Raw genomic sequence first — 226,106 nt, 5'->3', positions numbered from 1 at the left:
ACTTTGAGCGCGTGGGGGTGAGCCTCGAGCCCCCCGGCGGCAGCCCCCAGCCCACCCAGCCGCTGGGGAGCGTGCCGGTGTCGTGGGCCGAGGATCGATAGCCGACGCCACGGGCTAAATTTCAGCCTCGCTTCAGGCGAGCCGTGCCACAATGACGGCAGGATGCCCAAAGTGCTCCTGATCGAGGATGATCCTGGCGTGCGGGAGGCCCTGCGGATGGGCCTGGAGCTCGAGGGGTATGAGGTGCTGGAGGCGGCCACCGGGGCCGAGGGCCTGCGCAAGCTGGACCAGGGGCCCGAGGTGGTGGTGCTGGACGTGCTGTTGCCGGGGGGGGATGGCTTCGGGGTGCTGCGGGAGATTCGCCAGCAGAGCACGCTACCGGTGCTGATGCTCACCGCGCTGGACGAGGTGGAGTATCGGGTCAGGGGCCTGCGGAGTGGGGCCGACGACTATCTGGTCAAGCCCTATGCCCTCTCGGAACTGGTGGCTCGCCTCGAGGCCCTGCTGCGCCGCGCTTCCCGGAAGCAGGAGGTGCTGTGCTACGCCGACGTGACCCTTTTTCCCAGCCGCATGGAGGCCCGTCGGGGAGAGCGCTTGCTCGAGCTCTCCCCCAAGGCCTTCCTGCTGCTGAAGACCTTCCTCGAGCACCCCGAGAGCCTGCTACCCAAGGAGAGCCTGATGCAGCGGGTGTGGGGGGAGGAAGTCGAGCCCAACACCCTCGAGGTGCACCTCTCGACCCTGCGGCGGGCGTTGGGCGAGCCACCCCTGCTGCACACCCTGCGGGGCCACGGGTATATCCTGCGCAAATGAGCCGTCTGAGCCTGCGCACGAGGCTTCTGGTGTGGCTGTTGGTGGCTCTGGTGGTGCTGCTGGCGCCGCTGTGGGTGCTCACCGTGCGCGAAGCCCAGGCCACCGCACTCTCGGCGCTCGAGCGCGCCCTGCTGGCGCGGATGGGCTTTTTGGTGGCCACCCTCAACGTCACGCCGCAGTCGCTCAGCCAGATCACCAACGACTTCGGTGGGGTGGGCTTCTTGCTCGACTCCAGCGCCCGCCTCATCTGGACCGACCAGGGCGACAACCGTCTGCCCGAGGGGGTCTATGAGGCATTGCGCGAGGGGCGCACGTTCCGCCGGCTCATCGAGGGCCGGCTGTGGATCGCCCAGCCCGGCGAACTGGGCGGTTTCGGCGTGGCGGTGCCGCTGGAGGAGGTGGCCGAGCTGCCCGCGCGCTTCTTCCGGCTTTACCTGAGCGTGGGCCTGGTGCTGCTGTTGTTGGCGTGGCTGGTGGGGGCGGTGGGGCTCTCGCGCTCGCTGCGCCCGGTGGGCTCGCTGGCCCGCGAGCTCTCCCTGCGCGGCCCCGACTTCCTGCAACCCCTGCCCCAGCCGCAGCTGCTCGAGCTGCGTCCGGCGGTGGAGTCCCTCAATCGCCTGATGGAGGCGCTGTCCCAGGCTTTCGAGCGCATGAAGGAGCAGGAGCAGGCCGCCAAGCGCTTCGCCTACGGAGCTTCGCACGAGCTGCGCAACCCGCTGGCCGCGCTCAGGGGTTACCTCGAGGTCCTTCAGCGGCGGCCTGGCGAGACCCGCGCCCTACAAGGGGCGCTGCGCGAGGTCCAGCGCATGGAGGGCCTGCTGGGGGGGCTACTGACCCTGGCCCGCCTCGAGGGGCGCAGCCAGGCCCAGGCCGAGCCGGTAGACCTGGCGCTCCTTCTGCGCGAACGCTATGGGCTGCGCGTTGAGGGGGAGGCCACCATCAGCGCCGAACTGGCCCTACTCACCCTGGCCTTGGATAACCTGCACCAGAACGCCCGCCAGCACGGGGGGCTGCCCCTCGAGGCCCGCCTGGTGCCCCAGGAGGGCGGGGTCTGGCTCTACCTCGACGACTGCGGTCCGGGCTTTCCCGAAGCCCTCCTGCCCAGGGCCTTCAAGCCTTTCGTCAAGGGCGAGGGCAGCGGGACCGGGCTGGGACTGGCCCTGGTGGAGGCGGTGGCCAGGGTCCACGGGGGTCGGGTGATGGCCGCAAACCGGCCCGAAGGCGGGGCCAGGGTGGGGATGTGGTTCCCCGACTTAAGGCAGGGTTAAGGGGAATTGCGTAGCCTTAGGGTGTGAAGGCGCAGCGCTGGATTCTCGCGGGCTTGTTGCTCTGCTTGGGAGGCTCTTTGGGGGCTGCCGATGAGCCGCCGACCTACTACGGCGCGGTGGCCCCCATCCTCAACGCCAACTGCGTGGGGTGCCACACCGAGGGAGGAATTGCGCCCTTCCCCCTCGACAGCGCCGAGTGGGCGGCGAAGATGGCTCCGGCCATCGCCTCGGCGGTGACCGAAGGACGCATGCCGCCCTGGCCACCGGGAGCGGCCTCGCCGCGGATGCGGGGTGAACGCCGCCTGAGCCCGGAGGCGGTGGCCGCGCTGGTGAGCTGGGCGAAGGCGGGGGCGCCGTTGGGGGAGGGCAAGGGCCCCGTGCTCACGTCGAGCAGGCCCCCTGCCCGCACCCCCGATCTGGTGACTGCCATGCCCAGGGCCTACACCCCGGATTCCAGGCTCTACGACGACTACCGCTGCTTCCTGCTAGACGCCGAATTTGAGCGCGATATCTTCGTACAGGGCTATCGCATCAAGCCCGGTCAGGGCCAGCTTGTACATCACGTCATCCTCTTCGTCATCGGCCCTGAGGCGGTGCAGCGGGCCAGGGCCCAGGACGGCGCGGACGGGCGGCCCGGCTGGCAGTGCTTCGGCGGGCCCCGCCTAGGAGCGAGCACCGGCGCCCTGGGCGATGCGCTGGGCTTCTGGGTTCCCGGCACCCAGGGCACCGACTACCCCCCCGGGACCGGCAAGGAGGTCAAGGCGGGCTCGAGGATCGTCATGCAGGTACACTACAACCTCAGCGCCCCCGCCCGCCCCGACCAGAGCCGCCTCGAGCTCTTCTTCTCCGACCCCAGCAGCCGGCCCAGGCCCATCCACCGCATGATCTTGGCCGCCCCCGTCGAGGTGCGCTGCCCGCCGGGGGTTTCGGGAAAGGCTTGCGAGCGCGCCTCTGCCCTGGAGCGCAGCGAGCTCAAGAGGGTAGCCGACGGCATCCACCTGCTGTGCGGCACCACGGTGGAGGACTACCTGCGCCGCGACATCGGCGACGGTAGCCGCCAGGAGACCCACTGCGATTTCGGCGTGCGCGAGGACGGCACCGCGCTGGGGGTGCTGGCCCACATGCACCTGCGCGGGGTAGCCTTCCGCATCAGCCTCAACCCCGGGACTCCTGGCGAGAGGGTGCTGCTGGACATCCCCCGCTGGGACTTCCATTGGCAGGGCGAGTACTACTTCGAAGAGCCCATCGTCCTCAGACGGGGCGACCGAGTACGCATAAGCTGCGTCTACGACAACGCCGAAACCATTCTTGGCCCTGACGGACGGCCCCTCGAGCCGCGCTACCTCACCTGGGGCGAGGGCACCACCGACGAGATGTGCCTGGGAGGGATTTCCTGGGTGAAGTGAGGGTCCAAGCCCCATGAAACGGCTGCTGTCCCTGCTGCTCCTGCTCACCCCGGCGCTGGCCCAGTTTTCCGACGCCGAGGTGCTGGGGCGCTGCCAGGAGGTCTTCGCCCAGCTACGACCGGTGGGCTTTTACCTCGAGCCCATCGCCAACCCGCGCCAGGGCTGGCTGATCCGGGTGCTGCTGGGCACTCGCGAACCCGGTGCGGCGCAGCCCCTCAGCCGCCTGACCCTGGACAACCGCTTGGTTCTGGTTCCGGTGGGCCTGGAGGACCTGGCCCAGCCCATCGAGCGCCCCGCCCTGACCGCCTTGCGCCTTATCAACCAGGGCCGCAGGCGCATGGAACAAATCGGCAGGCGCCTGCAAATGGCCAACTGGATGGTGCCCGAGGCTCAGGCCTACCGCTGCTTCTTGCTGGTGGATGGTCGGGTGATGGGCTTTCTGCGCCTGAGCCGCAGCCTCGAGCCCCTTCCCGAACCCCGCTGGCTGGCCGACTTCCGCCGCTCGCCCTACCGCTGGCCCAGCGAGGAGGCTCAGGGGAATCCGTAGTAGGCGTCTTGCCCGGGCGTGCTCAGCGTTTGACCGGATTCGGTCAGTTCGTCACCTTTAATCCGATATGACTCTCGGCCTGATCGACCAGTTCCGCCCGCATCACCGTGACGGCCTGCCCCCGAATGAACACGCGGTCGTTGGTCAGCGTCACCCGCAACTCGCCGCCGCGGGCTGAGGCTTGGTAAGCCATGAACTCCTTCTTGCCAAGCCTGGGGGCCCAGTAGACCGGCAGGGCGCAGTGGGCCGAGCCCGTGACCGGGTCCTCTGGGATACCGATGCCGGGAGCGAAGTAGCGGGAGATGAAGTCGTAGTGGGGGTCGTCGGAGCGGGCGGTGACGATGAGGCGGCCTGGGGGAAGCTGAGACAGCAGGTTGATGTTGGGCTTGAGCTTGCGCACCGCCTCGGCAGACTCGAGCTCGACGAAGAAGCGCACCGGGGTCTTGCCGGTGAACACGGGCTTCGCGCCGATGGCCTCGAGCAGGGTCGGGGGCAACTCGGCGGGCGTCACCGGCTCAGTAGGGAAGTTCATCTCGATCCAACTTCCTGCGCGGGTAGCGGTCAGCAGGCCGCTGAGGGTGTGGAATTCCAGCATGGGGGCGCGGCTGTGCCCTTCCTCCCACAGCACGTGGGCGCTGGCTAAAGTGGCGTGCCCACACAGGGCGATTTCGGTTTCGGGGGTGAACCAGCGCAACCGATAGCCGCTGGATTCGCGGTGTAGGAAAGCGGTTTCGGAGAGGTTCATCTCGCGGGCCACCGCCTGCATCCAAGCTGCAGAACGGGGGGCCTCGAGCACACACACCGCGGCGGGATTGCCTGAGAAGGGCCGGTTGGTAAAAGCGTCGACCTGGATGATTTGCAGACCCATAACTCAACCCCTGACAGCATATCCGGCTGGGTAGACTGGGCATGTGCATTTGATCGTCGGTCCTCCGGCTTCGGGGCGAACAGAGCTGCTGTTGGAGAAAGCCCGTACAGCGTTGAAGGCCCGCAAGCGGGTCTGGTGGCTTTGCCTGCCCCACCAGCGCTCTTACGTCTACCGCCGGGTGGCGGCAGGGGGGGCTGTGCTGGGGCTCGAGGTGCTGTCCTTCCAGCAGGCCTACTACCGCCTCCTGGCCGCCAGCTATGGCCTGCGGCCCATCCTCACCGGCCCGGCGCGGGTCGCGTTGGTGGGGGAGGCGTTGCAGAGCGAGTCGCAGTGGACGATCCCCTGTCGGGACGGGCAGGGCCCGTGCACCGGGTCGCCACCCAATCCCGGTGAGGCCCGCCTGTTCGCGCGGGCGGTGGCCGAGGCCAAGCGCTACGGCGTCAGACCCGAGCAAATCCCCGCCCCAGACTCCGAGGGCCGGCGCTTCAAACGCGTCTTTGAGCGCTACGAAGAGCTCAAGGGGACCTGGGGGCGCTGGGACTACGACGACTTCCGTGACGCGGCGGTGCGGCTCGTCGAATCTGCCGATTTCGAACCCCCTGCCGACTTGGTGCTGGTGGACGGCTTCCGCGAGCTATTGCCCCTGGTACTGCGCTTCCTGGAGGGCCTGGGACGGGTGAGTGAGCTGTGGGTCACGCTGCCGGAGGCTCCACCGGGCTATCGCCCGCATCAGACGCTCTCCCACACGGCGGGCCAGCCCCCTCGCCCCCAGATCTACCGCGCCCCCAACCCCGTCGCCGAAGCCCGCTGGGTGCTGCGCTCGCTCAAGCGCGACCTGGCCCAGGGAATGGCTCCCACCGAGTTGGCGGTGGTCGCGCCCGAGCCCCGCTTGGCTGCGCTGCTGAGCCTGGCCGACGAATACGGCGTGCCCCTGGTGGACCACACCCCCCGCACCGCCACCGACACCCCGGAGGGCCGACTGCTGCTGGATTTGCTCGAGCTGCCCGACTACCCCACCCCCACCCGCCTGCTGGCCATCCCCGAGCTCGCCCCTCTGGGCCGCGCCGCCCTCGAGGCCGGTCTGGCCGGGCTGGCCCCCATCCAGCGTCTGGCCCAGCAGATGGGGCTGCAGGCACAGCTTTCGGCCTGGCTCGAGCGGCTCGAGCCCACCGGCAACCCCGAAGCCTGGGCCCGAAGCCTGCTGGACTCCATCCCCGAGGTGCGGGTTGGACCCCGCCGCGACCTGCTGCTGGAGCGGGCCAAGGAGGCCGGACGCATCGCCTACGGCCCCGATTTCCGCCGCTGGTGGGCCGCTTTGCTCAGCGAAACCTACGAGCCCGTGCGCCCGCCGGGCGGGGTTCCCCTGCTCACGCCGACCCTGGCCTCGGGGGTGCGCTTCGCCAAGCTCTACCTGACCCATGCCGTCGAGGGCGCTTACGGCGCGAGCGAGCAGGAGGACTACTTCGTCGCCGAGGAAGAGCGGCTGGCGCTGGAGGAGCTTTACGCCCGCATCGGCCTGCCCCGGCGCTTCCTGGGCCGCGACCGACCGATCTTGCACGAGCTCGCCACCCGCGCCCACAGCGTGATCATCACCTACCCCGAAGCCGATCAAAGCGGCCCCCTCGAGCCCGAAGCCTTCCTGGTTCCCGATCCGAAGCGGGTTTCCCGCATCCCCGCAACCCCCATCGGCAGCCGTCTGGAGCTGCCCGGAAGCGCGGCCTACCGGCCTCCCTCTGCTCCGATCAACCTGGGTTCGGCCAGCGTAGAGGATCTGCGCCGCTACGACGAGTGCGGCTTCCGCTTCTGGGCCGAGCGCCTGAGGATCGGCCCAGAGCGCCAGGAGCCGGCGGGTTGGCGAACCTTGGTACGCGAGCTGCGGGCGCTAAAGCGCCTCAACGAGGCCCGCCTCGAGGCCCTCTCCAAGCGCTTTCCCGAAGCCGAAGACTGGTTAGGAGTTCACCGAGAACTGCTCTTCTCGCTCAACTTTGGCTTCGTCTGGCCCGAAAAGGGCATGCCATACGCCCGAGTGGACGCGGCGGCGAACCGGGGCGGGGAGTACAGCTTCTACACTTTCGCCCCACCCGATACCCACGACCCCGGCGGGTTCATGCGGGGTCGCTGGGGAGAGCTGTGGTTGGCGGGATACCTGCTCGAGCACAACCCCCGCCAGGTCAAGAGCGTGCGCCTGTGGGTCTGGCCCGTCCTGGGCTCCCCGCTCCCCGTCTACGACAAGCCTATCTCCCAGATCACCGGCCCCGTTCGCTGGCGCAACGAGAAGGTGCGGGCCGCGCTCGAGCGCTACCGGCGGGGTGAGGTCGAGCCCAACCCCGGCTTCATCTGCCGCGAGTGCCAGGTGAAGGACCTGTGCCGAGAGGGGAAGATGGGGTGAGGAGCGGGAGGGGACGATCCCCTTCGGGACGGGCTGACGCTCGTGCACCAAGCGATAAGCGGTTTGCCATCAGCTTGTGGCTCGTGCTCACCCCACCCCTGACCATGGCTTATCAACCGCCGCATGCCGCGCCACGTACTTCTCCACGTGCGCTTCGAAGGCCTTCACCAGCGCGCTTACCTTGGGGCCCACCTGCCCGTTGCCCACCGGATGGTCGTCGATGCGGGTCACGGGCATGACGCCGCGGGTCGAGCTGGTGATGAAGGCCTCGTCGGCGGCGTAGAGCTCGTCGAGGGTGAAGGCCCGCTGCTCGACGGGCATGAGCTTTGCGGCCAGGCGCAGGGCGTGGAGGCGGGTGATGCCGGGGAGCACGCCGTCCTTGGCGGTGACGAGCACGCCATCCTTGACGAAGCCCAGGCTCGAGCGCGCCCCTTCCGAGACCCACTTCCCGTCGTGGTAGATCACCTCGGCGGCCCCCTCGGCCTTCATGCGCCGCCCCAGCTTGACGGCGGTGAGGTAGGCGGTGGTCTTGGCCTCGGGGATCTCGCGCACGTGGCGGTAGGTGATGACCTTCACGCCCTGTTGGTAGAGGGCGGGCGGGTACTCGCGCAGGGCGATGGGGGCGATGATCAGGTTGGGGTGGCCGGGGGTGAAGATGTCCTCGGAGTAGCCGCCGGTGAGCACGAGTTGAATACCGGCGCTCTGGAGGCCGTTGGCCTGGATCAGCTCGCGGATGAAGCCCTCGAGCTCGGCGCGGGGGTAGGGTACCTCGAGCTCGATGGCCCGGCTGGAGTTCTCGAAGCGCTCGAGGTGGTCCTCGATGAACACCGGGACGCCGCGCAGCACCCGGAAGAACTCGAAGGCCCCATAGCCCCGCCGCAACCCCAGGTCGCTGATGTGGATTTTTGCGTCGGCGTCGCGCACCAACTGTCCGTTGAGATTGACGTATTCCATCGCCACAGCCTCTAGTGTGGGTAGTTTAGCGCATCGCGCAAGCCCAGACTATTGGACGACGGAGAAGTTTTTCACTGCACGCGGAACGGATTCTAGGTTTTGGCAAGTCGACGAAGCAATCTGCTGTAGTGAGCAAGAAAGTAATCTATGGCTGGCTCTTCACCGTAAAAAGATGCCGCATCTACACCATTGTCTGGATCTAGACCGCAAGCTTTACGTATATCCTTAATTTGATTTATTGAAATAGGTCTGTTCTCTCCTCCGATGGCCAATGTATATACCCGCTGGGCCTCACTTACCTCAATCGAACGCCAGCTAAGCCAGCCCTCTCTTTTCCTAACAGTCGCCTTTTTATATATGTGATGACTAACATCGTTGCCGCGCTCAACAGTAATTCCATAGCGACTTAAAATTCGCCGCAACTCTCGTAATGTGATTTCACGATCGAAGTTCTTAACTATCCGAGTATGCCTCCTAAGCCAAACGGCAAGGCAGTAAACCTCTAAATCTGGCCGGGAACTTAACTGCTCGGATGTATCAAGAGTCTGCTTTACTTTGTTGGGTAGATCAAGAGTCTTTCGATATTTTTGTAGGATAGCGGTGTCGCTTACGGCATATCTATATACTGACGGAACCTTATGAATTTGGTGACCCGCAAACTTCACGAAAAGTTCGTATAAATCATTTTCTTGAACGTCTTTGAGACGCAGCCCGTTTTTGTCTAAATGTGAAAGCATTGATACCACTGCTGTACGTTTATTGCCATTATGGAAGCAATGATTCATACAAATGCCATAGGCGAGAGTTGCGGCTGATGTGTATTCATCGAAATACTTTAACGAATCACCTGTACCCACATACTGTCTATCAACAGCCGAACTGAGGAGTTCTTCACTTCTAACTCCTGGAGGGCTGATGGGATCTTTGCTCTCGCAAAAATCTTTTACCAAGGCTTCGTGGATAAGCTTAACTTCTTCTATGGAGAGTGTACGTAAGGCCATTTCAGAATTAGGATACTATCTGTCCAACAATCTTCGTTGTGCATGCGACGCTGCTGAAAAATCAAGAGTGCGGTAGTCAGGCAGGCTAGATAGACTAGAGCAAGTGAAAGTTCGTGTTGCCTCCGCCGGAACCGGCAAGACCGCCAGCCTGGTGCTGCGCTACCTCGAGCTCATCGCCTCGGGCACGCCCTTGCGCCGTATCGCGGGCGTCACCTTCACCCGCAAGGCCGCCGACGAGCTGCGGGTGCGGGTTGGCCAAGCCGTCGAGGAGGTGCTGGCCCAGGGGCAGCACCTGGGCTTCGTGGCCGACCCCGCGGGCCGCGCGCGTTTCGAGGAGGCCCGGCTCGAGCTGGGGGGGGCTACCCTCAGCACCATCCACGGCTTCATGGCCCAGGCCCTGCGGCTGTGCGCGCCCCTGCTGGGCCTCGACCCCGACTTCAGCCTGATGGGCGACTGGGAAGCCAAGGCCATCTTCGAGGAGGAGTGGCGCTCGCTCTTGTACCTCGCCGCCGACCCCGAGCACCCCCTGCACGGCCTGGCGACCCCCGAGCTCGGCGAGGCCCTGCTCTTCCTCTTCGACAAGCGCTCGCTAGCCGAGACTTTCCAGCCCGCCCCCGGCGAGGCCAACGAGCGGCTGATCAGGGTCTACCAGAGCGTTTTTGCAGCTTATGAGAAGCGGCTGGGGTCCAACCTGCTCTCGCCCTCCGAGATCGAACGCCGGGCCATTGGGATGGTGAGCAACCGGCGGGCGGTGGAGCGGCTCTTGGAGCGCTACCGCGTGATGCTGGTGGACGAGTTCCAGGACGTCAACCCCTTGCAGGGCGAGTTCTTCCGCGCGCTTCGTGACGCGGGGATGCCGATGGAGGTGGTGGGCGACCCCAAGCAGTCCATCTACGCCTTCCGCGACGCCGACGTGGAGGTGTTTCGCCGGGCACGGCGCGAAGGCCGCGAGCTCGAGCCCCTCTCCACCACCTACCGCCACGCCGGCGTGCTGGTGCGCTTCCTCAACCGCCTCACCGCCGAGTTGGCCAAGCGCGGGCTGGGCTTCGCTCCCGAGGAGGCCCCCAGCGTGACGGGGGTGCGCAGCGAGGTGGGCAAGCTCGAGCTGCACTGGGTGGAGGGCGACGTGCCCATGGACGAGCTGCGCCGCTTCGAAGCCCAGGTGCTCGCCGAGCGGCTGCGGGCGCTCTCGAGCCGGGTGCCTCTCTCGCAGATGGCGGTGCTGGTGCGCTCCCGCGCCAGCTTCCCCTTCCTCGAGGAGGCCCTAGAGCGCGAGGGGCTCGACTACGTGCTCTTGCAGGGGCGCGGCTACTACGAGCGGCAGGAGATCCGCGACCTCTACCACGCGCTGCGGGTGGGTTTCGACCCCTCCGGGCTCTCGCTGGCGGCCTGGCTGCGCAGCCCCTTCGGGCAGATGGGCCTGGCCGACCTCGAGCGCGTCCTCACCTCCGAGGCGCCGCTCTCCACCCTCGAGCTCGTCTACCCCGAGGTGTGGGGGCGGCTGGAGCAGGTGCGCCGCCGGGTGCGCCAGTCGGCCCCGCTCGAAGCGCTCAAGTTCCTGCTGCGCGAGCCCTTCATCGGCGGGCGATCCTACCTCGACTTCCTCGACTCCCGCGCCCGCGAGAACGTGGATGCGCTGCTCTTCGAGGTGGCCCGCCGCCCGCCGCGCGACCTCGAGGTGCTCTTAGAGCGCTTGCAGATGCTCTCGCGCCAGGCCGAGGCCGGCGACGTGCCCCAGAGTGGGGAGGGCATCCAGCTCCTCACCGTCCACGCGGCCAAGGGGCTGGAGTGGCCGCTGGTGGCGGTCTTCGACCTCGGGCGTATGAATAGCCCCCGCACCCAGCCGCTCTACCTGGGCGAGGGTGGGCAGGTGGCCCTGCCGGATACCGGGTGTTTCGAGGCCTTCCGCGAGCAGACGAGGGCCCGCGAGGAGGAGGAGAGCTACCGGCTCTTGTACGTCGCCGCCAGCCGGGCCCGCGACGTGCTGGTAATGACCGGCAGCGTCAAGGAGGGCAAGCCTACCGGCTGGGCCCAGGTCCTGGCCGAGATCGGCTTCGGCCCCGACGCCCCCGCCTATCAGCGCCCCGACTACCTCCACCAGACCTGGCGCTACCGTCCGGTAGCCGAGGTGCGCCCCCGGCCCGTTGCAGCCCCGCCCGAGATCCCCGAGTGGCTCGAGGCCCGCTTCCACCCCAACCCCTACCCCCCGCTCTACTCTCCCTCCGCGCTCAAGAAGGAGGAGGCCGCCCCCCTCCCCCTGCCCGACCTCGAGGAGGGCGAGGAGATCCCCGGCCGCGCCCGCGCCGTGGGCACGCTGGTGCACTACGCCATCGGCCAGAACTGGCGCTTCTCCAACCCCGACCACTACCGCAACCTCGAGGCCCAGGAGGTGATGTTCCCCTTCGACCCCGACGAGCGCCAGAGCATCATGCGGGAGGTGGGCGAGCTGCTGGAGCGCTACGAGGCCCTGCTGGGCGACGGCCTCCCCTGGCCCCGCGAGGAGGACTACCCCGAGTTCCCCATGGCCCTGCCCCTGGGCGGCACCGTGTGGCAGGGCGTCATCGACCGGCTCTACCGGGTGGGCGAGCGCTGGATCCTCGAGGACTACAAGACCGACCACGAGATCGAGCCCAGCCGCTACCACTTCCAGCTCGCCCTCTACCGCGAGGCCATCCGCCAGGCCTGGAGGGTAGACCCCGAGGTGCGGCTGGTGTACCTGCGCTGCGGGGAGATCGTGCCGGTGGGGAGGGAAGAGCTCGAGGCAGCGTTGAGGGAGGTCGATGGTGGATAGCCCATAGCCGATAGCTGAACGCTGGGCGCGGGTCGTGCGTCCTGCGTCGTACGCCAAACGCAAAACGCCCTGGCCCTCGATTGACAAGCCACGAGCTCCCCTTTCTCAGCTAAGAAGCGCCACAAGGCCGTAGAGTTAGGCCGAACGTGCGGGGATCGGTCTGGACACTGTTGGTTTTGTCGGCGCTGGTCGGGGCTTGGCTGCTGTGGAGTGCTTCCGGGAACACCGCCCAGCCCCCTCCGCCTGCCGAGGCCCTCGCGCAGCCCCTTCCCGTCGAGAGCCCCTGCCTCGAGCTTCCCCAGGCCGAGGAGGTCCCACCTCCGGCGGTGCCCCCGGCCATCCGCGGGCGGGTGGGGCTCTACGTGGCCCGCTTCCCGCCTCGCCATGGCGAGGCGGCGGGGGAGAGCGAGTTCCGGCCCTCAAAGGTGGTGCAGATCGCCCCGCAGGAGGTGTTCCCGCTGGCCTCGAACTACAAGACGGCGGTGTGGCTCGAGGTGCTGCGCCAGGCCGACCAAGGGAGCCTCGACCTCGCGGAGCGCTTCGTGGTCACCCAGGCCAACCAATCCTTGGGCGATTACCCCTACGACAACACCCCGGTCCTGGGCCTGGCTTACCGCATGATCGAGTGGTCGGACAACACCGCCACCGACATCCTGCACCGCCGGGTGGGGTTGGGCAGCCTGCAACCCCTGGCCGAGGAGCTCAAGCTGTGCAAGACCCGCCTGTTGCTGCCCACCAAAGCCTGGTGGACGGCGGAGTCGGGCCTGGGCGGCGCCGACTTTCCCCGCTACAAGCTCATCAGCTCGAGCCAGCGCTTCGCCCAGGCTTCCTCCGAAGAACGCCTGCAAATCGCCCAGCGCCTGGACACGGTGGCCCAGAGCCTCCACCCCGACCGCCTGTACCGGGCCCTCAAGACCTTCTATGGTGGGGGCTACACCTGGGAGCAGATGGCCCAGATCGACCGCAACCTGCAAAACGCCTCCACACCCTTGGAGTGGGCCCGCTTTCTGTGGTGGGCCTTCACCCAGAACGGGCTTTCGCCCCAGAATGACCGGCGCTTCCGCGAGGTGATGGCCAAGGGCTATGGCTCGCGCCGCCTGCGGGTGCGCTACAGCTACTTTGGCGGTAAGTCGGGCAACACGGCGGGCGTGCTGGGTTTTAGCGGCTACCTCGAGGCCCCCGACGGCAGCCGCTATGTCTACGTCTTCCTCTGCGACACCATTCCCGAGGTCAACACCTTCAACCTCGCCCCTCCGGCCTTCGGGCTCATCAACGAGGCGTTGCTGCGGCTGGGCATGAAAGGGCGTTGAGGGCAGGGGATTGTTTCCGCGCCCTAAAATCGAGACATGCGCCACCTCGAGCTCGCCTTCACCGGCCCCACCACCTTCCTCAAAGCCCCCCACCGCCCCCTGAGCGAGCCCTGGACCGCCGACGTGGGCTTTCTGGGCCTGCCCTACGATTTCGCCGTCGGCTACCGCCCCGGTGCGCGCTTCGCGCCGGGCGCCTTGCGCGAGGCCAGTGGGCGCTATGCCCCCGGCCCCGAGGGCTACTTCGACCTCGAGACCGAGACCTACCGCCTACGGGGGGTGCGCATCGTGGACGCGGGCGACGTGGACCCGGTTCAGCTCGAGTACGCCGAGACGTTCCGCCGCATCACCGCGGCAGCCAGGGCCTTGCGCAAGCGGGTCAGGCTCCCGGTGTTTGTGGGGGGCGACCACTCCATCACCTACCCCATCCTGCGGGCCTACGACGACCTGGCGGAGCTTTACGTGGTGCAGCTCGATGCCCACCTGGACTTCTCGGACTTGCGCAACGGCACCAAGTATTCCAACTCGAGCCCCTTCCGCCGCGCCGTCGAGGAAGTGCCGGGCCTGAAGCACATCACCACCATCGGCCTGCGCGGCCTGCGCACCAACCCCGAGGCCTACAGGGCGGCCAAAGCCAGGGGCCACACGCCGATTACGGCTTCCAGGGTGCGGGAGAATCTGCCCTGGGTGCTGGATCAGCTTCCCCAGGGCAAAAAGGTCTACTTGAGCTTCGACGCCGACGTGCTCGACCCCTCGATTATGCCCGGCACCAGCAGTCCGGAGGTGGAGGGGCTTTCGTATGCAGAGGCCATGGCGGTGGTGCGGCGAGCGATACAGCAAAACGAGCTGGTGGGCTTCGACTTCGTGGAGTTGGCGCCCAACCTGGACAGCAGCGGCCTCTCGGCGCTAGTAGGGGCGCGGCTGTTGGCCGAGATGTTGTGCGAGTGGGCCTCAGGTGCTAATGGGTTCGGCCCGCAGCCTGAGCCCTAGGGCCTTGACCACCTTCATCACCGTGGCAAACTCGGGGTTACCCTCGCCCGAAAGGGCTTTGTACAAGCTTTCACGCGAAAGGCCAGCCTCGCGAGCCACCTGTGATACCGGATTCAAAAAGATAATCACCCAAACCAAAGACCTTCAGAGGCTATCTTTTTGAATCCTAGAGCACTCCCTTCGGTCGGGTCAGTTCGTTCCCGAATGGGAACGAACTGACCGAATCTGGTATGACATCCCTCGAGCCCGAGCAATATCGCCCAGTGCTGCTGTGATTAGCGCCGGGTCGCCGTCTTCCAGGCAAGCCTCGAGGTAGAGCAATATATCCTCGTCGGTTTGCAGGTGTTCCACCACATCCCACTTTTTCAGCTTTACCTTTTTCATGCTCCCTCTATAAGTTGCGGGCGATCTCCTGAGCCCGCTGGATGTCCTTGGATTGGCTGGATTTGTCGCCACCCGCCAGCAGCACCACTACCTCTAAACCTCGCTGTATGAAGTACACCCGGTAGCCAGGCCCATAGTGAATCCTTAGTTCTGACACTCCCTCACCCACCGGGGCACAGTCGCCAAGGTTACCTAGCTCGACGCGACGAAGACGGGCATTGATGACTGCCCTGGCCCTGGCATCCCGCAGATTGGCGAACCATTCCGCAAAAACCTCGGTTAATGATACAGTTTTGCAAGGAAAAAATCGTCAAGGCATTCGGTTCTACTGCAGTCTGGTGCGGCCTCTCGGCACTGGTGGGAGCGCGGTTGTTGGTCGAGGTGCTGGCGGCATGGGGGCGCTTGCCGAGAAAGCGGATGGGGTCTAATGTGTAATAACCACATATTAGGAGGTGGAACTTGGCGAAGCGAAGAGACAACACGACCTCGCCCGAGTCAACCGCTGCTACGGTCGGCTATGAAGCTGAGCTGTGGCGCATGGCCGATGCCCTCCGGGGCAGCATGGACGCTGCCGAATACAAGCACGTTGTCCTCGGCCTGATCTTCTTGAAGTACATTTCCGACGCCTTCGAGGAGCAGCACAAGAAGCTCGAGGCCGAGCGCGCGCAGGGCGCCGACCCCGAAGACCCGGACGAATACCGCGCGGAGAATATCTTCTGGGTGCCGCCCGAGGCGCGCTGGGCGCATCTCAAGGCGCAGGCCAAGCAACCCACCATCGGCCGGCTCGTGGACGACGCCATGGCCGCCATCGAGCGCGACAACCCGGCCTTGAAGGGCGTGCTACCCAAGGACTACGCCCGCCCCGCGCTCGACAAGACGCGCCTCGGTCAGTTGATAGACCTCATCAGCAACATCCAGGTGGGCGACGAGGCAAGCCGAGCCAAGGACGTGCTCGGCCGCGTCTACGAATACTTCCTCTCGCAGTTCGCCAGCGCCGAGGGCAAGAAGGGCGGTGAGTTCTACACCCCGCGCTGCGTGGTCAAGCTCCTGGTGGAGATGCTCGAGCCCTACCGCGGCCGTGTCTACGACCCCTGCTGCGGCTCCTCCGGGATGTTTGTGCAGTCGGTCGAGTTCATCCGCGCGCACGCCACGGGCAACGGCAACGGCGGCAAGGCCAAGGCCGACATCTCGATTTACGGCCAGGAGTCGAACTACACCACCTGGCGACTGGCCAAGATGAACCTCGCCATCCGCGGCATCGAGGGCCAGATCGCGCACGGCGATACCTTCCACGACGACAAGTTCCCCGACCTCAAGGCCGACTTCATCCTCGCCAATCCCCCGTTCAACGTCTCCGACTGGGGCGGCGAGCGCCTGCGCGACGACAAGCGCTGGCAGTACGGTGTGCCGCCGGTGGGCAACGCCAACTTCGCCTGGGTGCAACACATCGTGCATCACCTTGCGCCCGCGGGCGTGGCCGGCTTCGTGCTCGCCAACGGCTCGATGTCGTCGAACCAGTCGGGCGAAGGCGAGATCCGCAAGAACCTGATCGAGGCCGACCTGGTGGACTGCATGGTGGCACTCCCGGGCCAACTCTTCTACTCAACGCAGATTCCCGCGTGCCTGTGGTTCCTGGCGCGCGACCGCAAAAACGGCAAGTTTCGAGACCGCCACGGCCAGGTGCTCTTCATCGACGCCCGCAAGATGGGCCGCATGGTAGACCGCACCCACCGGGAACTCACCGACGAGGACATCGCCCGCATCGCCAACACCTACCATGCCTGGCGCGGCGAAAAGGACGCCGGCGAGTACCGGGACGTCCCCGGCTTCTGCAAGAGCGCGACGGTCGAGGAAATCCGCAAGCACGGCTACGTCCTCACGCCCGGCCGCTACGTGGGCGCCGAAAAGATCGAGAACGACGGCGAGCCGTTCGAGGAGAAGATGGCGCGCCTCGTGGCGCAACTGCGCGTGCAGCAGACCGAGGCCGCGAAGCTCGATGCGGCCATTGCCGCCAACCTCGAGGAGTTGGGCTTCCGGGCGGGGGAGCGATGACGCCCGAACGTCTCCGGGAACTCATCGCTGCCGGTGAATCGCTCGATGTCGAGTTCAAGGGAGAAGAGCGCAAGCCCTTGTCCGACGACGAGTTGATCGAAGCCGTGGTCTGCCTGGCGAACCGTTCGTCAAAAGCTCCGGCGTGGCTCTTGATCGGCGTCGAAGACGACCGCCGCGTGACGGGAGCGCGTCCACGCCATGAAGCCGGCCGCACCGATCCGGTGCGCCTGGCGGCACTGATTGCCAACCGCACACGACCGTCCCTCACCGCGCGGGTTACGCTGGTGCCGGTGCAGGGCAAAGAGGTGATCGCGATCGAGGTTCCGCCGGCACACAGCCCCGTGGCCACGACCGCCGGCAAGTACCTGCGCCGAGCCCTCGGCGGCGACGGCAAGCCCTGCTGTCTGCCGATGTTCTTCCACGAAATGCACGCGTGGCAGGCCGACCGCGGCGCCGAGGATTACTCGGCCTTGGTCCTCCCAGAGGCCCGTTGGGAGGATCTCGACCCTTTGGAGTTCGAGCGATTCCGCCGCAGCATCCGCGAACGCCGGAACGGCGATCCCTCCTTGCTCGCCCTGACAGACCTGGAATTGGCCAAGGCGCTGGGCGCCGTGGAAGCGGGCGGCAACGTGCGCAATGTGCGGATTCTGGGCCTGCTCCTGTTCGGCAAGGAAGAGGCGCTCAAGCGCCTTTTGCCCACGCACGAGGTCGCCTTTCAGGTGTTGGCCGGGCATAAAGTGGAAGTCAACGACTTCTTCCGCTGGCCGCTTCTGCGCGTGATGGAGGAGTGCGAACAGCGCTTTGCCGCCCGCAACCGTGAACGGGAGCTCCTCGTAGGGCTTCTGCGGATCGGGGTACCGGACTATCCGCCCGCGGCGTTCCGGGAAGGCTTGGCCAACGCGCTCATCCATCGTGACTACACCCGCCTTGGTGCCGTGCACATTCAATGGCATCCCGACCGCCTCGAGATTTCCAGCCCCGGCGGCTTTCCGGAAGGCGTGCGGCTGGACAATCTCCTGGTCACCGCGCCCCGACCTCGCAACCCCCTTCTGGCCGACGCCTTCAAGCGTGCCGGCATCGTCGAGCGCACCGCGCGCGGCATCGATACGATTTTCTACGAGCAGCTCCGCAACGGCCGCCCCGCGCCCTCCTACGACCGGAGCAACGAGACGGGAGTTGTCCTGGTGCTGCCTGGCGGTGAGGCGAACCTCGAGTTCGTTCGCCTGCTGGTCGAGGAATCCCGCGCCGGGCACGACCTCGGGCTCGACGATCTGCTGATCCTGAACGCCCTCTGGCGTGACCGCAGGCTGACCACAGCGGAAGCCGCCCGGATTACGCAAAAGCCGGAATCCGACGTTCGCGCCACCCTGAACCGCTTGGTGGAAATCGGTCTGGTTGAACCTCGCGGCGAGCGCAAGGGCCGCACCTGGCACCTTTCCGCCGCGACCTACCGCCGCCTGGGCCAGCCCACCGCCTACGTGCGCCAGCGCGGCTTCGAGCCCTTCCAGCAGGAGCAGATGGTCTTGCAGTACGTGGAAAAGCACGGGCGGATCACGCGGGCCGAAGCCGCCGAGCTGTGCCAACTTGGCCTGATGCAAGCGTACCGCCTGCTCAAAAACCTAGAAAAACGGGGACTTCTCGTCGCACGTGGTGAGAAAAAAGGACGGGTTTATGAACGGAGTAAATAAAATAACCACGCATGGTTATCGGATAACCACGCGTGGAAATAAAACCACGGTTCGCGTATTTCGGCGACGGTTCGAATGGTCGCAAGCCGAGGCCGCGAGGCTCGATGCCGCGATTGCCAAGAACCTGAAGGAGCTGGGGTATGGAGACTGAGCTCTGCGCTGTCGCACCTGATGACTGGATGGTCCGGGCGATTGGAGATGTGTGCGAACGAGTTACCAGTGGCGGGACACCCAGCAGACGTGACCCAACCTACTACGAGCGCGGGACTTGGCCTTGGGTTAAGACACAGGAGCTTCAAGACAAGTGGATTGACGAGACGGAGGAGCACATCACCGAACGGGCCATTGCTGAATCATCCGCAAAGGTACTTCCGGCCAATACCGTCTTGGTGGCGATGTACGGAGCAACCGTCGGCCAGCTTGGCTTGCTACGTCGTCCGATGACCTGCAATCAGGCTTGTTGCGCGTTAGTCGTTGACCAGAGCGCGGCTGATTTCCGATTCGTCTTCTATCAACTACTGCACGCGCGCTCACAACTCAAGAGTTTGGCCACCGGCGCCGCACAGCAGAATCTGAGTGGCGTTGTGATTCGTTCCCTGCGTTTTCCCTATCCCACCGTTCCCGAGCAGCGCGCCATCGCCCACATCCTCGGCACGCTGGACGACAAGATCGAGCTGAACCGGCGGATGAGCGAGACGCTGGAGCAGATGGCGCGGGCGCTGTTCAAGGCGTGGTTCGTGGATTTTGAACCCGTGCGCGCTAAGATGGACGGCCGCTGGCGCCGCGGCGAATCCCTGCCCGGCCTCCCCGCCCACCTCTACGACCTCTTCCCCGACCGCCTCGTGAATTCCGAACTCGGCGAGATTCCGGAGGGGTGGGAGGTAAAGGCCATTACTGAGCTAGCGGAGATTGTCGGCGGAAGCACGCCCAGAACCGACCGTCCTGAGTATTGGGAGGGCGGGAAGCACCACTGGGTTACGCCAAAAGACCTTTCCAGCTTGTCAGTACCAGTTCTCCTCGATACCGAGCGAAAAATCACCGACGCTGGCCTGGCACAGATCAGCTCTGGCCTACTTCAGAAGGGGACCGTGCTTCTTTCGTCACGTGCGCCTATCGGCTATCTAGCAATCGCGGAAGTGCCAGTCGCCATCAACCAGGGATTTATCGCGATGAAACCACGTGCCGGCGTGTCGAACCTCTTCCTGCTGCGCTGGGCCAATGCCGCCCATGAGGAGATCATGAGCCAAGCTAACGGCTCGACGTTCCTAGAAATCAGCAAGTCCAGTTTTAGGCACATCTCCGTTGTCGCGCCTCCGATGACCATCATGAATGCTTTCGACCAAGTATCGCGACGGCTGTATCTCAAGGTTGTCGAGCAGGAGCGCGAATCCCGCACCCTCGCCGCCCTGCGCGACGCGCTGCTGCCCAAGCTCGTCTCCGGTGAGCTGCGGGTGAAGGATGCGGAGCAGTTTTTGAAGGAGCGGGGATTATGACGGGGCAGAGGATTACACATGTCGGCTTCGCAGACGAGTCCCACTGGAACACGGGACAATATCGAAGCCTTGCCCTTGTGACGACCACAGTCGATAAGCTACCGGCCTTCAATGAGCAGTTGACAAACTTGCTGGCGCAATCAGGTATTGCAGAGTTCAAATGGAAATCACTAAAAGGTAGCGAGGAAAGAGAGGCCGCGAAGGAGCTTTGTCGTTTTGCAGTGGATCAGGCGTGCAAAGGGGCGCTGCGGGTGGATGTTCTCATCTGGGACACTGAAGATAGCCGCCACAAGGTGCCCTTGCGCGACGACATTGCCAATCTCCAGCGGATGTATTACCACCTCTTCCGGAATGTGCTCAGGTTACGCTGGCCAAATGATGCGATTTGGAGGCTTCATCCCGACGAACATACGGCAATGGATTGGGATACTGTCCAAGACTGCTTAGAGAGCGTGAGCACACGGGTTGAGATGGAGCGCTCCCTCTTTACTCAAGGGACATTCCGACCGCGTCTGCGCAGCGAATTTGGCATTGAGCAAATTCAACCTGTGCCGTCGAGCCAGCACTCTTTGCTTCAGCTTGCCGATCTATTTGCCGGGTTGGCCGTGTTCTCGCGGGAGAAGTTCCCCAAGTATCAGGAATGGTTGTCAATCAGCTCAGCACAGATGCCCTTGATGAGCCATGCGCAGCCGGCGGATACTTCGTTTTCACGGAGTGAAAAGGAACGCTTTCAGGTCTTGAGTGAATTCAACCAGATGTGCAAACAACGAAAGCTCGGAGTCAGCCTGGAGAGTAAGGAAGGGCTCTGGACGCCGGACCCCCGAAACCCGATCAATTTCTGGCCGTATGAGCCTCAGCACCCGGAAGATAAGGCTCCGACTAGGAAGTAGAGTATGACGCGTGCCTTCACCGAATCCGAAGTTGAATCCGCTGCCCTCGCCTTGCTTCAATCCTTAGGTTGGCAGGTGGTGCACGGACCAGACGTTGCGCCGGGAGGACTGTTCGCTGAACGGACGGACTATCGGGAGGTTGTGCTCAGCGAGCGCCTGCGCGATGCGCTGGCCCGGCTCAATCCGACGCTGCCGGCCGAGGCGCTCGAGGATGCCTTCCGCAAGCTTACCCGGCTCGAGGGCGCAGACCTGCTCCAGCGCAACCGCGCCCTGCACCGGCTGCTGGTGAACGGCGTGACCGTCGAGNACCGCGATAGGGACGGCGCGATCCGCGGCGTACAGGTGNGCGTGCTCGACTTCGACCAACCCGCCAACAACGACTGGCTGGCGGTCAACCAGCTTGCCGTGGTGGAAAACCGCCACGAGCGCCGCCCCGATGTGGTGCTGTTCGTCAATGGCCTGCCGCTGGCGGTGCTGGAGCTCAAAAACGCAGCCGACGAGAGCGCGACCATCTGGAGCGCCTTCCGGCAGCTACAGACCTACCAGGCCGAGATCCCCTCGCTCTTCGCGACCAACGCTGTGCTGGTGGTCTCGGATGGTGTGCAGGCGCGGGTCGGGGCGCTGGGGGCCGGGCGGGAGTGGTTCAAGCCCTGGCGCACGGTCGCGGGCGAGCGCCTCGCCGACCCCCACACGCCCGAGCTGCAGGTGGTGATCGAGGGCGTGTTTGCGCCACGGCGTTTCCTCGACCTGTTGCGCGACTTCATCGTCTTCGAGGACGACGGCAGCGGGAGGCTCGTCAAGAAGATGGCGGGCTACCACCAGTTCCACGCGGTGCAGGTGGCGGTGACCGAGACGCTGCGCGCAGCCGAGCTGATCCGGGCCGATCAGGGGGCCGGGGCGACGGGGCGCAGGCCCGGCGGCAAGCCGGGCGACCGGCGTATCGGCGTGGTGTGGCACACCCAGGGCTCGGGTAAGAGCCTGACCATGGCGTTTTACGCCGGGCGCATCGTCCGTGAGCCGGCGATGGAGAACCCCACCCTGGTCGTGCTCACCGACCGCAACGATCTCGACGACCAGCTCTTCGCTACGTTCTCGCGCTGCCAGGATCTCTTGCGGCAACCGCCCGTGCAGGCCGAATCGCGCGCACACCTGCGCGAGTTGCTCTCGGTGGCGGCGGGCGGCGTGGTGTTCACCACCATCCACAAGTTCTTTCCCGAAGAGAAAGGCGACCGCCACCCGACGCTTTCCGAGCGCCGCAACATCGTGGTGATTGCCGACGAGGCGCACCGCAGCCAGTACGACTTCATCGACGGCTTTGCCCGCCACATGCGCGACGCGCTGCCGCACGCCTCCTTCATTGGCTTCACCGGTACCCCGATCGAGCTTGCCGACGCCAATACCCGTGCGGTCTTCGGCGACTACATCAGCGTCTATGACATCCAGCGGGCCGTGGAGGACGGCGCGACGGTGCCCATCTACTACGAAAGCCGTCTCGCCAAGCTCGCGCTCGATGAAGCTGAGCGACCGAAGATTGACCCGGACTTCGAGGAGGCCACCGAGGGCGAGGAGCTCGAGCGCAAGGAGAAGCTCAAGACCAAATGGGCGCAGCTCGAGGCCATCGTGGGGGCGGAGAAGCGGCTAAAGCTGGTAGCGCAGGACATCGTCGAGCACTTTGAGCGGCGGCTCGAGGCGATGGAGGGCAAGGCGATGGTCGTCTGCATGAGCCGGCGCATCTGTGTGGAGCTGTACCGGGAGCTCGTAAAGCTTCGGCCTGCTTGGCACGATGAGGACGACGCGCGCGGCGCCATCAAGGTGGTGATGACCGGCTCCGCCTCCGATCCACTCGACTGGCAGCCGCACATCCGCAACAAGCCGCGGCGCGAGGCGCTCGCGAACCGCTTCCGCGATCCGAACGACCCTTTCAAGCTCGTGATCGTGCGCGACATGTGGCTCACGGGCTTCGATGCCCCCAGCCTGCACACCATGTACCTGGACAAACCGATGCGCGGCCACGGCCTGATGCAGGCCATCGCGCGGGTGAACCGCGTGTTCCGCGACAAGCCGGGCGGGCTGGTGGTGGACTACCTCGGCCTCGCCCATGAGCTGAAGGCCGCACTGGCGACGTACACCGAGAGCGGAGGGACAGGCCGAACGGCGCTCGACCAGGAGGAGGCGGTGGCCGTGATGCTGGAGAAGTACGAAATCTGTTGCGGTCTCTTTCACGGCTTCGACCGCTCGCGCTGGACGACCGGCACGCCGCAGGAGCGCCTGGGTCTGCTGCCCGCGGCGCAGGAGCACATCCTCCAGCAAGAAAACGGCAAAGACCGGCTGCTGCGGGCGGTGCGCGAGCTGTCGCAGGCGTTTGCGCTGGCTGTGCCACACCAGGAAGCCCTGCGCATCCGCGACGACGTGGCTTTCTTCCAGGCCGTGCAAGCTGTGCTGGCCAAACGCGCGCCGGGCGAAGCGCGACCCGAGGAGGAGCTTGACCAGGCCGTGCGCCAGATCATCTCCCGCGCGGTCGCGCCGGAAGGGGTCGTGGACATCTTCGCAGCCGCTGGACTCAAGAAGCCGGATATTTCGATCCTGTCGGACGAGTTCCTGGCCGAGGTGCAGGGCATGCCGCAGAAGAACCTCGCGGTCGAGTTGCTGCAGAAGCTGCTCAGGGGCGAACTGGCCACCCGCCGCCGCAAAAACATTGTGCAGGCCCGTTCTTTTGCCGAGATGCTGGAGCAGACCATCCGCCGCTACCAGAACCGCGCCATCGAAGCCGCGCAGGTGATCGAGGAGCTGATCGAGCTGGCCAAGGAGATGCGCGAGGCCGACGCGCGCGGCGAGAAGCTGGGCCTGTCCGAGGAAGAGCTGGCCTTTTACGACGCGCTGGAGACCAACGACAGCGCGGTCAGGGTACTGGGTGAACCGACCTTGCGGCAGATTGCACAGGAACTGGTGCGCACTGTGCGCGACAACGTCACGATTGACTGGACGCTGCGCGAGAACGTGCGCGCGCAGTTGCGGGTGCTGGTTAAGCGTGTCCTGCGCAAGTATGGCTACCCGCCGGACAAGCAGGAAAAGGCGACGGTGACGGTGCTCGAGCAGGCCGAGGTCCTATCCGCAGAATGGGCGGCGTGAAGGGGCGTCTAACAACCGGGAGCGTTAGAGCATTCATCATAAAAATTGAGCCACCGAGAGCAAAAAATCCTTTTTCGTCAGATGCCTTGCCGCCCGGTTATACGACAACGTCTGTGAAGAGCGCTATTTGTCTCGAAGGAAACCTTCCACCAGCCCCAGCACCAGGGCCTCCTTTTCCCGGTGGGGTACGTGACCGCAGTCGGGCAGCACCTCCAAGCGCGCGGGCCCTTGCACCCCCTGTACGATGCGCTCCGGGAAGGCCGCGGAGCCGTATTCGTCACGGTCGCCGTGTAGGGCCAGCACGGGGCAGCGTACCTCCTTCAAGCAGGGCTCCAGCGTCCAGCCCCCAAACGCCGGCGCGAGCCAGACCCCCGTCCAGGCCTCCAGCACCCAGCGGGCTTTGTCGCCGTGCCAGCGCTTTAGCCGGGCGAACCGGGCGGGGTCTTGGAAGCTCCGCTGGGCAGCCCGGATGCCCTGTAGGGTGCGCTCTTCCACAAAGGCCTGGGCGGCCTCGGTAATCACCGCGCGGCAGCGACCCGGCTGATGGGCGGCGATGCACAGGGCCATGGCGCCCCCCACGCTGTGCCCGAAAAGCACGTACTCTTGAAGCTCGAGCTGCTCGGCAATGGCCGGGAAGTAGAGCCGGGCCTCCTCGAGGATAAAGTCCAGCGAAGGCGGTTCGGTTCGGGGCGAGGAGCGTCCAAAACCCAGGCGGTCGTAGGCCCAGACATCCCGTCCGGTGGCCTGGGCCAGCGCGGCAGGGAACCCGCGCCAGAGTTCCACCGAGCCCAGCGAGTCGTGCAGCAGGACGAGGGGGGCTTTGGGGTTTTGGCCTGTACTCCACTGCCGCACAAAGACCTGGCCGCCCGGAACCTTCACAAAGCTATCTCGAACACGTGGTGTGCTCACGGGAGTGAGCCAGGGGAGGCAGCGCGGAAAACCCGCCTTCCGCCCACGTAGGTCGAGTGAATCGGCGTATGGCCCCACTGGTAAAGCGGCATGAGTGCACTCGTTGAATCCACCACCACAAAGTCAGCCCTAGACCCTACTGCAATTCGCCCTAAATTTGCCCTGCCCAGGGCCAGCGCCGCATTCTCGGTGTGGGCGAAGAGGGCTTCCTCGGCGCTGAGGCGGCCCAGGCTCATGGTGAGCTGCATCGCGAGCCAAGGAGAATAGAGCGGGCTGGAGCCGGGGTTGTGGTCGGTGGCGATGGCCACCCTCACGCCCGCGTCCCACATGGCCCGGGCCTTGGGAAAGGGTTTGCGCAGGATCACTGCCGCGCCGGGCAATACCGTTCCGATGGTTCCTGAGGCAGCCAGGGCCTGCCAGTCTTGTGGGGTGGACTGCTCGAGGTGATCCGCCGAGAGCGCCCCCAGCTCCGCCGCGAGCCGGGTGGCCCCGGTGTGGGCGATCTGCTCGGCGTGGAGCTTGACCTTGAGGCCGTGGGACAGGGCGGCTTCGAGGATTCGCCGGGTCTCTTCCAGCGTGAACGCCCCCGGGTCGCAGAACACGTCCACGGCCTGGGCCAGCCCGCTACGGGCCACCTCGGGGATGAGCTCGGCGGTGAACATCGCCACGTACTCCTCCCGTTCCCAGCCCCCCGGCACCACGTGGGCGAGCAGGGTGGGGAAGACGCGCTGGGGCAGGGTTTCCCCGAGCCGCCGGATCACCCGCAGCATCTTGAGCTCGGCCTCGGGAAGGAGACCGTAGCCGCTTTTGATCTCCAGTGCGGTCACGCCTTGGGCGAGGAAGAGCTGGGCTCGAGCCCTGGCCTCCTCGTACAGCTCATCCTCCGAGGCAGCCCCGGTGGCTCGAACCGTTGCATAAATCCCGCCGCCCGCCGCCAGGATGGCCTCGTAGCGCTCGCCCCGCGCGCGCTTTAGGTACTCGTCCAGCCGGTTCCCGCCGTAGACCAGGTGGGTGTGCGCATCCACCAGGCCCGGCAGCACCCCGCGCCCGCCCAGGTCGGTGCGGGGCCAGCCGCGGTATTCCTCCGGCAGGTCGGCCTCGGCCCCGACCCAGACAAAACGCCCATCCTGCACCGCGAAGGCGGCCTGCTCGAGCCTTTCCCTAGGCGTGTGGAGTTCGGCGATGCCGGTAAATACCTGCTTCATCCTTCCCGTTCCCATCCTGCCAGGTCCAGGCCGCGCTCGCGGGCGACCTTTCGGGCCTCCTCGTAGCCGGCGTGGGCGTGGCGCATCACGCCGGTGCCGGGGTCGTTGGTGAGGACGCGCTCGAGCCGGTAGGCCGCTTCCTCCGAGCCGTCGGCCACCGTGACCTGCCCGGCGTGCAGGCTGTAGCCCATGCCCACCCCGCCGCCGTGGTGGAAGCTGACCCAGGCTGCACCCGAGACCGCGTTCAAGGCGAAGTTCAAGAGGGGCCAGTCGGCCACGGCGTCGGAGCTGTCCTTCATAGCCTCGGTCTCGCGGTAGGGGGAGGCCACCGAACCGGCGTCGAGGTGGTCGCGCCCGATGACGATGGGGGCCCCTAGCTCGCCTTTGCGCACCATCTCGTTGAACAAGAGCCCGGCCTTGTCGCGCTCCCGGTAGCCCAGCCAGCAGATGCGCGCCGGGAGGCCCTGGAACTTGAACTTCTTCACGCCCTCGGTGAGCCAGCGGGAGAGGCCCTCGTCCTCGGGGAAGAGCTCGAGCACGGCCTTATCGGTCTTGTAGATGTCCTCCGGCTTGCCGGAGAGCGCCACCCAGCGAAAAGGCCCCCGCCCCTCGCAGAACTGGTCGCGGATGAAGGCGGGCACGAAGCCGGGGTAGCTGAAGGCTTCCGCGAAGCCCCCCTCCTTGGCGAAGGCCCGCAGGTTGTTGCCGTAGTCGAAGGCCACCGCGCCCCGGCGCTGCATCTCCACGATGGCGCGGCAGTGCTCGGCCATCGCTTGCAAAGCTCGAGCCCGGTACCCTACGGGGTCGGCCTTGCGCAGGGTATCGGGGTCCTCGTCGGCCTTCAGGATGGGGATGTAGCCGTAGAGGGGGTCGTGGGCGCTGGCCTGGTCGGTGACGAGCTCGGGGGTGAAGCCCCGGCGCACCATCTCGGGCAGCACTAGAGCGGTGTTGCCCAATAGCCCGATGGAGAGCGCTTCGCCCTTACGCTTGGCCTCCTCCGCCAGCCGCAGGGCTTCGTCGAGCGAGTCGGCCCGCACATCGAGGTAGGCGGTGTCCAGGCGGCGCTGGATGCGCTCGGGGTCGATCTCTACGCAGATGGCCACCCCGCCGTTGAGGGTCACGGCCAAGGGCTGCGCCCCGCCCATGCCGCCCAGCCCACCGGTGACGGTGATGGTGCCCTTCAACGAGCCGCCAAAGTGCTTGCGGGCCGCGGCGGCGAAGGTCTCGTAGGTGCCCTGGAGGATGCCCTGAGTGCCGATGTAGATCCAGCTTCCGGCGGTCATCTGGCCGTACATCATCAGGCCCAGCCGGTCCAGCCGGTCGAACTCCTCCCAGGTGGCCCAGCGGGGCACCAGGTTGGAGTTGGCGAGGATCACGCGGGGAGCCAGGGGCTGGGTCTTGAACACCCCCACCGCCCGGCCCGACTGCACCAAGAGGGTCTCGTCGTTCTCGAGGCGCTCGAGCACCTCCAGGATGCGCTGCAAGTCCCGATGGCTGCGGGCCGCCTTGCCGCGCCCGCCGTAGACGATGAGCTCCTCGGGGCGCTCGGCCACCTCGGGGTCGAGGTTGTTCAGGAGCATGCGCTTGGCGGCTTCCTGGATCCAGCCTTTGGCGGTTTTGGTGGAACCTCGGGGGGCTTTGTAGGTCATGGGCGTTCTCCTTGGGGTGTGAAGGTGTCTTCCAGGTAGTAGCGGTCCCCGCGCATCAGGTACTCGACCCAGGTCACGGGGGTCTGGAGGGTGTAGGTCACACGCTCCAGCCGCAGCCCCGGCGCCCCGGCGGGCTGGGCGAGCAGGGCGGCGACCTCGGGCTCGAGCGCCACGGCCTCGAGGCGCTGCCAGACCCTGGTCAGCGGCAGGCCCAGCGCGTGCACCAGGATGTCGTGGAGCGACTCGGCGGTGAGGTCGTGCTGCAGTACCGCGCCGCAGCGCGCGGCGTCGAGGTAGCGGGTCTCGAGGATCACCGGCTCCTCGTCCAGAAAGCGCAAACGCCGCACGCAGAGCGTATTGGGCGTGCCCAGCTTCTCGGCCACCTCGGCGGGGGCCCTGCGGGGCTCGGCCACGAGCACCTGGGTCCGGGGTATGGCCCCCTGCGCGGCGGCAAACTCGTAGAAGGGCCGCACCCGCAGGAAACCCTGGCTAAAGCGCCGCTCGGCGGGGAAGCTGCCCTTGCCCTGCTGCCTCGAGAGGTAGCCCTCCTGCTCGAGCTCCTGCAAGGCCCGCCGCGCGGTCATGCGGCTGACGCCGAAGCGCCTGGAGAGCTGGTTCTCCGAGAGGGGAAAAGCGGGCTGGGGCTTGGCGAGCTCGCGCAACACCGCTTCCTTGACCTGAAGGTACTTCATAAGGCAACCTCTTTCGACCCCGTAAACGGGTTTTCAGGGCATAAGGGTTACGGTTTAGCGCACCGGGGGTTTACGGGGACCCTTCACAAGTTGTATATACAACCTAGCGTGAAGCGAGGTCAAGCATGGTCGAACTGGATGCAGGTGTGAGCCTCGAGGACTTTGAGCGTGTGGTGTGTGGGGGTGAGCCCGTCGGGCTCACGCAGGCCGCGCGGGAACGGGTGGCGAAGTGTCGGGCCTTTGTGGATGAGCTGGTGGAGAAGGGGGAGCCGGTCTACGGCCTCAACACCGGCTTCGGCAAGCTGGCGACGGTGCGGATCGCGCCGCAGGACCTCAAGCGCTTGCAGCGCAACCTGCTCTTATCCCACGCCATCGGGGTGGGGGAACCCTTCGCGCCCGAGGTGGTGCGGGGGATGCTTCTGCTGCGGGTGCAGAGCCTGGCCATGGGCTACTCCGGGGTTCGAGCGGTGGTGCTCGACTACCTGGTGGAATTCCTCAACCGGGGTATCACCCCGGTGGTGCCCTCTCAGGGCTCGGTGGGGGCTTCGGGCGACCTGGCCCCCCTGGCCCACATGTGCCTGCCGCTGATCGGGGAGGGTGAGGTGGAGTACCAAGGGCAGGTGCGCCCGGCGGGCGAGGTGTTGCGCGAGGTGGGGTTAGAGCCCTTGGAGCTCGAGGCCAAGGAGGGTCTGGCCCTCATCAACGGCACCCAGGCCATGGCTTCGCTGCTGGCGCTGTTGCTCCTCGACAGCGCGACCTTGCTCAAGAGCGCCGACCTGGCCGCCGCCATGAGTGTCGAGGCCCTCAAGGCCAGCCACCGCCCCTTCGACGAGGCGGTGAGCCGCCTGCGCCCTCACCCCGGCATGGCCGCCACCAGCGCCAACGTGCGCAAGCTCCTGCAAGACTCCGAGATCATGCGCTCGCACCTCGACTGCGACAAGGTGCAAGACGCCTACAGCCTGCGTGCCGTCCCCCAGGTGCACGGGGCCAGCCGCGACGCCATCGCCCACGTGCGGGAGGTGGTGCTGCGCGAGATGAGGAGCGTCACCGATAACCCTTTGGTCCTCCCCGACGAGGCCCGCACCCTCTCAGCCGGCAATTTCCACGGCCAGCCCCTGGCCCTGGCCGCCGACTACGCCGGCATCGCCCTGGCCGAGCTCGCCAACATCTCCGAGCGCCGCATCGAGCAGATGCTCAACCCCTCGCTCTCGGGCCTCCCGGCCTTTTTGGCCGAGGGCAGCGGCCTCAACTCCGGCCTGATGATCAGCCAGTACACCGCCGCCGCCCTCGTCAGCGAGAACAAGGTGCTCGCCCACCCGGCCTCCGTGGACTCCATCCCCACCAGCGCCAACCAGGAGGACCACGTCTCGATGGGCACCCACGCCGCCCGCAAGGCCCGCGCCATCTACGAGAACGTGCTGTGGGTGCTGGCCATCGAGCTGGCCTCGGCGGCCCAGGCCCTCGACTTCCACGCGCCCTTGCGACCGGGCAAGGGCGTGGAGGCCATCTACCGGCGCATCCGGCAGGAGATCCCGCACCTGGGCAGCGACCGCTACCTCAAGCCCGAGCTCTCGCGCCTGCGGGAGCTGATCCGCTCGGGAGCATTGGTGCGGGTGGCGGAAGAGGTGGTGGGGGAGATGGTTTGAGGGGCGCAGGTCGTAACGTCAGATGCCCCGGCCCTCGGCGAGCCACGGGCTTCTAAGCTGAGTCGACGGCTTCCCCGGCCAGCTCGAGGATGCGCCTTGCGGCTTCCTCGCCCACCGGCATCACCGAGAGGCGGTTGCCGCGCCGGACCACCCACAGCTCGTCGGGGGTGAAGCTCTGGCGCAGGGTCTCGAGGCTCACCATGCGCCCGAAGCGCCGCACGAAGCCCACCTCCACCGTCCACCAACGGGGGTTCTCCGGCTGGGCGGCGGGGTCGTAGTACTCGCTGCGCGGGTCGAACTGGGTGGGGTCCACTACGCCGCTGCGCAGGACCCTGCACAGCCCCACGATGCCCGGCGGCTCGGTGCTGGAGTGGTAGAAGAAGGCCAGGTCGCCCGGCTGCATAGAGCGCAGGAAGTTGCGGGCCTGGTAGTTGCGTACCCCCTCCCAGAGGGTGGTCTGCTCGCGCTCGAGGTCGTCGATGCTGAAGGTGTCGGGTTCGGACTTCAACAGCCAGTACGCCATAATGCCAGTCTAATGTTGCCAAAGACGGGCCTAACCCGTTTCTTATGTAGGTAGCTACCCTGAGAGTATGAGAAAACTTTGGTTAGCATTCCCGCTGGCCCTCCTCCTCGCAGCCTGCACTATTACCATCGACATAAGCCAAGGCCGAATCCCTGGGCTGTATGTCAAGATTCTCGGTTATGAGACGGAGTATAAAGACAGCAAGGGGGGCTCGTACATCTGCGACAACACCTTCACCACCGGGCGCTACAACTTCCGCTTCGAGGGCGACCTCGACCGCTGGGAGTCGGTGTTCGTGGGCCAGACCACGGGCGAGCGCAGCACGGTGAGCACTTACGTGTACGGCGATAACACCTACGTCGAGGACCCGCCCGGCTACATCCAGGTCAACTTCGCCTTCGGCCCCGGGGCCGCACCCTACCTCGTCAGCGGCCAGCAGATGTCCAAGATCGTGGTGGTGCCCACGCCCAACATCATCGGCTACACCCAGCTCGAGCTCACCTTCTACAATTCGGCGGGCAACTCGGGCAAGGTGCTCCTCAAGGGCATCCCGGTCATCGACAACTGCCCCAACCCTTGAGCACACGGCTAGACTGAGGGGGTGAAGCTGCTAGCTCCCCTGCTCGAGCGCCTGAGCCCCCGCAAGGTCCTCACCGACCTGCCGCAACGACAGCTCTACCGTTACGACGCCATCGCCGTCGGGGAGACCCCAGCGGCGGTCGTGCTACCCGAGACCACCCAGGACGTGGTGGAGGTGGTGCGCTTCGCCCGGGCGGCGGGCCTGCCCGTGGTGGCGCGGGGGGCGGCCAGCGGGTTATCGGGCGGGGCGGTGCCGGTGCGGGAGAGCATCGTCGTCGCTTTTACCCGCATGACCCGCCTCGAGCTCGACCCCATTCGCCGCATCGCCATCGCCCAGCCGGGGGTGGTCACGGCCTGGATCAGCGAGCGGGCTAAGCCCCACGGGCTGTACTACCCACCCGACCCGGCCTCCTTCCGCACCAGCACCCTCGGGGGAAACCTGGCCGAGAACGCCGGGGGCCCGATGTGCTTCAAGCGCGGTGTGACCGGCGATTACGTGCGCGAGCTCGAGTTTGTGGATGCCGAGGGCGAGGTGCACCGCCTTGGCCGCGAGGCCTACGACCTGCCGGGTCTGCTCATCGGCAGCGAGGGTACGCTGGGCCTCATCACCGAAGCCACGCTGAGACTCGAGCCCCTCCCCAAGCACACCCGCACCCTCATGGCCCACTTCGCCGAGGTGGGGCAGGCCGCCGAGGCCGTTTCCAAGGCCATTGCGGCGGGGGCGGTACCCTCGAGGCTGGAGTTCATGGACCAAGGCTGCATCCGCGCGGTCGAGGACTACCTGCACCTGGGCTTACCGCTGGACGCGGCGGCATTGCTGCTCGTGGACACCGACGGCGACGACCCCGAGGTGGTGGCGGAGGAGTTGGAGTGGGTGGCCCAGGCCTGCCGGGCCGCGGGCGGGGTGGTGCGCTTGGCGAACAGCCCGGCGGAAGCCGAGGGGCTGTGGAAGGCGCGGCGCTCGGTGTCTCCGGCCATTGGGCGCATCCGCTCCAAGCGCATGAACGAGGACATCGCCGTGCCGCGCTCGAGCCTCCCCGCCGTGGTGCGCGAGATCGAAGCCCTGGGCAAGCAGTACGGGCTCCCGCTGGTGCAGTTCGGCCACATCGGCGACGGCAACCTCCACCCCAACATCCTCTACGACCCCAAGACCGACCCCGAGGAGCGGGTGTGGGAGCTGGCCCACGAGGTCGCGCGGGTGGCGCTGCGCCACGGTGGGGTGCTCTCGGGCGAGCACGGCATCGGCCTGATGAAGCGCGAGTTCATGCGCGAGGCGACGGACCCACAGACCCTGGCCATCCTCTGGGACGTCAAGCGCCGCCTGGACCCCGAGGGGCGTCTGAACCCCGGGAAAGTCCTTCCGGAGTAGGGGAGGATCCTGGAACCATGCTCAATTGGTTGTTGGCTGCCCTCGACCTGCTGCTCCTGCTCGGTCTGTGGGGGTATGGCCTGCTGGCCTATGAAAAGCTCCCCGAGCGGATTCCCACCCACTTCGACCTTCAGGGCAATGCGCTGGCGTGGGGGCCAAAGTCGAGCCTGCTCCAAGTTCTCCTTATCTTTAGCGGACTCACCGCTTTGATCCTTGCCCTTTCGGCCCTGACCTTGCGGGATGCCCGCCTCACCTGGCTGAAGGTCCCGCACAAGGACCGGCTGCTCCGCCTCCCCCCGGCGGCCCGGCGGGAGGCGCTTTCGGTGGTGTGGGGCTTCTTGTGGGCGCTGCTGTTGGGGGTGCTGCTCGTGGCCTGGCTGATCAGCTGGATGATAGCCCGCTACGCCCACGGCACCCCGTTGCCGGGCGGCTTGGTGATCGCCGGGGAGGTGCTCATCCTCGCCTATGTTGGGATCCTCACGGGTCTTCTGGGGCGCAGCTTACGGGGGGTGCTCGAGCGGCTCGAGGACAGGATCAGCGGGGAAAAGCCCAGGTGACCCGGCGTGGCGTTTGGCTATCGGCACCCCGCCATCACCGCAACCGGTAGCCGATGTTCTCCAGGATTCGCCGGGCCGCCTCGCGTTCTTCGGCCGTGGCGAAGCCCATGCGGATGGCCCCACCCTCGTCGCGGATGGCCAGCACCTCGAACTGCTTGATGTTGATGTAGGCGTCGCCCAGGGCGTTGGAGATCTTGGCGATCTGGCCGGGCTTGTCGGGCACCTGCACCACCAGCTCGTGCAGGGTGGGGAGCAGGCTGCGCTTGACGATGGGCAGCGAGTCGCGGGTGCGCTTGGCGGCTTGGGCGGCCTCGAGCAATTCCTCGGGGCGCTCGAGCAGCTGCTCGAGTTCGGCCAGCACCGCCCTGAGCTCCTCCACCGCCTCGCGCAAGGCTTCGCGGTTCTCCACCACCATGTCGCGGCTCATGCGCGGGGAGCCCGAGGCCACGCGGGTCAGGTCGCGGAAGCCCCCGGCGGCCAGGAACATCAGCAGCTCCTGGTGCTCGTCGCGGGCTACCATGCGGTTGAGGGCCACCGCCAGCAGGTAGGGGAGGTGGGAGATGCGGGCCACCAGGCGGTCGTGGAGGGTGGGGGGGATCTCGAGCGGATAGGCGCCGAGCTCCTTGACCAGGCGGCGGATATGCTCAAGGGCTTGGGGCGGTGTCTCGGGCGTGGGGGTGATGACCCACACCGCGTTTTGCAGCAGGCCCGCGTGGGCTGCTTCCACCCCGGCCTTCTCGCTGCCGGCCATGGGGTGGCTGCCCACGAAGTTGGGTAGCACCTCCGCAAGCGCCTGCACCACCGGCCCTTTGACGCTGCCCACGTCGGTCCAGAGGCTGTCGGGGCGGGCGAAGGGGGCGAGCTGCCGGCCCACCTCGGTGAGCACGCCCACCGGCGCGGCCAGCACGCCTAGGTCCAGCTCGCCGACCCAGCTTCCCGGCGCGGTGTGCACCCTGTCGGCCACGCCCAGGGCGAGGGCGTCCTCGAGGGCCGAGGGGTCGGGGTCGTAGGCGTGAACCTCGTTGGCCAGGAAGCGCTCGCGCAGGCCCAGCGCCACGCTGCCCCCCAGCAGGCCGATGCCGAAGATGCCGACCTTGTCGAAGAGGGGTTTCATGGCGACGTCCTACGCCGTACGTCCTATGCCGTAGACAGACGCGGAAGGTTCAAAAGGTGCCGTGGGGCTCATGGAAGGGCAGTTTACCCGCGCCCTTCGGGCTCAGGCAAGCTCGAGACCGCCCACCATCTGTTTGCCCACCGCGGGCAAGATGGCCCGGACTTTCTTCATCAGCAGAGCGAACTCGTGCTCGTGGAGCTGCTGGGCTGCGTCGGAGAGGGCTTTTTCGGGTTCGGGGTGGGTCTCGACGATGATCCCGTCGGCTCCGGCAGCCACCCCGGCCAGGGCCAGCGGGATCACGTAGTCGCGCTTGCCCGCGGCGTGGGAGGGGTCGATCCACACCGGCAGGTGGGTCAAGGACTTGAGCACCGGTACCGCCGAGACGTCGAGGGTGAAGCGGGTGGCCTTCTCGAAGGTGCGGATGCCGCGCTCGACGAGGATGACCTTGAGGTTGCCCCTCGAGAGCACGTACTCGGCGCTCATGAGGAATTCCTCGAGCGTCATGCTCATGCCGCGCTTGAGCATCACCGGCTTGTTGGTCTCGCCCACCGCCTGCAAGAGCGCGAAGTTTTGGGCATTGCGCGCGCCGATCTGGAGCATGTCGGCGTGATGGGCCACCAGCTCGACCTGCTCGGGGGAGAGCACCTCGGTCACGATGGGCAGGCCGGTCTCGGTGCGGGCTTCGACCAGCAGCTCGAGCCCTTCGCGGCCCATGCCCTGGTAGGAGTAGGGGGAGGTGCGGGGCTTGAAGGCTCCGCCGCGCAGCATCTGGGCGCCGTGGCGCTTGACGAAGCGGGCGGCGGTGAGGATCTGCTCGCGCGACTCCACGCCGCAGGGCCCGGCGGCGACCATGAAGGCGTTGCCGCCGGTGGAGCCGGTGGGCCAGGAGATCACCGAGGGCTTGGGCTGGACCTCGAGGCTGGCGAGCTTGTAGGGCTTGCTGATGGGGATCACTTCGGCTACCTCCGGCAAGGCCCTAAAGTGCTCGAGCAATTCGGGCGTAGGGCCTTTGCCGATGGCCCCGATCAGCGTCGTGGAATCGCCCTCCGAGACATGGGGCCGGTAGCCCACCCGCCGGACTTCCGCGACGATGCTCTCGATCTCTGCCTGCCCTGCGCCGTGCTTGAGGATGATCAGCATGCCTTCCCTCCTTGAGATTCGGACTGGGGATGCAAAAAAACCTCCGGGGGTGGTCCCCGGAGGTGCGTTTGCAAGCCCAATGTGCTATGCCGACCTCACGGGGACCGTAGGCCAATAAAAGTACCCGAAGAAGCGGGCACTGGCTTTGGCGACCCCGTGCGTCTGCATATGCCCAGGAGTTTAAGGGCCTCTGGATCCCCTGTCAATACGCTCGTGGGGCTTGTGGGCGGGCACGACCCCAGATCTCGGCTATCGGCTATCTTCCCGAACCGGCACGATCGCCAGCGTGCAGCGGGAGACGCAGACTAAGCGGGATCGCTCATCGCGGATTTCGATGTTCCAGACGTGAGTGGTGCGGCCTTTATGCAGGGGAGTGGCTGTGGCGGTGACCCTACCGGAGCGCATGGAGCGCAGATGGTTGGCGTTGATCTCGAGGCCGAAGGAGGTGTATCCGTCGGGGGCGGCCAGGTATGCGCCGATACTGGCGACGGTTTCGGCCAGGGCTACCGAGGCGCCGCCGTGCAGGAAGCCGAAGGGCTGGTGGTGGCGGGGGGTGACTTCCATATGGGCCACTACCCGATCGGGGCTGGCTTCCGTCACCTGGATGCCGAGGGTGTTCAAGAGGGTTTCACGGGAGAACTGCGAAGGGTCGATGTGGGGCATGGCGCCAATGTACGCTTGCCGCGCACGGACAGACTGGATGGGCAGGCGCATTTGGCTGGACCGTGGCGTGCCAAGATTAGGCCTGTGGAAACGGTCGTCCTGTTGCCCGGCCTGCTGACCCCTCCAGCCGGCTTTCGCTCGCTGAGGGAGGGTCTGAAGGGCTTCGGCTGCCTCGAGCTCACTCCCCACCCCACGCCCTCCGAGCAACTCGAGGCCTGGCGCGCCGAGCTTCCCCCTGCAGCCCATATCGTCGCTTTTGCCGAGGCGAGCTGGGCCGGGGTGCAACTCGCAGCCCAAAGCCAAGCCAGGAGCCTGAGCTTGCTGAGCCCCATTCTCCGGGTGGACGCCGCGCTTCGCGCACGCCTGGATGCGCTCGAGGAGGCCCGGCGATGGGGCCTGGAAGCCTTCGTCGCGGCGGCTAAGCCCTGGCTCTTTGGGCCGGTGTTGCTCGAGCACGGCCAGGAGGCCATCGCGGCCTGGGCCGAGGGGTTGCGCGAGGGCGACCTCGCGCGCTGGCTACAGGCCATGCCCACCCTGCCCGACGGGCGCAGGGCTTTGCGCCTGCTGCGCTGCCCGGTGCTCGTGGTCATCGGGGCTGAGGACGTGTTTACCCCCAGCCGCTATGCCCAGGAGGTGCTGGGGTGGGTGCCCGAGCAGCGGGCCATGCGGGTGAGCCTCGAGGCCAGCGGCCACCTGGCTCCCTGGGAGAACCCCGGCGAGGCGCTGGCCGTGATTTCGGCCTTTTTGCACGACGCTGAGGCCTTCTTGCAGGGGCCACCGAGCTGGCACGACGGCCTGGACGAGCTGCCGGTACTGTAGCTCACCCCGCGCTCCCACCCCACACCCCCAGCACCCTGAGCCCGGACGAGGCCGATCCCAAGCGCCCGCCTCGCAACCGGGTCTGGCTGCGCACCGGGTTGGCGGTGTCCTGGGGCCTCGACCCGCAGGACTCCGACCCGCTCGAGGTCTTGCCCCTGCCCGCCGTAGAGGTGGTGCTCGAGGGGGTGCGCCGGATGGGGTTCCGCCTGGTGGGTGTGCGCAACGCCACCCAGATCATGCTTCGGGGGGCCTGGTTGAGCCTGCCCTTCCCAGTGGTGCAGACTTTTACCTTCGTCCCCACGACCGGCTATATAGGCCGCTTGGACAAGCTCGAGCTGACCCTCGCCAACATCGCCGAGGAACTGGAGTTCGTCCTCCAGCTCGACCGCAGCACCGCCGGCCTCGACGAGTCCACCCAACGCCTGCGCTTTCCCGCCGATGCAGGCGATCCCGAGCAGGTGCGCCAGCGCCTGGGGGAAGTGCTCGAGCAGGCGGGGGTTTGATCGGCAGGAGGACGATAAGAGCGCCACTCTTCATGCACCTCCCGCTGGCGGCTGACGCCACGAAGCGTTACTCCTCCAGCTCCTCTACCTCCTCCGCGTTCTCCGGGTTGCGCTTCATCACCTCGCGCAGCACGGTGGTGGCGTAGGCGCCCTTGGGCAGGAAGAAGCTGACCCATAGCCCTTCAGGGGTGGGCTCGAGCGCCCACTCTTGCAAGGGGAAACGAATCCAACGGCGGTCGCCCTTGCGCGCGGCGAACTGCTCGCGCTTCAGCCCGTAGCGAGCCAGGATGCGCTCCTCGAAGGCACGGGCTTCGCCTTCGGCCTCGCGGTACTTCTTGCCGTAGAGCGGCCCGGTGGCGCTGATCTCGAAGCGCTGGACCCTGGGGTTTTCAGCCTCGGGGTCCTGCACCACGAACTCCCCGCCGCTGTCGTGCTTCTTGGCCACGTCCCCCTGGATTACCCGCTCGAAGATTTCCTCCTTCAGTCGCTCGGCCAGCCAGTCGTTGAACAGCAGGCTTTGCAAGCTGCCGATGAGGAAGCGCTTGAGCCAGGGGTGGCCGCGCCCTTTGCCCTTGGTCACCAGCTCGTAGCCCCGCTGCGGGTTCTGCCCCCCGATGCCGAAGCGCTGAGGGCCATAGTAGTTGGGGACGCCGTGGCGCTCGAGCCGCTCCAACACGCTTCGGACGTTGGCTATGTCGGGCGGCGTGCTCGTGCGGATGAGGATGCGAAAGCGGTTGCCCCTGAGGTGCCCCACCCGCAGCTTGTTGCCGTGAACGCCGGTTTGGAGGATGCGTACTCCGGGTAGACTTTCCAGCCCATCCAGGCGTTCGGCGGCCCGCAGGGGTATGCTGAACCACTGGCGGGTGAGGGCGTGCTTGTCCTTTAGCCCGGCCACCCCGATGGAAGCCTCGTTGATGCGCAACTCGTCGCGCAGGAACTCGAAGACCGCGCGGGTGGTGAGGCCCTGCTTCTCGAGCAGGAAATAGAAGTGCTCACCCTCGCCGCTGGGGGTGTAGGCGGGCACTTCGGTCACCTGAAAGTCGGCGGGCTCGGTACGGATGCGCCCCTCGAGGCCCGGCAGATCCTGGGTCAGGTAGGGGTAGCGGTCGAAGTCGAAGCGCAGCTCCATGCTCAGTTGCAATCGTATAGCCTTATGCCCAGGATGACCGAGTTGCTCGAACACCTGCGACACAGCCTAAAGCCCCTTCCCCAGGAAGCCTTGTTGGTGGCGGCGGTGTCGGGTGGGGGAGACTCGGTGGCCCTGCTGCACCTGCTGCACGCTCTGGGCCGGAGGGTGGTGGTGGCGCACCTCGACCACGCCCTGCGCCCGGAGTCGGCGCAGGAGGCCGCCTGGGTCGCGGCGCTGGCGGCTCGCTTGGGGATGGTCTTTGAGAGCGAGCGCGTGGAGGTGGCCGAGGTGGCCCGGCGCAGGCGGCGCAACCTCGAGGCCACCGCCCGCGAGCTGCGCTACGCCTTCTTGGCCCGCGTCGCCAAAAAGCACCGCGCCGCCGCCGTCCTCACCGCCCACACCCAAGACGACCAGGCCGAGACCCTGTTGTGGCAGCTCGCTCGAGGCACCGGCCGGGCCACGGGGATTCGCCAGCGTCAGGGCAAGGTGCTGCGTCCCCTGCTGGGCTTCAGCCGCCAGGAGCTGCGCGGCTACCTGCGGGCGCTGGGGGAAAACTGGCTCGAGGACCCCACCAACCTGGACACCGCCCTCGAGCGCAACTACCTGCGGCAGGAGGTGTTGCCGCGCTTAGAGGCCCGCTTCCCGCAGAGCAGGGCCCACCTCGCGCAGTTTGCCCTGCTGCGCCAAGCTGAGGACGAGGCCCTGGAGGCTCAGGCTGCTGCCCGCCTGCTCCCTGACCCCCGTTGGCCGGTAGCGGCCTTCCGGGTGGCCCCGCTGCTCAAGACCTCGCCGGTGCTGCGGGCTAGGGCGCTGCGGCAGGTGCTCGAGCGGCTGTCCATCCGGCCCGAGGGGCGGCTGGTCGAGGCCCTCGAGCGCGCCCTCCAGGGCCAGCCCCAGGGGTTGCCGGGAGGCTGGCTGGCCCGCCGGGTCGAGGGCAGCCTCTTCCTGATCCCGCCCTCGCCCGTCATGCCGCTTCCGCCTGGCTTCCGCGCCGCCCGGCCCGGCGATTACCTCCAGCGACCCTATGGCAGGAAGCGGCTGGTGGAGTTCCTGGCCGAGCGGGGCGTACCGCCCGAACTCAAGCGGGTCTGGCCGGTGCGGGCGGAGGGTTCGCGGGTGGAAGAGGTGGGGGGGCTCGAGCCCGCCGGCGAGGAGCAGCGCTGGATGGCGGAAGCGCTGCGACTGGCGCGGGAGGCGGGGGAGCGGGGCGAAGTGCCCATCGCGGCCATCCTGGTTCAGGAGGGCGAGCAGCTCTCGGCGGCGCCCAACCGGGTTGAGGAACTGCAAAACGCCACAGCGCACGCCGAGTTGCTGGCCCTGCGCTCGGCCAGCAAGCATAAGGGGAAGGTGCTGCCCGGAAGCACCCTCTACGTTACCCTCGAGCCCTGCTTGATGTGCTACGGCGCGATCCTCGAGGCTCAGGTCTCGAGGGTGGTCTACGGCAGCGAAAACCTCAAGGCCGGAGCCTTCACCGTGCACGGCGTTCGCCCCGCCATGCGCTGGGAGGGAGGGTGGCTCGAGCGCGGGTGCTCGAGGTTGCTCAGGGGCTTCTTCGCCCGCCTGCGAGGACAGTATCTTGACGAGGGCGAGAGCGAACCCTAAAGTTGAAAGGCGGCCCGGTCTGGAGGGGTGCCAGAGTGGTTGAATGGGCCGGTCTCGAAAACCGGTATATCCCTTGCGGGGTATCGAGGGTTCGAATCCCTCCCCCTCCGCCAACGAGGCAAAGTCTCCCCCGGTTTTGGCCGGGGGAGGTTGCTCTGTACCCCTACCCTGCCGGTGGGGCTCTCTTGTTCTGCCTCCATCCGCTGCTATCAATAGACAAAGTCGAACTTGGGCAGCCGTCCAGTCTTGTGGTACGCTCTAGGAGCGCACCGCCCATGATTGAGGTGACAACGCAATCCGAAGCGCCTGTTTTTACCATCGTTGGCCAGCCTTCACCTAATCTGGCGGGCCTGCTTCCTGCCCTCAAAGCGGTGTTTGAAGCCCACGGTTACCGCTATGAGGAAGCTCCGGAATTCCCGCGCCTGGTGCTCAATTGCATTACCCCCACATCCCCTAAACCCTACCGGCGTAAGGCTCAAGGCACGCTGGTGGTTTCGTTTTTGGAACTCTCGTCCATTCCCAGCGAGCCCATCTCTGCTTTGTATCCCTATCTGGTCAGGGCGCTATCCAATCAGCTGGTGGTTCTTACCCCTGATCAGCGTGCCCACTTTCTCACCCTCGAGCTAGGCTACTATCTCGAGCCCGGCGGGCCGGACTTTGTCGAGCGCCTTTACCGGCGTATCCAGCCCATTGCTTCCAGTGTGCTGGTGGTCAATAACCGCTTTGAGGCCGACCTCGAGCCCGAACTTTGGCAAGGCGATGCTGGCACCCAGGCCCTGAGCTGGGCCGGGGCCAAGCTGGCCGAGTGGGATTTGCTCCCGGCTCCGTTCCCCCTGGAGGAGATTCTCTCCCCCGAAGACCTCCGCCATATCAAGCGTCTTTACGGCATCGGAGGGCTTTCTTATGGCAATCTTTCGGTTCGCAAAGATGCCCGGCGCTTCTGGATGTCGGCTTCCGGGGTGGACAAGAGCCGCATGCGCGAGGTGGGCCGCGACTTCTTGTTGGTCAAAGGCTATGACCCCCAGACCAACGACATCGTGCTTTCGGTACCGCCTGGGGTGACGCCCCGGCGCGTCTCGGTGGATGCGATTGAACACTGGATGATCTACCGCGAACACCCCGCGGTGGGGGCCATCATTCACGTCCACGCCTGGATGGACGAAGCTCCATCTACCCAGTTCAACTACCCGTGTGGCTCGTATCAACTGGCTGAAGCCGTAGCCGAGAAAGTGCGCGAAGCCCCCGATCCCAGTCGGGCCGTGGTGGGTCTGAAAAACCATGGCCTGACCCTGACCGGGCCAACCCTGGAGGACATCTTCTCGCGCATCGAAGGCCGGCTGCTCAAGCAGGTGCCCATGAGCTAAGGGGCGCCCCCAGGACCGTCCGATGTCTCCGACCTCCCCCCACCAAGCCACCCGACCGTGAAGGCATTGACCTACTGGCCCTCCATCCCGCGCTTTTTGATGGCGCGGGTGTTGGGCAAGCGTTACCCGGTACGACTCTTGCCGCTGCGCCTAGACCACCTTCCCGAACCCGAGCCACGGCCAGGGTTTGAGCAACTCCGGGTACGGCTCAGCGGAATCTGCGGCTCCGACCTGGCGCTGTTGTATGGCAAAAACTCTCCTGCGCTCTCGCCTTTTTTCTCCTTTCCGGCGGTGTTGGGTCATGAGATCGTGGCCGAGTTGGGGGGGGTGCGGGTGGTGGTCAACCCTTTGCTGAGCTGCCTCGAGCGCAATCTTCCGCCGTGTCCGGCCTGTGGTCGCGGCGACGATCACCTGTGCCAGAATGTCTGCGAAGGGAATTTATCGCCGGGAATGGTGGGCTTTTGCCGTGACCTCGCGGGGGGGTGGGCCGAGCGGATTCTGGTGCACCGCGGGCGCATTCATCCCCTCCCCGAGGACATAGCTGACCGGCGGGCCGTGCTTGCCGAACCCCTGGCGGTGGTGCTGCGGGGCATCCAGCGGAGCCTGGCTACGAACTGGCCCCGGGAAATCCTGGTCATTGGGGCTGGAACCATCGGCCTGCTGGCCATCAAGACCATCCGGCTGCTGGGCTTTGCCGGACCCCTCCACGCCGTAGTCCGCCGGGCAAGGCAAGCCGAGTTGGCCAGAGCATTGGGTGCGACCCACCTTCACCCTTCGACCACAGCGGCGCAGGCCTTCGCCGGGGCCAAGCGCTACAGGGGTGTGTTCAACTCGACCTCCTGGCGTGGGGGTTTTGCTGCGGTGGTCGAAGCTTCGGGCAACCCCTCGGCCTTGCAAGAGGCCAGTTGGGCGGTAGAGGAAGGGGGGCGGGTATTGCTATTGGGCGCACCGGGCCAGGCCCTCCACGACTTCTCCCCCTATTGGTTCCGCGACATAAGGCTATTTGGAAGCTATACCTATAACCGCGAAGAATTTGCTCAGGCTGTGCAGTTGTTACCACAGGCCGAAGGCATCGAAGCGCTCGTAGGCCCACCGTATGCCCTCGAGGCCTGGCCACAGGCCATCGAAGCCGCAAGCCACCGCAAGGGTGTGAAGGTGGTGTTCAAACCGCAATAGGGTGTTTCTGCGCCTGCGCTATGATCCCCTCACCCCATCCCCATCAAGGCCCCCTGACCTGCGGGGAGTCCAGGCCCTTGCGCCTCATCTCGCCCCAGACTCCCCGCTTGCGCCAGACCTGGAAGCTGGCCACGAAGCGCTCGAGGGCCAGCAGTTGCCGGTAGCCCAGTACCCATGCCCTTCACCGCCTACCTGCCGATCCCGAGCGTATCGGTCAGGTGGTTGGCAACCTGCTTTCCAACGCCTTCAAGTTCACGCCAAGAAAGGGTCGGGTCACTTTGAGCGCGGGGTGAGCAGCTCGATGGGATGGAGCAGGTGCTCCAGGCACTCCCTGTAATTAACTCCCCGGCGGTAATCTTCGGCTAAGTCGGCCACGCTGACCTGGCTCAAAGTCTCCAACACCGCGTCGCGCACCCGCAGCCAGACCTGGCTTCGAGCGTGGCAACGGGCCTCTTCCACGCAGGCCTTGGGCCAGTTCAGGCTCACGCAGGCCAGGGGGGCGATGGGCCCGTCGATGGCGCGCATCACGTCGCGCAGGTTGATCTCCTCGGGAGATCTGGGCAGCGCATAGCCCCCCCCAATGCCCTTTTTGGAGATTACCAGCCCGTGCCCCACCAAAACGGCCAGGATTCGCACCAGGTAGGTTCGCTTCACCCCTGTAGCCCGGCTGAGCTCTTCGCTGCCCACGAAGCGCTCGAGCGGCTGGGTGCCCAAGTAGCCCAGTGCCTTGAAGGCGTAGATGTCGGTAGCAGAAAGCCGCATGGTAGTAGTTTACGTCTTTTGTAATCTGTGTTAGCTTAGGACTGGACTCGTTGGCCTACGATTGCTTCCTGGCGATTGACGAGCCCGGTTCAGCTTCAAAAACGCAATAGGAGGAATGGGTATGAGTTACGCCAACCCCGATGTTCTGGTCTCGACCGATTGGGTGCTCGAGCACCATAACGATCCCAATTTGCGCATCCTCGAGGTGGACGAAGACATCCTTCTCTACGACACCGGCCACGTCCCTGGGGCGCAAAAGATCGACTGGCAGGCGGATTTCTGGGACCCGGTGATTCGGGAGTTCATCGGCCCCGACGAGTTCGCGGCGCTGATGGAGCGCCTGGGGATTTCCAACGACACCACCGTGGTGCTCTACGGCGACAAGAACAACTGGTGGGCGGCCTACGCCTTCTGGTTCATGAGCTACAACGGCCACAAGAACCTCAAGCTGATGAACGGGGGCCGCATCAAGTGGACCCAGGAGAACAAGCCCCTCTCCACCGACAAACCCACCTACCCTAAAGGAAGCTACCGCGTACAGTACCGCGACGAGAGCCTGCGGGCCTATAAGGACGAGGTGATCAAGTTCTTGCTGAAGGTCAAGGAGGGCAAGGGGGCTTTGGTGGACGTGCGCAGCGTGCCAGAGTACGTGGGGGAGAAGACCCACATGCCCGAGTACCCACAAGAAGGGGTGTTGCGCGGGGGGCACATCCCAGGGGCCAAGAGCATCCCCTGGGCCCAGACCGTAAACCCCGATGGCACCTTCAAATCGGCAGAGGAACTGCGCGCGCTCTACGAGTCCAAGGGCGTGACGAAGGACAAGGACATCATCGCCTACTGCCGCATCGCCGAGCGCTCGTCGCATAGCTGGTTCGTGCTCAAGCACCTGCTGGGCTATCCGCACGTGAAGAACTACGACGGGAGCTGGACGGAGTGGGGCAACAGCGTGGGCGTGCCCATCGCCAAGGGGCCGGAGGAGTAGGCGCCTGGCTGCTGGGGGCGCACCGCGGTGCGCCCCTATGCTTTTTTCAGGGCTCGGAGGCCGCCTTCGAGGTTGTAGACCTGCTCGTAACCGGCGGCCTCGAGGTAGAGCCCGGCCAGCTCGCTCATGGCCCCCCGCTCGCAGACGAGCAGGATTGGGCGGTCTTTGGGCAGGTGGTGATCGCCATGCTGGATGGCTCTTGCCGGCAGGTGAATGGCCCCCTCGAGGCTGCCCCGTGCGTACTCGGCTTCGGGCCGCACGTCCACGATGAGGGGGTTTTCCCGGAGGAAGCTCTCGAGCATTTCGGCTTTGAGGGTGCGCATGCTTTTAGGATAGCGCGGGGTGTATGGGAGGGTCGCACGCTACTTTATGCTTGAATTTGGTATCTTTATTCGGGTAGCATGGGCGCTTGGAGCCTCGAGCCGCCCGGAGGTGGTAGGCTCTTGGCTTGGAGGCTGAAGGAGCGCGATGCCAGCACGTACGGACATCAAGAAAATCCTGATCATCGGGTCTGGCCCCATCACCATCGGCCAGGCGGCGGAATTCGATTACTCGGGGACCCAGGCCCTCAAGGCCTTGCGCTCGGTGGGGTATGACGTGGTGCTGGTCAACTCTAACCCGGCTACCATCATGACCGACCCCGAGCTGGCCGAGGGTACCTACCTCGAGCCCCTCACCATCGAGTTCCTGGAGAAAATCATCGCCAAGGAGCGGCCCGACGCCCTACTGCCTACCCTGGGCGGCCAGACCGCGCTCAACCTGGCGATGCAGCTTTACGAGCAGGGGATCCTCGAGAAATACGGCGTCGAGCTCATCGGGGCCAACGCGGCGGCCATCAAGAAGGGTGAGGACCGCGAGGAGTTCCAGCGGGCCATGCTCAAGATTGGGCTCGACGTGCCACGCGGCAAGATGGTGACGAGCCTCGAGGAGGGCCTGGAGTTCGCCCGCAGCGTCACGGGCTACCCGGTGGTGGTGCGCCCGAGCTTTACCCTGGGCGGCACGGGGGGCGGCATCGCCGCCGACGAGGCCGAGTTCGTCGAGATCTTGAGCCGGGGGCTCTCGCTCTCGCCCACCCACTCGGCCTTGGTGGAGGAGAGCATCGTGGGCTGGAAGGAGTTCGAGCTCGAGGTCATGCGCGACCACAACGACACGGTGGTCATCATCACCTCCATCGAGAACGTCGATCCCATGGGCGTGCACACCGGCGACTCCATCACCGTTGCCCCGGCCCAGACCCTCTCCGACGTCGAGTACCAGAAGATGCGCGACGCGGCGCAGGCCATCATCCGCGAGATCGGGGTGGAGACGGGCGGCTCGAACATCCAGTTCGCCATCGACCCCAAGAGCGGGCGCATGATCGTCATCGAGATGAACCCCCGCGTCTCGCGCTCCTCGGCGCTGGCCTCCAAGGCCACCGGCTTCCCCATCGCCAAGATCGCCGCGCTGCTGGCGGTGGGCTACCGGCTCGACGAACTGCCCAACGACATCACCCAGAAGACCCCCGCCTCCTTCGAGCCCAGCATCGACTACGTGGTGGTCAAGATTCCCCGCTTCGCCTTCGAGAAGTTCAGCACCCTGCCCAACGTGCACGGCGGCTTCTCCGACCGGCTGGGCACCCAGATGAAGAGCGTGGGGGAGGTCATGGCCATCGGCCGTACCTTCAAGGAAGCCTTTGGTAAGGCGCTGCGCAGCCTCGAGGCCGATGTGCGCGCGGAGTTCGCCCACCTCACCGACGCCGAGCTCTTCGCTAGGCTCCACCCCAGCCCCACGCGAATTTATGCAGTGCTCGAGCTGCTGCGTCGGGGGACGAGTATCGACGAGCTCTACCAGGCCACCCGCATCGAGCGCTGGTTTTTGCACCAGTTCGAGGAGGTCGTGCAGGCCGAGCGCGCGCTGGGGAAGGGGGAGTGGCGGCTTTCCGACCGCGAGGACTGGCGCTACGCCAAGGGGTTGGGCCTTTCCGACGCCCGCATCGGCGAGCTGGTGGGTGTCTCGGAGGCGGTAGCCCGCAGGGAGCGCTTGGCGGCGGGGGCTAAGCCGGTTTACAAGACCGTGGATACTTGTGCCGCCGAGTTCGAGGCCTACACGCCCTATCACTACTCGGCCTACGAGCTCGAGGACGAGGTGCGCGCCACCGACAAGCCCAAAGTGGTGATCCTGGGCTCGGGTCCCATCCGCATCGGGCAGGGCGTCGAGTTCGACTACGCCACCGTGCATGCGGTGTGGGCGCTGCGCGAGGCCGTGATACCGCCTGAGCGGCCCGGCGAGGCCGGGGCACAGGGCTACGAGACCATCATGGTCAACTCCAACCCCGAGACCGTGAGCACCGACTACGACACCGCCGACCGGCTCTACTTCGAGCCCCTGACGCTGGAGGACGTGCTCAACCTCACCGAGCACGAGCGCCCCCTCGGGGTCATCGCTACGTTGGGCGGACAGACCCCGCTCAAGTTGGCCAGGAAGCTCTCCGAGGCCGGGGTGCGGCTGCTGGGTACTTCGTGGGAAGCCATCCACAAGGCCGAAGACCGCGCCGAGTTCAACGCCCTGTGCGCCGAGCTGGGCATTCCCCAGCCCAAGGGCGCGGTGGCCCGCACTCCCGACGAAGCCCTTCGGCTGGCCGAGCAGATCGGCTACCCGCTGATGGCCCGGCCCTCCTACGTGCTGGGCGGACGGGCCATGCAGGTGGTGCGGAGCCCCGAGGAGCTGCAGTGGTACTTGAGCGGCATCTACGCCGCGCTCGCCGAGCACCCTTCGATCTTGCTGGACCAGTACCTCGAGGGCGCCCTCGAGCTCGACGTGGACGCGTTGTGCGACGGAAGCCGGGTGGTGGTGGCGGGCGTCATGGAGCACATCGAGCGGGCCGGGGTGCACTCCGGCGACTCGGCCACCGTGCTGCCGCCCATTAGCCTCACGGCGGAGCAGCTCGAGACCGTCAAGGCCTACACCCGCAAGCTGGCCTTGGCGCTGGGGGTGCGGGGGCTCGTCAACGTGCAGTACGCCCTCAAGGACGGGGTGGTCTACATCCTCGAGGCCAACCCCCGCGCCTCGCGCACGGTGCCCTTCGTCTCCAAGGCCATCGGCCACCCGCTGGCCAAGTACGCTGCGCTCATCGCGGTGGGCAAGACCCTGGGCGAGCTGGGCTTCACCCAAGACCCCACCCCCGATTTCTACTCGGTCAAGGAGGTGCTCATCCCCTGGCTCAAGTTCCCCGGCGTGATCCCGGTGCTCGGCCCCGAGATGCGCTCGACGGGCGAGAGCATGGGCATCGACGCCGACCCCTACTTGGCCTACTACCGTGCCGAGCTGGGGGTGGGCCAGAAGCTGCCCCTCTCGGGCAGGGTTCGCCTGATTGGCGCACCGGCCCTCGAGGCGGAGTGGCGCGCGGCAGGTTTCGAACTCTCCGAGGGCGACTACGACCTCCTGATCTCGCTGGAACCCCACCCCGAACTGCGTCGGGCCGTGGAGGGCGGCAAGCCCTTCATCACCACCCTCGAGGGCGCTCGCTGGAGCCTGGAGGCCATCCGGCGGGCCCGAAAGGGCGGTCTCGAGGCGCGTTCGTTGCAAGAGTGGCACCGGGTACGGGCTTAGCACGCGGCGGGGACAGGGGAACCTTGTGTGCCGGGCCCCGGCTCGCTACCCTGGAGGGAGCGAGCTTCTTGCGGAGGCGTGCGCGGGCTACCTCAAGCTACGGTGAAGACCATGGCGCTCGAGCGCTTCAAGGATCGCTATGAAGCCGGACGAGAACTTGCCCGTAGCCTAAGCCGCTATGCCCATCGCCCGGGGGTGTGGGTGCTGGGTCTGCCCAGAGGTGGGGTGCCGGTGGCCTACGAGGTAGCCTGCGCCCTGGGGGCTCCCCTGGAGGTGCTGATCGTGCGCAAGCTGGGAGTGCCGGGGCACGAGGAACTGGCCATGGGGGCCATCGCTCCGGGGGGGGTGCGGGTGCTCAACCAGGAGTTGCTCGAGCAACTGGAGATCGAACCCCAGAGGCTCGAGCAGGTCGAGCGCAGGGAGCAGGTCGAACTCGAGCGCCGCCTGCAAGCCTACCGGGGCCAGCGCCCGTTCCCCGACCTCAGCGGCAAAACCGTGATCTTGGTGGACGATGGGCTGGCGACCGGGGCCAGCATGCGGGCGGCGGTTCTTGCGGTGCGGGCTATGAAGCCTGCGAGGATCGTGGTGGCGGTGCCGGTGGCTCCCCCCGACACCTGCGAGGCCTTGCTCGAGCTAGCCGACGAGGTGAAGGTGCTGCGTCAGCCCGAGCCTTTTCGGGCGGTGGGGCTGTGGTACGAGCACTTCCCCCAGACCTCCGACGAGGAGGTGCGGGATCTGCTTCACCGCTGCGAGAAGGGCTAAGCGCCGATCGACAATACAAAAAGCGCCCCCGGCTTCCCGACGGCACCCGCTCCGGGGCGCTTATGGCTGCTTCCTTCCGGACCTGACCAGGTTCACGCTGGAGCGCCGCGTCGGACCGAGGACGCGAAGTCAAGTGTAGGGGCAAAAGGGAAATCTGGCAAGGCGCGTTAGCTCAAAGCTGGGTGAAGGATGAGAATGTGAGGCCGGGCCATATACTGTTGGGCGTGGCGACAGCTTCTGTTGAAAACCACAGCCCGAGCCTCGAGGCCATCGGCTTGGGCAAGCGTTATGGTCGCAAGCCGGTGCTCGAGGGCGTGAGCTTCGCGGTGGCCCCTGGCGAGGTGTATGCCCTGGCCGGTCCCAACGGCAGCGGCAAAACCACCCTCATCCGCATCCTCACCGGATTGGCCTTTCCCACCAACGGCACGGTGCGCATGCTGGGCCACGACCTCTACGAGGGAGGGTGGGCCGCCCGCAAGGCCCTGGGTGCGGTGGTGGAGGCTCCGGCGGCCTTCTATCCTCACCTCACCGGGCGGCAGAACCTCGAGATGCAAGCCTACTTGAGCGGGCTCGCCAGCGCCGAGGTTCGCATCCGCGAGGTGCTGACCCGGCTCGAGCTGCTGGCGGTGGCCGACCAGCGGGTGGGGACCTACTCGCTGGGCCAGCGCCAGCGCCTGGGCCTGGCGGCGGCCATCCTGCACAAGCCCAAGGTGCTCATCCTCGACGAGCCCACCAGCGGCCTGGACCCCCAGGGCATCACCCGCGTACACGAAATCCTGGCCGAGCTGGCCTGGGAAGGCACGGCGGTGCTGCTGTCTACCCACCACCTGCGCGAGGTTTCGGCCTATGCCGACAAGGTGGGCATCCTGGGTGGGGGGCGCCTGCTCGAGGAGGTCAGGCTCGACGCCAAGGGCGAGCGCTACCGCCTGCGGGTGGACAACCCCTCGATGGTGGCTTCTTTCCTCAAATCGGTCCCTGGGGTGGAAAACGTCGAACTACGCACCCTCGATGTGGTGTTCGAGGGTTCCCCCAACGACGCTCTGGCAGCGGTGGTCAAGGAAGGCTATCAGGTGCGCTTCCTCGAGCCCGACTACTTCGACTTGTACGAGTACTACAGCGAGAGGGTCAAGAATGCTTAGGGTTCTGCTTTGGGAGTTGGGCAAACTCCTGCGACTGCGCTCGGTGCAGCTGGGCCTGGCGGCGGCTTTGCTGCTACCGGTTTTGTGGGCCTTCGCCCCGGGGCTGCGACAGGCGTACCGGCTCGAGCTGGTCTCCGGCTGGCAGGTTCCGGCGCTGGCCCTGATCACCGGCATGGACTTCCTCTTTCCCTTCCTCACCGCCATGGCGGCAGCCGAGGTGCTGGGCAGCGAGGTTTCGCTGGGCACACTCAGGTCGGTGCTGCTGCGTCCGAGCCCGCGCTGGAGGCTGGTGCTGGCCAAACTGCTGACGGTGCTGTTTTATCCGCTGATGCTGGTCATGGTGAGCCTGCTGGGCTCGCTGCTGATCAGCCTGGTGGCCTCCATCTTCGACCCCCGCTCCTTCGGGCTGGGGGCCTTTTTCGGCGGAACCGGACTGGGGCCGGGCGGCTTTGGTGGTGTGGGGATGCTCTCGCCTTTGAGTGCTTTTGGCGAGGTCTTCCGCGCCCACGTGCTGGGCGCGATGGTGCTGTGGCCCATGGCGGCTTTGGCCCTGCTCTACTGCACCATCTTCCTCAGCACCACTTCGGCGGCGCTGGCGGCCATCTCCACCATCCTGCTCATGCGTTTGCTGGTGGCTTTCCCTGCCATCACCCCCTTCCTGCTCACCACCTACCTCGACCTCTACCTGCGCTCGGGCACCGACATCACCTTGGGCCTCTCGCTGCTGCTGATCTACACGCTGGGCTTCGCTGTGCTGTCCGTGCTGATCTTCGAGCGGAAGGACGTGTAGGGCCTAATGGCCGATAGCTCAAAGAGCAAGGCGCCTTGCATTTGGCGCACTGCGTACGACGTAGAACCGGCTATCGGCCACTGCCCATCAGCGCTAAGCTCTTGCTATGGGCAAACTGACCCACTTTGAAGACGGCAAACCCCGCATGGTGGATGTGAGTGAAAAGGCCGCGACCTTGCGCACGGCGACGGCTGAAGCTACGGTCAGGTTGCGCCCCGAGGCAGTGCAGGCCTTGCAGGAGGGCGGAGTGGGCAAGGGCGACCCGCTGAGCGTGGCCCAGCTCGCGGGCATCATGGCAGCCAAGAAGACGGGCGAGCTGATCCCACTGTGCCACCCACTTCCCATCGCTTCGGCTGAGGTAAAGCTCGAGTTCCACCCCGAGCAGGCCCTCATCCACATCAGCGCCACGGTGAAGACCAAGGCCGAGACAGGGGTGGAGATGGAGGCCCTGACCGCCTGCGCGGTGGCGGCCCTGACCGTCTACGACATGCTCAAGGCGGCGAGCAAGGGGCTCGAGATCACCGATTTGCGCCTGCTGCATAAATCCGGGGGTAAGTCTGGGGAGTGGCGGCGCGAGCCCTAGGGCTCGAGCTCGATGAGGGTGTACTCGAAGGCGTTGACCACCCGCACGCCCTCGGGCGTGACGTACTCGCGCCGGGGCTGGGCCTCGTAGAGGTGGACGTGGCCGTGCACGTGCAGGCGCGGGCGGTAGAGCTTGTGGAAGAGCTCGAGGGCCTGCGACCCGCGATGGGCGAAGTCGGCCCCGGCGTGGGGGCCTGGGGGCGGGGCGTGGGTGAGCAGGATGTCCACCGCGTGACCCTGCCGCAGGCGACGGGGGCCCAGGATGGGGAGCCAAGAGTAGAAGCGGGTCTTGGCCTCGGCCTCGCTGTACTGGCCGAAGTCGCGGTCGTTGTAGCGGGGGGCTCCGCCCCAGCCGGCGATCCTCAACCCGGCTACCTCGAGGACGCGCCCGTGGGCCGGCAAAACCCCCCCGGGTGGGGAGAGGTTGCCCAGGTAGTCCTGCGCGTACTCTTCCTTGTGGTTGCCGTGCACGTAGACCACGGGCACCCTGACCTTGGTGGCGACGAACTCCAGGTAGCTGCCCGGCAGGTCGCCCGCAGCCAGCACCAGATCGAAGGCCGGCAGATTGTCCGGAAAGCGGGCCTGATGGATAAAGAGATGGACCTGATCGGAGATCGCCAGAATTCGCACGGTTTGAGTCTCTTCAGGTCTCAGTTTATAGCAACTTGAGGGCGGTTGTTGCCCTTTGCGCGGCATTTTTTAGCAAAGGTGAGCGCCCTCGAGCCCAACCGCGATAGACTGCTCCGCGTATGAAGACTGCCGCTGAGGTTTGTGCGCTACCCCTCCGCGCACGTGATGTGGCGCGGGTATGGGGTGGCCAGCGCTTGGGGTCGGGCTCCTCTCCAGCCATCGGGGAGCGTTGGCTGGCCTACGACGAAAACCTGGTGGCTGCCGGGCCCTTTGCCGGGAGGCCCTTGGCCGAGGCGCTCGCGGAACTGGGCGCAGCCTTCATCGGGGGGGTGCCTTTCGCCCGTTACGGGCTGGAATTGCCCTTGCTGGTGAAATTCCTCGACACCGCTGAGTGGCTCTCGGTGCAGGTTCACCCCGACGATGCCTATGCCCACACTGCCGAGGCCCACACCGGCTTTCACGGCAAGACTGAGGCTTGGTACGTGCTCGAGGGGGAAGGGGAGATCGTCTACGGCCTGAAGCGCGCTACCGATGTTCCCTCGCTGCGCCAGGCCGCTTTGGACGGCAGCATTTGGGAGCTGCTGCACCGGGAGAAGGTGCGGGCCGGGCAGGTGGTGTTCGTGCCTGCCGGGACCATCCACGCCCTGGGGCCGGGGCTGCTGCTTTACGAGGTGCAGCAACGCTCCGACCTGACCTACCGCCTCTACGACTACGGACGGCCCCGCGAGCTACACCTAGAGAAGGGCTTGGCGGTTGCTAGGCTCGAGCCCACCCCGATTCCTGAGCTCAGGCCCAGCGGCAACGTCCTGTTGGCCTCCCAGGCTTTCGTGCTCGAGCGCCACGCCGTGCAGGGCGCCCATCGGCTGCAAGCCCCCGAGGAGAGCTTCTTGCTGCTCACGCCCATATCGGGCTCCCTGGCGTGGGCTGAAGGCCCTATGGGTTGGGGCGAGACGCTGGTGGTGGGGGCGGGGAGGGGGCTCGAGCTGAGCGGGGAGGGGGTGGCTCTGACGGCCTACATCCCCTCGCCCCAGCGCCTTGAGCAATTCCCCCTGGCCGTGCGGGGCTGATCAACAACCCCTGAGCCAGTGGCCTTTTGCTGACCATCCCCTACCTTCCCTTGCCGACAGTGCTACAATTACTCCATGCTGCACTACCCCGAACTGCCCTTGGGAAGCGACCTGATCGACGCCGAACTGCCGGGGCTCGATGGCGTGCCGGTGAGGCTTTCGAGCTTTTCCGAGCCCTTGCTGGCGGTGGTGTTCATGTGCAACCACTGTCCCTACGTCAAAGGTTCCATTGCTGAAGTGGTTGCCCTGAGCCAGCGTTTCGCCGGCCAGGTGGCTTTCGTGGGGATCAACCCCAACGACTATGAGCGTTACCCCGAGGACTCCCCCCAGGCCATGAGGGAATTTGCTCAGCAGCACGGTATTCGTTTCCCCTACCTGCTCGACGAGAGCCAGGAGGTGGCCCGCGCTTACCAGGCCCAGCGCACCCCGGAGGTTTTCCTATTCGACCGGCAGCGCAAGCTGCGCTACCACGGGCGGGTCAACGACACGCCCAAGAATCCCGAAACGGTCACGGAGCACACCCTCGAGCTCGCCCTGCAGGCCCTGCTGGCCGGACAGGAGCCGCCAACAGCCCAGGCCCCGGCGCTGGGGTGCAGCATTAAGTGGAAGCCAGGCTACGAGCCTGCGGTCCAGATCCAGCGCTGAACGCTGTTCATATCCCGGCTCGGGTGCCTGAAACCGCCAGGCGGCAACCCGGAGGCGTTCTCGCTGCTTTGTCAAGCCCTGGGGCTTGATGTTTATTTAACACACGGTATAGTTCACCTGGCTGCTAAACTCACCGGCTGAGGGGTTTGGAGCCTCGTGAGGAGATAGATGAAGCGGTTGTGGGTGATGCTAATTGGGTTTGTGGCAACGCTGGCGTTTGCCAGGGACCCTCTGGCCATCGAGGCCAGGACCTACCGGGTTGTGCAAGTCCAGCAGGACGGTAAGACGGTGGAGCGCCTCGAGGAGGCCCTGGGGGTGAAGCCAGGGGAGGTGTTGGAGTTTTGGTATGAGCTCAGCAACACCACCATCGATCCCCTGCGGGGGGTGGCGGTCACCGTGGACCTCGTCAAGATCGGGGGGCTCAGGCCGGACGGCTCCAGGGTGCTGGCCTACCTGCCCGCCACCGCCAGCGTGCTCAAGTTGGGGGAGTTCACCCTAACCCCCGAGTTCAGCTACGACGGCGGCAGGACCTACGGCAAAGCCCCGCTCTTCCGCAAGGTTAAGCAGCTCGAGGGTGGTAAGGAAATCGAGAAAGAGGTAGAGGTCAGGCCCGAGGAGTACACCCACATTCGCTGGGTCATCCCTCAGCTCGGGCCCAATTCCAAAGTCCTGCTCAAACTTCGCGTCGTCGTGCGCTAGTCGTGCGTCAAGGTTTATACGTCAGGTGTTTACCAGCGTTCATAAGGGAGGAACATGAAACGACTTCTCGGCGTCTTCGGTGCCTTGTTCGCGGTGGGGATGGGGTTCGCGCAGACCACCCCAGCCGGGACCAGCATCCAGAACCAGGCTTCGGCCACCTATCTGGACTCGGCTAACCAGAGCCGCACCACCACCTCCAACCAGGTGGTCACGGTGGTGCAGCAGGTCTACGCTTTTACCATCACCCCCGACGGCACCACCAGCACTCCCGGCCAAACCCGCAACGCCCTGCCGGGGGCTCAGGTCATCTTCGCCTACACCGTAACCAACAACGGCAACGGCACCGATACCATCGGCTTGAGTGTCGCACAGGCCAGCAGCGGTGATGACTTCGACCTGAGCTCGGTGAGCATCGTGCGCGACGCCAACTGCAACGGCGTGGTGGACTCCGGGGAGCCCACCGTCTCCAGCGTGAGCCTGGGCCAGGGGGCTCAGGCCTGCGTGTTGGTGCTGGGTACCATCCCCGCCGCTCGAGCCGACGGCGATACCGCGCTGATCAACCTCCAGGGCACCTCGTCGGGCGGCTCCACCGACACCAACAACTGGGCCCGCGCGGTGGCCAAGACCGCGGCAGCCCTCGACGTTAGCAAGTCGGCCAGCCCCAGCGGCACGGTGAGCCCCGGTACGAGCATCACCTACACCGTCAGCGGCCAGAACCGCGGCGGCAGCGCGGCCAGCGGCGTGAGCGTGAGCGGTCTGGCGGGTACGGGTATCCTCATCTCCGACCCCATCCCGGTGGGCTTGACGGTGAATAGCCTGCCGACCGGATCGGCGGGTGCGGGCAGCGTGCAGATCGTGAAATCCACCGACGAAGGGGCCACCTGGTCGGCCTTGGTGGCCGGTAACCTTCCCCTGACCGGAGCTGACGCCGATAACGACAACGTGCCCGACGTGCTGGTGGGCATGTACATCTCGGGCAGCGGGGCCTTCTTCCCCCAGAACGCCTCCTACACCTTCAGCTTCAGCGCCACGGTTCCTGCGGCGGCGGCCCAGGGCACCGTCTACCGCAACACCGCCACGTTGCGCTACAGCGACGGCAGCGCCCAGACCCTCACCTCCAACACCACCACCAACACTGTCGGCGCGAGCTACGCCGTGGTGGTGGGACCCTTTGGCTATCCGGCGGCTGGTGCCTCGGGCAGCTATGCCTCCGGCGGCTACACCATCACCCGCAGCGGCGATAGCCAGAGCGTGGCCTCGGTGTACTCCGGCACCACCGTCATCTTCAAGCACACCCTGCGCAACAACGCCAACACCGCCGACAGCTTCAACCTGGCCTACAGCGGCGCGCCCGCGGGCTGGGTCTGCCGCCTGGCCCAGACCGACGGCACGCCCATCAGCGGTGCGGTGGGACCCTTCGCCGCTGGCTCTACCTTCGACTTCCAGCTCGAGTGCACCGTACCGGCTTCCTACACCAGCGGCTCGGCCCTCAACCTCAGCGTGAGCGCCACCTCGGTGAGCGACTCGAGCAAGAGCGACGCCACCACCGATACGGTGAGCGCGGTGGCCCTGGGTTACGCCCTCGACCTCGCGGCCCACGGCAACGCAGGCGATGGCAACCCCGCCAACGACAACCCCGCGCCTCAGAGCGCCAACCCCGGCAGCACCCTCAATATCCCCTTCGACGTGCGCAACACCGGTCAGGTGGCCGATAGCTACAACTTCAGCGCCTCGCTGCCCTCGGGCTGGGGTATCGCCTACTACCCCGACGCTAACTGTGACGGGGTCATGGATAGCCCCCTGCCTGCCCCGGTCTCCGGCAGCGGCCTCACCAACCCCGCCACCACCAAGTGCTTTATCGCCGTGCTCAGCGTGCCCGCCGGGGCTGCCCCTGGCTCTAACCCGGTGAGCATCACCACCACCAGCACCACCGTGGCGAGCGTGCAGGACAGCATCAGTACCACCATCACCGTCAACGAGGTGCGGGCGCTGCTCTTCGACCCCGACCGCGCCGGCACGGTGACCACCCCCGGCACCATCGTCTACACCCACAACCTCGTCAACAACGGCAACGCCAGCGCCAGCGTGTCCATCCCGGCCTTCACCTCGGCCTACGGCTGGACCTACCAGTTCTCCACCAACGGCGGGGCTACCTGGAGCAGCAGCGTCACCGGCCTCAACGTGCCCGCCGGGGGAACCCCGGTGGTGGTGCAGGTGCGGGTGATCGTACCGGCGGGTGAGCCCGTGGGCCGCAGCGAGGCGGCCACCTTCACCGCCACGGCCACCTACCCCAGCAGCAACACCGCTTCGGATACCGCTACCGACACCACCACCGTGGTCTCGGGCGAGCTGCGCTTGCAGAAGAGCGGTGTGAGCTACGTGGGCAACGCCGAGACCACCGTGCGCGATGCCACCGCCGCGACGGCCTACCCCGGTGACCGCATCGTCTACACCGTCAACGCCAAGAACATCGGCACAGCCAACCTGAGCTACGTGCGCATCTCCGACCCGCTGCCTGCTTACACCAACTTCATCTCGGTCAGCGCCAGCGTGACGGGCGTGAGCGGCAGCGTGCTCTACTCCACCGATGGCACCACCTGGAGCGCCACGGCACCTACCAGCCTGGGCGCCGGCGGGGTGATCTATGTGGGTGTGGACACCAACGGCGACAACACCATCACTGCCGCTGACGTCCTGCCCCCCTCGGCAGAGATCGTCATCACCCTCAAGGTGGTGGTTCAGTAAGCCTAAGCCCTCCCAAACCCCCGCCCCTGTGGACGGGGGTTTGGGTTTACAAAGGTTCGTGATACCAGATTCGGTTAGTTCGTCACCGGGGTGTTCAATTTTGGCAGGTGTAGCGCGATTTCTCGGGCAAGATTTAGGAGAGCTGTGGCGAAGCCTTTGCGATTTCTGACCGCTGTGCTGTTGTTTGGCCTGGCCTGGGCCCAGAGCCCGGCTGGAACGGTCATTCGCAACCAGGCTTCGGCCACGGTGGGCGGCGAGAGCTACCTCTCCAACGTGGTGGAGACCGAGGTGTTGCCGCTGTGCGCGGCGGCGATGAGCCCTGGTGGAACCCCCACCACCCCCGGCCAGCGGGCGGTGGCCCCGGCGGGGGGCTTCGCCTACTTCGCCTACGTGCTACAGAACGCGGGCAACGCCCCTTTTGAGTTCGGCCTCTCCTGGAAGCACGAACCCACCTCCTGGACCCCGGTGGTCGCGTTCTACCACGACGTCAACGCCAACGGCCAGCGCGATCCTGGGGAACCCTTGCTCGACCGCCTTACCCTGGCCCCCGGAGCCTCGGCGCGGCTGGTGCTCGAGGTCCGGCTACCGGGCGACGCCAACGGCCAGCTCGACCTCACCCCCGTGGCCACCTGCCCCACCGGGGAGCAAGACGCCGACAACTATGCCCGCGTGGTCGTGGGGGTAGGAGCGGCGCTCAACCTGGAAAAGTCGGTTGACCAGAACCTGGTTCAGCCCGGCGGCGAAGTGGAATTCACCGTGCGGGTACGCAACAGCGGCTCACAGGCCACCGCAGGGGAGGTGCTCGTTGGCGACGTGCTCGACGTGCCCACCCTGGGCGGCTTGCGCTACGTCGCGGGCTCGGCCCAGGCTCCCAAGGGGGTGCTCGAGTACTCCGCCGACGGGCTCACCTGGAGCCCCACCCCACCCACCCAGGTAAACCGCCTGCGCTTGCGCCTGGCGGGGCTCGAGGCCGGTGAGCAAGCTTACTTCACCTTCCGCATGCAGGCCGAGGTCCAGGCGGCGCCGGGTCTGCGCTCCAACCGGGCACGGGCCGAGGGGCCGGGTGGCCCTGCCGAGGCCGAGGCTGTGTTCCAGGTCGCCGCGCGCTACGCCCACCACCTGGGGCCGCAAGGCAACCCCCGCGCCAGCCCTGGCGGGGAGGGCAGCGCCGACGACCGCCAACAGGCTTACGCCTTTATGGGCCGCCCTTTGTGCTTTACACACAGCCTCGAGAACGCCGGGAATGCCCCCGACACCTACACCCTCACCCCCGCCGCCGCGCTCCCCGCGGGCGTGAGCTTGAGCCTGCAAAACCAGGATGGCGCGCCGCTTGCGCAGCCGCTGCTGCTGGGGAGTGGCCAAACGCTGGACTTCCGGGCCTGCTACAGCTTTGCCCAAGCTACGGGCACCGCGCAGGACTTCGTGCTCGAGGCCCGCTCCACGTTGGGCGGCAACAGCAACCGCACCACCGACCGGGTGCTCTCGGTCTTTGACCCCAGCGCCTTGCGCCTGCAGAAAGGCGTGGACCAGAGCGTGGTCGTGCCCGACGGCAGCCTGATCTACACCCTGCGCGTGGAGAACACCCTGCCTTTCGCCCTCACCGGCGTCGCCGTGAGCGACACGCTCGACCCCGCGCTCGCCTTCGTCTTTGCCGACAACGGCGGCACTTTCGACCCCGGCACCCGCCGGGTGAGCTGGAACTTGCCCAGTATCCCGGCCAACTCCAGCCTCACCCTCACGCTGCGGGTGCGCGTGCTGCCCACCGCTCCCGAGGGCGGCGAGGTCCCCAACCGCTTCAGCCTGGCCTCGAGCGAGATCCCCCAGCCGCTGGAGTCCAACAGCGTCAGCACCCAGGTCATCTCGGCCCGGCTGCTGCTGGAGAAGTCGGTGAGCCCCCAGAAGGCGGTAGTGGGCGACCTCCTCACCTACACCCTGCGCCTCGCCAACCCTGGGAAAGTAGCCCTGGAGGTGCGCCTGGTGGACGATCCTGCCCCTGGCCTCGACTACCAGGAGGGCTCGACGGCCTTCAGCGGCACCGCCCAGGCCGCCTTCGAGCCCCAGCCGGCTGCCGGCGGGGTGCTGGTGTGGGCGGGACTGCGGCTCGAGCCCGGTCAGGCCCTCACCCTCACCTACCGCATGCGGGTAATGCCCGGTGCGGGCCCCGAACTGCGCAACGTGGCCCAGGCCCAGGGTGCCCTCCCCGGCGGCCCCGTCGTGAGCGAGGCCGAGAGCGCGGCCCTGGTGAGCGTGGTGCCCGGCGTCTTCGCCCCCCCCGACGCCCTGGTGGGCCGGGTCTTCCTCGACGCTGACCGCGATGGGAAGTTCACCCCCGGCCGCGACCTGCCCCTCCCCGGCGCCCGCCTGGTCCTGGGCAACGGTCGCCAGGCGGTCACCGACGCCGAGGGCCGCTACGCCTTCCGCGAGGTGGGTGGCGGGGTCTGGACCCTGCTGCTCGACCCGGCCTCGGCCCCCTTCGCGCCCCTGCCGCACCCCGAGCGCCTGGGCAGCGGCTACCAGCACCGGGTCCGGGTGGCGGGCCTCAGCGTGAGCGACTTCCCCCTCGAGATGCCCCTGGGCCTGGCCCGCGCGACGCGCGAGACGGTGCTCGAGTTCGGCCCTTTGCGCCTCGCCAAGCGGATGCTCCCCCTCCCCGGCGGCGGCGAGCGCACCTTCGCCTACGAGGTGCTCGAGGGCGAACTCACCCTCACCTACGACCTGCCTGCGGGAGAGGGGATACCCTCCCTGACCGATCCACAGGTGCGCTGGAGGTATCCGTGAGCGTACGCAAAACGCGAAACGCAAGACGCAAGACGCGCTTAGCCTGTGGCTTCTGGCGTTCGGCGTTCGGCGTCCTGGCTCTGCTGCTGGCCTTCAGCCTCCCCGCCCTGGCCCAGGCCCGCACCGACCTCAAGGGCATCGTGCCGGGGGATGAGCTGGGTTGGGAGCGCAGCGAGCTCGAGGCCGCCGTGCTCGTGAGCAAGGCCACCATCCTCAACCTGCAGATCTACTCGCCGGGCTTCGACCCCAAGGACTATCGCTCGTCGCTCAAGGGTTTCCCCGAGCTGGGCGACGAGCGCTACGACAAGGGCAAAGGCCGGATACGCTCGGAATTTGTGCTGCTGCAAGGCGGCAAGGAACTCGCCCGCCAGAGCTTCGGGGTGGAGCCCCACCGCTGGGTGCTGTTCTTCCGCGGACAGGTGCAGCCGGGGGTGTACCAGGTCAAGGCCCGGCTCTACGGCCTGGCCAAGAACGCCTTCCGCTACCGCATCCAGACCAGCGTGCCCCAGGCGGCCAGCTTGGTAGTGGAGCCGGGCTTGCAGCTTTACGACATCCGCCCTACCGACTACTACAACGTGCGCTCGCGGCAGTGGGTTGAGCCCCTTGTCCTCGAGGTCGCCCCCGAGGTGCTGCCCTTGAAGGTGAGCTTCTACGACGAGGACGGCCCTGGTGAGCTCGAGGGCCGCGTGCGCTACGAGGGCGGCAAGACCCAAAGCCGCCCGGTCTCGGGCGACCGCAGTTGGGCCGACTTCGAGCTCACCCGGCCCGGGCGGGTGGTCTTCGGCTTTCGCCAGCCCCCCACCGCCAAGCAATACTCCAACACCATCGGCTTTCGGGTGGAGGGCTGCATCCAGGTGGACGATCCCCTTCGGGACGGAGCAAGCTCCGTGCACCGGGTCGAGCGCGACTTCCTGCGCGTGGTGCCGCCACGCCCGGTGCAGGTGTCGGTGGTGGACGAGCGGGGTGAGCCCCTGGCGGTCGAGGTGCCGCTCGAGGGCCGCCTGATCCGCTCGGTGCGGCTGCGCGAACTGCCCGAGGGCTATCGCCTCAAGGCGGTGCAGGCCGAGGGGGCCGAGGCCCTGGCCGACGGCGGGCTGCGCTTCGGCTGCGCCGGGGGCTCGGTGCGCTTCGTGCTCGAGCGCCTCGCCCAGCCTGCCCCCAAGAGCGACGGCGCCAAGACCCCGCCTCCCCCCGCCCCGGCCCGCCTCGAGCTCAGCGCGGTGCTGGTGACCCCCGCGGGCGAGCGCCCCTACGACCTCAGCCTGCGGGTGGGGGAGAGCCGCGTGCAGCTCGCCGAGGGGCGGGCCGCGCTCGAGCTCGCCGCCGGGAGCTACGCCCTGGAGCACCGCCTGGCCGGGGCCAGGGTGGAAGGCCCCGAGCGGGTCGCGCTGGAGCCCGGCCAGAGTGCCCAGGCCCGCTACCGCGTCACCCCCGAGGTCGCCCTCACCTTCGAGAGCGACCGCGCGACCATGCAGGTGGGCGAGGAGGCCGTGCTGACGGCCCGCGTGAGCACCGCCTTCCCCGAGCTGCTCCCCGCCGACCTGCGCCTCGAGCTGCCGGATTGCCTCGAGCCCCAGCAGAGCCCCCGCCTCAGCTCGCCGGTCTCGGCCAGCCGCAGCGTGACGCTGCGCCTGAGCGTGAAGGCGGTGTGCAAAGGTGAGTTTGCCCCCGTGGCCCACCTCGCACCCTGGGGCCAGAGTCGCCAGGTGAGCCTGCGGGTGTTGCAGCCCGCTACCTTCACCCTGCACAAGACCGGCCCCGAGGCCGCTGCGGTGGGCGAGCGCGTGACCTACCGGCTGAGGGTGGGCAACTCCGGCGATGTGGCCGGGACCGTGCGCCTGCGCGACGTGCTGCCCGAGGGGTTGGAGGGGGAGGGCCTCGAGCAGACCCTCACCCTCCAGCCCGGTCAGTCCCAGACCCTCGAGCTCGCCGCCCGGCTCACCCCCCAGGCCGGGGCCACCCTGACCAACCGCGCCGTGCTGCTGAGCGCCTCTGGTCAGGAACTCGCTACCGCCCAGAGCACCTTGCGGGTGCTGCGCCCCAAGGCTGAGCTGAGCCGCGGCCTCGACTACCGCAAGGTGCTGCCGGGCGAGGTGGTCACGGTGAGCCTGCGGGTGCACAACGGCGGAGAGGCCCCCCTCGACTACGCCCTCACCGACGCCTACCCCGAGTGGCTCGAGCCCCTGGAGAAGCCCGAGTTCGCCGGCCACCTCGAGCCCGGCGCCGAGCGCCTCCACACCTACCGGGCCCGCGTGGCCTTCGGCGCGCCCGCCGAGGGCCTTTTCCGGGCCGAGCTGCGCTCCAACGGGGGTAGCCTCAGCGCTTCCGACCGGCTCGAGCGCGTCCTGATCGGCGTGAACAAGCGGGCCGAGCGCGAGCGGGTGGTGCTGGGCAGCTCCGTGGCCTTCGTGATCGAGCTGCATAACCCCGCCGACCACACCGTGCGCTTCGAGCTACAGGACATCCCCGGCGAGGGCCTCGAGATGGCCGAACTGCCTCAGGGGCAGATTCCCTTCGGGACGGCCAAGCCGTACGCCTGGGAATTCGTCCTCGAGCCCGGCCAGCGCACCCTGGTGCGCCTGGAGGGCAAGCCCGCGCGGGTGGGCAGCCTAGAGAACCAGGCCCTGGCCTTTGCGGGTGGCGTGCCGGTGTCCTTCCCCAGCAAGGCGGCGGTGGCGGTGCTGCCGGTGCTCGAGCCCGTGCGCAGCTCCACCATCCGGCTCGAGTTCACCGCGGGGGCGGGCGTAGACCCTGCCGCTCCCAGAGGCGAACGCCTGCTGATCACCCACCTACCGCCCAGCGAGGCGGCAGGCGAGGGCAAGGCGCTTAGGGCGCTCTACGAGCCCGGCTCGGCCCGCCTAGACGGCAACCCCCTCCCCGACCCCCGCGTCGACGAGGAGGGACGGCTGTACTTCGAGATCCCCTACCAGCCCGGCGGGGTGCTGAGCTATCAGGTGCGCCACCGCGCGGCGCTGGGAGGGCTCGAGGCCCCCACCCTCACCCTGGGCGTCGCCGACCGTGAGGTGCTGCTGCAAGGCCAGGTGTCCTTCGCCGCGCTGGCGAAGACCCGGCCACTGGAGCCCAAGGCTCGTCAGGGTTTCATCCAAGAGCCTTTGCCCGGCACGGTGTTCCGGGTAGACCGAGCGCGGGTGGTGCTGGAGATGCCCTACGGCCTGGAGTTCGAGCTTAGGGTAGGGGGCGAGCCCGTGACCCGCGCCAGCCTGGGTAAGGCCGAGTACGACAGCGCCAAAGGCACCCAGCGCCTGGAGTACTACGGCCTGCCGCTGCACCCCGGTGCCAACCTCATCGAATTCGACAGTCCGGCCGGTTCCGATCGGGTAGAGGTCTTCCTGGCGGGCAAGCCCACGCGGCTGGTGGCCCGACCGCTCAAGCTCTACGCCGACGGGCGCACCCCGCTGGAGCTCGAGCTCCTGGCCCTCGACGCGAGTGGTCTGCCCAGCGGCTTCGGCCCGCTCACCCTCGCCAGCAGCCTCGAGCCCCTCGACCCCGACGCCTTCCCCACCGCCCCGGGCTACCAGCTCCTGCTGCGCGATGGCCGCGCCGTGCTGCGGCTCAAGCCCCTGGCCCTGCCGGGCAACCTCCGCCTCGAGCTCGCCTTCGACGAGCTCGAAGGTCGCGCCGAGTTCTTCGTGCCGGGCCGCCAGAACACCCTCTGGCAGGCCCAGGGCAGCGTGGGGGCCAGCTTCGGCGGCGGGGTGGGGCTTTTCGGGGTGGGCCGGGGCTACCTCGAGACCCCCCTCGACCTCGGCGGTGAGGGCACCCTGCGCGTCGCCCTCGATGCCCGCTTCGGTCTGCGCGGCCTGGAGGGCGGCCTCAACCCCACCCCCGACCCCAACACGGCTTTCCCCCTCACCGGCAGCGGCACCGAGGCCGTTTTGCCCCTGCGCTCCGCCGACCCCCTGGCCTTGCGCTACGACAACACCGCTTTCAGCCTGGGCTACCACGCCGAAGCCCTGGCCCTGCCCGGCCTCAGCTCGCTGGGCGAGGGCACCGCGCTGCGCTTCGAGACCCGCGAGGCCCAGGGCTTTGGGGTGACGGCCTTCGCCGGGTTGCTGCCCCAGGCCACCCTGACCGAGGAGCCCGTTCTCGACGGCACCCGCCGCTACAAGCTCGCTCAGCCGCCCGTGCTGGGCAGCGAGAGCGTGCTGCTGCGGGAAGGGGCTTCGGAGCGACGCCTCGAGCGTGGCCAGGACTACACCCTCGACGCCGACGGCTGGCTGACCCTGGCCAAGCCGCTGTGGCCCACCACCCCCGCGGGCGAGCCGGTAGTCCTGCAGGTGACCTACGCCGCCCAGAACAGCCCCCGCGCGCCGGGTTGGGGTTTCGGTCTGCGCTACCGGCAGGGCGGCTTCAGCGCCGGGGCCAGCCTGGCCGCCCTGCCCGCCCAGGACCTGCGCTACGGCGCCGAGCTGGGCTGGCGCGAGGGCCATTTCTCGCTGCGGGCCAGCTACGCCCGCCAGAACGCCGAGCGCTTCGGCCTCGAGCTCGGCTACGCCGGGACCCCCTTCGAGGCCAGGGCCGACCTCAGCTACGAGGGCCGCCTGCAGGGCAGCGCCAGCCTGGGCCTGGCCATAAGCCCCGCCGACAAGCTCGCCCTCGAGCACCAGGCCGCCGATCAGAACCGTACCGCCCTGCTCTATCAGCGCCAGCTCGGCCCCGGCTTCAGCCTCGGCGGGGGCCTGAGCTACCTGTGGGACACCGCGGGCCTGGGTGCGGTGGGCCGCCTGAGCTATGGCGAAGCACCCTGGAAGCTCGAGCTCACCCACACCCAGCCCTTCCGCTTCAGCGACATGGCCCTCTCCCAGCTCAAGATGGCCTACGCCTTCGACTTCAACCTCGCCGCCGAAGCGGCTTTGGACTACCTCTGGGGCAACGATCTGCGCGGCAGCTTAGCCCTCAAGCAGAAGCTGGGCGACGCCAACCTCAGCCTCAGCTACCAACTCCCCGGCGCCTCGGGCGAGGGCAACCGCGCGCGCTTCGGCCTCGAGGCCCCCCTGCCCCTCGACGAGCGCTGGAGCCTCGACCTCAGCGCAGGCTACGACCGCAGCTTGGGCACCGGCACCGATCAGGCCGCTTTCGGGGTGGCCCTGCGCTACAAGGACGAGGGGCTCAGCGGTACCCTGGGCGGCGAGCTGGCCTTCGGCGCCTCGCCCAAGCTGGTGCTGCGCGGCGGCCTCACCGGCGCCCTCGACGCCGAGCAGACCCTCTCCCTCGACGCTAACTACCAGGCCCTGCCCGCCCCCGATGGCAAGTTCACCCTGGCCTACGCCCTGCGCTCGCGGCAGCTCCAGCTCCTGACCTACTACCGCCTCAGCGTGGGCCAGCCGGGGTGGGGCCTCGAGGGGGCCCTGGCCGCCGGCTACCAGCCCGACCTGTCCTGGCAGCTGCGCCCCTCGGCGGCCTACCGCCTCCCGGCGGGCGACCCCGGCGGGGCCACCTACCAGCTCGGCTTGGACGGCAACCACTACTTCACCGACTCGCTGGGCTTCGGCGTGGCAGTGTACCAGCTCTTCCAACCCGCCACGGCCAGCAGCGCGACCCACTTTGGCCTCGAGGGCAGCCTGCGGGTGCTCGAGGGGCTGTGGGTCAACCTGGGCTACACCTTCGGTTACATGAGTGCCCTCACGCCCGATGCCCAGCCCGGCTTCTACCTGCGCCTCGACTTCTTTGGGGGTGGCCGATGAGACGGCTGATCTTTGGGGTGCTGTTGGTGCTGGGGGTGGCTCAGGCTCAGGTGGTCACGTCCTTCAGCGCCCGCTACCAGGGTAATGAGCAGGGCAACATCCTGCTCATCGGTAACACGTTGATGTGTGCGGGTTCGGGCTCGAGCTGCAACGCCAGCCAGATGAATAGCACTGACGCCAACAACGCCCAGAACATGATTTTTATCAATGCGGACAGTGCTGCCCCGGCCTGGCCCGCTGGAAAGAACGGTTCTAGTGCTGCCACATTGCAGCTACCCTCGGGGGCGCAGGTGCTCTTCGCGGGGCTGTACTGGGGAGCGCGAGCCGCCTCCAACAACAACACCCGCAACACTATTTCCATCAAGCCGCCGGGCAGCAGTTCGTACCAGTCGATCACCGGCAGCCTGCTCGGCACAATCACCTCTCAGGGCTCGAATTCAGATCGCCCTTATTCGGCCTTTGCTAACCTCACCTCCTTGGTCCAGGCTTCAGGCAATGGCACCTACTGGGTAGGTGGGATTACCGCCGCTACTGGAAACGATGGGTTGGGTTTCTACGCGGGCTGGTCGCTGGTGGTGGTCTACCGCGACACCACCCAGCCCCTGCGCAACCTCGTCGTTTACGACGGCCTGGCCACTGTGTCCTCGGGCAACAATGTTACCATCACCCCCAGCGGTTTTCTCACTCCGGCGGTGGGAGCGGTGCAGGCTTCCCTGGGTGCAGTAGCTTTTGAGGGTGACGCAGGTATTCCAGGAGATCAGCTGATCCTCAACGGCACAGCTTTGTCTGATGCTCAAAATCCCAGCAATAACTTTTTCAACAGCAGTATTTCTCGCTTGGGCAGCCGCGTTAGCTCCAAGAACCCCGATTACATCAACCAGATGGCGGTGGACGTGGACCTCGTAGACGCCACCGGGCGGATCCCCAACGGAGCCACTTCTGCCACCGTCCAGTTCACCAGTTCCCAGGATGCTTACTTTCCTACGGTGCTCACTTTTGCCGTGGATCTCTATCTGCCCGACCTCATCACTAGCTTCAGCAAAACGGTGCAGGACATTAACGGCGGGTCGGTGGTGGTAGGGGACGTACTCGAGTACACCCTGAGCTTCACCAACACGGGCCAGGACGGAGCGACCAACGTCATCCTGACGGACCCCATACCCACCCACACCGTCTACGTGCCCAACAGCCTCCAGGTGATCAACAATGCGGGGGCTTCCACCGGAAGCATGACCGACGCGGCTGGGGACGACATTGCCGAGTTTGACAGCGCCAACAATCGCGTACGCTTCCGGCTGGGTTTGGGAGCTAACGCCTCGCAGGGGGGCTTGGTGTTGCCTGGCCAGGGCGCCACGGTCCGCTTCCGGGTACAGGTTCAGCCTTCGGCTGCGGGCCAGACCATCCAGAACACGGCGCAGGTGAATTACGCCGCCCAGACCCTGGGTCAGAGCTACAGCCAGCAGGCCTCGACCTCGGTGAGTACGCCGGTAGCTGGGGTCTCAATGTCGGGGACGGTTTACCACGACCTCCAACCCAACGGGCTGCGCGAGCCCGGCGAGGATTGGAGCAGCGGCACCTCGGTGTACGTCAACTTGGTGCAGGGCGGCAGCGTGGTGCAGAGTGCGGCGGTAAGCGCGGGCATGGGCAGCTATAGCTTCAGCGGGGTGGCGCCTGGGAACTACACCCTGGTGGTGACGGCCTCGGCCAGCTCCACTACCCCCACCCCTCCCTCCGGCTGGCTGTTCATCGAGCCCGTGGCGGGCAGCCGCAGCCTCAGCGTGGGCGGCTCCAACGTGACCGGGCAAGACTTCGGCCTCTACCACGGCTCACGTATCAGCGGCACGGTCTTCCGTGACGACGGGTTGGGCTCAGGTACGGCCAACGACGCCCTGCAGAACGGGGGTGAGCCGGGGATTGCCGGCGTGAGCGTCACCGCCTCCGACGGTGCCCAGAGCCGCAGCACCCCCACCGACTCGCTGGGCAACTACGTGCTGTACGTGCCCTACACCTTCGCTTCCTCGGTCACCCTCTCGCACCCCCTGGCTCCGGCCACCGGCAGCAACGTGGGGGGTGGGAGCGTGGTGCTGGCTACCGCCTACGGCCAGAGCGCTGCCCAGCAGCGCACCATCAGCCCCTTCGCCGCGGGCAACCGCTACGACGGCTACAACTTCGGCGTGGTGCGGCCCAGCTTGTGGCAGCCCGACCAGTCGGGGCAGGCCTCCTCCCCCGGCGTGGTCACCTATGCCCACCGGGTGCGACCGGGCACCCTGGGCACCCTCACCTTCCTGCGGGTGAGCGGGAACTGGAACTACCTGCTGCGCATCGACGCCAACTGCGACGGCGACTTCGACGATGCGGGTGAGGGCTACCAGAGCCTGCCCTATAGCCTCACCGTGGGCAGCGCCTGGCCCCGCGAGGCCGATGGCAGCCTCAAAGCCTGTGCCGTGGAGGTCATGGTGATCGTCCCGGCGGGCCTGCCGGGTGGTAGCAGCGATTTCCTGAACCTCGCCTCGAGGCTCCGCTACGCGAATAACGCCGCCGTGGACGACCTCCTGTCCCTTACCGATTCCACCGTGGTGGGCGTGGGTGGCGAGTTGCGCCTCACCAAGCAGGTGCAAAACCTCACCCAGGGCACCCCTCCCTCCACCGGGCGGGCCGACGGCAAGCCGGGGGAGGTGCTGGAATACTGCATCGCTTACCAGAACCAGAGCAGCGCTCCCATCACCCAGGTGGTCCTCACCGATCCCATCCCCTTCTTTACCGACTACCAGTCGGGAACCCTGCGCCTGAACTCCATCCTCCTCACCGACGCCGCCGACGCCGACGCGGGCGAGGTGGGCGGGGGACTGGTGCGGGTGCGCATCGGGACGCTGGCGGCTGGAGCCGGTGGGCAGGTGTGCTACCGGGTGAAGATTCGTTAATTTCGCCTTGAGGGTTCACTGCGGTAGCTCGAGGCCGTACTCCAGCACCCTCCCTGCAAACTCCAGCCGCACCTTCCATGCTCCTCCTTGGGGTAGGGGCAAAACGGCGTGGTAGTTGCCTTCTGGGTTGGGCAGCACAGGCATGCGAATGGGTGGGGTGCCCTTCTGGATGGCGATCAGGGTGAGGCTGGGTGCGTCGGGCAGGGGCTGTCCCGAAGCATCGCGCAACTCGAGGGTCAGGTGGAGCAGCCCGAGACGGTCTGGCTCGAGCCAGCCACTCAAGAGCCCTTCGGGTAGCGTGGCCTGCACTTTTAAGCCGGAGTTGCTGGGAGCCTGGACCGCCGGCTGCTGCTTGGGCTCTGGGGGAGCGGTGGTAGCCAGGGTTCCCGTGGTGATGAGCACCGTAACCAGCAGCAGAGCCTCGAGTAACACCATGGGCTCGAGGCTCTTCAGGCTGCCTCCACGCTGCGCGCGCGGCAACAGCACCCAACGGTTGATCCCGGCCAGTCCCAAGATGAGCGCCACCAGCACGCCCTTGTTGAGCAAGACCCGCCCGTAGTCGTGCTGGCTGAGGATGGTGGGCCTGAGGTCGCCGGCGTGGGTTAGTCCCAAGAGCAGTCCGGTGCCCACAAAGAGCCCCACAGCCAGCAGGCTCAGCTTGGAGAAGCGCTGCAGCGCCTGTTGGGTGGCGGGACGTGAGTCCCAGCACAGCAGCAGCGCCAGAAGGCTGCCACCCCAGCTCACGCTGGCGGCGAGGTGGGCCAGGTCACCGACGAGGGCCAGCCCTCCCTTAGCCCCGGCGTGGGCAGTCATGCTCAAGGTTAGCAGGAAACCTAGGCCTAAAACCGCGTGTAGGAGCCGCTGGAGGGGCCCCGTTCCTCCCGGCCCCAGGGCCAGCAGGCCCGCTCCCAGCGCCAGCCGCAGCAGCAGGTAGTTGCCCTGCTGGGTCTGGAGCAGGTAGGGCCAGAAAAACTCGGCAGAGCCGATCATCTGGGCGGTGTGATAAGCGAAGTAGAGGCTCGAGCCCGCCACCAGCAGCGCCGAAGCCCACAGCATTCCCCACAGCCTTCGGGGTTGCTCCCGGCTCCGCTCCGGCCCGATCCAGCGGCTAAACAGCCCCACCCCCAGCAGGCCGAAGCTGCCCAGGTACAGCAGGCCGCGCAGAAGGGCCTCGAGCTGGAGGTGGCTGGCATGCTCGTGCATGAGACTCTAGGGCTGATAGCTGAACACGTAGAAGTCGCTGGTGACGTGGGTATCCACCGAGAGCACTTTCCACATCACCGCGTAGTAGCCGGGCTCGAGCTTTTCTTTCAATCGGATCTCGACTCGGGCCGCCGTTGCGACGGTGGTCGCCAGGCCTGCATCGGCCCGACTGCCCTCGTCACCCTTTAGGCTCAGGCGGCTCTTGAAGAGGGTCTCGGCCTCGGCTTTGGCGGCCTTGAGGTCCTTGGCCTCGAGCGCGAAGACCTTGAAGGTGGAGAACTTCAACTCCACCGCTTCGGCGAACTCGAGCACCACGCTCTTAGGGGGGATCTTCACCCGCTCGTCGGGGGCGGGCGTGCCCCGAAAGAGCCCGGCGTGGGCCAGCACCGCACCCACCACCAGGCTCAACAGTCCGACCATGAACCCAGGGCGCATGGCTACTTGATCTCCACCTTGGAGGCCGGGGCCTTCTCCTTGTCGCTGTCGTCCCAGGCAACTACCGTGCCGTCCTCGTACTTCTGGTAGACTTTCCAGACCAAAGTGCCAGGGGTCTGGGGGTTGCGACCCTGGAAGACGAAGCGCACGAACTCACCGTCCTCGAGGCGGCCCTTCCAGGTTACCTCCTTGATGAGGCCGTTGGCGTCTTTGACCACGCTGCGTTCCCAGCCGGGGGTTTGCAGGAAGCGGGTTAGGACGAAGCCCTCGGGCACGATCATGCGAATTTCGACGGTGGCCATCGGCCTTTCGACCGGCACTTGCAGACGGTAGGTCTCGCTGACTCCCACCTTGGACTCGGCGAGGTTCATCTCGGTACGCACCACGGCGTGGGCCAGCGCCAACGGGAGGACCAGCGAAGCGAAAATCAGGGCATAACGGGACAATTTGCGCATAGAAAGCACCTTTATGGACCCAAGGTCCGGACAATGGGCTCAGGGCCTGGCGAACACTGCTTTGGCCTGTGTTCGCGCTGCGTTGGCAGTGGGGGCTAACTCGAGTGCGGCGGAGCCCTGGAGAAATAAAGCAGAAATTTGGCCGACTGCGGCCTTAGGGTCGGGGCAAACAGCAGCAGCCCCATCAGGGCCAGGCTGCCTTGCGGAACCTGGGCCGCGGGCGTGACCTGAAGGACGTGAACCACGCACAGCGGGCAGTCGCTTAGGTGGTCGTGGGGCCGGGGTGCAGGGGGTTTGTGGTCTTGGGGCGAAGGGTGTTCGAGCGAATGGTGGTCGTGGGGGTAGCCGAGGGTGAGCAGGCCACAGATGGGGATGAGGCTCGAGGCCCACAGCAGTACCGCTGCAAGCGCCCACACCAGCAGCGGAAAAGGCGGCCTCATCTCAGCTTCACAATAGCGGTTGATGAGAGGTGAAGTCCGTTCGCCCACACTGCTCCATACGTGCCCGTCCGGGCTTCAGATTGCCCGTACCAGGCCCTCGCGCACCAGGGTTTGGATGGCTTCGGGCTCGAGGCTGCCCAACTGGTTGGCCGCCAAGGCCCGCAGGGTGCTGAGGGCCGCGGGGCTCTTCTTCTTCAGCCCCATGTGGACCTCGCTGAAGGGGTTGAGCGCGTCCTGGCCTTTGAGGGTGAGCTGGTAGCGTTGAGGTGGGGGGACTGGTACCAACTCGGCCCTGTAGCGCTGGGACAGCTCCTGGTAGCGCGGGGCGTTGGCCGGGGCCTCTACCGGGCCGCGCACCTTGGCCGGAACCCCCACCGCCAGCATCCCCGCGGGGATTTCCATGCCAGGGGGCACCACCGCCCCCGCGCCCACCACCGCCCCCCGCCCGATACGCGCCCGGTTGAGCACGATGGCTCCGATGCCGATGAGGGCGCCTTCTTCCACGGTGGCCCCGTGTACCACCGCCCGGTGCCCCACCGTCACGCTCGCCGCCAGCAAGCAGGGGTCACCCGGGTCGGCGTGGAGCACCGCTCCGTCCTGCACGTTGCTGCCAGGGCCAATGACTACCTGCTCGGTGTCGCCGCGGATCACCGCGCCAAACCACACCGAGGCTTTGGCCGCTACCTCCACCTGCCCCACCAGCACCGCACCCGGAGCTACGAAAGCGCTCTCGTGAATGTGGGGTTCGTGTTCACCGAGCCGAAAAATCGCCATGCGCTGCCTCCAGCAGTTTGAGGTCTTCGGGGAAGGCCAGAATGCGGCGGGCCTCCTCGAGGGCGAAGAAGCCCGCTCCGGTGAGGCCGGGCTCGAGGCGGATAGGCCCCTGGCCCAGCATCAAGAACCAGCGGATCTCGCGCTCTACTCCCCTGTTGTTGGTGTAGCGAGTGGAGGGGAGGTTGCCCAGCACCTCACCCTCAATGCCGGTCTCTTCTCGCACCTCGCGCAGGGCGGCCTGCTCGGGGGACTCACCCTCGTCGAGGTGTCCCTTGGGGAAGACCCAGTAGCCCATGCGGTCACGGATCAGCAGCACCTCGCCCGCCGGGTTGAACACCACGCCCCCCGCCCCCAGCACCCGCTCACTTGGCTTGGCCTTGGCTTCCATACCTGCGACTAGGTTACCCCATGGCTGAGGCTTGGAAGGCGCTTGGTTTTTAGCCCGCCGCCTCTGGTCCTGTGGAGTTGCTCACGGTATCGATGGCGATGCACGGCTAGGCTAGCCCTATGGGCTGGCGGCTCGATCAGGTGATCTTTCAGCGCGAGGCGGGACGGGTGGTGGTAGAGGTGGACCTCTTCGACCCGCTGGGCAAGCTGCGGCGGGAGGTGTTTCACCCGGCTACCCCAGACCCCGCCTTAGCCCTCGAGCGCGTCGCTCAGGCCCTGGCCCAGCGCGGGGTGCGTGGCCCGGGGCGGGTGCGGCAGCGCAAGGGCAGCGCGCTGTTGCCTTCCCCCGAGCTTCAGCGCTCCTTCCTGCGACACCTAGAGTCTTGAGGGAGTTAAATTAAACTAGGTCTATAGTTTTGGCCATCGTGCCCTCTGCTTCGCGTGGGTGAGAGCGAAAAGCCCGTCTGGAGCTCAGGTGATGATTAAGGCTTTCACCTTGCGCTCACCCAGCGGTGGGGCTATGCTGTTGTCGCTTTGGGAACTTGATCCCCAAGCGCTTACGAACGATGACCTATTCTCACCCACCGTTCAGAGGAACGGTGGTTTATCTTTTGGTTTCCTCTGGCGAGGGGTTCTATATTGAGTTGAGGTACTTATCCATGGATAGGGTCGCCATATTTATCGATGGAAGCAATCTCTATAAGGGCCTGGTCTCCAGCTTAGGCTCTGACTACCGCCTGGACTTCGTGGGTTTCATCGAGCACCTGGTGGGCTCGCGTAAACTGCTGAGGGCCTACTACTACAATGCCCCCCTGCCCGCTGAAGATCCTGCCGCCAAGGCGCACCAGAGCTTTCTCAACTACCTCAAGCGGGTGCCCTACGTCACGGTGCGGCTGGGGCGGCTCGAGCGGCGGGGTGAGGGCTTTGTGGAGAAGGGCGTGGACATCCAGATCGCCATCGACCTGCTGCGCTTGGGCTATGCCAGGGCCTTCGACGTGGCGATACTGGTCTCGGGCGACGGCGATTTCGCCGAGGTGGTCAAGGTGATCCAGGACATGGGGCTCCAGGTGGAGAACACCACCTTCCAAAGCCTCTCCTCCTACCGCCTGGCCCAGCAGGCCGACCGCTACTTCCCCCTCGACGAGTTGCCCTGGGAGCAGCTACGCGCGCGCGGCCACTACGAGCAGGTAGCCGCCGAGAGCTATCAGTAAAGCGTTGCTCCAGCGGGCCAGCGGGAGCAGCCAGCTCAGGTGGCGGTAGCGGGCGATCAGTGTGCCGATGAGGGCCTTGCTGCCCACGATGGCTGGGTAGAAGCCGAGGATAAACCAAAGCGGCTCGGGTGCGGGCCGCTTGAGCTGTCCCACCCCCACCGCAAACCAGAACAGGTACATGTGGGGGTTGGTCAGATTGACCACCACCGCGTCGCGTAGCCCCCGTAGGGCCCCGCTTCTGGGGTCGGCGTTGCCCGCTTTGCGCAGGCCCTTATAGCCCAAGTAGATCAGGAACGCCCCGCCCACGGCCTCCATGGCCTGCTCGAGACCCGGCGGTAGGCTCCGGGCCACCACAAAGGCCAGCAGGATGGCGAAGGAGTCGGTGAGCAGGGGAGCCAGCGAGGCGAGGACGGCGGCCCCGGCTCCGTGGGTGAGGGCCTGCCGGATGACCAACAGGGTGAGGGGGCCTGGGTTAATCCCGGCCCACAGGCCCAGCGAAAAACCCAGGGCTAGGGCTTCCATACCACCACCACGGCAGAGTTCACGGGGACGAGGTTGTGCGGCTGCTGCACCTGTGCGGCTTCGTTGCGACGCAGGTGCAGGTAGCTCCTGTCCGGCAGGTCGATGATGAGTTCGCCCTCGAGCACCAGGTACATGCGCGTTTCCTCCACCGCCTCCGGCGCTTGCACAACCCTGGCCTCGAAGCCCTCCACCCCCGGAAAGCGGGCCTGGCCCTGGGCCTTGGCCATGCGCAGGAGGTGGAGTTTCATCCGGGCATCTCCAGGGGTGCTCGCAGCCAACTCAGGCGCTCACGGCCTCTTTCCTGGCCCGCCCATAGGCCATGCGCAGCTTGAACATGGCGCGCTTGTGGGCGGCTTGAACGTCGGCTTCAGAGAGGCCCAGGGCGCGGGCCACCTCTGCTACGCTCTGCTTGTGCTCCTCGATACGTCGGGCGACCTCGGCGTCGGGGCTCGAGACCGCTCCCAGGAAGGGCTCGAGGTCGGCCCAGGTGGCGGGCTTTCCCGCCGTCTTGCCCCTGGGCTTGCTGGCCGCCTTTTTGGCCGGAGCCTTGGCTTTGCCCCTGGCCGTGCTTCGGGCGGGCTTTTCCCTGTCCAAGTCGGGGTAGGCGTAGCGCTCACAGCTCGGGTTGGCGCAGCCGCCGCGCTTGCGCTTGAGCTCGTTCCAACCGCACACCGGGCACAGGGTGTCGGCTAGGGCGTCGAAGACCAGGAAGTCGCAGCCCTTGTTGTTGCAGCGGTAGTAGGGCTTGCCGCGCTTGGAGATCTTCTGCACCACCTCACCGGCGTGACACTTGGGGCACTCCAGGCCGGTGGAGGGGGACTCGTCGCGGGTGTAGTCGCAACCGGGGTAGCCGGTGCAGGCGATGAAGCTGCCGTAGCGCCCATACTTGCGCACCAGCTCGTGCTGGCCGCACTTGGGGCAGGTTTCCCCGATGGGTTCGGCCTCGCGCTTTTGCACCAGCGGCTCGGTGTACTTGCACTCGGGGTAGCCGGTGCAGCCCAAAAACTGCCCGAAGCGGCTGACCTTGAGTTCCATGGGTCGCCCGCACTTGGGGCAGGTCTTCTGCGGCACCCGGGCGAACTCCTCGAGGAAGGGTTCGTAGAACTCCCGCACCACCTTGGGCCACTGGGCTTTGCCATCTTCCACCGCGTCGAGGCGCTCTTCCATGCGGGCGGTGAACTCGTAGGCCACCACGCCGGGGAAGCTTTTGAGCAGATAGCCCACCACGTCGCGGCCAAGCTGGGTAGGGCGCAGGCTCTTGCCCTGGCGCTCGAGGTAGGCCCGCTTTTCCAGGGTCTCGAGGGTGGGGGCGTAGGTGCTGGGCCGCCCGATACCCATCTCCTCGAGGGTCTTGATGAGCGAGGCGTCGGTGTAGCGGGGTGGGGGCTCGGTGAAGTGCTGCTCGGTGGCGAGCTCCAGCAATCTGGCCTCGGCTCCCTCGCGCAAGGCGGGCAGGATGTTCTCGGCCTCATCCGCCCCTTCGCCCTCCTCGCGACCCCAGGCTTTGAGGAAACCCTCGAACTTCAAGACCGATCCCACCGCGCGGAAGTTGAGCCCTCCACCCTCCACCGTCACGGTGGTCTGGTCGAAGATGGCGGGGACCATCTGGCTGGCCACGAAACGGCGCCAGATCAGCTCGTAGAGCCTGTACTCCTCGTCGCTCAGGTGCGCCCGGAGGCTGCTTGGGGTGCGCGAGGGGTAGGTGGGTCGGATGGCCTCGTGCGCGTCCTGCGCGTTCGCCTTCTTGGTGGCGTAGAAGTTGGGCTTTTCGGGGAGGTAGCCGGGCCCGAACTCCTTTGGGATCACCTTGCGCACCTCATTGAGGGCTTCCTGCGAGACCCGCACCGAGTCGGTGCGCATGTAGGTGATCAGGCCCACCGTGCCCTCGGGCAGGTCCACGCCCTCGTACAGCCGCTGGGCGACGCGCATGGTGCGCGAGGCAGTCCAGCCTAAGCGCCCACTGGCGGCTTGCTGCAAAGTCGAGGTGGTGAAGGGGGGGGCAGGCGAGCGGCGGCGTTCCTTACGCTCGACCTTGGTGATGGCGTAGCGTTCTACCGCTCGAGCCCGCCGGGCGACGGATTGGGCTTTGACCTCGTCGGTGATAAGGAATTTGTCGCCCGCCTGCAGGCGCTCGCCGTCGACGCTGTAGAGCTGGGCCTTGAAGCGGGCGGCCTCGCTCTCGAAGTTGGCCTCGAGGGTCCAGTACTCCTGAGGCACGAAGGCCTCGATCTCTTGCTCGCGCTCTACCAACAGCCGCAGGGCCACCGACTGCACCCGCCCCGCCGAGAGCGCCCTGCGGCGGAACTCCATGCTCAGCACGGGGGAGAGCTTATAGCCCACCAGCCGGTCGAGCACCCGGCGGGCCTGCTGGGCATCGACCAGAGCCTGGTCGATGGGGCGCGGTTTGGCGACGGCTTCGCGCACCACTTTGGGGGTGATCTCGTGGAACTCCACGCGCAAAGGGGCGCTCTGGTCGAGCTCGAGCAGCCGCGCCACGTGCCAGCCGATGGCCTCGCCCTCGCGGTCGGGGTCGGTGGCGATGAGCACCCTCTTACCCTTCGCAGCTCGCTTGAGCTCGTCTACTACCGGCTTCTTGTCCTTTTTTATCTCGTACTGCGGCGCGAAGTCGGCCTCGACGTCCACGCCTAGATCGCGCTCGGGAAGATCGGCCACGTGTCCTTTGCTGGCCCGAACTTCGAAGCCCTGCCCCAGCATCTTGGCGATACTCTTGGCCTTGGCGGGCGACTCCACGATGACCAGCGTCGAACCTGGCATACGGCTTACGTTTATGGGGCAGACCTACCCCCGCTGTCAAGTGAGCCAGTTTACCGCAATGGCAGGTTTTGGCCTCGAGGAGGGCTCAGCCGCACCGGTAGCGTGATGCCTGAGTGGGGGGCACCTGGAGGTAGAGGATGCGCTCAGGGGGGGTATCGGGCCCGGCGAGGCAGTTGGTGGCCGAGTCGATGACGATGGTCTGGCCCGAGGGACTGAAGGAGCCGCCGCTGCTGGTGCTGGGCACTGCGAAGGTGGGTTCTCGAGGCCCTACTCCCTGCTGCCCCTGCTCCTGGGGGCGGGGGTTGGAGCCGATGAACAGCATGGTCTTGCCCTGCTCGCTGGGGGCACCCGAGATGAGGTCGTATTTCCCGGCCACCAGCCCCGGCGGCTGGGGGAAATCCCCCGCCGGTCGCCCGCGCAGGGCCTCTTCCATGAACGCGGCCCAGATGGGGGGGTTGACGACGGAGCTGCTGGGGGCGCTGCCGTTGCGCCAGCGCTGGGGCTTGTTGTCGTCACGACCCACCCACAGCGCGGCCACCAGGCCCGGACTGGCCCCGGCGAACCACAGGTCTACTTCGTCGTTGGAGGTACCGGTCTTTCCCCCGACCACCCGTCCTGGGATCGCCGCACTTTTGGCCAGGCTGCGGGGCCCCAGGTCGTAGACGTAGCCCTTGAGCATATCCCACACGATGGCCGCCACCTGGGGGCTGAAGAGCAGCGTGCGCTGCGGCTTGGCCTCGAACAGCACCTTGCCCTGGGCGTTCTCGATGCGGCGCACCAGCACCGGCTCGACGCGGTAGCCGCCGTTGACGAAGGCGGCGTAGGCGGCGGCCATGCCCAATGGGCTGATTCCCACCCCCCCACCGATGGCGTTGGAGAGGTTGGGTTCAAAAGTACACTGCTTGGTCTTGGGGTCTACCCGGCCCACGCAAAACCCCGCCGTGCGCAGCTTTTCCCCCACCCGCTGCACCCCGATGGCCTCGGCGGTGCGGATGGCGGGGATGTTGAGGGACTGATCCAGCGCATAGCGGATGGTGATCGAGGTGTTGAGGAAGGTACCCGAGAAGTTCTTGGGTCGCCACACGCCTCCCGGTTGGGAGGGGTCGCGGAAGCTCACCGGGGCGTCGAGCACGGTGGTGGTCTGGGTCCACCCCGCTTCGATAGCTGTGCCGTAAACGAAGGGCTTGATCGCGGAGCCTGGGCTGCGCAGGGTCTGGGTGGCGCGGTTGAACTCACCCGTGGTGCCGGGCCGGGCCCCCACCAGCGCATAGACTTCGCCGGTGTCGGGGTTGAGGGCAGCCAGCGCAGCCTGCGAGCCCACCGGGTAACGCCCGCCTGCGACGGCTCGCTCGGCGATGCGCTGCATGCGCGGGTCGAGGGTGGTGTAGATCTTGAGCCCGCCCTCGCTCAGGGGGATGCTCTTGCCCAGCTTTTCGCGGATGTAGTTCTGTACCGCCAGCACGAAGTAAGGCTCGCCCTGAACCTGCAACTCCTCGAGCTTACGGGCTTCGGGATCGACCAGCTTGGCGCTTAGAAGGTTGCCCTCACCGTCGTACTTGGCCTGCCAGCCACGGGGAACCAGGGGCTCTTTCCAGGCTGCTTCGGCTTCGGCCTGGCTGATCCAGCCCTCGGCTGCCATGGCCTCGAGCAGGGTCTTCATGCGGGCCCTGGTGGCCTTGAGGTCTAAGTAGCGCGAGTTGGGGCCGGGGATCAAGGTGGCGAGATAGGCTCCTTCGGCCAGGCTCAGCCGTGAGGGATCCTTGCCGAAATAGGCGTTGGCCGCCGCCCAGATGCCCGTGGCGTTGCCGCCCCAGTTGATGACGTTGAGGTAGACTTCGAGGATGTCCTGCTTGGAGTAGCGGCGCTCGAGCTCGATGGCCAGGGGAAATTCCTTGAGCTTGCGCTCCAGGCCGCTGATACCCTTGCGCTCGAGGGCGATGTCCCGCAGCAGCGTGTTCTTCACCACCTGGGTGGTGATGGTCGAACCGCCTTGGAGGTCGCCGCGGAAGGTGTAGTACAAGCCGCCCAGCAGGCGGATCCAGTCCACACCATAGTGCTCGAAAAAGCGCTTGTCCTCGGAGAAGACCACCGCGCTCACGGCGGCAGGGGAGACGTCGGAGAGCTGGATGAGCGTACGGCTCACTGCCCGCCCGTCCTCCTCCGAGGCCTTGGTGGCGATGGCGTTGCCCTCGCGGTCGTAGAGCACGCTGATGGCCGATAGGCGCAGGTTCTCAAAGGCCTCGAGGCTGGGCAGATCACGCGTGAGCATGTAGGCCACGTAGCCCCCAGCACCCAAGCCGCCCACGAAACCCGCCAGCAACAAAACCTTGATCCAGTGCCAGAGCCTACGCATCGGGAGTAATTTACGGGCTTTTTGATGAGTTTGCCCAAAGGAGGTAGCGCGTCTTGCACCCTAGGCGATGGGCAAGACGTAGAACACTGGAAATAGCAGCCACCCTGAGCCCGCTTTTACCCCGACGCTGCTTCCTGGGTCGTATTGGAGCGCAGCAGCGAGCGCAACAGCGAACGAAGCTGGCGACCCTCGAAGGGTTTGGGAATGACGTGGTCCACCCTGGAGAGCTCGGCGGTGATGCGGGTGCGGTCGTCTTGCTCGCTTACGAGAATCAGAATGGGCACTTCACGCAGGCGGCGGCTCATCTTGAGTCGCCCGGACACCGAGAAGGCGTCGGGCTTTAGGCCTTCATCGAGGATGAGCAAGGAGGGGACGCTTTCGCGCAGCAGGCTCAGGGCTTCGTGGGGGGTGGTAAAAAAGATGGCTTTGAATCCTTCCTGCTCGAGTACCATCTCGAGCAAGGCACGAACGGTAGCGCTGGGAGTGATGACAATGGCAACGTGGCTTTGCCCGATGTCCATGCTCTGAGCCTAGGGGATAATCTCCAACCCAACGGTGAAATTTGACCAAAATTTAGTCAACCCACCCATAGCTTCGTTCGAGCCTGGGGTGGATTCCCAAGGCCTTTAGGTATCCTAAGTTTTTGTGCTTGGACTGCTGTTCGCCGGCTCGAGCCTGGCCACCATCGCCAACCACTTCGAGAACGTGCGCGCGCTGCTGCGGGTGGAGGTGGCCGAGCAGATTCTCTAAAGCAGAGCATCTTCGGCCAGGTCGCCGGATGGTGACCTGGCCTAGCGTTGAGCGAGGGCCGGAGTGTGTTATCTTTGCCCTGAGCCGCGAGGCTCAACTTCCTTCGGGGCGGGGTGCGATTCCCCACCGGCGGTGAGCCCCCGGTCCATGGGCCGTGGCGGAAGCCCGCGAAGCCCAGGAAATCTGCGCTAACCTGGGCCCGATTCGGTGAGAATCCGAAGCCGACCGTGACAGTCGGGATGGGAGAAGGAGGAGGAAAGCTCGAGCGTCCCCTGCGCTCGAGCGCAAGGCGTGCATTATCCCGGAAACTTCGGCCCAGAGGCTCGAAGCGGGCCTGGCGTGGAGGCTATGTTCATGCGCCAGGCCCTTGACCTTGCCGCCCGGGGGATGGGGCGCACCAGCCCCAATCCCCCGGTGGGTTGCGTCCTCGTTCGCGAAGGGCAGGTCGTCGGCGCGGGCTTTCACCCGCGCGCCGGGGAGCCCCACGCCGAGGTGGTGGCCCTCCGCCAGGCGGGGGAGCGGGCCAGGGGGGCGACGGCTTACGTCACCCTCGAGCCCTGCGCCCACCACGGGCGCACCCCACCTTGCGCGCAGGCGCTGATCGAGGCCGGGGTCTCCCGCGTGGTGGTGGCGGCTCTAGACCCCAACCCCCTGGTGAACGGACGTGGGCTCGAGCAGCTCGCCCAAGCGGGGGTGGCGGTGACGACGGGGCTCCTGCGGGAGGAAGCCGAGCGGCAGCAGGAGGTCTTTCGCCACTGGATCACCCGCCGCGAGCCCTTCGTCGTCTTCAAGAGCGCGCTGACGCTGGATGGAAAGACCGCCACCTCGACCGGCGACGCCCGCTGGGTGAGCACGGAGGCGGCCAGGGAGCGGGTTCACGTGCTGCGTGACGAGCTCGATGCGGTGGTGGTGGGGGTGGGCACGGTGTTGGCCGACGACCCCGAACTCACCTGCCGCCTGCCCTCACCCGCCGTCCCCTCGCGCGTACCGCGCGACCCGGTGAAGGTGGTGTTCGACTCCTTAGCCCGAACGCCGCCCCAGGCCCGGCTGTTTCGGGCGGGGCCGCGTGGGGAAGCTGCGCGGGTGCTGATCCTGACGACCGACCGGGCCGAGGGCCGGCGGGTGGAGGCGTTGCGCCGGGCCGGCGCCGAGGTGGTGGCGCTGGAGGCGGGTCCGGAGGGGCGGGTCAGCCTGGCCTCCGCGCTGGAGTTGCTGGCAGCGCGGGGCCTGATTGGGCTTCTGCTCGAGGGCGGCTCGAGGCTGGCCGGTGGCTTCTTCGACGCGGGCAAGGTGCGGAAGGTCGTGGCCTTCATAGCCCCCAAGCTCGTGGGGGGCGGGGGCCCTACGCCCGTCGCCGGGGCCGGTGTCGCGCGGATGGCCGACGCCGTGCGGCTGGAGCGGGTGCGGGTGGAGCAGCTTGGAGAAGGCGTGATGATCGAGGGCTACGTCCCTTGGCTCGAGCGGGGAGAGGACGATGTTTACAGGGATTGTTGAAGAGGTGGGCCGGGTGCTGGCGGTCCGCGAAGAGGGGGGAAACCGGGTCGTCACCATCGGGGCGAGCAAGGTTTTAGAGGGCATGCGCGTGGGGGACTCGGTTGCCTGCAGCGGGGCCTGCCTCACGGTGATGGCCTTCGACCAGGAGGGCTTCAGCGTGGCCCTCTCGCAGGAGACCGTGGCCAAGACCGCGCCGCGCTGGGAGGTGGGCTCGCGCCTCAACCTCGAGCGGGCCATGCGGGCGGATGGACGCTTTGGCGGTCACCTGGTCAGCGGGCACGTCGATGGCACCGGCACCGTGGTGGCCGTGTCGCCGCAGCCGGGGGCCTGGGTGGTCGAGGTCGAGGCCCCACCCGCGCTCAGGCCCTACCTCGTTCCGAAGGGGTCGGTGAGCGTGGATGGGGTTTCGCTCACCGTGGTGGAGGTGCGTGGCGGGGTTTTTTCGCTCTGGCTCATCCCGCACACCCTCGAGGTCACCACCCTGGCCGAACTCGCGCCGGGTGCGGTGGTCAACCTCGAGGCCGACCTGCTGGCGAAGTACGTCGAGCGCATCCTGCAGACGCGGGAGGTCCTCCGATGAGCCCTCTCGCCTCGATCCCGGAGATCGTCGCCGAGGTGCGGCGTGGCCGCCCGGTGCTGATGGTAGATGACGAGGGGCGCGAGAACGAGGGGGACTTCGTGGTCGCCGCCGAGCACGCCACGCCGGAGGTGATCAACCTGATGATCCGGGAGGGGCGGGGCCTGGTCTGCCTTGCCCTCACCGCCGAGCGCGCCAGAGCGCTGGGCCTGGAGCCGATGGTCGCGCACAACACCGACCCCAACGGCACTGCCTTCACCGTATCGGTGGACCACCTCTCCTGTGGCACCGGGATCAGCGCCTTCGACCGTGCGGCCACCATCCGCGCCTGCCTCGACCCGGCCACGCGCCCCGGCGACCTGCGCCGACCGGGGCACGTCTTTCCCCTCGTGGCCCGCGCCGGTGGGGTGCTGCGCCGCGCCGGCCACACCGAGGCGGCGGTGGACCTCGCGCGCCTGGCCGGTCTCGAGCCGGCAGGGGTGATCTGCGAGGTCGTGGCCGAGGACGGCCACATGGCCCGGCTGCCGCAACTGCTCGAGCTCGCAGGACGGCTGGGGCTCAAGGTCGGCACGATCCGCGACCTCATCGCCTACCGTCGGCGTAGCGAGACCTTCGTTCAATGTGAGGCCCAGACCCTCCTTCCCACCCCTTACGGCCTCTGCCGGCTGCTGGGTTTCCTGGACACGCTGGATGGCGGCGAGCACCTCGCCATGGTCATGGGTGAGGTGGGCGATGGGAAGCCGCCGCTGGTGCGCGTACACAGCGAGTGTCTTACCGGCGACGCCCTGCATTCGCTGCGCTGTGACTGTGGCGCGCAGCTCGACGCCGCCCTGCGGGCCATCGCACGGGAAGGCCGGGGCGTGCTGGTGTACCTGCGTCAGGAGGGGCGCGGCATCGGGTTGTTGAACAAGCTTCGGGCCTACGCGCTGCAAGACCTTGGGGCCGACACCGTGGAGGCCAACGAGCGCCTGGGCTTCGCGCCAGACCTGCGCGATTACGGCGTGGGCGCCCAGATCTTGCGCGAGCTGGGGGTGAGCCGCTTGCGGCTTTTGAGCAATAACCCGCGAAAAGCGGCGGACCTGGCCGCCTTCGGACTGGAGGTGGTGGAAACCGTGCCGCTGCTGGCCGGCCACAACCCGCACAACCGGAGGTATCTGGAGGCTAAGCGGCTCAGGCTCGGGCACCGCCTGGAGTTCAGGGGTGCGGAGGGGTTGCCATGAGGGTCAACGAGGGCAAGCTGATCGGCACGGGGATGCGCTTTGGCATCGTGGTCGCGCGCTGGAACGACCTCATCACCCGCCGACTACTGGACGGAGCGGTGGGTGCCTTGAAGGCCCACGATGTGGCAGAGGAGGACCTCGAGGTCGCTTGGGTCCCCGGTTCCTTCGAGGTGCCCCTCCTAGCGCGCGAGATGGCCCGGAGCGGGCGCTTTGACGCGGTGATCGCCCTCGGCTGTCTGATCCGCGGGGCCACCGACCACTACGCCCTGATCGCGGCCAGCGTCACCAGCGCGATCCAGCAGGCGATGCTCGAGACGGGGGTGCCCATCGCCTTTGGGGTGCTCACCACCGACACCATCGAGCAGGCCGTCGAGCGGGCAGGCACCAAGGCGGGCAACAAGGGTGCGGAGGCCGCGTTGGCCGCGCTCGAGCTCGCGAACCTGATGAAGCTCTACCGTTGAGAAGCGATAGCATGGAGGCGCACCGAGGTGCGCCTTCTACGATTTGCGTGCTGGCTGGGGCACGTGGACTCGAACCACGACCGACGGTTCCAAAGACCGTTGTCCTGCCATTAGACGATGCCCCAACATCGCCAAGGCAGTATTGTAGCCAGCTCAGGAGTGCGTGTCAAACGCAGCCTGTTTTGGGCGGTACTTTTGGGCTGATGGTCTGGTATTGGATATCTGTTATATCCGCATTCAAAAAGATAAAAGACCTTCAGAGGCTATCTTTATTGAATCCTAGAGCCCTCCCTTCGGGGGCGGCGTCCCCGTTCGGGAACGAACTGACCGAATCTGGTATTACAGGTCGTACCAAGGGGGCGTACCCCGGTAGAGCTCGAGCTTCTCTCCCAGCACCTCTTCCTTGCTCGCCTGCGTCAGGGTGATCACCTGCGGCGGGCAACTGCTCACGCAGGCGCCGCAGCCGGTGCAGGCCGCCACGTCGAGCTTGAGCACGTATTCGTCGCTGAGGCCCTCGACCACCTCGCGCTGACGCTCGACCGCGTGAGTGGGACAAACATTGGTGCAGACCGGGCATAGTGTGCAGCCTTCGGCCACGTTAATTTTAGGCCAGCGCACTTCCTCGGCCCGTCGTGCGGCGAGCAGCCGCAGGCGCAGCTCGGCGGGCAGTTCGGGGGCTTCTTCCTCCAGGGGGATGGGCAACTGCGGTACCAGCTCGGCGGCGCTGCGTCTGGCCCCGCCGAGCATGGCCCCGAAGAACTCGCGGCGGCCTACGGGTGAGCCTGGCAGCTTGTCGAGGGTGAGGCTGACCTCGAGGCCCGGATAGAACTTGCGGGCCTCCTCGGTAGCCCACTGCACCTGGCGCAGCACACCCTCCCCGCCGATCCTGCACTGCGCGCAGTTGCCATGGGCCAGCGTGAGCTTCCCCAGGCGGCTGCCCGCCTCGGCCAGGAGGCCCGGCGTGAGCTGCCCCAGGCAACGCACCTCCTCCCCAGCACCGTGGGCCTGTGAGCAGCGCACCTGGCCCTTGCCCCGGTGCAGGGCTTCTTGCAGCGGACCCAGCGGGAATTCCAGCGCTGTCCCTGGGCATACCTGCGTGCACAGCCCGCAACTCGTACACAGCGCCTCGTCGATTTCGACGGTGAAGTTGGAGAGGTCGATGGCCTGGTGGGGGCATACCGCCTGGCACCGATCGCAGCCGCCTACCGAGTTCTTCTCCAGCAGGCACCTCGAGCGGTGGAACTCGGGGGTGGGATCGGTGAGTTTGAGGAAGGCCCCCAGGAGGTTTTCGAGCAGGCCCATGCCTCAAGCCTACTGCCTCGAGCATCGGGTGACAAAGCCCAAAGCCGCGCTTTGGGGATTCGACGCCGGACCCCCTCTTGGTATACCATTTGGGCTATGGATCAGCGCATACAGGACCTCCGTGAGGAAGTGGACCGGATCAACCGGCAACTCCTGGCCTTGCTCTCCGAACGCGGAAAGCTGGTGGCCGAGATCGGGCGGGTGCAGACCGAGCTGGGCATCCCGCACTACGACCCTAAGCGCGAGGAGGAGATGCTGGCCTACCTCAGCGCCGAGAACCCCGGCCCCTTTCCCTCCGAGACGATCCGGCGGCTGTTCAAGGAGATCTTCAGGGCCTCGCTGGACCTCGAGGAGCGCCAAGACCAACAGAAGTTTCTCTATTCACGCAAGCTAAAGCCCGAAGATACCAAGGTGCAGGTAGGTGAGGTGGTCTTCGGCCAGGGTAAGCACCTCATCGCCGGGCCCTGCTCGATCGAATCCGAGGAACAACTGATGGCAACCGCCCGTTTCCTGGCCGAACGCGGCGTTAGGGTACTGCGCGGAGGGGCTTACAAACCGCGCACCTCTCCTTACGGCTTCCAGGGCATGGGGAAGCCCGCGCTCGAGCTCGGGCGCAAAGCCGCCGACGCTTACGGGATGGTCTTCGTGACCGAGGTGATGGACACCCGCGACGTGGAGCTGGTGGCCCACTACGCCGACATCCTCCAGGTGGGCACCCGCAACGCCCACAACTTCGCCCTGCTCAAGGAGGTGGGCAAGGCCAGTAAGCCGGTGCTGCTCAAGCGTGGCTTCGCCCAGACCATCGAGGAGTGGTTCTACGCTGCCGAATACATCCTCTCGCAGGGCAACGGGCAGGTGATCTTGTGCGAGCGTGGCATCCGCACTTACGAGAAGTGGACCCGCAACACCCTCGACCTCTCCGCCGCCGTCCTCGCCAAACAGGAGACCCACCTGCCGGTAGTGGTGGACGTAACCCATGCCGCCGGACGGCGTGACCTGCTGGCCCCGCTGGCCCGTGCCGCTCTGGCCGCCGGCCTCGACGGCGTCCACGTGGAAGTGCACCCCAACCCCAAAGTGGCCCTCTCCGACAACGAGCAGCAGCTCGACTTCGCCCAGTTCGATGAGTTTCTCACCGCCATTGGTGACCTGATGCCCCAGCCGGTGGCGCGGTAGCCGAATACCCATGACGCCCCCCGATCACCGGTTATCGGCGACGCGCAGGTGTACCGGCCGCAACTATTTTTCTCACGGTCTACCCTTAGCATGGAGAGCATGAGGCGTTTTTCCTGGCTTCTCGTGGGGGGTGCGGTGGTCGCAGCCCTGGTCTACGCCCAGATCGGGCGTCCGAACGCCGAGGCTTTCCTGCGCAACCGCAACGGTCAGGCCTTGGTGCAGACTTATCAGCTCATTCAGGACGAGTACCTGCAAAAGCTCGACCAGAAAAAGCTGGATGCGGTGATTCAGGGCGGCATTCGCGGCATGATCGGCGCCCTCGACGACCAGTTCACCAGCTATTCGGCTCCTACGAGCAGCTCCATCCGCAGCCAGGATTTGCAAGGGGAGTTTTACGGCATCGGCGTGAGCCTTTCGCTGCAACCGCCCAAGGGGGGTGGAGCCCAGATCATCGGGGTGACCCGCGGGCTGCCGGGCTTCAACGCCGGGTTGAGGGTGGGCGACATCATCACCGAGGTGGATGGCCAGGACGTGACCAAGCTCGAGGTCGACGAGATCGTGGCCAAGATCCGCGGCCCCAAGGACACCAAAGTGACCATTGGCGTGCGGCGTGACGGCAGCAACGCGGTCATCAGGTTCGAGATGGTGCGGCAGAAGGTGGAGATCATCTCGGTGACCAAGGCCATCCTGCCCGGCAACGTGGGCTACGTGGCGCTCGAGACCTTCGCCAACATCAAGGTTTTCGATCAGCTCAACGCCGCACTCAAAGAAATGCGCGAAAAGGGCGTGAAGAAGCTGATCTTCGACCTGCGCGATAACGGCGGGGGCCTGCTCGACCAGGGCTGCCAGGTGGCCAGGGCCTTCATCAAGGAGGGGCCCATCGTCTACACCCGCTACCGCACCCAGACCAAGCTCTTCTGCGAGGCCAACGGGCAGGTGCAGTGGAGTGGGCCGATGGTGGTGCTGGTCAACGGCAACTCGGCCTCGGCTTCAGAGATCGTGGCCGGAGCCATTCAAGATAGCGGGCGGGCCAAGATCATCGGGGAGACGACTTTTGGCAAGGGTGTGGGCCAGAACGTCATCGACCTGCCCAACGGCGGCGAGCTGACGCTGGTGACCTTCGAGTGGCTTACCCCCAAAAAGCGCGCGCTCAACAAAGTGGGAGTCAAGCCCGACATCGAGGTCAAGGACACCCGCTTCGAGGTGCCGCTGGCCTTCGAGGGCACCGGAGCCAAGCCTGGTGAGACGGTTACGCTGAGCATCGGCGGCAAGACCTACAGTGCCAAGGCCGATGAAAACGGCAAGTTCACCTTCAGCCAAACCCTGCCGCCGCGTCCTCAGTCTGAAGACCGCGGCCAGGCGGTGCTCGAGCTGGAAAAAGACGCCATCTTGCAGCGGGCGCTGGAGGAGTTGAAGTAATACCGGACAAGCCCCAAGCAGGGTTAGGGCTTCTTAAACGGGCGCGAAAAGCAAGATTTGCACCACTCATTCTCGATCTGGGGCTTTAGGCTTTAAACCAGCGATGATTCGGCTGGAGAACCTCGGCAAGCGTTATGGCAAATTCGTGGCTCTGCAGGGGCTTGACCTCGAGGTCGCCCCTGGCGAGACCGTGGCCCTCCTAGGTCCCAACGGAGCGGGCAAGAGCACGACCATCAAGGCGCTGGTGGGGCTGCTCAAGCCCACCTCGGGGCGGGCGTTGGTGGGCGGGGTGGATGTGTGGAAGGAGCCGGTGAAGGCCAAGGCCCTGTTCGGTTACGTGCCCGACCGACCCTATCTCTACGGCAAGCTCTCGGGGGCCGAGTTGCTGCGCTTTGCGGCTGGGGTCTACCGCATCCCCAAGGCCGAGGCCGAGCGGCGCATCGAGGAGCTGCTTAGCGAGTTCCGCCTCGAGCGCTTCGCTTCCTCGCTCATCGAGACCTATTCCCACGGCATGCGCCAGAAACTCTCGCTGGCCTTGTCGCTGCTGCACCGCCCTGCCGTGCTGATCCTCGACGAGCCGATGGTGGGCCTCGACCCTCACGCCGCGCGGCAGGTGCGAGAGCTGCTCAGGAACTACGCCACGGGGGGGCGGGCCGTGCTCTACGCCACCCACCAGATGCCCCTGGCCGAGGCGGTGAGCAGCCGGGTGGCCCTGATCCACCGGGGAAAGCTGTTGGCCCTGGGCGCACCGCGCGAGTTGCTGCACAAGCACGGTTCCCAAGACCTCGAGGAGTTCTTCATCCGCCTTACCGAGGACGCCGCCCTCGAGCCCATCCTGCAGTAAAGCCCGCTGCCATGCTTGCCCTGCGTGCCCGTATCCTCTACAACACCTTCCGCCAGTCGCCCGCCACCACCGCCATGGGGTTCTTGCTGGCTTTGGGCATGGCCTACCTGGCCTGGAGCGGCACCACCTGGTTCTTAGAGTTCATCACCCACGAGATTGTGGGGAGGAGCCCGCTGCTCGAGCGGGTAAGTGCGCTGTTCACCCGCAACGTGCTGGTCGAGCGCATCGTGGGTGTGCTGCTGCTGGTGCTCTCCTCGAGCGTGGTGCTCTCGGCGCTGCCCAACGCCATCGCCGTGCTCTACAGCTCCGAGGACCTGCCCATCTTGCTGGCGTTGCCCCAGCGTGCGGCCAAGGTTTTCCTGTTCAAAGTGGCCGAGACCTTCGCCACCACCGCTCTGCTCCCCGCGCTCTTCACCTTGCCTGTCGTCTTCGCTGTGGGGGCTTTTTACCACGCCCCGTGGTTCTTCTACCCGTCTGCGCTGCTGGTGGTGCTCGCGCTCTATGCCTTCCCGGTGGCCCTTGGGGTAGGCCTGGCCCTCCCGCTGGTGCGCTTCGCCCCGGCGGGGCGGGCCAGGGAGTGGGCGGCAGCGGTGGGAGCGGTGTTGGGGGGCGGTCTGATCTTTCTGTTGCGGGCCGTGCGCCCCGAAACCCTCATCCAGACCAACTTCGCCGACCCCGACGCGCTCGATCGCTTCCTGCAGAGCTTCCGCAACCCCGCCGCGCCCTTCTTGCCCTCCAGCCTGGCCTCCGACGCCCTCGACGGCCTGATGAAGGGCCGCTTCACCCCGGAGTTCTTCGGGCTCATCGGGCTCTCGCTGCTGTTGCTGGGGCTGGCCGGGTTGGTGGCGGGCTATGCCTACCAGATCGGCTGGGTGCGGGCTCTGGAGGGTACCGTGCAAGAGCGAGGCCTGAAGGGGCCGGGCTTTTGGGACCGGCTGGGTGCGAGCAGCCGGGCAGGGGCCTTGTGGGTGCGTGACTTGCGGCTGTTCTTCCGCGATGCTAACCAGGCTGCCCAGCTCGTGCTGGTGGGGGTGCTGGTGCTGCTGTACACCACCAGCTTGCAGTTCATTCCCCTCGAGGGCGAGCGCTTCCGCGTGGTGGTGGGCTTTTTGCACCTGGCTTTCCAGGGCTTTGCGATCGCCGGGGTGGGCGTGCGGCTGGCCTACCCCCTGTACTCGCTCGAGGGGCCCGGCTTCTGGCTGGTCCAGACGGCCCCGCTCAGCCGCCTGACCCTGCTGCTGACCCGCTTCGGGTTGGCCTTAGCCTTCCTGCTCCCGCTGGCGCTGCTGCTCGGCCTACTCTCTCCCCAGGTGATCGGCCTGGGGGCCAACCTGACCCAGATCTCGGTGGCCATCGCGGTGGCTTCGGCCATCGCTTCGGCGGGGTTGGGTGTGGGGNTGGGCTCGGCCTTTCCCCGCTTCGACGCCTCCAACCCCGCCGAGGTGCCGCTGGGCTTGGGTGGCTTGCTGTACATGGGCCTCTCCCTTTTGCACTCGGCTTTCCTGGTGGTGCTGGCGGCCCGACCGGTCTACTTGTCCTTCAGCAGCCGGGGAAGCTACCTCATGGGCCCCGAGGGCCCCTTGTGGCTGCTGCTTCTGGCTGCCGCAACCCTTTTGCCCGTTCTGGCCGCGCTGGCATTTGGCTACCGGCGTATGGAGAACCCGGCTTAAGGCCGCACATCCGCCTCACGCCGGGCTTTTATACTGAGGGCCATGATCGGCTTCCATCGGGTGACCCTCGAGTACGCTCGCACCCAGACCAAGGCACTCTACGACATCAGCTTCGAGATCAAAAAGGGGGAGTTTTGCTTCTTGGTCGGTCACTCGGGGGCGGGGAAGTCCAGCCTGCTTTCGCTATTGTTGAAGCGGCTCGAGCCCACCAGTGGAGCTATCTACTTCGGCGGGGAAAACCTCAGGGCCCTACGCGGCGACCGCATCGCCCTGCACCGGCGCAAGATCGGGGTGGTGTTCCAAGACCACCGCCTCTTGAAGGACCAGACCGTCGAGGACAACTTGCTGTTCGCCTTGCGGGTGCTGGGGGTGCCCAAAGCTGAGTGGGAGAATCGCGTCACCCGCGTGCTGCGACTGGTGGGGTTGGTCCACAAGAAGCGCTCTTTTCCCGAAGAACTCTCGGTAGGTGAGTCCCAGCGCGTCGCCATCGCCCGCGCCATCGTTGGTGATCCCCCGGTGGTGCTGGCCGACGAGCCCACCGGCAACCTCGACCTGACCAACGCCATCATGGTGCTGGAAATCCTCAAGTCAATCCACGCCCGCGGAGCTACGGTCATCGTGGCGACCCACTCCCGCGAGCTGGTAGAGGCCTATCCCCAGCGGGTACTGGTGCTCAAGGCCGGGCAACTCGTACGCGACGACCGATCGGGCAAGTACAGCCTGAGCTGAGCGTCGATGACCTAACGCCAAACGCGATGGCAGTGGCTTCTACGCACTCCACCCTGACCCTCCCCGCCCAGGGGGGAAGCGCCCAAAGGACATCTTGCGCATGACGCAGGAGTACGACCGGCGTTTTGCCTGGCACCCAACTTCTACCCTACACCCTTGCTTGGACCGGATCAAGGCCGGAAGACTCTACCACCTGAGCGGGGCCGGCGGTAGGATAAAGCACCTAAAGGTTGAAGGCACCCAGTGCAGCCCGCGTGTAAGGGCGGCAGAATCCCCTTCCACCCAGGGCACCTTTAGGGAAAGGGTTCTGGGATGGGTCTCGAGTCCTCGTCCCGGCTTCCAAGGAGGGCCAGATGAACATTTACAAACTGGTAGGCCGCAACATCGAGATCACCGATGCCCTCAAGAATTACCTCGACAAGAAGCTCGAGCGCCTCGACCGCTACATGAACGGCATCGTCGATGCCAAGGTAGTCCTCTCGATGGCGACGGCCCCTCGTGTGGAGAACCGCGCCAAGTGCGAGATTCAGATCAATGTTCCCAAGGGCATCGTGCGGGTAGAAGAGTCTGACCCCGATATGTATGCGGCCATCGACAAGAGCGTCGATCGGCTGGAGACCCAGCTCAAGCGCTACAAGGAGCGCCACTTCAACGGTCACCATGCCGCCGCCCGGCGGCAGGCTGCCCTCAACGCTGCCCCTCCTACGGCGCTGTTCGAGCCCGAAGAGGAGGAGGCCACCCCCCAGATCGTGCGGGTCAAGCGCTTTGCCGTCAAGCCCATGACCCCCGAGGATGCCGCCATCCAGATGGAGGCTCTAGGTCATGATTTCTTCGTCTTTCGCAACGCCGAGACCGAAGGCTTTGCCGTGATCTACCGCCGTCGTGACGGAAACTACGGCCTGATCGAACCCTCCTAAACTCGAGCCAAAGCTCCGGTGCGGCCACTGGCCGCACCATCTGTCATGAAATCGTCGTACGCCGTACGCAAAACGCTAGACGCCGAAGATCGACCCTCGACGCGCTTTGCTTATTCGGCAATTTCAGTAATACCTCGAGGGGTCAACCTGCACGCCGTCGTTGTTGGCCACGGCGAACCACAGCGTATCGGCGGGGATCAAGGCGGCACCTCCTGTATAGCCGATGCGCTGGCCCTTGCTCACCTGCTGCCCCTTCTGCACCAGCGGAGATTGCAGGCCGATGTAAAAACTCGTCACGTTGCCATGGGCGATGATGACCCACCAGCCCGTGTTGCTGACGGGATACTCGTCCAGCACGACCCCGCTGGCCGCCGCGACCACCGGGCTGAAGTCAGCGGGCCCCTGGATCACTTGGTAGGTGCCCTGTAGGCCAAAGGGTGCGACGATCCTCCCGCCAGGGACCGGGAATTGCAGGGTGCCCACGATGACGTTGGGGATGATGGCGACAGGCTCGAGGCCGGGGCTGTTCTGCTGGCGGCGGCGCTCGGCGGCTTCGCGCTCTCGCTGCCGACGGGCTTCCTCTTCGCGCCTGCGCCGTTCTTCGGCCAGGCGGCGCTGTTCTTTGGCGATGGCGGCCACCACGTTGTTGAGCTGGTTCTGCAGCTCGTTGCGGGCTATGAGCGACTCGCGCAGCAGCACCTTGCGCCCTTCGGCCTGCTGCCGCAATGCCGCCAGGGTGGCTTGGAGCTGGCTGCGGCTGGCGGTGAGCTGATTGATCTTGTTTTGGCGGTCGGCTTGCTTGGCGTTGAGGTCGCGTACCAACAGGATCAGGCGCTGTTTTTGGCTGTCTAGCTGCTCGAGCAGGAAGTTGATGCGCTGGATGAGGCTGGTCTGCTGGTTGCCGAGGTAGCCTACCCACCTGGCCCGCACCGAGAGGTCGGTGAAGCTCTGGGCCTGCAGCAGCGGCAAGTAGCGCCCGGCCTGCTCGCGGTAAAGGCTGTTGATCAGGGCGGCGAGACGCTTTTTTAGGTCGGCGAGCTGGGCCTCGTTCTGGGCGATCTCGGCTTCGGTTTCCCTGACCTGCTGCTGCAGGAGGTTGATCTGTCGTCCCAGATCGGCCCGCTCTTTCTCCAGCTGCTGGATCTGCCCCTCCAGGGACCTCAGGTCCCTCAGGCGCTGGGCGGTGAGGGCGTCGAGGTTGGCCAGCTCGCGGTTGAGTTTCTCGATGCGCTGCTGGTTGGCTTTTTGTTGCTGCAGGGTCTGCTGGCGCTGGCGCTCGAGCTCGCTGAGGCTTTGCGAGAACACGCTGGCGAAGGACAGGGCGCACAGCGCGAGGAGGGGCAGGCCCCAGATTCCCCGGACGCCGCGGCACTTCATAAGTCGCTCTCCTTGAGGTGAGCGCGGCTCGACAGATAGGCCCCACCTACCCCTAGGATCACCGCCAGCAGCACCAGTGCTCCAGCGGCCAGCAGCAGATCGTTGGTGCCCAGGACCGGTAAGAAAGGGAGCAGTTGTTGCAGGGCCGCGGCTAGGAACCTGTAGGCCAGCAGACCCAGCCCCAGCGCCGCCAGCGAGGCCAGCAGGGTCAGGAACAGGCCCTCTACCACGAAAGGTCCCTGAATGAAGCGGCGGGTGGCCCCCACGAGCTGCATCACCCGCAGCTCCTCGCGGCGGTTTTCGATGGAAAGCCGGATGGTGCCCATCACGCTGAAGAGGGTGTCTAACAGCAGCAGGCCGATTAAAATTAGCGCCGCCATGCGCACCCCACCCAGCACCTTCAGCAGTTGCTCGGTGATCTCACCGCCATAGGTCGTGCTCTCGATGCCCTCCAGGCGCTCGATCTTGCGAGCGGCGGCGCGCACTTGGTTGGGGTTTTTGAGCACTACCCGCAGGGTATTGGGAAGGGGGTTTTCGATGAGCTCGCGGGCTTGGGAGAGGTAGGGGTAGGAGAGCTGGAGCTGGGCTAGGGCCTCTTCCTTGCTCACGACCCTGACCTCGAGCACCTCGTCGAAGGCGGCGATCTGCTCGCGCAGGGCGTTGACGTCGCTATCCGGCTTGAGGAAGGCCGCGATCTCGACCTCGCGCTCGAGGGAGCTGACCACCTTGCCCAGGTTCCACAACACCAGGCCTAGCAAAAACAGCAAGGTAAACGACACCAGCGAGGTGGTGAAGGTGGCGAGAGCGCTGGTGAGGTGATGGCGCAGCGCACGCAGCGCCTGAGAGATGGCGTACACGCCCCTCAGTCTAAGGGTCAATAGGCCAGAAGCGTGAGCCTGGGCGGCCTTAGATGAAAAAAAGCCTCAAGCCAGGCCCGCCACGGCCTCGACCAGCTCCCGCGGACTCTCGCAAAGCAGGCTGGCTCCATGAAAGGCGAGTTCCTCGCGGCTGCCGTAGCCCCACAACACCCCGACGCAGGCCATCCCGTTGGCCTTGGCCCCGATCACGTCGAACTCCCGGTCCCCGACCATGACCGCCTGCTGGGGGCTGAGGCCATGGTCGCGCAGGATGCGCCCGATCAGATGCGCCTTGGGCTCGGAGAGCTGGGGCGGTGTGACGCCATAGACGGCTTTGAAGTAGGAACTGAGGCCGAAGCGCTCCAGCATCTCCTCGGCGAAGACCTGCCGTTTGGAGGTCGCCACGATGAGGGTGTGGTGGTAGGCTAGTTCGTGTAGGGCGGCTTCAATTCCCTCGAACACCGCGGCCTTGAACTTACCCTTTAGGTCGTAGCAGCGCCGGTATATTTCTACGGCCTCCTCGACGTGCGCTGCCCCCACCAGCTCACGCCAGGCCTGCTCGAGCGGCGGGCCGATGAAGCGGCGCAACTCGGCGTCGCCCTGAGTGGGCAGGCCGAAGTGCTCGAGGGTGTGGCGAAGGCAGGCCAGGATGCCGGGCTCGGTGTCGAGCAGGGTACCGTCGAGGTCGAAGAGGAGGGTGGTGGGCCGCATTCAAACCACCTTGCCTGGGTTGAGGATGTTCTGCGGATCGAAAAGGCCTTTGAGTTGCCGCATCCACTCCAGTGCCGCCCCGTGTTCGCGGGCCAGGAACTTCTTCTTGCGCAGGCCCACTCCGTGCTCGCCGGTGCAGGTGCCACCGAGCTCCAGCGCTTTCTCTACCAGCCGCGCCGAGAAGGCCTCGGCCTTGGGGTAATCCTGCTCACCCGTGGCGACGAGGGTGTGAAAGTTGCCGTCGCCCACGTGACCCACGATGCTCCCGCCCAGCTTCATCTCGAGCAGTAGCCTTTGCGAGTACCGCACGAGTTCGGGCATGCGGGAGAGGGGGACGGCGGTGTCGGTGATCATGAACTGGTGGCCGGGGTACTGGGCCACCAGGGCCCAGTAGAGCTGGTGGCGGGCTTCCCACTGCGCATTGCGCTCCTCGGGGGTCCGGGCGGCGTCTACGGCGACGGCCCCGGCTTCGCGCACGAGCTCGAGGGCCATCTGCGACTCGGCCTCGAGGGCTTCGCGGGTCGAGGAGTGGAACTCCACGAAGAGGGCGGGTTTTTCCGGGTAGCTTCGCTGCAGGTAGCGGTTGATGGCGCCAAGACTCAACTCGTCGAGCAGCTCCAGCCGCGCCAGGGGCAGCCCCGAGCCCATGAGGGCATAGGCGGCGTCGGCGGCGCTCTCGAGGCTCGGGAAAAAGACCCGCAGGGTGTGGACGTGGCTGGGCAGGGGATGCAGCCGCAGGGTGAGCCGGGTGATCACGCCCAGGGTGCCCTCGGAGCCGATGAAGAGGTCCTTGAGGTCGTAGCCCGCACTGGTCTTGCGCACGGCCCGCCCCAGCTCCAGCACCTCCCCGCTTGCCAGCACCACCTGCAGCGCCAACACGTTGTGGCGCATTCCACCGTAGCGCACGGTGGTCGTGCCGGAGGCGTTGGTAGCCGCCATGCCGCCCAGCGAAGCGTTGGCGCCGGGGTCTACGGGGAAGAACAGCCCAGTGCCCTTGAGCCGGGCGTTGAGCTGCTCGCGGGTCACGCCGGGTTCGACCACCGCCAGAAAATCTTCAGGGCGAAGCTCCAGCACCCGGTTCATGCGGGAGAGGTCGAGGCTGATGGCCGGTCCCTGCGGCAGGACGTGGCCCTCGAGGCTGGTTCCCGTGCCGAAGGGAATTACCGCCAAGCCGCTCTCCCGTGCCCAAGCCAGCGTCCGCACCACGTCCTCCAGGCTCTGGGCATAGACCACTGCCTGGGGCAGCGAATGGATGGGGTAGGCCTCGTCCTTGCCGTGGGTCTCGAGGTCGGTGGGCGCGGTGCTGACCTTGTCCGCCAGCGCGGCTTTGAGGCTATTGAGCATGGCTCGAGTTTACCCCGGCGGGTGGCCCGCTTGACACTCCAACCGTGGGATTGTCAAGCGTGAATGTGATTTTATGCCGTCCAGAACGGGTTATTCCCGCTTGACATCTTGGCTATGGCCATTGCAGGCTGAAGTATGGAGCGTCGAAAGACCGAAGTTTGGGAAGACGTCGAGGTTCATCTCGAGCTGGCGTTGGAGTTTGATCCCGAACGGCTCCAGAAAGAACACCCTGGCTTGGGCCTGGTGCTGGCCGAGTTGCTGATTGGGCCGCCGCGGCGCCAGCGCGACGTGGCCGAGCTGTGGCCCTACGCGGGCCTGAAGAGCCTCGAGGCCCACCTCGAGCGCCTGCGCTTCAACCCGCTCGAGACCCGTCGCCTGGGCCAAGCGCTCGACCGGCTGTTCACCGCGCTCGAGTTCGAGATCGTTGGGCAGAAGGTGATCTCGGTGCCCCTGCCGCCCAACGTGGAGTTGCCCGAGGGATGGCGGGCGCGGAGCGGGGTGTGGCTGTGCCACCTGCCGCTGGCGTCGTGAATTGGGCGCCAAACACCAAACGCGAGACGCGGCACAGCAAGACGTCACTTCGCCGGGTTGAGAATGCCCTCGATTTGCTCCAGGGCCTCTGGCGGCAGCTCCACCCCGGCAGCGCCGAGGCTTTCTTGGATCTGCTCGGGTTTGGTGGCGCCGGTGATGGCGCTGCTAACCCCCTTCTGGCGCAGAACCCAAGCCAGGGCGAGCTGGGTGCGGCTGAGCCCTAAGGAGTCGGCCACCTTCTTCAGGGCCTTGACCTTCTTGCGGTTTTCCTCGGTCAGGAAGCGGTTGGCGAACTGCGGGTAGCGTTCGAAGCGGCTGCCCTTGGGGATACCCTTGTCGTAGCGCCCGGTGAGCATGCCTTGGGCCAAAGGGCTCCAGACCACTGCGCCCATACCGTAGCGCTCGAGCTCGGGCAGGATCTCTTGCTCGAAGCGGTCGTGGGCGAGCATGGAGTACTGCGGCTGTTCGACCACCGGCGGGTGCCAGCCCCCGGCCCTGGCGACCTGCACTGCCTCGACGATGCGGGCGGCGGGCCACTCGGAGGTGCCCCAGTACAGGATGAGGCCGCGGTCGACGAGGTTGCTCATGCTCGAGACGATCTCCTCCATGGGCGTCTCCGGGTCATAGCGATGACAGAAGTACAGGTCTACGTAGTCGGTGCCCATGCGCCTCAGGCTGCGCTGGATGCTCTCGTGGATGTGCTTGCGCGAGAGCCCCCGGTCGTTGACGTCGTCGGACATGGGCCAGAAGAGCTTGGTGGAGAGCACCAGGGTGTGGCGGGGGAAGTCGGCGAGGACCTTGCCCATCATCTCCTCGCCCTGCCCCTTGGCATAAGCATCGGCGTTGTCGAAGAAGTTCACGCCCCCGTCATAGGCCAACTTGACGATCTGCTTGATGGTTTTGAGGTCCTTGACCGCGTCGCCGTAGGTGGTCCAGGCCCCCAGCGAGATCTCCGATACCTTGATGCCCCACTTTCCGAGTTTGCGATAGCGCATAGCCATAATCGATACCCCCAGGCAATCTAACCCTGTTCCAGCTTGGTGAAATGTGAGCCTGAGCTGCTCAGAAGACGAAACAAGCGCACATCGTCACACCTCAGAGCCTGGAAGCATCGAGCACCAACTTCTCGTCGAACTCAATCACGGTTGCCGGGGCTGCGAAGCCGTTGGTCTTGTGACTGCCGTCGCAGAAGGGCTTGTTGCCCGAGCCCCCGCAGCGGCACAGCGAAACCCTGGGTTTTTCAATGACCCGCTCTCCCCGTGCGTCGCGGAAAACACAGCGTCCGCCGGTTTCGATCACGATGGGACCGTTTTCCCTGAACTCGAGCCTCACTCTGCATCACTCCCCGACCTAAGTCTAACCGCGTTCCCCCCATGTATGCTGCGGCGTGTGGATTCGGTAGAACTGCCCTGGGTAATTCTTCGGGGCCGGGTTTGACCTTGAGCGCCGGGTATTCGAGAATGCCTGAAGATGTACGCGACCCGCTTGGCCTACGTCCACCTCAAGGTGCGGCAGCTCGAGGCCGCCGTTACCTTTTACACCCGCTTCCTCGACCTTCAGCTCTGTGAGCGCTTCGACCAAACCTCACTGCTGGTCTCCTCCGAGAACGAGGCCCACTTCGAGCTAGCCCTGACTGAGGGCGAACCCACCGGGCCCGTCACCCTGGGCTTCGCCGTGACTACGCCCGAGGACTTCGAGGCTGCACGCAGGTTTGTGGAGCTCGAGGGGGTACGGTACGGGCTCGAGGACCGCGGCATCGCCTGGGTGCTGTGCTTGCAAGACCCCGACGGCAACACGGTCGAGCTCTTCCTCGACCGTCGCACCTCGGGCGGGGTGGCCTTCTGGAGAGGAGAGACGGCTCCACTTCCCGCCGACGGGAAGCGCTAAGCCTTCCGCGATAGGCTCACAATCTGTGGTGCGCGCTGGGAAGGTACCTGCGGGGATGCCTCCTTAGCAAGGGAGGCACAAGCTGCTTTGTTTGGCTATCGGCTATCGACCCTGCTAAACATTGTTCATCCTGGGCGTATACTTGTACCCAGTAAAAGGAGGTACAATGCGCCGACTGCTGCGCTTTTTGGGTCGCCTGCTGCTGTTTGTCGTCGTCTTGGTGGTCCTCGCTGGAGGAGTAGGGTGGCTGTGGTTGAGGGGAGCTACCCTGCCCCAGCACAGTGGTCGCCTGGCCCTGCAAGGCTTGATGGCTCCGGTGGAGGTGCTGCGTGAGCCCAGCGGGGTGGTGCACCTCAAGGCCCAGAGCGAGGAGGACCTGTTCTTTGCGCTGGGGGTGGTGCACGCTCAGGACCGGCTGTGGCAGATGGAGTTCCAGCGTCGGGTGGGTGCCGGGCGGCTGTCGGAGGTAGTGGGCCCGGCTACCCTCAACCAAGACAAGTTCCTGCGCACCTGGGGCTTCTACCGCGCTGCCGAGCAGGCCTATGACAGCCTTTCCCCCGAGGGCAAGGCGATCGTGGACGCCTATGTTGCCGGGATCAACGCCTACTTGAAGACCAACCCCCCCCTCCCCCTGGAGTACCGCCTGTTGGGCTTCAGGCCCGAGCCCTGGAAGCCCGCCGACGTGCTGGTGTGGGCCAAGATGATGGCCTACGACCTCTCGGCCAATTGGGAAGAAGAGCTCAAGCGCTATCGGCTGCTGGCCAGGGGGGTCAAGCCCGAACGGCTGGCCCAGCTCCTGCCGCCCTACCCGGCCAACGGCGTGACCATCCTCCAGGCTGCCGACCTGCCTCCCTTGTCTGAGCCTGCTTCTGCGCCCACCCCCAGCCCTGCACCCAAGCCCGAAGCATCTGTGCAGCTCCAGGCGGAGGCGCTGTTGCAGCTTGCCGCCGCGATCCCACGCTTCATGGAGGCCTCGAACAACTGGGTCATCGCGGGTTCGCGCACCACCACCGGCAAGCCCCTGCTGGCCGACGACCCCCACTTGGGCCTGGGGGTGCCCTCGCTGTGGTACTTGGCCCACCTCGAGGCCCCCGGCTACAACGCCATCGGGGCCACGCTGCCCGGGGTTCCCGGCGTGGTGATCGGGCACAACGACCGTATCGCTTGGGGTGTGACCAACGTGGGCGCCGACGTGCAGGACCTCTACGTGCTGGAGGACAGCGCCTCGACTGGCTACCGCTACAAGGGGCGGCTCGAGCCCTACCGCATTCGCAACGAGGTGATCAGGGTTAAAGGCCAGCCCGACGTGAACCTGAGGGTGCGCGAGAGCGTCTACGGGCCGGTGATCTCCGACGTGGTGGGCGACGTGCCTGGCGGCAAGCCCCTGGCCCTGCGCTGGACCGCACTCGACGCGCAGGACCGGCTGCTCGAGGCCTTCGTGGGCATCAACCGCGCGAAGAACTGGGCCGAGTTCACCGAGGCCCTCTCGCGCTACTCCACCCCTAGCCAGAACTTCGTCTACGCCGACGTGGACGGCAACATCGGCTATATCGCGCCGGGCAAGTTCCCCATCCGCAGGGCTGGGCACAGCGGCCTCACCCCCGTTCCCGGCGACGGCAGCTTCGACTGGCAGGGTTACGTGCCCTTCGAGCGCTGGGCTAAGGTGCTCAACCCGAAGGAAGGCTTTATCGTCACGGCCAATAACCGGGTGTTGCCGCCGGGTTACCCCAACCAGATGTCGCTGGAGTGGGCCGAACCCTTGCGGGCTGAGCGCATTCGCCAGTTGATCCTGGCCAAGCAGAAGCTCAGCCCCGAGGACATGCAGGCCATCCAGCAGGATCAGTACTCGCTGCTCTACCGTGATTTCCGGCCCTTGCTGCAGGCGTTGAGCGCGCTCTCCGAGCGGGCCAATACCTGGAAGGCCCGACTGCTAGCCTGGGACGGCAACATGCGGCCCGACTCGGTCGAGGCGACGGTCTTCCAGGCTTGGTACACCGAGCTCAGCCGCCTGCCCGCGAAGGAAGTGGGTCAGGAGTTCTGGGACGAGCCCCGCTACCTGCTGCAAGCCATGCAGTCGGGTGACCCCAACTGCGACCAGAAGGATACCGAGGTCGTCGAGAGTTGCTTAGACTTTGCCGCCCTGGCCCTTGACACCGCCCTCGACCGCTTGGGTGACGACCCCCCGGCCTGGGGCCGCTTGCACCAGGCCGTCTTCGATCACCCCATCCTCACCAACAGCCCCCTGAGGCGCTTCTCCGACCGCAGGGTGGCCTTCGGCGGCGACCGCTACACCGTCAACGTGGGGCCTTACAACGCCAAGACCTTCGAGCAGTCCCACGGCCCCAGCTATCGCCAGGTGGTGGATCTGGGCGATTTGAATAACTCCCGCTTCATCCATCCCATGGGCCAGTCGGGGAACCTGCTCTCGGCCCACTTCGACGACCTCTTATCCATGTGGCAGAAAGGGGCTTATCTGCCCATGCGCACCGAAGGTTACCCGGTGCGCGAGCGGCTGTCGCTCGAGCCCGGTCGCTGAACCGTAGGGGGCGATCTGGTGTTCACTCCCATGGACGGAGACGGCCACATCCGGGTTCTCGGCATGGCCTTAGTCTGATAGTTCATCAGCCGCTCGAGCGCCCGCGCCCCCAGGAGCAGGGAGAGGTTCATACCGGCGAAGACCCGCTGGGCACCTGCCTCCTGGGAAGGGGGCTGTACCGTCCTCGAGGCGGGCGCGGCCCCATTGATCTCGTAAGGGCGCCTCGCGCTTGGCAGTTGGCTGCCAGTTGTTTAGCGAAAGCTATTGACACTTCTCTCCCTTTTGATCTAGTGTACTAGATAGCTAGTGCACTATTCAGGAGGATCAAATGGTTCAAATAATGTCAAAAACCCAGCCCGTTTCCGGAGCGTGGGGGGAAGCTGCGCTGCGGCTCGAGCGGCTGAGAGCGCGCTTTGGCAGTACGGCGCTGGAGCGGGTGGGCTTCGGAGGCCAGGTGTGTGGACTGTAGCGCTCACAGTTTTGCAGGCCCCTGAAACCATGCCAACCCCCCATCCTCGGATGGGTTTGGCGTAGGGGGTGGGTAGCGTGTGGCAACTCAATGCTGAAGCCGGACCGATCTACGCGCAGATCGTTCAAGGGGTGAAACGTATGCTGGCGAACGGAAAACTCAAGCCAGGGGACAAGCTTCCGTCGGCACGGGACTTGGCGACCGAACTCAAGGTCAACCCGAACACCGTCATCCACGCCTTCGGCGAGCTCGAGCGCGAGGGCTTGAGCGAAACCCGGCGCGGGCTGGGCACCTTTGTCAGGGAGGATGTCGAAGTGCAGCGCCTCAGGCATTCCCTGTTGGTCGAAGCCGCGCGGCGCTTCCTGGCCGAGGCGCGGGCCCTGGGCTTGAGCAAGGAGGAGGCCCAGCGGGCTTTGAAGGAGGTGGCGGATGAGTAGTGGGGCTACGGCCTCTGGCTTGCTGGCGAAGCTCGAGGCTGTCAGCAAGCGCTACGGCGGGAGGGAGGGGCTGCACGGGGTGAGCCTCGAGCTGCCCCAAGGGCAGGCCATCGGGCTGCTGGGCCTCAACGGAGCGGGCAAAACCACCTTGCTGAAGCTGCTGGCCGGGTTGCTGGTGCCTAGCCAGGGCAGGGTGGAGGTGCTGGGTGGCAAGCCCAGGGCCATGCGGGCCTACGTGGCCTACCTCTCCGACGCCGAAACCTATCCCTGGCTCTCGCCCGCCGACGGCGAGCGGCTGATGCAGGGGCTCTACCCCGATTTCAACCGGACGCGCTACAGGGAGTTGCTGGCCTTTCTCGAGGTGCCTGCCCGCCCCTCGCGCTCGATGTCACGCGGCCAGCGGGCCCGGCTGCGGCTGGCCATGGTGCTCGCCCGCGAGGCTCGGCTGTTCTTGCTCGACGAGCCGCTGGCGGGCATCGACCTGATCTCGCGCGACCGCATCCTCAAGACCTTAGTGCACCAGTGGCGCGAGGAGGCCACCTTGGTTCTCTCGACCCACGAGGTAGCCGAGGCCGAGGGCATCTTCGATCGGGCGATTTTCCTCAAGGAGGGGCGGGTGGTGCTCGACGCGAGCGCCGAAGAACTGCGTGCGCGGGGCAGAAGTGTGCGTGAAGCTTTCATGGAGGTGCTCGCATGAACGCACTGCCGACCTTGCTGTGGCTAGAGTTCCGCAAGTCCCAGTCCTTCGTGGCCGTGCTGGCGGGCATCCTGCTGCTGCTTGGGGTGGGTCTGGCCCGGCTGGGGACCGATCCTCTAAACCAAGCGCAGGAGGAAGCCATCGCCCTGCTCTCGGTCGCCGCGACCGTCGGGGGCACCTTGCTGATGGTGGCGCTATTCCTCAGCGCCCGGCAGGACGGTACGGGTCTGCTGCCCAGCGTGCCCGGTGGACTGGTGCACCAGGCGGCTCGCTTCGTGTACTGGAGCTTGTTAGGCGCGCTGTTTGGCCTCGCTTTGGCGGTGCTGGCGTGGGGCTACCTCGACCGGGCGCTGCCGGGAATGCCAGGACTGGGAGAAGTGCTGAAGCTGGTGTTCTACGGGCTGGGCCTGTTCTGGTTGCCGGGCGTGGCCTACATGTTGCTGGCCTTCAGCTACGTGCAGAGCTACCAGCTCTCGAGGCTGGGCTGGCTGGCCGCGCTGGTGGCCTTTATGGGCTTCTTCCCCTTAGGCGAAGCGCTGGTGCAGGTGGGCTCGAGGGTCGCCTACGCAGCGCTGCCCCCCCTGACGATCTCCTTGCAGGGCCTGGGCAGCCGGCTCGACGACATCCGGCTGCCGCTGGAGCCCTTGGGGCTGAGCGTGCTGCTGGCTGCGGGCTTGCTGCTGCTGGCCGGGCAGATGTGGGAGGAGGTAGAGGCATGAATTTCACCTTCTTGAACCTGGTGGGATACGCCCTGTTGGCGGTGGCGGCCTTTTTGCTGTGGCGTGGCAGCGCCAGCCTGAGCGCGCGGCTGATGAGCCTGGGGCTGCTGGGACTGATCCTATGGGGCATGCTCGGCGGCAACGGTGCCGCCAAGGACAGCCGCTTCCGCGGCTACCGGGAGGATGCCTTTGGGCTCAGCTCCCTGGCTGAGTGCGCGGGCGGCTCGAGCGGCGGGCACGGCGGTGGCGGTGGGGTGTACGTCGATGGTGGTAGGCCAGAGCACAACGCTTTCCTATGCTCGCTGCCGGAGGTGGACCATGCTTGAGGTATTGATCCAACCCACCCGCTTCTTTCAAGCGTTGCGTGAGCGCAAGCCTAACCTGCTGCCCCCGTTGCTGGTGGTGGTGGCAGCCTTGGTGCTCACGGCAGCGGCGGGACAGATTTCCATCCGATTGCTGCCCCCCTTGTTCCCTGGCGGGGCTACGCTGCAACTGACCTTTTCCCTCGCCGGGGCGCTCTTTTTCGGGCTGGTGGTGTGGGCCGTCGGCGGGGGACTGATCCGCCTGCTGGCCGGGGAGGGCTCGAGGGCCTGGGAGCTGTACGGCTGGGCCTCGTTTCCCACGCTGGTGCTGGCCCTGGTGCTGCTACCCCTGGCCGCGCTCTTCCCGGTGACGGGCGACTTGGCCCCCCCTCCTCCCCTAAGCGATGCCGAAGCCCTACAGAGCTGGCAGAGGGAGTATCAAGAACTCGTTGCCTCGGCTCCCGGCAGCCGGATTCAGCAGTTCTTGAGTGTACTGGCCACCTTGTGGAGCTTGTGGATCATCTATAGCGGGCTGCGCGTGCTGGCCCCGGCGCGGGCCTTGCTCACTACCGCTGTGATGGCGGTGCTCACCCTGGGCTTGTTGGCCTGAAGCTTGCGGTAGAGAGGACCGGATTGCGATGAAGCGACTGTGGTATTTGGCTGTGGTGTTGCTGGGCGGGCCGGTGCTGGCCTTCGGGCCACTGGACGCGCTGGCGTACCAGAGCCCTGAGCTCACCCCCGCCCGCAAGGCCCTCGAGGCCGCCCGCCTCCGGGCCGGGAGCACCGCGCTGGGGTTGGGGGCCAACCTGAGCTACGAGCGCGCCAACCAGGACAACAGCTACAAGGTGGGGCTGGGCTGGCAGTGGAGCTTCACTGCCCGCCTCGAGGCCGAACAGGCCGTGGCCCGCGCTCGGCGCGAGCTGTGCCGGGTAGAACGCGAGGGGCAGAAGAATGCCCTGCTGGCCCATGCCGCCGCCTGGCAGGCCCAGTCGCGGCTGGTAGCGGCGGAGGGCCGGCTCGAGATCGCCCGTGTCCGGCTGGCCGAAGCCGAGCGCAGGGCCGCGCTGGGAGCCATCTCGCCCCTGCAACGCGAGGACACGGCCCTAGCCCTCAAGCAAGCCGAGCTGAACCTGCGCCAGGCCCGCAATGCCCTGCGCTCAGCCCAAGCCGATGCCCTGCGCTACGGCCTGCGCGGGAATGCCGAGCCCCGTACCGTGCGTTTCGCTCTGCCCGCGGCTACCCCTGAGCAGACGGTGGCCTACCGCGAGGCGCTGGCTGCCCTCGAGCTCTCCAGGGCCCGGGTGGAGGAGGGGCGGCGCCGCCTGTGGCCCGAGGTCAGCCTGGGAGCCAGCTACAACGGCAAGGACGCGCTCTTCCAGAGTGGCCTGAGCTGGAGCGCCAGCGGCCCCGGGGCCAATCTGGCGCTGGGCACGCCACTGAGCGTGCTGCCCGGCACCCCTGAGGAGTGGAAGTTCACACTGGGCCTCAAGCTCGACCTCCTGCCCCAGGCCTGGGCCGCGGTGCTGGCGGGGGAGGCCGACCTCGAGGGGGCCGCTTTGCGTTTAGAGCGCACCCGTGAGGAGATGACCCTGCGGCTGGCCCAAGCCCGCGAGGAGGTGGCCATCGCCCTGGAGGGCCTCGAGCTGGCCCAGGAGCGCCTGGCGATCGCCGAGCGCCTGGCCGCCAACGCCGAGGCCAAGCTCAAGGTGGGCAGCGGCACCGCACTCGAGCGGCTGGAGGCTCAGGCCAGCCAGGCGGAAGCCGAAGCAGCGCTAGCCCAGGGCTGGCAGGGCTATATCCTGGCCGTTGCCGCCTACTTGGATCTGCTCGACGACGGCTCGAGTACCTGGACCGTCCAACCTTAAGGAGAACGGAGACGCCATGCACAGAAGCCTGATTTCGCTGTTCACACTCATATTCTTCGGCCTAGCCCAGGCGCAGCCCCTGGATGTTTTTCTCAAGGAGGCCTACCTCAAGGACTCCGGCTACCTCGAAGCCCAGCGCGCGCTCGAGGCTGCCCAGGACGAGCTGGCCAGGGTGCAGGGCGACCCCGAGGCCGCACCCCTGACCCTCGCCCGCGCCCAGGAGGGCGTGGTCCTGGCCCAGGCCAAGCTGGCCCAGGCCCGCAAGGAAGCCGATGCCCGCGCCCTCGAGGCCTACGCCGGGGTGCTTCTGGCCCAAACCGACCTCAACCTGGCCCGCGCCCGCAAGGAACTCTCGAGCCTTCAACTCCAGGCCGCCGAACTGCGCTTCAAGGCCGGAGCCATCTCGGCCAGCGAACTGGCGCGGGTGCGCGACCAGGACAACCAGGCTGCCAACGCGCTGAGCGCTGCCGAGCGCGCCCTCGAGCAGGCCCGATCTCGGCTGCGCCCTTACGGCGAGGTCGGGGTTCAGGCCCTGCCCGAACCCGGCCCCGTGGACCCGGGAAAGTTCAGCCTCGAGGGGCACGCCCGCCTGCTGGAAGCCCAGCAGCAGCTTCGGGAAGCTGAGCGGGCGCTGGCCCTGGCCTCCGGCCCCGATACCGCGCCGCTGGACAAGAGCGCCCGCGAGCGCGACCTCAGCCGGGCCCGTGCCGCCCTCAGCGACCTGCAGCGTACCCTCGCCGAGGCCCTCGAGGCCGCCAGGAATCGTTATCAGAGCGCCGTGGAGGGCTACAGGCTGGCCCGCGAGACCCAAGCCCGCAGCGCCGGCGAACTCGAGGCCGCCCGCAAGCGCTTCGCCGCCGGCTCCATCGCCCAGCTCGCCCTCAAGCAGAGCGAGATCGCCAAAGCCGAGGCCGACCGGGGCGTGCTGGCCGCGCAGATCGAGCTGTGGCAGGCCATCTACGGCTTGAGGATGGCGGCAGGAAATGGCTAGGCCTTTTGCGGAAACTGCTGAGAACCAAGGGCTATACACGCTTGATAGGAGACCCATGCGACGTTGGATTTGGATCGCGCTGATTTTGCTCTCGGGGGGACTGACGCTGTGGGGAATTTTCCGGCCCCAGGGCGAGCAAGGGCTATCGGTGAGGGTGGTGCGGGCTGAAGGAGGAGCCTTCGTGCAGGAGGTGCGGGCCAGCGGCTCGGTGGAAGCGAGGCTTTACGCCCTCACCTTCCCGCGCCCCGGGCGGGTGGCCGAGGTGCGGGTTAGGGAAGGCCAGGTGGTCAGGGCGGGCCAGGTACTGGCGGTGCTGGAGACCGCCGACGACCGCGAGAAGCTGCGGGCCAGCCGCGAAAGCCTGGCCGCCCTGCAAAGCCGGCTGAGCGCTCAGGAGGCCGACTACCGCTCCAACTCCGGCAAGCTCGAGCGCCAGCTCGCCGAGGCCCGGCGCAACCTCGAGCTCGCCGAGCGGCTGCTGGTGCTGGGCAGCGTGGCCCTCAGCGAAGTCGAGCAACTGCGCCGCCAGGTGGCCGACCTGCAGGCCCAGCTCTCCAGCCTGGCCCAAAGCCACCGCAGCAACCTGGCCGACCTGCAGGCCCAACTCGCCGCCCGGCGCTCGGAGATTGCCGCCCTGGAGCGCAGTCTGGCCCAGGCCGAGTTGCGCACTCCGGTGGACGGGACGGTCTCGAGCGTGGGCTATTTGGTGGGCGTGGACACCGGCGCCAGCGCCATCCGGGTGGTGGAGGCCGGAAGCCTGCGGGTGCAGGCCCGATTGGCCGAGGCCGAGGTGGGCAAGGTAAAGCCGGGTCAGCCCGTGCGCATCGAGCTCGACGCCGCACCCGGCGTAGCGCTGGAGGGCAAGGTAGAGCGCCTGGGCGTGCAGGCCGAGGTCGCAGGGGGTGGGGGGAGTGCGGTGCTGCCGGTGTTCATCCGCTTCCTCAACCCCGACGCCGAGAACTGGGCCAAACCCGGCCTCACCGCCACGGCCCGCATCACCACCCTGCGCCTGGCCCAGGCGGTCAAGGTTCCGCTGGAGGCGCTGGTCGAGGAAGGCGGCCAGAGCTACGTCTGGCGGGTGGAGGAGGCCAGCAGGAGCGCTAAGAAGCAGCTCGTCACGGTCAGGGCTCGCAACCTCACCCAGGCCGCCGTGGAGGGGCTCGAGGCGGGTGCCCTGCTGGTTTCGCTGCCCCCTGAAACCCTCAAGGACGGTCAGAAGCTCAGCTACCGCCTGAGCGAGCTCAAGGAGTGAGCATGGCCGCGGTGGTGGAAATGCAGGGCATTCGCAAGACCTACCGCTCCGGCAGCGGTGCCCGCGCGGTCGAGGTCCACGCCCTACGGGGGGTCGACCTCATCATCGAACAGGGGGAGTACGTGGCCTTGATGGGGCCTTCCGGCTCGGGTAAGAGCACCCTGATGCACATCATCGGGCTGCTGGACTCGCCCAGCGGGGGCAGCTACCGGCTGGGTGGGCGCTCGGTGGAGGGCCTGAGCGAGGTCGAACTGGCCCGCATCCGCAACCGGCGGATAGGTTTTGTGTTTCAGGCCTTTTTCCTGCTACCTCGCCTGACCGCGCTGCACAACGTCGCGCTGCCGCTGGTTTACCGAGGGGTGCCGAGCGCCGAGCGCCTGAAGCGGGCCAGGGCTGCGCTGGAGTCGGTGGGTCTGGGCGACCGCCTCGACCACCTACCTGCCGAACTCTCCGGTGGGCAGAAGCAGCGCGTGGCCATCGCCAGGGCGCTGGTGCAGGAGCCCGATCTCCTGCTGGCCGATGAGCCCACCGGCAACCTCGACTCGCGCTCGTCGGAGGAGATCCTAGGGCTCTTCGACGAGCTGCACCGCCAGGGCAAGACCATCGTGATGGTGACCCACGAGCCCGACGTGGGGGCCCGCGCTCAGCGCATCGTGCGCTTGCGGGACGGCAGGATCGCCGATGGAGGCCACCCATGAACCCGCTCGAGAACTTCCGCATGGCCTTTGAGTCGCTATGGGGCAACAAGCTGCGCAGCTTCCTGGCCTTGCTGGGCATCGTGATCGGGGTCTTCGCGGTCACGGCCATGATCAGCCTGGGGCAAATGGCCTCGGCGGGCATCACCCAGGACCTGGAAGCCATCGCCGGTCGCAGTATCTTCGTCCAGCCCAACTTCAACGAGGGCCAGACCTCCGACACCGCCCCCATCCGCGACGAGGACGTGGCCGCCTTGCAGGGGTTGCCGGTCAAGGTGCTGCCCCAGCTCTTCACCAACGCCCAGTACGAGAGCAAGCCCGGCGAGCGCCGCTCGATCACCCTGCAGGGCACCCCCGGTGACCTACCCCGGCTCGACCCCACCAACAAGATCGCCCGGGGTCGCTATTTCACCCAGGCCGAAGCCCAAGGAGGGTTGGCGGTGGCGGTGCTCTCCGATCGGGCGGCCAAGGACCTCTTCCCGGGCCGCGACCCCATCGGTCAGGTGGTGCGGCTGTTCTACCCCAACGGGGGCCGCCTCGACGTGACGGTGGTGGGCGTGCTCGAGCCCCCCAGCGGCCTGTTTGGTGCGCTGTCCTCGGGCGCGACCGTCTACGCGCCCATCCCCCTCATCTGGAGCACCTCGCCCTCCGCCCGCAAGGGCCAGTACGACTTCCTGGTGCTCTCCCTCAACAAAGGGGCCAACACCCAGGAGGTCTCCAAGCAGGTGCGTCGCATCTTTGAGGGACGCTACGGCAAGGGCAAGTACACCATCGAGTCCACCGAGAGCTTCCAGGACACCCTGCGTTCCATCACCGTGATCCTGCAGGCACTGCTGGGAGCTATCGCCGGCCTGAGCCTGTTGGTGGGTGGCATTGGGATCATGAACATCATGTTGGTCTCGGTCACCGAGCGCACCCGCGAGATCGGCCTGCGCAAGGCTCTGGGCGCCACGGCAGGGTTGGTACGCCAGCAGTTTTTGATCGAGGCCGTGGTGTTGACGCTGGTGGGAGGGGTGCTGGGGGTGGTGCTGGCGGCAGGACTGCTGGTGCTGATCACCGCGACGGTGCCCTTTTTCAAGGTCTTCATCCTCAGTCCCACCACCATCTTGCTCTCGTTGACGGTGAGCGCTTTGATCGGCCTGTTCTTCGGCGTGTGGCCGGCGGCTCGAGCCGCTGCCTTGGATCCCATCGAGGCGTTGCGCTACGAGTAGGGTTGGGCCTGCTGGCGGAGCCTTCATGCGCTGGCGCTGTCCAACAGCCGCATCTCCTCCTCGCTGAGGCGAAGGTTCAGCGCACCCGCGTTGGCCCTGGCTTGGGCCGGGCTTTTGGCTCCGGGAATAGGCAGACTGCCCTTCTGGATGCACCAGCGCAGAGCCACCTGCGCGGGCGTGGCCTGGTGAGCCTGGGCGACCTCCTGCAAAACCCGGATGAGCCCAGGAATTTTGCCCTCTTTCGCGCGGTACTTGCGGCCTCGCATGGCCCCGGTCGGCGGGTTTTGCGGGCTGTACTTGCCGGTGAGCCAGCCCATGCCCAGCGGGCTGTAGGCCATGAGCACGGTACCCTCGGCCCGCAGGGCTTCGAGCAGACCGCTGTGCTCGGCTCTACGCTCGAGCAGGCTGTACTCGACTTGATTGGCGGCCAGCTTTACGTTGTGCCGGGCCAGAACCCGGCTCACCCGCTCCGTCTGGGCGAGGTTGCAGTTGGAAACTCCGACTGCGCGAACCAGGCCCAGCTCGTAAGCCTCGACCAGCGCCTCGGCCCACCCTTCCAGCGGTACGGGAGGCCAGGGCCAGTGCAGCAGGTAGAGGTCGAGCCGCTCCATCCCAAGCCGCCTCAGGCTGCCCTTGAGGGCCGTGATCAGGCTCTTGCGACTGAAGCGCCAGGGGAAGGGAAAGCACTTGCTCGCGATCAGGGGCCGCTGGCCGCACCTGCGCACGAACTGCCCCAGCAAGCGCTCGCTCTTGCCCCTGCCGTAGACCTCGGCGGTGTCGTAGAGTCGAATGCCCGCCGCCAGCGCTTCTTTGAAGGCGGCCTCGAGGTCGCCATCTGCATAGCCCTTGCCGTAATCCCAAAACAGCGTGTCCCCCCACTGCCAGGTACCCATCCCGAGCGGGGGGATGGGCTCGAGGCCAGGAATCTGTATGCTTTCCACAGACGACCCCTCTACGCGTGCTCCCCGTGTTCCCCATCCTCGAGCTCGCGGAAGTGCTCCAGGCTCTGGCGCACCTTCTCGTGTACCCCGCCGAAGCCCTCGGCCCGTTTGCCGGTGAGGAGTTCGATGGCTTCATCGACCGTCTCGACCGTGTATAGGTGGAAGCGCTCGTTGCGGATAGCCTCCAGCACCTCGCTGCTCAGGGTGAGGTTGCTGAGGTTGCTCCTGGGGATCACCACGCCCTGGTCTCCCGTGAGCCCCTGGGCCTGGCACAGCCGGAAAAAGCCTTCGATCTTGGCTGTCACCCCACCCACCGCCAGCACCTGGCCGCTCTGGTCCACCGCCCCGGTCACGCCCAGGTCCTGCCGCAGGGGCACCCCTCCGATGGCCGAGAGGATCGCCAGCAACTCGGCCAGGCCCGCCGAGTCGCCCTCGATGGAGGCGTAGTTCTGCTCGAAGACCAGGCTCACCGTAGCCGAGAAGGAGCCCACCTCGGCGTAGTGGCCGCGCAGGTAGCCACTGAGGGCCAGAACCGCCTTGTGGAAGATGTGCCCGCCCAGCCCAGCCTCGCGGTCGATGGAGAGCACCCCGTCGCGCCCAGGAGCGGCACGGGCGGTCAGGCGGGAGGGGCGGCCCCAGGGTGGATCGGTCTCGAGCACCACCAGCGCGTTGATTTCCCCCACGGTCTTCCCCTTTAGCCGGAAGCTCCAGGTGCCCTCACGCACTGCCCGCAGGAACTCCTCCTCGGAGTGGAAGGCCCGCTCGTCCCTGGCGGCGATGGCCCTCTCGATGTCCTCCGCCCGCAGCGGCCCCTCGGCCAGTACCGCGGCTTCCTCGGCTATGGCCCTTAGCTCGACGAGGCGGGCATCGAAGCGATCGCGCTGCTCGGCCATGCGGCGACCATGGTCCCACAGCCGGGCCAGAGCCCCCTCGGTGAGCTGGAAGCCCTGCTGGCTCAGCCAGCCGCCAAAGGCCTGGTAGTGCTCAGGCCTGGCGGGGAGGGTGGGGGAGAACTCCACCCGGATGCGAAACAGCTCGCTGAAGGCCGGGTCGTGCTCGAGCGGCTCGAAAGCTTCGTGGCTGCCGACCAGCAGGGTCTGGACCTGTACGGGAAAGGGCTCGACCTCCAGGCCCCCCGCTCCGTCGGCCTCGGTGACCGGCTCCACCTGTCCGTTGCGCAGGGCCCGCTTGAAGGCTTCCCAGGTACCCTCGCGCACCAGGCTCGAGGCGTCGAGGATCAGAAACCCACCCTGGGCGCGGTGGATGGCGCCGGGCCGGATCAGCCCCACGTGGGTGCTGCGCACGCCCCGCTCGGTGTAGTAGTCCAGCCGCCCAAACAGCCTAGGTGCGGTGGCGTAGGGCTCAAAGACCACGGGGGGTGGTGAGCCGTTGCTGGAGGAGGTGAGCAGGTTGGGCCGCCAGGGGGTGGGATCGAAAGACTCCCCGCTCTCGGCGGCGCGGGCCAGGCGGTCGCGCAGGGCCTCGAGGTAGGCCCTGGCCTGGGGAAAACGCCGGATGAGGGGCTCCACGCGGGTATTCAGGTAGTGGCCGGCCCACTCCCGCCGCAGGCGGCGCAGGGCTTGGGCGGCTTCGGCGGAGAGGGCCAGATTGTGTAGCGTGACCTCCTCGAGGCGGGCGGCCAGTTCGGTGGGGAGGTTGCCCTGCCCGCTCAGCTCGATCCCCTCCTCGCCCACGAGCAAGCTGAACCCAGCAGCCTGGGCCTCGCGGCGTAGCTGTTCGATCTGCTCCTCCTGCTGTCGGCGAAAGCGCGACTCCAGCCGCGACTTCTCCTGCAGGAAAGACCTCTGGCGAAACAGGGCTTCCAGGCGGCTGCCCTCCTCGAGCAAGCCCTCGACGGCCTCGGCCAGGTCGTTTTCCTTGCCGCTGGGAAGGGTCAGCACGGCGGCGCGGCGCTCGGAGAGGGGCACGTAGAGCAGGTCGGGCGGGGTCTCCACCCGTTGCTGCTTGAGGTACTGCAGCAGCGCCTCGTGCTTGCCCAGGCTGGGCGGCCCCACCACGTAGGCGTGAAACCCCCCTTTCAGGGCCAGCTCGAGCGCCGCCCTGGCCCGCTCCTGTCCGAAGAAGGGCGGGGGGGCCGGGTGATTGACCCCCGCAGAGGGGTCGGCAGGAAAGGTACGCCACTCGAGGTCTTGGTAGGAAAGTCGCCGAGCCGACACGCAGAAGAGTGTACCGCAGATAGCCAAATGCCAGACGCAATACCGTCATTTGTAGGGGCGAGCCGATGTCCAATGTCCTATCCAGATGGCGGATTTCCGCTATGCTATTCAAAAAAGGAGGCGGGATGAGCGCTAAGTTGAAGGTCTTGGGGATGATCCTGGCCGGCGGACAGGGGTCTCGTCTATTTCCGCTCACTGCCAAACGGGCCAAACCGGCGGTTCCGTTTGGCTCGAGGTACCGCATCATCGATTTCGTGCTCAACAACTTCGTCAACTCGGGGATCTACGGCATCTACGTGCTCACGCAATTCAAAGCCCAGTCCCTCACCGAGCACATCCAGCGCCACTGGCGCTTCGGCGGCTTCCTCGACGACCACTTCATCATCTTGGTTCCGGCCCAGATGTACCGCTACGAAGAGCTGGGGCCGGTGTGGTACCGGGGTACCGCCGACGCCATCTACCAGAACCTGCACCTGATCAACAACAACAAGCCCGAATCGGTGGCGATTTTCGGCGGCGACCACATCTTCAAGATGAACGTCGCCCACATGGTCGAGTACCACAACGACACGCGGGCCGACCTGACGATTGCAGGCTACCCGGTGCCCATCGGCGAGGCCAGCCGCTTCGGCGTCTTGCAGGTAGACGAGCAGTGGCGCTTGGTGGGCTTCCAGGAGAAGCCTAAAGACCCTACCCCCATTCCCGGCAAGCCCGAGTGGGCGCTGGTGAGCATGGGCAACTACGTCTTCCGCACTGAGGCCTTACAGGAGCTGCTCGAGTACGACTCACGCGATACCGCCTCCTCACACGACTTCGGCAAGGACGTAATTCCCCACGCCCTCAAGGAGGGCTACCGCATTCAGGTCTACGACTTCAAGCGCAACCCCATCCCCGGCCAGGAAGGCCCCAACACCTACTGGCGCGACGTGGGGACCCTGGATGCTTATTTCGAAGCCAGCATGGACCTCGTCCAGGTCACCCCGGAGTTCGACCTCTTCAACCCCGAGTGGCCCCTGCGCACGGCCAACTACTTCAGTCCCCCGGCCAAATTCGTACACGAAGCGGGCAACCGAATCGGGCAATCCTTCAACAGCCTCGTCGCCGGCGGCTGCATCATCTCGGGTGGCACCGTGCGCGAGTCGGTCCTCTTCCGCCGGGTGCGGATCAACTCCTACAGCCTCGTCGAGCGCAGCGTGCTCTTCGACGAGGTCGAAGTCGGGCGCAACGCCAAGATCAGGAACGCCATCATCGACAAGAACGTCAAGATTCCCCCGGGTACCGAGATCGGCTACGACCTCGAGGCCGACCGCGCCAGGGGTTTCACCGTCACCGCCTCCGGCATCGTGGTGGTGGCTAAGAGCTTCCGCTTCACCCCGGCGCTGGTCTGAGGGTGGCTAATAGCCAAACGCAAGACGCCTTGTTCCCCCCTTAGCAAGGGGGCTTCGCGCTTGGCGTGCAGTCCTCATCTTTAGCAACGGGGTGAAGGCTGGAAATTTCTCCGTGCCTTGCGGTAGCCTGTTCGCCAGTACACCGGTACTTATGGACAAGCACCCTGGCAAACTCTTCTACCGTCTTACCCGTCTATTTCCTGGAGATGGCTTGCCAGGAGGTCGCGCGCCTGCGGCCAAGGTGTATGCCAACCCGCTGGAATCCGTAGACCTGCCCGCGCCGAGTAGGGAGGGCGGGGCCCCGGTGTGGAAAGTGCTCTCGAGGCTAGCCCCCCAGCCGCCTAAGGTGGGTTCCTCGATCAGCCAGGCCGAGATTTCCCAGCTTTTGCAGCCACTGTCGGTGCGCCGGGGCGGGCGGGGCTACCCTTCGGCAGGTGGAGCCTATCCCCTCGAGGTCTACCTGGGGGTGCAGAACCTGCAGGACACCTTCCCCGGCATCTACCACTACGCCGCCAAGTCGCACCAGCTCGAGCAGCTCTCCTCCAAGCTCAACCTGGCGGCCTGGCGCGAGGCGCTGATGGACCTGGAATCGCTCGAGCAGGCTGCCGTGTTCCTGATCTTCACCGCCGTTCCCGACCGCAGCGAGGCGGTGTTCGGGCTGCGGGGCTACCGCTACGCGCTGCTGGAAGCGGGTTACGCGGTGGGCGAGGTGATGGTGGCGGCGACCGCGTTGGGCCTGCAGGCCTACCCCGCCGAGACCTTCTACGACGAAAACGTGCGCAGCCTGCTCTCCCTGCCCGAGGGGGAGTACCCGGCGGTGGTGCTTTTGTTGGGGCGATAGCTGGGCGGGTTCCGACCAGGCCGCACGGTGTTTCGTGGGCTTCTGGTGGGTAGCGCCCACCATCAGGCCGGTGAGAACATCTTGACCCCTCGATGAGAGGGGCTTAGTCTATCGCCATGACTAAAGGAGGGATGGCGTATGTGGCGTAAATTCCAGCGTTTGGCAAGCCTGGGAGTCGTGCTGGGCACTCTGGTGGTGGCCCAGGACCGCACCAGCACCTTGATTTACGGCGGAGACTGGTCTGACCTGATCACCCTCGACCCGCAGGTGGCCTACGAGTTTTCCGGCGGTCTCATCACCGACAACCTTTACGAGACGCTGGTGAAGTTTGAGGGGGCCGATCTTTCTACCCTCAAGCCGGGTTTGGCTGAAAGCTGGAAGGTTGAGCGGGGGGGCGACTCCTGGGTCATCACCTTTAAGCTGCGCAAGGGCAGCAAATTCTCCACCGGGCGCGAGGTCACCGCCAAGGACGTGGTCTTCAGCTTTGACCGGGCCATCCAGCTCAAAGGGCCCTCCTCCTTTCTCTTCACCGACATCGCCCAGCTCAAGGTGGGGGGTACTCGCGCCGTAGACCCGTACACTGTCGAGGTGCGCATCCCCAAGACCGCTTCGCCTGGCTCCTTCCTCAGCATCCTGACCTTCAATATCGGTGGGATTGTCGATAGCGAAGAGGTTCAGCAGCACGCCAAAGGTGGCGACTTCGGCAAGGAGTGGCTGACCAGCAACTCCGCCGGCTCAGGGCCTTTCCGCCTGGTGCGCTGGGACCGGGGTTCGCAAGTGTTGCTCGAGGCCAACCCCAACGCTCGGATCAAGCCCAAGCTGCAACGCATCATCATGCGCGAGATCAAGGAGCCCACGGTGCTGCGCACCGCGCTCGAGTCCGGTGAAATCGACATCGCCGAAGGCCTTACCCCCGAAGCCCTCAAGGCCATCGCCGCCAACCCCCGCTTCAAGACCCTCAAGGCCGACAGCTTGCGGCTGAACTACCTGGGCATGAACGTCAAGCCCGGCAGCCCCTTTGCCAACCCCAAGGTGCGCGAGGCCATGCGCTGGGCGGTTAACCAGGACGAACTGGTCAGCGGCTTGGTGCAGGGTAATGGCGTCAAGATCCAGACCATCATCCCCAAGGGCTTGCTAGGCTACAATGGCGCCCTACCCTACAAGTACGACCCGGCGCGCGCCAAGAAGCTGCTGGCCGAGGCGGGCTACCCCAACGGTTTCGAGTTCGAGCTGCTCACCAGCACGGGTTTGTGCGGAGGCGGCATCCCCTGCCAGGACATCGCTGCCAAGATTCAGAGCGACCTCGCCAAAGCCGGCGTCAAGGCCAACATCAAGGCCATCGCCAACGCCGAGGCGCTGAAGATCTACCGCGCGCAGAACCACCAGGTTTACCTGGGCGGCTGGAGCCCCGACTTCCCCGACCCCGACGGCAACGCCACCCCGCTCGCCGACTTCGCCGCTAAGAGCTTGGCCTGGCGCAATGTCTGGGACGACGCCACCGCTTCGAAGCTGGCTAACCAGGGCTCGCTCGAGACCGACCCCTCCAAGCGGGCCACGCTGTACAAGCTACTCACCGACTATGTGCTCAAGAGCGGCCCCTACGTCGTCCTCTATCAGCCCTCCATCCCGCTGGCCTTCTCGGCCAAGGTCGAGGGGTACGTGCGCAACGCGCAGGGTCAGGTGCGCTTCGAGAACATCAGCAAGCTGCCCTGAGGCAGGGCCCTTGGGGACGGGTGTCGGGCTGAGGGAACGCTTTTCCCGCCTCCCGACGCCCGAAACCCTTAAACCCCATCATGCTTTCCTACATCGTCCGCCGTCTCTTCTTCGTAATCTTCGTGGTCTGGGGAGTCACCTTCGCCACCTTTTTCATCGCCCAGGTGGTGCCCGTGGACCCCGCCATCGCCGCGCTGGGCGAGAACGCCCGCGAGGAGCAGCTCCAGGAGTTCCGCGAGCGCTATGGGCTGAACAAGTCCAGGCTCGAGCAGTACCTCATCTACATGGGACGCCTGTTCTCGGGCGACCTGGGCCAATCGCTGCGCACGGGACGAGCGGTAGCCGAGGATTTGCGTGAGTTCTTCCCGGCCACGCTCGAGCTCTCCCTAGCTGCTTTTCTGTTCGCGGTGCTGCTGGGCATTCCGGCGGGAATTCTAGCGTCGCTGTTCCCCAACCGCCCTCCCGACGTGGCGGTGCGTATCCTAGCGCTGCTAGGTGGTGCTACCCCAGTTTTTTTCAGCGCGGTCCTGCTGCAGTTCCTGCTGGCCCAGCGCCTCGACCTTCTGCCCGTTCAGGGGCGCTTGGATGGCTTTCTCTTCCCTCCGCCCCGCATCACCGGCATGATGGGTCTTGATGCCTTGCTGGCTAGAGATTGGACAGTTTTCCTTGACTCGCTCAAGCACTTGATCCTACCGGCCTTCGTGCTGGGGATGTTCTCGGCAGCCATCCTTGCCCGCATGACCCGTGCGACCATGCTCGAGGTGCTCGCCCAGGACTACATCCGCACCGCCCGGGCCAAGGGAGTGGTGGCTTCCGCGGTGATCTTCCGCCACGCCCTCAAGAACGCCTCCCTGCCCATCCTCACACTGCTGGGCAGCCTACTGGGGGGCCTGCTCTCGGGTGCGGTGCTGACCGAGACCATCTTTAGCTGGCCCGGCATTGGGCGCTACGTGACCCAGTCGGCCACCAGCCTCGACTTTCCTGCTGTGATGGGCGTGACGCTGCTGGTGGGGCTGGTTTACGCCCTGGTCAACCTCGTCACCGACCTGCTGTATGCCTTCCTCGACCCCCGCATCCGCTACACCTAGAGGACCCCGATGGCTGCTGCTGTGAACGCCCTCTCCGACCGCCGCTCCCGCCCCTTGCGGCGCTTTTTGCGCAACCCTGGCGGCTTGCTGGGGCTAGCACTGCTGGTGCTGCTTTTGCTCACAGCTTTGCTGGCCCCGCTCATCGCTCCCGACCCCATCGAGCAGAACATCCTCCAGCGGCTCAGCCCGCCCTCGAGCGCCCACCTCCTGGGCACCGACCAGCTCGGCCGTGACGTCTGGGCACGGGTGGCCCACGGCGCGGTCATCAGCCTCAAGGTAGGCTTCGGGGTGGTGCTGCTGTCGGTGCTCATCGGGGTGGCGATCGGGCTGATGGCGGGGAGCTTAGGCGGGGTGTGGGACAACCTGCTCATGCGCCTGACCGACATCTTCTTCGCCTTCCCCTCCCTGATCCTGGCCATGGCCATCGCGGCAGCGTTGGGTCCCAACCTGAGCAACACCATCCTGGCCGTGGCGCTGGTGAGCTGGCCGGTCTACGCGCGGTTGGTGCGGGCCAACGTGCTGGCCCTGCGCGAGCGAGAGTTTGTGGAGGCCGCCCGGGCGCTGGGCGTACCGCAGTGGCGGCTGATGCTGCGCCACCTGCTGCCCAACACCCTAACCCCCGTCTTCGTGCAGGCCAGCTTCGACGTCGGCGGAGCCATCCTCACGGCTGCCGGCCTCTCCTTCGTGGGCTTCGGCGCCCAGCCGCCCATCCCCGAGTGGGGCGCGATGGTCTCCGAGACCCGCAGCTACATTGCTGAAGCCTTCTGGGCTCCTACTGCCCCCGCCGTGGCGATTTTGCTCACGGTGCTGGCTTTCAATCTCCTGGGTGACGCTTTGCGCGACGTGCTGGACCCGCGGGCGAATGCTTGAGGAGCCGAAAACGCGAGGCCCCTCAACGCTTAGCAGCCAACGCCAGCAGCCCGCTCACGGCGCGCTCGAGCGCCAGCCGGGGGTCGCCGCCGGTCTTGGCGGCCTGCTCGGCCTCGAGCAGGATCTGCAGGGCAGCGTTGACGGCGTGGCTCGAGGTCTGCTTGGCGAGCGCCAGGGTTTGCTTGGCGGCGAAGGGGTGCATCCTAAGCAGGCTGGCGGCCTCGCCTTCGCCCAGCAGGGGCTTCTCCTGCAGGTAGGCCCAGGCCCGCGCCAGCTTGCTGTACTGCCAGGAGAGGGCCCCCAGCGTGCGGATGGGGTCCTCGCCGCGCTCCATCTGGTTTTGCAGGTGCTTGAAGGCCGCCGTCTCCTTGCCCTCGGTGACGGCCCGCACCAGGTCGAAGCCGGAGAGGGGGGGCTCGAGCGCCACCACCGCTTGCACCTTCTCCAGCGTGAGGGGCGGGTTGAGTAAGGTGAGCTTGCGCAACTCCTGGTCGAGGGCTTCCAGGCCGTAGGCCGGGTTCTCGTAGCTGCCCTTACCGCCGATGAGGCTCCCCAAAAAGTTGGCGATGGCGGCGGGCAGCTTGAGCTCGTAGAGGCGGGCGCGGTTGGTCACCCACTGGGCGAGTTCGCGGGGTCCTGGGGTGGGGCTGTCGCGCTTTTGCGCGTGCTCGCCGTACCACTTGCTGCGGGCGGCGGTGGGGTGGGGGTCGAGCAGCAGCACCAGCGCGTCCTGTGGGAGCTTCTCCAGCACCTCCCGCAAAGCCTTCCATTCGCCCTCGGCTACCTCGCGCAGGTCTACGAGCGCTCCGCTGGGTCCGAAAAGCCCCCCACTGGCCTCCTGGGCCACCAGCCCCGGATCGGGCGGCAGCAAGCGGGGGGCCAGGCCCTGAAGCTGAGCTTCTTGCAGCAGGGCTTCTCGAGCCAAAAACGCGTCGCCGGTAAACACCTCGATCACAGCCTCTCCAGTCTAAACGGGCCCCGCCCACAGCGCCCAATGCCATCCGTCGCTCATAGGAAGCCGGTAGCCTGGAAAGGATGCATCGCCGGGTTGGGATCGCTGTGCTGATCGTGCTGGGGCTAGGTGTTGCCGCTTACCTGGCCGCCTTGGGCTACATCGTGCGCAACATGGATCGCAGCACCCTTCAGCAGGCCGACGTGGCGCTGGTGCTGGGCTCGAGGGTCTATCAAGGCGGGCAGCTCAACCCCTGCTTGGTAAAGCGAGTGGAGGAGGGGGTCGAGGTGGTGCGGCAGGGCTGGGCCCGCTGGTTGGTGCTCTCGGGTGGGGTGGACCCTGAAGACGGTGCCATCGAGGCCGAGGCCATGTCCTCGATCGCGGGGCGATTGGGTTTGCCCTCGGAGCAGATCGTGCTCGAGCCCAAAGCCCGCTCCACCTATCAGAACCTCCGTTTCACCCAGCAGCTCATGGAACAGCGCGGCTGGAAGACCGTAGTGATCGTGAGTGAGCCCTTCCACCTCCCCAGGGCCGCCCTGATGGCCCGCCGGTTGGGGCTCGAGTTCGCCCTCGCCCCTTCCCCCCACTGCCCACAGAACCTACCCGCCTTCCTCCGCGAGCCCCTGGTGCTGCTGTACTACGCCTTACGGGGTTGGAAGGGGTGAGGGCGATTAAGAGACCTACGACCTCCGCCTGGTGTCATCGGCCCGTCTACAGCTCTACAGCCCCGCCCACGCCTTCCCGCTCCACCGCGCCACGAACACCTTGCGCTGCCCGTCCTTGCCCTCGTGCCACGCCACGAGGGGCCGGTCGTCGGGGCCCATCGCCAGCGAGAAGGCCGCGGCTTCGTTGGTGCTCACCGCCGGGCCCAGGCGTACCCACTGTTTGCCGTTCCAGCGCGCCACGCGCAGCTCGAGCCGCCCCGCGTTCTCCAGCCAGCCCACCACCGGGTTGCCCCTGGCGTCGAGCACCACCTTGGGCTGGGAACCGCCGCCGCTGAGGGCGTTGACGCTCTGACCGAACTGCACCCAGCGTTTGCCCTCCCAGCGCTTGACGTAGACGTTGTAGCCCTTGCCGCCCCCAGCCTCGTGGTAGGCCACCACCGGGCGGTCCTGGCGGTCGATGGAGATGGAGACCCCGGCGGCGTAGTTGTAGGGGTCGGCGTTGAGCGAGTTGCCGAAGGGGATCCAGCTCTTGCCGCCCCAGGTGCCCGCGTACACGTTGAACCCCAGCGGCCCCTCGCCCTCCTTGTAGAGCTGGATGCTCCAGGCCAGCACGGTCTGGCCCTTGGAGTTCACCGCGATGTCCCTCGAGCGCGACGAGCCGCTGATGTCGCTGCTGAGGGAGCCGTTGTCCACCGTCTGCCACTCGAGGCCGGTCCAGCGCTCGACGTACACGCTGTCGCCGTTGAAGTCGGGGGTCATCTCGCTCCACTGCAGGTAGGGGTTGCCCTGCGGGTCGAGGGCCATGCGGGGGATGTCGGAGGTGGTGAGGGGGCTGTTGCTGGGGGAGTCGCCCAGCGCCTGCCAGGCCTGGCCGTCCCAGCGCGCGGCGTAGAGCTTGCCGTTGCCCGCGAGCTTGCCCTGGAACACCGGGTTCTTTTCGGTCCAGGCGGCCACCGGCTGGCCGTCGGGGCCCACGCGCACCAGCGCGTAGGAGGCGTTCCAGGCGGCCTCGCGGTTGAGCGCCCCGCCCAGCCGCTTCCAGCCGGTGCCCTCCCAGCGGCGCACGTAGGCCTTGTAGACCCCGCCGGTCCTCTCGACCCAGGCCACCACCGGGCGGCCCTGCCGGTCGAGGTCGAGCGAGGGCTGCACCGCGTCCTGCGCGGGGTCGAAGTTGACCAGCGTGGGCGCGGCGGCGGCGAGCGAGGCCAGGGCGAGCAGGCCGGAGGCTAGGAAGAAGGGTGTGCGCATGGTTCTCCTTTCGCTCTAGAAGAGCTGGCGGCCGGGCTGTTTGCAGAAGCTGCGCTGCACCTCGCCGCTGCGGGCGAAGGCCTGGAGCTGGGGGTAGCTGAAGAGCATCTCGGTGGTCAGGGCGGTGCGGTGGCACTCCAGGCAGTCGCCGGGCACCTCCGCGCCGGGCTCGAGCTCACCCGTCCGGGGGTCGAAGGCCCCGAAGCGCCAGGAGGTGAGGCTGTCCTGACCCTCGAGCCGGGTCATGGTGTGCACGTAGGACTCGTCGGAGGCCCGCACGAAGAAGCCGCCCTCCCGAACGAAGCCGCCCCGGCCGTTGGGCTTGGCCTGGTGCAGATCGATGAGCACCACCGTTCCCGGCGGCAGCGGCTGCCCCTTCCGCACGGCCTCGAGGGCCTCCGGCGCGATGTAGATGTCGCGGATGAGCCCGTCGACGCGGTCTACGGTGGCGTAGCGCACCAGCCGCGTCTTGTAGTCGCCGAGCCCGGTCTCCTGGGCCAACCCCGCCAGGAGCCCGCCGATCAGAAACGCCAGCCCCAGTGTCCGCTTCAGCATCGATCCCACACTCCATCAGAGCAGCACGGCGTTTCGGCCGCGTTTGCGCGAACCGGACGAGTAACGCTCAAAGCCCCGATCGCTGTATTTGAGTAACGATACTCCAGGATTTCGCGCCCAATGATAACACGTCAGCCTCGAGCCCGCAGGGCCTCGGCCAGCCGGTGGATACCTTCCTCGAGGCCCTCGGGGGGCACGGCGGCGTAGCTCAGGCGCAGGAAGGCCCCCGACGGCTCGCCGGGGAAGAAGATCCGGCCCGGGAAGACCTGCACCCCGGCGAGCATGGCCCGCCTCGAGACCTCCGCGTCGTCCCAGCCCTCGGGCAGGCGCAGCCAGAGGAACACGCTGCCGGTGGGGATGCGCCAGGGCCTTAGCTGGGGCAGGGCCTGACGAAGGTGCTCGAGGGCGCTGTCTCGGCGGCGGCGCAGCTCGGCCTGCAGGCGCTGGAGGTGGGCGCGGCGCGAGGGGGAGGTCAGCACGTCCACCGCCACCTCCTGCAGCAGCGCCGAGACGAAGTGGTCGTCGAGCACCCGCAGCGAGCGGATGCGCGACCCCGCGGGGCCCTTGGCCACCACGGCGGCCACGCGCAGGCCGGGGGCGGTGGTCTTGGAGAAGGGCCGCACGTAGACCACCCGGGCGGGCTCGAGCGCCGCCAGCGGCGGGGGGGCTTCGCCCTCGAAGGTCAGGCCCCGGGCGTAGTCGTTCTCCACCACGAAGGCCCCGGCGGCCTCGGCCACCCTCAGCACGGCCCTGCGGCGCTCGGGGGAAAGCATCGCGCCGCTGGGGTTGGCGTGCAGGGGCTGGCAGTAGAACACTCGGGCCCCGCTCTTGGCGAAGGCCTCCTGCAGCAGGTCGGGCTGCACCCCCACGGCCCCGGGGTAGGTGGGCGACTCCATCAGGACGGGGCTGCCGGGGGCGGCCAGCGCCCGGAACACCGTCGAGAGGGCGGCCTGTGCCCCGGGCGTGATCTGCACGTCGCGCGAGGTGACGCCCGCGCCGAGCTCGCCCGCCACCACGCTGCGCAGGCTCTCCAGGCCCTCGGCGGGGGCCCAGTCCCACACCTCGAGCCGCCGCGCCACCCGGCGGGTGGCGGCCTGGATCTCCTTCAGCGCCGTGAGCGAGCGGTCGGGGTAGGCCTCGCCCAGCGGGATCATCCCGGCCTTGGCGGGCACCATCAGGTCGCGGATGCCCGCGGTGGGGTCGAACCGCTGCCCCAGCGCGACCTCCTGCCAGCCGTAGTCCTCCTGCGCGGGCCTGCGCTCGGCGACGTAGGTCCCGCTGCCGGGCCGCACCACCACCAGCCCCTGCTGCGTGAGCTGGCTGAGCGCCTTGTTCACCGTCACCGGGCTCACCCCGTAGCGCGCGACCAGCTCGCGCACGGTGGGCAGGCGGGAGCCGGGCTCGAGCGCCCGCAACTGCTCCTTGAGCTGCTGGGCCAGCAGGTGGTGGGCGGGCTGGGGCGAGCGCGAGGCCATCTCGGTTCGAAGCTACCACAACGCCGAAGGGGCAGCGCGGCGGCTACCCCCTCGGGTGTCGTTGAAAGCGCCCGTGACCGTCGCGGGCCAGCGGCGACCGGCTATGGGCTACCGACGACCACACGGAGCCTAGTCCGCCGCCTGCTGCGAAGGCTCGGTCCTGGGCTCGGGCCGCGCCAGGATGAAGAACCACAGCAGGCCCAGCCCCCCGGCCACCAGGTTGACGTACCAGTACGGCGTGAAGCAGGCCACGCCCAGCACGCCCAGCACCCAGCTCTCCCAGCGCTGCAGGGTGCGGCGGGTGTAGCCCACCGTGGCCGCCGAGAGGAAGATGATCCCCACCCCCACCGAGAGGAAGCGCTCCCCGATGATCCCCCACTTCTGCGCCAGGCTTAGTCCCAGCGTGGCGTCCTGCAGCACCGGCAGGATCAGCAGCCCGGTCCCCGCAAAGGCAAAGAGGAAGAAGAAGCCCACCAGGTACTTCGACAGCGCCACCCGCGCGGCGTAGATCCCGGTGACCAGCGGGTTGGTCTTGAACACCGAGGCCGAGGCGTACGCGGAGAGCGCTACGGGTGGGGTTACGTCGGCGAGCACCGCGTAGTAGAAGAGGAACATGTGGGTCGCCAGCAGCGCAGCCCCGGAGGGAATCCCGTTGGCCTCGGCGATCTTGACGATGGCCGGGGCGGTGAGGGAGGAGGTGAGCACGTAGGTGGCGGTGGGGGGGATCCCCATGCCCAGGATCAGGCTGAAGACCGCCGTCACCGCCGTGGCCAGGAGCAGGCTCTCGCCCGAGACCTGCCCTAGGAAGATCGAGAACTTCGAGGGCAGCCCGGTGATGACCATCATGGCAAAGATCAGGTTGGCGGCCACGATGGCCGTGCCGATGGGGATGAGCTGGCGGAAACCCTCGGCCAACCCGTCCAGGATGGGCATGAGGCTCCTGGGGCGCAGGGTGGGATCGAGGTAGGTGATGAGCACGAAGGCCAGCATGGCCAGGCTTACCGCTGTGCTGACCTCGAAACCCCGGTAGAGCATGACGATGATGAGCAAGATGGGCAAAAAGATGGTGCTGTAGCGCAGGATGTAGCGGCGGCGGCTCATCTCGAGCTCTGCCCCCACCGGCGGCAGCTTGGCCTTGCGGGCGTAGAACTCGTTGAAGGCTAGCACTGAGAGCAGATACAACAAGCAGGGCCCGATGGCCATGATCACTACCGTGAGGTAGGAGATTTGCAGGATCTCCACCATCACGAAGGCGATGCTGCCCAGCACCGGAGGGGTGATGAGGGCGATGGTGCCCGAGGTAGCCACTAGCCCTGCCCCGATCATTCGGTCGTAGCCTGCGCGCTCATATAGTGGCTTGGTCAGCGTGGCTACGAACTGGGTGTCGGCAGCGCCTGAGCCACTGAACATGCCCATGAAGACCGAGGCTATCCCGGTGGCCCGCCCGGGGGTCATGGGGGTGCGCCCCACCATGGCCAGAGCCAGGTTGGCCACGATGCGGCCAAGGCCCAGCGCCCCGATGAGGCCCGAGAGGATGGTGAAGTAGACGAGGTACTTGGCCGAGACTCCAGTGATCAGGCCGTAGATGCCCGCCTCGGTCTCGTTGTAGGTCTTGCCCAGGATCAGGTCGATGCCGTTCTTGGCTCCGCGGAAGGTGCCGGGCACGTACTGCCCGTAGAGGTTGTAGGCCAGGAAGATCAGCACCAACGAGGGCATCACCGGGCCCAGCAGGCGATAGACCAGCCCCAGCACCAAGACGATGATGCTGAAGGACATGGCCATGTCCCAACCCGCTGGAATTACCGCACGGTAGACCAGCTCCTCATAAAAGCGAATTTGGTAGAACAGTGGGGCGATGCTCAGCAAGGCCGCCAGGATATCGGCGACGCGCCCCAGGTTGGGCAACAGCGCCGGCAGCACCGCCAGGGCCCAGGCCAGCGTGCCCACCAGCTTCCCGGCCAGGGGGATGTTCACCCCGGTGACGTTGGGTACCCAGAAGGTATAGAGAAACACCAGGCTCAGCAGGGCGAAGACCCAGCTTCCCAGGGTGCGCTTGTGGGGGGTCTGGCGGGCGGTAATGAGGTAGCCGGCGAACATCAGGAAGAACACGTGCACGGCCCGCTCGAGCTGCACGATGTCCAGGATGGAAATGTCCGCCTTCGAGAGCGGGGTAAAGGGGTGGATGACCAGGTAGATGCTGTACAGAGCAGCCGCCAGCAGCACTCCCCAGAGCACCCACCCCAAGGGGGTTCTCTTGCTTGACCTGTCTTGAGCTAGCTCCATAGCGCCTCACTCATTTGGGCTTTTAGGGCAAAGCTCCCTGGCTGTTGGGGTACAGGCAGGGAGCTTGGGCAAATTGGGGGACAGAGGCTTACTTGATAGCCCCTGCTTCTCGCAGGTACTTAAGGGCTCCAGGGTGGAAGGGGATGATGGTCTTGGCCGCGTAGAGGTCGACGGTGTTCTTGAGGGTAGTGTCCCGGGCCGCCGCCGTGGCCGTGACCAGGGTATTGAGGTTGCCGAACACCGTCTTCACGATGGCCGCGGCCAGGTCCTCGGGCATGGAGGCCGGGCACAAGAAGACGTTGCCGGTGAACAGCGCCGGGACGTTGGCGGCGGTGCCGTAGACGCTGGCGGGCACCGTGCCGGTGCTGACGATGCCGGGGAAGCGCTTGAGCAAAAGCTGAGCGGTGGTGCTGTCCTTGGTCACGGGGATCAGGCGGATCTTCTTGCCGGTGCGGGCTAAGGACTGTCCAACCTCCACCACGCTGGCCGTGGGTACGCCTCCGACCCAGAAGTACGCGTCGATGGTACCCTCTGCCAGCGCCTTGGCACTCTCGGCGGCGGGCAGGCGCTCGCGCTTGGCGAAGCTCTCGGGTTTGACGCCGGCGCCTTGCAGCACCAGCAGCGCCAGGTTCTCGGTCGAAGAGCCCGGCTGGCCGGTGGAGACCCGCTTGCCCTTGAGGTCTTGCAGCACCTTGATCCCCGATTGCTCGGTGGTGACGATGTGGATGAGGCTGGGGTACATGTAGAACATGATGCGCTGCATGTCGGCCTTCCTCTGGGCGAAGCGCGGCTCCTGGCCGGTGTAGGTCACCAGGGCCGAGTCGGTGGTGGCCAGTGCGCAGTAGTAGGTGTTGGAAGCTGGGTCGGTGCGGTCGCGCAACAGCAGCAGGTTATCGTACGAGCCGCCGGTCTGCTGGGCGGTGGCGTCGGCCACGCCGGACTCGGTCAGCAGCTTGGCAATGGCCTGTCCATAGAAGAAGAACACCCCTCCCGTGCTGCCCGTGGGGATCACCACGCGGGGTTTTTGCGCCAGTGCAGTGCCCGCCAGCACCGCTGCAGCCAAGATCAACCATACTCGTTTCACAAGATCACCTCCGGGGTTGATTCGCGATTGTACCGAGGATTGCACTCGATACTTCAGGCGAAGCGTTGCATAGCTTTGCAACTTAGCGAGTGGATTATAAGCATGTTGCATGTAAAATGCAAACACAGCTGTTCTCGCATGGATCCCTAAGATGCCGGAGTGTCCTGTATGAGCTTCCCTATGCTGCCCCCCAGCGAGCGCGTGGTCGATACCGTGCGGGAGACCTTGCGCGAGGCTATCCTCGCAGGCCGCTTGCTTCCCGGCCAGAAGCTCAGCGTGCCCGAACTGGCTCGCCAGATGGGTGTTTCACGTAGCCCGGTGCGCGAAGCCATCCTACAGTTGGTCGCAGAGGGCCTGGCAGTCGAGCGCAGCCGCCGGGGAGTGGTCGTGGCCAAGTTTAGCATGCGCGATCTCCGCGAGATCTACGAGATTCGCGAGGTACTCGAGACCCTCGCCGTGCGACTCGCCGCCCAGCGCATACGCCCCGAGCAGCTGCGGGCGATGTGGGCGGTGCTGGAACAGCAGCACCAGGCCATCGAAAGCCACAATCCCCAGCTCTACAGCCAGACCAACCAGCAGTTTCACACCCTCATCAGCCAAAGCAGCGGCAACCCCCGGCTGCACCGCATCCTCGCCCTGCTTTTTGGCGAGATGCAACTGGCCTTCCGTACCCTTTCCCACAGTCCAGCTCACACCATGCGCGGCCACCAAGAGCACCGTCAAATCGTCGAGGCCCTCGAGGCTCGCAATCCCTGCGCTGCCGAGGCCGCTATGCGCGTGCACCTCACCAATACGCGCCTCGAGATCGACCGCCTCAGTCGGGTGTACTGAGATATGTGCCCTGTCTCCGCCACGGGGAGAGGGGTGTGGCTTAGCATTGGGTCGTGCTTGCACTGGCTTTGCTGCGCGACCCCCGATACCGCAACTACTGGATCGCTCTGTTCATCTCCCAACTCGGAACCTGGATGCAGGCCGCCGCTCAGGGTTGGCTGGTGCTCGAGCTCACCGGCAGCGCCGAGCGTTTGGGCTTGGTGATGGTCTGCCAGTTTCTGCCCTCGCTGCTGCTCTCCCTGCCTGCGGGCGTCCTGGCCGACCGCTACCCTCGCCGCAACCTCCTCCTGCTCACCCAGGGTGGGATGGCGCTTCTGGCAGGGTTGATGTCCTTGCTGATCCTCACCGACCTCATTCGCTACGAATACGTGCTGGTATTTGCCTTTGCGTACGGCGCCTTCAACGCCATTGACCTGCCCGTGCGGCAATCCTTCACGGTGGAGCTGGCCGGGCGGGAACGCTATCCGGGGGCTATCGCCCTCAACTCCTTCGGCTTCAACGTCAGCCGGGTGACCGGTCCTGCGGTAGCGGGCTTGCTCATCGCTGGCTTCGGGCTGGGTTGGGCCTACCTGCTCAACGCTCTTTCCTTCGTGATCATGCTGGTGCTGCTGCTGCGGACCGCAAGCCGCAGCAGCGAGCCGGTTCACGGCAGCGCCCTGCAGCAGGCCCTCGAGGGTCTGCGTTACGTGTGGCATGAGCCCTTGGTGCGGCAGGTGGTGCTGACGGTGGGGTTGGCGAGCCTGTTCGGCATGAACTTTCAGACCTTGGTTCCGGCTTACTCGAGGCTGGTGCTGGGCCTCGATGCCCAGGGCTACGGCTTCTTGATGTCGGCAGTGGGGGTGGGCGCCATTGCGGCGGCCCTGCTTCAGGCCCTCACCTCCCGTGCCCGCCCCATCCGTACCCTGGTGGGCTCGGGCATCTTGGCCCTCTCGCTGGCCCTGCTGTTTTTGCCGCTGCCGCTGTGGGGGGTAGCCGTGGCGCTGGCGATTTGTGGCTTTGGTATGATCACCACCCTGGTCAACGCCAACACCACCGTGCAACTGCTGGTGCCCGACCGCCTGCGGGGCCGGGTGATGTCGGTCTACTCGATGGTGCTGCTGGGGGTGGCCCCGGTGGGCGGTTACCTCACCGGCTCACTGATGGACAGCCTGGGTGGACGCGTGGCGAGCCTGGTGCTCGCGGGGCTTCTGGTGCTCTCGGCTTTGTGGCTCTCGCGCCGCCCCTGGCCGCGCATGGTAGAAGGCCAGCCGCGCTCGGTTGGCAACTAGAGCGGCTTTCCACGAATACCGCTGCGCCTGTCTGGGCTAAACGCAAGGTGCCAGGTGCCCAAACGATATTGCGATAGACTTGCACAAGCTTATGAAGCGCGTCGTCCTCGCTTTTGGAACCCGGCCTGAGGCCACCAAAATGTCCCCGGTCTACCACGCCCTCCGGGAAATACCCGGCCTCGAGCCCGTGGTGCTGCTCACCGGGCAGCACCGCGAGCAGCTGCTCCAGGCCATCTCGCTGTTCAATGTGCCAGCCGAGCGCAACCTCGACGTGATGACCGAGCGCCAGACCCTGCCCGAGCTGGCCGCGCGCATCCTGCCCCAGGCGGCCCGCTCGCTGCGCGAGCTGGAGGCCGACTACGTGCTGGTACACGGCGACACCCTCACCACCTTCGTGGTGGCCTGGGCGGCTTTCCTCGAGCGCATCCCCGTGGGCCATGTGGAAGCGGGGCTGCGCAGCTTCAACATGGCCGAGCCCTTCCCCGAGGAGGCCAACCGTCGCCTCACCGATGCCCTCACCGATCTCGACCTAGCTCCCACCCCCCTGGCCAAGCAAAACCTCTTGGCCGAGCACAAGAACCCCGAGCAGGTGCTGGTCACCGGCCAGACCGGCATCGACGCGGTGCTCTACGCCGCCAAGGTGGGTCAGCTGCCCGAAGGGGTGCCGGAGCACAAGCTGGTGACCGTGACGTTGCACCGCCGCGAAAACTGGGAGGTGCTGAGCGACCTGGCCCGTGCCCTCGCTAAAACCGCCCACGACCACCCCGACTTCACCTTCGTCTTCCCCGTCCACCTCAACCCGGTGGTGCGCGAGGCGGTGTGGCCGGTGCTGGAACGCGTGCCCAACTTCCGGCTCACCGACCCGCTCGAGTACGGCCCCATGTCGGCGCTGCTGGGCAGGAGCGAGCTGATCGTGACCGACTCGGGTGGCTTGCAGGAGGAGGGAGCGGCCTTGGGAGTGCCGGTGGTGGTGCTGCGCAACGTCACCGAAAGGCCTGAGGGGGTGGAAGCGGGTATCCTGCGACTGGCGGGCACCGACCCCGAGAAGGTTTACCAGGTGGTCACGGGGTTGCTCGGCGACGAAGCCGAGCGCAAAAGGATGGCCTCGGCCAAGAACCCCTACGGCGACGGGCAGGCGGCCAAGCGCTGTGCGCAGGGCGTGGCCTGGCGGTTGGGACTGGGCGAGCGCCCAGACGATTGGCAGCCCTAGCCACGGCATGTGAACCTTGCTTTGGGGGTTGGAGGCGGGGAGATTTTCAAGCTGAAGGGATCTGGCCCTCGAGCTGTCTCTCCTCGCGCCATACTGCCCGCAGTTTGCGCCAGACGGTGAAGGCCAGCAAAGCCGTGGTTCCCAGCGCCGAGGTAACGACCACTGCTAGGGACACGCTGGGCTGAACGATCATCGCGAGGATATTGAAGGCCAGCGTCAGTACCCACAGCACCAGCGTCGTACGCCGCTGCGACAGGCCCCTGGCCAGCAGGATATGGTGGATATGGTCCTTGCCTGGCGTGGACATGGGATTTTGCCGCCGGAGCAAGCGACGCACGATCACCCGCGCGGTATCGAAGATGGGCAGCAGCAGGAAGAGCGCGGTGGGAACTAGGGAGAACACCGTCGTCACTTTCAGGCTGCCCAGCAGCGCGGTAGCGGCCAGCACGTACCCGAAGAAGTAGGCCCCGGCGTCGCCCATGATGATTTTGGAGGGGTGGAAGTTGTGCCGCAGGAAGCCCAAGGCCGCTCCGCTCATGGCGGCGAGCACCAGCGTCGCAGCAGCCCAGCGGGGGTCTTGTGCCGAGACGGCCAACAGGCTCATCGCGGTGATGTAGCTGATGCCCCCCGCCAGCCCGTCCACCCCGTCCATGAGGTTGATGGCGTTGGTGATACCCATGACCCACAAGACCGTCAGGAAGGTGCCCAGAAAGGGGTCGAGCGCGGTGCCGAAGGCCGTGTCGAAGCGGATGCCCACCGCCACCAGCAGCAAAGCCACCAGAAACTGCACCACCAGACGGAAGACCGGCGGTAGGCTGAACTGGTCGTCGATGAAGCCCACCAGCACCAGTATCGATCCGCCCAGCAAGATGGCGAGCACCTGAATCTGTACCTGCTGGATCAATATGGGGTTGAGCGCGGTGGCTACGATCATCGCCGCGACTACTCCGGCATAGATCGCCAGCCCTCCGGCATTGGGCAGGGGTTCTTTATTGAGGCGACGGGCATTGGGCTCATCGGCCCAGCCCACCTTGAGGGCGAAGCGTCGCACGCTGGGGATGAAGCGCCAGGTGATGACCCAGGCCACCAGGAAGGTGAACACCACCGTGAGCCAACCCGTGCCGGTGGGCTGGGCAATCCCTATGGACTTGAGAAAATCGATCATGACCTGACCAATAGCTTATCGCTGATGGCCGAATAGCTGGTAGCTCGCCGAACGCGAGGGGTCGTACGTCTTACGTCCCTTTGGCAATCGACCATCGATCATTGGCGTCACTTCGTGCCGTAGATCCGGTCTCCGGCGTCACCCAGACCCGGCACGATGTAGCCGTGGTCGTTGAGGTAGTCATCCACGGCGGCGACTACGATGTCTACGTCCGGATGGGCTTTCTCGACCCGCGCCACTCCTTCGGGAGCGGCGATGATGCTCATGAGCTTGATGTGGGTTGCCCCGCGCTTCTTGAGCACATCGATGGCGTGAACTGCGCTGCCTGCGGTCGCCAGCATGGGGTCAGTGAGGAAGACCCGGCGGCCCCCGATGTCCTCGGGCAGCTTGGCGTAATATTCGACCGGATTGAGCGTCTGTGGGTCGCGGTAGAGCCCGATGTGCCCGACCCTGGCCGCCGGGACCAGCTTGAGGATGCCATCGACCATGATCAACCCGGCGCGCAGAATGGCTACCAAGGCCAGCTTCTTGCCCGAGAGCATGTGAGCGGTCATGGTGGTGAGGGGGGTTTCGATGGTGACGGGGTCAAGCTCGAGGTCTCGCATGGCCTCGTAGGCCATGAGCATCGAAACTTCCTCCATCAGCTCGCGGAAGTCCTTGCTTCCGGTATTCTTGTCGCGCAGGATGGCCAGTTTGTGCTGAACCAGCGGGTGATCGACGACGGTCAGCTTCATCTGGAAAATCGTAACACTGATGCCGCTCGAGTCGATAGTCGATGGTCGCTGGGGCATGCGGCTGTAGACGCTATTCGCGGGGACTGCGCTTGGTGCACCGTCGCACCGGATTCGCGCTGTCCCTTCCCTGCCAGGGTAGGGTGGGGTGAACTGCGGGGTACAGGTGTCTCTACGATGCTGTACTTATACCAGATTCGGTCAGTTCGTTCCCGAATGGGAACGAACTGACCCGACCGAAGGGAGTGCTCTGGGATTCAAAAAGATAGCCTCTGAAGGTCTTTGGTTTGGGTGATTATCTTTTTGAATCCGGTATTAGAGCTCGGGGAACTCCCAGTAAAAGCGCAGAGCCTTGGGCATTTTCTCGGCTACTGCTGCCTCGAAGCCCCCTGGATCGTTGGTGCGGAACCAGTGCATGTCGTGCAGGTAGGTCAGGGGGACCCAAAAGCGCAGGCGCGGCCAGAGCGTGGCGGCGTCGGGGTAGCCCCGGACGATGAAGCGCAAGGCCGCGAGGGCCTGTTCTTCGCCCAGCAGGTCGAGGGTTCCGGTGGTGAGGATGGCTAGGTCGCGGGCGGGGTCGTCGGGGCAGGCCCGCACCCAGTCCACCAGGAAGGCCGCCGGAACGCCAGGGAGCGCCCCGGGGTCGCGCAGCAGGACATTGCCCGCGTGAGGATCGCGATGACAAAAGGCCTGTGGGGTGCCCGCTACCTCCTCGAGCTGCCCCTTCAGTCGCTCCACCAGCGCCTGTGCTTCACGGAGGTCGTGCAGGGTACCTCCAAACTGCTCTAGCCGGGCCTCCAGCCGCTGTCGGCTGACCACCCCCATCTCGGGGATCTGGTGCAACTGGCAAAAGAACTCCTGCAGGCTCTTCAGCGCCTCCGGTGTGAAATTTTGAGGCTCGAAGTTGTGCCCGGGAAAGCGCCGGGTGACCAGGATGCCGTGTCCGTCGAGCTCGAAGGCCTCGACCACCCAGGTCCCCAGGCCGGCCTTGCTCATGTTGGCGGCCTCGAGATGGGCCGCGTAAGCCCCGGCGGGCTGGTGGGGCCAGGCGGGCTTGGGACCGTAGATCTTGCACACCAGCCCGTCGGTGCCAAAGGTACGGGCCTCGCTCCCCTGGGTCAGGGGCCGCAGCGGGTGGCCGAAGCGTTGCTCGAGCTGGTGCAGCAGATCGGTCACGACGGCACTCACCATACCAGGATGTGTCGATAGTCGGTAGCCAAAGCCACAACCATCAGCGTTTAGAGCGCTTCCCCTCAGCCGAAATCGGCCATGCTGGCAAGCTTCCCGTGGAGTGCTTGGTCATCAGTCATCGACATTGATCCGAAGCATACTCGCCCGGCGGGCGTGGCGGTATCCTGAGGGGTATATGTTGGAGAAGCTCAATCAACTCGAAGATGAGTATCGGCAGCTCGAGGCCAGCCTGGCCGACCCGGCTGTGCTCTCGGATCAGGCCCGGTACCAGCGCATGTCGCGACGATATGCCGAGATGGGCTCGCTCGTCGAGCTCATCCGCCGCTACAAGAAGGCCCTGGAGGATCTGGAGGGGGCCAGGAGCCTGGTGTTCGACCCCGAGATGGGCGAGGTGGCCAAGGCCGAGGTAGCCGAACTCGAGGAGCGCATCCCTCAGATGGAGAAGGAACTCGAGGTGCTGCTCCTGCCCAAAGACCCCGTCGACGAAAAGAATGCCATCGTCGAGATTCGCGCCGGTACGGGGGGGGAAGAGGCCGCGCTCTTTGCCCGCGACCTCTACGAGATGCTCACGCGCTACGCCCAGCGCCTGGGCTTCCAGACTGAAACCCTCGACTCCCAGCTCACCGACCTGGGGGGGCTTTCCAAGATCTCCTTCGAGGTGCGGGGGCCTGGAGCCTACGGGGTCTTCAAGTATGAGTCGGGGGTTCACCGGGTTCAGCGGGTTCCGGCCACCGAGACCCAAGGCCGCATCCACACCTCCACCGCTACCGTAGCGGTGCTGGCCGAAGCCGAGGAAGTGGATGTGAAGATCGACCCCGCCGACCTCGAGATCACCGTCTCCCGCGCCAGCGGACCCGGAGGGCAGGGTGTAAACACCACCGACAGCGCGGTGCAGGTGCTGCACAAGCCTACCGGGATCATCGTCAGCTGCATGGAGTCGCGCAGCCAGATCAAAAACCGGGAGAAGGCCCTGACCATCCTGCGCTCGAGGCTCTTGGAGATCAAGCGCGCGGAGGAGGCGGCCAGGTTGCGGGAAAACCGCCTGGCCCAGATCGGTACTGGCGAGCGCAGCGAGAAGATCCGGACCTACAACTTTCCCCAGTCCCGCGTGACCGACCACCGCCTGGAGGGCGAGGATAAGAACCACGACCTCCACACCGTCATCGGCGGCGACCTCTTCGAGTTGCACGCGGCCTTGCGCAGGGCCGACCAGGAACGTCAGCTCGCAGCTTTGACCGAGCGGGTTTAGAAAGGGGTGAAGCGATGACGGTGAACGCTGGGTTCACCCCGTGGCTCCTTTTACGAGGGGCGCCATGAGCGCCGGGTTGCGGCGTGAGCTGCTGGTAGCGGCGGCGATCCTGCTGGACAAGCAGGGAAGGGTGCTGCTGGTTGCCAACGACTGGAACCGCCGGGGCCACGTGCGCTACACCCTGCCGGGAGGCGCGGTGGAGGCAGGGGAGAGCCTTCTGGAGGCCGTAGCCCGCGAGGTGCGCGAGGAAACCGGGTTGCGCGTGCGCAGCATTGAACACCTGGCCTATGCCGTGCAGATCGAGGATGCCCGCAAGGCTGAGCGCACCATCGCCATGGCTTTCAGGGCCAGCTACGACGGCTTGCTCAACCCCCGCGATCCCGACGGACACATTGTCGAAGCCCGCTTCTTCAGCCCCGAGGAAGTGGCGCAGAAGCTCGAGGAACACCGCCCCCTGCGGGAGCCGCTGCTGGACTACCTGCGCGGGGAGCGGGGTCGTTTTTACGTGTATCCGAGTTGGGGCGGGGAAGGGTGGAAGGTTTGAGCGCGGGTCAAAGGGGCTGGCCCTCTTGGTCGCCAAACCACTCGTTGACTTTCCGCCGGGCTTGCTCCTTGACAGCGGGGTTGATGTAGGCCGCGACGGTACCCACGGCGACCGTGAGGACCGTTAAGTCATCGGTGTAGCCTACCCCCACCAGGATGTCCGATATGGCATCCACCGGAAGGATGAAGTAGGCCAGGGCACCCAGGATGGCGCGCTTGGCCCAGAGTGGGGTTTCCGGGCGCTGATAGGCGTAATACAGCCACAATGCCTTTTCCACTACCTCGCGGCCTGCCTTGCGGGCGAAGCGTCGGACTTTGTCCCAGAACGAAGGCTCGCACAGGCGCTCGGTGGTCTCGAGCTTGGGGGGAGAGAAGAGCCGGATTTCTTCAGCCATGCCTGGATCCTCCATGCGCAGTGGTCACTGGCACCATCGTAGCAACTCCGAGAGGGCAGTTGCCTTTACTCAAGCCCTGTGTATACTCTTGGCGTAGTCCAAACCACGCCTCTTCCGTCGCCTGCACGTCCATGGCGATGCGGAGCGGGGGGTTTCACGTGGTGAAAGGAGTGTGAGGTATGAGACGTCAATGGCTGATGGCCTTGGCCCTTAGCGCCCTTGCGAGCGCCGGTCTGGCCCAAAAGACCTTGGTGTTCGGGCACGAGGGGGAGCCGGTCAACCTCGAGTCCGGCAACATCACCGACGGGGTTTCGATTTACGCCCAGCGCCAGATTTACGACACCCTCGTAGACTTCAAGCCCGGTTCCACCGACCCCGTGCCGGCGCTGGCTACGAGCTGGTTCGCCTCGCCCGACGGCAAGAGCTGGACCTTCCGCCTGCGCCAGGGCGTCAAGTTCCACGATGGCACCGACTTCGACGCCAACGCCGTGCTCTTCAACGTCAACCGCTGGTGGGATCCCAAAGACCCCACCCGCATCCAGGGCGGAGCCAACTACGAGATCTGGGGCGAGCTGTTCGGTGGCTACAAGGGTACCAACGAGAGCTTCCTCAAGAACGTACGGGTAGTGGACAAGTACACCATCCGCTTCGACTTTGGCGCTCCCATCCCCTACTTCCCCGTAGCCATCGGTTCGGGCTACTTCGGCATCGCCTCGCCCACGGCCATCAAGGCTCAGGGCGCGAAATACGGCACTCCGGCGGGTGGCGCGGTGGGCACAGGCCCCTTCCGCTTCAAGGAATGGCGGGTGGGGGATCGCTTGATCCTCGAGAAGAACCCCAATTTTTGGAGGCAGGGCCTTCCTAAGGCCGACGCCCTGGTGATGCGCTTCATCAAGGACCCCGCTGCCCGTCTGGCCGAGCTGAGGGCTGGCTCCATCGATCTGACCATCCAGATTCCCCCGGCCAACCTGGGCGCCATCGAGGCCGATCGCAACCTCGACCCGGTCCTGCGTCCCTCCTTCAACGTGGGCTACCTGGCCCTCAACCCCGCCTACAAGCCCCTCTCCGACGTGCGCGTGCGTCAGGCCATCGCGATGGCCATCAACAAGAAGGCCATCGTGCAGGCCTTCTGGGGCAAGCTGGGCGAGACCAACGGCCACTTCACCCCCAGCTCCTTCAAGACCTACTGGTCGTCGGAAGTGACCGACTACGAGTACAACCCCACCAAGGCCAAGCAGCTCCTGGCCCAGGCGGGCTACCCCAACGGCTTCGACCTCGAGTTCTGGTACATGCCGGTCTCCCGCCCCTACTTCCCCACGCCTAAGGAGATCGCCGAGGCCATGGGCGCCGACCTCTCGGCCATCGGGATCAGGGTCAAGTTCCAGACCAAGGACTGGGCCACCTACCTCAACGACCGCAAGGTCGCGCCCGGCTTCCAGGCCTACATGCTGGGCTGGACCGGTGACTACGGCGACCCCTCCAACTTCTTCGACCCCCACTTTGCCTCGCCCATCACCGACCTCTTCGACAGCGCCGGAAAGCCGCTCGACGTGAAAGAACTCAACGCCCTTCTGGCCAAGGGCTCGAGCTCTTCCAACCAGGCCGAGCGCATCCGGATTTACCAGCAGGCCGACAAGATGGTCTTCGACCTGGCCCTGCGCATCCCCATCGTTCACAGCCAGCCCTTGAACGCCAAGCGCAAGAACATCAGCGGCTGGGTGCTCTCGCCGCTGGGCAGCGAGAGCCTCGAGAACGTCGACAAGAGCGGTTTGTAAACACCGTTTGAGGGGCTCAGAGGGCGGGAGTACTCCCGCCCTCTAATACCGGATGCAAAAATATACTCTGCAAAACCAAAACCCAGAGGCTATCTTTTTGAATCCCAGAGCACACCCCTCCCTGACGGTTGACCGCCCCGCCTTGGCGGGGCGGCGTCACCATTCGGTGACGAACTAACCGAATCTGGTATAAGTACGGTGTATCCAGGAGAAGAAACCAAGGCTTGCCCCTGAGTCTGAAGCTCAGGGGTTCACAAGTTGTGCTCTGCTCGGTATTATCGGCAGGCAGGTGCATGCATGTGGGCTTATGTCGTTCGTCGTCTGCTGGGTTTGATCCCGGTGCTGTTTGGGATTTCGCTGCTGGTATTCGCTTTTCTCCGTGCCATCCCCGGTGACCCGGCGGTGGTGATGCTGGGCGAGCGGGGCACGCCCGAGCAGATCGAGGCGCTGCGGGAAAAGCTGGGGCTCAATCGGCCCCTGCCCGAGCAGTATGTCATCTTCGTGAGTCAGCTTCTGCGGGGAGATCTGGGCAGGAGCAACTTCAGCCTGCTCGAGGTGCGCGACCTGCTGGCGGCCAAGTGGCCTGCGACCTTCGAGCTTGCGGTCTCGGCCATGCTGGTGGCTATGCTCATCGGGGTCCCGCTGGGCATCCTGGCCGCCGTGCGCAAGAACAGCATCTGGGACAACCTGGCGACCAGCTTTGCTTTGGTAGGGGTGTCGCTGCCGGTGTTTTGGCTGGGCCTGATGTTGGTCTACCTCTTTGCCGTCAACCTCCAGTGGCTGCCCTCGGGTGGAAGGCTCTCGGTTGAAGCCGACGCCTTCTTCCGGCCTATCACCGGCTTTTACGTGCTCGACGCCCTCATCCAGCGCAAGGCTGTCGTCGACGTGCTCTCCCACTTGGTCCTCCCGGCCCTCACCTTGGGCACTATCCCCCTGGCCATCCTCACCCGCATCACCCGCAGCGCCATGCTCGAGGTGCTCTCGCAGGACTACGTGCGCACCGCACGGGCCAAGGGCCAGGCCGAGCGGGTGGTGATCTGGCGGCACGCGCTCAAGAACGCCCTGCTGCCGGTGGTGACCATCATCGGCTTGCAGTTTGGCACCCTGCTGGGCGGGGCCATCCTGACCGAGACCATCTTCAGTTGGCCGGGCATCGGGAGCTGGATCTACGAGGGCATCATCAACCGCGACTACCCGGTGGTGCAGGGTGGGGTGGTCTTCGTGGCTTTTGTCTTCGTGCTGATCAACCTCCTCGTAGACCTCTCCTACGCCCTCCTGGACCCGCGCATTCAGTACCGATAAGGAGTCCCCATGGCTGCAACCGCAACCGCTCCCTCGCGCGTGGAAACCCCCACGCGCATGGCGCTCAAGCGCTTCATGAAGTCGACCTCGGGCAAGATTGGGCTGGCGCTGGCGACATTTTTGGTGTTGTTGGCCTTGCTCGCGCCGCTCATCAGACCCTACAACCCCGCCGTCGATCGCGACTTCCTCAACATCAAAAAGCCCCCCTCCGCCGAGCACCTCTTCGGCACCGACAACCTGGGCCGCGACGTGTTCACCCGCGTCATTCACGGCAGTCGCATCTCCTTGCAGGTGGGGTTGGTGGCGGTGGGCCTGAGCCTGAGCATCGGAACCCTGCTGGGCCTGGTGGCAGGCTACTTCCGGGGAAGCCTCGAGGTCTTCATCGGCTGGATTACCGACATCCTGCTGGCCTTTCCCAGCACCTTGCTGGCCATCGCCATCGTGGCGGTGCTGGGCTCCAACCTGACCAACGCCATGATCGCGGTGAGCGTGACGCAGATCCCCGTCTACATCCGATTGGCCCGCAGCGTGGTGCTGAGCGTGCGGGAGCTGGAGTTCATTCAGGCGGCCAACGCCCTGGGGGCTCCCAACCATCGCATCCTGCTGCGCCACCTGCTGCCCAACGCCCTGCCGCCGGTGGTCGTGCAGGCTACCCTGTCCATCGGGACGGCCACGCTCGAGACCGCTGCGCTGGGCTTTTTGGGGCTGGGCGCCCAGCCTCCGGCCCCCGAGTGGGGCGCCATGCTCTCCGACGCCTTCCGGCAGGGACATTGGCTGGATGCACCCTGGATGATGATATTCCCCGGCTTCTTCATCCTGCTCACCGTGCTGGCCTTCAACCTGCTGGGCGACGGCTTGCGCGACGCGCTCGACCCGAGGGCGAATAAGTAGGGGCGCTGATCGCAAGGTGCTCCTGTCTATTGACCATCGGTACGCTGACGCGCTTTTCTCATCGTTAAGTCTTAGGATGAAATTATGAAGCGATGGCTCGCGGTGCCGCTGTTGGTGCTGGGGCTTTCGGCTTGCGTGTTCGAGCCGCAGCGCCCTTATTACAACGTGACCGACGTGCAGATGTTCTTCCCCGAGTCCAGCGAGCGGTGGCTGTACTTCTATGGCGACAGCATGCTCGTATTGAACGAGCAGCGCAGCCTGCGCCTGGAGCCCAAGCCTGTAGGGCAGAGCAACATTTGGGAGGTCAGGGATGCCTTGTGGGTCAACGGGGAGCCGGTCTGGCGCGAGGTCGCTCCGCGTTTGAGCCGTATGGTTGCGCTTACCCTCAGCGCCTTTCCCTCGGGCAGATTGGTACTGCGTGCTGAGCGGGATATCGAGTCGGCCTGGTACTACGACGGCTCGAGCTGGTACCAGCTCAGCGCCTCGGTGGAGGAGGGCCGCCAGGTGGTGAGCGACCCCCAAGCCCGCACCCCCGAGCTCGAGGGCCTGACGGGGGCGGAGCAGCAGGTGCTGCTGCGAGAGATCCTGGCCCGCCGCGGAGGCCGCCCGGTGGTGCTCTACGAGATCACCCCGCCCCTCCAGCGCTTGCGGCTGGAGCCTGGGCCTTTCCTCTACCGCCAGGTCGGTCTGGCGGTGCAGTATGGCGTACCTCAGGAGCTTATCGTGATCCCCGAACCTCCTACCGTGAGGGTGTTGGCCCAGGGTTCGCAGAGCACCTACAGCGATACCCTGCCACTGGCTTATGTCGCTACCAACCCCATCGCTTACTCGCGTTTCCGCAGTTTCCTGCCTGACGCGCCCAACGTCAATTTCAACGAGGTCAGCCTGGCAGCCTTGTTCATCGGCCAGAAGCCCACGGGCGGCTACTCGGTGCGCTTCGTCTCGGCCCGTCAGCAGGGTACGACCTGGGAGATCACGGTCAGCCTGATCAGTCCTGCTCCTGGCGCGATCGTGACCCAGGTCATCACCAGCCCCTACTTGGTGTTGCAGATTCCGGGCAGGCCCAACCGGGTGATTTTCCGCGATACCTCGGGCCGGCTCATTGCCGAGGGCAGCCCCTTCGTTCAGTAAACCCCCAGCCTCTTCAGCACCTCACCCACCAGGTATAAGGAGCCGGTCACCAGCACCGGCTCCTGGCCTTTTCGGGCGGCGCGGGCGTCCTCGAGGGCCTCCAGGGGATCCTCGAAAAAAGGCGCGCTGTGCACGGCTTTCAGTGTAAGTGCGTCCAAAGCCCCGGCCCCGGCGCTGGTGTAGCGTAGCGAGCGGGCTCCTGGCAGCAGAATTTCCAGCACCTGGCGGTAGTCCTTGCGGGGAAAAGCCCCGTACACCAGATGGTAGCCGCTGAGTTCCTGGGCCAGGGCGCGAGCGGCGGGCGGGTTGTGGGCTCCGTCGAGGATGAGCTCGAGTCCCCGCCACTCCACGCGCTGCATTCGGCCCGGGTGCTTGGCCTGGGTGATCCCCTGGGCGATGGCTGCCTCGCGGATGCCCAGGAGGCGGGCGGCGGCAGCGCAGAGGCGGGCGTTGACCCGCTGGAAGGCCCCACTCAGGGAGGGTTGGCTGGGTAGGTCGAAGAGCGAGTCGTCTTCGCTGAGCACATGCAAGGGTGCGCCCTTCTCCCGTGCGATTCTGCTCACGATCTCCAGCGCCACGCCCTCGGCTGCCGTCACCACCGGCACGCCCGGGCGAATGGCCCCGGCCTTGTCACGGGCTACTGCCTCGAGCGAGCCCCCCAGCACCTCCAGATGGTCCTCTCCCACATTGGTCAGGATCACGAGCGCTACGCGCGGAAGTACCCGCGTGGCGTCGAGCAGCCCGCCCACCCCGGCTTCCACCACGGCCAGCTCCACCTCCGCACGGGCGAAGTGGTCGAAGGCCAGGGCCACGCTGTGGTCGAAGAAGGCGATGCGCTCGGGAAAGGTCTGCTTCCTGGCCCACTCCACGAAGTCCACCACCTCCTCCGCAGGGATCAGGCCCCCTTGGGTGCGAATCCGCTCGCGAAAGTCGATCAGGTGAGGGCTGGTGGTGGCCCCGTAACGTACCCCTGCCGCGCACAGGGTGGCCTCGAGGAAGGCCACCACGCTGCCCTTGCCGTTGGTTCCTACCACGTGGACCGCCTCGAAGCGCTCCTCGGGATGACCCAGCCGCTCGAGCACCGCCCGCACCCGGCTCAGGCCACGCGGCCCGCCGGCCCTGGTTTGGGCGTAAAGCCAGGCTACGGCCTCTTCGTAAGTCACGCGTCCATTGTAGCGGTGTGCTCAGAGAGCCGAACACGCGTTGGTGGCCGGCCTCAAATCAACGTGCTCAGCTTGACCCAGGTGACGGCCAGCATCCACATTCCGGCCCAGATATACACATAACGCCCTTTCCAACCCAGCAACACCAGCGCTCCTGTCAGCAGGTCGTTGAGGGCGATGAACCAGAGCATGGGCTCGAGGGGCAAGGGGGTCAGGCGCAGGAAGCTGCGCTCCATGAGCTTGAGGAAGGTGTTGGGGTCAATCAGGGCGCTGAGGCTGTTGACCAGGAAGATGCTGGCGAAGCCCAGACGGAAGATCCAGTGCGGCGGGTGCGAGGTCGCCATGGCGGGATCGGGTTCGGTCAGCCGCAAGGCCGATTCGACCTCTTGTAGCGGCCAGCCCTTGGCGAGCAGGCGGGAACGGATCTCATCCGGGTGGATGGCCCGGCTGCGCTGGATCTGGACATAGGCGATAAGACGCGCCGACATGGGCTAGATTGTGGCACAGGCCGAAAATGGATTGTAGTGAGTGAACATTAATCGGGGTTCACGCTTCGTTTGGCAAAGCAAAACCTGGGGCAACAGCCCCAGGTTTTACGGGTGGGAGCTTCAGGCCAGAGCGAGGCGGTCGGGCTGATAGGGGGCGGGCTCGAGGCTGGCCCTGGGCTCGTTGAGGATGGTGATGCGGCCTTCCTCCTTGGCATCGACGGTGCCCAGGCTGCGCACGTACTCCAAAAAGGCCTCCGCGTCGCCGAAGCCGGTGTCGTAGCGGGCGCCTTTGGCGTTTTTGAGGCTCTCGAAGCCGTCGCCACCGGTGGCGATGAAGTTGTTGACCACCGCGCGGTAGGTGGCGGCAGGGTCGATGGGCACGTACTGACCGTCCTTGAGCACCTCGACCTTGGTCACGCGGCTGCCCACGGGCTTGGCCAGGTCGAAGGTATAGCGCAGCCCAGCCACCCCCGAGAGGAAGCGCCCGGCGCCCTGCTCCCACTGGGAGACGCCGTTCTCGAGCGCGGCGATCACCTCGGCTCCGGTGAGGTCCATGACCACCAAGGTGTTGCCGAAGGGCAGCACCTCGTAGATCTTGCCCACGGTGATGGGGCCGGCGGGGATCGTCGCCCGTACCCCACCACCGTTTTGCAGCGCAATCTGGGTCTTGGCTCCTTTGGTCTTCCACAGCATCCCGTCGGCGATGAGGTTGGAGAGGTTGCTCTCCCGCTTGCGCACGACGGTGCGCTCGCCGTTGAGGAGGGTGCGGGCCTGGGCCACCACCTGTGCGTTGAGGGCAGCAATGGGGAGGGAGTAGACCCGCACCGCTTCGGCGGCGTAGGGGTCTTCACGGTACTTCTGCTCGGTGACCAGAATGGCCTCGCCCTTGTGGCCGACCAGCAAGCCCTTGTCGTCGAACTCGAGGTTGAGCTTGCCCACCACCTTGCCCCACTCCCACGCCTGCACCACCAGCACGTCGCGGCCTTCGGGGTTCTTGACGATGGTGGGGTAGGGCCCGGCGGGCTGGAGTTCCTTGGCCTCGAAGCTGCCCAGCAGGGTATGGCTGTGCCCGCCCACGATGACCTGAGCGCCCACGATCTTCTTGCCGAGCTCGAGGTCGGCCAGGTAGCCCAAGTGGGAGAGGATGACGATCTTGTTCACGCCACGCGCCAGCAGCTCGTTGATGGCCTTCTGCGCCGCGGCGACGGGATCGGTGAAGGAGACGGTGGGGCCGGGATTGGCGATGATGGCGGTGTCGGGGGTGGTCAGACCCACGATGCCGATGTTCTGGCCGCCCACGCGCACCACGGTGTAGGGCTGCACTTTGGAAAGCTTGGGCTCCTTGCTCACATCCACGTTGGCACCCAGCACCGGGAAGCGTGCGCCGTCGAGGAAGGCCGCCAGCGCGTCGGGGCCGAGGTCGAACTCGTGGTTGCCCAGCGCCATCACCCGCACGCCCTCGCGGTGCATGAAGTAGCGGTCGGCCAGGCCGCGGTATTGGGTGAAGTAGAGGGTGCCCTGGAATACGTCGCCTGCGTGCAAAAACAGCGGGTTGGGTTCGCTAGAGCGCAGCTGATCGTACAGGCGAATGCGCCGGGCCACGCCCCCGACCTTGACCTTCTGGCCCCCCAGGGTGAGCTCCACGGGGTCGATGTGGGCGTGGGTGTCGTTGGTGTGGATGATGGTGAGGCGGAAGACCCCGTTGCCTTGGGCGTGGCCTAGACCCGCAGCCGCGAGGCCTGTAGCCAATCCGGCTTTGAGTACGTCTCTGCGTTTCATTTTTTTCCCTCCTCGCACAATCATAAGCTTACCGAGGTCAGCCATGGATCATGTAGCACAAAGCCCGTCGCTCCTGTGAGGGATTGTGGACTCTTTCCTCCACAGCTCATGCAGACTGTCTAAACTGAAGACCATGCCAAAACTGATTTTCGTATTGTTGCTGCTGGGGCTGGCTCAGGCTCAGAACCTCAACTTCAGGTTGGTGGCCTCGGATCTCGAGCGGCCCACCTTTCTGACCTACGCCCCCGACGGCTCGGGCCGGCTATTCGTTACCGAGCAGACCGGCAAGGTGCGGGTGATCCAAGGGGGGAGGTTGCGTCCTGAGGTTTTTTTGGACCTGAGCAACCGCATCAGCTGCTGCGGCGAGCGGGGGCTGCTGAGCCTGGTGTTCCATCCCGACTTCAAGAACAACGGCTTTTTCTTCGTCAACTATACCCGCAGTCCCGATGGGGCCACGGTCATCGCCCGCTATAAGGTGGCTGCCGAGGGCAACCGGGCCGACCCTGCTTCGGCCAGGGTGCTCCTGGTCATCGAGCAGCCTTTTGCCAACCACAACGGCGGGCAACTGGCCTTTGGTCCGGATGGCTATCTCTACATCGGCATGGGCGATGGTGGCAGTGGAGGAGACCCGCTGAACCACGGGCAGAACCTGGGCAGCCTGCTGGGCAAGATCCTGCGTATCGACGTGAACAAGGAGGAAAACGGCAGGCCCTATGCCATCCCCCCCAGCAACCCCTTCGTAGGCCGCCAGGGGGTTCGCCCGGAGATCTGGTCCTACGGTTGGCGCAACCCCTGGCGCTTCAGCTTCGACCGCGAGACCGGCGACATGTGGATCGCCGACGTGGGCCAGAACCAGCGGGAGGAGGTCGACCTCGAGCCCAGGGGTAAGGGTGGCCTCAACTACGGCTGGCGCTTGATGGAGGGCAGCGCTTGCTATAACCCCTCCAGCAACTGCAACAACGGCAGCTTGGTACTGCCGGTGCTGGAGTACGACCACTCTCAGGATTGCTCGATCACGGGAGGGTACCGCTACCGGGGGAGGGCGATGGCCAGCCTCAGGGGGGCCTACATCTACGGTGACTACTGCTCGGGCCGCATTTGGGTAGCCACCGAGCAGGGGGGTAAGTGGGTGGTCAGCCGGAGCTTCGAGACCGGCTACAGCATCAGCTCCTTTGGCGAGGATGCCGAGGGTGAGCTGTATGTGCTTGACCACCGGGGTGCGGTGTACCGGCTCGAGCTCAGGTAGCTAGAGCGGTTCCCGCGATGACCGCCTACAGTGGCCTCTTGCTGTAGGCGGTCATTTACGCTGCACCGCGTGCGGCGCAGTCAGTAGCTCGGCTGGTACTCCCCCCACTCCTCGCGCAGCACCTTGCCGATCTCGCCCAGCGTAGCGCGGCGGCGGAAGGCCTCGAGGATATGGGGCATGAGGTTCTCGGAGCCGCGGGCGGCTTGGCGCAGCGCCTCGAGGGCGTTGGCAGTAGCCTGGCCGTCGCGCTGCTGGCGAAAGGCTTTGATCTGGGCCTGACGGCGACGGTCGAGGGACTCGTCGATGCGCTGGATGGGGGTGGCTTCGTTGAGGGGGGAGTCGGGGCGGTTGAACTTGTTGACCGAGACGATGACGCGCTGTCCCGACTCCACCTCGCGCTGGAAGGTCCAGGCCGACTCCTCGATCTCGCGCTGGAAGAAGCCGGCCTCCACCGCGGCCACCGAGCCGCCGAGCTGGTCGATCTGGGCGATGAGGCGCTGGGCTTCGGCCTCGAGCGCGTCGGTGAGGTGCTCGACGTAGAAGCTGCCGCCCAACGGGTCGATGGCGCGGGTCACGCCCGACTCGTAGGCCAGCACCTGCTGGGTGCGCAGGGCCAGCAGGGCGCTCTTCTCGGTAGGCAGTCCCAGCGCTTCGTCGTAGGCATTGGTGTGCAGGCTCTGGGTGCCGCCCAGCACGGCGGCGAGTGCTTGGTAGGCGGTGCGCACCACGTTGACCAGCGGCTCCTGTGCGGTGAGGGTGGAGCCTCCGGTCTGGGTGTGGAAGCGCAGCATCCAGCTCTTGGGGTCCTTGGCCCCGAACTCCTCCTTCATGATCCGCGCCCACATACGCCGGGCCGCGCGGAACTTGGCGGCTTCCTCGAGGATGTCGTTGTGGGAAGCGAAGAAGAAGGAGAGGCGGGGGGCAAAGGCGTCGATGTTGAGGCCGGCCTCGAGCGCCGCTCTCACGTAGGCCTTGCCGTTGGCGAGGGTGAAGGCGATCTCCTGCGCGGCGGTGCTGCCGGCTTCGCGAATGTGGTAGCCGGAGATGGAGATGGTGTTCCACTTGGGCACGTGCTGGGCACAGAAGGCGAAGAGGTCGGTGATGAGGCGCATGGAGGGGTTGGGGGGGAAGATGTAGGTGCCCCGCGCGATGTACTCCTTGAGGATGTCGTTTTGCACGGTGCCGCCCACCTTGTCCCAGCTCACGCCCTGCTCCTCGGCCACCAGCAGGTACAGCGCCAGCAGCATCGCGGCGGGGGCGTTGATGGTCATGGAGGTGGTGACTTGGTCGAGCGGGATGCCTTCGAAGAGCACCTTCATGTCCTCGATGGAGGCGATGGAGACCCCCACCCGTCCCACCTCGCCCACGCTGAGGGGGTGGTCGGGGTCGAGGGCGAGTTGGGTGGGCAGGTCGAAGGCCACGCTCAGGCCGGTCTGGCCCTGCTCGAGCAGATATCGGTAGCGGGCGTTGGACTCCTCGGCGCTGCTGAAGCCCGCGTATTGCCGCATGGTCCAGGGCCGCTCGGTGTACATCTTGGGGTAGACGCCGCGGGTGAAGGGGTACTGCCCCGGCCTTCCCAGGCGCTCGCGCAGGTCCTCGGGCAGGGACTCAAAAAGGGTTTGCGAAAGGGTTTGCATGCTCACCTCAGGTGAAAATCGATCAGGAGCAGGGTCAGGCCCACCCCACCCAGCAGCATCCCCGGCAACAGGAGGAGCTGGTAAAGGACGGCGACCATCGCCAGCATATCCCTCCAGCCGAGCTTGGGTTCGCGCTTGGAGCGCATGGCCGAATTCTACCCCGCGCCCGCGCTTTTAAAGCTCCCCGCCCTCGTCGCAGGGCTAGGGCATGGCAAAAGCCCCTGTTTTGCATCATGAAGGGGCCTTGTTTGAGGATGTTCTATAATCCAAGAACAAATGCTCACTGTTACCTCGAGGAGCCTATGAGTCCAAACATCCCCCTTACGCCGCTGCTGGTAGCCGTCGCCACCGGTCTGATGATCGCCCTGCTAGGCCCCATCAATGCCCTGCTGCAGCCCATAGCTGGGACCTGGGGCCTCTCCACCGTGGTCCACGTGGTCGGCCTGACCGTGTCGGTGCTGGGGTTGTTGCTAATTCAGCGCAGCAGCTTCCTGGGGTGGGCGCTCGAGCCCTCTTTGTGCGGGGCTTTACTGATGGTGGCGACGCTAGGCTTACTGACTTGTGCCTTCCTCTTGTACCGCGGTCTGCAGCAGGGGCTCCCCTGGTACAGCTACCTCGGCGGGGTGATCGGGCTGCTGGTGGTGCTGGGGACGGTGTTCTCCATCCAGCGCCTGGGTGTTGCCAACGCCATGATCCTCATCCTCGCCAGCCAGATCGCCGCCGCGGCGGTGGTGGGGTACTTAGGGCTGCTGGGTCAGGCCGCCAACCCGCTTTCCTTGCTCAAGGTAGTCGGGCTGGGGGTGATGGTGCTGGGGGCCGTCGTGGCGGTGAGGAACTAGTGGACCCCCGCCTCGAGCGCCTCCGACGGGGCCAGGGCCCCCTCTACGTCGCCACCTTTCTCTTCGAGCACACTGGCCGCTACTACGGCTCGCGCCTCGAGCATGCTTGCCTCCAGGGGCTGCGGGAGGGGCTCGAGACACTGGGGCTGCCTCCTGAAGGCCCCCTTACCTTCCTACCCTACCGCGATTCCAACGGCGCAGTGGTGCCTCGACCCGGAGAGAGCCTCACCCAGGCCATCTACCGCCTCGACACCGCGCGTGTGCGCAACTCTTTTGCGCTGCTGGCTCCGCTTTACCACACCCAGTATGACGGGGGGGTCTCCTTCGAGATCGGCTACGCCGCCGGGATCGGTCTGCCGGTGCTCGTGTTGCTGAGCAACTTTTTCTGCTACAAGCATGACCGCATCGCTGAACCCCAGCGCTTGCAGCCCCTGCTCGAGCTCTTGGCCGACGAGGTGCTGTGCGAGGGTGACTTCCCCCTCTCGGGCCTCGACCCCGACCCCCGGGCCTACCGCGAGCTCATCGAGGCCGCCTTTGAGCGGATCGAGCGGCGGGTGAGGGAGGCAGTGCGGGCGTTGGTGCTGCATTACCCCGGACAGCGAAAGGCCCCCGACCCCCCGCTACGCTCAGGTCAGGTCTTCCTCGAGTTCGGGGGTGGGGAATACGAGTACCAGATGGTCCTGGCCGAGCGGGCAGCGGGGGAGCTCGAGGCGCTGGGCTGGCGCGTAGGGATCGCCCAGCGCTACCAGGCCGCCAGTGCTGAGGGTTTGCGCGAAGGGGCCGAGCGGGACTTTTGGAACGCCCTCACCAGTGAGGCGGTGGTCATCTTCGGTGACGGAGCCGATGTGAACCCCGAGAGCGCCGCACTGCAGGGCTACCTGCGAGCGTTGGGGCGCCGGGTGCTTCTGTACTGCTCGAGCCTCACCCGCCTCTACGTTAGCCCCGAGTACGACACGCGTCGCAACCTCATGCTCATGCACTCTGCCGACCGCATAGTCACCCGCTTGGCCGACCTGGCCGAGGCGGTGGGTTTCCCCCGGTCCTGAGGGCCGGGGATAGTTCCTGAGCCTTCATGCTCGAGGCTTGACTGTGTCCTGACCGATATACTGTCGCAAGGAGGCAACGTGAAAGCTAGGGCCATTGTGGTGACATCAGGCAAGGGTGGGGTGGGCAAGACCACCACCACGGCCAATGTGGGGGCGGCCTTGGCCAAACTGGGCGAGAGGGTCGTCGTTATTGATGTGGATGTGGGATTGCGCAATCTGGACGTGGTGATGGGACTGGAGGGCCGGGTGGTCTTCGACCTCATCGATGTGCTCGAGGGGCGCTGCAAACGCTCGCAGGCCCTCATCAAGGACAAGCGGCTGGAGGGGCTCTTCCTGCTCCCGGCTTCCCAGACCAGGGATAAGGAAGCGCTCGATGCTGAGAAATTCCGCCTGCTGGTCAGGGCGCTCATCGAGGAAGACGGCTTCAACCGCGTACTCATCGACTCCCCAGCGGGCATCGAGCGGGGCTTCCAGACCGCAGCGACCCCTGCCGAGGGGGCTTTGGTGGTGGTCAACCCTGAGGTCTCCTCGGTACGCGACGCCGATCGCATCATTGGCATGCTCGAGGCGCGGGAGGTACGGGAGAACTTCCTGGTCATCAACCGCCTGCGGCCTAAGATGGTCGAGCGAGGTGACATGCTCTCGGTCGAGGATGTGCAGGAGATTTTGGGCCTCAAGCCCATCGGCATTGTTCCTGAAGACGAGAAGGTGCTGATCTCGAGCAACGAGGGGGAACCTCTGGTGCTCAAGAACGGCTCCATTGCGGGCAGCGCCTTCATGGACGTGGCCCGGCGCATTCGGGGTGAGGAGGTTCCCTTCCCCGACCTGCGTGAGAAAGGCGGCTTCATGGGCGCTCTGCGCAAACTGCTTGGGGGTAGCTGATGGCCTGGTTCTGGCAGCGCAACAAGAGCAAGGACGTGCTGAAGGAGCGACTCAAGCTCACCCTGGCCTATGACCGCGCCCAACTCGCTCCCGGCATGGTGGACGCCCTCAAGAACGATCTGCTCGACGTGCTCAAGCGCTACTTCCCCGCCGAACAGGAAGCCCTCAAGGTCGAGCTCGAGCAGCGGGGGGAAAAAGTGGTGATGATCGCCAACATCCCCTTGCGCGGGTGAAAAGTAAGCGGCCGCTTTTGGCTTTGGGCTCGAGGTCTGTAGGCTTTAAAACGATGACTCTGCCGCGTATTTCCCTCCTCGCCTACGACTGGAGCCTGGTGATGGTGGTGGGTTTGATTCACCTGGCTGGGTTGGTTACCTTGCGCAGCGCAGCGCCTAGCCCGGCTGTTTTCTTCAATCAGCTCATGTTCTCGGGGGTGGCGGTGATGGCGGCGGTAGCTTTGCAGTTTCTCAGCCGCCGCCAGGTGCAGTCGTGGGGTTGGCTGCTTTATGGCCTGTCCCTGGTGCTGCTGGTGGCGGTGCTGGTGATGGGCCGGGAGGTCAACGGGGCTAGGGCCTGGCTGGACCTGGGCCCGGTCAACTTCCAGCCCAGCGAGCTGGCCAAGCTCTCCTTGATTTTGGTGCTCTCGCGTTGGCTCAGCCGCCGCGAACCCGGCCGCATCTTTGGCTACGCCGCACCTCTCCTGATCGCAGCGCCCGTCCTGGGCTTGGTGCTCATCGAGCCCGACCTGGGGGGAACCACCGTGCTGGCGGTGATCGTGGTGTCCTTGCTGCTGACCTGGGGCATGCCCATGCGGCACTTCCTGGTGGGCTTGGCGCTGCTGGGCATCGCGGCTCCTTTTGCCTTCCAACATCTCGAGCCCTACCAACAGCAGCGCATCATCGTGGGCTTCAATCCCGAGAGCGATCCGCAGGGCAAGGGCTACCAGCAGATCCAATCCATGATCGCCATCGGCTCGGGGGGTCTGTTGGGCAAGGGTTATGGGCAGGGCACCCAAAGCCAGCTCGGTTACGTCCCCGAGAAGCAAAACGACTTTATCTTTGCCGTGCTGAGCGAGGAGTGGGGTTTCGTAGGGGCGGTATCGCTGCTGGTGCTATATGGGTTGCTGTTCTTCCGGTTGGCCCGGATGGCGCTGGAGTGCAACCGCCTCGAGGACCGCCTGATCATCGTGGGAGTGTGCTCCATGATCGCTTTTCAGGTGATGGTCAACATCGGCGTGACCATCGGCATGGCTCCCGTCACCGGCCTGACCTTGCCGCTGTTTTCCGCAGGAGGGACCAGCCTGCTCTTCGTGTACGTGTCTTTGGGGCTTGCCGCCTTAGTCCACCGCGACCGTTACCGCGACCTTTGAAGGCTCATACCGGATTCAAAAAGATAATCACCCAAACCAAAGACCTTCAGAGGCTATCTTTTTGAATCCTAGAGCACTCCCTTCGGTCGACCGCCCCGCCTTGGCGGGGCGGCGTTCCCATTCGGGAACGAACTGACCGAATCTGGTATCACCCCCTCGCCAGGACGGTGTGGACACGATGCTGGCCGCATGCACCTTGTAGGCGGCGGGTCTCAGGCTAGAACACCCAACGTTACCGGAAGGTTACAAAATAAAGGTTGGCTCAAGGGGGAATCGATGGCCCATACCAGAGGGCCTGGGTCAAGCGTCGAGGGCTGGTGACGCGGTGTACGACCCCTTCAGCGCCCCGTAGCCACGGCCAAGGCCCTCAGGCGCGCGGCGTGCTCCGGGGTAAGGTCCTGAGGGGCGTAGCGCCACGACCAGTAGCCACCCACCTTGCCGGGATAGTTCATGCGGGCCTCGGTGTCCAGGCCGAAGACGTCCTGCAGGGGTATCACCGCCAGCCTGGCCGGGCTCTTGAAGGCCAGGGTGATCAGCGCCCAGGGCACCTCAGCGGGGGTGTTGAAGGGGATGTCGTTGTCCTGGAGGTAGGAGCGCATGAACTCCTTCTCCTCCTCGGGGGCGGTCTTGTACCAGCCCAAGGTGGTGTCGTTGTCGTGGGTACCGGTGTAGACGATGACGTTGCCGTCCTCGGGGTAGTTGTGGGGCAGGAAGGGGTTGGTCTCGTCGGAGAAGGCGAATTGCAGGATCTTCATGCCGGGGAAGCCGAAGCCGTCGCGCAAGGCCTCGACCTCTGGGGTGATTACGCCGAGGTCCTCGGCGATGATGGGCGCATCGCCCAGCGCTGTGCGCACCGCCTGGAACAGCGCCTCGCCCGGAGCTTTGACCCAGCGACCCTTGACGGCGGTGTGGGCGCTGCCAGGGATCTCCCAGTAGGCCTCGAAGCCCCGGAAGTGGTCGATGCGCACCAGGTCGCAAGTCTGCAGGCTCTGCCTGATGCGGGCGATCCACCAGCCGAAGCCGTCGGCCTGCATCACCTCCCAGCGGTAGAGCGGGTTACCCCACAGTTGCCCGGTTTCGCTGAAGTAGTCCGGCGGAACCCCGGCTACCACGCTCGGCGTGCCGTCGGGGTTGAGGTAGAAGTACTGCGGGTTGGCCCACACGTCGCTGGAATCGTAAGCCACGAAGATGGGCATGTCCCCGATGATCTTGATGCCCTTCTGGGCAGCGTAGGCCCGCAGTTCGGCCCAGGAGGTGTAGAACAGCCACTGGCTCCAAGCGTGCATCCCCACCTCCTCGGCCAGCTCGCGCCGGGCGGCCTCGAGCGCCTGCGGCTCCCGCCGGACCAGCTCGGGGCTCCACTCGTTCCAGGGCTTGCCGCCGAAGCTGTTCTTGAGCGCCATGAACAGCGCGTAGTCGGCCAGCCAGCCCGCTTCCTTCTGCTCGAAAGCGGCAAAAGCGCTCTTGTCGGCCTGGCTGGCCCTGGCCGCGAAGCCCGCGTAAGCCCGGCGCAGCAGCGGCCAGCGGGTGTCGTAGAGCCAGCCGTAATCGACCTTGTGGGCAGGGTAGGCCGGGGGATCTTCGGGCTCGAGCCAACCCCTGGCGATGAGCATGTCGGGGTCGATGAGATAGGGGTTGCCGGCGAAGGCCGAGAAGGACTGGTAGGGCGAGTCACCATAGCTCGTAGGCCCCAGCGGCAGCACCTGCCACCACCTAGCCCCCGCCTCGGCCAGCCAGTCGATAAAAGCGCGGGCTTCCTGCCCGAGCGTGCCAATGCCCCAGCGGCCAGGGAAGCTGGTGGGGTGGAGCAACATCCCGAAGCTGCGTTGTAGGTCCATGGCCCCAGCATACTGGGTCCTGTGGAAGCGTTTCTACGGCTCGAGGGGTTCCCCGTGGTTTATCGAGTAGGGGCGAAACGCCTTGCGTACGACCTAGGGCCTAAAACCCACGCCCAGCGTTGGGCGTTCTCTTCAGCCGATCTTGTTCCCCTTCTCGTCGTAGCGGTAGAATCCCCGCCCGCTCTTGCGGCCATAGAGCCCGGCCTGCACCATCTTGCGCAGCAGTGGGGAGGGACGGTACTTGTCGTCGCCCAAGCCCCGGTGCAGCACCTCCATGATCGAGAGGCAAGTGTCGAGGCCGATGAAGTCGGCGAGGGTGAGGGGGCCCATGGGGTGGTTCATGCCCAGCTTCATGATCTGGTCGATGGCCTCGGGGGTGGCGACGCCCTCCATCACGCACTGGATGGCCTCGTTGATCATGGGCAGCAGCACCCGGTTGGAGACGAAGCCGGGGTAGTCGTTGACCTCGACCGGGGTCTTGCCCATGCGGCGGGCGGCTTCCAGCACGGCCTGGGTGGTCTCGTCGCTGGTGAGGTAGCCCCGGATGACCTCGACGAGCTCCATCAGGGGCACGGGGTTCATGAAGTGCATGCCGATGAAGCGCTCGGGGCGCTTCGTCACCGAGGCCAGGCGGGTGATGGGGATGGAGGAGGTGTTGGAGGCCAGGATGGCCGTGGGCTTGAGCAGGGGGTCGAGGTCGCGGAAGAGCTCGTTCTTGGCGGGCTCGCTCTCCACGATGGCCTCGATGACCAGGTCGCAGTCGGAGAGGTCGGAGAGTTGAAGGGTGGTCTGGATGCGCTCGAGCGAGGCGTCGTGGGTGGCCTGGTCAAGCCGACCCTTCTCCAGCAGCTTGGCTAAGGAGCGCCGTATGGTGCTCAGGCCGCGCTCGACGAAGCTCTCCTCGAGGTCGCGCAACACCACCGCGTAACCCGCCTGCGCCGCCACCTGGGCGATGCCCGATCCCATCTGCCCTGCACCAACTACACCGATTTTGCGAATTTCCATACGCCGTCATTGTATCGGCTGGGCTCATCTTTCGTGCCCCGTCCTGCCTACGGCCTAAGGCACGCGAGAAGATCGCTTTGGGGCTCAGCCCTCGACCCTGAGCTGCGGGCGCGGGGCGCTTTTGACCTTGCCCAGGGTGTTGACCACGATCACCCCCACCAACGCGACGGCCCCGCCAATCATCGACAGCAGCGCGGGCACCTCGCCCAACCAGACGAAGGCGATCAGCGTGGCGATGAGGGGGTTGACGTAGAGGAAGCTGGTGACCCTCGTGGCGGGCGCCCTCGAGAGCGCATAGGACCAGCTTACGTAGGACAACCCGCCCGGCAGCACCCCCAGGTAGATCACGGCCAGCGTCGTGGACAGCGGGGCCGCCGCCACCTCCTGAGCCAGGCCCGGCAGGAAGAGCAGCATGGGCAGGGTTCCCGCCCAGATGGAGTAGGCCGTGAACTGAAGGGCGGTGTAGCGCCGGTAGAAGGGCTTTTGCAGCACGAAGTACAGCGAGGTGGCCAGGGCCGAGAGCAAGATGAGGAGGGCTCCCGGCTGTAGCTCGAAGCCTCCGGGCTTGCCGAAGGCGATCAGCGCCACCCCACCAAAGGCCATGGCGATGCCAATCCAGCCCCAGCTCGAGATCTCCTCCTTGAGCAAGGAGCGTGAGAGCAAAGCCGTGAAGACCGGCCCGCAGGCGATGAGCAAGGCGGCGGGCCCCGCCAGCACCGTGACCTGGCCGAAGTTGAGCGCGGTGTGGTAGACGGTGATCCCCACGAAGCCGAGGGCGAAGATGCCCGGCCAATCCTCCCGCCGGGGCAGGGGCATGCGCACCGCCAGGGCATAGATCAGCAGGGTCAGCGAGGCCACCAAAAAGCGCAGCAGGGTGAGGTGGCCGGGAGAGTAGGCCTCGAGACCGGCCCGGATCCCCGCGAAAGCCGAGGCCCAGGGTAACAGGGTCGCCACGATCGCCAGCAGCGTACGGTAATCCATTCCAGAAGTCTAATGCAGTCCGCCTGATTCGGGCAGTATCCGAACCATATTCGGCTATGGAGCCGTGCGCAAAGCGGGGGGCACCGCAGACTCGATGCTCAGCGCAAAGGGATTCGGTGGGTGTAGTCGATCCTCTGCCCCTGCAATCGCCCCACCCACAGGAATTGCAGCGTGCCCGGCAGGGTCAGCTCGAGCGTTTGTGGCCCCACGATCCGCCGCCACAAGCGGGGTTCGGCCCCCACCGAGAGGGCGTATTGGCCGCTGGGAAGGGCCAGCCGCAGGGTCACGCCGGGGGTTTCGGTGACCTCGAGCCGGGCCTGCCAGCCGCCTCCCCGCCCTTCGGGGACCGAGAACCAGCCCCGACCGTCGTTGAAGCCGTATTCCAGCTTCGAGCCGGGGGGCAGCTCGAGGCTCAGGTCCAGCCTGGGCCCGACCTGGGCAAAAAGCTGGCGCTCCAGGAAGATGCCCAGCGTTCCCGGAGCCTGCCCGCTCAGCCACAGCAGGGTGCGCTGAGCCTGGGCCGGGCTTCGCTTCAGCAGGGGATCGAAGGGCCGCCCCACGAAGTTCTGCACCACCACCACCTTGCGGCCCTGACGCACCAGGGCCACTCCCAGGTGGGTGAAGTCGCCCTTGAGCAGGTTGGCGCGATGGCCGGGGCTGTTCATCCAGTCTTGCACAGCCTTCTTGGGGACTTCGGCGTCGGGGTAGCCCTCGTAGAAGGCCAAGTTCTCCCCCACCACCACCTCGGTGACCCCCGCCGCCGCCATGCGCTGGCCGGGGGTGCGACCCTCAGGAGTGTCGTGGCTAAAGTAGCCCCGCGCCAGCATGTCCTGGGCGTGGCCTAGGGCGGCTTTGTAGGCCAGGTCGTCCCACAGCAAAGCCCCCAGACCGTGGGCCAGGCGAAGCTGGTTGGTCCGGGCCAACACCTCGAGCTCGAGGGCGCTTTGTGCGAAGGCCGCCGAGAGCAGCGGCGTCAGCAAAATCAGCAAGCGGGTGAGCCTCACAAGCTCGAGCCTAGCGCAAGCGTGCGGGCCTTGGGTGACGGATAGCTAAAGGGGGTGTATGGCTTGTGGCCCCACCAAACCGTATACTCCCAAGGCATATGGCTTTAGCGCGAAGCGTGACCTTGTCCAATGGCCTGATCCTGGCCGTGGAGGAACAACCCTGGAACCCCGGCGTGGCCATGCAGTTGCTGCTGCCGGTAGGGGCCGTCACCGACCCCGAGGGCCTCGAGGGGGCGGCCAATCTGCTCGAGGGCTGGCTGTGGAAGGGGGCCGGGGGCCGCGATGCGCGAGCCCTGGCCGAGGCCTTCGACGACCTGGGCGTGCGCCGGGGCAGCGCAGCCGGGCTGGAGTACACCACGCTGGGGGCTTCCTTCCTGGCGGGGCAGCTCGAGAAGGTGCTCGCGCTCTACGCCGACGTGCTCATGCGGCCTGCGCTACCCGAGGAGGCCTTCGAGACGGTGCGGCAGGTGGCCTTGCAGGAGCTGGCCTCGCTCGAGGACCAGCCTCCCAAGAAGATGTTCACCGCGTTGCGGCGGGCGGTCTTCACCAGCCCCCACGGGCGCAACCCCAGCGGTACCCTCGAGGGGCTCCAGGCAGCCACCCCCGAGGCCCTGCGGGCCGATTTTGCCCGGCGCTACAGGGCACAGGGCTCGATCCTGGCGCTGGCCGGAGGGATCACCCTCGAGCGGGCCCAGGCGGCGGTGGAAGCCACGCTCGGGCTATGGCGGGGGGGTGAGGGGGACGATCCCCTTCGGGACGGAGCAAGCTCCGTGCACCCGGGGGACGATCCCCTATCGGGACGGGCGAGGCCCGTGCACCCGGGGGGCGATCCCCTATCGGGACGGCTTGCAGCCGTGCACCCGGTGGCGGCGCCCGCGCCCGCGGTGAGCCAGCCCCATAGCCTGCGGCTCGAGCAGCACGGCGCCCAGGTGCAGATCGGGCTGATCTACCCCGATGTGAGCATCGACCACCCCGAGTTCTACACCGCGCGCCTGGCGGCGCAGGTGCTCTCGGGCGGCATGGGGGCGCGGCTGTTCGTCGAGGTGCGCGAGAAGCGCGGGCTGGTCTACTCGGTCTACGCCTCGCCCAACGGGGTCAAGGGCTACAGCTACCTCAGCGCCTACGCCGGAACCACGCCGGAGCGCGCCGAGGAGACCCTGCGGGTGCTGCGGGCCGAGATCGAAGGACTGGCCCAGGGGGTGAGCGCAGAGGAGCTCGAGCGGGCCAAGGTGGGCCTGCGCACCATGCTGGTGATGCAGGAGGAGTCGGCGCGCTCGAGGGCGGCGAGCATGGCCCGCGACCTCTACCTGCTCGGACGGGTGCGCAGCCTCGAGGAGATCGAGGCCGCCATCGCCGCCGTGAACCTCGAGCGCATCAACCGCTACCTGGCAGAAAACCCCTACCGCGACCCCTGGACCGCCGTCCTGGGCCCGGTAGATCACGTGGCCTCGCAAAGCAACCCCCATGGACACCAGCATGAAATTCAAGGAAACCCGTCTCGATAACGGCCTCACCGTCATCGCCGAGGTCAACCCGGCAGCCCGCAGCGTGGCAATGGGCTACTTCGTCAAGACCGGCAGTCGCGACGAGCGCCCCGAGGAGTCGGGCGTCTCGCACTTCCTCGAGCACATGCTCTTCAAGGGCACCCCTACCCGCGACGCCATCGAGATCAACCTCGAGTTCGATCGCATGGGCGCGCAGAACAACGCTTTCACCACCGAGGAGAACACCGTCTACCACGGCGCGGTGCTCCCGGAGTTCGGCCCCAGGCTCCTCGAGTTGTTCACCGACATGATGCGCCCGGCGCTGCGCCAGGAGGACTTCGACACCGAAAAGCAGGTGATCCTCGAGGAGATCGCCCTCTACGCCGACCGCCCGCAGATCATGGCCTTCGACTGGGCCCGCGAGCGTTACTTCCGGGGGCACAGCCTGGGCAACAGCGTGCTGGGCACGGCGCAGAGCGTGGGGGCCCTGACCCGCGAGCAGATGGCCGACTACCACGCCCGGCGCTACTCGCCCGCCAACATGGTGCTGGCCCTGGCCGGTCGGCTCGACTGGGAGGCCACCCTCGAGCAGATCCGGGCCCTGACCGACCACTGGCCTCCCGCGGGCGCAAGACGGGAGTACGCGCCCTTCGAGCCCCAGCCGGGGGAGTTCCGCCAGCCCTACCCCCAGGCCACCCAGAGCTACCTGGTTCACCTCGCACCCGGCTTCGCCGCCCAAGACGAGCGGCGCTACGCCGCAAGCGTGCTGGCGAGCATCCTAGGGGCCGAGGGCAACAGCCGCCTGCACTGGGCCTTGGTGGACAGCGGCCTGGTGGAGTCGGTCGGCGCGAGCCACGACGAGAACGACGGGGTGGGGCTGTTCTACACCTTCGCCCAGACCGACCCGGCCAACGAGGAGCGGGTGGTGGAGGTGCTGCGCCGCGAACTGGAGCGCCTCGAGCGCGAGGGGGTGCGGCCTGAGGAGGTCGAGCGGGCTAAGAACAAGATCGCCACCGGCATCGTCTTCGCGGGCGAAACCCCCATGGGCCGGCTGTTCAACCTGGGCCTCTCCTATGTCTACACCGGACGCTACGAGACCTTGAGCGAGATGGCCCGCAAGTACGAAGCCCTCACCATCGCCGAGGTGAACGCGCTGCTCGAGGCGAAGCCCTTCTCGCAGGGCTTTCTCTACCGCTTGGTGCCCGCCGAGGTCGATAACTGATCGTCAAAGCGTTCGCGTCACCCGGAACCCCACACCCCCTACCACCCCCGCTGCCGGAACAACGGCACGAACTCCTCGGGCACGAACAGGCGGTCCTCGGGGAGGGGGATGGCGGGGTAGTCCTCGGGGTGGAGCAGGCGGGCTTTGGGGTCGTTGAGGTCGATGACCCAGCGGTTGGGGCCGCGGCCCCTGGCCAGGTTGACCAGCAGGCGCAGCTCCGAGGGGGAAAGGCGCAGGGGGCTGGTGGCGACGAAGAGCCCGATCTGCTGAGCTCGAGCCCGCTTGAGCGCGTTGCGGGCGCGGCCCAGCTTGGCGGCGGGGTCGTTGGCTTCGTCGTAAAGCTGCTGCGGGCTCATCACCGCGCCTTGCAGTGAAGCGCTGGCGAGGCGGGCCTTGAGGAAGGGGTCGATGTTGGGCCAGATGAAGTAGGGCAGCACCAGGCCGGCCTCGAGCATGCGGTCGTTGTAGCTGTGGCGACGGGCTTCGGGCAGCTTCCTGGCGGGGTCGTGGGGGTGGATGAAGGCCAGGAAGCGCCCGTAGCCGTCCATGACCTCGTAGGCGAAGGCCAGGAAGAAGCGGAACTCCTCCTTGCTCTGCCCCAGGGCCACCCGGTCGGCTTCGACCATCTGGGCCAGCCCTTTGCGGGCTTCCTGGGCGTGGAAATGGTGATTGGCGGCCACGCCGGGGCCGAGGAGGGCCTCGAGGTGCTGCTTGAGCCCCCGGCCGATCCGGACGTTGCGCAACGGGTCGCCGCTCAGAAAGGCTTCCCAGCGTGGGCTGCTCAGGGAGGGGAAGTCGCTGGGGCCGGAGTCGGGTAGCCGGGCGCTGACCTCCGGCGCGTCCACGCCCAGGAAGCGGATGCCAAAGTCGTCTGGCGCCCGCACGTCGATGGTGTCGCCGTCGTGGACGGCCTGAGCCGGGCTGCCGACCCCGCCTCCGTGCATGCCCAGCCCAAGCTGTCCGACGATCAGACCCGAACTCAACTGCTCGATGGTCTTGGCCATGTGCCCTCCCTGTAGCCTCCGAAACTCGAGGCCAAGTGTAGCGACCGGGCGGTTACGCCATCGTTACGCCTGGTTCATAAACCCCCATGCAGGTATGGCATGATGGGGCCGTGACCAAGGACGAGCTCAGGGAACGCCTGCTGCGACCCTTGCGCCGCGAGCTTTCCGACGGCGCGCAGGACCGGGTGGTGGCGGGTGGCCTCGAGAAGCTGGTGCGGAATTTGGGCCAGCCTTTCCCCGAACTCGCCCACCTCCTGGCGGGCTACCGCGAGATGGGCACCGCACAGCGCCTGGAGCGGCTGCAAAAAGCCATCGAGCTGCTGGGCAACGGGCAGGACCCCATCCTCACTGCCCCGGCCCGGCCCGCCCCCGTCGCTTCGCCGGCGCCGGAGGCGGCACAGCCGGTGGAGGAGCTCACCCTCGACACCCCGGTAGAGGCGCTGCCGCTGGGCGTGGGCGGGAAGAAGAAGCTGGGCGAGCTGGGCATCCGGGTGCTGCGCGACCTGCTGCACGGCTACCCCCGCCGCTACGAGGACCGCCGGGCCTTGCAGAGCGTGCGCGAGGTCGAGGAGGGCCAGAAGGCCACCGTGGTGGGCACGGTGCTCAGCCGCGAGCTGGTCAAGACCCCGCGCAAGGGGATGCAGCTGGTGCAGGTGCGCTTCATGGACGCGTGGGGCTGGAAGTTCACGGGCGTGTGGTTCAACCAGCCCTGGGTGCTCAAGCAGGTGCCCGAGGGGGCCAGCCTGCTGGTCTCGGGCCGGGTGCAGCGGCGCGGGGGCAACGTCTCGCTGATGGTGGAGTACTTCGAGGACGAGGCAGGTGAGTCGCTCTCGACCGGGCGCATCGTGCCGGTGTACCCCTCGCGCGAGGGCATCTCCCAGGCCTTTCTACGCCGCGCAGCCTGGCGGGCCCTCGAGGCCTTCCCCCGCATCCCCGACATGCTCGAGCCCTACCGCGCCGCCCTGGGGCTGCCCGACCTCGACTGGGCGCTGCGCCAGGCCCACTTCCCCGACTCCGAGGAAAAGCTCGAGCGGGCCCTCTACCGCCTCAAATTCGACGAGTTCTTGCTGCTCGAACTCAAGGTCATGATCCAGTCGGGTGGCTCGGCCTTGCTGGGGCGCTACTTCCGGGTGGAGCCACGCTGGCTCGAGCGCTTCCGCGACAACCTTCCCTTCAGCTTCACCAAAGCCCAGGAGCGGGTACTGGGCGAGATCCTCGCCGACATGCAGAGCGAGCGCCAGATGGCTCGGCTGCTGCAGGGCGACGTGGGCTCGGGCAAGACCGCTGTAGCCGCCGCCGCGCTCTACATCGCCGCGCAGAACGGAGCCCAGGGCGCCTTGATGGCCCCCACCGAGATCCTGGCCAAACAACACTACCAAAACCTGCAGAAATACCTCTTCCCCCTGGGCGTGACCGTGGATCTGCTGGTGGGCTCGATGCCCATGGCCGAGAAGCGCGGGGTGCTCGAGCGGCTCAAGTCGGCCCACACCGATGTGGTGGTGGGTACCCACGCCCTGATCCAAGAAGGCGTGGAGTTCAAGGATTTGGGCCTGGCGGTCATCGACGAGGAGCACCGCTTCGGCGTGCTGCAACGCCGCCGCCTCTTGGGCAACCGCCCCGACGTGCTGGTGATGTCGGCCACGCCCATCCCCCGCTCGCTGGCGCTGACGATGTACGGCGACCTCGAGGTCAGCGTCATCGACGAGCTGCCCCCCGGCCGCACCCCGGTCAAGACCAAAGTGCTCACCCAGAAAACCCGCCTGCAAGCCTACGCCTTTGCCCGCCAGGAAATCGCCAAGGGACACCAGGTCTTCGTGGTCACGCCCATGATCGAGGAGGGCGACAACGAGGCCACCGCCGAGCTGGCCGCCGCCACCAAGCTGGCCGACGAACTGCGCGAGCTGCTGCCCGACGTGCGCATCGAACTGCTGCACGGCAAGATGAAGGCCGAGGAGAAGGACTTAGTGATGGAGCGCTTCAAGAACGGTCACTTCGACCTGCTGGTAAGCACCACGGTGATCGAGGTGGGCGTGGACATCCCCCAGGCCACGTTGATGGTCATCGAGAACGCCGAGCGCTTCGGGCTGGCCCAACTTCACCAGCTCAGGGGCCGGGTGGGGCGGGGCGGCCTGGAGTCGTACTGCATCCTCATCGCGGGCGAGAGCAGCAAGAAGACCCTGAGCCGCCTGCGCATCATCGAGGAGAGCACCGACGGCTTCTACGTCGCGGAGAAAGACCTCGAGCTACGCGGCCCCGGCGAGCTGCGCGGCCTGCGCCAGTCCGGCATGCCCGACCTGCGCATCGGCGACCTGGCCTCCGACCAGGAGATCATCGAGAAAAGCCGTGAACTCGCCAAACAGATCCTCGAGGCCGACCCCTACCTCGCGGCCCCCCAGCACACCCTGCTCAAGCGCGAACTCCAGGCCCGCGCCGAGGCCATCGGGTTCCGTGAGGTGATTTAGGGCAGGAGCGGTAGCTAAGGGAGGCGCGTGGCCTGTGGCGGAAGGAACGCTTCTCTCCCGGAGGCGTCTTGTGTGCGACGTACACCCCACCTCCAGGAGTACCATAGAGCATGGCCTGGATTGCGGTGTTCGGATTGTTGCTGGCGGCATTCGTGGTGGTCTATGTGGCCCGTAAGCATTCGCGGGGGTATCCCGTCTCCACACCCACACCCCTCGAGCCCACCGCCTCGGTGATCGTGGACACGGACGACGCCCTTCCCGCCGAGATCGACTTCGACTCCGGCATCGAGGCGGGGCAGGGGGCGCTCGAGGCCCGAAAGCCAAAGGGGGATTGATGCCAGATTCGGTCAGTTCGTCCCCGAATGGGAACGCCTTTTTCGCCGACCGTCAGGGAGGATCACCCCCGAATCCCGTCTGGCAGGGGATCTGCTCCCTGACCCAGCCCTGACCTGCACGGGCTAGAGTGTCCTGGGAGGAGCACCATGGAAGTGCTGCTTTTTCTGCTCATCGGTGGGCTGCTGGCCTGGCCCATCGTGCAACTTTGGCTCGAAGCCCGGCGCGAGGAAGTGGAGTGGGGTTGAGCGCCCCAGTTGATTATCCTTTTGAATCCGGTATAAGCCAGCTGGAGGCTCACTCCTCGCCTGCTTCCTCGGCCTCTCCCCCACCCTCGGCACCGGCGGCGAGGGATTCCTTGGGGGTTTCACGGTGAATCTTGCGGATGCGGGCACCGAAGAGCTGGAGCAGCCTCTGAAAGCGCGGGTCGGCGGTGAGGTCCGAGCCAGAGGTGCGGGCCAGCGAAGGAGCCTCCTCCTCGAGGGGGGGCGATTCATAGGCTGGCTCGCCCAGGTCCTCGAACAGCGCATTTACGCTCGGGGGCTCGGGGGCAGGAGCTGGGACGGGCTGGGGCTGTGGGGCTTCGGCAGGCCGTGGATCGGGCGGCTGGGGCAGGGCTTCGGCCACCCGGTCGGCTACGGGCGCGGAGCTAAGGTGCTGGGGAGGGGCGGGGGAGCTAGGGGTTACTTTTTTTTTATCTCCGCCCAGCACCAGCTCCACCTCATAGTCGCCCATGACGTCCCGTACCGCCTTCTGGATGGCCTCGAGGTTCTTCTGGGCTCTCTGGTAGTGGAAGCCGGCCCGCTCGGGAAATACCAAAGTCAGCCTACGGCTGCCGTCTTCGGGAGGGTAAGGCCTGGCCTCGCGGAAGAAGGCCCGCAGGTTGACCCCGATCTGGCCCAGCACGTCCCGCCAGGCCTGGTTGAGGTCGGGTTGGGGAGCGGGGGACCCGGAGGCAGCATCGGCGGCAGGGGGGGGTGTGGAGCGGGCCCTGGGAGCTGGGCTGAAGTCGGGGACAGCAGAAGCCGGAGGCCTCACCTCGGCTGGGGTGGGGGCAACAGCGTGCAGGGCCTGGTAAGCCGCCAGCAGGGCCAGCTCGAGCGCCAGGGCGTCGGAGCGCTTGGCCAGGCGTTCGTGGGCCTGGTCGAGGGCGGTCATGGCCGCGACCAGGCGCTCCTCGGGGGCGCTGAGCTGCGGCCCCGTACCCAGGCCCAGCCGCGCGTAGAGCCCCGCCCGCAGGGCCTCCATCAGGCCCTGGGCCAGGGTGCGGGCGGCGAAGCCCTGGGTGTAGAGGCCCTGGGTGCGCTCGAGGGCCTCCCGGATACGTCCGGCGTCCAGCGCCTCGGCCACGGCGAAGAGGGCCGCCTGCGGGGGCAGGCCCAGCGCAGCCTCGGTTTGGGACAAGGTGATGACACCCTCCAAGGTCAACAAGCGGTCGAGCAGGCTCTCCCCGTCGCGCATGGCCCCGTCGGCCATGCGGGCCACCAGCCGCAGGGCAGCGGGCTCGGCCTCGCGGCCCAGACCGCGCACGATGCGGGCGAGCTTCTCGGCGATTTCTCCTTCGGAGAGGCGGCGGAAGCGGAAGTGCTGCGTGCGCGAGAGGATGGTGGGGGGCATGCGCTCGGGCTCGGTGGTGGCGAAGATGAAGATCACGTGCTCAGGGGGCTCCTCCAGCGTCTTGAGCAGCGCGTTGAAGGCGCTCTTGGACATCATGTGGGCCTCGTCGAGGATCACCACCTTGCGGCGGCCCAAAAGCGGGGCCAGCAGGATCTTCTCGCGCAGCTCGCGCACGTCCTCGACCGAGTTGTTGCTGGCGGCGTCGATCTCGAGCACGTCGGGGTGTCGCCCTTCGCGCACCAGCCGGCAGCCCTCGCACACCCCGCAGGGCTTGGGATCGGGGCCGGTGCAGTTGACGGCCTGGGCGATGAGGCGCGCGCTGGTGGTCTTTCCCACCCCCCGCGGCCCGGAAAAGAGGTAAGCCTGGGCCAGCCGCCCCGAACGCAGCGCGTTGAGGAGCACTTCCTTGACGTGCTCCTGCCCCACCATCTCGTCGAAGGTGGAGGGCCGGGCCTGGCGGTAAAGCGCACTCACAGGGCATAGCTTACCGCCAATCCGGGGCCTTTTCTCAGGCCCCTAAGCTGGGTAGGCCGTCGCCCAGGCTACGCGGAAGGGCACGGCCTCGCCGGTTTGCGGGCGCAGCTCGGAGGGCACGTAGGCCAGCACCTCGCCCCAGGGGCTCTCCAGGTAGACCTCGAAGCGCTCGCCCAGATAGGCCACCCGGCGAATGATGGCGCAGAGCTCACCCTCGCCCACGCGTACGTCCTCCGGGCGCAGGGCCAAGAGGGCGGGGCCGCTGAAGGGCTGGGGGGCGTAGGCCGCGAGCACCGCCGACCCCAGGCGCACGCGCACCCCCTGGCCGTCCGGCTGGGCCTCGCCCTTCAGCAGCGTGGTCATGCCGATGAAGCCGGCCACGAAGGGGTTGGCCGGGTAGCGGTAGATGGCCTCGGGCGTACCCACCTGCTGCAAGCGCCCGGCGTTCATCACCGCGATGCGGTCGGAGAGGGCCAGCGCCTCTTCCTGGTCGTGGGTGACGTAGAGCGCGGTGATGCCCAGCTCCTGCTGCAGGGCGCGCAGCTCGGCGCGCACCGAGCGGCGCAGCTTGGCATCGAGGTTGGACAGCGGCTCGTCGAAGAGCAGCAGGGGGGGCTCGAGGACCAGGGCGCGGGCCACGGCCACCCGCTGCTGCTGGCCCCCGGAGAGGGTGTGCGGGGCTCGGTCACCCAGGCCCCCCAGGCCCACCCGCTCCAGCGCCGCTTCGACCCGGCGGCGGATCTCGGGGATCGGCAGGCGCTGGGTGCGCAACCCGTAAGCCACGTTCTCAAAAACCGACATGTGCGGGAAGAGGGCGTAGCTCTGAAAGACCATACCCAGGCCGCGCTGGTGAGCGGGCAACTCGGTGATGTCACGCTCGCCCAGCAGGATGCGGCCACTGCTGGGCTGCTCGAGGCCCGCCACCATGCGCAGCGTGGTGGTCTTTCCGCAACCCGAGGGGCCCAGCAGGGTGAGGAAGGTGCCCGGGGGTACCTCGAGCTCGAGGCGGTCGACGGCCAGGGTCTGGCCGAAACGCTTGCTCAACTCTTCCAGTCGCAGGGCGACGCTCATCACACCCCTCCCCCAAGGCGCACATCGAAGCGGCGGGTGAGCGGGAACAAGAGCAGCACCACCGCCAGCAGGCTCAGGATCATCACCGTGCTCATGGCCGCAGCACGGCCCATCTGCCCCTGCTCCACCCAGCCCAACAGCAGCACCGTGGCCAGCAGGTTCCCCGGGCCCACCAAGAAGATGATCTGGCTCACAGCGGTCATGCCCCGCACGAAGGCGAAGGCCAGGCCGCCGATGAAGGCCGGTAGCAGCAGGGGCAGCACGACGCGGCTCAAGGTGCGGCCCGTGGAACTGCCCAGGGTGGCCGAGGCTTCCTCGAGGGCCGGCTCGATCTGGGTCAGGCCGGCCACCCCGGCGCGAATGCCCACCGGTACCTCGCGGAAGATCAGCGCCAGGATGATGATCATGGTGGTGCCGGTGAGCACCCAAGGCTCAGCGTTGAAGGCCAGCACGTACCCCACGCCCATGACCGTGCCCGGCATGGCGAAGGAGAGCAGCGCCGAGAATTCCAGCAACCGCTTGCCCGCGAACTCCTGCCGAAAGACCAAATAGGCCAGCACGAAGCCAAGGACGGCGGTGGGGATGGCCGCAATCAGTGCGATCTTGAAGGTGTTGGCGAAGACCGGCAGGCCCAGGACAAGGAAGTCCTGGTAGTGCTTGAGGGTGGGGGTGTAATTGAAGCCCCATAGCTGTACGAAGGAACCCACGATCACCGAGCCGTAGAGGCTCACCACCAACAGCCCCCACACAGCCAGCAGCGCAATGAGGGCGGCCTCGAGGGCCTCCGGCAGCGGCAGTGGCCGGCCCCCACTGGGCTTGCCGGTGGTGGTCACGAAGGAGGTCTGGCCCAGCCAGCGGTACTGCAACCAGAAGACCAGTAGCACCAGCGCCAGCAGCACCAACCCATACACCGCCGCCTCGACCGGGTCGTAGCGCCCGGTGAAGGCGATGAAGACCTCGGTGGCCAGGTAGTTGCGGTCCCCGCCCAGGATCAAGGGGTTGCCGAAGTCGGAGAGCGACTCGATCACCGCCAACAGCAGGGCGTTGGCCAACCCTGGGCGCAGGAGCGGCCAGGTCACGGTGCGGAAGACCCGCCAGCGGCTCGAGCCCAGGCTCCAGGCAGCTTCCTCGAGCGAGGCATTGAGGCCCTGCACGCTGCCGCGCAGCACCAGAAAGGCCACGGGGGCGAAGGCCAGCACCTGCGCGGCGATCAGACCCACCGGCCCGAAGAGGAAGTTGCTGTCGAGGCCCAGCAGGTGGGCCGAGACGAAGCCATTGCGCCCGAACATCAGAATCAGTGCAAAGGCCAGCACGAAGGGCGGGGTGATGAGGGGTAGCAGCGCCAGCCCGCCCAGCAGCGGCTGCAAAAAGCGCAGGCGGGTGCGTTGCTGCAGGATGGCGAAGGCCAGGCCCAGCAGCGTCGAGAGCGGGGCCACCACGCCGGCCACCAGCAAGCTCGAGGCCAACGCCCCCCGCCCGAAGAGGGCCACTCCCAGGGCCACCCCCACCCCGAGGCCGACCAGGAGGCCACGCAGGCGGCGGGCCCGATCCAGTCCGGCTCCCACCAGCGCGACCACCGTCGCCACCAGCAGCGCGCGCAGGGTCTCGGAGGAGGGGGTGAAGGGGTTTTCCAGCATCAGGAAGCGCGAATCGCGCAGCACACCCAGCAGGCGCTCGAGCGTCACCGCGCGCGCCATCCCCAGCAGCGGGTAGACGATGAAGAGGAAGATCAGGAGGGCCGAACTCAGGATCAGCGCCCCCAGCAGCGGGTCGCGAAAGCGCCCGGCCTCGGCCAGGGCGTAACCGAGGGCGAAAACCAAGGCAAAGCCCACCACCACCATGCCGGGGCCCAGCGTCCAATCCGCCAGCGCCAGCCCGCCCACCAGCCCGATGAAGGCAATGGCCGTCACCGTCGCCACCCGCACCGCCCGCGCCCGCCGCGCTCCCGGAGCGATGGCCAGCGCCAGGGCCAGGAGTTGCGCCAGCCCCAGAGCCCAGGCCCAGGGCCCGGCCTGCAGGGCCAGCGGCCAACCGGAGCCAGCCTGCCAGGGGAGCGCCCCCCAAGCCAACAAGGCCAGGAGCAGGGGCCCGCGGGTCGTGGATGGCGGGGTGTGGGTGCGTCGCAGGGTGGCCATGACCTCTTCTTCAGGCTTTTAGGGCTACCTGGGCTGCGGGAAGACCTCCTTGGTCCAGCGGCCCACGATGCGGTCGCGCACCTCGGTGGAGCCGTACTTGGCGAAGTCGTACCTGATCAGGGTGATCGAGGCCAGCTTGGGCGAGTTCGGCGGCACCGGGGTCTTCTTATTGGACTGAATCTGCAAAGAGCCGACCTTGGCAGCGATGGCCTGCGCCTCGGGGGTGAGGGCCCACTCGATGAAGCGGATGGCCGCCTCGCGGTTGGGGGCACCCTTGATCAGGCTCAGGCCGCCGATCTCGTAGCCAGTGCCCTCGAGCGGGAAGTAAACCTTGAGGGGGAAGCCTTCCAGCGCGAATTTCACCCCGTCGTGGGCGAACTGCACAGCAATGGCCACGTCGCCGCGCCCGGCCAGTTGGCCCGGAGCCGAGCCCGAGCGGGTGTACTGGGCGATGTTGCGGTGGATCTTGGCCAGCAGCTTGAAGGCCTCCTCCTCGCCGTAGATCTGGACCAGGGTGGCCAAGATGGTGTAGCCGGTGCCCGAGGTGTTGGGATCGGGCATGGCGATGAGCCCCTTGTAGCGTGGGTCGGCCAGGTCGGTCCAGCGCCGGGGCTCGGGTAGGTTGCGTCGCTGCAGAACCTGGGAGTTGACCACGAAGCCGATGGCGCCGGTGTAGAGGGGGATGTAGGTTTCGCCTACCGCTCGGCGCAGGTCCTCGCGGATGTCGTTCCAGGAGGAGGGCTTGTAGAACTCGGTGAGCCCCTCCTTGAAGGCGATGAGGTGGGGGTCGCCGGTGCCGCCGAACCAAACGTCGAACTGCGGCCTCGAGGCCTCCGCGCGCAGCCGGGCCAGGCCCTCCCCCGAGCTCAGGCGCACGAAGCGCAGGTCGATGCCGGTGGCCTGCTTGAAAGCGGGGCCCAGGGCCTCACACCAGGCCAGGTCGGGGCTGCACAGGACGTTGACCACCCTCGGTTGGGCGAAGGCAAAGCCGAGCAAACAGAGGACCGCAACGAGGAGCATGCGGAAGACCCGCACCACACCAGCCATATTTTCCTCCTTGGCCGAATCATCAAGCCTAGCCACGGAATTGTCAAGGGCGGTCGCTCCCGCTCCCAACGGGGAATCCCGCGAAAATCGTGTAATATGTTTACGTTTGCCACCATGCTCCAGCCTTATATGGATTCAACCCATAAAAATGCCGGAGGAGCGGGCTGATGCTCGAGGCCCTGGGCGGTCTGGCCCTGCTGGTGCGGGGGCTGGTCATCCTCTCCCAGGCCCTGGCCGTCTTGGTGGGCGGCCCGGCCCGCAAGGTCCTGACCTGGGCCACCGCAGCTCCGCTGCGGGCCTGGCTGGCCGGGGTCCTGGTGGGGGCCATCTCCCTCAACAGCTCGGCCCTGGGGCTCTCCGCCATCAGCCTGGCCACAGCGGGAATCGCCGGCTTCGCCCCGGCGCTGGTGTTGGGCCTGGCCGCTAAGGCCGGGGCCACGGTGGCGCTGATCCTCGCCGCCACTCCCCTCGGCGCCCTGGCCCTGCCGGCGATCGGGCTGGGCTTCGTGCTCACGCTGCACCGGCGAAGCCAGGCCCTGGGCGAGGCCATTTTGGGGCTGGGAATGCTGCTCTTGGGGATCGGCCTGATGGTCCAGGGCCTGCTCCCCCTGACCAAGAGTGAGTTCTTCAACCTGGTGAGCCGCAGCCTGGAAGCCTCCCCGGCGGGCCTGTGGCTGCTGGGTTTTGCCCTGGCCACCGGCCTGGGCTCGGCCAACGCCGTGGCGGCCTTGGCCCTGGCCCTGGCGGGGTCGGGGGTGTTCAACCTCGAGGCCGCCTTAGCCCTAGCCCTGGGCGGGGGAGCCGGTTCGGGGATGGTCTTGGTTCTCACCAATTGGAAAAACACTCCCCTGGCCCGGCGGATCGCCCTGGCGCATCTGGGCTCGAAGGTGCTGCTCTCGCTGCCCTTCTTGGCTTGGGTACGGGCTTACGCGGCCATGAGCGCGCAAGTCGCCGACGTGCTGGGCCTGAGCCTGCCCTCCGGACCCTCGGGGGCGCTGGCCGTGGGGCATCTCCTCTATCACCTCCTGGCTTCGGTCCTGGTGCTGCCTTTTCTAGCTCCCCTCGAGCGCCTCATGCGGCGGGTGGTCCCCGACGTGGGGCAGGAGATCAGCCCCAAATACCTCTCGCCGGAAGCCCTCGACTCGCGCGAGCTGGCCTCGAGCCTGGCCCTGCGCGAAGTCGGGCGCATTGGAGACCAGCTCACGCAGATGCTCTCCGAGACGGTGAGGATCCTGGCCCAAGGAAGCGGAGACACCGCCGACGTGGCCCGGCGCGAGGAAAAAGTGGACCAGTTGGCCAGGGCCATCGTGCTCTACCTCAGCGACCTCTCGGCCCGCCACCCCGGCTACTCCCCGCTGGTGCTGATCATGGCCGCCAGCGAGATCGAACACATGGGCGACCAGGTGCGCCGGATGCTGCGCAAGCAGGACAAGCTCTACGCGCAGAACCTGGAGTTCTCCGAGGAGGGCCGCACCGAGCTGGCCGAGGCCGCCGAGCGGGTGCTGGAGCGGCTGCGTCTCTCGCTGGCTGCCCTGGCGACCCGCAGCGAGCTCCTCGCCGAGCAGGTCATCTCCGAGCGCGCGCGCATGGAGCGCTATTTGCTCGAGCTGCGCCGCTCCCACCTCAGCCGCCTCGAGCGGGGCCGGGTGGAATCCAGGGCCACCACCCTGGCCCACCTGGACCTGCTGATCGTGCTCGACGAGCTCGACCAGAGCATCACCCGCCTCGCTGCGCTCTCGCAAGACCTCCGCCAACCCGCCGCCGAGGGCCGGCTTTCCCCCCAATCCCCCAACTGATACCAGATTCGGTTAGTTCGTCACCATTCGGTGACGAACTAACCCGACCGAAGGGAGTGCTCTAGGATTCAAAAAGATAGCCCCTGGGTTTTTGGTTTTGAAGAGTATCTTTTTGAATCCGGTATGATACCGGATCCCAAAAGATAATCCCCCAAAGCAAAGACGCCGCCTTTCCCATACGGCCTACATGTGGGCGGTATTCATGGGAGCCGCCCCGAAGCCGAGAAGGCCCTTTCTACCCCACCCGCACCCTGAGGGTGTGGTACCCCGTGGCCCCATCGGGCAATGGCTCGCGCACCGTGGCGTCCTGGATGCGTCCGCTTACCTCCACCGCCCGCACCTGAAGGGTGTGGTCGCCCCTCTGAGGCTTCCAGGGCAGGGCCCACTGCTGCCAGGCGTACCGGGCGCGGGGAGGTCTGAGCTGGGCCTTCTGCCAGGTCTTGCCCCCGTCGAACGAGACCTCGACGCGCTCGAGGGGCCGCCCCCCCGCGTAGGCGATGCCCGCGACGAAGATCTCCTCACCCGCCCTGAGCCGGGCGTTTTGCCGGGGGGTGTCGATGCGGCTCATGGTGCGGATCTCTGCGCTCTTGCTCCAGCCGCGCTGGGCCCAGTAGCCGGTGACTTCCCTGTCGGAGAGGGTGATCTTGGTGAGCCACTTAGGCTGCTTCATCCCGTAACGCCCCGGTAGCAGGATGCGGGTGGGGTAGCCGTGCTTGGGCTCGAGGTCCTCGAACTCACCCGTCTCGGGGTTCTCGGCGGCGTAGGCCAGCATGGCCTCGGGGGGCACCTCGGCCAGGGCGATGGATTCGGTGTAGCGATCCGCCGCTTCCCAGACGATAAATTTGGCCTCCGCCCTCACACCAGCCCTCTCCAGCAGGGTCTTGAGGAGAACCCCCCGCCACCTGAGGCAGCCGATCAGGTCGCCGCCGATGGGGTTAGAAATACAGGCCATGGTGTGGATGAGTTCCACGCTGGGCAGGGCTTTGATCTCCTCGAGCCCCAGGCTGAAGGGTCTGTTCACCAGTCCACCGATCTCGAGCCGGTAGGGCCTGCCCAGGAGGTTGGGGTCGAGGAAGGCGGGGTTCTTGGAGACCTGGTAGAGCCGCGGCTGGCCGATCAGCTCGGGCCACAACCCCGCGATCTTCTCCCACACGATCTTCGCCTGGGCCCTGATCTCCCCCCACAACGCCAGACCCACCGCCAGCACCCCCAGCGCCTTGAGGCTCTCGCGACGGGCTGGGTCAGCGGTGGAGGTCCTTGCAGCTTTGGACCCACGCCGAACAGCCAGCACCAGCCCGGCGAAGAGCGCCGTGTAGAGCCCAGCAGCGACCCACCCACCAGGCAGGACAAAGGCGCTGGTGGCGTAGACCCCAAAGGCCAGCAGCAGGCCCAGCGGAAGCCGGCGCCGCGTCGTCCACCACAAGAAGGGATGGAGCAGCAGCCAGAGTAGGGCCGCTCCCGCGAAAGCCAGGTTCTTGGTCAGTTCGCCGTAGCCAAAGAGGCCGTGTATCAGGTTGAACATAGCCGGGGTGCCCAGCCAGTAGGTGATCTGAGCGAAGAGGCCCTCCAGCGGATACGCCACGCCTAAGCCCCGTAGACCAAACCCCACCAGGCCGAGCCCCAACCCCACCCCTATTCCCCACATCCAATCCGCGCGGTTCATGAGCACCTCTGACTTCCCCTACGCAGCATCCGACCGAGAGGGATTCTCTATGATCGGCCAAAGCTCGAGGCCTGTGGGTAAGCCCCCTGACCAAAGCCTTTAGACTGAATTCGTGCGCCTTTACTGGGAACACCCCTACGAGAGTGAGTTCAGCGCCCGCGTGCTACGGGCCTGGAGCGAGGGCAAGAAACATTTCGCCGTGCTGGAGCAGACCCTATTCTACCCCACCGCCGGAGGGCAAGCCTGCGATACCGGCGTACTGGGCGGGGTGAGGGTGCTGGAGGTGCTCGAGGAGGGCAAAGCCAAGGGGGACATCGTCCACGTGCTCGAGGCACCCCTGCCCGAGGGCAGCGAGGTGAGGGGCCAGCTCGACTGGTCGCGCCGCTACCGCCACATGCAGCGCCACACCGCCGAGCACATCCTCTGCCAGGCCTTCCTGCGGGCGGGGGGCTGGGAGGTTCAGGCCGTCAACATGAGCAACCCCATCTGCACCCTCGACTTCGCCGCCGAGCCCGAGGCAGCCGTGGTGCAGCAGGCCGAGGCCCTGGCCAACTGGGCGGTCTACGCCAACATCCCCACCCGCAGCTTCTTCATCGAAGAGCACGAGCTGGGGCAGTACCCCCTGCGCCGTGCCCCCAAGGTCTCGGGGCAAATCCGCATCGTCGAGATCGAGGGCTGGGACATGGTGGCTTGCGGCGGAACCCACCTCTGGCGCACGGGCGAGGCCGGACCCATCAAGGTGCTCAAGTTCGAGCGCCACAAGGGCGGCACGCGGGTCTACTTCAGCGCGGGGTGGGAGGCGCTGGAGCTGTTCTCCCAGGAGCACGCCGTGCTCTCGCGGCTGGGCGAACGCTTCAGCACCCAGGGCCTCGAGGTGGAAAGGCCTATCGCCAACCTGCGCGAGGAGTTCTACAGGCTCAAGGGCGAGAACGCCGCCCTGCGCGACGAGCTGGCCGAGCGCTACATGCGCGACCTGCTGGCCGAGCACCCCGGCCACAAGATCGCCGCGCTGGTCCCGGCGGTGATCCTCGAGGCCGTGGGCAAACGCCTGGCCGAGTGGCCGGGCACCCTGGCCCTGCTGGTGGCTCCTGGCGAGGACAAAGCCCGCTTCGTGCTGGTCAAGCACCCCCTGCACCCCCTGCACCTGCCCACCTTCTTCAAGGAAACCCTGCAAGCCCTGGGCGCGCGGGGCGGCGGCACCGACGTCGTGATGGGAGTCCTGCCCCCCACAGCCGTGCACGACGCGCTGGACGCCTTCCGCCGGGCAGTGGCGGAGGGGAAGGGATAGCGCCGGGGCACCGCGCTCGAGGAGCACCTTCCCTATGCCCGTTGGCTACGCGAATATTCGGATGGTGGCCGGTGAGTTCTCCGTCCCAAAGCCCACTTCGTGCATACCACTTTACATATTTGCATGGGGCGTTATAATTGTTTTTGTCAGCGGGCGAGAAGCCCGTTGTGTTTTTTAACCCCACGCCAATGGTCGAACACCGGAAAGCGTCGAGGCCGACGGTGGGGGAAGAGCGTTTTGCGCTTGATGCGCCCCCTCAATGTGTGCGCGTCACCTTGGAGAGGTTGCGCGGGGCGTCGGGGTTGAAGCCGCGGGCGAAGGAGAGGTGGGCTGCGAAGGGGTAAAAGGCCTGGGCTATCAGGATGCTGTCCAGCACGGGGTGCAGACGGGTGGGCAGGGGGAGGGGGGTGTGGGCGAGCTCGAGGGCTTCGCCCTCGGAGGAGGCTACCAGCAGGTGGGCGCCCTTGGTGCGCAGGTTTTCCAGCAGGGCGACCATGCCGGGCATGGGCCGGTCGCGGGGCACCAGCGCCAGCAGCGGGAAGCCGGGCTCCACCAGGGCCACCGGACCGTGCAGTAGCTCGGCGCCGGACATGGCCTCGGCGTGCAGGGCGCCGGTCTCCTTGAGCTTGAGGGCGAGCTCGTGGGCGACGGCGAAGGCGTAGCCCCGTCCCACCACCAGGGCGTTGTCGCACTCGGCCAAGGGCTCGAGCCCCGCGCTCCAGTCGGCCTCGGAAGCTTGGTGCATGGCCTCGGGGAGCATGGCCAGGGCGTCCTTGAGGCCCCTGTCGTCGGCCCAGTAGGCCACCAGTTGGGCCAGGGCGGCCAGGGTCGCCAGGTAGCTCTTGGTCGCGGCCACCGCTTCCTCCTCGCCGGCCCACAGCGGAAACACCACCTCCGCCACCTGGGCCAGCGGGGAGGCCTCCTGGTTGACGAAGGCCACGGTGAGGGCTCCGCCGCGGCGGGCCTGGCGGGTGACCTCGAGCAGATCCGGGCTCTGGCCCGACTGTGACAGCGCGATCAGCAGGGCTTTGTTGAGGGAGAGGCTGGCCCCGTAGACCGTGGTGACCGAGGGGGTGGCGCTCGAGACCACCACGCCCAGCAGGCTCTCGACGAGGTACTTACCGTAGAGCGCGGCGTGATCGGAACTGCCGCGGGCGACGGTGAGGGCGAAGGGCGGGGGGTTGCGGCGAAGGTAGCCCGCCAGCGACTCGACCTCGCCGCGGTTCTCGCGCAGTAGGCGTTCAACTGCGGTGGGTGCTTGGAGTGCCTCGCGGTACATCTTGGATTCGTTGGCCCTGGACATAGACTTCTTCGACCTCCAAATTGGCGTTGAGTACAAGGATATCGGCATAGGCCCCCACCCGCAGGTGACCCCGCTCGGCAAGGCCCAAGTAGGCGGCAGGGGTGGCGGAGGTGGCCCGCACCACCTCGCAGAGGCTGTAGCCCCAGTCCACCAGATTGCGGATGGCCTGGCCGGTGGTGAGCGCGCTCCCGGCCAGGGCGCTGCCGTCTTCGAGGTAGACCCCGTCGCCGCGCTTGATCACCCGGTGCCGCCCCATGTGGTAAGGCCCCTCGGGCATCCCGGCAGCGGCCACCGCATCGGTGACGACGTAGGGCTCGGGGATGGCCTTCCAGGCCGCCCGCACCGTGGCGGGGTGTACGTGCAACCCGTCGGCGATGAACTCGGCCCAGCGGGCCCGCTCCAGCGCCAGCCCCGCCACGCCGGGCTCGCGGTGGTGCAGGGGGGTCATGGCGTTGAAGCAGTGGGTGAAGGAGGCCACGCCCGCCTCCAGCGCCTGGAGAGCCTGGTCGTAACGGGCCAGGGTGTGCCCGATCTGCACGCGCACGCCCTGCTCGCTCAGGAAGCGGATGAGCCCCAGGGCACCCGGCAACTCGGGGGCCAGCGTGACCACCTTGATGGGCGCCAGGCCCAGCCAGCGGCGCATCAGCTCCAGGTCGGGGGGGATGGCATAAGGCGGCTGGGCTCCGAGCTTGTTGGCGTTGATGAAGGGGCCCTCGAGGTGCACCCCCAGCACCCGGGCCTCACCCGGCTCGGGCCGCTCGACCACCGCCCTAATCCCCACCAGCGCCGCCTCGAGGTCGGCGGGGGGGGCGGTCACGGTGGTGGCCAGCAGCGCGGTGGTACCGTTTCGCGCGTGGAAACGGGCCATCTGGCGGATGGCCTCCTCCCCGTCCATGCAGTCAGCCCCACCCCCGCCATGCACGTGCAGGTCGATGCAGCCGGGCAGCAGGTAACGCCGGGGGGCCTCCGGCAGGGCCTCGAGAGCCTCGATGCGTTCCCCAAAGCGCAGCAGACCGGGCCGCTCACCTTCGGGGGTGACCACAATGCCTCGCAACTCGTTCATGATCTCAACCTCAGGCTGATCACCTCGTAGGGCCGGTAGCTCAGCCGCAGCACGCCGCCCTCCAGGCTCAGGGCTTCCTGGCCTTCTTCCAGCAGGTTCACCCGGCTCACCCGCTCCACCTTCAGCGGCGAGAGGTCGAGCAGGGCCTCACCCCGCGCCCCGTGGGCCTCGTAGAGCCGCAGCACGTAGCCCTCGCCATCCTCGGCCCGCTTGAGCGCCGAAAGGCGCAGGTGGGGGGTTTCCAGGCGCAGGAAGCGGCCCTGGGCCGGGCCTGTGCCCCCGCTGCCCTGCACCGCGAGCAGCGGCGCGTTGAGCGCCTCGGCCTCGGCCACGGTGCCCGCGCGCCAGTCGCCCGCGTGGGGGTAGAGCGCGTAGCTGAAGCGGTGCTCACCCACGTCGGCGTAGGGGTCGGGCCAGATGCTCCCGCGCAGCAGCGACAGGCCCAGCACGTGGCCCCGTGCGCTGTGACCGTACTTGGCGTCGTTGAGCAAGCTCACCCCGTAGCCCGCCTCGCTGAGGTCGGCCCAGCGCAAAGCCGGGACCTCGAAGCGAGCCGCGTCCCAGGGGGTGTTGGCGTGGGTGGGTCGGGCCACCGCGCCGAAGGCGGTCTCGTAGTAGGCCTCGTGGGCGCGCACCGCCAACGGAAACAGCGCCCGCAGCAGGGTGCGCCGCTCCTGCCAATAGGCGACGGTCTCGACCTCGAGCCGCCTCGAGCCCGCCCACAGCCAGTAGGTCTGCTCCAGGCGCGACACGCCCAACCGGTACTCGGCGCGGATGCCCGCCCGCACCGGGCCGGACTCGATCACCCGCACCTGGGTGGCCTCCAACTCCTGGCCCTCGGCCTCGTAGCTCGCGTCCAGGTCCCAGGCCTCCCAGAAGCGCGGCACGTCGGTGTAGGCCCACAGCTGGTTGCCCCGCCCGGCCAGCACCTTGCGCTGGCGGTCCTTGTCGAAGAAGGCCGAGAGACTGCCGTCCTGCGCGACCTTGACCCGCAGGTGGGCGTTCTCCAGCACCATGCCCAGCACCGCCACCCCCCCTTCGCCCGCCGACGGCGCGGGCTCGCCCTCCAGCACCCCCAGCGCCAGGTAGCCCAGGGGGGGCACCTCGAGCCCCGAAGCCGCCAGCACGCGGTCGCCGGCGAGCTGGTAAGGCACCTCCTCCCCGCCCGGCCCCACCAGCCGGAAGGGGCCTTCCAGCGGACGGCCCATCTCCAGCCGCAGCGGCCTGGGCGAGGAGCCCAGGTTCCACACCACCACCTTGGCCGCGGCCTCGGGGTGGGGCGCGGCGACGCCGGCGCTGAGGCGCTCGAGCGCCCGCCGCCGCAGCCCCTCGGCCAACGCCAGCGCCTGGGACAGGCTCTCCTGGGCATCCTTGGGCACGCTGTGCACCCCGGAGCCCGGCAGGACGTCGTGGAACTGGCCCAGCAGCAGCGCCTTCCAGGCCCCCTCGAGCGCCTCCCACCCCTCGTCCCCTCCGCCCAACCCGGCCCGCTCGGCCAGCACCAGCGCCGCCTCGGCCTCGACCAGGGTGTGCTCGAGCCGCCGGTTGAGCCGCTTGAGCTCGGCCTGGGTGGTGTAGGTAGCCCGGTGCAGCTCGAGGTGCATCTCCCCCACCCAAACGGGGAGCCGGGAGGTAGGGGGTGGGGGGCTTTTCCCTGCTTCCCCACCCGCCAGCACCCCCTCGTAGAACGCGTCCACCCGGCCAAGCTCGGCCCTTGGCAGGCCGGGGAAGTCGGCATAGCGGGCCTGACGCTCCAACATCTCGGCGCTGGGGCCGCCCCCGCCGTCGCCGTAGCCGAAGGTGTAGAGGGTGGTGGGGTGGTAGCGCTTGCCCTTGAAGTTGTGCCAGGTGCCCGCGAGGTCCTTGGCCTCGAGCCGCCCGTTGTAGCCCTCGTTGGGGTTCCAGAAGCCGTGGGCCAGCACCCGCGTGCCGTCGAGGCCCTCCCACTGCCACAGGTCGTGGGGGAAGGCGTTGGTCTCGTTCCAGTTCAGCTTGGTGGTGAAGAAGTAGGGCAACCCACCCTGGCTCAAAACCTGCGGCAGGTTGGCGGCGAAGCCGAAGGTGTCGGGCAGCCAAGCCACCGAGGCCCGCCGCCCGAACTTCTGCTGGAAGTAGCCCTGCCCGTAGAGGAGCTGCCGCGCCCAGGACTCGCCCGAGAGCAGGTTGCCATCGGGCTCGACCCACATCCCGCCCACCAGCTCCCAGCGGCCCTCCCGCACCCGCTTCCTGACCTCTTCGAATAGCTGAGGGTCGTCGGCCTCGAGCCAGGCGTAGACCTGGGCGCTGGACTGGTTGAAGCGCAGCTCGGGGTAGCGCTCCATCAGGTTCAGCACGGTGGCGAAGGTGCGCCGGAGCTTGCGCCGGGTCTCGGCCACCGGCCACAGCCAGGCCAGGTCGATGTGGGCGTGAGCGCTCATGAGCAGGTGGCCCGCCGGGGGGTAGCGCCCCCGGATGGCCTCGAGCCGCCACCGGAGGTGGGCCCGCGCCGCCTCCAAGCTGGCGCGGTGCTCCGGGCCCAGCGCCAGGCCGGGGCCGTCGAACTTCCACCCCTCCCAAAGCTGCGCGGTCATCCCCGCCCAATCCGAGCGCTCGAGCTGCTCGAGGTAGGCCTGGGCCGGGCCGCGCGGCAGCCGGATCAGGGCGAAGGTCTCGGAAAGGGCGTCGAGCAGGAGCCGGGCCACCTCGGGCTGGACCTGCTGGGCCGCGTCCAGGGCGCAGGACAGGTCGGTGTGCAGCGCCCGCACCTGGAGGTCGGGGACGAAGAGCCGGGCCTCCTCGAGCCGGGGGTGGGGCACCGGGCTGCCGAAGAGACCCCTGGGCACCGCCTCGACCTCCAGCGCCACCACCTCGGCGCCTCTAGCGGCCTCGAGCAGCGGGTACTCGCGGTGAAAAGGGTTAAGCCCACCCAGGGCCTTGCCGTCGAGGGTCAGGAGCCCCTCCCCGCCCACGTCGAGCCGCACCCACACCGGCTTGCCGGCCCAGGCGCTGGGCACGTGGCCGCTGAAGATCATCTCGGCGGGGAAGGCCTGGCTGGGCCACTCCTGCCCCACCTCCAGCGGCAGCCAGTCGGTGTTGGGGGCGCGGAACTCGCACTCCAGCGGGAAGGCATCGAGGTCCCTCCAGGCCGATAGCTCCTGCAGCCGTACCCGCAGTCGCTCAAACTCCTGCTTCATAGCCCTCCTTCCCCCCGATCCAGGCCCGCACCATGCCCGGCGTGACGGGCTCCTCGAGCAGGCGGCGGAACCACCCTTCAGGGTTAGCTCGCACCCGGAACAGTTCGTCCAGCAGGTCGCCTCCGGCGGTGTAGGTGAAGACGTAGGAACGCCAGGTGGGGTTGGCGATGAACTCGAGGCTCTTGCGGGCGCGCTCGGGGGTGACGAGGGCGTAGTGTTCGATGTAGCCCAGCACCTCGGCCTCGGGCCGCCGCTCCTCGTGAAGGAGCAGCGCCGCGTTGCCCGAGACATACTTCAGGGCTCGCTGCTGGCGCATCACGGCCTGCATGGCCTCGACCTCGGGCCGACCGATTCCCAGGCCCAGGCGCTGGGCCAGCTCGAGCAGCCACTCCCGTTGTTCCTCCTCACCGAGCACCATTTCGCGGGCCCTGACCGCAATACCCTCGGCAACGACACACTCCGGTGAGTTGATGAGGAAGATCGAGGCTTCGGCGTGGCGCTTTTCGTGGTAAAGGCGCTGCTCCTTGAGCACGTGCTCGGTGTGGTGGCCAGGGTAACCCTCGTGGGCCATGGTGTCGGGCAGGGCGTAGAGGTAGGTGGGCAGGTCGGTGTTGAGCTCGATGCGCGAGCGGTAAGCCCCTAAGTACCAGTTGTAGGCCCCCCAGGGCTGGTTCTTGACCAGCTCCACCGTGAAGGATTCGCCCTCCGGCAGCCCATAGCGCCCGCGCACCCGCTCCCTCAGCCGCTCGAGCACCATCCCTAGCGCCTCTCCCACCCGCTCGGGGGGCACCACGAAGCGCCGGCGGAAGGCCTCCAGGCGCTCGGAAACCGGTCCCTGGCCCGGCAGCACGTCCTCCAGGCCGGCGATGGCCTCTTCGAAGCGCCCTTCGGGCACGGCCTGGGCTTCGACGTCGTACAACCGCCGTACCTCCTCGCGGTAGGGCAAGCGCTCGCCCTGCAAGAGCGTCAGGGTGGTCTGCATGGCCGCGAGCTGCGCTTTGAGCCAGGTACGGCGCTGGGAGGGCTCGAGGTGCTCCACCGCTCGAGAGAGCTCCTCGGCCTGCCGTGAGAGCTCCTCCAGGGAGGGCTTTGCCCCGGGTTTCCAATCCTCAGGCCCGAAATAGGCGTCGATGTAGCCGGGAAAATGCTGCTCGATGCCATGTGCCAGCTCGATGTAGTGCCGTGCGACTTCAACCATCTAGGCTCCTCTCGACCCAGTCGGCTGCCCCGATCAAGCCCGCATCCGCTCCCAGCGCGGCGGGGACGACCTCGAGCCCGTACAGCGGGTCCAGGCGGCCCAGCGCGGCCCGCACCCGCTCAATGTAACCCACCGACAGCCCCAACCCCCCGCCGATCACGGCGCGCTCGAGGCCCAGCATCACCTTGAGGTCGGCCAGCTTGTCGGCCACCAAGCCCGCGCTCTGGGCCAGCTTGGCCTCGGCGGCGGGGTCGGCAGCGGCCCGCCGGACCACCTCCCGTGCCCCTTCCCAGCCGCGCGCCCTGGCCCAGCGGTCCAGGGCGCCGCCGGAGGCGACGAGCTCGAGCGGGGTGCCGTCCGGCGCGCGCATGTAGCCCATCTCGGCGTGCAGGCCGTGGCGGCTGAGGTAGAGCCTGCCGCCCAGCACCAACCCGCTGCCCACGCCTGTGGAGACGGTCACGAAGACGAAGTTCTCCACGCCCCGCCCGGCCCCGTGTGTCCCCTCGCCCCAGGCCGCCGCGTCGGCATCGTTGATCACCGCGGTGGGAAGGCCGGTGGCCGCCCGCAGAGCGCTCTGCAGGTCGTAGGCGTGCCAGCCCTGCAGGGTGTCGGCGTTGAGCGCGGTGACCCTGCCCCCGGCCACACTCCCGGTGGCGGCCACGCCCAGGGCCTCGGCCCCCGGCAAGAGCGGGCCCAACAACTCCAGCGCGGCCCGCGTCACCGCCTCGGGGCCGCGGTCATGGGTAGGGGTGGGGGCCTCGAGCCGCTCCAGTACCCGCCCCCCCTCCACCCGCGCCGCCGCCAGCTTAGTACCCCCGATGTCGAGCGCTGCGATCATAGGCTGGAGTCCCCCTGCTTCAGGGTATGGGAATCTTCGAGCCGCATACCCCCATTCTCCCGGATGAGCCGCAAGGGGAAGACGCCGGTGAACAGCCGGGGCCAAGCCAGCGAGGCGGGGCCGCGCTCGAGCCGTACCCCCGGCAGGCGCGGGGCGAAGTGCCGCGCCCACAGCTCCTCGAGCAAGGGGGCCATGCGGGCTTCGACCAGGGCCTCGGCGCGGGGCTTGAGCTCGCCCAGATCGAAGGGGCTGGGGTTGGAGAGCGCCTCGCGCACCTCGCCGCGCACGCGGCCCTGGTAGAGCCAGTCGTCGGCGAGCCTCGAGAGGTTGGCCTCGGCCAGGGCCACGGGGTCGCCCCCGTAGAGGGCGCAAACCCCACAGGCGATGGCGCTGCCCAGCGTGTTCCCCGCCGTGTTCCAGGCCGCATACCCGGCGAGGCGGGTCACGTCCACGGTGTCTAGCAGCAGCCGGGTGAAGCGCTCCTCGGCCCCGTTGGCGTAGGCCACGTCGGCCACGGCGACCCTGCGGCCCGCCCCCAGGTCTTCGGCGATGCGCTCGACGAACTCGGGCAGGTGGCGGTTGGCGGTGTCCACCACCTCGAGGTCGGGCTGGCGGTGGGCCTGTCGGTGGGAGGGGGCGTTGACGGCCAGGATCAGATCGGCGTCCTCGGGCGTGGCGGCCGCCACGCAGCCCGCCGCCCGCAGGTGGGCCTTGACCAGCTCGCCCAGCACGCGGTCCTCGTAGAGCATCACGCTGTGGGGGGCCAGGGCCGAGGGGTAGCGCACCCAGACGCGGGGCTTGCGGCCCGAGCCGTTGACCAAAGCCCGCGCCAGCAGCACCGCCGCCACCTCGTCGGCGCCGGGGTACACGTCGGCCCGGTTCCACAGGGAGAGCGCGTCGAGGCGGGCCTCGAGCCGCCGCCGGTCGCGCGCGGCCAGCCCGTAGGGGGTGGTGTCGTCGAGGGTGAGGCACAGGTGCTCGAGCACCCCCTCCTGCAGCAGGCCGATGGCCGCCTGGTGCAGGGCGTGGTTGCGCTCGCGGGTGGAAAGCCAATCCTCCAGCAGCTCGGCGGGCACCGCCTTGCGGGCCTCCTCGAGCTCGCCGGGGTCGGCCCCGCGCTCCACCCGGTCCGTCCACTCCGACACCCGGCGCAGCGCGGCGCCCCACTCGCCGTAGTAGGGCTTCTCCTCGAGCGGGTCGTTGTCGTGGGCCACCCGCACGATCACGCCGTGGGCCAGCAGGCGCAGCCGGGGGTTGTCCCGCTTCACCTCGCGCAGCACCTCGAGCCGCCCCAGCGCCGCCTCGAGCGAGTCCGACACCCGGCGGGCCGGGATCATGCCGCCCAGGGCGAGGGTCTCGAGGGTGACGACGGCCACGTCGGCGGCGGGGGCGTGCTCGCGCAGCCAGCCAGCGATTCGCGCGGTGTCGGCGGGCCGGTTGAGGTCGTTGAGCAGCTCGAGCGGGGGCGAAAGCAGCTCGACCCCGGCCACCCGCGCGAGCTGGTGGGGGAGCTCGAGGGTGGGTGGGCGGGTGTCACAGGGCAACAGCAGCACACGCTTCATCGGTAGGGGTTCTCCTCGTCGGTGTCCCAGCCCAAAGGGTTATGGACGATGTATTCTCGAATGGCTCGCAGTTCGTCTTCGTCGCGGATGACCCGTTCGTAATAATTGCGCTGCCACAAACGTTTATCGAATGGAGGCCATCCCGACTCCTTGACCCCGCGGACATACCGGCTGGTGGTGAGGGTTTTGAATCGGTGTACCACATCCGGCAGCGTCAACCCTGTAGGGGCAGGCCCCTGTGCCTGCCCTGGCCCCTGTGCCTGCCCTGGCCCCTGTGCCTGCCCTGGCCCCTGTGCCTGCCCTGGCCTCTGTGCCTGCCCTCCCACCCCAGCGCGTCCCCGGGGATCAGGGCGGCCACGGGGGGCCGCCCCTACGTTCCCCAAAACAATGATGCCGTGGATGTGGTTAGGCATCACCACAAAGGCATCCGTCTCCACACCGGGGTAATGCCCGGGCATCTGATTCCACACCTCGAGCACCATCTCCCCGGCTGGGCTCAGATGCATCTTCCCGTCAACCAACTCGCCGAACAGCCCCATCCGACCCTGGACACAGACCGTCACAAAACAGGCTCCCATCGAGGAATAATCGAACCCCTTCAGCCGGATCGAGCGCCGGTGGTGCCGGTCGGGGTCGTACCTCACAGGTTGGCCCCCTGCCGCCGCAGGGCCTCGCGCAGTTCGACCCCGTCAATCATGGGGGCGTAGGAGCTGATGAAGGCGTTCTCGCAGCCCTCGAAGGTGGCCCGCAGGAAGCGCACCAGCCGCTCGCCGTCCACCTCGCCCAGCATGAAGCGCAGGCTCATGGCCTGGTGCAGCCCGCTCTCGGCCGCCCTCGCCCGCACCGCCAGGTCGGCGTCGCCGGTGGCGTCTATGTAGGTGTAGGCCGCCAGCCGCACCAGCCCGTCCTTGTTGTGCACCACTATGGTACGCACGCGCCTGTCCTCTAGCTCGGGTGCCACGCAGTGGGTGTGGTAGAGGACCCCGCCTCACGAATGGACAAATTCACGGTCTGCATAGCGTTCACATGAGGGGGACTTCAGCCCTTCACCGCCCCCTCCATGCCCCGCATGAAGAAGCGCTGGGCCAGGAAGAAGACCACCAGCACCGGGATCATCATGATCACGGCTCCGGCGGCGACGTTGAAGGAGTCGTAGTTAAACTGCCCCTTGAGCTTGAGGATCGCCACCGACATCGGCAGCAGCTCGTCGTTGGTCAGCAGGGCCACGCTGGGCCAGAAGTAGGCGTTCCAGGTGCCCACCAGCGTGAAGATGCCCAGCGCCGTGAGCGAGGGCAGCGACAGGGGCAGCATGACGCGCCACAGGATCTGCACCTCGCTGGCCCCGTCGATGCGGGCAGCCTCCATCAGGGTGCTGGGGATGGCGAGGTAGGCCTGGCGCATGAGGAAGATGCCGAAGGCGGTCGCCACCGTGGGCAGCACCACCCCCAAGTAGGTGCCCAGCAGGCCCAGGTCGCGCAGGGTGAGCACGTTGACGATGAAGGCAATCTCGGTGGGCAGCACCAGCGTCGAGACGATGACCCCGAAGGTGAGGTTGCGGCCGGGGAAGCGCATGTGCGCCAGGGGGTAGGCCGCCAGCGCCGAGACCAGCAGCGTGCCCGCCACGGTGAGGCCGGTGATAACCACCGAGTTGAGGAAGTACTTGCCCAGGTGGAGCTTCTCGATGACCTCGAGGAAGTTATTGAGCGTAACAGCCTTGGGAAAGAGGCTCTGGGGGAAGGCGTAGATGCTGATCCCGCTGCCGACGGTCTTGTCGGTGATGGCGATGGCCAGCGTCCAAAGGAAGGGGAACACCGCGAAGGCGAAGATCGCCAGCAGCAGCGCGTAGTTGAGCACCCCCGCCAGAACCCTGCGCCAGGGTGGGCGGCGCAGGCGGGCAGCCTTACGCTCGCGGGGCAGCCCGGCAACCTCCTGCCTCACGAGCGGCCTCCCCTCTCCTCGCGGGTGAGGTAGAAGTTGAGGTAGCTCAGGGCGAAACCTACCAATGCGATCAGGAGCCCCGCCGCCCCGGCCACGCCGAAGTTGGCGTCGAGCATGTTGCCCCAGCTTTTGTTGTAGACGTACAGCAGCGCAGTGTAGGTGGAGTTGAGCGGCCCGCCACTGCCGCCGGTGAAGACAATGATCTCCTCGAGCACCCGGATCGCCGCGATGGTCGATAACAAGCTGCACAGCAGGATGGTGGGCTTCATCAGCGGCACGGTGATGCGCCAGAAGCGCTGCCAGGCGCCCGCTCCGTCGAGGGTGGCGGCCTCCTCGAGCTCCGCCGGGATGCTCTGCAAGCCCGCGAGGTAGAGCACCATGTAGTAGCCGAAGCCGCGCCAGAAGGTCACCAGCATGATCGCCCACAGCGCGGTGTGCTCGTTGAGCAGCCAGCTAAAGCGTCCCTCCCAGTTGATGAGGTGCAGCAGCCGCAGCGACCAGTTGAGAAAACCGTCCTTCTGGAAAATCCAGTCCCACATCACCGCCGCCAGCGCGATCGAGGTCACCACCGGCACGTAGTAGCTGGTGCGGAAAAGCCCCATCAGGGGTAGCTTCTGGTTGACCAACACCGCCACCGCCAGCGAGGCGATCTGCAGCACCGGCACCACCAGCAGGTATTTGAGCGAGTTCCAGACCCCCGTCTGGAACAGCGGATCGCCCAGCACCCGCGCGAAGTTGGCCAGCCCCACCCACCGGGGCGGCTCTTTGGCGGCCAAGTCGGCGATGGTGTAGTCGGTGAAGCCCAGATAGGCCCCGTAGATCACGGGGTAAAAGGTGAACAACCCCATCAGCACCAACGCAGGGGCCAAAAAAGCATAGGCGATGAGAGTGGTGGTCAGGGCTTGGCGTTTCACATTCACCCCGTTTGGCCGGTTACTGAAAGGACCCTTTCAAGCCTTCGGAGTATTTCCGCGGCAGGTCGTGCCCAAGCGGGGCTTTGCAAGGCAGGTGAAGGACCGCAGTCATAAGTTCCCTGGCGGGTGGCCGATAGCCCATAGCCAAAATCTCCCCTCTCGCTATGAGCCACCGGCCACCACGCTTACTTAGCGTTGGCGTTCCAGAAGGCCACCGCATCGTCGAGGGCCTGCTTGGCGCTCTTCTTGCCCAAGAAGGCAGCCTCGATGTTGTCGTTGAAATTCTTGAAGATGTCGTCGGTGTTCTTCGGGGGCTTGAAGCCAGGGTTGATGAAGCGGCCCGAGCCCGAGACCATGCCCTTAGCGACCTCGATGGGGTCGTTGGGGTCTTTGGGTCTGAGGTTGGGGTCGTTCTCCGAGCCGCGCGCCGTCGAGACGATGGGCACCACGTTGGCGAACTTGACCTGGTTGGCGCGGCTGGTCATGAAGCTGGCGAAGAGGGCGGCCTCGCGCTTCTTGGTCGAGGCCTTGGGGATGACGAGGGCCATGGCCCCGCCGGTCTGGACCTTGGCGGCACCCAGGGGTGCGGCGACGACCTTGGTTTTCTTGTAGAGCTCAGGGTTGGACTCCTTGACGCGGTTGAGCGACTGGGGCCCGCCGATCATGATGGCGACCTTGCCCTGGCTGTAGAGCTCGTTGGTGAGCTGGAAGGCCTCTTTGCGCAAGAGCTCCTGTGGGATGACGTCGGCTTTCATAAGGTCGATGTACTTCTGCAAGAGCGCCACGTGGGCGGCGGAGTTGAAGTTGGCCTTGCCCTGCGCGTCGTAGATCGACAGGCCCTCGAGGAAGAAGCGGCCCAGGAAGCTCGCACCGTTGGGGTCCTTGACCGGGGGCAGCCAGCCATAGGCCCCGGTGGCCTTCTTGATCTTCTCCGAGGCGGCGAGCAGGTCGTCGGTGGTCTTGATGCTGCTAGGGTCCACGCCAGCCCTAGCGAGGAGCTCGGGGTTGTACATCATCACGCCCTGATCCACCCAGCCGTACCAGGGGAAGCCGTAGGGCTTGCCGTCGACGGTGAAGATGCTGAGCACGTTGGGGTAGTAGGCGTTCTCGAGCGCGGCCTGAGTGGTGAGTTCGGTGAGCGGGGTCAGCAACCCGTTCTGCGCGGCGGCGAAGGTGGAATCCTGCCAGAGGTTGACCACGTCGGGGGCTTTGCCCAGCGCGATCGCGGCGGTGAGGTCGCGCTCCATGGTGTCCTGCTTGTCGACCCACTTGACCTTGACGGTAGGGTTGGCCTTTTCGAAGTCGGCGATCACCCCCTTGATGTAGTTGTCGAAGTTAGGGCTGAGGTAATACGTCCAGAACTCAATCTCCACGGTTCTCTGCTGGGCCAGGCTGCCTAGGCCCAGCAGCCCCAAGCCCAACACCCCTGCTGTGAGTAGCTTCTTGACCATATCCTCCTCCTGAGCGTGCCTACGGGCATAGCCCGAAAAGCCAAGGGCTAATAGTTGCGGTCGGCCACCGCCGCCGCCGTCTTGGCGATGTGTTCGGAAGAACGCGGGTGGCGCAGGGCCACCAGGGTGTAGAGCAGGTCGAGCAGCAAGAGCTGCCCCATCTTGGCGCTCACCGAGCCGCCGGTGAGGGGCGACTCGGCCACGGGGGTGGTGAGGGTGAAGGTGGCGGCGCGGGCCAGCGGGCTCTTGGAGCGGTGGGTGATGGCCACGGTGGTGGCCCCGGCCTGCTGGGCGAGCTCGAGCGCCTTGACGGTGTCGATGGTGGTGCCCGAGCGGGAGATACCCACCGCCACCGCCTGCGCATCGAGGGTGCTGGCCGACATGGCCGCGAGGTGGGGGTCGGGGTAAGCCTGGGCCATGTAGCCCAGCCGCAGGAACTTGTAGGCGAAGTCCATGGCGGTCACACCCGAAGCGCCCACGCCGTAGAACTCCAGTCGCCTCGCACCGAGGATGCGCTCGACCACCGCCTCCACCGCCGCCAGGTCGAGCATGCGCACGGTGTCCTCCAGCGCCTGGCGGGCGTGGTGGGTGACGTACTCGAGCACCTCCGGCGCGGTGCGGGGGTTCTCCTGCGGCCTGAGCCCCACCGGGTTGGCCGCGAGGTCGGAGGCCAGGGCCAGCTTGAACTCCTGGAAGCCGCTGAAGCCCAGGTCGCGGCAGAAGCGGATCACGCTGGCCTCGGAGGAACCCGAGGCCTCGGCCACCTCCACCACGGTCTGGTAGAGCAGTTGCTCGGGGTTCTCCCGCACGTACTCGGCGATCTTCCGCAGCGCCGGGGTGAGCCCCTTGCCCACGGAGCGCAGGGAGGCGAGGGCGCCGTTAGGCATAAGCACCCCCCACGGGGTCGATTGCCAGAGACAGTCGAGGGCCAGGACGTCTTGCGTCTTGCGTACGACCCCCTTGCATCGGGCGCCCAGCCTTCACCCCGCCACCTTCCCTTCCGCCAGCGCGTCCACGAAGGCTTTGGTCAGGAGCTCGATGCGGGTGAGCGCGGTGCCCACGGTCACGGCGAAGGCCCCGGCCTCGAGCGCGGCCCGCGCCTCCTGGGGGGTGGCGATGCGGCCCTCGGCGATGGTGCGCACGCCGCAGGCGGCGAGCCGGCGCACGAGCTCGAGGTCGGGGCCGGCGAGCCTGGGCGAGTGGTCGGTGTAGCCGGAGAGGGTCGAGCCCACGAAGTCGGCGCCCAGGCGGTGGGCCTCGAGGCCCTCCTCGAGGGTGGAGACGTCGGCCATGGCCAAACAGCCGTGGGCGTGGACGGCCGCGATCAAGTCGGCCACCGGCACCGGGCGCGGGCGCCGGGTGGCGTCGAAGGCGATGATCTCGGCGCCGCGGTGGGCCAGGGCTTCCACGTCGGCGAGGTGGGGGGTGATGTAGACGGGCGAGTCCCCCACCTCCTTTTTGAGCAGCCCGATGATGGGCAACCGGGTGACGGCGCGGGTGGCCTCGAGGTCGGCCAGGCCCTCGATGCGCAGGGCCACGGCCCCGCCAGCCTCGGTGGCCTGGGCCAGGGCCGCCACCAGGTGGGGCCGATCTAGGGGCCCTCCGCGTACGGGCTGACAGGACGCGATGAGCCCGCCTTGCAGGCGTTGGGGGATACTGGACGTGTCCCTGGGCATGGATGGCCTCTCCTCTGAAGTGTCGCTCTACCCAAGAAGCTAGTACTTGAAGTAAAGTTTTGTCAAGAGGAGTCAATATGGATAAAACATTACATCTTGCCGGACGCCTGATGGGCGTGGACATCCCCACTCCCGCGCTCGACGACGCCACCCGCGCCCACCTGGCGAAGTACCGCTTCGGCTCGGTGTGCCTGTTCCGCAAGAACATCCAAGACCGGCAGCAACTCGCCCGGCTGGTGGCCGAGCTGCGCGAGATCCTGGGCCCGGAGTGCCTCATCTCCATCGACCAGGAGGGCGGCGCGGTGCAGCGCACCACCGACCTGCCTGAGGCCCCCGCGCCCATGGCCATCGGCGCCACCGGCGACGCGGCTCTGGCCGAGGCGGTGGGCGGCGCGGTGGGGCGAGCCTTGATCTCGCTGGGCATCAACTGGAACTTCGCCCCCAGCCTCGACGTCAACACCAACCCGCTCAACCCGGTCATCGGCGACCGCAGCTTCGGCTCCGACCCCGCTAAGGTGGCCGCGCTGGGGCTGGCCTGGGCGAAGGGCCTCGAGCAAGCCGGGGTGATGGCCTGCGTCAAGCACTTCCCCGGCCACGGCGACACCCACCTCGACTCGCACCTGGCTCTCCCCGTCGTCCAGAAGCCCCGCGCCCTGCTCGAGCGCCTGGAATTCCTCCCCTTCCGGCGGGCGGTGGCGGCGGGCGTGGGCTCGTTCATGACCGCACACATCATCTACCCCGAGCTCGACCCCGATTACCCCGCCACCCTCTCTCGGCGCATCCTCAGCGGGCTGCTGCGCCAGGAGTGGGGCTACGACGGGGTGGTGGTCACCGACTCGATGGACATGAAGGCCATCACCCACTTCAGCCCCGACGCCGGCGCGGCGGCGGTGCGGGCCTTCGTCGCCGGGGCCGACATGGTGCTGGCGCTGGGCCCCAAGCCGGTCCAGGCCGCCCAGGCCGAGGCCCTGGCGAAGGCCATCGCCGACGGGAGCATCTCCCGCGAGCGCCTCGAGCAGAGCCTGGAGCGGCTGGCCAGGGCCGCCCAGGCCTTCCCCGGTACCCCCCGCCCCTACCGCGCCCAAGCCGAGGCCGCCGACCGCACCCTGATGAAGGAGGCCGCCGCCCGCAGCCTCACCCGCTACGGCCCCGTGCGCCTGCCCCGCCCCGCCGACCGCATCCTCTTCGTCGCCCCCGACGTCGCCCCCGGCGAGAGCGCCTACGAGAACGGCCCCGCCGCCCAGGACCTCGCCCGCCGCCTAAAGGAGCGCTTCCCCAGCCTCCGCACCCTCGCCTACCCCCGCCAGCAGCCCCAGGCCATCCTGGCCTCGGCCCAGGCCGCCGCGAAGGAGTCCGACTTCATCCTCTACGTCTCCACCAGCCGCCAGCAGCTCTCCCCTGCCGAGGCCGAGCTGGCCCAAGCCCTCTTCGCCCTGGACAAGCCCGCGCTGCACGTGGCGCTGTGGAACCCCTACCACGTGCAGGTGGTGCGCCAGCCCGCCCTCATCACCTACGGCTGGCGCCAGCCCACCCTCGAGGCCCTGGTCGAAGCCCTCAGCGGTGCCGAGGCCCCGGGAAAGCTGCCGGTGGAACTGGCGGAGTGAGACGCTGAACGTCGAACGCGAAACGCCGATTGTAGGGGCGGGCCCCCGTGCCCGCCCCGCCTCGACCACCGCCCCAAACGGTAAGCTTTAGGCATGAAAGCCATCCGCATCCACACCCCCGGCGGCCTCGAGGCCATGCAGCTCGAAGAGATTCCCGTGCCCGTGCCCGGTGAGGGGCAGGCGTTGGTGCGGCTCGAGGCCGTGGGGGTCAACTTCATCGACGTCTACAAGCGCTCCGGGATCTACAAGCTGGACACGCCTTTCACCCTGGGCGAGGAAGCCGCCGGGGTGGTCGAGGCGGTGGGGCCCGGGGTGAGCGGGCTGCGGCCCGGCGACCGCGTGGCCTACGCCAACGTGATGGGGGCTTATGCCGAGTACGCCGTGGTCCCGGCCGATAAGCTCGTGCGCGTGCCGGAGGGCCTCGACTCCCGCAGCGCCGCCGCCTTGATGCTGCAAGGCATGACCGCACACTACCTCGTCAAGAGCACCTACCCCCTCAAGGTGGGCGAGACCTGCGTGGTCCACGCCGGGGCCGGCGGGGTGGGGCTCTTGCTGATCCAGATGGCCAAGATGGCCGGCGCGCGGGTGATCGCCACCGCCTCCAGCGAGGAAAAACGCGCCCTGGCCCGCGAGGCCGGGGCCGACCACAGCCTGCCCTATGAGGGCTTCGATCAGGGGGTGCTCGAGCTCACCGGCGGCAAGAAGGCCGACGTGGTCTACGACGGGGTGGGCCAGGCCACCTGGGAGGGCAGCCTGAATAGCTTGCGGGTGCGGGGCATGCTGGTGCTCTACGGCCAGTCCAGCGGCCCGGTGCCCCCCTTTGACCCCCAAGTGCTCAACCGCAAAGGCGGCCTCTACCTCACCCGCCCCTCGCTGTGGCACTACACCCAAGACCGCGCCGAGCTCGAGTGGCGCGCCGGCGAGGTCCTGCACTGGGCTGCCGAGGGGCAGCTCAAGGTACGCATCGGTGCCCAGTTCCCCCTCGAGCAAGCCGCCCAGGCCCACGCCAAGCTGCAGGGGCGCGAGACCAGCGGCAAGGTGCTGCTGGTCCCCTGAAGCAGCCACGGGGTGTAGGGTAGCGGTGACGGGCGCGGGGTAGCTTGCAGCCTGCAGTTATGGCTTTACCCATCAACTTGATATAACTACGCTCAACTCTATTGACATTGATCTCTTGAGAAGTTAAGCTTAGGGCTAGTGAGCTAGCCTCAGTCCTTCGCAGCCGGTGGATTGAGGATAGTGTCCGCAGGCCGTAGGGCTTTAAAGCAGTGAGGTGACCTTAAATGGCTAAAGCAGTGGGAATTGACCTGGGAACCACCAACAGCGTGATCGCCATCATGGAAGGCGATAAACCCGTGGTCCTGGAGAATACCGAAGGCAGCCGCACCACCCCCAGCGTGGTGGCTTTCAAAGGCTCTGAGACTTTGGTGGGCCAGATGGCCCGCCGCCAGGCCGCCCTCAACCCCGAGGGCACCGTCTTCGAGATCAAGCGCTTCATTGGGCGGCGCTGGGAAGAGGTAACCGAGGAGGCCAAACGCGTGCCCTACAAGGTGCAGCAAGGGCCCGACGGGGGCGTGCGCGTGGAGATCGGGGGCAAGCTCTACACCCCTGAGGAGATCTCGGCCATGGTCCTGCGCAAGCTCGTCGATGACGCCTCCAAGAAGCTGGGCGAGCGCATCACCAAAGCCGTGATCACGGTGCCGGCTTACTTCAACAACTCCCAGCGCGAGGCCACGGCCAACGCGGGCAGGATCGCCGGTCTCGAGGTGCTGCGCATCATCAACGAGCCCACCGCCGCGGCGCTGGCCTACGGCCTGGACAAGAAGGGCAACGAGACGGTGCTGGTCTTCGACTTAGGCGGTGGGACCTTCGACGTAACCATCCTCGAGATCGGCGAGGGGGTCTTCGAGGTCAAGGCCACCGCTGGCGATACCCACTTAGGCGGCTCCGACATGGACCAGGCCATCGTGAGCTGGCTGGTCGAGGAGTTCAAAAAGGAGTCGGGCGGCGTGGACCTGCGCGGCGACCGCCAAGCCCTCCAGCGGCTCATCGAGGCTGCCGAGAAGGCCAAGATCGAACTCTCCGGCACCCCTGAGACCACCATCAGCCTGCCCTTCATCGGGCTCGACCCCGTCACCAAGACCCCCATCCACCTCGAGAAGAAGCTCACTCGCGCCAAATTCGAGGAGCTCATCGCCCACCTCCTCAAGCGGGTGCGCCAGCCGGTCGAGCAGGCCCTCAAGGACGCCGGGCTCTCACCCAGCCAGATCGACGAGGTGCTGCTCGTAGGCGGGGCTACCCGCGTGCCGGCGGTGCAGCAGATCGTGCGGGAGATGCTGGGCAAGGAGCCCAACCGCTCGGTCAACCCCGACGAGGTGGTGGCCCTGGGGGCGGCGGTGCAGGCTGGGGTGCTCACCGGTCACGTCGAGGATGTGGTGCTCTTGGACGTGACTCCCCTGTCGCTGGCAGTGGAGACCAAGGGCGGCGTGGCCACCGTGCTCATCCCCCGCAACACCACCGTGCCCACCCGCAAGAGCGAGATCTTCACCACCGCCGAGCACAACCAGCCCGCCGTGGAGATCCACATCGTCCAAGGCGAGCGCCCCATGGCCGCAGACAACAAGAGCCTGGGTAAGTTCCGCCTCGAGGGCATCCCGCCCATGCCCGCAGGCATGCCCCAGATCGAGGTCACCTTCGACATCGACGCCAACGGCATCCTGCACGCCACCGCCAAGGAGAAGTCCACTGGCAAGGAAGCCAGCATCACCATCCAGAACACCACCACCCTCTCCGAGGCCGAGATCGATCGCATGATCAAGGAGGCCGAAGCCAACGCCGAGGCCGACCGCAAGCGCAAGGAGCATGCCGAGATCAAGAACCAGCTCGACACCGCCCGCATCCAGGCCGAGCGCGTGATGGGCGAGAAGCAGAGCACCCCCGAGGCCAAGAGTCGCCTCGAGGCTGCCGTCAGCAAAGCCAAGGATCTCATCGAGCGCGATGCCCCCGACAGCGAGCTCTCCGCGGCGCTGCAAGAGCTGGCCAACGCCCTGCAGGCCTACGAGCAGGGGGCCACGGTGGGCGCCACCGCCGGTCAGAGCAGCAAGCCCGACGACGTGATCGACGCCGACTACAAGCCGGCGGACTGAACGCCGATCGCCGATAGCTGATAGCCTGTATTCGAGGCTATCGGCTGTCGGTCATCCGCGAGGAAGTTATGGAAGAGACCAAAAACACCCAATCTGTCGAGGCCGCTGCGGAAACCCCCGTCGGCGAGACCCAGCCCAACATCCCGGAGGTCGAGCGGCTGCGGGCTGAGCTGGAGGTGCTTCAGGCCGAGCTACAAGCCGCCAAGGACAAATACATCCGTCTGTACGCCGACTTCGACAACTTCCGCAAGCGCAGCGCCACCGACCTCGAGGACGCCCGCAAAAGCGGCGAGCTGAGGGTACTCAGGGCCTTGCTGCCCATCAGCGACGACCTCGAGCGGGCGCTGGGCTTTGCCCAGGCCAAGCCCGAGGACCTCATCCCCGGCGTCAAGGCGGTGCTGGAGAACTTCAAGCGCACCCTGACGAGCCTGGGGGTCGAACCCGTTCCCGGCGTGGGCTCCGACTTCGACCCGCGCTACCACGAAGCCATCGGGATGCTCGAGGGCGAAAAGGACAAGGTCTTACACCTCTACCAGGAGGGCTACCGCTACGGCGAGATGCTGGTGCGACCCGCCCGGGTCGTGGTGGGGAATGGGGCGGGTCAGGAGGAGCCCAAGGCAGATGGCTCATAGCCGATAGCTCTGTACCTCGTGGGAAGCTTCCCACGGGGGCCGGTTAGAGGGAACTCAGCTCTGCAGCGATCGGCTACCGGCAAGCTTTATGGCCTACAAGGACTACTACGCCATCCTCGGAGTCTCCAAGAACGCCTCGGCAGACGAGATCAAGAAGGCGTTCAAGAGGCTCGCCCGCAAATACCACCCCGACGTCAACAAGGATCCGGGGGCCGAGGAGCGCTTCAAGGAGATCAACGAGGCCTACACGGTGCTCTCCGATCCCGAGAAGCGCCAGTTCTACGACCGCTACGGCTCCGAGCCGGGCCAGGCCCGCTGGCAGGGGCCGCCGCCGGGGCAGGGCGGCTTCGGCGACTTCTCCGACTTCTTCCAGCAGCTCTTCGGCAACTTCGCCGAGCGCGGAGCGGGGGGCTTCGGGGGCTTCGAGGATCTCTTCGGGAGCGTGCGGAGGGGGCCCCGGACCCGCGTGAGCGAGCGACGCGACCTCGAGGCCGAGCTCGCTTTGAGCCTAGAGGAAGCCTACCGGGGCGGCGAGAAGCTGATCTCGGTGGGCAACGAGCGGCTGAACGTGCGAATTCCTCCCGGCGTGCGCGAGGGGCAGAAGATCCGGCTGGTGGGCAAGGGGCGTGCGGGCGGGGACCTCTACCTCACCGTGCGCCTTCAGTCCAGCCCCACCCTGCGGCTCGAGGGCGACGACATCTACGTCAGCGCCGAGGTACCCGCGCCCGTGGCGGTGGTGGGAGGCAACGTGCGGGTGCCTACCCTCGACGGCCCCGTCGAGCTCCACATCCCCAAGCACAGCCAAACAGGCCGCAGGCTGCGGCTCAAGGGCAAGGGTTGGCCCCGCAAGGACGGCAGCCGGGGTGACCAGTACGTCGAGCTTCGCTTGGTGGTCCCCACCGATCCCAGCCCCGAGGAGGAGAGGCTTTACCAGCAGTTGGCCGAATTGCTCAAGGCGAAGCAATAGGAGGGAAGATGCTGGTGCGCAGCGAGCTATACAGCCTCGAGGCCATCGCCAGCGAAGGGCTTTCCCCGGCGGCGGTGCACGGCTACGTACAGATCGGTTTCGTCGAGCCGATGGAAGCCAGCGGCCAGTGGTACTTCAAGCTTGAAGACCTCCTGCGCATGCGCCGGGCCGAGCGCATCCGCCGCGATCTGGGGGTCAACCTCATCGGAGCGGCGCTGGTGGTGGAGGTGCTCGAGCGCACGGGCCGCTGAGCGCTCCCGCCCTCACCGCCGGCTGTGCTCAGCTTCCGATGCCCCACACCAACAGGGCCCCCAGGTCCTCGGCGGGCACCGGCCAACCCAGCAGGTGTCCCTGACCGAAGTCACAGCCCATCTCCTTGAAGCGGGTGAGCTGGCTCTGGTCCTCCAGGCCCTTAGCAATGGCCTTGGCCCCAATGGCGTGGGCGATCTCAATAGCGGCTTTGGCCAAAGCCGCGTTGTCGGGGTTGGCGAAGAGGGGGGAGAGCTTGATCCAGCCCAGCGGCAGGCGCTTGAGCTGGTCCATGGGGATGGGGCTGGTGCCGAAGTCGTCGAGGGCGATGGTCACGCCCATCTCCCTGAGCAAGGCAAGGGTGCGGATAGAGGCCTCGAGGTCCCACAGCAGCGCCTCCTCACGCACCTCGAGCACCAGGATCTCCGGAGCCAGGCGTTTGGCCTGCAACAGGTCTTGCAGGCGGGTGGGGAAGGCGGGGTCGGTGAGGGTCTCGCCGGAGAGGTTGAGGCTGAAGTAGGCGTTGACGCCGGAGGGACGCCACAGCGCGGCCTGCTCGAGCACCCGCTCTAGGGTCCAGCGGTCTTGCACCACGATCAACCCGGCCTGCTGGGCGGTGCCTAAGAACTCGCCCGCCTGCTTGGGCTGGCCGCGCCCGCGCGGCCAGCGCACCAAGGCCTCGACGGCGATGAGCTCGAGGTCGGACAGGCGCAGCACGGGCTGGAAGTGCAGGGTCAGGTTGTCGCGGGTGATGGCCTCTTGCAGTTCGGAAGCACCCGGTGTCAGCAAGCGGATACCCCCGCCGTCCTCCAGAGCCTGGGTACAGGCCTGCTCGGCCCGCTCCCACAGCTCGGGTACCGCGCTGGCGTCTTGCGGGAAAATGGCGATGCCGATGGCTATCTTGAAGCTGTGGCCCAGCGCCGAGCGCAGGCGCTGGAGGATGCGCTGGGCCACCCGCGCGGCCCCGCTGGCCCAGCGGATCTCCGACAGCAGCAGGGCGTAGCCCTGCGCGCCCAACCAGGTGATGGCGTCGGAGCTGCGCAGACACGAGGCGATCTCCCTGGCAGCAGCCTCGTTCTGGCCGGGAAGCAGCCCTTCGATCTGCAGGCGCACCAAACCCACCATGCGCCTGTGGCGCCCGGCCAGGGCGATGGAGTGGGCGATCTGGGCCTCGAACTCCGGCAACCTGAGCCCGATGCTCTTGCGCGACTGGAGCACCACCCGCGGGCCCTCGCCCAGCGGCTGGTAAATCTGGCGCTCGAAGAGATGACCCAGGGCCAGCGCGAGCACTTCCTTTTCGGCGCTCCAGCTACGGGGCTGGACGTTTTCCAGCCACAGTACCCCCAGTACCCCGCCTTCGCCGTGGAAGACGATCTGCTGCATGGACTGAACGCCCCAGGTGGTAAGCATCCCGCGCAGCTCGGCCACCCGGGCGTCGGTCTTGGCGTCTTCGACCGTGATGAGCAGGGTGCGCTCGAGCGTGGCGAAGTACACCGGATTGTCCTGCGCGGTGATCAGTCGCTCGGGGGTGTTGATCTGGGGGTAGCGGGCCGCCAAGCGCAGGTGACGGGTATCGGGGTCGCGTATCCACAGGCTGAGGCTCTCCAGGCCCAGCAGCTTCAAGGTGGCTTCCCCCAAACGGGGGAGGGCCTGCTCGAGGGAGGCAAACTGACCCTGGGCCAGTTGCAACACCACCCGCTGCCAGGAATCTTGCGACTGGGAGCCCCCTCCCACCTCTTGGCTGTCGGCCAGCAGCGATTGCAGGGATTCGATCAGGGCCAAGCGGGCCCGCTCGTTGAGGTTGTAGCCCCTGTGGCCCAGGTGCAGCCGGGGCGCAGCCCACACCAGGCGGTTGCTGACCCACGACTCCCCCGTCAGCAGGTGCAACAGCAGCTCCTGGGCTTCGGGCGCGCGCAGCACCGTGCCGGCGGAACCCCCCAGGCGTATGGCCATGCCCTCGGCGAGCTCCTGGTGTTCGATCAAAAGGGTCGAACCCTCAATCGAGAGCGGTGCGAATAGCTTCCAATTGAACTCATTCACCCGAGGCCCCTCCAGGAGATACAGCCCGACTTATCCTCCCAGTGTATTCGGGGTTTCGACCTCGCAATGGTCAAATCCGACACGGCCTCTCCCAAAAGCCAGTATCATTAACGATTAGCCCCCCTCAAAGCCCCGCCCCAACCGGCCAGCAGCCCTATCAGCAGCAACACCAGCCCGACGGGAAGGGGCTTGGCCAGCACCCCGCACAGCAACCCGGCCAGCGCCAGCCCCGCGGCCACCCGGGAGCGCCCCGCACGCCAGGCCCGCATGCTCATGTAACCCAGCAGCGCGGGCAGGAGCCAGAGCGCCAGGCGAATCACGACGAGGGTGAGCTCGGTCATCGCGCCCCCTAGAGCTTCAGACCCTCAGGGGCGAAGCCCTCGACCCAGTGCGAGCCGTCGGGCGAGAATTCCTTCTTCCACACCGGCAGGATCTGCTTGACCCGTTCGATGGCGTAGCGACAGGCCTCAAAACCCTCGAGGCGGTGCGGCGAGGAAACCACGATCAGGATGGAGGCTTCCGCCGGATCCACCCGCCCCGTGCGGTGCCACAGCGCCACCCGGCCCAGCACCCAGCGCTCGCGCATCTCGGCGATGATCCGCTGCATGACCCGTTCGGCCATGCCAGCATAGGCTTCGTACTCCAGATAGGCCACCTCCCGGCCCTTGTTGGGGCTGCGGGTGGTGCCCAGAAAGCTCACCACCGCCCCATAAGGCGGGGCGCTGGCCCAATCCACCCAGCGTTGCAATTCCAGCGGTGCTTCGCTGAGGCCCCAACTGTCGCGGGTTCCCTGCACATTTGCCGCGCTGCCCCCGGACACCGGGGGCAGGAAGGCCAGTTCGTCGCCGTTGGCCAGGGGGTGCTCAGGTGGGCGCAACTCCTGGTTGACGGCGGCCAGGCCCTGGGCAAGGGAAAGGCCGGGGAAGCGGGACTCGAGAACTCGCTGGGCGTCGCGCACCGTCGCACCCTCGGAGAGCTCGAGGGTGGTCTTGCGGGTACCGGCCTGCTCGCGGAAGAGGGCGAAGAAGTGGACTTCAACTCGCATAACGATCCTTACCCATGTACACCTGGCTCAGCCCGAAGGCCACCGAAAGGGCCTGGGGGTAGCGCATGCGCAGGGGTCCCAGCAAGGAGAGCTCTCCCACCGCCTCTCCCAGCGCCACCCCAGCCTGCACCAGCGAAACCCCCTCGATCTCGCCCACCCGCACGTTGAGGCCCCCCGGCGGGGTGAGGGGCTCATTGCCCGGAGCCTCGAAGAGCTCGAGGGCGTGGCGCAGGAACACCGGATCCATGGCTTCGGGTTCTCCCAGCAACAACCCCATCCCCTCGCGGTACTCCGTCAGTTCGTCCTGGGTAAAGGCCCGCTTGAGGGCTTCGAAAAGCTCGCGCATGGCGGGGGTGTCGCCCGAGCGGGGCTCGAGCACCACCTGTCCCCGTAGGCGACCTTCGGCCTCGGCGAGCTGAGCCTCGCTGGGAGCGAAGCTCAGGTCCAGACGCGCCTCCCGCACGCGCCCTCCCTCGAGCACCGCCACCGCCAGCACCTTACCCCCACCCAGCGACGACAGGTGAACCTGCCGGATGCGTGAGGGACGCTGCAGGCGCAGCCGCAGCAGGGCAGGGTAGCCCGAGAGCCTCGAGGCCACCTGCACCAGCAACAGCTCGCGCCGCTCACCGGCGCCGCTCATTATCAGCGCCAACCGCTCGAGGGTGGCCTGGGGCAACAGCTCGGGCGGCAGCTTGGAGAGGGCGTAGTGGCGGAAGCCCTGCCGGGTGGGCACCCGCCCCGCCGAGGCGTGGGGCTTGGCGATGTAACCAGCTTCCTCGAGCTCGATCAGCTCGTAGCGCACCATCGCCGGGGAGAGCCCGAGCCGCTCAGCCAAGATGCCCGAGGGCACCGGGGCCTGGCCCTGGATGTAGCTCTCCACCAACAGATGCAACAGGGTGCGCTGCCGCTCGGTCATGCCAGCCTCAGTTTACGCACCCGCCTTGGGGTTGTGCAGTGACAGAAGTATCGATCCACAAAGCCCATGACCCCACAGGTATACCAACGCCTAGGTTAAGTGGTTGTGTACACAAATTACCGCACATCTGTCCAAAAATATAGTGACATATTGCCAAAATTTGGGGAATAAATCACTGCAACTTAATGCTAATTTGGTATATTGATACAAAAAAGATTGACAATTTGCACATCTCCTGCTAGCCTTTGGGCCATGGAGGTGAGGGGATGAAGAAGCTTCGTTTATTGGGGGCTTTAGCGGTAGGGGCGGGCTCGGTCGCCCTGGCACAGGATCCGGAGCTATCCGCCGCCGACACGGCCTGGATGTTGGTGGCTACCGGCCTGGTGCTGCTCATGACGCCGGCTTTGGCCTTCTTCTACGGCGGCCTGGTGCGTTCCAAGAGCGCGCTCAACACTATGATGATGAGCTTCGTGGCGCTGGGCTTCGTAGGGGTGGCCTGGGCGCTGGTGGGCTACTCGATCGCGCTGAGCCCGGGCGGCAACAACTTCATCGGTGATCTGCACTTCGCTTTTCTGCACGGGGTGAGCCTGGAGAACAAGGGCGCGGTGGCTGCCATCACCATCCCCCACCTGTTGTGGATGGCCTTCCAGGGCACTTTCTGCATCATCACGGCAGCGCTGGTCTCAGGTTCCATCGTCGAGCGCATGCGCTTTCCGGCCTACTTGCTCTTCATGACCCTGTGGAGCGTGGCGGTCTACGCCCCGCTGGCCAAGTGGGTGTGGGGTGGCGGCTTCCTGGCCGACCTGGGCGCTTGGGACTTCGCCGGTGGCACGGTGGTGCACATCAACGCGGGCATATCGGGCCTAGTGGCGGCGCTGGTGCTGGGGAGCCGCAAGGACTTCGGACGCCAGGCTATCCTGCCTCACAACGTACCCTTCGTCCTGCTGGGGGCTGCGCTGCTGTGGTTCGGCTGGTTCGGCTTCAACGCCGGAAGCGCCTGGGGCGCGAGCCAGAGCGCTTCCATCGCCTTCGTCAACACCATGCTGGCGCCGGCAGCCACGCTGGTGATGTGGGCTCTGCTAGACCTCACCCGCACGGGCAAGGTGACGGCAGTCGGCGTGGCAACGGCCATCGTGGTGGGCCTGGTGGTCATCACCCCGGCAGCAGGCTATGTCTCGGCTACCTCGGCCCTGCTGATGGGGGCCATCGGGGCCTTCCCCAGCTACTTCGTCATGCTGTGGCGGGCCAGGAGCAGACTCGACGACTCGCTGGACGTGTTCGCGGGTCACGGCATCGGCGGCATGACCGGCGCCATCCTGACCGGAGTATTCGGCCAGAAGGTAATCGCCGGGGTGGAAGTGGGCTACTTCAACGGCCTGCTCGCGGGTAACCCCCAGCAGGTGCTGATCCAGGCCTTCGCGGTGCTGATCGCGGTGGGGTACAGCGCTCTGATGACCTTCATCCTGCTCAAGTTGGTCGGGGTGATCACCCCCCTCAGGGCCAGCGCCAAGGACGAAGCTACGGGGATGGACGTCACCCAGCACGGCGAAGAAGGCTACACCAGCGGCGAGGGCGCCATTCTGGTGCTGGAGTCCGGCGAGCCTAGGGGCAAGCCCGCCGCGGCCAAGGGCTAAGGGGGTTGAGGATGAAACTGGTAGTGGCGATTGTTCGTCCGGAAAAAGTCAACGACGTGCTCGAGGCCCTCTACAAGGCCGAGGTACGGGGCCTGACCATCTCCCGCGTGCAGGGTCACGGCGGTGAAACCGACGAGGTGCAGACTTACCGGGGCACCACCGTCAAGGTGGAGCTGCACGAGAAGGTGCGCTTCGAGATCGGGGTGTCCGACTCCTTCGTAGCCCCCACCGTGCGGGCGATCATGAGCGCAGCCCGCACCGGCGAAGTAGGCGATGGCAAGATCTTCGTGCTCCCCGTCGAGAAGGTCTATCGCATCCGCACCGGCGAGGAAGATACGGCGGCCGTGACCCCGGTAGCCTAGTCGCTCAAGGCCCATACCCCTCGAGTCCCGGTAGACTCGAGGGGTGTTCGCCTTTCTCTTCGTCGACGGGTTGGGGCTCTCCGCCGACCCCCGCAGCCCGCTGCGGCAGTTGGAACTGCCCACCCTGCGTGCCCTGACGGGCGACTTCTCCCCCGCCGCCCGCGACGCACCCGGCGTGGCCTACCGCGTCCTCGACGCCAATCTGGGCTTCGAAGGCCTGCCGCAATCGGCAACCGGACAGACCACGCTGCTCACCGGCACCAACGCCAGCGCCCTGCTGGGCTACCATCAGGGGCCGCATCCGGGCCGGCGGCTGCAGGAGCTGCTGCGCGAGCAAAGCCTACAGGTGTGGGCCGCGCGCCAGAGGCTGAGGGTGCTGCACGCCAACGGCTATCGCCAGGAGTACCTCGAGCGCCTGCGGGCCTCTAGGCGCAATATGTTCTCGGCCTTCGCCTTCGCGGCGGCGGCGGCGGGCCTCGAGCTCTTACCCCTGGGCGACCCCAGGGCCGTGCCCCCGGCCTTCTGGCCCGATCCCGAGCGCTCCGGCGAGCGCTTCGCGGCAATGGCGCTGGAACACGACCTGGTGCTTTTGGAGAACTGGTCCCTCGACTACTCGGCCCACCGCGAGCCCGAGCGCCTGAACGAGCGCTTTACCGAACTCGACCGCTTCGTGCGGGGCTGGCTCGAGGCCGGCCTCGAGGCCACCTTGCTCACCACCGCCGACCATGGCAACGCCGAAGAACCCTGGCACCCCTCACACACCCGCAACCCAGTACCCCTGCTCGTGCTGGGCCCCCGAGCTTCCACCGTACCGCCCATGGGTTCTCTGGCAGACGTGGCTCCGTGGGTGCGGGGGCAGTTCTAGACCCCGTAAGCCCGACGGTTCTCCCGCCACAGCAGCCAGATCAGGCCGAGAATGGGCTGCACCAGGGGCAAGAAGCCGTAGTCCCGGCCAAAGTAAGACCAGGCCGTGTGACCGATCGCCCCGGGCTGTAGCAGGGTCAGGCTACCCACCAGCAGTACCCCCATGATCTCAAAGCTCAGCAAGCCCACCGCCAGCCGCCAGGCCGCGGGTTTGCGGACTATAAAGCCCAAAGTGGCCAACAAGTAGCACAGCGCCGCCACCGTGGTGATAGTCGGAGCGAGGTAATCGCTCACACCGGGTTTGCAGCAGAGTTGGTATACCCCCCGTGCGCCGGTTGAAAGCGCCAGCAACGGATAGGAAACGGCCAGGATTTGCCCGATGGCCCGGATAAACTGGGGCGAAAGACTCATCCGGGGCATCTAATCACCGCACTTGGGGGACAAACGTCCCAAATTGTTCCACCCCAATGCCGTAGCCTCGAGCCCGTAGACTGTTGAAGACTTTGAGGCGAGCCTATGCCCGAGCGCGAAGCGTCCACCCCCGAACCCGCCCTCACCCCGCCCGCCGAGGCCGTCCTGGCCCAGCCGATCCGCTGGGTCTGGATCGGGGTGGGCTTTTTCTTCGTCGCCCTGGGCTTCATCGGGGCCTTCCTGCCCGTGATGCCCTCGACGGTGTTCTTCATCATCGCCGCCTACTGCTTCGCCCGCGGCAGCCGCCGCTGGCTCGAGTGGCTGCTGGCCCTGCCGAAGGTGGGCCCCCTGGTGCGCGACTACCGCGCCGGCAAAGGCATGCCCCTGCGCGCCAAGCGCATTGCCGCCTCCATGTGCTCGGTCGCCGTGCTCCTGAGCAGCGTCGCCGTTGAATCCTGGGCCGCTCGAGCCCTGGCCCTCGCCCTGGGCGTAGCAGGCGTCTGGTTCATCCTCTTCCGGGTGCCGACGAGGGAAAACCGTAAGCCGTAAGCGGTCAGCTTTCAGCCGTCAGCGGTAATCGGGAGGCCCGTGGTCCGTGGCTCGTGGTAAACCCCCCCCGCCGCCGGGGAGGGTTTATCCCCCCTGTCCCCCTTGCTAAGGGGGGTAAAAAAGGTGCGCTTTGCGTACGACGTACGACGACGCAGGACGTACGGCCCGCGCCCGGCGTTCGGCGTTCGGCTATCGACCATCGACGCCCTGCCTCCCACATTCCACGGTAATCTAATCGCATGATTTACGCGATCTGCAAAGCATTGGCCTATTTCCTGCTGCGCGTGCTGTTCGGCCTGCGGGTGGAGGGGGCGGAACGGGTGCCCAAAGATGGCCCTGTCATCCTGGCCTCCAACCACCTTTCCTTCCTGGATCCCATCGCCGTCGGCTCGGTGTGCCCGCGGCCCGTGGCCTTCATCGCCCGGGCCGACCTTTTTCGTTACCCGGTGCTCTCCTGGTTGCTGCCGCGGCTCTACGCCATCCCGGTCGAGCGTGGCAGCAGCGACCTGGGCGCGATCAAGGCGGCCATCCGGGCCTTGAAGGCGGGCCTGGCTTTTGGCATTTTCCCCGAAGGCCATCGCAGCCGCACGGGCAGGCTCGAGCCCTTCAAGACGGGGGCAGCCTCCATCGCCATGCGAACCGGAGCCAGGGTCGTCCCGGTAGCCATCATCGGCAGCGATAAAGCCTGGCCCGTGGGCAGCGCTCCGCGTTTGCGTAAAAACATAACGGTGATTTTTGGCGATCCCATCACACTGCCCGACAAGAAGCTTGATCACCAGGGGTTGGAGGAGGTTACACGTCAGCTCGAGGCCATGGTTGCGGCACTTCTACCGCCTGAGTACGTAGGCATGGGCAATTCGGAGTCCGTTCGCTCTTAACATAAGAGCCGGGAAGCCCCATCAGATGCTTGCATTTCTCTCTCATGGTGTGCTACACTCCGTCCTGAAGGGAAAACTAAAGGAGGTAATGCATGGCGAAGAAGACCACCAAGACCAAAGCCGATCTGATCGACCAAGTCGCTGCGGCCTCTGGCCTGAAGAAGAAAGACGCTAAGGCTGCCGTGGACGCCTTCTTGTCCAAGGTGGAAGCTGCGCTGAGCAGTGGCCACAAGGTCCAGCTCACCGGCTTCGGCACCTTCGAGGTGCGCTCCCGCAAGGCTCGCACCGGCGTGAAGCCCGGCACCACCCAGAAGATCAAAATCCCCGCCTCCAAGTATCCGGCCTTCAAGCCCGGCAAGGCGCTCAAGGAGAAGGTGAAGAAATAAGGTTCCAGTAACCTTGGTTTTTCCTTCAAGCGGGGGAGGCCAACCTCCCTCGTTGCTTTCCCAAAGTATTCGGTAGGGCCGGCCCAATGGCCGGCCCTGAAATACTGACACCGGGTAAGCTATCAGCTATGGGCATCGTCGTCGTCGGCAGCCTCAACATGGACCTGGTGGTGAAGGTTATGCGCCACCCCGTGCCGGGTGAAACCCTGCTGGGCTCGGACTACGAGAGCTACTTCGGCGGCAAGGGGGCCAACCAGGCCGTGGCTGCGCAGCGCATGGGCGGCAAGGTGCGCATGATCGGGCGGGTGGGCAACGATGGCTTCGGCGAGCGCATCAAGACCCACCTCAAGGCCCAGGGCATCAACGTCAACGCCACCATCTGCATCAATGCCCCCACCGGCGTGGCCTTCATCAGCGTGGATAAAGCGGGGCAGAATACCATCATCGTCTCGCCGGGGGCCAACTCGCGCCTCAAGCCAGAAAATCTCTCCCCCATCGAGTTTGAGCACACGGCAGTGGTGGTGTTGCAGCTCGAGGTGCCCCTCGAGACCGTACGCCGCGCCGCCCGAATCGGGCGCGAGAGCGGAGCCCGCGTAATCCTCAACGCCGCTCCCGCCCTGCCCCTCTCCCCCGCCGACTTAGCCCTCTTTGACGTCCTGGTAGTCAACGAGAGTGAAGCTCAGGCCTATTCCGGGCTGGCGGTGGATTCACCCGCGAGCGGCCTCGAGGCCGCTCGCAAGCTTCGCCAGCACTGCCCCACGGTGATCGTGACCCTTGGGGCGCAGGGCGCGGTCTGGGCCAGCCCCGAGGGCGAGGGGCATCAAAGCGCCTTCGCGGTGCAAGCGGTGGACGCCACCGCCGCCGGGGACGCCTTCATCGGGGCGCTGGCGGTATCGCTTAGCGAGGGCAGGAGCCTGGAGCGGGCCATCCGCCTGGGGTCCGCCGCCGGGGCGCTGGCCGTGACCCGGCCTGGAGCCCAGAGCTCGCTGCCCACCCGCCTGGAAGTCGAGGCCTTCCTGAGCGAGCGCAACGCCTGACGCAGCTCAGCGGCACCCGACCCTTGGCGCAGGGCAATGGTCGGCTATCTTACGTAGCCAAGCGGCTCCAAGTTTCAAGATGGGGCCATGAGTCGCTACGAGGTGGCAACGCTGGGCGGGGGCTGTTTCTGGTGTCTCGAGGCCGTCTATGACGAGCTAAAGGGCGTGGTAGACGTGGTCTCGGGCTACAGCGGGGGGCACGTGGTCAACCCCAGCTACGAGGAGGTCTGCGGCAAGAAGACCGGCCACGCCGAGGTGGTGCAGCTGACCTTCGACCCCGCCGTGGTGAGCTATCGGGAGCTGCTCGAGGTCTTCTTCACCATCCACGACCCCACCACCCTCAACCGCCAGGGCAACGACATCGGGCCGCAGTACCGCTCGGTCATCTTCTACCACTCCCCCGAGCAGAAGGCCACCGCCGAAGCCGTGATGGCCGAGCTCGAGGCCGCCAAGATCTGGGATAACCCCATCGTGACCGAGTTGAAGCCCTTCGAGGCCTTCTATCCTGCCGAGGACTACCACCAGGAGTACTTCAAGCGAAACCCCTACCAGCCCTACTGCACCTTCGTGGTCGCACCCAAGGTGGGCAAGTTCCGCAAGAAGTTCTACGACCGGCTCAAGAAAGCGTCAACGACCCCCTGAAGCTGCGCACCGCCTCGACGACGTACTCGGCCTCTTCCGGCCTGAGCTGCGGTCCCAGCGGCAAGGAGAGTTCTTGGGCGTGGATGCGCTCGCTTAGGGGAAAGTCGCCGGACTGGTAGCCCAGGTCGCGGTAAGCCTCCTGCAGGTGGGGCGGGATGGGGTAGTGGATGAGGGTGCCCACGCCACGCTCGGCCAGGTGCTTTTGCAGCGCGTCGCGCTCGGGGGAGAGCACGGCGAAGATGTGCCAGACGTGTTCGGCGTAGGGAGCGGTCTGGGGTAGGGTGAGGCCGGTGTCCTGGAGGGCCTCGAGGTAGTAGGCGGCCAGGGCGCGGCGGCGCGCATTCCATTCGTCGAGGTACTTGAGCTTGACCCGCATGGCGGCGGCGTGGATGGGGTCGAGGCGGGAGTTGACGCCCTTGACCTCGTTGACATACTTGACCCTCGAGCCGTAGTTGCGCAGCAGCCGGATGCGCTCGGCGAGCTCGGGGTTATCGGTGGTGACGGCCCCGCCGTCGCCCAAGGCACCCAGGTTCTTGTTGGGATAGAAGCTCCAGGCCACCACGTCGCCGTGGGCGCCGATGCGCCGGCCCTTGTAGCGCGCGCCGTGGGCCTGGGCAGCGTCTTCCAGCAGCCACAGCCCGTGCCTGCGGGCGATCTGGAGCAAGGGGTCGAGGTCGGCGGGCTGACCGTAGAGGTGCACGGGCAGGATGACCCTGGTGCGCTCGGTGATGGCCGCCTCCACGCGGGCGGGGTCCAGGTTGTAGCTGAGCATCTCCGGCTCCACCGGCACCGGGGTCGCGCCCACGTAGGACACCGCCAACCAGGTGGCGATGTAGGTGTTCGACGGCACGATCACCTCGTCGCCCGGTCCCACCTCCATGGCCCGCAGCGCCAGGTAGAGCGCGTCCAGGCCGTTGGCCACGCCCACGCAGTGCCGGGCTCCGACGTAAGCGGCGTACTCCTGCTCGAAAGCCTCCACTTCGCTACCCAGGATGTACCAGCCGCTGCTCACCACCCGGCTCACGGCCTCGTCGAGTTCACGCTTGAGTTCTTGGTAAGCCGATTGCAATTCAAAGTAGGGAATCTTCACCTGAGCCCCCTCACTGCAACTGCCGCGAAGCCTCTAGGAATTCCTGGTAGTCCTGGTAGTAATCCCCCGCGTCGTAGGGCCTCGAGGCCAGCACCAAACACACCGCGCCCGAGGAGAAGTCCTCGATCTCGCGCCAGATCATGGGGGGAAGGTAGAGCCCGAAGTAAGAGCGGTTGAGGAAGTAGCGCTGGCGGGTGCCGCCGGAGTCCACCACCACCGTAAAGGAGCCCGAGACCGCGATGAGGAACTGCTCGGTGGTCTTGAGCGCGTGGCCGCCGCGGCTCTCGCCGCCGGGCACGTCGTAGAGGTAGAAGACCCGCTGGATTTCGAAGGGCACGTGGCGGCCCCCCTCGATGAAGGTGAGGTTGCCCCTTGGGTCGGGGATCTTGGGCAACTCGATCATGCGCACGTCCTGCAGGCGAGCTCTCTTGGGTGGGGGGGCGGGGTTGCTCTTGCTCATGGGGACACCTCTTGGCGCAGGACCGCAGGCCCTCCCGAAGGAGGATCGTCCCCTGCGGTAGGGGTGGTGAAGCCGGCGCGCTCGAGCACGATCTCCTCTACGCGGGCGATGTTCTTCGCGTCGTCGAAGCGGGCGCGGGCGTAGGCCAGCGCGCCCCGGCTCATGCGCTCCAACAGCTCGGGGTCGGCGATGAGCCGGGCGAGGGCGTCGCTCAGGGCCTGGGGGTCGTTCTCGGGGACCAGGATCCCGGCCTCGGGCGGGGTGAACTCGGCCATGCGCCCGATGTCGGAGGCCACCACCGGTAAGCCACAGGCCATAGCCTGCCAAGTGGCCGAGGAGAGCTGCTGGGTCCAGATCTTGCCGCTGATGCTGGGCATCACGAAGACGCTGGCCGCGCGCAGATAATCGGGCAGTTCGACGTTCTTGACGGTGCCGTGGAAGATGATGTCCTCGCCGTAGCCGGTGGAGCGGGCCTGGGCCTCGAGCTTAGCCCGCTCCGGACCGTCGCCCACCAGGGCCAGCGTGGCCTGAAGGCCGCGGTCGCGCAGCCGCTTGTAGGCCTCGATCAGCACGTGGGCCCCCTTCAGGGGCACCATGCGCCCGACGTTGAGGATCACCGGGTAGGGCTTGGCGTAGCTCACCCTGGGGCCCTCGGGGCTGCACTCGCGCAGGTTGACGCCCCAGGAGCCGTAGAGGTGGTGGACCATCTTCTCGGGCGGCGCGCCGTTTTTCTCCAGGTTGTACTTCGCCCCGCCCTCGAGGTAGAAGACCACCATCGCCCGGCGGAACCACAGGGGCAGCACCCGCTTCATGGGCCAGAGGATGGGCCAGGGGTACTTCTTCTCCAGCGGGATGGCCTCGAGGCTGGCCGTGACCAGCTTGACGTGGGGGTTGAGCAGCAGGTAGAGGAAGGTGGCGCAGAGGTAGGGAAACATCAGCGCCGACATGGGCTCAGGCCCCTGGATGATGTCGGGCCTGATCTCCCGCAGGCGCAAAAACAGCGACAGCGGCGAGCCGAAGCGGCGGGTGCGCTGCTGGAAGTCCTCCTCGCGCAGGTCGTTCCAGGGGGCGCGGTTGTAGAGGTGGTAGATCTCCAGGCGCTTGAAGTGCTCGAGGGGCTGCTCGAGGTCGCGGCGAACCTCGGAGCTGATCATGACGTACTTGGGCTTTCGCATAAGAATAGGTCTCCTACCACTTCCTGCGGCGCTCGGGGTTGCAGTAGTCCCACAACGCGCCCAGCAGGCCAATCTGGTCGAGTACGGTGAAATAGGGCACCAGCAGCAACGTCTTCAGGCCAGCACCCCCCCGCAGCATGTCGCGGTAGCGCGCGCCCAGGGCCATCAGCGCGGGCAGCAGCAGCAGCCAGCCCAGCGGCTTGGGCAGCAGCAGCCCCAGCGGCGCCAGCAGTATCAGCAGGGCGAAGGCCGCGCCCCAGATCAGGGCCGGGCGGTTCTTCTGCCGGTCGTGCACCAGCAGGTTTTTTACCCAGCGGCGCCGGCGCTGGAGGTAGCTTTGGGCCGTAGCGGGGTACTCGCTGGCGATGAGGCTCTCGCGCACGAAGCCGATGGCATAGCCCGCCTCGCGCAGCTTCTTGGCCAGGTGGTAGTCGGTGCCGGTGGAAACGTCCTCGGCGAAGCTCCCGGCCTGCTCGAGCGCGCGGCGGGTGAGGGCGGCGTTGCGGCCTAAGAGGCCCTCGCTCTGGGCGGGGTGGTTGGCGAAGAAGGTGACCTCGCGGGCGCGCTCGTAGTCGGCCAGGGGGTTGCCCGCCTGCGCGGGCAGGGGTTTGGAGCCCCCGGTGACGGCCTGGTAGCGCCCCTCGAGGATGGGCGCGAAGAGCCGCTGCAGCACCTCGCGCTCGAAGAGGCAGTCGGCGTCGGTGAGGAAGATCAGGTCGTGGCGGGCGTGCTTCAAGGCCTCACGCAACGAGCGCTGCTTGCCCATGCCGGGCTTCTGCTCGAGCACCCGTACCCCCTCGCCCTCGAGGGCCTTGGCCCGGAGGTAGGTGTCGTCCTTACCCCCGGCCACCACGATCAACTCGGCCCCCGGCCAGCGCATGGCCTTGAAGCTTTGAATGTGGGCCTCGATTCGCGGCCCCTCACCCCAGGCCGCCACCAGCGCCGTGAAGGGCGGCAAGGTGGGCTGCCTTAGCGTGGCCACAGCGGGCGCTTGCTGCATGAATCCCTCCAAGCTACCCCCAATGCTAGTCGCGGCGGCGTAAAGGCGACGTTATGTCAAATTTGTCGGCCCCTCGACAATGCTCCAAAGAGGTGCTCCGAGCCTCGCCTCGGGATGACCGGACCCGCAACGCAGGCGTAACGTAGGGGATAACAGCCCTCAACGCAGTTCAAACGGCAGGGTCAGCACCCTGGCCCAGGGTTCAGGCTTAGCCCATTCATAAAGCGTGGCGCCCCGGCGCTCGAAGCGCAAAAGCTGGGGGGTCTCGAGCATCCTGGCCTGTCGCCCCTCGAGCCAGACCGCCACCTCGGCTGGGGCCACCTGGGCCGCGGGCAGCGGCCTCCCGCCGGGGAGCAGCTCGGCCAGCAGCCTGAAGACCTTGTCGTTCCACCCCGCCACCGCCACCGCGGCGCGGTGGTCGGGGCGGGCCATGGAGAAGGTAGGGAAGCCACCAGAGGGGTATTGGGCGGCCAGCAGAGCCTCCAGGGGCTCGAGCGGCAGGGGTCGGCCCAGCCGGTGGTAGGCCAGCAGCACATCGGCCACGCCGGCCAGGAAGCGCCGCTCGCCGCGCCGCCCCCTGGGGTAGAGCACCGTGGGCCAGTTGACGCCCTCGCGGGTGCGCTCGAGGAACTCGAGCACCTCGTGGGCGGCCTCGAGGTAACGGCCCTCGCCCAGCACCCGCGCCCCCTCAGCCAGCGGGGGGATGCAGCGGGCTTGGTAATAGGGGAAAAAGCGCCCGTCGCCGGCCTCGGGCGTGGGGGCGTACTGGTGGATGGCCCCCTTCAAAAAGCCCTTGCGCACCTGGTAGCGCAGGGCCTGCTCGAGCGCATGGCGGGCGTACTCGAGGTAGGGCTCCTCCCCGCTGACCTCGGCGTAGGCCAGCAGGGCCTGAGCCAGGGTGCAGAGCTTGTTGGGCACCCGGTCGCGGAAGGCCTTCTCCTCCGGCAGGTACAGCCGGGAGACGAGCGCGTCGAGGTTGCGCCTGGCGGCCCAGAGCGCTGCCGCAGGGTCGGACAAGCCCTTCAAGGCCAGCAGCAGCCCCAGCGTGGCGGCGGCCTCGTGGGGCGTGCCCAGGGGGCCGGGGTTGAGCTCGAAGCGCGAGGCCTTGTAGGTGCCGTCGGGGTTCTGACCCCCCAGGAGATCGGCGGCGGCGCGCTCGAGCCGCTCGCGCCAGCGGGCCTCAGCGGTCTTTTTCAACAGCAGCGCATACCCCGCCAAGATGCCCTCGTAGCGCCAGTCCAGACCGGGGCCGGTGTAGCGGAAACGGTTGGACCACCAGTGTGCCACCGGACCGGCGTAGCCGCCGGGCTGGCGCATGCTCTGGAGCCAGGCCTCGAGCTTGACCAGGGCCTGGGCGATGCGGCTGGCGGTGGGTGGCGCACTCACGCCCCACCCCCGATCTCGAGACAGTAGTAGGCCGCCACCGGCTTCTCGCTCACGAAGTGGCGGCGCATCCCCAGCCAACCCACGTCCCGCAGGCGCGGGGCGTTCAGGCGCATGGGCAGGCTGGCCAAGAGCGCGGGCAAGGTGTAGACGAACAGGCGCGACTCCACCCGCGGGATCGCCCCCGCGGGCGTACGGCTGCGCAGCGCAGCCGGGGCCAGAAGGCCAAAGCGCAGGGCATATATCCGCTCGGCGCTCTGGGGCCTCGAGCCGTCCAGCGCGGCGAAGCCGCTGCGCCCGCCTTTGGCCGGGGTCTGTTCGGCCCGCCAGCGGGCCCACTCCTCCAGGGCGGGGTGCGGCAGCACAAGGCTCAAGGAGCCCACCCCGCTGTGGTAGGCGTCGGAGAAGACCCGGTCGAGCAGGTAACCCCAGGCCAGCTCGTGCGCGCCGTCGAGGTCGGGGAAGCCGGGGAGCGCTTCGACACGAAGGTCCAGTTCCATACTCACAAGGCGGCGCTGCGGGCTCCCGCCTCACGCAGCACCGAGCGGTAGGTTTCCTCCAGCCGTCCGGCGATCACGCCCCAGTCGTACTCGCGCAGCACCTTCTCGCGAGCTTTGCGGCCCATGGCTTCGGCCTGGTCGCGACCCCGCAGCCGCAGCTCGAGCAGCCGCGCCAGGTCGGCCTCGTCACCCACCGCGGCCAGGTGGCCGTCCACGCCCTCCTCCACCAGCGTGCGCACCCCCGGTAGCGCGGCGGCGATCACCGGCGTGCCGCAGGCCATCGACTCCAGCAACACCAGCCCGAAGGATTCCACCCCCGTCGAGGGCAGCACGCTCACGTCGGCGGCGCGGAAGAGGGGCGGCAGGGCGCTGGGAGGGTGCTTGCCCAAAAACTGCACCCGCTCCCCCAGGCCCAGCCGCCGGGCGAGGGCCTCGAGTTCGGGCCTGAGCCCCCCATCGCCCACGATCCACAACCGGGCCTCGGGCAGGGGCACCCGCGCGAAGGCGCGGATCAAGCCGTCTACGTTCTTGAAGCGGTGGGCCTGGTCGAGGGCGCCCACGAAGAGGGCCAGCGGCGCGTCGTCGCTCACCCCGTAGCGGCGGCGGGCCTCGAGGCGGTCCCCCGGCGTGAAGAGGCCCGCGTCCACCCCGTTGGGCAGTTCCTGCAGACGGGGGTCGGAGCCTAGGTGCGGGTAGAGGGTGCTGAGGTGCTCACGCCGCACCGCCAGCAGCCGCCGGGCGGTGCGCAAGACCAGCGGCTCGACGCCGAGGTTGTAGCCCTGGAAGAGCGCGCGCTTGAGGCGGTGGCTCTCCTCGAGGCGGTTGTGGTAGGTCAGCACCATCGGCGTGCGGTAAAGCCGCGCGGCCAGCGCACTGAGCTCGGCGCCGAAGATGTAGGGGTAGTGCAGGTGGATGAGGTCGAAGCCCCGGAGCTTGCCGACGAGGGCGGGCGTGAAGGGCGCGTTACCCAGCCGCAGCAACTCGGGCAGCCGCACGACCTCGAAGGGGAAGCCCATGTCGCCCCCCTCCCCCGCGGTGAACACCGTCACCGCGTGCCCCCGCTCGTACAGGAGGCGGGCATTGTGGTAGGCCACGTTGCCGGTCCCGGCCCAGTAGGGCGGAAAGGTGGCGCTGACGTGGGCAAGCCTCACGCCGTCCTCCGGGGTGCGGCCATGCGGTACAGCGGGGTGGTCAGGCGCTCGAGCCACCCCGCGAGCCTTGGAGCGGTGAGTTGCTCGAAGGGCAGCTTGGTGAGCATGTCGCGCAGGATCACCGCGTCACCAACGCTGCGGCTTCGCTGCACCTCGGCCCGCTTGGCGCGGATGGCGGCGCGGTTTTGCCACAGCCAGCCATAGCCCTCCCAGCGGGCGCGGAGGTAGGGCCAGCCCTTCAGCAGCGCGAAGGCCCAGGTCGCCAGCTCGGTGAGCAGCAGCGCGGGCGCGATGCGGCGCAGGGTGCGGCCCTCGTAGACCTTCAAGAGCGTGAGCAGGCGGTTGCGCTCGAGGTAGTAGAACTTGCGGGGGCTCATGCCCAGCCGGTAGTAGTGGGTGATCAGCGCGTCGTTGGCGCTGTAGATGGGGTGGCCGCGCAGCCGCGCCCGCAGCGAGAGGTCGGCGTCCTCGAGGTACATCCAGTAGTCCTCGTCGAAGCCGCCCAGCCCCAGCAGGGTCCGGCGGGCGGCGATGAAGGCCGCGCCCGAGACCAGGGGGACGGGCTCGAGGCCGCGGTGGCGGCCAGCCGGCTCGCCCAGGCCCCGGCAGGTGGTGATGCCGCAGTAGTGCATGTGGTTGCCCACCGCGTTCACCGTGCCGTCGGGGTTGAGCAGCTTGGCCCCGATCAGGGCGTCGGGGTGGGCGCGGGCGGCCTCGAGCAGCGTTCGCAGGGCTCCCGGGTGCAGCACGGTGTCGGGGTTGAGCACCAGCACGAACTCCCCCCGCGCCTCGCGAATGCCGAAGTTGTTGCCCCCGGCGTAGCCCCCGTTTCTGGGACTGACCACGACGCGCACGGCGGGGTGGTGCTGGCGCAGCCACTCGCCGGTGCCGTCGGCGGGGTTGTTGTCCACCACCAGGATCTCGCACTCCACGCCCTGGGCGTAGACGCTCGGGAGCAGGCGCTCGAGGTCGGGACGGCTGTTGTAGGCGACGATCAGCAGGCTGAGTTCAGGCATGGCGAGGTCCTATGGCGATAGTCGATAGCCGATAGCTAAGGGCCGAGGCGTCTTGCGTACGACGTACGACCCGCGTCCGGCGTCGGGCGTTCGGCATCTCGCCAGCCTCATAGGGCCAGTTCCGACAACTTGCGCCCCCGCCCGATGCCCTGGTAGACGTAGCCCAGCGCCTCCATGGCCCGGGGGTCGAGGGCGTTGCGACCGTCGAGCACCACCGCTCGGCGCAGGCGGCGCTTGACCTCGGCCCAGTCGAGGGCGCGGTACTCGGGCCACTCGGTCACCAGCAGCACGGCGTCGGCGCCTTCCACGGCCTCCAGCGGGTCGGTGAAGGTCTCCACGCGGGGGTCGAGGATTTGCTTGGCGAGCTCGAGGGCCTTGGGGTCGGTGGCGCGCACCCGGGCCCCGCGGGCCAGCAATTCCTCGGCGATCTCGAGGCTGGGCGCCTCGCGCAGGTCGTCGGTGCCGGGCTTGAAGGCCAGCCCCAGCAGCACGACGGTCTGGCCGTTGAGGCGGCCCAGCACGGCCTCGGCCTTCTCCACCAGGCGGTAGCGCTGGGCCTGATTGACCTCGATCACCGCGCGCAGCAGCTTGAAGTCGTAGCCGCCGCGCTTGGCGAGGTAGGCCAGGGCGCGGGTATCCTTGGGGAAGCAGCTCCCGCCGTAGCCCAGGCCGGCCTTGAAGAAGTGCGGTCCAATGCGCGGGTCGAGCCCGATGGCCTGCACCACCTCCTCGATGTCGGCACCCACCGCCTCGGCCACGTTGGCGATCTCGTTGATGAAGGAGATGCGGGTGGCGAGGAAGGCGTTGGCCGCGTACTTGGCGAGCTCGGCGCTCTCGAGCCCCGTGCGCACCAGCGGCACGCGGTAACCCCGGGCGACGGCCTCACGCAACGCCTTGGGACGCGGCAGCCAGGGCAACTCCTCGAAGCTCTGCTCGACGAGGGGCCCGTAGAGGCGCTCGAGCACCCCGAACACCCACTCCTCCTCCGCGCCCACCAGGATGCGCTCGGGGTAGAGCGTGTCGGAGAGGGCCTGGCCCTGGCGCAAAAACTCGGGGTTGGAGGCCACCGCCACGCCGGGCCCCAGGATGCGCTTGGCCTCCTGGTTGGTGCCCACCGGCACCGTAGACTTGATCACCACCAGCCCCACGCGGTGCTGGGCGAGGGTCTCGAGGGCCTGGTAGAGGTAGCGCAGGTCGGCGTGGCCGGCCGGGGTGGGCGGGGTGCCCACCGCGACGATAGCGACCTCGCTGCCGTCGTAGGCCTCGGCGGGGTCGGTGGTGTAGCGGAGGCGGGGCGCGGCCTCGGCCAGCGACTCGGCCAAGCCCGGTTCATAGAAGGGGGGCTCGCCCCGCTTCAGCCCTTCCACGCGGGCGGCGTTGGTGTCGAGCACCCGGACCTCGCTCCCCAGCAGGGCCAGGGCCACCGCGGTGGACAGGCCCACGTACCCGGCCCCCACCACCGTCACAGTTTTGGCCTTCTCCATCGGCAAAGCCTCGCGCTTACTTGAGGGCCTCGAGCCGGCTCGCTACTACCGAATCCACCTCGCTGCGCACCCGCTCGACGAAACCGGCCAGCGCGTGCAGCAACACCCCGGTCACGCCCAGCATCAAGCCGCCGATGATGGCGATCGAGGAGAGGATGGCGGTGCCGGTCTTGAGGATGCCTAGCTGGTTCATCGTCAGCACCACGTCCACGCCCATCACCAAGCCCGCCACGGCCAGGATCAAGCCCGGCAACGAGAAGAACAACAGCGGGCGGCGACGGGCCACCAGACTGATGATGGAGTCGAGGATCTGCAGGCCCTGCACCACCGGGTTGCGCTTGTTGCCGTCGAGATAGGAGACGTTGATGGGCGCCTCGGCCACCTTGAGCCCGGCCTTCTGGATGTGGAACTGCATCTCCGACTCCACGCCCAGCCCGCCAGTGTGGAAGCGCAGCGCGCGCAGGGCCAACGGCGAGAAGGCGCGGAAGCCCGACTGGCTGTCGGTGGTCTTGACCCCGCTGGTGAGGTTGGTGACGAAGGTCAGGGTGTGCTGCCCGACGATGCGCCAGCCGGGGATGTCGCTGCGCTTCTCCAGGAAGCGCGAGCCGATCACCACGTCGGCCTCGCCCGCCAGCACCGGCGCGATGACGTCGGGGATGTCGGCGGGGTCGTGCTGGGCGTCGCCGTCGAGGCAGACCACCACGTCGGGGTTGAGCTCGCGCGCGGCGCGGAAGCCGGCGTTGAGGGCCTCGGCCTTGCCCATGTTGCGCGGTTGACGGATCACGGTGGCCCCGGCGGCCTGGGCGAGCTGGGCGGTGCGATCGGTGGAGCCGTCGTCGACGACGATGACCTCGCTGACGTAGCGCCTGGTCTCGAGCACCACGCCGGCAATGAAGCGGGCCTCGTTATGGGCCGGGATAATGGCGATCACTTTAGGCTGGAGCTTGGAAGTGCTCTGAATTTGGTCATATTCGGGCATTGGCATCATACATTCCCCACCTCGAACAGGCGTTAGCGGTGCAGTCGAACCCGACAGCCTACACCTTAGCGGGGCCGGCGTTATTCCCGCGTTACAGGCGCGGTCGTGTCTGTTAGGGAATTTTGAGGAGCATGAGATTATCCTGACGGTCGCGCTCCGAGCCGCAACACGGAGGTAACGTAGACATTAACGCAGTCAGCCGGAGCGCAACAGGCTCAAGAACTCTTCGCGGGTCTTGGCGTCCTCGCGGAAGTTACCCAGCATGGCGCTGGAGGTGGTGCTCGAGTGCTGCTTCTCCACCCCGCGCATCATCATGCACAGGTGCTGGCCCTCGACCACCACGCCCACACCGACGGGCTCGAGGATGTCCCAGATGGCCTGGGCGATCTGCACCGCCAGGCGCTCTTGCACCTGCAGGCGGCGGGCGAACATGTCGGTGATGCGGCCAAACTTGGATAGGCCCAGGATCTTCTTGCGGGGGATATAGCCGATGTGGACCCTGCCGAAGAAGGGCAGCAGGTGGTGTTCGCACATGGAGTAATACTCGATGCCCTTGATCACCACCATCTCGCTGCCCTCGGCTTCAAAAATCGCCCCATTGACGATCTCCTCGAGGCTCTCCCGGTAACCCTTGGTCAGGAAAGCCCAGGCCTTGGCCATGCGCTCAGGCGTCCTGAGCAGACCCTCGCGGGTCGGGTCTTCCCCGATGAGCTCGAGCCACTCCCGCGCGAGCAGGCCCATGCGGTCGATGTCTACGTCGCTGCTAAAGCTCAGCCCGGTGTCCTCGACTTCGATCATGCGTCCCATATTGCTCCTTCGCCCACAGCCCGAACGTATTCTGGGAAACTTGTTTTGGGCTCACAGGTTCCACCCCCCCGCGACCTCGAGCACCTGTCCGGTGAGGTAGGCCGAAGCCTCGTCCACGAAGAAGAGCACCGCGCGGGTGAGCTCGTCCAGCCGCGCCGCACGGCCCATGGGAATTTCCTCCAGCGGCTGCGAAAGCGAGTTTTCCGCTACCCCCGGCGCGACCACGTTGACCGTGATGCCCCTGGCGGCTAGCCGCTTGGCCAGAGCCTTAGAGTAGAGGATCAACCCGGCCTTGGCGATGGCGTAGGCGGTGACGTGGCTGCGGGCTACCAGGTTCTGCGCCCCGGCGTAGCCGATGTTGACCACCCGCCCCCAGCCCGCCGCCTGCATGTAGGGGAGGGCCGACTGGGTGAGGTAGAAGGGGGCGTTGAGGTTGGAGTCGAGCAGGCTATTCCACTCCCGCGGGGTCAGCTCGTCGATGGGTTTCTTGAGGTAATCGCCCACGTTGTTGACCAGCACGTGCAGCCCGCCCATCTGCCGGGCCGCCTGGACCACCAGGCCCTGGGCTTGCTCGAGGTCGGTCACGTCGGCTTGGAGCTTGATGGCCCGCACCCCCAGCCGCTCGGCCTCGGCGCGGGTCTGCTCGGCTTCGGCCTCGCTGCTGCGGTAGTGCACCACCACCCCGAAGCCCTGCGCGGCCAACCCCAGCAGGATGGCCCTGCCGATGCCCCTGGCCGAGCCCGTCACCAAAGCGACACGCCCCCTACCCTTCATCCGCGGACCTCGCTCTGGGCGAAATAGGCGTCCAGCAGGACCCGGGTGTAGGTGTTGAGGGGGTAGCGCCGGGCTCCTTGCAAATCCACCCAGGCCCACTCGACGATCTCCTCGCCCGGCCTGACCTCCTCCGATGGCGAGAGGGCGAAGTAGTTGAAGAACAGGAAGTGCATGGGCTTGTAAAACTGCTCGTCGAAGATGGCCTCCTGGACCAGGGCCAGGCGCACGTGCTCGAGCTCGAGCCCCACCTCCTCGCGCAGTTCCCGGCGCAGCGCGGCCTCGAGGCCCTCCCCCCACTCCACCTTGCCCCCCGGAACGCCCCACAGGCCCTTCCACTTGGTGGTCTTTACCAGCAACACCCGCCCCGAAGGCCCCTGCACCAGGGCTGCTACGGTCGGGATCGGATAATCAGGAAGCGCAGGATCCGCCATAGGTAGACCAACCCAAGATATGCCCCCTGCAGCAGCACGAAGGTAAGGTAGCTACCAGGCTGGCGAAAGGCCAGGAACAGCCCCATGAACAGGAATTGGCTGCTAAGCCCGCAGTTGACCACCGCCGCCACCGACCACAAGTTCCACCATTGCGGCGCCAGGAGCTGTTTGCGCTCTTCGCTCAGTCCGCGGGTGAGCCACCCGAATAGCGCGCGCTCGAGGCCGCGCACCAGCCGGTCCTGCGGTGCGTAGAAGACGGCGTAGATGCCCCGCAGCAGCCTCAGCAGGGGGCTGTCGGGGTCGCGCACCGGCGGGCGGAAGGGCTCGCCCCGGGCCGCCCGGTACAGGTACTCGGCGTTGAAGTCCCACGACTGCACCAGCGTGAACACCGCGAAGCCCGCCAGGCTGAGCCACGGCTCCCCCGTGCGCAGCGCTAGCGCCCCGAACAGCGCCACGTTGACCAGCAGGTCGGCCTCGGTGTCGAGGTAGCGGCCCAACTCGTCGGCCTGGTTACGCAGGCGCGCCAGTTGACCGTCGGCATTGTCCAGCACCGTCTTGAACTGGAGCAGCAGCGCCGAGACCCAGTCCAGCTCGGGATACCGCGCGATCAGGTAGGCAAGCGCAAGGCCCAGCAAAGTGTGAAGCAGCACCAGCGCGGGAGGCGAGACGGGGGTGGGGTAGAACAACCTCGCTACCAGGTAGCCCAAAGGGCGAAAGATCAGCAGGTTGCTGAACTCTTGCACCACTCGGGCCTTGAGGCTGGCGCTGAAGGATAGGGCCATAGGCATGATTGTGGCCCAAGCCGGGCAAAAAGCAAGCGGGCTGGCCGTACACGCTCGGCCCCTTTGGGCTAGAGCCTACCGCCCCAAAGCCTTGAAGTTGTCGATCCTGGCCCCGGTGTCGTCTTCGGAGTAGTAGATCCCCACCATGTTGATGGCGAAGGTCGGGCGGTCGGGGAAGAGGTCGCTCCAGCGCAAGGTCTGCACGGGCTCGAATTGGGTATCCGGGTCGCCCTTGCCCACAGCCCCTTTGACCCACAAGGTGATGCGCTCTCCGTCGAAGCTCAGCCTCAAGGTGGTGGGCAGGCCGTGGCACCAGCGCACGCCGAGGTTGGTGCGGCGTACTACCGGGGCATAGTCCGGGCGCTCGGGAACTTGCCACTCGACCTCGGAGGCATCGGACTGGGAGTTATCCATGAAACCGCGCAACAGGATGTAATTCTCCCGGTCCTGCCACAAGAACAGCCCAGCCCGCAGACGGTTGTTCTTCGAGGGGCTGGTCTCGTCGAAACCCGAGCAGACCCGCTGCCCGACCCCCAGCGTCGCACCCTCCTCGCGCAGTACGCCCTCACCCGCGGGGATGATGGTGGCCTCGAGGCTGGCGAAATTGCGGTACTGGCTGGGCCAAGGCAGGCCGTAGAGCAACAGGCTGCTGCGGCTGCTGTCCTGTGCCCTAGGAAAGACGGTGACGTGCCCCGCCCCATCGACCACCAGGTACTCGTTTTCGTTGCGGCTGGCCTTTTTCTCCCAGGTCAGGCCGCCCACCGGGGTCTTGCGGCCCGCCAAGTTGGCGTAGCCGCCGCTGAAGTCGTCGGAGGCCACCACCACGCTGCCGGTGTCCTCCAGAGGTGCCTCCTGCTCGGGTAGCAGGAGTTCGCTGGGCAGGGTGATGGTACGCGGGTGGGCCTCGAAATAGCTCACCGCCGTGCCCCCGGCACTCCCCGGGGCGATGCGGAAGCCCACCCCTGTGAAGTTCGCGCTGTTGTTGTTGTCGGCGTTGGTGAAGTGGGCGATGGGTGCCTCGGCGCTCAGCACCTCCTTCTCGTTCATCAGCACGCGGATGCGCCCCCCCGCGCTGAAGCGCGTGTCCTTAGGGCCGCTGTCGATGAGTTGGAGGTAGACAGTAGCGTTCTTGGGCAACAACCGCTCGGGCTCGGTGGTGGCAGTGATCTCGGTAGGAATGCCGCCGCTCACCCTCACCAGCTCCGCCTTGGTGCTTGAGATAAATAGCTCGTAGTAATCGGTGTAAACGCCGCCGTTCTTGTTAGCCCGGAAGATGATCCCCACACCCTGCGGGTCGTTGCCGGTGGTGACGGTGAGGCCCAGCACCTGCGAGGGCGCGCCGGGATCGAGCATGGCCATAGCGCCACCGGCGTCGGCGGTGACTCCATTGGCGCTGGAGCCGAAGTTGCCCGTCGTCGTCCAGGTTCCGCCCTTCTCCGCCGTTCCCGGCGGGCCATTGGTCAGGCGGTCGGCGGCGTGGGCGGTGGCGTACCAGTTCTGCCAGGCCGCCACGTCGCGCACCTGGAAGTGGTGGATGCGGTGGGCATATACCTGGTTAGCGCTGTGAACTCCGGGGTAAAGCTCAGGGGAAGTCAGGCTCTGGTCCAAGCCGATCACGCTGGCCTTGGGGGGGACACCGTAATAACCACCCGCCAGGCCATCCACCACGTACACCGCACCGCGCTCGCGCAGGATCACGTAGCCGTCGAGCTGGGTCTGGAACTGTGGCAGGCCGCTCTCCATGGCCCCGGTCTTGGAGCCGAAGTCGAAGGTACCGCCCTGCTGGCCGAAGTTGCGCAAGAGGATGGCGTTTGAACCCACCATGGGGGTGGTGGGGTTGGGCGAGTCGAAACCGCCAAAAACCAGGCTGTTCTCCTCCTGCACGTCGCCCGCGGTCAGGCGAAAGTGGATGACCTTTCCGTTCTGGCGCGGCACGGAAGGATAGGCCACCCCCATGCGCCCAAAGGAGGGCTCGAACAGCGGTGGCATCCGCAAGGAGCAGTTATCGATGCTCATGCGGCCAGCGGTCGGCCCCTCCTGCTCGAGATCGGTCACGAGGCGGCGGGTGCCTTCGGGGCTGGTGGTGCCCGCAACCCCGGCCACCGGGCGCGAATCACCGAAGGAATCCTGAGGGAAGTCGGCGCTGGGGTACTTGACGCAAGCCGCCCGGTTCCCCCCTCCGCTCCCGCCGGTACCAGGGCAGGCCACCAGGATCAGCAGCAATGGAGCAAGCAGCAGGTATCGCTTCATAGGTTAGGTTGAGGGTACTGCAAACCTCGAGGTCATCGGGTAAGAACGTTACAGCGTTATGGCTCCAGGTCACGCCACCTCGAGCCGCGCAAGCTCCCCGCAAGCGGAGGTCTTCGCCCCACCAGCCCCGTGGCTGTTAAGGGGCGCAAACCCAACCATAACGGCGGGCTTAACGGACTTCAGCGATCGATGGCCTAATGTTCGGCGCAAAACACAAGCCAAATCTTCACTTCAGCCTCGTCGATCCCCAGGCGGTGAAGCTGTCTAAGCGGCTGCCGCTATCCTCCTCGGAGAAGAGCAGGCCCACCATGTTGATCTTGAGGGGGGGCTGCTCGGGAAAGACATCGCTCCAGCGGAAGGACTGCACGGGCTCCTCGCGAGGACTGCCCGGAGCCCTCACCCACGCCACCACCCAGTCCCCGTCAAAGCTCACCCGCAGGTGGAAGGGGTTGCCATGACACAGGCGCGGGCCCAGGTTGACCCGGCGAATCACGTCCAGTACGCCCTCCACCGGAGCTTGCCACTCAAGCTCGGAGGCGTTGGACTGCGAGTCGTCGATGAAGGCCCGGACGATGAGGTAGTGCTGGGCGTCTTGCCAGAAGAAAAAGCCAGCCCGCAGGCGCTCTTCCCGGTTGGCCTCGGTGTAGCCGGTGCAATCGCCCTCGAGGTCATAGCGGCCTTTGTGACCGGGCGGGGTGAGGGTGGCCTCGAGGCTGGCGAAGTGGCGGTAGCGCTGGGGCCAGCGCAGGCCGTAGAGCAGGTAGTCGCTGCGCTTTTCTCGCGGCGTAGGCTGCACCTGGCCGTTGCCCAGCAGCACCACCTTCTCCCCCTGCGCCTGCGGGGCTCGCTTTTCCCAGGTCAGGCCCCCTACCGGGGTACGGCGGGCCTCGAGCGGGCCCGCCGCCCCATCGAAGCGGTCCGAAGCCACCACCACATCGCCCCGCTCCTCGAAAAAGGGCTCGGGTAGGCGGAGTTCAGCGGGCAGGGCGATGGTGCGCGGGTGGGCCTCGAAACGGCTCAGCACCGTGCCCCGGGCCACCCCTTCCCCGATCTCGAAGCCTACCCCGCTGGCCTCGGCGTTGGCGTTGTCGAACTCGGGACTGGCCTTGGGGTCGTCGCCCAGCACGAAGACCACCCTGCCGTCGAGGTAGAGCCGGATCTTGCCCCCTTTGTCGAAGGGCCCCCTCCGAGGGCCGGTGTCGAGCACCTGGAGGTAATGGGTGGCGTTCTTGCCCAGCAGGAACTCGGGAGCCTGGGTCTGCTGCAAGGGAGTAACCTGCCCCCCCTTCACCCGCACCACCTGGGCAATGTCGCTCGAGACCACGAAGGCGTAGTAATCCTGCATCGAGCGGGCCCGGAAGATCAGAGCGACCCCCTGGGGACGGGGACCGGTCTTGAGCGTGAGGCCCAGCACCTGCGAGGGCGCTCCCGGATCGAGCAGGGCCATGCCCCCCTTTGCGTCGGCATGGAGCCCCTCTGCTCCCCGCCTGAGGTTACCCCTCACCCGCCAGTCGCCCCCTTTCTCGGCCCGCCCCAGCGCCGCGCCGCTGGCCCCGGTGAGCCGGTCGGCGGCGTGGGCGGTGCCGTACCAGCGCGACCAGGCCGCCACGTCGCGCACCTGAAAGTGCTCGAGGCGGTGCTCGAGCAAGGAGCTGGAGCTGTGAGCCGCGGGGTAAAACCCGGCGAAGTCCAGGCTCTGATCCAGGCCGATCACGCTAACGCCAGGAGGCGTGGCGTAGTGGCCGCCCGCCAGCCCGTCCACTAGGTAGACCGCCCCCTGCTCACGCAGCAGCACGTACACGTCGAGGGGGGTCTGGAACTGTGGCAGCAGCGTGGGCAGCATCCCGCTTTTAAATCCGATGTTGAAGGTGCCCGTCTGGTTGTCGAAGTTGTCGAGCGCTATGGCGTTGGCTCCCTCGAGGGGGTTGGCGGGGTTGGGTTCCTCAAACGCCCCCAGCACCAAGCTGTTGGGCTGCTGGATGTCACCGGGTCGCACCCGAAAGTGAATCACCCGCCCGTTTTGCCGCAGCATCCTGGGGTAGGCCAGGCCCACCTGGCCGAAGCGAGGCGCGCTGGCCTCGGGCATGCGCAGGGCGCAGTGATCCACCGACATCCGGGTCCTGCCCTTATCGAGCACCAGCCGGGGGGTGCCCTCGGGGCTCGAGCTGCCCCCCACCTGCCCCGGCTTGAGGACGGTGCCGAAGGAGTCCTGGGGGTAATTGGCCTTGGGATAAGGCACGCACCCTTGCGAGGAGACCACGGGGGTTTCGCCAAAGCCAATTGCCAGCAATGCCAGGAGAATGCACCAAAACCAGCGCCGCATACTTTACAAAGCCTAGGCTAAAACCGGCTCGCGGGGCGACGGCTGTGTCACATGGCGGGCTCGAGTTCAACCCCGCTCCTCTCCCCCTTTGCCCTGGGAGTCGCAGACCCCACCCACCTCGCCCAAGCCCGCGAGGGGTGGCCTGGCCCATGCGGGTGTGGACGAGCGTCGCCGCCGCTGGGGTCACAGGCAACCCCTTCCGCACCTTCCTTGTGGGGATGGCCGCTGCCTTGGGTGCCGCCCTATCCATGGGGCTCGCCAAGGCCCTTTCCGACGACGGCAGGCTTTCCGGACGCGGGCAACCCTTGCTCCGGGGCGGGGTCACCGGCTTGGGTACCTTCCTAGGGGGTACTTTCCACACCCTCCCCTTCCTCATTCCCCACCTGGGGATAGCCATGGCTTTGGCCAGCACCGTGGTGGTGCTGGAACTCCTCGTTATCGCTTGGATCCGCTACCGTTACATGCGGAGCTCCCTGGGAAGCACGGTGTTCCAGGTGCTAGTGGGAGGTGGCCCGGTCTTCCTGGTAGGGCTAAGCCTGGGACGAATGAGAGGGGGCTAATTTCTGCAGGAAAGCCAGCACCTCATCCACCCGCTCCCTTGGCAGATAGAGCGTGCCTTGGAGTCCGTTGGGGCCCACGCTCGCCGGTACAAAACATACGTCGGGGGAAGCGGCCTCCAGGGCCCTCCAAGCCTCTTCTGAGGGGAGGCCCGCCTGGACGGAAAACCCATCTCCCCAAAAGATAGGGGTGGCGAAGAGGGCAGCATTGGGAACCCAGATCTGGCCCGCGGGCCCCTCCAGGCGCAGGTGGCTCAAATTCACCTCCTGAACCCGGCCCCGATAGGGTAACCCATTGAGGACGAAGCTGATCTTCTCCCCTACCCGCACTGCCCCAGAGAGCAGGAGAAGGAAGCCGTATAACAGGCTGGCCAGAACCGTTTGTGAAGCCAGCCCCACCAAGGCCCCCACCACCGCACCGCCCGCCAGGAGCGCGGCGGGGTGATAGCCAGCCAAGGAAAACCCTAGGGCCCCTACCACTAGGTAGCCAAGCACTTCCAGAAACAGCACCCCGGGATATAGGGCCTGCTGGCCTGTCCGGTCCAACAGCCGGCGGCCTCCTTGAGCGAGGAGGCGCACCAAAAGCGCACCCAAAACGACGGCTAAAAGGGCGAGGTAAGGGCGCAGCCGGGCAAGGCCCAGGTCTTCCAAAAGGGGCACGAGGGCGAGGAGAAGAAGGGCAAGGGCCCAGGGGAGATGCCGAACCATGCCCCCATCTTAGCGGCCTAGGCTGCTGGCCGGCGCATGGCCCGGATACCTCGGGCCCTTGGACGCTTGCCCCTGGTCAGCGAAGCGCAAGACACCCTGATTGGGCTGGACGATTCCCGGACTCCGGGTGCCGCAGGGGAACCCACCCCTGGGCCCATGCCGAGGATGTCAGGTTCTTTCCCCACCTAGATCGGATAGGGCCGCCACCAAGGCCCGCCGCACCCTCTCTAAGGGCTCGGGAACCCGGGCCAAGGCTTCGGCGGGGCGGTCCGCTTGGCGAACCGCCTCCCCCAGCAACCCCTCCAGGTGGGCTAGAACGCGCTCCGGTTGGAAGGACCGGGGCTTCCCGAAGCCCTCTTGACCACCCGGGTCTGCGGGTTCATGGGATAGGCGATGACCTGGGGCTAGTCCGGCTCCAGATCAGACACACGGGCCTTCTTATGCGCCCAGACCAGGGCCATGCTCATCAAAGCGATGAGCGATTCGAGCCGCTCAGCCCGGGTCAGGTGGGTGGATTCGAGGTCGAAACCTTGCGATCTCCCAGCGTTGGGCGTGGCGGATGTGAGCCTGCTGTGGATCGGCCTGGGTAATCAGCAGCAGGTATTCCCCGGTCTTGAGATAACCGCCCATCAGGTGAGCTCGTTGCCCCCAGGGTTTGACCGACTTGGGTAAGGCTTCCCACTGCCCATAGCGCAGCTGCCGGAACAACTGTTCGACGGGCTGGCTTTTGCCTTTGTAGCTTACCCGACTGCCGGCTTTGATGCGCAAACGGGTTCAACCCCAGAGCGACCTGGGCCAGCTTGACACGGCGAACCCGGATCAAAGCCAGGACGAAGGCAGCCAGAAAACGCAGTCTGGCTCGATGCCAGTTCAGGTGGGGTCGCAAAACCTCTATCAGCTCCCTGCCATCATTCATGGGACTACCTCTGGTGGGGAAGTCCCTATCCTTACCAGCTCCTACGGGTTTCCCGCAAGTTTTGCCGTGTACCTAGGGTCGGACCATGCCCAAAGCACCAACCATCATGGGCACCGGCAGCGGAGAAGCCTGCCGGCCTCCAGGTGGCACCTGGTTGCGCGAAGACCACCCCCTAAGCATAGGGACTCCGGGAAGACTGCTTTGTACACGGTGGTATCGGAGGCTAGCATGGCAGCCCATGGTGCTTGCCTCGGAGCTCAAATGCCCTTGTCGACTGCTAAGGCACGATGCTGGGGTTGGGCGCGGAGCGCCTGACTTTTAACTGACAGGGCTTGCGTAGTTTCGACACAGGTAAAACCATGTGGCGAAGTCTAACTCTCCTTATCGCCGGGCTCTTAGGCATCGGGATGGCCCAAACCGGAAGCCTCACCCTCTACACCTCCGAGGTCTTGAGCGATGTCAATGCCCTGGTACAGGCCTTTCAAGAAGAGAACCCAGGGGTGCGGGTTCAGGTGTTCCGTTCGGGGACCGGCGAGGTCATTGCCAAGCTACGGGCCGAGCTCGAGGCCGGTAACCCTCAACCCGACCTTTTATGGTTCGCCAATGAGCCGTACTTTCAA

Annotated in this window: 199 protein-coding genes, 2 tRNA genes, 1 other RNA gene, 4 pseudogenes and 1 riboswitch (2 of these 207 running past the window's edge); of the genes and pseudogenes, 106 read left to right on the top strand and 100 right to left on the bottom strand. The window is 66.7% G+C overall.

The features are described 5' to 3' along the window. The 5 genes from B047_RS0101300 to B047_RS0101280 form a co-directional block, all read left to right on the top strand. Positions 1 to 101, top strand: the end of a protein-coding gene (locus B047_RS0101300; protein WP_018465159.1) for an anti-sigma factor. 553 nt of this gene lie to the left of the window's left edge; the window shows 101 of its 654 coding nt (coding positions 554-654); the start codon falls outside the window, past its left edge; its stop codon occupies positions 99 to 101. Positions 102 to 162: 61 nt separating this feature from the next. Next, positions 163 to 810, top strand: a complete 648-nt coding sequence (locus B047_RS0101295; protein WP_018465158.1) for a response regulator transcription factor — start codon at positions 163 to 165, stop codon at positions 808 to 810. Next, positions 807 to 2,078 (top strand): sensor histidine kinase, encoded by a 1,272-nt coding sequence (locus tag B047_RS0101290; protein ID WP_018465157.1) that lies wholly within the window; start codon positions 807 to 809, stop codon positions 2,076 to 2,078. Before B047_RS0101295 ends, B047_RS0101290 begins: the two co-directional genes overlap by 4 nt. Positions 2,079 to 2,101: 23 nt before the next feature. Beyond that, on the top strand, positions 2,102 to 3,484 hold the full coding sequence (locus B047_RS0101285) for a hypothetical protein (RefSeq protein ID WP_018465156.1): 1,383 nt from the start codon (positions 2,102 to 2,104) through the stop codon (positions 3,482 to 3,484). 13 nt (positions 3,485 to 3,497) lie between these two features. Continuing rightward, complete coding sequence (locus tag B047_RS0101280; protein WP_018465155.1) at positions 3,498 to 4,031, top strand: hypothetical protein; 534 nt, start codon at positions 3,498 to 3,500, stop codon at positions 4,029 to 4,031. 43 nt (positions 4,032 to 4,074) lie between these two features. On the opposite strand, the gene B047_RS0101275 is transcribed toward B047_RS0101280, so the two are convergent. Continuing rightward, a complete protein-coding gene (locus B047_RS0101275) occupies positions 4,075 to 4,899 on the bottom strand; it encodes a PhzF family phenazine biosynthesis protein (protein WP_018465154.1) in 825 nt (274 codons plus the stop codon). Positions 4,900 to 4,942: 43 nt separating this feature from the next. Between B047_RS0101275 and B047_RS0101270 the strand changes: the two genes are divergently transcribed. Next, positions 4,943 to 7,288 carry a PD-(D/E)XK nuclease family protein gene (locus B047_RS0101270; protein WP_018465153.1) on the top strand — a complete coding sequence of 782 codons (2,346 nt, stop codon included), beginning with the start codon at positions 4,943 to 4,945 and terminating at the stop codon, positions 7,286 to 7,288. A gap of 87 nt (positions 7,289 to 7,375) precedes the next feature. On the opposite strand, the gene B047_RS15970 is transcribed toward B047_RS0101270, so the two are convergent. Together B047_RS15970 and B047_RS17390 are read right to left on the bottom strand one after the other, a co-directional pair. Further along, positions 7,376 to 8,242, bottom strand: coding sequence for an aminotransferase class IV (locus tag B047_RS15970; RefSeq protein WP_018465152.1), 867 nt, complete (start codon positions 8,240 to 8,242; stop codon positions 7,376 to 7,378). A gap of 92 nt (positions 8,243 to 8,334) precedes the next feature. Then, entirely contained in the window at positions 8,335 to 9,243 is a 909-nt protein-coding gene (locus B047_RS17390; RefSeq protein ID WP_084784903.1) for a type II toxin-antitoxin system death-on-curing family toxin, read from the bottom strand. A gap of 103 nt (positions 9,244 to 9,346) precedes the next feature. Here B047_RS17390 and B047_RS0101260 point away from each other — a divergent pair, with 103 nt between their 5' ends. The 3 genes from B047_RS0101260 to B047_RS0101250 all read left to right on the top strand — a co-directional run bounded on the left by B047_RS0101260 (position 9,347) and on the right by B047_RS0101250 (position 14,331). Continuing rightward, positions 9,347 to 12,034, top strand: coding sequence for a UvrD-helicase domain-containing protein (locus B047_RS0101260; protein ID WP_018465151.1), 2,688 nt, complete (start codon positions 9,347 to 9,349; stop codon positions 12,032 to 12,034). 146 nt (positions 12,035 to 12,180) lie between these two features. Continuing rightward, positions 12,181 to 13,344 carry a serine hydrolase gene (locus tag B047_RS0101255; RefSeq protein WP_026234471.1) on the top strand — a complete coding sequence of 388 codons (1,164 nt, stop codon included), beginning with the start codon at positions 12,181 to 12,183 and terminating at the stop codon, positions 13,342 to 13,344. A 36-nt stretch (positions 13,345 to 13,380) separates the two neighbouring features. Then, a complete protein-coding gene (locus B047_RS0101250; RefSeq protein ID WP_018465149.1) occupies positions 13,381 to 14,331 on the top strand; it encodes an arginase family protein in 951 nt (316 codons plus the stop codon). Here the strand turns inward: B047_RS0101250 and B047_RS18250 are convergent. Both B047_RS18250 and B047_RS15965 read right to left on the bottom strand, forming a co-directional pair. Next, positions 14,293 to 14,715 (bottom strand): annotated as a pseudogene (locus B047_RS18250) (addiction module antidote protein). The gene B047_RS0101250 and the pseudogene B047_RS18250 sit on opposite strands and share 39 nt — an antisense overlap. Before the next feature lie 7 nt (positions 14,716 to 14,722). Beyond that, positions 14,723 to 14,992: pseudogene (locus B047_RS15965) on the bottom strand (type II toxin-antitoxin system RelE/ParE family toxin); the annotation flags it as partial. Between the two features lie 182 nt (positions 14,993 to 15,174). Between B047_RS15965 and B047_RS0101235 the strand changes: the two are divergent. From B047_RS0101235 to B047_RS0101215, 5 genes are all read left to right on the top strand, one after another. After that, positions 15,175 to 16,767, top strand: coding sequence for a class I SAM-dependent DNA methyltransferase (locus B047_RS0101235; protein ID WP_026234470.1), 1,593 nt, complete (start codon positions 15,175 to 15,177; stop codon positions 16,765 to 16,767). Beyond that, positions 16,764 to 18,455, top strand: a complete 1,692-nt coding sequence (locus tag B047_RS0101230) for an ATP-binding protein (RefSeq protein ID WP_018465145.1) — start codon at positions 16,764 to 16,766, stop codon at positions 18,453 to 18,455. Before B047_RS0101235 ends, B047_RS0101230 begins: the two co-directional genes overlap by 4 nt. Before the next feature lie 140 nt (positions 18,456 to 18,595). Next, on the top strand, positions 18,596 to 19,948 hold the full coding sequence (locus B047_RS0101225) for a restriction endonuclease subunit S (RefSeq protein WP_018465144.1): 1,353 nt from the start codon (positions 18,596 to 18,598) through the stop codon (positions 19,946 to 19,948). Continuing rightward, entirely contained in the window at positions 19,945 to 20,838 is an 894-nt protein-coding gene (locus tag B047_RS0101220) for a DUF3800 domain-containing protein (RefSeq protein ID WP_018465143.1), read from the top strand. Before B047_RS0101225 ends, B047_RS0101220 begins: the two co-directional genes overlap by 4 nt. Before the next feature lie 3 nt (positions 20,839 to 20,841). Further along, complete coding sequence (locus tag B047_RS0101215; RefSeq protein WP_026234469.1) at positions 20,842 to 23,967, top strand: type I restriction endonuclease subunit R; 3,126 nt, start codon at positions 20,842 to 20,844, stop codon at positions 23,965 to 23,967. A 123-nt stretch (positions 23,968 to 24,090) separates the two neighbouring features. On the opposite strand, the gene B047_RS0101210 is transcribed toward B047_RS0101215, so the two are convergent. From B047_RS0101210 to B047_RS0101195, 4 genes are read right to left on the bottom strand one after another with little or no spacing between them, the layout of a single operon-like run. Next, on the bottom strand, positions 24,091 to 24,846 hold the full coding sequence (locus B047_RS0101210; protein ID WP_018465141.1) for an alpha/beta fold hydrolase: 756 nt from the start codon (positions 24,844 to 24,846) through the stop codon (positions 24,091 to 24,093). 26 nt (positions 24,847 to 24,872) lie between these two features. Continuing rightward, positions 24,873 to 26,081 (bottom strand): imidazolonepropionase, encoded by a 1,209-nt coding sequence (hutI, locus tag B047_RS0101205; RefSeq protein ID WP_018465140.1) that lies wholly within the window; start codon positions 26,079 to 26,081, stop codon positions 24,873 to 24,875. Continuing rightward, on the bottom strand, positions 26,078 to 27,730 hold the full coding sequence (gene hutU, locus B047_RS0101200) for a urocanate hydratase (RefSeq protein WP_018465139.1): 1,653 nt from the start codon (positions 27,728 to 27,730) through the stop codon (positions 26,078 to 26,080). The genes hutI and hutU overlap by 4 nt, the downstream gene beginning before the upstream one ends. Next, positions 27,727 to 28,422 (bottom strand): GntR family transcriptional regulator, encoded by a 696-nt coding sequence (locus B047_RS0101195; protein ID WP_018465138.1) that lies wholly within the window; start codon positions 28,420 to 28,422, stop codon positions 27,727 to 27,729. The genes hutU and B047_RS0101195 overlap by 4 nt, the downstream gene beginning before the upstream one ends. 125 nt (positions 28,423 to 28,547) lie before the next feature. Here B047_RS0101195 and hutH point away from each other — a divergent pair, with 125 nt between their 5' ends. Next, on the top strand, positions 28,548 to 30,068 hold the full coding sequence (gene hutH, locus B047_RS0101190; protein WP_018465137.1) for a histidine ammonia-lyase: 1,521 nt from the start codon (positions 28,548 to 28,550) through the stop codon (positions 30,066 to 30,068). A gap of 52 nt (positions 30,069 to 30,120) precedes the next feature. Here hutH and B047_RS0101185 read toward each other — a convergent pair whose 3' ends face one another. Next, entirely contained in the window at positions 30,121 to 30,591 is a 471-nt protein-coding gene (locus tag B047_RS0101185) for an EVE domain-containing protein (RefSeq protein WP_018465136.1), read from the bottom strand. A gap of 67 nt (positions 30,592 to 30,658) precedes the next feature. Between B047_RS0101185 and B047_RS0101180 the strand changes: the two genes are divergently transcribed. Genes B047_RS0101180 through B047_RS0101170 form a run of 3 tightly spaced genes read left to right on the top strand, consistent with a single transcriptional unit; the run spans position 30,659 to position 33,096 of the window. Next, complete coding sequence (locus tag B047_RS0101180) at positions 30,659 to 31,171, top strand: hypothetical protein (protein WP_018465135.1); 513 nt, start codon at positions 30,659 to 30,661, stop codon at positions 31,169 to 31,171. Positions 31,172 to 31,192: 21 nt separating this feature from the next. Beyond that, entirely contained in the window at positions 31,193 to 32,539 is a 1,347-nt protein-coding gene (locus B047_RS0101175) for an FAD-binding oxidoreductase (protein WP_018465134.1), read from the top strand. 17 nt (positions 32,540 to 32,556) lie between these two features. Then, the gene (locus B047_RS0101170; RefSeq protein WP_018465133.1) at positions 32,557 to 33,096 is read left to right on the top strand and encodes a DUF1648 domain-containing protein; all 540 of its coding nucleotides are present in this window, start codon (positions 32,557 to 32,559) and stop codon (positions 33,094 to 33,096) included. 34 nt (positions 33,097 to 33,130) lie between these two features. Here the strand turns inward: B047_RS0101170 and B047_RS0101165 are convergent, their stop codons facing one another. The 3 genes from B047_RS0101165 to B047_RS0101155 all read right to left on the bottom strand — a co-directional run bounded on the left by B047_RS0101165 (position 33,131) and on the right by B047_RS0101155 (position 36,013). Further along, positions 33,131 to 34,210 carry a prephenate dehydrogenase/arogenate dehydrogenase family protein gene (locus tag B047_RS0101165; protein WP_018465132.1) on the bottom strand — a complete coding sequence of 360 codons (1,080 nt, stop codon included), beginning with the start codon at positions 34,208 to 34,210 and terminating at the stop codon, positions 33,131 to 33,133. A gap of 102 nt (positions 34,211 to 34,312) precedes the next feature. Then, positions 34,313 to 35,350, bottom strand: coding sequence for a 3-deoxy-7-phosphoheptulonate synthase (gene aroF, locus B047_RS0101160; protein ID WP_018465131.1), 1,038 nt, complete (start codon positions 35,348 to 35,350; stop codon positions 34,313 to 34,315). 249 nt (positions 35,351 to 35,599) lie between these two features. Further along, positions 35,600 to 36,013 carry a PaaI family thioesterase gene (locus tag B047_RS0101155; protein ID WP_018465130.1) on the bottom strand — a complete coding sequence of 138 codons (414 nt, stop codon included), beginning with the start codon at positions 36,011 to 36,013 and terminating at the stop codon, positions 35,600 to 35,602. 84 nt (positions 36,014 to 36,097) lie between these two features. Here B047_RS0101155 and B047_RS0101150 point away from each other — a divergent pair, with 84 nt between their 5' ends. Continuing rightward, positions 36,098 to 36,832 carry an alpha/beta fold hydrolase gene (locus B047_RS0101150; protein ID WP_018465129.1) on the top strand — a complete coding sequence of 245 codons (735 nt, stop codon included), beginning with the start codon at positions 36,098 to 36,100 and terminating at the stop codon, positions 36,830 to 36,832. Next, complete coding sequence (locus tag B047_RS15960; RefSeq protein ID WP_084784901.1) at positions 36,796 to 37,335, top strand: sporulation protein; 540 nt, start codon at positions 36,796 to 36,798, stop codon at positions 37,333 to 37,335. Before B047_RS0101150 ends, B047_RS15960 begins: the two co-directional genes overlap by 37 nt. A 67-nt stretch (positions 37,336 to 37,402) precedes the next feature. On the opposite strand, the gene truD is transcribed toward B047_RS15960, so the two are convergent. Beyond that, complete coding sequence (gene truD / locus B047_RS0101140) at positions 37,403 to 38,464, bottom strand: tRNA pseudouridine(13) synthase TruD (RefSeq protein ID WP_018465127.1); 1,062 nt, start codon at positions 38,462 to 38,464, stop codon at positions 37,403 to 37,405. Positions 38,465 to 38,497: 33 nt separating this feature from the next. Here truD and tilS point away from each other — a divergent pair, with 33 nt between their 5' ends. The 4 genes from tilS (at position 38,498) to B047_RS0101120 (ending at position 42,606) form a co-directional block, all read left to right on the top strand. Then, positions 38,498 to 40,066 carry a tRNA lysidine(34) synthetase TilS gene (gene tilS / locus B047_RS0101135; protein ID WP_018465126.1) on the top strand — a complete coding sequence of 523 codons (1,569 nt, stop codon included), beginning with the start codon at positions 38,498 to 38,500 and terminating at the stop codon, positions 40,064 to 40,066. A 21-nt stretch (positions 40,067 to 40,087) separates the two neighbouring features. Further along, positions 40,088 to 40,179: transfer RNA gene (locus B047_RS0101130), tRNA-Ser, on the top strand. 162 nt (positions 40,180 to 40,341) lie between these two features. Beyond that, positions 40,342 to 41,430: a class II aldolase/adducin family protein gene (locus B047_RS0101125; RefSeq protein WP_018465125.1), complete on the top strand. Its 1,089-nt coding sequence runs from the start codon at positions 40,342 to 40,344 to the stop codon at positions 41,428 to 41,430. A 57-nt stretch (positions 41,431 to 41,487) separates the two neighbouring features. After that, positions 41,488 to 42,606 (top strand): zinc-dependent alcohol dehydrogenase, encoded by a 1,119-nt coding sequence (locus B047_RS0101120; RefSeq protein ID WP_018465124.1) that lies wholly within the window; start codon positions 41,488 to 41,490, stop codon positions 42,604 to 42,606. A 273-nt stretch (positions 42,607 to 42,879) separates the two neighbouring features. Here B047_RS0101120 and B047_RS0101115 read toward each other — a convergent pair whose 3' ends face one another. Further along, positions 42,880 to 43,368, bottom strand: coding sequence for an RrF2 family transcriptional regulator (locus B047_RS0101115; protein WP_018465123.1), 489 nt, complete (start codon positions 43,366 to 43,368; stop codon positions 42,880 to 42,882). A 121-nt stretch (positions 43,369 to 43,489) separates the two neighbouring features. Here B047_RS0101115 and B047_RS0101110 point away from each other — a divergent pair, with 121 nt between their 5' ends. Then, the gene (locus tag B047_RS0101110) at positions 43,490 to 44,350 is read left to right on the top strand and encodes a sulfurtransferase (protein ID WP_018465122.1); all 861 of its coding nucleotides are present in this window, start codon (positions 43,490 to 43,492) and stop codon (positions 44,348 to 44,350) included. A 35-nt stretch (positions 44,351 to 44,385) separates the two neighbouring features. Here B047_RS0101110 and B047_RS0101105 read toward each other — a convergent pair whose 3' ends face one another. Then, positions 44,386 to 44,673: a rhodanese-like domain-containing protein gene (locus B047_RS0101105; protein WP_018465121.1), complete on the bottom strand. Its 288-nt coding sequence runs from the start codon at positions 44,671 to 44,673 to the stop codon at positions 44,386 to 44,388. 145 nt (positions 44,674 to 44,818) lie between these two features. On the opposite strand from B047_RS0101105, the gene carB reads away from it, so the two are divergent. Together carB and B047_RS0101095 are read left to right on the top strand one after the other, a co-directional pair. Further along, positions 44,819 to 47,938 carry a carbamoyl-phosphate synthase large subunit gene (gene carB, locus B047_RS0101100; protein WP_018465120.1) on the top strand — a complete coding sequence of 1,040 codons (3,120 nt, stop codon included), beginning with the start codon at positions 44,819 to 44,821 and terminating at the stop codon, positions 47,936 to 47,938. Positions 47,939 to 48,016: 78 nt separating this feature from the next. Continuing rightward, positions 48,017 to 48,700, top strand: coding sequence for a phosphoribosyltransferase (locus B047_RS0101095; RefSeq protein WP_245533669.1), 684 nt, complete (start codon positions 48,017 to 48,019; stop codon positions 48,698 to 48,700). A gap of 22 nt (positions 48,701 to 48,722) precedes the next feature. Here B047_RS0101095 and ffs read toward each other — a convergent pair. Further along, an RNA gene (gene ffs / locus B047_RS17380) (signal recognition particle sRNA small type) lies at positions 48,723 to 48,822 on the bottom strand. A gap of 102 nt (positions 48,823 to 48,924) precedes the next feature. Between ffs and B047_RS0101090 the strand changes: the two genes are divergently transcribed. The 3 genes from B047_RS0101090 (at position 48,925) to moaC (ending at position 51,212) form a co-directional block, all read left to right on the top strand. After that, positions 48,925 to 49,839 (top strand): ABC transporter ATP-binding protein, encoded by a 915-nt coding sequence (locus tag B047_RS0101090; RefSeq protein WP_018465118.1) that lies wholly within the window; start codon positions 48,925 to 48,927, stop codon positions 49,837 to 49,839. Then, positions 49,832 to 50,629 carry an ABC transporter permease gene (locus B047_RS0101085; protein ID WP_026234465.1) on the top strand — a complete coding sequence of 266 codons (798 nt, stop codon included), beginning with the start codon at positions 49,832 to 49,834 and terminating at the stop codon, positions 50,627 to 50,629. The genes B047_RS0101090 and B047_RS0101085 overlap by 8 nt, the downstream gene beginning before the upstream one ends. A 106-nt stretch (positions 50,630 to 50,735) precedes the next feature. Beyond that, a complete protein-coding gene (gene moaC, locus B047_RS0101080; protein ID WP_018465116.1) occupies positions 50,736 to 51,212 on the top strand; it encodes a cyclic pyranopterin monophosphate synthase MoaC in 477 nt (158 codons plus the stop codon). On the opposite strand, the gene B047_RS0101075 is transcribed toward moaC, so the two are convergent. Further along, entirely contained in the window at positions 51,209 to 51,841 is a 633-nt protein-coding gene (locus B047_RS0101075; protein ID WP_018465115.1) for a metallophosphoesterase, read from the bottom strand. The genes moaC and B047_RS0101075 overlap by 4 nt on opposite strands. A 119-nt stretch (positions 51,842 to 51,960) precedes the next feature. On the opposite strand from B047_RS0101075, the gene B047_RS0101070 reads away from it, so the two are divergent. From B047_RS0101070 to B047_RS0101040, 7 genes are all read left to right on the top strand, one after another. Further along, positions 51,961 to 52,908 carry a type I phosphomannose isomerase catalytic subunit gene (locus tag B047_RS0101070; protein ID WP_018465114.1) on the top strand — a complete coding sequence of 316 codons (948 nt, stop codon included), beginning with the start codon at positions 51,961 to 51,963 and terminating at the stop codon, positions 52,906 to 52,908. Between the two features lie 75 nt (positions 52,909 to 52,983). Then, positions 52,984 to 53,553 carry a thioredoxin family protein gene (locus B047_RS0101065; RefSeq protein ID WP_018465113.1) on the top strand — a complete coding sequence of 190 codons (570 nt, stop codon included), beginning with the start codon at positions 52,984 to 52,986 and terminating at the stop codon, positions 53,551 to 53,553. Between the two features lie 168 nt (positions 53,554 to 53,721). After that, positions 53,722 to 54,252, top strand: coding sequence for a hypothetical protein (locus B047_RS0101060; protein WP_018465112.1), 531 nt, complete (start codon positions 53,722 to 53,724; stop codon positions 54,250 to 54,252). A 54-nt stretch (positions 54,253 to 54,306) separates the two neighbouring features. Next, positions 54,307 to 56,997 (top strand): DUF11 domain-containing protein, encoded by a 2,691-nt coding sequence (locus tag B047_RS0101055; protein ID WP_018465111.1) that lies wholly within the window; start codon positions 54,307 to 54,309, stop codon positions 56,995 to 56,997. Positions 56,998 to 57,141: 144 nt separating this feature from the next. Beyond that, the gene (locus tag B047_RS0101050) at positions 57,142 to 59,775 is read left to right on the top strand and encodes a DUF11 domain-containing protein (RefSeq protein ID WP_157205769.1); all 2,634 of its coding nucleotides are present in this window, start codon (positions 57,142 to 57,144) and stop codon (positions 59,773 to 59,775) included. Next, positions 59,772 to 65,480, top strand: coding sequence for a DUF11 domain-containing protein (locus B047_RS0101045; protein ID WP_018465109.1), 5,709 nt, complete (start codon positions 59,772 to 59,774; stop codon positions 65,478 to 65,480). Before B047_RS0101050 ends, B047_RS0101045 begins: the two co-directional genes overlap by 4 nt. After that, on the top strand, positions 65,477 to 68,401 hold the full coding sequence (locus tag B047_RS0101040) for a DUF3344 domain-containing protein (protein ID WP_018465108.1): 2,925 nt from the start codon (positions 65,477 to 65,479) through the stop codon (positions 68,399 to 68,401). The genes B047_RS0101045 and B047_RS0101040 overlap by 4 nt, the downstream gene beginning before the upstream one ends. Before the next feature lie 15 nt (positions 68,402 to 68,416). On the opposite strand, the gene B047_RS0101035 is transcribed toward B047_RS0101040, so the two are convergent. The 6 genes from B047_RS0101035 to B047_RS0101010 form a co-directional block, all read right to left on the bottom strand. Continuing rightward, positions 68,417 to 69,604, bottom strand: a complete 1,188-nt coding sequence (locus B047_RS0101035) for a copper resistance D family protein (RefSeq protein ID WP_018465107.1) — start codon at positions 69,602 to 69,604, stop codon at positions 68,417 to 68,419. Between the two features lie 6 nt (positions 69,605 to 69,610). Next, complete coding sequence (locus B047_RS0101030; RefSeq protein ID WP_018465106.1) at positions 69,611 to 70,039, bottom strand: copper resistance CopC family protein; 429 nt, start codon at positions 70,037 to 70,039, stop codon at positions 69,611 to 69,613. 2 nt (positions 70,040 to 70,041) lie between these two features. Then, positions 70,042 to 70,494 carry a DUF1775 domain-containing protein gene (locus tag B047_RS0101025; RefSeq protein ID WP_018465105.1) on the bottom strand — a complete coding sequence of 151 codons (453 nt, stop codon included), beginning with the start codon at positions 70,492 to 70,494 and terminating at the stop codon, positions 70,042 to 70,044. Between the two features lie 95 nt (positions 70,495 to 70,589). Next, positions 70,590 to 70,934: a hypothetical protein gene (locus B047_RS0101020; RefSeq protein WP_018465104.1), complete on the bottom strand. Its 345-nt coding sequence runs from the start codon at positions 70,932 to 70,934 to the stop codon at positions 70,590 to 70,592. 75 nt (positions 70,935 to 71,009) lie between these two features. Then, positions 71,010 to 71,708 carry a gamma carbonic anhydrase family protein gene (locus B047_RS0101015; protein WP_018465103.1) on the bottom strand — a complete coding sequence of 233 codons (699 nt, stop codon included), beginning with the start codon at positions 71,706 to 71,708 and terminating at the stop codon, positions 71,010 to 71,012. Beyond that, positions 71,686 to 72,096: an NUDIX hydrolase gene (locus tag B047_RS0101010; protein WP_018465102.1), complete on the bottom strand. Its 411-nt coding sequence runs from the start codon at positions 72,094 to 72,096 to the stop codon at positions 71,686 to 71,688. The genes B047_RS0101015 and B047_RS0101010 overlap by 23 nt, the downstream gene beginning before the upstream one ends. A 119-nt stretch (positions 72,097 to 72,215) precedes the next feature. On the opposite strand from B047_RS0101010, the gene B047_RS0101005 reads away from it, so the two are divergent. Next, the gene (locus B047_RS0101005) at positions 72,216 to 72,482 is read left to right on the top strand and encodes a hypothetical protein (protein ID WP_018465101.1); all 267 of its coding nucleotides are present in this window, start codon (positions 72,216 to 72,218) and stop codon (positions 72,480 to 72,482) included. Positions 72,483 to 72,754: 272 nt separating this feature from the next. Further along, positions 72,755 to 73,306 carry a LabA-like NYN domain-containing protein gene (locus B047_RS0101000; protein WP_018465100.1) on the top strand — a complete coding sequence of 184 codons (552 nt, stop codon included), beginning with the start codon at positions 72,755 to 72,757 and terminating at the stop codon, positions 73,304 to 73,306. On the opposite strand, the gene B047_RS0100995 is transcribed toward B047_RS0101000, so the two are convergent. The 5 genes from B047_RS0100995 to B047_RS0100975 all read right to left on the bottom strand — a co-directional run bounded on the left by B047_RS0100995 (position 73,256) and on the right by B047_RS0100975 (position 79,477). Continuing rightward, on the bottom strand, positions 73,256 to 73,828 hold the full coding sequence (locus tag B047_RS0100995; protein WP_018465099.1) for a LysE family translocator: 573 nt from the start codon (positions 73,826 to 73,828) through the stop codon (positions 73,256 to 73,258). The genes B047_RS0101000 and B047_RS0100995 overlap by 51 nt on opposite strands. Further along, a complete protein-coding gene (locus B047_RS0100990) occupies positions 73,816 to 74,076 on the bottom strand; it encodes a hypothetical protein (RefSeq protein WP_018465098.1) in 261 nt (86 codons plus the stop codon). The genes B047_RS0100995 and B047_RS0100990 overlap by 13 nt, the downstream gene beginning before the upstream one ends. A gap of 31 nt (positions 74,077 to 74,107) precedes the next feature. After that, positions 74,108 to 76,603 (bottom strand): type I DNA topoisomerase, encoded by a 2,496-nt coding sequence (topA, locus tag B047_RS0100985; protein WP_018465097.1) that lies wholly within the window; start codon positions 76,601 to 76,603, stop codon positions 74,108 to 74,110. Between the two features lie 85 nt (positions 76,604 to 76,688). After that, complete coding sequence (locus B047_RS0100980; protein ID WP_018465096.1) at positions 76,689 to 78,956, bottom strand: transglycosylase domain-containing protein; 2,268 nt, start codon at positions 78,954 to 78,956, stop codon at positions 76,689 to 76,691. Between the two features lie 116 nt (positions 78,957 to 79,072). After that, a complete protein-coding gene (locus B047_RS0100975; protein ID WP_018465095.1) occupies positions 79,073 to 79,477 on the bottom strand; it encodes a response regulator in 405 nt (134 codons plus the stop codon). A 324-nt stretch (positions 79,478 to 79,801) separates the two neighbouring features. Beyond that, a riboswitch (FMN riboswitch) is annotated at positions 79,802 to 79,961 on the top strand. Between the two features lie 93 nt (positions 79,962 to 80,054). On the opposite strand from B047_RS0100975, the gene ribD reads away from it, so the two are divergent. From ribD to ribH, 4 genes are read left to right on the top strand one after another with little or no spacing between them, the layout of a single operon-like run. After that, on the top strand, positions 80,055 to 81,200 hold the full coding sequence (ribD, locus tag B047_RS0100965; protein WP_018465093.1) for a bifunctional diaminohydroxyphosphoribosylaminopyrimidine deaminase/5-amino-6-(5-phosphoribosylamino)uracil reductase RibD: 1,146 nt from the start codon (positions 80,055 to 80,057) through the stop codon (positions 81,198 to 81,200). Next, the gene (locus tag B047_RS0100960) at positions 81,181 to 81,780 is read left to right on the top strand and encodes a riboflavin synthase (protein WP_026234462.1); all 600 of its coding nucleotides are present in this window, start codon (positions 81,181 to 81,183) and stop codon (positions 81,778 to 81,780) included. Before ribD ends, B047_RS0100960 begins: the two co-directional genes overlap by 20 nt. Then, entirely contained in the window at positions 81,777 to 82,997 is a 1,221-nt protein-coding gene (locus tag B047_RS0100955) for a bifunctional 3,4-dihydroxy-2-butanone-4-phosphate synthase/GTP cyclohydrolase II (protein WP_018465091.1), read from the top strand. The genes B047_RS0100960 and B047_RS0100955 overlap by 4 nt, the downstream gene beginning before the upstream one ends. After that, on the top strand, positions 82,994 to 83,458 hold the full coding sequence (gene ribH, locus B047_RS0100950; RefSeq protein WP_018465090.1) for a 6,7-dimethyl-8-ribityllumazine synthase: 465 nt from the start codon (positions 82,994 to 82,996) through the stop codon (positions 83,456 to 83,458). Before B047_RS0100955 ends, ribH begins: the two co-directional genes overlap by 4 nt. 51 nt (positions 83,459 to 83,509) lie before the next feature. Here ribH and B047_RS0100945 read toward each other — a convergent pair. Further along, positions 83,510 to 83,583, bottom strand: a tRNA-Gln gene (locus B047_RS0100945). A gap of 214 nt (positions 83,584 to 83,797) precedes the next feature. Next, positions 83,798 to 84,760, bottom strand: a complete 963-nt coding sequence (locus B047_RS0100940) for a 4Fe-4S dicluster domain-containing protein (RefSeq protein WP_018465089.1) — start codon at positions 84,758 to 84,760, stop codon at positions 83,798 to 83,800. Positions 84,761 to 84,856: 96 nt separating this feature from the next. On the opposite strand from B047_RS0100940, the gene B047_RS0100935 reads away from it, so the two are divergent. The 6 genes from B047_RS0100935 (at position 84,857) to hpf (ending at position 91,512) form a co-directional block, all read left to right on the top strand. Beyond that, positions 84,857 to 85,933 carry a bifunctional 3-deoxy-7-phosphoheptulonate synthase/chorismate mutase gene (locus B047_RS0100935; protein WP_018465088.1) on the top strand — a complete coding sequence of 359 codons (1,077 nt, stop codon included), beginning with the start codon at positions 84,857 to 84,859 and terminating at the stop codon, positions 85,931 to 85,933. A 99-nt stretch (positions 85,934 to 86,032) separates the two neighbouring features. After that, positions 86,033 to 87,352 carry a S41 family peptidase gene (locus B047_RS0100930; RefSeq protein WP_018465087.1) on the top strand — a complete coding sequence of 440 codons (1,320 nt, stop codon included), beginning with the start codon at positions 86,033 to 86,035 and terminating at the stop codon, positions 87,350 to 87,352. Positions 87,353 to 87,455: 103 nt separating this feature from the next. Next, complete coding sequence (locus B047_RS0100925; protein ID WP_018465086.1) at positions 87,456 to 88,196, top strand: ABC transporter ATP-binding protein; 741 nt, start codon at positions 87,456 to 87,458, stop codon at positions 88,194 to 88,196. 11 nt (positions 88,197 to 88,207) lie between these two features. Continuing rightward, positions 88,208 to 89,866 (top strand): putative ABC transporter permease subunit, encoded by a 1,659-nt coding sequence (locus B047_RS0100920; protein ID WP_018465085.1) that lies wholly within the window; start codon positions 88,208 to 88,210, stop codon positions 89,864 to 89,866. 42 nt (positions 89,867 to 89,908) lie between these two features. After that, positions 89,909 to 90,595: a cell division ATP-binding protein FtsE gene (gene ftsE, locus B047_RS0100915; RefSeq protein WP_018465084.1), complete on the top strand. Its 687-nt coding sequence runs from the start codon at positions 89,909 to 89,911 to the stop codon at positions 90,593 to 90,595. 353 nt (positions 90,596 to 90,948) lie between these two features. Continuing rightward, entirely contained in the window at positions 90,949 to 91,512 is a 564-nt protein-coding gene (gene hpf, locus B047_RS0100910; RefSeq protein WP_018465083.1) for a ribosome hibernation-promoting factor, HPF/YfiA family, read from the top strand. Between the two features lie 123 nt (positions 91,513 to 91,635). On the opposite strand, the gene B047_RS0100905 is transcribed toward hpf, so the two are convergent. The 4 genes from B047_RS0100905 to B047_RS0100890 all read right to left on the bottom strand — a co-directional run bounded on the left by B047_RS0100905 (position 91,636) and on the right by B047_RS0100890 (position 95,801). After that, positions 91,636 to 92,889, bottom strand: coding sequence for a murein hydrolase activator EnvC family protein (locus B047_RS0100905; RefSeq protein ID WP_018465082.1), 1,254 nt, complete (start codon positions 92,887 to 92,889; stop codon positions 91,636 to 91,638). After that, the gene (locus tag B047_RS0100900) at positions 92,886 to 93,746 is read right to left on the bottom strand and encodes a cell division protein FtsX (RefSeq protein ID WP_018465081.1); all 861 of its coding nucleotides are present in this window, start codon (positions 93,744 to 93,746) and stop codon (positions 92,886 to 92,888) included. Before B047_RS0100900 ends, B047_RS0100905 begins: the two co-directional genes overlap by 4 nt. 66 nt (positions 93,747 to 93,812) lie before the next feature. Beyond that, entirely contained in the window at positions 93,813 to 94,457 is a 645-nt protein-coding gene (locus B047_RS0100895; RefSeq protein ID WP_018465080.1) for an HAD hydrolase-like protein, read from the bottom strand. Further along, the gene (locus B047_RS0100890; RefSeq protein WP_018465079.1) at positions 94,458 to 95,801 is read right to left on the bottom strand and encodes an FAD-binding oxidoreductase; all 1,344 of its coding nucleotides are present in this window, start codon (positions 95,799 to 95,801) and stop codon (positions 94,458 to 94,460) included. Between the two features lie 135 nt (positions 95,802 to 95,936). Here B047_RS0100890 and B047_RS0100885 point away from each other — a divergent pair, with 135 nt between their 5' ends. Beyond that, the gene (locus tag B047_RS0100885) at positions 95,937 to 96,332 is read left to right on the top strand and encodes a hypothetical protein (protein ID WP_018465078.1); all 396 of its coding nucleotides are present in this window, start codon (positions 95,937 to 95,939) and stop codon (positions 96,330 to 96,332) included. 44 nt (positions 96,333 to 96,376) lie between these two features. On the opposite strand, the gene B047_RS0100880 is transcribed toward B047_RS0100885, so the two are convergent. Beyond that, positions 96,377 to 97,327 carry an aldo/keto reductase family protein gene (locus B047_RS0100880; RefSeq protein ID WP_018465077.1) on the bottom strand — a complete coding sequence of 317 codons (951 nt, stop codon included), beginning with the start codon at positions 97,325 to 97,327 and terminating at the stop codon, positions 96,377 to 96,379. A 100-nt stretch (positions 97,328 to 97,427) separates the two neighbouring features. After that, positions 97,428 to 97,664, bottom strand: a complete 237-nt coding sequence (locus B047_RS0100875; protein ID WP_018465076.1) for a CDGSH iron-sulfur domain-containing protein — start codon at positions 97,662 to 97,664, stop codon at positions 97,428 to 97,430. Positions 97,665 to 97,802: 138 nt separating this feature from the next. Between B047_RS0100875 and B047_RS0100870 the strand changes: the two genes are divergently transcribed. The 13 genes from B047_RS0100870 (at position 97,803) to B047_RS0100815 (ending at position 109,393) form a co-directional block, all read left to right on the top strand. Beyond that, a complete protein-coding gene (locus tag B047_RS0100870) occupies positions 97,803 to 98,219 on the top strand; it encodes a VOC family protein (RefSeq protein ID WP_018465075.1) in 417 nt (138 codons plus the stop codon). 166 nt (positions 98,220 to 98,385) lie between these two features. Then, positions 98,386 to 100,755, top strand: a complete 2,370-nt coding sequence (locus B047_RS0100865; RefSeq protein WP_018465074.1) for a penicillin acylase family protein — start codon at positions 98,386 to 98,388, stop codon at positions 100,753 to 100,755. Between the two features lie 328 nt (positions 100,756 to 101,083). Beyond that, positions 101,084 to 101,224: a hypothetical protein gene (locus tag B047_RS18160; protein WP_211209113.1), complete on the top strand. Its 141-nt coding sequence runs from the start codon at positions 101,084 to 101,086 to the stop codon at positions 101,222 to 101,224. Between the two features lie 68 nt (positions 101,225 to 101,292). Beyond that, entirely contained in the window at positions 101,293 to 101,661 is a 369-nt protein-coding gene (locus B047_RS0100860; protein ID WP_338025039.1) for a GntR family transcriptional regulator, read from the top strand. Then, on the top strand, positions 101,654 to 102,358 hold the full coding sequence (locus tag B047_RS0100855; RefSeq protein WP_018465072.1) for an ATP-binding cassette domain-containing protein: 705 nt from the start codon (positions 101,654 to 101,656) through the stop codon (positions 102,356 to 102,358). Before B047_RS0100860 ends, B047_RS0100855 begins: the two co-directional genes overlap by 8 nt. Continuing rightward, entirely contained in the window at positions 102,355 to 103,077 is a 723-nt protein-coding gene (locus B047_RS0100850) for a hypothetical protein (protein ID WP_018465071.1), read from the top strand. The genes B047_RS0100855 and B047_RS0100850 overlap by 4 nt, the downstream gene beginning before the upstream one ends. Further along, positions 103,074 to 103,403, top strand: a complete 330-nt coding sequence (locus B047_RS0100845) for a hypothetical protein (protein ID WP_018465070.1) — start codon at positions 103,074 to 103,076, stop codon at positions 103,401 to 103,403. Before B047_RS0100850 ends, B047_RS0100845 begins: the two co-directional genes overlap by 4 nt. After that, positions 103,396 to 103,989: a YIP1 family protein gene (locus B047_RS0100840; protein ID WP_018465069.1), complete on the top strand. Its 594-nt coding sequence runs from the start codon at positions 103,396 to 103,398 to the stop codon at positions 103,987 to 103,989. Before B047_RS0100845 ends, B047_RS0100840 begins: the two co-directional genes overlap by 8 nt. 28 nt (positions 103,990 to 104,017) lie before the next feature. Then, positions 104,018 to 105,244, top strand: coding sequence for a TolC family protein (locus B047_RS0100835; protein ID WP_018465068.1), 1,227 nt, complete (start codon positions 104,018 to 104,020; stop codon positions 105,242 to 105,244). A gap of 16 nt (positions 105,245 to 105,260) precedes the next feature. Next, entirely contained in the window at positions 105,261 to 106,235 is a 975-nt protein-coding gene (locus B047_RS0100830; protein WP_018465067.1) for a TolC family protein, read from the top strand. A 55-nt stretch (positions 106,236 to 106,290) separates the two neighbouring features. Next, the gene (locus B047_RS0100825; RefSeq protein WP_018465066.1) at positions 106,291 to 107,487 is read left to right on the top strand and encodes an efflux RND transporter periplasmic adaptor subunit; all 1,197 of its coding nucleotides are present in this window, start codon (positions 106,291 to 106,293) and stop codon (positions 107,485 to 107,487) included. Positions 107,488 to 107,489: 2 nt separating this feature from the next. Then, positions 107,490 to 108,185, top strand: coding sequence for an ABC transporter ATP-binding protein (locus B047_RS0100820; protein WP_040778748.1), 696 nt, complete (start codon positions 107,490 to 107,492; stop codon positions 108,183 to 108,185). After that, on the top strand, positions 108,182 to 109,393 hold the full coding sequence (locus B047_RS0100815) for an ABC transporter permease (RefSeq protein WP_018465064.1): 1,212 nt from the start codon (positions 108,182 to 108,184) through the stop codon (positions 109,391 to 109,393). Before B047_RS0100820 ends, B047_RS0100815 begins: the two co-directional genes overlap by 4 nt. Positions 109,394 to 109,416: 23 nt before the next feature. Here B047_RS0100815 and B047_RS0100810 read toward each other — a convergent pair whose 3' ends face one another. Together B047_RS0100810 and B047_RS0100805 are read right to left on the bottom strand one after the other, a co-directional pair. Beyond that, positions 109,417 to 110,334 carry an aldo/keto reductase gene (locus B047_RS0100810; RefSeq protein WP_018465063.1) on the bottom strand — a complete coding sequence of 306 codons (918 nt, stop codon included), beginning with the start codon at positions 110,332 to 110,334 and terminating at the stop codon, positions 109,417 to 109,419. Positions 110,335 to 110,345: 11 nt separating this feature from the next. After that, a complete protein-coding gene (locus B047_RS0100805; RefSeq protein WP_018465062.1) occupies positions 110,346 to 112,511 on the bottom strand; it encodes an AAA family ATPase in 2,166 nt (721 codons plus the stop codon). A gap of 125 nt (positions 112,512 to 112,636) precedes the next feature. Here B047_RS0100805 and glgC point away from each other — a divergent pair, with 125 nt between their 5' ends. The 5 genes from glgC (at position 112,637) to B047_RS0100780 (ending at position 118,411) form a co-directional block, all read left to right on the top strand. Further along, positions 112,637 to 113,899 (top strand): glucose-1-phosphate adenylyltransferase, encoded by a 1,263-nt coding sequence (gene glgC / locus B047_RS0100800; protein ID WP_018465061.1) that lies wholly within the window; start codon positions 112,637 to 112,639, stop codon positions 113,897 to 113,899. A 151-nt stretch (positions 113,900 to 114,050) separates the two neighbouring features. Beyond that, positions 114,051 to 114,740, top strand: coding sequence for a SagB/ThcOx family dehydrogenase (locus B047_RS0100795; RefSeq protein WP_026234457.1), 690 nt, complete (start codon positions 114,051 to 114,053; stop codon positions 114,738 to 114,740). Positions 114,741 to 114,878: 138 nt separating this feature from the next. Further along, positions 114,879 to 116,453, top strand: a complete 1,575-nt coding sequence (locus B047_RS0100790) for an ABC transporter substrate-binding protein (protein WP_040778744.1) — start codon at positions 114,879 to 114,881, stop codon at positions 116,451 to 116,453. Positions 116,454 to 116,533: 80 nt separating this feature from the next. Then, positions 116,534 to 117,541 (top strand): ABC transporter permease, encoded by a 1,008-nt coding sequence (locus B047_RS0100785; RefSeq protein ID WP_018465058.1) that lies wholly within the window; start codon positions 116,534 to 116,536, stop codon positions 117,539 to 117,541. 9 nt (positions 117,542 to 117,550) lie between these two features. Further along, complete coding sequence (locus tag B047_RS0100780; RefSeq protein ID WP_018465057.1) at positions 117,551 to 118,411, top strand: ABC transporter permease; 861 nt, start codon at positions 117,551 to 117,553, stop codon at positions 118,409 to 118,411. 22 nt (positions 118,412 to 118,433) lie between these two features. Here B047_RS0100780 and holA read toward each other — a convergent pair whose 3' ends face one another. Beyond that, entirely contained in the window at positions 118,434 to 119,366 is a 933-nt protein-coding gene (gene holA, locus B047_RS0100775) for a DNA polymerase III subunit delta (RefSeq protein ID WP_018465056.1), read from the bottom strand. A gap of 80 nt (positions 119,367 to 119,446) precedes the next feature. Here holA and B047_RS15955 point away from each other — a divergent pair, with 80 nt between their 5' ends. Next, positions 119,447 to 120,028: a YdcF family protein gene (locus B047_RS15955; RefSeq protein ID WP_018465055.1), complete on the top strand. Its 582-nt coding sequence runs from the start codon at positions 119,447 to 119,449 to the stop codon at positions 120,026 to 120,028. A gap of 54 nt (positions 120,029 to 120,082) precedes the next feature. Here B047_RS15955 and B047_RS0100765 read toward each other — a convergent pair whose 3' ends face one another. The 5 genes from B047_RS0100765 to B047_RS0100745 form a co-directional block, all read right to left on the bottom strand. Beyond that, a complete protein-coding gene (locus B047_RS0100765; protein ID WP_018465054.1) occupies positions 120,083 to 121,276 on the bottom strand; it encodes a hypothetical protein in 1,194 nt (397 codons plus the stop codon). Between the two features lie 15 nt (positions 121,277 to 121,291). Next, entirely contained in the window at positions 121,292 to 121,831 is a 540-nt protein-coding gene (locus B047_RS0100760) for a cytochrome P460 family protein (protein ID WP_018465053.1), read from the bottom strand. Positions 121,832 to 121,962: 131 nt separating this feature from the next. After that, positions 121,963 to 123,306: an aminotransferase-like domain-containing protein gene (locus B047_RS0100755; RefSeq protein WP_018465052.1), complete on the bottom strand. Its 1,344-nt coding sequence runs from the start codon at positions 123,304 to 123,306 to the stop codon at positions 121,963 to 121,965. A gap of 129 nt (positions 123,307 to 123,435) precedes the next feature. Continuing rightward, a complete protein-coding gene (locus B047_RS0100750) occupies positions 123,436 to 125,589 on the bottom strand; it encodes a TRAP transporter permease (protein WP_018465051.1) in 2,154 nt (717 codons plus the stop codon). A gap of 88 nt (positions 125,590 to 125,677) precedes the next feature. Beyond that, on the bottom strand, positions 125,678 to 126,673 hold the full coding sequence (locus tag B047_RS0100745) for a TAXI family TRAP transporter solute-binding subunit (RefSeq protein ID WP_026234454.1): 996 nt from the start codon (positions 126,671 to 126,673) through the stop codon (positions 125,678 to 125,680). Between the two features lie 180 nt (positions 126,674 to 126,853). Between B047_RS0100745 and B047_RS15950 the strand changes: the two genes are divergently transcribed. The 3 genes from B047_RS15950 (at position 126,854) to wecB (ending at position 129,982) form a co-directional block, all read left to right on the top strand. Beyond that, on the top strand, positions 126,854 to 127,504 hold the full coding sequence (locus tag B047_RS15950) for a GntR family transcriptional regulator (protein ID WP_211209112.1): 651 nt from the start codon (positions 126,854 to 126,856) through the stop codon (positions 127,502 to 127,504). Positions 127,505 to 127,557: 53 nt separating this feature from the next. After that, positions 127,558 to 128,772, top strand: coding sequence for an MFS transporter (locus B047_RS0100735; protein ID WP_018465048.1), 1,215 nt, complete (start codon positions 127,558 to 127,560; stop codon positions 128,770 to 128,772). A 91-nt stretch (positions 128,773 to 128,863) separates the two neighbouring features. Further along, entirely contained in the window at positions 128,864 to 129,982 is a 1,119-nt protein-coding gene (wecB, locus tag B047_RS0100730) for a non-hydrolyzing UDP-N-acetylglucosamine 2-epimerase (protein ID WP_018465047.1), read from the top strand. Between the two features lie 46 nt (positions 129,983 to 130,028). On the opposite strand, the gene B047_RS0100725 is transcribed toward wecB, so the two are convergent. From B047_RS0100725 to B047_RS0100715, 3 genes are all read right to left on the bottom strand, one after another. After that, the gene (locus B047_RS0100725; RefSeq protein WP_018465046.1) at positions 130,029 to 131,147 is read right to left on the bottom strand and encodes an MraY family glycosyltransferase; all 1,119 of its coding nucleotides are present in this window, start codon (positions 131,145 to 131,147) and stop codon (positions 130,029 to 130,031) included. 107 nt (positions 131,148 to 131,254) lie between these two features. After that, positions 131,255 to 131,881, bottom strand: coding sequence for a uracil phosphoribosyltransferase (gene upp, locus B047_RS0100720; RefSeq protein ID WP_018465045.1), 627 nt, complete (start codon positions 131,879 to 131,881; stop codon positions 131,255 to 131,257). Between the two features lie 312 nt (positions 131,882 to 132,193). Beyond that, positions 132,194 to 133,069, bottom strand: a complete 876-nt coding sequence (locus tag B047_RS0100715) for a phosphotransferase family protein (protein WP_018465044.1) — start codon at positions 133,067 to 133,069, stop codon at positions 132,194 to 132,196. A gap of 175 nt (positions 133,070 to 133,244) precedes the next feature. On the opposite strand from B047_RS0100715, the gene prfA reads away from it, so the two are divergent. Then, entirely contained in the window at positions 133,245 to 134,318 is a 1,074-nt protein-coding gene (gene prfA / locus B047_RS0100710) for a peptide chain release factor 1 (RefSeq protein ID WP_018465043.1), read from the top strand. A gap of 76 nt (positions 134,319 to 134,394) precedes the next feature. Next, entirely contained in the window at positions 134,395 to 134,862 is a 468-nt protein-coding gene (locus B047_RS0100705) for an NUDIX hydrolase (protein WP_026234452.1), read from the top strand. Positions 134,863 to 134,869: 7 nt separating this feature from the next. Here B047_RS0100705 and B047_RS0100700 read toward each other — a convergent pair whose 3' ends face one another. Next, positions 134,870 to 135,256 carry a YkvA family protein gene (locus tag B047_RS0100700; protein ID WP_040778947.1) on the bottom strand — a complete coding sequence of 129 codons (387 nt, stop codon included), beginning with the start codon at positions 135,254 to 135,256 and terminating at the stop codon, positions 134,870 to 134,872. A 179-nt stretch (positions 135,257 to 135,435) separates the two neighbouring features. Between B047_RS0100700 and B047_RS0100695 the strand changes: the two genes are divergently transcribed. From B047_RS0100695 to B047_RS0100680, 4 genes are all read left to right on the top strand, one after another. Continuing rightward, positions 135,436 to 137,031, top strand: a complete 1,596-nt coding sequence (locus B047_RS0100695) for an ABC transporter substrate-binding protein (RefSeq protein ID WP_026234450.1) — start codon at positions 135,436 to 135,438, stop codon at positions 137,029 to 137,031. 297 nt (positions 137,032 to 137,328) lie between these two features. Then, positions 137,329 to 138,333, top strand: coding sequence for an ABC transporter permease (locus B047_RS0100690; protein WP_018465039.1), 1,005 nt, complete (start codon positions 137,329 to 137,331; stop codon positions 138,331 to 138,333). Positions 138,334 to 138,342: 9 nt separating this feature from the next. Continuing rightward, a complete protein-coding gene (locus tag B047_RS0100685; RefSeq protein ID WP_245533665.1) occupies positions 138,343 to 139,224 on the top strand; it encodes an ABC transporter permease in 882 nt (293 codons plus the stop codon). An 84-nt stretch (positions 139,225 to 139,308) separates the two neighbouring features. Further along, positions 139,309 to 140,355: a protease complex subunit PrcB family protein gene (locus B047_RS0100680; RefSeq protein WP_018465037.1), complete on the top strand. Its 1,047-nt coding sequence runs from the start codon at positions 139,309 to 139,311 to the stop codon at positions 140,353 to 140,355. On the opposite strand, the gene B047_RS0100675 is transcribed toward B047_RS0100680, so the two are convergent. The 3 genes from B047_RS0100675 to B047_RS0100665 all read right to left on the bottom strand — a co-directional run bounded on the left by B047_RS0100675 (position 140,349) and on the right by B047_RS0100665 (position 143,785). Then, the gene (locus tag B047_RS0100675) at positions 140,349 to 141,518 is read right to left on the bottom strand and encodes a bifunctional folylpolyglutamate synthase/dihydrofolate synthase (protein WP_018465036.1); all 1,170 of its coding nucleotides are present in this window, start codon (positions 141,516 to 141,518) and stop codon (positions 140,349 to 140,351) included. The genes B047_RS0100680 and B047_RS0100675 overlap by 7 nt on opposite strands. 53 nt (positions 141,519 to 141,571) lie before the next feature. Next, complete coding sequence (locus B047_RS0100670) at positions 141,572 to 142,006, bottom strand: hypothetical protein (RefSeq protein WP_018465035.1); 435 nt, start codon at positions 142,004 to 142,006, stop codon at positions 141,572 to 141,574. Positions 142,007 to 142,126: 120 nt separating this feature from the next. After that, entirely contained in the window at positions 142,127 to 143,785 is a 1,659-nt protein-coding gene (locus B047_RS0100665) for a bifunctional metallophosphatase/5'-nucleotidase (RefSeq protein WP_018465034.1), read from the bottom strand. Between the two features lie 133 nt (positions 143,786 to 143,918). Between B047_RS0100665 and B047_RS0100660 the strand changes: the two genes are divergently transcribed. After that, a complete protein-coding gene (locus tag B047_RS0100660) occupies positions 143,919 to 145,031 on the top strand; it encodes a PQQ-dependent sugar dehydrogenase (RefSeq protein WP_018465033.1) in 1,113 nt (370 codons plus the stop codon). An 80-nt stretch (positions 145,032 to 145,111) separates the two neighbouring features. On the opposite strand, the gene B047_RS0100655 is transcribed toward B047_RS0100660, so the two are convergent. Next, the gene (locus tag B047_RS0100655) at positions 145,112 to 146,668 is read right to left on the bottom strand and encodes an acyl-CoA mutase large subunit family protein (RefSeq protein ID WP_026234448.1); all 1,557 of its coding nucleotides are present in this window, start codon (positions 146,666 to 146,668) and stop codon (positions 145,112 to 145,114) included. A 2-nt stretch (positions 146,669 to 146,670) separates the two neighbouring features. Continuing rightward, positions 146,671 to 146,814 carry a hypothetical protein gene (locus B047_RS18065; protein WP_018465031.1) on the bottom strand — a complete coding sequence of 48 codons (144 nt, stop codon included), beginning with the start codon at positions 146,812 to 146,814 and terminating at the stop codon, positions 146,671 to 146,673. A 156-nt stretch (positions 146,815 to 146,970) separates the two neighbouring features. Between B047_RS18065 and B047_RS0100645 the strand changes: the two genes are divergently transcribed. From B047_RS0100645 to rodA, 5 genes are all read left to right on the top strand, one after another. Beyond that, the gene (locus tag B047_RS0100645; RefSeq protein WP_018465030.1) at positions 146,971 to 147,507 is read left to right on the top strand and encodes a DMT family transporter; all 537 of its coding nucleotides are present in this window, start codon (positions 146,971 to 146,973) and stop codon (positions 147,505 to 147,507) included. Continuing rightward, on the top strand, positions 147,507 to 148,553 hold the full coding sequence (locus tag B047_RS0100640) for a nucleoside 2-deoxyribosyltransferase (protein ID WP_018465029.1): 1,047 nt from the start codon (positions 147,507 to 147,509) through the stop codon (positions 148,551 to 148,553). The genes B047_RS0100645 and B047_RS0100640 overlap by 1 nt, the downstream gene beginning before the upstream one ends. 78 nt (positions 148,554 to 148,631) lie before the next feature. Then, positions 148,632 to 149,435: a septum site-determining protein MinD gene (gene minD, locus B047_RS0100635; protein WP_018465028.1), complete on the top strand. Its 804-nt coding sequence runs from the start codon at positions 148,632 to 148,634 to the stop codon at positions 149,433 to 149,435. Continuing rightward, positions 149,435 to 149,668, top strand: coding sequence for a cell division topological specificity factor MinE (gene minE, locus B047_RS0100630; protein WP_018465027.1), 234 nt, complete (start codon positions 149,435 to 149,437; stop codon positions 149,666 to 149,668). The genes minD and minE overlap by 1 nt, the downstream gene beginning before the upstream one ends. Before the next feature lie 53 nt (positions 149,669 to 149,721). After that, complete coding sequence (rodA, locus tag B047_RS0100625) at positions 149,722 to 150,801, top strand: rod shape-determining protein RodA (protein ID WP_018465026.1); 1,080 nt, start codon at positions 149,722 to 149,724, stop codon at positions 150,799 to 150,801. A 338-nt stretch (positions 150,802 to 151,139) separates the two neighbouring features. On the opposite strand, the gene malQ is transcribed toward rodA, so the two are convergent. The 4 genes from malQ to B047_RS0100605 all read right to left on the bottom strand — a co-directional run bounded on the left by malQ (position 151,140) and on the right by B047_RS0100605 (position 155,629). Next, positions 151,140 to 152,639, bottom strand: a complete 1,500-nt coding sequence (gene malQ / locus B047_RS0100620) for a 4-alpha-glucanotransferase (RefSeq protein WP_018465025.1) — start codon at positions 152,637 to 152,639, stop codon at positions 151,140 to 151,142. Positions 152,640 to 152,771: 132 nt separating this feature from the next. Further along, positions 152,772 to 153,644 carry a 3-hydroxybutyryl-CoA dehydrogenase gene (locus tag B047_RS0100615; protein ID WP_018465024.1) on the bottom strand — a complete coding sequence of 291 codons (873 nt, stop codon included), beginning with the start codon at positions 153,642 to 153,644 and terminating at the stop codon, positions 152,772 to 152,774. 84 nt (positions 153,645 to 153,728) lie between these two features. Further along, positions 153,729 to 154,625 carry a DMT family transporter gene (locus B047_RS0100610; RefSeq protein WP_018465023.1) on the bottom strand — a complete coding sequence of 299 codons (897 nt, stop codon included), beginning with the start codon at positions 154,623 to 154,625 and terminating at the stop codon, positions 153,729 to 153,731. Positions 154,626 to 154,723: 98 nt separating this feature from the next. Further along, positions 154,724 to 155,629, bottom strand: coding sequence for a CAP domain-containing protein (locus B047_RS0100605; protein ID WP_018465022.1), 906 nt, complete (start codon positions 155,627 to 155,629; stop codon positions 154,724 to 154,726). A gap of 98 nt (positions 155,630 to 155,727) precedes the next feature. Here B047_RS0100605 and B047_RS17105 point away from each other — a divergent pair, with 98 nt between their 5' ends. Together B047_RS17105 and B047_RS0100595 are read left to right on the top strand one after the other, a co-directional pair. Further along, the gene (locus tag B047_RS17105; protein WP_018465021.1) at positions 155,728 to 157,134 is read left to right on the top strand and encodes a M16 family metallopeptidase; all 1,407 of its coding nucleotides are present in this window, start codon (positions 155,728 to 155,730) and stop codon (positions 157,132 to 157,134) included. Continuing rightward, positions 157,106 to 158,335, top strand: coding sequence for a M16 family metallopeptidase (locus tag B047_RS0100595; protein WP_245533664.1), 1,230 nt, complete (start codon positions 157,106 to 157,108; stop codon positions 158,333 to 158,335). The genes B047_RS17105 and B047_RS0100595 overlap by 29 nt, the downstream gene beginning before the upstream one ends. Positions 158,336 to 158,373: 38 nt before the next feature. Here the strand turns inward: B047_RS0100595 and B047_RS0100590 are convergent, their stop codons facing one another. Then, complete coding sequence (locus B047_RS0100590) at positions 158,374 to 159,339, bottom strand: hypothetical protein (RefSeq protein ID WP_018465019.1); 966 nt, start codon at positions 159,337 to 159,339, stop codon at positions 158,374 to 158,376. A gap of 86 nt (positions 159,340 to 159,425) precedes the next feature. On the opposite strand from B047_RS0100590, the gene recG reads away from it, so the two are divergent. Together recG and B047_RS0100580 are read left to right on the top strand one after the other, a co-directional pair. Beyond that, positions 159,426 to 161,801 (top strand): ATP-dependent DNA helicase RecG, encoded by a 2,376-nt coding sequence (gene recG / locus B047_RS0100585; RefSeq protein WP_040778737.1) that lies wholly within the window; start codon positions 159,426 to 159,428, stop codon positions 161,799 to 161,801. 110 nt (positions 161,802 to 161,911) lie between these two features. Next, the gene (locus B047_RS0100580; protein ID WP_018465017.1) at positions 161,912 to 162,136 is read left to right on the top strand and encodes a hypothetical protein; all 225 of its coding nucleotides are present in this window, start codon (positions 161,912 to 161,914) and stop codon (positions 162,134 to 162,136) included. Between the two features lie 295 nt (positions 162,137 to 162,431). Here the strand turns inward: B047_RS0100580 and dnaX are convergent, their stop codons facing one another. From dnaX to B047_RS0100555, 4 genes are read right to left on the bottom strand one after another with little or no spacing between them, the layout of a single operon-like run. Then, positions 162,432 to 164,225, bottom strand: coding sequence for a DNA polymerase III subunit gamma/tau (gene dnaX, locus B047_RS15935; protein WP_018465015.1), 1,794 nt, complete (start codon positions 164,223 to 164,225; stop codon positions 162,432 to 162,434). Positions 164,226 to 164,267: 42 nt separating this feature from the next. Next, positions 164,268 to 165,296, bottom strand: a complete 1,029-nt coding sequence (locus tag B047_RS0100565) for an ABC transporter ATP-binding protein (protein WP_018465014.1) — start codon at positions 165,294 to 165,296, stop codon at positions 164,268 to 164,270. After that, a complete protein-coding gene (locus B047_RS0100560) occupies positions 165,296 to 167,431 on the bottom strand; it encodes an ABC transporter permease (protein WP_018465013.1) in 2,136 nt (711 codons plus the stop codon). Before B047_RS0100560 ends, B047_RS0100565 begins: the two co-directional genes overlap by 1 nt. Before the next feature lie 24 nt (positions 167,432 to 167,455). After that, on the bottom strand, positions 167,456 to 168,478 hold the full coding sequence (locus B047_RS0100555; RefSeq protein WP_018465012.1) for an ABC transporter substrate-binding protein: 1,023 nt from the start codon (positions 168,476 to 168,478) through the stop codon (positions 167,456 to 167,458). Positions 168,479 to 168,645: 167 nt separating this feature from the next. On the opposite strand from B047_RS0100555, the gene B047_RS0100550 reads away from it, so the two are divergent. Next, positions 168,646 to 170,274 (top strand): Na/Pi cotransporter family protein, encoded by a 1,629-nt coding sequence (locus tag B047_RS0100550; RefSeq protein WP_018465011.1) that lies wholly within the window; start codon positions 168,646 to 168,648, stop codon positions 170,272 to 170,274. A 235-nt stretch (positions 170,275 to 170,509) separates the two neighbouring features. Here B047_RS0100550 and B047_RS0100545 read toward each other — a convergent pair whose 3' ends face one another. Beyond that, entirely contained in the window at positions 170,510 to 171,937 is a 1,428-nt protein-coding gene (locus tag B047_RS0100545) for a molybdopterin-dependent oxidoreductase (protein WP_018465010.1), read from the bottom strand. 112 nt (positions 171,938 to 172,049) lie between these two features. On the opposite strand from B047_RS0100545, the gene B047_RS0100540 reads away from it, so the two are divergent. Then, a complete protein-coding gene (locus B047_RS0100540; protein WP_018465009.1) occupies positions 172,050 to 173,225 on the top strand; it encodes an alanyl-tRNA editing protein in 1,176 nt (391 codons plus the stop codon). Positions 173,226 to 173,481: 256 nt separating this feature from the next. Here B047_RS0100540 and B047_RS0100535 read toward each other — a convergent pair whose 3' ends face one another. The 13 genes and pseudogenes from B047_RS0100535 to B047_RS0100475 all read right to left on the bottom strand — a co-directional run bounded on the left by B047_RS0100535 (position 173,482) and on the right by B047_RS0100475 (position 188,341). Then, positions 173,482 to 174,528: an SIS domain-containing protein gene (locus B047_RS0100535; RefSeq protein WP_040778733.1), complete on the bottom strand. Its 1,047-nt coding sequence runs from the start codon at positions 174,526 to 174,528 to the stop codon at positions 173,482 to 173,484. Continuing rightward, positions 174,467 to 175,591, bottom strand: a complete 1,125-nt coding sequence (gene nagA, locus B047_RS0100530; protein WP_018465007.1) for an N-acetylglucosamine-6-phosphate deacetylase — start codon at positions 175,589 to 175,591, stop codon at positions 174,467 to 174,469. The genes B047_RS0100535 and nagA overlap by 62 nt, the downstream gene beginning before the upstream one ends. Continuing rightward, complete coding sequence (locus B047_RS0100525; protein ID WP_018465006.1) at positions 175,588 to 178,764, bottom strand: alpha-mannosidase; 3,177 nt, start codon at positions 178,762 to 178,764, stop codon at positions 175,588 to 175,590. The genes nagA and B047_RS0100525 overlap by 4 nt, the downstream gene beginning before the upstream one ends. After that, positions 178,748 to 179,962 (bottom strand): hypothetical protein, encoded by a 1,215-nt coding sequence (locus tag B047_RS0100520; RefSeq protein ID WP_018465005.1) that lies wholly within the window; start codon positions 179,960 to 179,962, stop codon positions 178,748 to 178,750. Before B047_RS0100520 ends, B047_RS0100525 begins: the two co-directional genes overlap by 17 nt. Next, positions 179,955 to 180,800 carry an ROK family protein gene (locus B047_RS0100515; protein ID WP_018465004.1) on the bottom strand — a complete coding sequence of 282 codons (846 nt, stop codon included), beginning with the start codon at positions 180,798 to 180,800 and terminating at the stop codon, positions 179,955 to 179,957. The genes B047_RS0100520 and B047_RS0100515 overlap by 8 nt, the downstream gene beginning before the upstream one ends. Then, positions 180,797 to 182,362, bottom strand: coding sequence for a DUF4127 family protein (locus B047_RS0100510; RefSeq protein ID WP_018465003.1), 1,566 nt, complete (start codon positions 182,360 to 182,362; stop codon positions 180,797 to 180,799). The genes B047_RS0100515 and B047_RS0100510 overlap by 4 nt, the downstream gene beginning before the upstream one ends. Next, complete coding sequence (locus tag B047_RS0100505) at positions 182,359 to 183,006, bottom strand: transposase (RefSeq protein ID WP_018465002.1); 648 nt, start codon at positions 183,004 to 183,006, stop codon at positions 182,359 to 182,361. Before B047_RS0100505 ends, B047_RS0100510 begins: the two co-directional genes overlap by 4 nt. Continuing rightward, positions 183,003 to 183,332 (bottom strand): annotated as a pseudogene (locus B047_RS18245) (FAD-dependent oxidoreductase); the annotation flags it as partial. The gene B047_RS0100505 and the pseudogene B047_RS18245, both read right to left, overlap by 4 nt. 68 nt (positions 183,333 to 183,400) lie before the next feature. Next, a complete protein-coding gene (locus B047_RS0100495; RefSeq protein WP_018465000.1) occupies positions 183,401 to 184,300 on the bottom strand; it encodes a carbohydrate ABC transporter permease in 900 nt (299 codons plus the stop codon). Further along, positions 184,297 to 185,214, bottom strand: a complete 918-nt coding sequence (locus B047_RS0100490) for a carbohydrate ABC transporter permease (RefSeq protein ID WP_245533662.1) — start codon at positions 185,212 to 185,214, stop codon at positions 184,297 to 184,299. Before B047_RS0100490 ends, B047_RS0100495 begins: the two co-directional genes overlap by 4 nt. Positions 185,215 to 185,399: 185 nt before the next feature. Further along, on the bottom strand, positions 185,400 to 186,665 hold the full coding sequence (locus tag B047_RS0100485) for an ABC transporter substrate-binding protein (RefSeq protein WP_018464998.1): 1,266 nt from the start codon (positions 186,663 to 186,665) through the stop codon (positions 185,400 to 185,402). Between the two features lie 47 nt (positions 186,666 to 186,712). Further along, positions 186,713 to 187,552 (bottom strand): MurR/RpiR family transcriptional regulator, encoded by an 840-nt coding sequence (locus B047_RS0100480; protein WP_018464997.1) that lies wholly within the window; start codon positions 187,550 to 187,552, stop codon positions 186,713 to 186,715. 93 nt (positions 187,553 to 187,645) lie between these two features. Beyond that, positions 187,646 to 188,341, bottom strand: coding sequence for an N-acetylmannosamine-6-phosphate 2-epimerase (locus B047_RS0100475; protein ID WP_052605983.1), 696 nt, complete (start codon positions 188,339 to 188,341; stop codon positions 187,646 to 187,648). Between the two features lie 77 nt (positions 188,342 to 188,418). Between B047_RS0100475 and nagZ the strand changes: the two genes are divergently transcribed. The 6 genes from nagZ to B047_RS0100445 all read left to right on the top strand — a co-directional run bounded on the left by nagZ (position 188,419) and on the right by B047_RS0100445 (position 194,938). Further along, positions 188,419 to 189,945, top strand: coding sequence for a beta-N-acetylhexosaminidase (gene nagZ, locus B047_RS0100470; RefSeq protein WP_026234445.1), 1,527 nt, complete (start codon positions 188,419 to 188,421; stop codon positions 189,943 to 189,945). A gap of 93 nt (positions 189,946 to 190,038) precedes the next feature. Continuing rightward, the gene (locus B047_RS0100465; RefSeq protein WP_018464994.1) at positions 190,039 to 191,001 is read left to right on the top strand and encodes a quinone oxidoreductase family protein; all 963 of its coding nucleotides are present in this window, start codon (positions 190,039 to 190,041) and stop codon (positions 190,999 to 191,001) included. Positions 191,002 to 191,225: 224 nt separating this feature from the next. Then, on the top strand, positions 191,226 to 193,088 hold the full coding sequence (gene dnaK, locus B047_RS0100460) for a molecular chaperone DnaK (RefSeq protein WP_026234444.1): 1,863 nt from the start codon (positions 191,226 to 191,228) through the stop codon (positions 193,086 to 193,088). A gap of 68 nt (positions 193,089 to 193,156) precedes the next feature. Next, on the top strand, positions 193,157 to 193,720 hold the full coding sequence (locus B047_RS0100455) for a nucleotide exchange factor GrpE (RefSeq protein WP_018464992.1): 564 nt from the start codon (positions 193,157 to 193,159) through the stop codon (positions 193,718 to 193,720). 88 nt (positions 193,721 to 193,808) lie between these two features. After that, entirely contained in the window at positions 193,809 to 194,687 is an 879-nt protein-coding gene (locus B047_RS0100450; protein ID WP_018464991.1) for a DnaJ C-terminal domain-containing protein, read from the top strand. An 8-nt stretch (positions 194,688 to 194,695) separates the two neighbouring features. Beyond that, entirely contained in the window at positions 194,696 to 194,938 is a 243-nt protein-coding gene (locus B047_RS0100445) for a chaperone modulator CbpM (protein ID WP_018464990.1), read from the top strand. Between the two features lie 28 nt (positions 194,939 to 194,966). Here B047_RS0100445 and B047_RS0100440 read toward each other — a convergent pair whose 3' ends face one another. The 4 genes from B047_RS0100440 to B047_RS0100425 all read right to left on the bottom strand — a co-directional run bounded on the left by B047_RS0100440 (position 194,967) and on the right by B047_RS0100425 (position 198,937). Beyond that, the gene (locus B047_RS0100440; RefSeq protein ID WP_018464989.1) at positions 194,967 to 196,976 is read right to left on the bottom strand and encodes a bifunctional diguanylate cyclase/phosphodiesterase; all 2,010 of its coding nucleotides are present in this window, start codon (positions 196,974 to 196,976) and stop codon (positions 194,967 to 194,969) included. Positions 196,977 to 197,083: 107 nt separating this feature from the next. Continuing rightward, positions 197,084 to 197,317: a hypothetical protein gene (locus tag B047_RS0100435; protein ID WP_018464988.1), complete on the bottom strand. Its 234-nt coding sequence runs from the start codon at positions 197,315 to 197,317 to the stop codon at positions 197,084 to 197,086. A gap of 8 nt (positions 197,318 to 197,325) precedes the next feature. Further along, positions 197,326 to 198,021, bottom strand: coding sequence for a molybdenum cofactor biosynthesis protein (locus tag B047_RS0100430; protein ID WP_018464987.1), 696 nt, complete (start codon positions 198,019 to 198,021; stop codon positions 197,326 to 197,328). Continuing rightward, a complete protein-coding gene (locus B047_RS0100425; protein ID WP_018464986.1) occupies positions 198,011 to 198,937 on the bottom strand; it encodes a hypothetical protein in 927 nt (308 codons plus the stop codon). The genes B047_RS0100430 and B047_RS0100425 overlap by 11 nt, the downstream gene beginning before the upstream one ends. Positions 198,938 to 199,203: 266 nt before the next feature. Between B047_RS0100425 and B047_RS0100420 the strand changes: the two genes are divergently transcribed. The 3 genes from B047_RS0100420 to B047_RS0100410 are packed head-to-tail and all read left to right on the top strand — an operon-like array spanning position 199,204 to position 201,798. Continuing rightward, a complete protein-coding gene (locus B047_RS0100420; protein ID WP_018464985.1) occupies positions 199,204 to 200,571 on the top strand; it encodes an ammonium transporter in 1,368 nt (455 codons plus the stop codon). Between the two features lie 11 nt (positions 200,572 to 200,582). Continuing rightward, positions 200,583 to 200,933 (top strand): P-II family nitrogen regulator, encoded by a 351-nt coding sequence (locus tag B047_RS0100415; RefSeq protein WP_026234443.1) that lies wholly within the window; start codon positions 200,583 to 200,585, stop codon positions 200,931 to 200,933. 43 nt (positions 200,934 to 200,976) lie between these two features. Continuing rightward, positions 200,977 to 201,798: a hypothetical protein gene (locus tag B047_RS0100410; RefSeq protein ID WP_018464983.1), complete on the top strand. Its 822-nt coding sequence runs from the start codon at positions 200,977 to 200,979 to the stop codon at positions 201,796 to 201,798. Here B047_RS0100410 and B047_RS0100405 read toward each other — a convergent pair. Then, the gene (locus B047_RS0100405; protein WP_026234442.1) at positions 201,795 to 202,208 is read right to left on the bottom strand and encodes a hypothetical protein; all 414 of its coding nucleotides are present in this window, start codon (positions 202,206 to 202,208) and stop codon (positions 201,795 to 201,797) included. The genes B047_RS0100410 and B047_RS0100405 overlap by 4 nt on opposite strands. 105 nt (positions 202,209 to 202,313) lie before the next feature. Here B047_RS0100405 and B047_RS0100400 point away from each other — a divergent pair, with 105 nt between their 5' ends. From B047_RS0100400 to msrA, 5 genes are all read left to right on the top strand, one after another. Next, on the top strand, positions 202,314 to 202,757 hold the full coding sequence (locus tag B047_RS0100400) for a YbaN family protein (RefSeq protein ID WP_018464981.1): 444 nt from the start codon (positions 202,314 to 202,316) through the stop codon (positions 202,755 to 202,757). Between the two features lie 239 nt (positions 202,758 to 202,996). Further along, the gene (locus B047_RS0100395; protein ID WP_018464980.1) at positions 202,997 to 203,635 is read left to right on the top strand and encodes a lysophospholipid acyltransferase family protein; all 639 of its coding nucleotides are present in this window, start codon (positions 202,997 to 202,999) and stop codon (positions 203,633 to 203,635) included. A 92-nt stretch (positions 203,636 to 203,727) separates the two neighbouring features. Continuing rightward, on the top strand, positions 203,728 to 204,021 hold the full coding sequence (locus B047_RS0100390) for an HU family DNA-binding protein (protein WP_018464979.1): 294 nt from the start codon (positions 203,728 to 203,730) through the stop codon (positions 204,019 to 204,021). A gap of 128 nt (positions 204,022 to 204,149) precedes the next feature. Beyond that, the gene (rbsK, locus tag B047_RS0100385) at positions 204,150 to 205,058 is read left to right on the top strand and encodes a ribokinase (protein WP_018464978.1); all 909 of its coding nucleotides are present in this window, start codon (positions 204,150 to 204,152) and stop codon (positions 205,056 to 205,058) included. 87 nt (positions 205,059 to 205,145) lie between these two features. Next, the gene (gene msrA / locus B047_RS0100380) at positions 205,146 to 205,700 is read left to right on the top strand and encodes a peptide-methionine (S)-S-oxide reductase MsrA (protein WP_018464977.1); all 555 of its coding nucleotides are present in this window, start codon (positions 205,146 to 205,148) and stop codon (positions 205,698 to 205,700) included. On the opposite strand, the gene B047_RS0100375 is transcribed toward msrA, so the two are convergent. The 16 genes from B047_RS0100375 to B047_RS0100300 all read right to left on the bottom strand — a co-directional run bounded on the left by B047_RS0100375 (position 205,675) and on the right by B047_RS0100300 (position 223,305). Then, the gene (locus B047_RS0100375) at positions 205,675 to 206,790 is read right to left on the bottom strand and encodes a DegT/DnrJ/EryC1/StrS family aminotransferase (protein WP_018464976.1); all 1,116 of its coding nucleotides are present in this window, start codon (positions 206,788 to 206,790) and stop codon (positions 205,675 to 205,677) included. The two genes, msrA and B047_RS0100375, sit on opposite strands and share 26 nt — an antisense overlap. A 10-nt stretch (positions 206,791 to 206,800) precedes the next feature. Further along, positions 206,801 to 207,250, bottom strand: coding sequence for a sugar 3,4-ketoisomerase (locus B047_RS0100370; protein WP_018464975.1), 450 nt, complete (start codon positions 207,248 to 207,250; stop codon positions 206,801 to 206,803). Further along, the gene (locus B047_RS17100) at positions 207,247 to 208,425 is read right to left on the bottom strand and encodes a glycosyltransferase (RefSeq protein ID WP_052605980.1); all 1,179 of its coding nucleotides are present in this window, start codon (positions 208,423 to 208,425) and stop codon (positions 207,247 to 207,249) included. The genes B047_RS0100370 and B047_RS17100 overlap by 4 nt, the downstream gene beginning before the upstream one ends. Before the next feature lie 13 nt (positions 208,426 to 208,438). After that, positions 208,439 to 209,425 (bottom strand): glycosyltransferase family 2 protein, encoded by a 987-nt coding sequence (locus B047_RS0100360; RefSeq protein WP_018464974.1) that lies wholly within the window; start codon positions 209,423 to 209,425, stop codon positions 208,439 to 208,441. Positions 209,426 to 209,584: 159 nt separating this feature from the next. Continuing rightward, on the bottom strand, positions 209,585 to 210,811 hold the full coding sequence (locus B047_RS0100355) for a hypothetical protein (protein WP_018464973.1): 1,227 nt from the start codon (positions 210,809 to 210,811) through the stop codon (positions 209,585 to 209,587). Beyond that, positions 210,808 to 211,308 carry a hypothetical protein gene (locus B047_RS0100350; RefSeq protein WP_018464972.1) on the bottom strand — a complete coding sequence of 167 codons (501 nt, stop codon included), beginning with the start codon at positions 211,306 to 211,308 and terminating at the stop codon, positions 210,808 to 210,810. Before B047_RS0100350 ends, B047_RS0100355 begins: the two co-directional genes overlap by 4 nt. A gap of 2 nt (positions 211,309 to 211,310) precedes the next feature. Then, on the bottom strand, positions 211,311 to 212,459 hold the full coding sequence (locus B047_RS0100345; RefSeq protein ID WP_018464971.1) for a glycosyltransferase family 4 protein: 1,149 nt from the start codon (positions 212,457 to 212,459) through the stop codon (positions 211,311 to 211,313). Continuing rightward, on the bottom strand, positions 212,456 to 213,475 hold the full coding sequence (locus tag B047_RS0100340; protein WP_018464970.1) for a glycosyltransferase family 2 protein: 1,020 nt from the start codon (positions 213,473 to 213,475) through the stop codon (positions 212,456 to 212,458). The genes B047_RS0100345 and B047_RS0100340 overlap by 4 nt, the downstream gene beginning before the upstream one ends. A gap of 107 nt (positions 213,476 to 213,582) precedes the next feature. Beyond that, a complete protein-coding gene (locus B047_RS0100335; RefSeq protein ID WP_018464969.1) occupies positions 213,583 to 214,959 on the bottom strand; it encodes a UDP-glucose dehydrogenase family protein in 1,377 nt (458 codons plus the stop codon). A 16-nt stretch (positions 214,960 to 214,975) separates the two neighbouring features. Continuing rightward, positions 214,976 to 215,947 (bottom strand): glycosyltransferase family 2 protein, encoded by a 972-nt coding sequence (locus B047_RS0100330; RefSeq protein ID WP_026234440.1) that lies wholly within the window; start codon positions 215,945 to 215,947, stop codon positions 214,976 to 214,978. Between the two features lie 186 nt (positions 215,948 to 216,133). Next, the gene (folE, locus tag B047_RS0100325) at positions 216,134 to 216,745 is read right to left on the bottom strand and encodes a GTP cyclohydrolase I FolE (RefSeq protein WP_018464967.1); all 612 of its coding nucleotides are present in this window, start codon (positions 216,743 to 216,745) and stop codon (positions 216,134 to 216,136) included. A gap of 51 nt (positions 216,746 to 216,796) precedes the next feature. Then, positions 216,797 to 217,519 (bottom strand): bifunctional dihydropteridine reductase/dihydrofolate reductase TmpR, encoded by a 723-nt coding sequence (gene tmpR / locus B047_RS0100320; protein WP_040778724.1) that lies wholly within the window; start codon positions 217,517 to 217,519, stop codon positions 216,797 to 216,799. Further along, positions 217,516 to 217,950, bottom strand: coding sequence for an NUDIX domain-containing protein (locus B047_RS0100315; RefSeq protein ID WP_026234439.1), 435 nt, complete (start codon positions 217,948 to 217,950; stop codon positions 217,516 to 217,518). Before B047_RS0100315 ends, tmpR begins: the two co-directional genes overlap by 4 nt. Next, complete coding sequence (locus B047_RS0100310; RefSeq protein ID WP_018464964.1) at positions 217,908 to 218,732, bottom strand: CDP-alcohol phosphatidyltransferase family protein; 825 nt, start codon at positions 218,730 to 218,732, stop codon at positions 217,908 to 217,910. The genes B047_RS0100315 and B047_RS0100310 overlap by 43 nt, the downstream gene beginning before the upstream one ends. A 75-nt stretch (positions 218,733 to 218,807) precedes the next feature. Continuing rightward, complete coding sequence (locus B047_RS0100305; protein ID WP_018464963.1) at positions 218,808 to 220,982, bottom strand: hypothetical protein; 2,175 nt, start codon at positions 220,980 to 220,982, stop codon at positions 218,808 to 218,810. Between the two features lie 226 nt (positions 220,983 to 221,208). Beyond that, the gene (locus B047_RS0100300; protein ID WP_018464962.1) at positions 221,209 to 223,305 is read right to left on the bottom strand and encodes a hypothetical protein; all 2,097 of its coding nucleotides are present in this window, start codon (positions 223,303 to 223,305) and stop codon (positions 221,209 to 221,211) included. 149 nt (positions 223,306 to 223,454) lie between these two features. Here B047_RS0100300 and B047_RS15925 point away from each other — a divergent pair, with 149 nt between their 5' ends. Beyond that, positions 223,455 to 223,865: a VIT1/CCC1 transporter family protein gene (locus tag B047_RS15925; protein ID WP_157205766.1), complete on the top strand. Its 411-nt coding sequence runs from the start codon at positions 223,455 to 223,457 to the stop codon at positions 223,863 to 223,865. On the opposite strand, the gene B047_RS0100290 is transcribed toward B047_RS15925, so the two are convergent. Together B047_RS0100290 and B047_RS18630 are read right to left on the bottom strand one after the other, a co-directional pair. Further along, a complete protein-coding gene (locus tag B047_RS0100290; protein ID WP_018464960.1) occupies positions 223,836 to 224,570 on the bottom strand; it encodes a mechanosensitive ion channel domain-containing protein in 735 nt (244 codons plus the stop codon). The two genes, B047_RS15925 and B047_RS0100290, sit on opposite strands and share 30 nt — an antisense overlap. Before the next feature lie 437 nt (positions 224,571 to 225,007). Continuing rightward, positions 225,008 to 225,486: pseudogene (locus B047_RS18630) on the bottom strand (IS4 family transposase); the annotation flags it as partial. A 359-nt stretch (positions 225,487 to 225,845) separates the two neighbouring features. On the opposite strand from B047_RS18630, the gene B047_RS0100280 reads away from it, so the two are divergent. Continuing rightward, on the top strand, positions 225,846 to 226,106 hold the 5' portion of the coding sequence (locus B047_RS0100280; RefSeq protein ID WP_040778720.1) for an ABC transporter substrate-binding protein. Its footprint extends 687 nt past the window's final position; 261 of the gene's 948 nt are visible here — the first part of the coding sequence; the start codon lies at positions 225,846 to 225,848; its stop codon lies beyond the right edge, outside the window.

Origin of the sequence: Calidithermus timidus DSM 17022 (assembly GCF_000373205.1) — a bacterium.
In the GTDB taxonomy this organism is placed as follows: domain Bacteria; phylum Deinococcota; class Deinococci; order Deinococcales; family Thermaceae; genus Calidithermus; species Calidithermus timidus.
Note: the sequence above shows the minus strand (reverse complement) of the source record. Positions and strands in the feature narration are given on the sequence as shown.

Coding starts and splice junctions, on each gene's coding strand:
- B047_RS0100610 (WP_018465023.1), bottom strand. CDS start 154,625: ATGGATTACCGTACGCTGCTGGCGATCGTGGCGACCCTGTTACCCTGG.
- glgC (WP_018465061.1), top strand. CDS start 112,637: ATGAGCGCTAAGTTGAAGGTCTTGGGGATGATCCTGGCCGGCGGACAG.
- nagZ (WP_026234445.1), top strand. CDS start 188,419: ATGGATAAAACATTACATCTTGCCGGACGCCTGATGGGCGTGGACATC.
- B047_RS0101125 (WP_018465125.1), top strand. CDS start 40,342: ATGATTGAGGTGACAACGCAATCCGAAGCGCCTGTTTTTACCATCGTT.
- B047_RS0100430 (WP_018464987.1), bottom strand. CDS start 198,021: ATGCGAGTTGAAGTCCACTTCTTCGCCCTCTTCCGCGAGCAGGCCGGT.
- B047_RS0100885 (WP_018465078.1), top strand. CDS start 95,937: ATGGAGCGTCGAAAGACCGAAGTTTGGGAAGACGTCGAGGTTCATCTC.
- B047_RS0101010 (WP_018465102.1), bottom strand. CDS start 72,096: ATGGAAGCCAAGGCCAAGCCAAGTGAGCGGGTGCTGGGGGCGGGGGGC.
- B047_RS0101015 (WP_018465103.1), bottom strand. CDS start 71,708: ATGGCGATTTTTCGGCTCGGTGAACACGAACCCCACATTCACGAGAGC.
- B047_RS0100930 (WP_018465087.1), top strand. CDS start 86,033: ATGAGGCGTTTTTCCTGGCTTCTCGTGGGGGGTGCGGTGGTCGCAGCC.
- B047_RS0101185 (WP_018465136.1), bottom strand. CDS start 30,591: ATGGCGTACTGGCTGTTGAAGTCCGAACCCGACACCTTCAGCATCGAC.
- B047_RS17390 (WP_084784903.1), bottom strand. CDS start 9,243: ATGGCCTTACGTACACTCTCCATAGAAGAAGTTAAGCTTATCCACGAA.
- B047_RS0101005 (WP_018465101.1), top strand. CDS start 72,216: ATGGGCTGGCGGCTCGATCAGGTGATCTTTCAGCGCGAGGCGGGACGG.
- B047_RS0100435 (WP_018464988.1), bottom strand. CDS start 197,317: ATGACCGAGCTCACCCTCGTCGTGATTCGCCTGGCGCTCTGGCTCCTG.
- B047_RS0100405 (WP_026234442.1), bottom strand. CDS start 202,208: ATGAGTCTTTCGCCCCAGTTTATCCGGGCCATCGGGCAAATCCTGGCC.
- ribH (WP_018465090.1), top strand. CDS start 82,994: ATGAGGGTCAACGAGGGCAAGCTGATCGGCACGGGGATGCGCTTTGGC.
- B047_RS0101220 (WP_018465143.1), top strand. CDS start 19,945: ATGACGGGGCAGAGGATTACACATGTCGGCTTCGCAGACGAGTCCCAC.
- B047_RS0100680 (WP_018465037.1), top strand. CDS start 139,309: ATGAAGCGATGGCTCGCGGTGCCGCTGTTGGTGCTGGGGCTTTCGGCT.
- B047_RS0100480 (WP_018464997.1), bottom strand. CDS start 187,552: ATGCCTAACGGCGCCCTCGCCTCCCTGCGCTCCGTGGGCAAGGGGCTC.
- B047_RS0100995 (WP_018465099.1), bottom strand. CDS start 73,828: ATGGAAGCCCTAGCCCTGGGTTTTTCGCTGGGCCTGTGGGCCGGGATT.
- B047_RS0100515 (WP_018465004.1), bottom strand. CDS start 180,800: ATGATCGCAGCGCTCGACATCGGGGGTACTAAGCTGGCGGCGGCGCGG.
- B047_RS0101065 (WP_018465113.1), top strand. CDS start 52,984: ATGCTGCACTACCCCGAACTGCCCTTGGGAAGCGACCTGATCGACGCC.
- B047_RS0101180 (WP_018465135.1), top strand. CDS start 30,659: ATGAGAAAACTTTGGTTAGCATTCCCGCTGGCCCTCCTCCTCGCAGCC.
- B047_RS0100550 (WP_018465011.1), top strand. CDS start 168,646: ATGCTCGAGGCCCTGGGCGGTCTGGCCCTGCTGGTGCGGGGGCTGGTC.
- B047_RS0100755 (WP_018465052.1), bottom strand. CDS start 123,306: ATGGCCTCGCGCTCGCCCCAGCCCGCCCACCACCTGCTGGCCCAGCAG.
- B047_RS0100975 (WP_018465095.1), bottom strand. CDS start 79,477: ATGGACATCGGGCAAAGCCACGTTGCCATTGTCATCACTCCCAGCGCT.
- B047_RS0101115 (WP_018465123.1), bottom strand. CDS start 43,368: ATGCGGCTTTCTGCTACCGACATCTACGCCTTCAAGGCACTGGGCTAC.
- B047_RS0100765 (WP_018465054.1), bottom strand. CDS start 121,276: ATGCGCACACCCTTCTTCCTAGCCTCCGGCCTGCTCGCCCTGGCCTCG.
- B047_RS0100565 (WP_018465014.1), bottom strand. CDS start 165,296: ATGAGCGTCGCCCTGCGACTGGAAGAGTTGAGCAAGCGTTTCGGCCAG.
- rodA (WP_018465026.1), top strand. CDS start 149,722: ATGACTCTGCCGCGTATTTCCCTCCTCGCCTACGACTGGAGCCTGGTG.
- B047_RS0100455 (WP_018464992.1), top strand. CDS start 193,157: ATGGAAGAGACCAAAAACACCCAATCTGTCGAGGCCGCTGCGGAAACC.
- hutU (WP_018465139.1), bottom strand. CDS start 27,730: ATGACCTACAAAGCCCCCCGAGGTTCCACCAAAACCGCCAAAGGCTGG.
- B047_RS0100305 (WP_018464963.1), bottom strand. CDS start 220,982: ATGAAGCGATACCTGCTGCTTGCTCCATTGCTGCTGATCCTGGTGGCC.
- B047_RS0100645 (WP_018465030.1), top strand. CDS start 146,971: ATGAGTCCAAACATCCCCCTTACGCCGCTGCTGGTAGCCGTCGCCACC.
- B047_RS15955 (WP_018465055.1), top strand. CDS start 119,447: ATGCATCGCCGGGTTGGGATCGCTGTGCTGATCGTGCTGGGGCTAGGT.
- B047_RS0100615 (WP_018465024.1), bottom strand. CDS start 153,644: ATGGAAATTCGCAAAATCGGTGTAGTTGGTGCAGGGCAGATGGGATCG.
- tilS (WP_018465126.1), top strand. CDS start 38,498: ATGACCGAGTTGCTCGAACACCTGCGACACAGCCTAAAGCCCCTTCCC.
- B047_RS0100905 (WP_018465082.1), bottom strand. CDS start 92,889: ATGAAGTGCCGCGGCGTCCGGGGAATCTGGGGCCTGCCCCTCCTCGCG.
- hutI (WP_018465140.1), bottom strand. CDS start 26,081: ATGAAGCAGGTATTTACCGGCATCGCCGAACTCCACACGCCTAGGGAA.
- B047_RS0100670 (WP_018465035.1), bottom strand. CDS start 142,006: ATGTCGGCGCGTCTTATCGCCTATGTCCAGATCCAGCGCAGCCGGGCC.
- hutH (WP_018465137.1), top strand. CDS start 28,548: ATGGTCGAACTGGATGCAGGTGTGAGCCTCGAGGACTTTGAGCGTGTG.
- B047_RS0100360 (WP_018464974.1), bottom strand. CDS start 209,425: ATGCAGCAAGCGCCCGCTGTGGCCACGCTAAGGCAGCCCACCTTGCCG.
- B047_RS0100555 (WP_018465012.1), bottom strand. CDS start 168,478: ATGGCTGGTGTGGTGCGGGTCTTCCGCATGCTCCTCGTTGCGGTCCTC.
- hpf (WP_018465083.1), top strand. CDS start 90,949: ATGAACATTTACAAACTGGTAGGCCGCAACATCGAGATCACCGATGCC.
- B047_RS0100780 (WP_018465057.1), top strand. CDS start 117,551: ATGGCTGCTGCTGTGAACGCCCTCTCCGACCGCCGCTCCCGCCCCTTG.
- msrA (WP_018464977.1), top strand. CDS start 205,146: ATGAGTCGCTACGAGGTGGCAACGCTGGGCGGGGGCTGTTTCTGGTGT.
- B047_RS0100700 (WP_040778947.1), bottom strand. CDS start 135,256: ATGGCTGAAGAAATCCGGCTCTTCTCTCCCCCCAAGCTCGAGACCACC.
- malQ (WP_018465025.1), bottom strand. CDS start 152,639: ATGGACCTACAACGCAGCTTCGGGATGTTGCTCCACCCCACCAGCTTC.
- topA (WP_018465097.1), bottom strand. CDS start 76,603: ATGCCAGGTTCGACGCTGGTCATCGTGGAGTCGCCCGCCAAGGCCAAG.
- B047_RS0100420 (WP_018464985.1), top strand. CDS start 199,204: ATGAAGAAGCTTCGTTTATTGGGGGCTTTAGCGGTAGGGGCGGGCTCG.
- B047_RS0100850 (WP_018465071.1), top strand. CDS start 102,355: ATGAACGCACTGCCGACCTTGCTGTGGCTAGAGTTCCGCAAGTCCCAG.
- B047_RS0101165 (WP_018465132.1), bottom strand. CDS start 34,210: ATGAAACCCCTCTTCGACAAGGTCGGCATCTTCGGCATCGGCCTGCTG.
- B047_RS0100925 (WP_018465086.1), top strand. CDS start 87,456: ATGATTCGGCTGGAGAACCTCGGCAAGCGTTATGGCAAATTCGTGGCT.
- B047_RS0100525 (WP_018465006.1), bottom strand. CDS start 178,764: ATGAAGCAGGAGTTTGAGCGACTGCGGGTACGGCTGCAGGAGCTATCG.
- B047_RS0101110 (WP_018465122.1), top strand. CDS start 43,490: ATGAGTTACGCCAACCCCGATGTTCTGGTCTCGACCGATTGGGTGCTC.
- prfA (WP_018465043.1), top strand. CDS start 133,245: ATGTTGGAGAAGCTCAATCAACTCGAAGATGAGTATCGGCAGCTCGAG.
- B047_RS0101295 (WP_018465158.1), top strand. CDS start 163: ATGCCCAAAGTGCTCCTGATCGAGGATGATCCTGGCGTGCGGGAGGCC.
- B047_RS0101025 (WP_018465105.1), bottom strand. CDS start 70,494: ATGCGCAAATTGTCCCGTTATGCCCTGATTTTCGCTTCGCTGGTCCTC.
- B047_RS0100560 (WP_018465013.1), bottom strand. CDS start 167,431: ATGGCCACCCTGCGACGCACCCACACCCCGCCATCCACGACCCGCGGG.
- B047_RS0100395 (WP_018464980.1), top strand. CDS start 202,997: ATGATTTACGCGATCTGCAAAGCATTGGCCTATTTCCTGCTGCGCGTG.
- B047_RS0100785 (WP_018465058.1), top strand. CDS start 116,534: ATGCTTTCCTACATCGTCCGCCGTCTCTTCTTCGTAATCTTCGTGGTC.
- rbsK (WP_018464978.1), top strand. CDS start 204,150: ATGGGCATCGTCGTCGTCGGCAGCCTCAACATGGACCTGGTGGTGAAG.
- B047_RS0100370 (WP_018464975.1), bottom strand. CDS start 207,250: ATGAGCAAGAGCAACCCCGCCCCCCCACCCAAGAGAGCTCGCCTGCAG.
- B047_RS0101290 (WP_018465157.1), top strand. CDS start 807: ATGAGCCGTCTGAGCCTGCGCACGAGGCTTCTGGTGTGGCTGTTGGTG.
- B047_RS0101250 (WP_018465149.1), top strand. CDS start 13,381: ATGCGCCACCTCGAGCTCGCCTTCACCGGCCCCACCACCTTCCTCAAA.
- B047_RS18065 (WP_018465031.1), bottom strand. CDS start 146,814: ATGCGCTCCAAGCGCGAACCCAAGCTCGGCTGGAGGGATATGCTGGCG.
- B047_RS0101170 (WP_018465133.1), top strand. CDS start 32,557: ATGCTCAATTGGTTGTTGGCTGCCCTCGACCTGCTGCTCCTGCTCGGT.
- B047_RS0100790 (WP_040778744.1), top strand. CDS start 114,879: ATGTGGCGTAAATTCCAGCGTTTGGCAAGCCTGGGAGTCGTGCTGGGC.
- B047_RS0101195 (WP_018465138.1), bottom strand. CDS start 28,422: ATGAAGTACCTTCAGGTCAAGGAAGCGGTGTTGCGCGAGCTCGCCAAG.
- B047_RS0100425 (WP_018464986.1), bottom strand. CDS start 198,937: ATGACCGAGCGGCAGCGCACCCTGTTGCATCTGTTGGTGGAGAGCTAC.
- B047_RS0101070 (WP_018465114.1), top strand. CDS start 51,961: ATGAAGACTGCCGCTGAGGTTTGTGCGCTACCCCTCCGCGCACGTGAT.
- B047_RS0100445 (WP_018464990.1), top strand. CDS start 194,696: ATGCTGGTGCGCAGCGAGCTATACAGCCTCGAGGCCATCGCCAGCGAA.
- B047_RS0101000 (WP_018465100.1), top strand. CDS start 72,755: ATGGATAGGGTCGCCATATTTATCGATGGAAGCAATCTCTATAAGGGC.
- B047_RS0100815 (WP_018465064.1), top strand. CDS start 108,182: ATGAACCCGCTCGAGAACTTCCGCATGGCCTTTGAGTCGCTATGGGGC.
- B047_RS0100840 (WP_018465069.1), top strand. CDS start 103,396: ATGCTTGAGGTATTGATCCAACCCACCCGCTTCTTTCAAGCGTTGCGT.
- B047_RS0100825 (WP_018465066.1), top strand. CDS start 106,291: ATGCGACGTTGGATTTGGATCGCGCTGATTTTGCTCTCGGGGGGACTG.
- B047_RS15925 (WP_157205766.1), top strand. CDS start 223,455: ATGCGGGTGTGGACGAGCGTCGCCGCCGCTGGGGTCACAGGCAACCCC.
- B047_RS0100715 (WP_018465044.1), bottom strand. CDS start 133,069: ATGGTGAGTGCCGTCGTGACCGATCTGCTGCACCAGCTCGAGCAACGC.
- B047_RS0101060 (WP_018465112.1), top strand. CDS start 53,722: ATGAAGCGGTTGTGGGTGATGCTAATTGGGTTTGTGGCAACGCTGGCG.
- B047_RS0101020 (WP_018465104.1), bottom strand. CDS start 70,934: ATGAGGCCGCCTTTTCCGCTGCTGGTGTGGGCGCTTGCAGCGGTACTG.
- B047_RS0100980 (WP_018465096.1), bottom strand. CDS start 78,956: ATGCGTAGGCTCTGGCACTGGATCAAGGTTTTGTTGCTGGCGGGTTTC.
- B047_RS15970 (WP_018465152.1), bottom strand. CDS start 8,242: ATGGAATACGTCAATCTCAACGGACAGTTGGTGCGCGACGCCGACGCA.
- B047_RS0100685 (WP_245533665.1), top strand. CDS start 138,343: ATGGCTGCAACCGCAACCGCTCCCTCGCGCGTGGAAACCCCCACGCGC.
- B047_RS0100485 (WP_018464998.1), bottom strand. CDS start 186,665: ATGGTCAAGAAGCTACTCACAGCAGGGGTGTTGGGCTTGGGGCTGCTG.
- B047_RS0100820 (WP_040778748.1), top strand. CDS start 107,490: ATGGCCGCGGTGGTGGAAATGCAGGGCATTCGCAAGACCTACCGCTCC.
- B047_RS0100660 (WP_018465033.1), top strand. CDS start 143,919: ATGCCAAAACTGATTTTCGTATTGTTGCTGCTGGGGCTGGCTCAGGCT.
- B047_RS0101230 (WP_018465145.1), top strand. CDS start 16,764: ATGACGCCCGAACGTCTCCGGGAACTCATCGCTGCCGGTGAATCGCTC.
- B047_RS0100665 (WP_018465034.1), bottom strand. CDS start 143,785: ATGAAACGCAGAGACGTACTCAAAGCCGGATTGGCTACAGGCCTCGCG.
- B047_RS0100340 (WP_018464970.1), bottom strand. CDS start 213,475: ATGCCTGAACTCAGCCTGCTGATCGTCGCCTACAACAGCCGTCCCGAC.
- ribD (WP_018465093.1), top strand. CDS start 80,055: ATGTTCATGCGCCAGGCCCTTGACCTTGCCGCCCGGGGGATGGGGCGC.
- B047_RS0101085 (WP_026234465.1), top strand. CDS start 49,832: ATGCTTAGGGTTCTGCTTTGGGAGTTGGGCAAACTCCTGCGACTGCGC.
- B047_RS0100595 (WP_245533664.1), top strand. CDS start 157,106: ATGAAATTCAAGGAAACCCGTCTCGATAACGGCCTCACCGTCATCGCC.
- B047_RS0100510 (WP_018465003.1), bottom strand. CDS start 182,362: ATGAAGCGTGTGCTGCTGTTGCCCTGTGACACCCGCCCACCCACCCTC.
- B047_RS0101155 (WP_018465130.1), bottom strand. CDS start 36,013: ATGCCCCACATCGACCCTTCGCAGTTCTCCCGTGAAACCCTCTTGAAC.
- B047_RS0100830 (WP_018465067.1), top strand. CDS start 105,261: ATGCACAGAAGCCTGATTTCGCTGTTCACACTCATATTCTTCGGCCTA.
- B047_RS0100290 (WP_018464960.1), bottom strand. CDS start 224,570: ATGGTTCGGCATCTCCCCTGGGCCCTTGCCCTTCTTCTCCTCGCCCTC.
- B047_RS0100400 (WP_018464981.1), top strand. CDS start 202,314: ATGCCCGAGCGCGAAGCGTCCACCCCCGAACCCGCCCTCACCCCGCCC.
- B047_RS0100465 (WP_018464994.1), top strand. CDS start 190,039: ATGAAAGCCATCCGCATCCACACCCCCGGCGGCCTCGAGGCCATGCAG.
- wecB (WP_018465047.1), top strand. CDS start 128,864: ATGAAGCGCGTCGTCCTCGCTTTTGGAACCCGGCCTGAGGCCACCAAA.
- B047_RS0100855 (WP_018465072.1), top strand. CDS start 101,654: ATGAGTAGTGGGGCTACGGCCTCTGGCTTGCTGGCGAAGCTCGAGGCT.
- B047_RS0100845 (WP_018465070.1), top strand. CDS start 103,074: ATGAATTTCACCTTCTTGAACCTGGTGGGATACGCCCTGTTGGCGGTG.
- B047_RS0100990 (WP_018465098.1), bottom strand. CDS start 74,076: ATGAAACTCCACCTCCTGCGCATGGCCAAGGCCCAGGGCCAGGCCCGC.
- B047_RS0100695 (WP_026234450.1), top strand. CDS start 135,436: ATGAGACGTCAATGGCTGATGGCCTTGGCCCTTAGCGCCCTTGCGAGC.
- B047_RS0101275 (WP_018465154.1), bottom strand. CDS start 4,899: ATGGGTCTGCAAATCATCCAGGTCGACGCTTTTACCAACCGGCCCTTC.
- B047_RS0100300 (WP_018464962.1), bottom strand. CDS start 223,305: ATGCGGCGCTGGTTTTGGTGCATTCTCCTGGCATTGCTGGCAATTGGC.
- B047_RS0100390 (WP_018464979.1), top strand. CDS start 203,728: ATGGCGAAGAAGACCACCAAGACCAAAGCCGATCTGATCGACCAAGTC.
- B047_RS0100880 (WP_018465077.1), bottom strand. CDS start 97,327: ATGCGCTATCGCAAACTCGGAAAGTGGGGCATCAAGGTATCGGAGATC.
- B047_RS0100760 (WP_018465053.1), bottom strand. CDS start 121,831: ATGCTGAAGCGGACACTGGGGCTGGCGTTTCTGATCGGCGGGCTCCTG.
- B047_RS0100835 (WP_018465068.1), top strand. CDS start 104,018: ATGAAGCGACTGTGGTATTTGGCTGTGGTGTTGCTGGGCGGGCCGGTG.
- B047_RS17100 (WP_052605980.1), bottom strand. CDS start 208,425: ATGCGAAAGCCCAAGTACGTCATGATCAGCTCCGAGGTTCGCCGCGAC.
- ftsE (WP_018465084.1), top strand. CDS start 89,909: ATGATCGGCTTCCATCGGGTGACCCTCGAGTACGCTCGCACCCAGACC.
- B047_RS0100535 (WP_040778733.1), bottom strand. CDS start 174,528: ATGTCCAGGGCCAACGAATCCAAGATGTACCGCGAGGCACTCCAAGCA.
- dnaK (WP_026234444.1), top strand. CDS start 191,226: ATGGCTAAAGCAGTGGGAATTGACCTGGGAACCACCAACAGCGTGATC.
- tmpR (WP_040778724.1), bottom strand. CDS start 217,519: ATGAAGGGTAGGGGGCGTGTCGCTTTGGTGACGGGCTCGGCCAGGGGC.
- B047_RS0100725 (WP_018465046.1), bottom strand. CDS start 131,147: ATGATCGATTTTCTCAAGTCCATAGGGATTGCCCAGCCCACCGGCACG.
- B047_RS0100955 (WP_018465091.1), top strand. CDS start 81,777: ATGAGCCCTCTCGCCTCGATCCCGGAGATCGTCGCCGAGGTGCGGCGT.
- B047_RS0100655 (WP_026234448.1), bottom strand. CDS start 146,668: ATGCAAACCCTTTCGCAAACCCTTTTTGAGTCCCTGCCCGAGGACCTG.
- truD (WP_018465127.1), bottom strand. CDS start 38,464: ATGGAGCTGCGCTTCGACTTCGACCGCTACCCCTACCTGACCCAGGAT.
- minE (WP_018465027.1), top strand. CDS start 149,435: ATGGCCTGGTTCTGGCAGCGCAACAAGAGCAAGGACGTGCTGAAGGAG.
- B047_RS0101030 (WP_018465106.1), bottom strand. CDS start 70,039: ATGCGCCCTGGGTTCATGGTCGGACTGTTGAGCCTGGTGGTGGGTGCG.
- B047_RS0101035 (WP_018465107.1), bottom strand. CDS start 69,604: ATGCACGAGCATGCCAGCCACCTCCAGCTCGAGGCCCTTCTGCGCGGC.
- B047_RS0101225 (WP_018465144.1), top strand. CDS start 18,596: ATGGAGACTGAGCTCTGCGCTGTCGCACCTGATGACTGGATGGTCCGG.
- recG (WP_040778737.1), top strand. CDS start 159,426: ATGCAGGTATGGCATGATGGGGCCGTGACCAAGGACGAGCTCAGGGAA.
- B047_RS0100960 (WP_026234462.1), top strand. CDS start 81,181: ATGTTTACAGGGATTGTTGAAGAGGTGGGCCGGGTGCTGGCGGTCCGC.
- B047_RS0100315 (WP_026234439.1), bottom strand. CDS start 217,950: ATGGCGGATCCTGCGCTTCCTGATTATCCGATCCCGACCGTAGCAGCC.
- B047_RS0101280 (WP_018465155.1), top strand. CDS start 3,498: ATGAAACGGCTGCTGTCCCTGCTGCTCCTGCTCACCCCGGCGCTGGCC.
- B047_RS0100690 (WP_018465039.1), top strand. CDS start 137,329: ATGTGGGCTTATGTCGTTCGTCGTCTGCTGGGTTTGATCCCGGTGCTG.
- B047_RS0100865 (WP_018465074.1), top strand. CDS start 98,386: ATGCGCCGACTGCTGCGCTTTTTGGGTCGCCTGCTGCTGTTTGTCGTC.
- B047_RS0100590 (WP_018465019.1), bottom strand. CDS start 159,339: ATGGCCAAGACCATCGAGCAGTTGAGTTCGGGTCTGATCGTCGGACAG.
- B047_RS0100935 (WP_018465088.1), top strand. CDS start 84,857: ATGGATCAGCGCATACAGGACCTCCGTGAGGAAGTGGACCGGATCAAC.
- carB (WP_018465120.1), top strand. CDS start 44,819: ATGCCAGCACGTACGGACATCAAGAAAATCCTGATCATCGGGTCTGGC.
- B047_RS0100475 (WP_052605983.1), bottom strand. CDS start 188,341: ATGCCCAGGGACACGTCCAGTATCCCCCAACGCCTGCAAGGCGGGCTC.
- B047_RS0101055 (WP_018465111.1), top strand. CDS start 54,307: ATGAAACGACTTCTCGGCGTCTTCGGTGCCTTGTTCGCGGTGGGGATG.
- aroF (WP_018465131.1), bottom strand. CDS start 35,350: ATGCTGATCATCCTCAAGCACGGCGCAGGGCAGGCAGAGATCGAGAGC.
- B047_RS0100890 (WP_018465079.1), bottom strand. CDS start 95,801: ATGCTCAATAGCCTCAAAGCCGCGCTGGCGGACAAGGTCAGCACCGCG.
- B047_RS0100580 (WP_018465017.1), top strand. CDS start 161,912: ATGGCCTGGATTGCGGTGTTCGGATTGTTGCTGGCGGCATTCGTGGTG.
- B047_RS0100450 (WP_018464991.1), top strand. CDS start 193,809: ATGGCCTACAAGGACTACTACGCCATCCTCGGAGTCTCCAAGAACGCC.
- B047_RS0100750 (WP_018465051.1), bottom strand. CDS start 125,589: ATGGAGCTAGCTCAAGACAGGTCAAGCAAGAGAACCCCCTTGGGGTGG.
- B047_RS0100870 (WP_018465075.1), top strand. CDS start 97,803: ATGTACGCGACCCGCTTGGCCTACGTCCACCTCAAGGTGCGGCAGCTC.
- B047_RS0100350 (WP_018464972.1), bottom strand. CDS start 211,308: ATGGAACTGGACCTTCGTGTCGAAGCGCTCCCCGGCTTCCCCGACCTC.
- B047_RS0100310 (WP_018464964.1), bottom strand. CDS start 218,732: ATGGCCCTATCCTTCAGCGCCAGCCTCAAGGCCCGAGTGGTGCAAGAG.
- B047_RS0100545 (WP_018465010.1), bottom strand. CDS start 171,937: ATGAACCGCGCGGATTGGATGTGGGGAATAGGGGTGGGGTTGGGGCTC.
- B047_RS0100520 (WP_018465005.1), bottom strand. CDS start 179,962: ATGGTTGAAGTCGCACGGCACTACATCGAGCTGGCACATGGCATCGAG.
- B047_RS0100795 (WP_026234457.1), top strand. CDS start 114,051: ATGGACAAGCACCCTGGCAAACTCTTCTACCGTCTTACCCGTCTATTT.
- B047_RS0101040 (WP_018465108.1), top strand. CDS start 65,477: ATGAGACGGCTGATCTTTGGGGTGCTGTTGGTGCTGGGGGTGGCTCAG.
- B047_RS0100895 (WP_018465080.1), bottom strand. CDS start 94,457: ATGCGGCCCACCACCCTCCTCTTCGACCTCGACGGTACCCTGCTCGAC.
- B047_RS0100335 (WP_018464969.1), bottom strand. CDS start 214,959: ATGGAGAAGGCCAAAACTGTGACGGTGGTGGGGGCCGGGTACGTGGGC.
- B047_RS18160 (WP_211209113.1), top strand. CDS start 101,084: ATGGTTCAAATAATGTCAAAAACCCAGCCCGTTTCCGGAGCGTGGGGG.
- B047_RS0100940 (WP_018465089.1), bottom strand. CDS start 84,760: ATGGGCCTGCTCGAAAACCTCCTGGGGGCCTTCCTCAAACTCACCGAT.
- B047_RS0100330 (WP_026234440.1), bottom strand. CDS start 215,947: ATGATGCCAATGCCCGAATATGACCAAATTCAGAGCACTTCCAAGCTC.
- B047_RS17105 (WP_018465021.1), top strand. CDS start 155,728: ATGGCTTTAGCGCGAAGCGTGACCTTGTCCAATGGCCTGATCCTGGCC.
- B047_RS0101105 (WP_018465121.1), bottom strand. CDS start 44,673: ATGCGCACCCTCAAAGCCGAAATGCTCGAGAGCTTCCTCCGGGAAAAC.
- nagA (WP_018465007.1), bottom strand. CDS start 175,591: ATGAACGAGTTGCGAGGCATTGTGGTCACCCCCGAAGGTGAGCGGCCC.
- B047_RS15950 (WP_211209112.1), top strand. CDS start 126,854: ATGCTGCCCCCCAGCGAGCGCGTGGTCGATACCGTGCGGGAGACCTTG.
- upp (WP_018465045.1), bottom strand. CDS start 131,881: ATGAAGCTGACCGTCGTCGATCACCCGCTGGTTCAGCACAAACTGGCC.
- B047_RS0100415 (WP_026234443.1), top strand. CDS start 200,583: ATGAAACTGGTAGTGGCGATTGTTCGTCCGGAAAAAGTCAACGACGTG.
- moaC (WP_018465116.1), top strand. CDS start 50,736: ATGGGCAAACTGACCCACTTTGAAGACGGCAAACCCCGCATGGTGGAT.
- folE (WP_018464967.1), bottom strand. CDS start 216,745: ATGGGACGCATGATCGAAGTCGAGGACACCGGGCTGAGCTTTAGCAGC.